This is a genomic window from Stutzerimonas kunmingensis (assembly GCF_021432085.1).
In the GTDB taxonomy this organism is placed as follows: Bacteria; Pseudomonadota; Gammaproteobacteria; order Pseudomonadales; family Pseudomonadaceae; genus Stutzerimonas.
The window spans coordinates 848,769-1,076,422 of the sequence record NZ_CP090366.1; the positions used below are offsets into that span (position 1 = coordinate 848,769).

At 59.2% G+C, this 227,654-nt stretch carries 197 protein-coding genes, 2 tRNA genes, 1 other RNA gene and 17 pseudogenes (2 of these 217 cut by a window edge); 95 read left to right on the top strand and 122 right to left on the bottom strand.

What is annotated here, in order from left to right; genetic code table 11:
- From LW136_RS03905 to LW136_RS03935, 7 genes are all read right to left on the bottom strand, one after another.
- On the bottom strand, positions 1 to 1,450 hold the 5' portion of the coding sequence (locus LW136_RS03905; protein ID WP_230697812.1) for a vitamin K epoxide reductase family protein. Its footprint begins 11 nt before the window's first position; the window shows 1,450 of its 1,461 coding nt (coding positions 1-1,450); it begins with the start codon at positions 1,448 to 1,450; its stop codon lies off the left edge, out of view.
- Between the two features lie 230 nt (positions 1,451 to 1,680).
- Positions 1,681 to 2,010: a four-helix bundle copper-binding protein gene (locus tag LW136_RS03910; RefSeq protein ID WP_234174697.1), complete on the bottom strand. Its 330-nt coding sequence runs from the start codon at positions 2,008 to 2,010 to the stop codon at positions 1,681 to 1,683.
- Positions 2,011 to 2,479: 469 nt separating this feature from the next.
- Positions 2,480 to 3,295, bottom strand: a complete 816-nt coding sequence (locus LW136_RS03915) for a c-type cytochrome (protein WP_017245517.1) — start codon at positions 3,293 to 3,295, stop codon at positions 2,480 to 2,482.
- Positions 3,296 to 3,304: 9 nt separating this feature from the next.
- The gene (locus LW136_RS03920; RefSeq protein ID WP_042922867.1) at positions 3,305 to 4,303 is read right to left on the bottom strand and encodes a copper resistance protein B; all 999 of its coding nucleotides are present in this window, start codon (positions 4,301 to 4,303) and stop codon (positions 3,305 to 3,307) included.
- On the bottom strand, positions 4,293 to 4,595 hold the full coding sequence (locus LW136_RS03925; protein ID WP_042922869.1) for a hypothetical protein: 303 nt from the start codon (positions 4,593 to 4,595) through the stop codon (positions 4,293 to 4,295). Before LW136_RS03925 ends, LW136_RS03920 begins: the two co-directional genes overlap by 11 nt.
- 12 nt (positions 4,596 to 4,607) lie before the next feature.
- Positions 4,608 to 6,449, bottom strand: coding sequence for a copper resistance system multicopper oxidase (locus LW136_RS03930; RefSeq protein WP_003292636.1), 1,842 nt, complete (start codon positions 6,447 to 6,449; stop codon positions 4,608 to 4,610).
- A 548-nt stretch (positions 6,450 to 6,997) separates the two neighbouring features.
- Complete coding sequence (locus LW136_RS03935) at positions 6,998 to 7,207, bottom strand: co-regulatory protein PtrA N-terminal domain-containing protein (protein WP_015275566.1); 210 nt, start codon at positions 7,205 to 7,207, stop codon at positions 6,998 to 7,000.
- Between the two features lie 430 nt (positions 7,208 to 7,637).
- On the opposite strand from LW136_RS03935, the gene LW136_RS03940 reads away from it, so the two are divergent.
- Positions 7,638 to 8,318 (top strand): heavy metal response regulator transcription factor, encoded by a 681-nt coding sequence (locus LW136_RS03940; RefSeq protein ID WP_003292635.1) that lies wholly within the window; start codon positions 7,638 to 7,640, stop codon positions 8,316 to 8,318.
- 90 nt (positions 8,319 to 8,408) lie between these two features.
- On the opposite strand, the pseudogene tcmP reads toward LW136_RS03940, so the two are convergent.
- A pseudogene (gene tcmP, locus LW136_RS03945) lies at positions 8,409 to 9,040 on the bottom strand (three-Cys-motif partner protein TcmP); the annotation flags it as partial.
- 257 nt (positions 9,041 to 9,297) lie between these two features.
- A complete protein-coding gene (locus tag LW136_RS03950) occupies positions 9,298 to 9,732 on the bottom strand; it encodes a hypothetical protein (protein WP_017246346.1) in 435 nt (144 codons plus the stop codon).
- A 570-nt stretch (positions 9,733 to 10,302) separates the two neighbouring features.
- Here LW136_RS03950 and LW136_RS03955 point away from each other — a divergent pair.
- The 4 genes from LW136_RS03955 (at position 10,303) to LW136_RS03970 (ending at position 15,035) form a co-directional block, all read left to right on the top strand.
- Complete coding sequence (locus tag LW136_RS03955; RefSeq protein ID WP_234174698.1) at positions 10,303 to 11,196, top strand: site-specific integrase; 894 nt, start codon at positions 10,303 to 10,305, stop codon at positions 11,194 to 11,196.
- A gap of 192 nt (positions 11,197 to 11,388) precedes the next feature.
- Positions 11,389 to 11,628 carry a ribbon-helix-helix domain-containing protein gene (locus LW136_RS03960; protein WP_003089107.1) on the top strand — a complete coding sequence of 80 codons (240 nt, stop codon included), beginning with the start codon at positions 11,389 to 11,391 and terminating at the stop codon, positions 11,626 to 11,628.
- Positions 11,628 to 12,038, top strand: a complete 411-nt coding sequence (locus tag LW136_RS03965) for a putative toxin-antitoxin system toxin component, PIN family (RefSeq protein ID WP_003150546.1) — start codon at positions 11,628 to 11,630, stop codon at positions 12,036 to 12,038. Before LW136_RS03960 ends, LW136_RS03965 begins: the two co-directional genes overlap by 1 nt.
- A gap of 3 nt (positions 12,039 to 12,041) precedes the next feature.
- On the top strand, positions 12,042 to 15,035 hold the full coding sequence (locus LW136_RS03970; protein ID WP_003299771.1) for a Tn3 family transposase: 2,994 nt from the start codon (positions 12,042 to 12,044) through the stop codon (positions 15,033 to 15,035).
- 12 nt (positions 15,036 to 15,047) lie between these two features.
- On the opposite strand, the gene LW136_RS03975 is transcribed toward LW136_RS03970, so the two are convergent.
- The 3 genes from LW136_RS03975 to LW136_RS03985 are packed head-to-tail and all read right to left on the bottom strand — an operon-like array spanning position 15,048 to position 15,906.
- Positions 15,048 to 15,260: a GDCCVxC domain-containing (seleno)protein gene (locus tag LW136_RS03975; RefSeq protein WP_003089113.1), complete on the bottom strand. Its 213-nt coding sequence runs from the start codon at positions 15,258 to 15,260 to the stop codon at positions 15,048 to 15,050.
- Between the two features lie 7 nt (positions 15,261 to 15,267).
- A complete protein-coding gene (merP, locus tag LW136_RS03980) occupies positions 15,268 to 15,543 on the bottom strand; it encodes a mercury resistance system periplasmic binding protein MerP (protein WP_003150552.1) in 276 nt (91 codons plus the stop codon).
- A 12-nt stretch (positions 15,544 to 15,555) separates the two neighbouring features.
- Positions 15,556 to 15,906 carry a mercuric transporter MerT family protein gene (locus LW136_RS03985; RefSeq protein WP_003089115.1) on the bottom strand — a complete coding sequence of 117 codons (351 nt, stop codon included), beginning with the start codon at positions 15,904 to 15,906 and terminating at the stop codon, positions 15,556 to 15,558.
- Positions 15,907 to 15,980: 74 nt separating this feature from the next.
- On the opposite strand from LW136_RS03985, the gene merR reads away from it, so the two are divergent.
- On the top strand, positions 15,981 to 16,379 hold the full coding sequence (merR, locus tag LW136_RS03990) for an Hg(II)-responsive transcriptional regulator (RefSeq protein WP_003089120.1): 399 nt from the start codon (positions 15,981 to 15,983) through the stop codon (positions 16,377 to 16,379).
- Between the two features lie 84 nt (positions 16,380 to 16,463).
- On the opposite strand, the pseudogene LW136_RS03995 reads toward merR, so the two are convergent.
- The 4 genes and pseudogenes from LW136_RS03995 to lnt form a co-directional block, all read right to left on the bottom strand.
- Positions 16,464 to 16,799, bottom strand: a pseudogene (locus LW136_RS03995) (transposase); the annotation flags it as partial.
- Between the two features lie 72 nt (positions 16,800 to 16,871).
- Positions 16,872 to 18,377 carry a group II intron reverse transcriptase/maturase gene (gene ltrA / locus LW136_RS04000; RefSeq protein ID WP_011911882.1) on the bottom strand — a complete coding sequence of 502 codons (1,506 nt, stop codon included), beginning with the start codon at positions 18,375 to 18,377 and terminating at the stop codon, positions 16,872 to 16,874.
- Positions 18,378 to 18,981: 604 nt separating this feature from the next.
- Positions 18,982 to 19,176: pseudogene (locus tag LW136_RS04005) on the bottom strand (IS5/IS1182 family transposase); the annotation flags it as partial.
- Between the two features lie 100 nt (positions 19,177 to 19,276).
- Positions 19,277 to 20,716, bottom strand: coding sequence for an apolipoprotein N-acyltransferase (lnt, locus tag LW136_RS04010; protein WP_017246079.1), 1,440 nt, complete (start codon positions 20,714 to 20,716; stop codon positions 19,277 to 19,279).
- A gap of 590 nt (positions 20,717 to 21,306) precedes the next feature.
- Between lnt and LW136_RS04015 the strand changes: the two are divergent.
- A pseudogene (locus LW136_RS04015) lies at positions 21,307 to 21,426 on the top strand (Cd(II)/Pb(II)-responsive transcriptional regulator); the annotation flags it as partial.
- 122 nt (positions 21,427 to 21,548) lie between these two features.
- On the opposite strand, the gene LW136_RS04020 reads toward LW136_RS04015, so the two are convergent.
- From LW136_RS04020 to LW136_RS04035, 4 genes are all read right to left on the bottom strand, one after another.
- Positions 21,549 to 22,922 carry a heavy metal sensor histidine kinase gene (locus LW136_RS04020; RefSeq protein ID WP_234174699.1) on the bottom strand — a complete coding sequence of 458 codons (1,374 nt, stop codon included), beginning with the start codon at positions 22,920 to 22,922 and terminating at the stop codon, positions 21,549 to 21,551.
- Positions 22,919 to 23,593: a heavy metal response regulator transcription factor gene (locus tag LW136_RS04025; RefSeq protein ID WP_046622620.1), complete on the bottom strand. Its 675-nt coding sequence runs from the start codon at positions 23,591 to 23,593 to the stop codon at positions 22,919 to 22,921. The genes LW136_RS04020 and LW136_RS04025 overlap by 4 nt, the downstream gene beginning before the upstream one ends.
- A 321-nt stretch (positions 23,594 to 23,914) precedes the next feature.
- Complete coding sequence (locus LW136_RS04030) at positions 23,915 to 25,234, bottom strand: OprD family porin (RefSeq protein WP_165563524.1); 1,320 nt, start codon at positions 25,232 to 25,234, stop codon at positions 23,915 to 23,917.
- A gap of 288 nt (positions 25,235 to 25,522) precedes the next feature.
- On the bottom strand, positions 25,523 to 26,551 hold the full coding sequence (locus LW136_RS04035; RefSeq protein ID WP_038661402.1) for an IS30 family transposase: 1,029 nt from the start codon (positions 26,549 to 26,551) through the stop codon (positions 25,523 to 25,525).
- A 181-nt stretch (positions 26,552 to 26,732) separates the two neighbouring features.
- Here LW136_RS04035 and LW136_RS04040 point away from each other — a divergent pair, with 181 nt between their 5' ends.
- From LW136_RS04040 to LW136_RS04055, 4 genes are read left to right on the top strand one after another with little or no spacing between them, the layout of a single operon-like run.
- Positions 26,733 to 27,122, top strand: coding sequence for a hypothetical protein (locus LW136_RS04040; RefSeq protein ID WP_139229603.1), 390 nt, complete (start codon positions 26,733 to 26,735; stop codon positions 27,120 to 27,122).
- Positions 27,123 to 27,180: 58 nt separating this feature from the next.
- Entirely contained in the window at positions 27,181 to 28,488 is a 1,308-nt protein-coding gene (locus LW136_RS04045) for a TolC family protein (protein ID WP_234174700.1), read from the top strand.
- 9 nt (positions 28,489 to 28,497) lie between these two features.
- Entirely contained in the window at positions 28,498 to 29,874 is a 1,377-nt protein-coding gene (locus tag LW136_RS04050; RefSeq protein WP_234174701.1) for an efflux RND transporter periplasmic adaptor subunit, read from the top strand.
- Between the two features lie 17 nt (positions 29,875 to 29,891).
- Complete coding sequence (locus LW136_RS04055) at positions 29,892 to 33,062, top strand: efflux RND transporter permease subunit (protein WP_234174702.1); 3,171 nt, start codon at positions 29,892 to 29,894, stop codon at positions 33,060 to 33,062.
- Between the two features lie 639 nt (positions 33,063 to 33,701).
- On the opposite strand, the gene LW136_RS04060 is transcribed toward LW136_RS04055, so the two are convergent.
- Positions 33,702 to 34,031 carry a hypothetical protein gene (locus LW136_RS04060; protein WP_128576267.1) on the bottom strand — a complete coding sequence of 110 codons (330 nt, stop codon included), beginning with the start codon at positions 34,029 to 34,031 and terminating at the stop codon, positions 33,702 to 33,704.
- Positions 34,032 to 34,409: 378 nt separating this feature from the next.
- Here LW136_RS04060 and LW136_RS04065 point away from each other — a divergent pair, with 378 nt between their 5' ends.
- The 5 genes and pseudogenes from LW136_RS04065 to LW136_RS04085 all read left to right on the top strand — a co-directional run.
- Positions 34,410 to 35,330, top strand: a complete 921-nt coding sequence (locus LW136_RS04065; RefSeq protein ID WP_042925546.1) for a cation diffusion facilitator family transporter — start codon at positions 34,410 to 34,412, stop codon at positions 35,328 to 35,330.
- A gap of 172 nt (positions 35,331 to 35,502) precedes the next feature.
- Positions 35,503 to 36,024, top strand: a pseudogene (locus LW136_RS04070) (IS5-like element ISPre1 family transposase); the annotation flags it as partial.
- 604 nt (positions 36,025 to 36,628) lie between these two features.
- The gene (gene ltrA / locus LW136_RS04075; RefSeq protein ID WP_011911882.1) at positions 36,629 to 38,134 is read left to right on the top strand and encodes a group II intron reverse transcriptase/maturase; all 1,506 of its coding nucleotides are present in this window, start codon (positions 36,629 to 36,631) and stop codon (positions 38,132 to 38,134) included.
- A gap of 72 nt (positions 38,135 to 38,206) precedes the next feature.
- Positions 38,207 to 38,666 (top strand): annotated as a pseudogene (locus LW136_RS04080) (IS5 family transposase); the annotation flags it as partial.
- Positions 38,667 to 39,091: 425 nt separating this feature from the next.
- Positions 39,092 to 39,631, top strand: a pseudogene (locus tag LW136_RS04085) (IS5-like element ISPsp6 family transposase); the annotation flags it as partial.
- On the opposite strand, the pseudogene mobA reads toward LW136_RS04085, so the two are convergent.
- Positions 39,631 to 40,107: pseudogene (mobA, locus tag LW136_RS04090) on the bottom strand (molybdenum cofactor guanylyltransferase MobA); the annotation flags it as partial. The pseudogenes LW136_RS04085 and mobA sit on opposite strands and share 1 nt — an antisense overlap.
- Before the next feature lie 230 nt (positions 40,108 to 40,337).
- On the opposite strand from mobA, the gene LW136_RS04095 reads away from it, so the two are divergent.
- The 4 genes from LW136_RS04095 (at position 40,338) to LW136_RS04110 (ending at position 44,587) form a co-directional block, all read left to right on the top strand.
- Entirely contained in the window at positions 40,338 to 41,369 is a 1,032-nt protein-coding gene (locus LW136_RS04095) for an acyltransferase family protein (protein WP_038663097.1), read from the top strand.
- Positions 41,370 to 41,438: 69 nt separating this feature from the next.
- Entirely contained in the window at positions 41,439 to 42,434 is a 996-nt protein-coding gene (locus LW136_RS04100; RefSeq protein WP_017246247.1) for an IS5-like element ISPsp6 family transposase, read from the top strand.
- 360 nt (positions 42,435 to 42,794) lie between these two features.
- Positions 42,795 to 43,985, top strand: a complete 1,191-nt coding sequence (locus LW136_RS04105) for a protein-disulfide reductase DsbD family protein (protein WP_017246246.1) — start codon at positions 42,795 to 42,797, stop codon at positions 43,983 to 43,985.
- 17 nt (positions 43,986 to 44,002) lie between these two features.
- Positions 44,003 to 44,587, top strand: a complete 585-nt coding sequence (locus LW136_RS04110) for a protein-disulfide reductase DsbD domain-containing protein (RefSeq protein WP_017246245.1) — start codon at positions 44,003 to 44,005, stop codon at positions 44,585 to 44,587.
- A 157-nt stretch (positions 44,588 to 44,744) separates the two neighbouring features.
- Here LW136_RS04110 and LW136_RS04115 read toward each other — a convergent pair whose 3' ends face one another.
- The 6 genes from LW136_RS04115 to cadR all read right to left on the bottom strand — a co-directional run bounded on the left by LW136_RS04115 (position 44,745) and on the right by cadR (position 49,102).
- A complete protein-coding gene (locus tag LW136_RS04115) occupies positions 44,745 to 45,992 on the bottom strand; it encodes a cytochrome P450 (RefSeq protein ID WP_038663091.1) in 1,248 nt (415 codons plus the stop codon).
- Positions 45,993 to 46,013: 21 nt separating this feature from the next.
- Positions 46,014 to 46,922, bottom strand: coding sequence for a sterol desaturase family protein (locus LW136_RS04120; protein ID WP_023083085.1), 909 nt, complete (start codon positions 46,920 to 46,922; stop codon positions 46,014 to 46,016).
- 68 nt (positions 46,923 to 46,990) lie between these two features.
- Entirely contained in the window at positions 46,991 to 47,737 is a 747-nt protein-coding gene (locus LW136_RS04125) for a helix-turn-helix transcriptional regulator (protein ID WP_023083084.1), read from the bottom strand.
- On the bottom strand, positions 47,734 to 48,195 hold the full coding sequence (lspA, locus tag LW136_RS04130) for a signal peptidase II (RefSeq protein WP_230697886.1): 462 nt from the start codon (positions 48,193 to 48,195) through the stop codon (positions 47,734 to 47,736). Before lspA ends, LW136_RS04125 begins: the two co-directional genes overlap by 4 nt.
- A gap of 44 nt (positions 48,196 to 48,239) precedes the next feature.
- The gene (locus LW136_RS04135; RefSeq protein WP_017246253.1) at positions 48,240 to 48,587 is read right to left on the bottom strand and encodes a DUF3703 domain-containing protein; all 348 of its coding nucleotides are present in this window, start codon (positions 48,585 to 48,587) and stop codon (positions 48,240 to 48,242) included.
- Between the two features lie 107 nt (positions 48,588 to 48,694).
- Positions 48,695 to 49,102 (bottom strand): Cd(II)/Pb(II)-responsive transcriptional regulator, encoded by a 408-nt coding sequence (cadR, locus tag LW136_RS04140; RefSeq protein WP_090523084.1) that lies wholly within the window; start codon positions 49,100 to 49,102, stop codon positions 48,695 to 48,697.
- Positions 49,103 to 49,203: 101 nt separating this feature from the next.
- Here cadR and LW136_RS04145 point away from each other — a divergent pair, with 101 nt between their 5' ends.
- On the top strand, positions 49,204 to 50,097 hold the full coding sequence (locus LW136_RS04145; protein ID WP_026006648.1) for a cation efflux transmembrane domain-containing protein: 894 nt from the start codon (positions 49,204 to 49,206) through the stop codon (positions 50,095 to 50,097).
- Positions 50,098 to 50,222: 125 nt separating this feature from the next.
- Here the strand turns inward: LW136_RS04145 and LW136_RS04150 are convergent.
- Both LW136_RS04150 and LW136_RS04155 read right to left on the bottom strand, forming a co-directional pair.
- A pseudogene (locus LW136_RS04150) lies at positions 50,223 to 50,648 on the bottom strand (DNA cytosine methyltransferase); the annotation flags it as partial.
- Between the two features lie 407 nt (positions 50,649 to 51,055).
- Positions 51,056 to 51,697 (bottom strand): SOS response-associated peptidase, encoded by a 642-nt coding sequence (locus LW136_RS04155; protein ID WP_017246258.1) that lies wholly within the window; start codon positions 51,695 to 51,697, stop codon positions 51,056 to 51,058.
- A gap of 243 nt (positions 51,698 to 51,940) precedes the next feature.
- On the opposite strand from LW136_RS04155, the gene LW136_RS04160 reads away from it, so the two are divergent.
- The gene (locus tag LW136_RS04160) at positions 51,941 to 52,804 is read left to right on the top strand and encodes a DUF6685 family protein (protein ID WP_020307701.1); all 864 of its coding nucleotides are present in this window, start codon (positions 51,941 to 51,943) and stop codon (positions 52,802 to 52,804) included.
- 40 nt (positions 52,805 to 52,844) lie between these two features.
- Here the strand turns inward: LW136_RS04160 and LW136_RS04165 are convergent, their stop codons facing one another.
- The 4 genes from LW136_RS04165 to LW136_RS04180 all read right to left on the bottom strand — a co-directional run bounded on the left by LW136_RS04165 (position 52,845) and on the right by LW136_RS04180 (position 58,024).
- Positions 52,845 to 54,089, bottom strand: coding sequence for a helicase/relaxase domain-containing protein (locus tag LW136_RS04165; RefSeq protein ID WP_234174703.1), 1,245 nt, complete (start codon positions 54,087 to 54,089; stop codon positions 52,845 to 52,847).
- A 367-nt stretch (positions 54,090 to 54,456) separates the two neighbouring features.
- Positions 54,457 to 55,827: an IS1182-like element ISCfr1 family transposase gene (locus LW136_RS04170; protein WP_003116647.1), complete on the bottom strand. Its 1,371-nt coding sequence runs from the start codon at positions 55,825 to 55,827 to the stop codon at positions 54,457 to 54,459.
- A 136-nt stretch (positions 55,828 to 55,963) separates the two neighbouring features.
- A complete protein-coding gene (locus tag LW136_RS04175; protein ID WP_019406364.1) occupies positions 55,964 to 56,872 on the bottom strand; it encodes a DMT family transporter in 909 nt (302 codons plus the stop codon).
- A gap of 438 nt (positions 56,873 to 57,310) precedes the next feature.
- A complete protein-coding gene (locus tag LW136_RS04180) occupies positions 57,311 to 58,024 on the bottom strand; it encodes an SOS response-associated peptidase family protein (RefSeq protein ID WP_011914413.1) in 714 nt (237 codons plus the stop codon).
- Between the two features lie 82 nt (positions 58,025 to 58,106).
- Here LW136_RS04180 and LW136_RS04185 point away from each other — a divergent pair, with 82 nt between their 5' ends.
- Positions 58,107 to 58,538 carry a LexA family protein gene (locus LW136_RS04185; protein ID WP_011914412.1) on the top strand — a complete coding sequence of 144 codons (432 nt, stop codon included), beginning with the start codon at positions 58,107 to 58,109 and terminating at the stop codon, positions 58,536 to 58,538.
- Positions 58,525 to 59,805 (top strand): translesion error-prone DNA polymerase V subunit UmuC, encoded by a 1,281-nt coding sequence (gene umuC / locus LW136_RS04190; RefSeq protein WP_017243954.1) that lies wholly within the window; start codon positions 58,525 to 58,527, stop codon positions 59,803 to 59,805. The genes LW136_RS04185 and umuC overlap by 14 nt, the downstream gene beginning before the upstream one ends.
- 125 nt (positions 59,806 to 59,930) lie before the next feature.
- On the opposite strand, the gene LW136_RS04195 is transcribed toward umuC, so the two are convergent.
- From LW136_RS04195 to LW136_RS04210, 4 genes and pseudogenes are all read right to left on the bottom strand, one after another.
- Positions 59,931 to 60,296 (bottom strand): histone-like nucleoid-structuring protein, MvaT/MvaU family, encoded by a 366-nt coding sequence (locus tag LW136_RS04195; protein ID WP_017243953.1) that lies wholly within the window; start codon positions 60,294 to 60,296, stop codon positions 59,931 to 59,933.
- A gap of 445 nt (positions 60,297 to 60,741) precedes the next feature.
- Positions 60,742 to 62,288 (bottom strand): IS3 family transposase gene (locus LW136_RS04200; RefSeq protein WP_086937305.1). Its coding sequence is split into 2 segments (ribosomal slippage): positions 60,742 to 61,802 and positions 61,802 to 62,288, totalling 1,548 coding nucleotides; the frame shifts between segments, so codons are not numbered across the junction.
- 761 nt (positions 62,289 to 63,049) lie between these two features.
- Positions 63,050 to 64,309, bottom strand: coding sequence for a site-specific integrase (locus LW136_RS04205; RefSeq protein WP_042924400.1), 1,260 nt, complete (start codon positions 64,307 to 64,309; stop codon positions 63,050 to 63,052).
- A gap of 162 nt (positions 64,310 to 64,471) precedes the next feature.
- Positions 64,472 to 66,028 (bottom strand): annotated as a pseudogene (locus tag LW136_RS04210) (site-specific integrase); the annotation flags it as partial.
- A gap of 85 nt (positions 66,029 to 66,113) precedes the next feature.
- On the opposite strand from LW136_RS04210, the gene LW136_RS04215 reads away from it, so the two are divergent.
- Positions 66,114 to 67,496 carry an IS1380 family transposase gene (locus tag LW136_RS04215; protein ID WP_034018616.1) on the top strand — a complete coding sequence of 461 codons (1,383 nt, stop codon included), beginning with the start codon at positions 66,114 to 66,116 and terminating at the stop codon, positions 67,494 to 67,496.
- A gap of 29 nt (positions 67,497 to 67,525) precedes the next feature.
- Here LW136_RS04215 and LW136_RS04220 read toward each other — a convergent pair whose 3' ends face one another.
- The 3 genes from LW136_RS04220 to LW136_RS04230 all read right to left on the bottom strand — a co-directional run bounded on the left by LW136_RS04220 (position 67,526) and on the right by LW136_RS04230 (position 71,959).
- Complete coding sequence (locus LW136_RS04220) at positions 67,526 to 68,572, bottom strand: hypothetical protein (RefSeq protein ID WP_234174705.1); 1,047 nt, start codon at positions 68,570 to 68,572, stop codon at positions 67,526 to 67,528.
- Between the two features lie 990 nt (positions 68,573 to 69,562).
- Positions 69,563 to 70,933, bottom strand: a complete 1,371-nt coding sequence (locus LW136_RS04225) for an IS1182-like element ISCfr1 family transposase (RefSeq protein ID WP_031310882.1) — start codon at positions 70,931 to 70,933, stop codon at positions 69,563 to 69,565.
- Positions 70,934 to 71,044: 111 nt separating this feature from the next.
- A complete protein-coding gene (locus LW136_RS04230; RefSeq protein ID WP_045429943.1) occupies positions 71,045 to 71,959 on the bottom strand; it encodes a LysR family transcriptional regulator in 915 nt (304 codons plus the stop codon).
- 146 nt (positions 71,960 to 72,105) lie between these two features.
- On the opposite strand from LW136_RS04230, the gene LW136_RS04235 reads away from it, so the two are divergent.
- From LW136_RS04235 to LW136_RS04255, 5 genes are all read left to right on the top strand, one after another.
- Positions 72,106 to 72,849 (top strand): SDR family oxidoreductase, encoded by a 744-nt coding sequence (locus tag LW136_RS04235; protein ID WP_031310677.1) that lies wholly within the window; start codon positions 72,106 to 72,108, stop codon positions 72,847 to 72,849.
- 60 nt (positions 72,850 to 72,909) lie between these two features.
- Positions 72,910 to 73,134, top strand: coding sequence for a metal-sensing transcriptional repressor (locus LW136_RS04240; RefSeq protein WP_013970887.1), 225 nt, complete (start codon positions 72,910 to 72,912; stop codon positions 73,132 to 73,134).
- Positions 73,135 to 73,193: 59 nt separating this feature from the next.
- Positions 73,194 to 74,303 carry an S-(hydroxymethyl)glutathione dehydrogenase/class III alcohol dehydrogenase gene (locus LW136_RS04245; RefSeq protein WP_003291553.1) on the top strand — a complete coding sequence of 370 codons (1,110 nt, stop codon included), beginning with the start codon at positions 73,194 to 73,196 and terminating at the stop codon, positions 74,301 to 74,303.
- 43 nt (positions 74,304 to 74,346) lie between these two features.
- Positions 74,347 to 74,745 (top strand): VOC family protein, encoded by a 399-nt coding sequence (locus LW136_RS04250; protein ID WP_003291554.1) that lies wholly within the window; start codon positions 74,347 to 74,349, stop codon positions 74,743 to 74,745.
- 185 nt (positions 74,746 to 74,930) lie between these two features.
- A complete protein-coding gene (locus LW136_RS04255; protein ID WP_042927609.1) occupies positions 74,931 to 76,265 on the top strand; it encodes a DUF3422 family protein in 1,335 nt (444 codons plus the stop codon).
- Positions 76,266 to 76,368: 103 nt separating this feature from the next.
- Here the strand turns inward: LW136_RS04255 and LW136_RS04260 are convergent.
- The 3 genes and pseudogenes from LW136_RS04260 to LW136_RS22850 all read right to left on the bottom strand — a co-directional run.
- Positions 76,369 to 76,563, bottom strand: a pseudogene (locus tag LW136_RS04260) (transposase); the annotation flags it as partial.
- A 204-nt stretch (positions 76,564 to 76,767) separates the two neighbouring features.
- On the bottom strand, positions 76,768 to 77,262 hold the full coding sequence (locus LW136_RS22845) for a helix-turn-helix domain-containing protein (protein ID WP_419586379.1): 495 nt from the start codon (positions 77,260 to 77,262) through the stop codon (positions 76,768 to 76,770).
- Positions 77,248 to 77,781: pseudogene (locus LW136_RS22850) on the bottom strand (type 1 glutamine amidotransferase family protein); the annotation flags it as partial. The pseudogene LW136_RS22850 and the gene LW136_RS22845, both read right to left, overlap by 15 nt.
- Positions 77,782 to 77,844: 63 nt before the next feature.
- Between LW136_RS22850 and LW136_RS04270 the strand changes: the two are divergent.
- Positions 77,845 to 78,147 carry a putative quinol monooxygenase gene (locus tag LW136_RS04270; protein ID WP_007182542.1) on the top strand — a complete coding sequence of 101 codons (303 nt, stop codon included), beginning with the start codon at positions 77,845 to 77,847 and terminating at the stop codon, positions 78,145 to 78,147.
- A 617-nt stretch (positions 78,148 to 78,764) separates the two neighbouring features.
- Here LW136_RS04270 and LW136_RS04275 read toward each other — a convergent pair.
- Positions 78,765 to 78,962, bottom strand: coding sequence for a hypothetical protein (locus LW136_RS04275; protein WP_023082110.1), 198 nt, complete (start codon positions 78,960 to 78,962; stop codon positions 78,765 to 78,767).
- Between the two features lie 176 nt (positions 78,963 to 79,138).
- Positions 79,139 to 80,035, bottom strand: coding sequence for a LysR family transcriptional regulator (locus LW136_RS04280; protein ID WP_013970892.1), 897 nt, complete (start codon positions 80,033 to 80,035; stop codon positions 79,139 to 79,141).
- A gap of 140 nt (positions 80,036 to 80,175) precedes the next feature.
- Here LW136_RS04280 and LW136_RS04285 point away from each other — a divergent pair, with 140 nt between their 5' ends.
- From LW136_RS04285 to LW136_RS04295, 3 genes are all read left to right on the top strand, one after another.
- Positions 80,176 to 81,165 (top strand): zinc-dependent alcohol dehydrogenase family protein, encoded by a 990-nt coding sequence (locus LW136_RS04285; RefSeq protein ID WP_042927614.1) that lies wholly within the window; start codon positions 80,176 to 80,178, stop codon positions 81,163 to 81,165.
- A 458-nt stretch (positions 81,166 to 81,623) separates the two neighbouring features.
- Positions 81,624 to 83,402, top strand: coding sequence for a Na+/H+ antiporter NhaA (nhaA, locus tag LW136_RS04290; RefSeq protein WP_231107964.1), 1,779 nt, complete (start codon positions 81,624 to 81,626; stop codon positions 83,400 to 83,402).
- A 25-nt stretch (positions 83,403 to 83,427) separates the two neighbouring features.
- Complete coding sequence (locus LW136_RS04295) at positions 83,428 to 86,079, top strand: excinuclease ABC subunit UvrA (RefSeq protein WP_042927606.1); 2,652 nt, start codon at positions 83,428 to 83,430, stop codon at positions 86,077 to 86,079.
- Between the two features lie 79 nt (positions 86,080 to 86,158).
- Here the strand turns inward: LW136_RS04295 and mobH are convergent.
- The 5 genes and pseudogenes from mobH to LW136_RS04320 all read right to left on the bottom strand — a co-directional run.
- Positions 86,159 to 87,607: pseudogene (gene mobH, locus LW136_RS04300) on the bottom strand (MobH family relaxase); the annotation flags it as partial.
- Positions 87,605 to 87,941: pseudogene (locus LW136_RS04305) on the bottom strand (IS66 family transposase); the annotation flags it as partial. The pseudogenes LW136_RS04305 and mobH, both read right to left, overlap by 3 nt.
- Before the next feature lie 266 nt (positions 87,942 to 88,207).
- Entirely contained in the window at positions 88,208 to 88,513 is a 306-nt protein-coding gene (locus LW136_RS04310; RefSeq protein ID WP_012464920.1) for an ArsR/SmtB family transcription factor, read from the bottom strand.
- 138 nt (positions 88,514 to 88,651) lie between these two features.
- Complete coding sequence (locus LW136_RS04315; RefSeq protein WP_003291626.1) at positions 88,652 to 89,635, bottom strand: LLM class oxidoreductase; 984 nt, start codon at positions 89,633 to 89,635, stop codon at positions 88,652 to 88,654.
- A gap of 66 nt (positions 89,636 to 89,701) precedes the next feature.
- A pseudogene (locus tag LW136_RS04320) lies at positions 89,702 to 90,825 on the bottom strand (alkene reductase).
- Positions 90,826 to 91,473: 648 nt separating this feature from the next.
- Between LW136_RS04320 and LW136_RS04325 the strand changes: the two are divergent.
- Positions 91,474 to 91,779, top strand: coding sequence for an EthD domain-containing protein (locus tag LW136_RS04325; protein WP_033999990.1), 306 nt, complete (start codon positions 91,474 to 91,476; stop codon positions 91,777 to 91,779).
- Between the two features lie 100 nt (positions 91,780 to 91,879).
- Here LW136_RS04325 and LW136_RS04330 read toward each other — a convergent pair whose 3' ends face one another.
- Both LW136_RS04330 and LW136_RS04335 read right to left on the bottom strand, forming a co-directional pair.
- Positions 91,880 to 92,410 (bottom strand): transposase, encoded by a 531-nt coding sequence (locus LW136_RS04330; protein ID WP_230697835.1) that lies wholly within the window; start codon positions 92,408 to 92,410, stop codon positions 91,880 to 91,882.
- 152 nt (positions 92,411 to 92,562) lie between these two features.
- A complete protein-coding gene (locus tag LW136_RS04335) occupies positions 92,563 to 93,702 on the bottom strand; it encodes a glutathione-independent formaldehyde dehydrogenase (RefSeq protein WP_033999988.1) in 1,140 nt (379 codons plus the stop codon).
- Positions 93,703 to 93,964: 262 nt separating this feature from the next.
- Here LW136_RS04335 and LW136_RS04340 point away from each other — a divergent pair.
- Positions 93,965 to 94,605 (top strand): annotated as a pseudogene (locus LW136_RS04340) (transposase); the annotation flags it as partial.
- Here LW136_RS04340 and LW136_RS04345 read toward each other — a convergent pair.
- The 5 genes and pseudogenes from LW136_RS04345 to LW136_RS04365 form a co-directional block, all read right to left on the bottom strand.
- A pseudogene (locus tag LW136_RS04345) lies at positions 94,599 to 94,919 on the bottom strand (recombinase family protein); the annotation flags it as partial. The pseudogenes LW136_RS04340 and LW136_RS04345 sit on opposite strands and share 7 nt — an antisense overlap.
- A gap of 286 nt (positions 94,920 to 95,205) precedes the next feature.
- Positions 95,206 to 95,613: a hypothetical protein gene (locus tag LW136_RS04350; RefSeq protein WP_042927603.1), complete on the bottom strand. Its 408-nt coding sequence runs from the start codon at positions 95,611 to 95,613 to the stop codon at positions 95,206 to 95,208.
- A gap of 35 nt (positions 95,614 to 95,648) precedes the next feature.
- Positions 95,649 to 96,110, bottom strand: coding sequence for a hypothetical protein (locus LW136_RS04355; protein WP_032904189.1), 462 nt, complete (start codon positions 96,108 to 96,110; stop codon positions 95,649 to 95,651).
- 211 nt (positions 96,111 to 96,321) lie between these two features.
- On the bottom strand, positions 96,322 to 96,552 hold the full coding sequence (locus tag LW136_RS04360) for a DUF4113 domain-containing protein (protein WP_079381875.1): 231 nt from the start codon (positions 96,550 to 96,552) through the stop codon (positions 96,322 to 96,324).
- Between the two features lie 106 nt (positions 96,553 to 96,658).
- Positions 96,659 to 96,961, bottom strand: coding sequence for an ArsR/SmtB family transcription factor (locus LW136_RS04365; RefSeq protein ID WP_172767913.1), 303 nt, complete (start codon positions 96,959 to 96,961; stop codon positions 96,659 to 96,661).
- 83 nt (positions 96,962 to 97,044) lie between these two features.
- Between LW136_RS04365 and LW136_RS04370 the strand changes: the two genes are divergently transcribed.
- The 4 genes from LW136_RS04370 to LW136_RS04385 all read left to right on the top strand — a co-directional run bounded on the left by LW136_RS04370 (position 97,045) and on the right by LW136_RS04385 (position 100,674).
- Entirely contained in the window at positions 97,045 to 98,136 is a 1,092-nt protein-coding gene (locus LW136_RS04370; RefSeq protein ID WP_025297874.1) for an NADH:flavin oxidoreductase/NADH oxidase, read from the top strand.
- Positions 98,137 to 98,262: 126 nt separating this feature from the next.
- Complete coding sequence (locus LW136_RS04375) at positions 98,263 to 99,252, top strand: zinc-dependent alcohol dehydrogenase family protein (RefSeq protein ID WP_033999986.1); 990 nt, start codon at positions 98,263 to 98,265, stop codon at positions 99,250 to 99,252.
- Positions 99,253 to 99,350: 98 nt separating this feature from the next.
- On the top strand, positions 99,351 to 99,644 hold the full coding sequence (locus LW136_RS04380) for a putative quinol monooxygenase (protein ID WP_033999984.1): 294 nt from the start codon (positions 99,351 to 99,353) through the stop codon (positions 99,642 to 99,644).
- Positions 99,645 to 99,654: 10 nt separating this feature from the next.
- Positions 99,655 to 100,674: a zinc-binding alcohol dehydrogenase family protein gene (locus LW136_RS04385; protein ID WP_003288728.1), complete on the top strand. Its 1,020-nt coding sequence runs from the start codon at positions 99,655 to 99,657 to the stop codon at positions 100,672 to 100,674.
- A 232-nt stretch (positions 100,675 to 100,906) separates the two neighbouring features.
- On the opposite strand, the gene LW136_RS04390 is transcribed toward LW136_RS04385, so the two are convergent.
- The 3 genes from LW136_RS04390 to LW136_RS04400 all read right to left on the bottom strand — a co-directional run bounded on the left by LW136_RS04390 (position 100,907) and on the right by LW136_RS04400 (position 103,160).
- A protein-coding gene (locus LW136_RS04390) for an IS3 family transposase (protein ID WP_371263641.1) occupies positions 100,907 to 102,126 on the bottom strand; the annotation gives its coding sequence in 2 pieces (ribosomal slippage) (positions 100,907 to 101,781 and positions 101,781 to 102,126; 1,221 coding nt in all).
- A 54-nt stretch (positions 102,127 to 102,180) separates the two neighbouring features.
- Positions 102,181 to 102,360, bottom strand: a complete 180-nt coding sequence (locus LW136_RS04395; RefSeq protein ID WP_127838526.1) for a hypothetical protein — start codon at positions 102,358 to 102,360, stop codon at positions 102,181 to 102,183.
- A gap of 56 nt (positions 102,361 to 102,416) precedes the next feature.
- Positions 102,417 to 103,160: an SDR family oxidoreductase gene (locus tag LW136_RS04400; RefSeq protein ID WP_031310677.1), complete on the bottom strand. Its 744-nt coding sequence runs from the start codon at positions 103,158 to 103,160 to the stop codon at positions 102,417 to 102,419.
- 144 nt (positions 103,161 to 103,304) lie between these two features.
- Here LW136_RS04400 and LW136_RS04405 point away from each other — a divergent pair, with 144 nt between their 5' ends.
- The 5 genes from LW136_RS04405 (at position 103,305) to LW136_RS04425 (ending at position 107,727) form a co-directional block, all read left to right on the top strand.
- On the top strand, positions 103,305 to 104,219 hold the full coding sequence (locus LW136_RS04405) for a LysR family transcriptional regulator (protein ID WP_021206411.1): 915 nt from the start codon (positions 103,305 to 103,307) through the stop codon (positions 104,217 to 104,219).
- 96 nt (positions 104,220 to 104,315) lie between these two features.
- A complete protein-coding gene (locus LW136_RS04410) occupies positions 104,316 to 104,936 on the top strand; it encodes a tyrosine-type recombinase/integrase (RefSeq protein ID WP_003152807.1) in 621 nt (206 codons plus the stop codon).
- A gap of 152 nt (positions 104,937 to 105,088) precedes the next feature.
- Positions 105,089 to 106,033, top strand: a complete 945-nt coding sequence (locus LW136_RS04415; protein ID WP_042924881.1) for a chromate resistance protein ChrB domain-containing protein — start codon at positions 105,089 to 105,091, stop codon at positions 106,031 to 106,033.
- Positions 106,026 to 107,390, top strand: coding sequence for a chromate efflux transporter (gene chrA, locus LW136_RS04420; protein WP_042924883.1), 1,365 nt, complete (start codon positions 106,026 to 106,028; stop codon positions 107,388 to 107,390). Before LW136_RS04415 ends, chrA begins: the two co-directional genes overlap by 8 nt.
- Positions 107,391 to 107,400: 10 nt before the next feature.
- Positions 107,401 to 107,727, top strand: coding sequence for a rhodanese-like domain-containing protein (locus LW136_RS04425; RefSeq protein ID WP_042924886.1), 327 nt, complete (start codon positions 107,401 to 107,403; stop codon positions 107,725 to 107,727).
- 36 nt (positions 107,728 to 107,763) lie between these two features.
- Here LW136_RS04425 and LW136_RS04430 read toward each other — a convergent pair whose 3' ends face one another.
- From LW136_RS04430 to mreA, 4 genes are read right to left on the bottom strand one after another with little or no spacing between them, the layout of a single operon-like run.
- The gene (locus LW136_RS04430; protein WP_234175237.1) at positions 107,764 to 108,429 is read right to left on the bottom strand and encodes a TraX family protein; all 666 of its coding nucleotides are present in this window, start codon (positions 108,427 to 108,429) and stop codon (positions 107,764 to 107,766) included.
- Positions 108,430 to 108,476: 47 nt separating this feature from the next.
- A complete protein-coding gene (locus LW136_RS04435; RefSeq protein WP_042924888.1) occupies positions 108,477 to 108,917 on the bottom strand; it encodes a YqaA family protein in 441 nt (146 codons plus the stop codon).
- Positions 108,918 to 108,920: 3 nt separating this feature from the next.
- Positions 108,921 to 110,054, bottom strand: coding sequence for a nickel/cobalt efflux protein RcnA (locus LW136_RS04440; protein WP_042924890.1), 1,134 nt, complete (start codon positions 110,052 to 110,054; stop codon positions 108,921 to 108,923).
- Positions 110,055 to 110,063: 9 nt separating this feature from the next.
- Complete coding sequence (mreA, locus tag LW136_RS04445; protein WP_042924893.1) at positions 110,064 to 110,351, bottom strand: metal-sensing transcriptional repressor MreA; 288 nt, start codon at positions 110,349 to 110,351, stop codon at positions 110,064 to 110,066.
- Positions 110,352 to 110,469: 118 nt separating this feature from the next.
- Here mreA and LW136_RS04450 point away from each other — a divergent pair, with 118 nt between their 5' ends.
- The 4 genes from LW136_RS04450 (at position 110,470) to LW136_RS22745 (ending at position 112,488) form a co-directional block, all read left to right on the top strand.
- Positions 110,470 to 110,829 (top strand): hypothetical protein, encoded by a 360-nt coding sequence (locus LW136_RS04450; protein ID WP_042924896.1) that lies wholly within the window; start codon positions 110,470 to 110,472, stop codon positions 110,827 to 110,829.
- A 47-nt stretch (positions 110,830 to 110,876) separates the two neighbouring features.
- Complete coding sequence (locus LW136_RS04455; RefSeq protein ID WP_042924899.1) at positions 110,877 to 111,614, top strand: HupE/UreJ family protein; 738 nt, start codon at positions 110,877 to 110,879, stop codon at positions 111,612 to 111,614.
- A 12-nt stretch (positions 111,615 to 111,626) separates the two neighbouring features.
- Positions 111,627 to 112,289: a hypothetical protein gene (locus tag LW136_RS04460; RefSeq protein WP_042924902.1), complete on the top strand. Its 663-nt coding sequence runs from the start codon at positions 111,627 to 111,629 to the stop codon at positions 112,287 to 112,289.
- Positions 112,290 to 112,359: 70 nt separating this feature from the next.
- Positions 112,360 to 112,488, top strand: coding sequence for a hypothetical protein (locus LW136_RS22745; RefSeq protein ID WP_256044860.1), 129 nt, complete (start codon positions 112,360 to 112,362; stop codon positions 112,486 to 112,488).
- A gap of 277 nt (positions 112,489 to 112,765) precedes the next feature.
- Here the strand turns inward: LW136_RS22745 and LW136_RS04465 are convergent, their stop codons facing one another.
- Positions 112,766 to 114,136 (bottom strand): IS1182 family transposase, encoded by a 1,371-nt coding sequence (locus LW136_RS04465; RefSeq protein WP_014818820.1) that lies wholly within the window; start codon positions 114,134 to 114,136, stop codon positions 112,766 to 112,768.
- Between the two features lie 396 nt (positions 114,137 to 114,532).
- On the opposite strand from LW136_RS04465, the gene mobI reads away from it, so the two are divergent.
- A complete protein-coding gene (gene mobI / locus LW136_RS04470; protein WP_234174706.1) occupies positions 114,533 to 114,964 on the top strand; it encodes a conjugative transfer protein MobI(A/C) in 432 nt (143 codons plus the stop codon).
- Between the two features lie 11 nt (positions 114,965 to 114,975).
- Here mobI and LW136_RS04475 read toward each other — a convergent pair whose 3' ends face one another.
- The 3 genes from LW136_RS04475 to LW136_RS04485 all read right to left on the bottom strand — a co-directional run bounded on the left by LW136_RS04475 (position 114,976) and on the right by LW136_RS04485 (position 118,367).
- Entirely contained in the window at positions 114,976 to 116,004 is a 1,029-nt protein-coding gene (locus LW136_RS04475; RefSeq protein WP_038661402.1) for an IS30 family transposase, read from the bottom strand.
- 485 nt (positions 116,005 to 116,489) lie between these two features.
- On the bottom strand, positions 116,490 to 116,855 hold the full coding sequence (locus LW136_RS04480) for a hypothetical protein (protein ID WP_042926707.1): 366 nt from the start codon (positions 116,853 to 116,855) through the stop codon (positions 116,490 to 116,492).
- A gap of 543 nt (positions 116,856 to 117,398) precedes the next feature.
- On the bottom strand, positions 117,399 to 118,367 hold the full coding sequence (locus LW136_RS04485; RefSeq protein WP_042926705.1) for a hypothetical protein: 969 nt from the start codon (positions 118,365 to 118,367) through the stop codon (positions 117,399 to 117,401).
- Between the two features lie 226 nt (positions 118,368 to 118,593).
- Between LW136_RS04485 and LW136_RS04490 the strand changes: the two genes are divergently transcribed.
- The 3 genes from LW136_RS04490 (at position 118,594) to LW136_RS04500 (ending at position 121,208) form a co-directional block, all read left to right on the top strand.
- Positions 118,594 to 119,160, top strand: a complete 567-nt coding sequence (locus LW136_RS04490) for a recombinase family protein (protein ID WP_042926704.1) — start codon at positions 118,594 to 118,596, stop codon at positions 119,158 to 119,160.
- A gap of 322 nt (positions 119,161 to 119,482) precedes the next feature.
- Positions 119,483 to 120,103 carry a hypothetical protein gene (locus tag LW136_RS04495; protein WP_042926703.1) on the top strand — a complete coding sequence of 207 codons (621 nt, stop codon included), beginning with the start codon at positions 119,483 to 119,485 and terminating at the stop codon, positions 120,101 to 120,103.
- Positions 120,096 to 121,208: a helix-turn-helix domain-containing protein gene (locus tag LW136_RS04500; protein ID WP_042926702.1), complete on the top strand. Its 1,113-nt coding sequence runs from the start codon at positions 120,096 to 120,098 to the stop codon at positions 121,206 to 121,208. The genes LW136_RS04495 and LW136_RS04500 overlap by 8 nt, the downstream gene beginning before the upstream one ends.
- A 251-nt stretch (positions 121,209 to 121,459) precedes the next feature.
- Here the strand turns inward: LW136_RS04500 and LW136_RS04505 are convergent, their stop codons facing one another.
- The 14 genes from LW136_RS04505 to LW136_RS04570 all read right to left on the bottom strand — a co-directional run bounded on the left by LW136_RS04505 (position 121,460) and on the right by LW136_RS04570 (position 140,447).
- Positions 121,460 to 122,650, bottom strand: a complete 1,191-nt coding sequence (locus LW136_RS04505) for a GIY-YIG nuclease family protein (protein WP_042926699.1) — start codon at positions 122,648 to 122,650, stop codon at positions 121,460 to 121,462.
- Complete coding sequence (locus LW136_RS04510; RefSeq protein WP_234174707.1) at positions 122,643 to 124,379, bottom strand: DEAD/DEAH box helicase; 1,737 nt, start codon at positions 124,377 to 124,379, stop codon at positions 122,643 to 122,645. Before LW136_RS04510 ends, LW136_RS04505 begins: the two co-directional genes overlap by 8 nt.
- Positions 124,380 to 124,750: 371 nt before the next feature.
- Entirely contained in the window at positions 124,751 to 125,812 is a 1,062-nt protein-coding gene (locus tag LW136_RS04515) for a PDDEXK nuclease domain-containing protein (protein ID WP_042926695.1), read from the bottom strand.
- The gene (locus LW136_RS04520; protein WP_042926692.1) at positions 125,809 to 128,568 is read right to left on the bottom strand and encodes a class I SAM-dependent DNA methyltransferase; all 2,760 of its coding nucleotides are present in this window, start codon (positions 128,566 to 128,568) and stop codon (positions 125,809 to 125,811) included. The genes LW136_RS04515 and LW136_RS04520 overlap by 4 nt, the downstream gene beginning before the upstream one ends.
- A gap of 480 nt (positions 128,569 to 129,048) precedes the next feature.
- The gene (locus LW136_RS04525; RefSeq protein WP_042926691.1) at positions 129,049 to 129,639 is read right to left on the bottom strand and encodes a helix-turn-helix domain-containing protein; all 591 of its coding nucleotides are present in this window, start codon (positions 129,637 to 129,639) and stop codon (positions 129,049 to 129,051) included.
- Positions 129,632 to 129,871: a helix-turn-helix transcriptional regulator gene (locus tag LW136_RS04530; RefSeq protein WP_081262886.1), complete on the bottom strand. Its 240-nt coding sequence runs from the start codon at positions 129,869 to 129,871 to the stop codon at positions 129,632 to 129,634. The genes LW136_RS04525 and LW136_RS04530 overlap by 8 nt, the downstream gene beginning before the upstream one ends.
- A 459-nt stretch (positions 129,872 to 130,330) precedes the next feature.
- On the bottom strand, positions 130,331 to 131,536 hold the full coding sequence (locus LW136_RS04535) for a tyrosine-type recombinase/integrase (protein ID WP_042926690.1): 1,206 nt from the start codon (positions 131,534 to 131,536) through the stop codon (positions 130,331 to 130,333).
- A gap of 173 nt (positions 131,537 to 131,709) precedes the next feature.
- Positions 131,710 to 132,088, bottom strand: a transfer-messenger RNA (tmRNA) gene (ssrA, locus tag LW136_RS04540).
- A 133-nt stretch (positions 132,089 to 132,221) separates the two neighbouring features.
- Entirely contained in the window at positions 132,222 to 132,527 is a 306-nt protein-coding gene (locus LW136_RS04545) for a hypothetical protein (protein ID WP_014819211.1), read from the bottom strand.
- A 181-nt stretch (positions 132,528 to 132,708) separates the two neighbouring features.
- Complete coding sequence (locus LW136_RS04550) at positions 132,709 to 135,561, bottom strand: FAD-binding and (Fe-S)-binding domain-containing protein (protein WP_234174708.1); 2,853 nt, start codon at positions 135,559 to 135,561, stop codon at positions 132,709 to 132,711.
- On the bottom strand, positions 135,558 to 136,229 hold the full coding sequence (locus LW136_RS04555) for a LutC/YkgG family protein (protein WP_044314327.1): 672 nt from the start codon (positions 136,227 to 136,229) through the stop codon (positions 135,558 to 135,560). Before LW136_RS04555 ends, LW136_RS04550 begins: the two co-directional genes overlap by 4 nt.
- Entirely contained in the window at positions 136,226 to 137,686 is a 1,461-nt protein-coding gene (locus LW136_RS04560; protein WP_090523091.1) for a LutB/LldF family L-lactate oxidation iron-sulfur protein, read from the bottom strand. Before LW136_RS04560 ends, LW136_RS04555 begins: the two co-directional genes overlap by 4 nt.
- Complete coding sequence (locus tag LW136_RS04565; RefSeq protein ID WP_014819215.1) at positions 137,683 to 138,504, bottom strand: (Fe-S)-binding protein; 822 nt, start codon at positions 138,502 to 138,504, stop codon at positions 137,683 to 137,685. Before LW136_RS04565 ends, LW136_RS04560 begins: the two co-directional genes overlap by 4 nt.
- A gap of 248 nt (positions 138,505 to 138,752) precedes the next feature.
- Positions 138,753 to 140,447, bottom strand: a complete 1,695-nt coding sequence (locus LW136_RS04570) for an L-lactate permease (RefSeq protein ID WP_045667110.1) — start codon at positions 140,445 to 140,447, stop codon at positions 138,753 to 138,755.
- Positions 140,448 to 140,714: 267 nt separating this feature from the next.
- On the opposite strand from LW136_RS04570, the gene LW136_RS04575 reads away from it, so the two are divergent.
- A complete protein-coding gene (locus LW136_RS04575) occupies positions 140,715 to 141,500 on the top strand; it encodes a GntR family transcriptional regulator (protein ID WP_041016108.1) in 786 nt (261 codons plus the stop codon).
- A gap of 73 nt (positions 141,501 to 141,573) precedes the next feature.
- On the opposite strand, the gene smpB is transcribed toward LW136_RS04575, so the two are convergent.
- Entirely contained in the window at positions 141,574 to 142,056 is a 483-nt protein-coding gene (gene smpB, locus LW136_RS04580) for an SsrA-binding protein SmpB (RefSeq protein ID WP_003299438.1), read from the bottom strand.
- 210 nt (positions 142,057 to 142,266) lie between these two features.
- Between smpB and LW136_RS04585 the strand changes: the two genes are divergently transcribed.
- Both LW136_RS04585 and LW136_RS04590 read left to right on the top strand, forming a co-directional pair.
- Entirely contained in the window at positions 142,267 to 142,701 is a 435-nt protein-coding gene (locus tag LW136_RS04585; protein WP_014819218.1) for a type II toxin-antitoxin system RatA family toxin, read from the top strand.
- Complete coding sequence (locus LW136_RS04590; protein WP_014819219.1) at positions 142,694 to 143,008, top strand: RnfH family protein; 315 nt, start codon at positions 142,694 to 142,696, stop codon at positions 143,006 to 143,008. Before LW136_RS04585 ends, LW136_RS04590 begins: the two co-directional genes overlap by 8 nt.
- A 41-nt stretch (positions 143,009 to 143,049) precedes the next feature.
- Here the strand turns inward: LW136_RS04590 and LW136_RS04595 are convergent, their stop codons facing one another.
- Positions 143,050 to 143,565, bottom strand: coding sequence for an outer membrane protein assembly factor BamE (locus LW136_RS04595; RefSeq protein WP_014819220.1), 516 nt, complete (start codon positions 143,563 to 143,565; stop codon positions 143,050 to 143,052).
- 95 nt (positions 143,566 to 143,660) lie between these two features.
- Here LW136_RS04595 and fur point away from each other — a divergent pair, with 95 nt between their 5' ends.
- Positions 143,661 to 144,065, top strand: a complete 405-nt coding sequence (gene fur, locus LW136_RS04600) for a ferric iron uptake transcriptional regulator (protein ID WP_003280866.1) — start codon at positions 143,661 to 143,663, stop codon at positions 144,063 to 144,065.
- Positions 144,066 to 144,122: 57 nt separating this feature from the next.
- Here the strand turns inward: fur and recN are convergent, their stop codons facing one another.
- The gene (gene recN, locus LW136_RS04605) at positions 144,123 to 145,796 is read right to left on the bottom strand and encodes a DNA repair protein RecN (RefSeq protein WP_234174709.1); all 1,674 of its coding nucleotides are present in this window, start codon (positions 145,794 to 145,796) and stop codon (positions 144,123 to 144,125) included.
- Positions 145,797 to 145,997: 201 nt separating this feature from the next.
- On the opposite strand from recN, the gene grpE reads away from it, so the two are divergent.
- The 8 genes from grpE to LW136_RS04645 all read left to right on the top strand — a co-directional run bounded on the left by grpE (position 145,998) and on the right by LW136_RS04645 (position 156,222).
- Positions 145,998 to 146,567, top strand: coding sequence for a nucleotide exchange factor GrpE (grpE, locus tag LW136_RS04610; protein ID WP_234174710.1), 570 nt, complete (start codon positions 145,998 to 146,000; stop codon positions 146,565 to 146,567).
- A 99-nt stretch (positions 146,568 to 146,666) separates the two neighbouring features.
- Positions 146,667 to 148,580, top strand: coding sequence for a molecular chaperone DnaK (gene dnaK / locus LW136_RS04615; RefSeq protein ID WP_234174711.1), 1,914 nt, complete (start codon positions 146,667 to 146,669; stop codon positions 148,578 to 148,580).
- A 122-nt stretch (positions 148,581 to 148,702) separates the two neighbouring features.
- Positions 148,703 to 149,833, top strand: a complete 1,131-nt coding sequence (gene dnaJ, locus LW136_RS04620) for a molecular chaperone DnaJ (protein ID WP_003280872.1) — start codon at positions 148,703 to 148,705, stop codon at positions 149,831 to 149,833.
- Between the two features lie 77 nt (positions 149,834 to 149,910).
- On the top strand, positions 149,911 to 150,717 hold the full coding sequence (gene dapB, locus LW136_RS04625; RefSeq protein ID WP_014819225.1) for a 4-hydroxy-tetrahydrodipicolinate reductase: 807 nt from the start codon (positions 149,911 to 149,913) through the stop codon (positions 150,715 to 150,717).
- Positions 150,718 to 150,933: 216 nt separating this feature from the next.
- Entirely contained in the window at positions 150,934 to 152,082 is a 1,149-nt protein-coding gene (gene carA / locus LW136_RS04630; RefSeq protein ID WP_234174712.1) for a glutamine-hydrolyzing carbamoyl-phosphate synthase small subunit, read from the top strand.
- 36 nt (positions 152,083 to 152,118) lie between these two features.
- Positions 152,119 to 155,340, top strand: a complete 3,222-nt coding sequence (gene carB / locus LW136_RS04635; RefSeq protein WP_234174713.1) for a carbamoyl-phosphate synthase large subunit — start codon at positions 152,119 to 152,121, stop codon at positions 155,338 to 155,340.
- Positions 155,337 to 155,813, top strand: a complete 477-nt coding sequence (gene greA, locus LW136_RS04640; RefSeq protein ID WP_041016117.1) for a transcription elongation factor GreA — start codon at positions 155,337 to 155,339, stop codon at positions 155,811 to 155,813. Before carB ends, greA begins: the two co-directional genes overlap by 4 nt.
- Positions 155,791 to 156,222 (top strand): DUF4149 domain-containing protein, encoded by a 432-nt coding sequence (locus LW136_RS04645; RefSeq protein WP_230358389.1) that lies wholly within the window; start codon positions 155,791 to 155,793, stop codon positions 156,220 to 156,222. Before greA ends, LW136_RS04645 begins: the two co-directional genes overlap by 23 nt.
- Positions 156,223 to 156,255: 33 nt before the next feature.
- On the opposite strand, the gene yhbY is transcribed toward LW136_RS04645, so the two are convergent.
- The gene (yhbY, locus tag LW136_RS04650; protein WP_041016118.1) at positions 156,256 to 156,567 is read right to left on the bottom strand and encodes a ribosome assembly RNA-binding protein YhbY; all 312 of its coding nucleotides are present in this window, start codon (positions 156,565 to 156,567) and stop codon (positions 156,256 to 156,258) included.
- Positions 156,568 to 157,058: 491 nt separating this feature from the next.
- On the opposite strand from yhbY, the gene ftsH reads away from it, so the two are divergent.
- The 15 genes from ftsH to LW136_RS04725 all read left to right on the top strand — a co-directional run bounded on the left by ftsH (position 157,059) and on the right by LW136_RS04725 (position 172,159).
- A complete protein-coding gene (ftsH, locus tag LW136_RS04655) occupies positions 157,059 to 158,969 on the top strand; it encodes an ATP-dependent zinc metalloprotease FtsH (RefSeq protein WP_042924365.1) in 1,911 nt (636 codons plus the stop codon).
- Between the two features lie 171 nt (positions 158,970 to 159,140).
- Entirely contained in the window at positions 159,141 to 159,992 is an 852-nt protein-coding gene (folP, locus tag LW136_RS04660) for a dihydropteroate synthase (RefSeq protein WP_234174714.1), read from the top strand.
- A 10-nt stretch (positions 159,993 to 160,002) separates the two neighbouring features.
- Positions 160,003 to 161,340, top strand: a complete 1,338-nt coding sequence (glmM, locus tag LW136_RS04665) for a phosphoglucosamine mutase (RefSeq protein ID WP_230358391.1) — start codon at positions 160,003 to 160,005, stop codon at positions 161,338 to 161,340.
- A gap of 65 nt (positions 161,341 to 161,405) precedes the next feature.
- Entirely contained in the window at positions 161,406 to 162,161 is a 756-nt protein-coding gene (gene tpiA / locus LW136_RS04670; RefSeq protein ID WP_230358392.1) for a triose-phosphate isomerase, read from the top strand.
- A gap of 4 nt (positions 162,162 to 162,165) precedes the next feature.
- Complete coding sequence (gene secG, locus LW136_RS04675) at positions 162,166 to 162,549, top strand: preprotein translocase subunit SecG (protein WP_230358393.1); 384 nt, start codon at positions 162,166 to 162,168, stop codon at positions 162,547 to 162,549.
- Between the two features lie 7 nt (positions 162,550 to 162,556).
- Positions 162,557 to 162,642: transfer RNA gene (locus tag LW136_RS04680), tRNA-Leu, on the top strand.
- Between the two features lie 96 nt (positions 162,643 to 162,738).
- Positions 162,739 to 162,815: transfer RNA gene (locus LW136_RS04685), tRNA-Met, on the top strand.
- A 127-nt stretch (positions 162,816 to 162,942) separates the two neighbouring features.
- Entirely contained in the window at positions 162,943 to 163,401 is a 459-nt protein-coding gene (rimP, locus tag LW136_RS04690) for a ribosome maturation factor RimP (RefSeq protein ID WP_015275886.1), read from the top strand.
- A gap of 47 nt (positions 163,402 to 163,448) precedes the next feature.
- Positions 163,449 to 164,930 carry a transcription termination factor NusA gene (gene nusA, locus LW136_RS04695; RefSeq protein ID WP_046620279.1) on the top strand — a complete coding sequence of 494 codons (1,482 nt, stop codon included), beginning with the start codon at positions 163,449 to 163,451 and terminating at the stop codon, positions 164,928 to 164,930.
- A 28-nt stretch (positions 164,931 to 164,958) separates the two neighbouring features.
- Positions 164,959 to 167,460, top strand: a complete 2,502-nt coding sequence (gene infB / locus LW136_RS04700; RefSeq protein WP_044315672.1) for a translation initiation factor IF-2 — start codon at positions 164,959 to 164,961, stop codon at positions 167,458 to 167,460.
- Between the two features lie 102 nt (positions 167,461 to 167,562).
- Positions 167,563 to 167,952 (top strand): 30S ribosome-binding factor RbfA, encoded by a 390-nt coding sequence (rbfA, locus tag LW136_RS04705; RefSeq protein WP_003280893.1) that lies wholly within the window; start codon positions 167,563 to 167,565, stop codon positions 167,950 to 167,952.
- 2 nt (positions 167,953 to 167,954) lie between these two features.
- A complete protein-coding gene (gene truB, locus LW136_RS04710) occupies positions 167,955 to 168,872 on the top strand; it encodes a tRNA pseudouridine(55) synthase TruB (protein WP_234174715.1) in 918 nt (305 codons plus the stop codon).
- Between the two features lie 114 nt (positions 168,873 to 168,986).
- Positions 168,987 to 169,256 (top strand): 30S ribosomal protein S15, encoded by a 270-nt coding sequence (gene rpsO / locus LW136_RS04715; RefSeq protein WP_003293213.1) that lies wholly within the window; start codon positions 168,987 to 168,989, stop codon positions 169,254 to 169,256.
- 164 nt (positions 169,257 to 169,420) lie between these two features.
- A complete protein-coding gene (gene pnp, locus LW136_RS04720; RefSeq protein WP_230358394.1) occupies positions 169,421 to 171,526 on the top strand; it encodes a polyribonucleotide nucleotidyltransferase in 2,106 nt (701 codons plus the stop codon).
- 264 nt (positions 171,527 to 171,790) lie between these two features.
- Complete coding sequence (locus LW136_RS04725) at positions 171,791 to 172,159, top strand: BON domain-containing protein (protein ID WP_041016127.1); 369 nt, start codon at positions 171,791 to 171,793, stop codon at positions 172,157 to 172,159.
- A gap of 73 nt (positions 172,160 to 172,232) precedes the next feature.
- Here the strand turns inward: LW136_RS04725 and LW136_RS04730 are convergent, their stop codons facing one another.
- The 16 genes from LW136_RS04730 to dksA form a co-directional block, all read right to left on the bottom strand.
- Complete coding sequence (locus LW136_RS04730; protein ID WP_042924350.1) at positions 172,233 to 172,544, bottom strand: DUF2845 domain-containing protein; 312 nt, start codon at positions 172,542 to 172,544, stop codon at positions 172,233 to 172,235.
- Positions 172,545 to 172,562: 18 nt separating this feature from the next.
- Positions 172,563 to 172,859, bottom strand: coding sequence for a DUF2845 domain-containing protein (locus tag LW136_RS04735; RefSeq protein WP_014819244.1), 297 nt, complete (start codon positions 172,857 to 172,859; stop codon positions 172,563 to 172,565).
- Entirely contained in the window at positions 172,859 to 175,747 is a 2,889-nt protein-coding gene (locus LW136_RS04740) for a DUF748 domain-containing protein (protein WP_234174716.1), read from the bottom strand. Before LW136_RS04740 ends, LW136_RS04735 begins: the two co-directional genes overlap by 1 nt.
- 85 nt (positions 175,748 to 175,832) lie before the next feature.
- Positions 175,833 to 176,849, bottom strand: coding sequence for a class I SAM-dependent rRNA methyltransferase (locus tag LW136_RS04745; RefSeq protein WP_234174717.1), 1,017 nt, complete (start codon positions 176,847 to 176,849; stop codon positions 175,833 to 175,835).
- Positions 176,850 to 176,913: 64 nt separating this feature from the next.
- Positions 176,914 to 177,789, bottom strand: coding sequence for an oxygenase MpaB family protein (locus LW136_RS04750; RefSeq protein ID WP_234174718.1), 876 nt, complete (start codon positions 177,787 to 177,789; stop codon positions 176,914 to 176,916).
- A gap of 137 nt (positions 177,790 to 177,926) precedes the next feature.
- Complete coding sequence (gene pgi, locus LW136_RS04755; protein ID WP_014819248.1) at positions 177,927 to 179,591, bottom strand: glucose-6-phosphate isomerase; 1,665 nt, start codon at positions 179,589 to 179,591, stop codon at positions 177,927 to 177,929.
- 361 nt (positions 179,592 to 179,952) lie between these two features.
- Entirely contained in the window at positions 179,953 to 180,333 is a 381-nt protein-coding gene (gene panD / locus LW136_RS04760; RefSeq protein WP_014597581.1) for an aspartate 1-decarboxylase, read from the bottom strand.
- An 83-nt stretch (positions 180,334 to 180,416) separates the two neighbouring features.
- A complete protein-coding gene (panC, locus tag LW136_RS04765) occupies positions 180,417 to 181,277 on the bottom strand; it encodes a pantoate--beta-alanine ligase (protein ID WP_014819249.1) in 861 nt (286 codons plus the stop codon).
- Positions 181,274 to 182,074: a 3-methyl-2-oxobutanoate hydroxymethyltransferase gene (gene panB / locus LW136_RS04770; RefSeq protein WP_014819250.1), complete on the bottom strand. Its 801-nt coding sequence runs from the start codon at positions 182,072 to 182,074 to the stop codon at positions 181,274 to 181,276. Before panB ends, panC begins: the two co-directional genes overlap by 4 nt.
- Before the next feature lie 127 nt (positions 182,075 to 182,201).
- Positions 182,202 to 182,729, bottom strand: a complete 528-nt coding sequence (gene folK / locus LW136_RS04775; RefSeq protein WP_046620306.1) for a 2-amino-4-hydroxy-6-hydroxymethyldihydropteridine diphosphokinase — start codon at positions 182,727 to 182,729, stop codon at positions 182,202 to 182,204.
- On the bottom strand, positions 182,730 to 184,124 hold the full coding sequence (locus LW136_RS04780) for a polynucleotide adenylyltransferase PcnB (protein WP_230358402.1): 1,395 nt from the start codon (positions 184,122 to 184,124) through the stop codon (positions 182,730 to 182,732).
- A gap of 736 nt (positions 184,125 to 184,860) precedes the next feature.
- Complete coding sequence (locus LW136_RS04785) at positions 184,861 to 186,273, bottom strand: sigma-54-dependent transcriptional regulator (RefSeq protein WP_041016135.1); 1,413 nt, start codon at positions 186,271 to 186,273, stop codon at positions 184,861 to 184,863.
- 61 nt (positions 186,274 to 186,334) lie between these two features.
- Positions 186,335 to 189,289 (bottom strand): sensor histidine kinase, encoded by a 2,955-nt coding sequence (locus tag LW136_RS04790; protein ID WP_234174719.1) that lies wholly within the window; start codon positions 189,287 to 189,289, stop codon positions 186,335 to 186,337.
- The gene (locus LW136_RS04795; RefSeq protein WP_003284901.1) at positions 189,273 to 189,449 is read right to left on the bottom strand and encodes a hypothetical protein; all 177 of its coding nucleotides are present in this window, start codon (positions 189,447 to 189,449) and stop codon (positions 189,273 to 189,275) included. The genes LW136_RS04790 and LW136_RS04795 overlap by 17 nt, the downstream gene beginning before the upstream one ends.
- Before the next feature lie 95 nt (positions 189,450 to 189,544).
- Positions 189,545 to 190,450: a tRNA glutamyl-Q(34) synthetase GluQRS gene (gene gluQRS, locus LW136_RS04800; RefSeq protein WP_090523125.1), complete on the bottom strand. Its 906-nt coding sequence runs from the start codon at positions 190,448 to 190,450 to the stop codon at positions 189,545 to 189,547.
- A gap of 90 nt (positions 190,451 to 190,540) precedes the next feature.
- A complete protein-coding gene (gene dksA / locus LW136_RS04805) occupies positions 190,541 to 190,987 on the bottom strand; it encodes an RNA polymerase-binding protein DksA (protein WP_230358404.1) in 447 nt (148 codons plus the stop codon).
- A 191-nt stretch (positions 190,988 to 191,178) separates the two neighbouring features.
- Between dksA and LW136_RS04810 the strand changes: the two genes are divergently transcribed.
- The 5 genes from LW136_RS04810 (at position 191,179) to LW136_RS22890 (ending at position 195,445) form a co-directional block, all read left to right on the top strand.
- Positions 191,179 to 192,351: a pyridoxal phosphate-dependent aminotransferase gene (locus LW136_RS04810; protein ID WP_230358405.1), complete on the top strand. Its 1,173-nt coding sequence runs from the start codon at positions 191,179 to 191,181 to the stop codon at positions 192,349 to 192,351.
- On the top strand, positions 192,351 to 193,058 hold the full coding sequence (sfsA, locus tag LW136_RS04815; protein ID WP_023446145.1) for a DNA/RNA nuclease SfsA: 708 nt from the start codon (positions 192,351 to 192,353) through the stop codon (positions 193,056 to 193,058). Before LW136_RS04810 ends, sfsA begins: the two co-directional genes overlap by 1 nt.
- 272 nt (positions 193,059 to 193,330) lie before the next feature.
- Positions 193,331 to 194,251 (top strand): dTDP-4-dehydrorhamnose reductase, encoded by a 921-nt coding sequence (gene rfbD / locus LW136_RS04820; RefSeq protein ID WP_230358406.1) that lies wholly within the window; start codon positions 193,331 to 193,333, stop codon positions 194,249 to 194,251.
- A gap of 112 nt (positions 194,252 to 194,363) precedes the next feature.
- On the top strand, positions 194,364 to 195,263 hold the full coding sequence (locus LW136_RS04825) for an AEC family transporter (RefSeq protein WP_090523134.1): 900 nt from the start codon (positions 194,364 to 194,366) through the stop codon (positions 195,261 to 195,263).
- Positions 195,264 to 195,358: 95 nt separating this feature from the next.
- Positions 195,359 to 195,445, top strand: coding sequence for a small membrane protein YohP (locus tag LW136_RS22890; protein ID WP_443977743.1), 87 nt, complete (start codon positions 195,359 to 195,361; stop codon positions 195,443 to 195,445).
- 62 nt (positions 195,446 to 195,507) lie between these two features.
- Here LW136_RS22890 and LW136_RS04830 read toward each other — a convergent pair whose 3' ends face one another.
- From LW136_RS04830 to LW136_RS04895, 14 genes are all read right to left on the bottom strand, one after another.
- Positions 195,508 to 196,233, bottom strand: coding sequence for a VC0807 family protein (locus tag LW136_RS04830; RefSeq protein ID WP_312947617.1), 726 nt, complete (start codon positions 196,231 to 196,233; stop codon positions 195,508 to 195,510).
- A 100-nt stretch (positions 196,234 to 196,333) separates the two neighbouring features.
- Entirely contained in the window at positions 196,334 to 197,281 is a 948-nt protein-coding gene (locus LW136_RS04835) for a lysylphosphatidylglycerol synthase transmembrane domain-containing protein (protein ID WP_230358420.1), read from the bottom strand.
- Between the two features lie 369 nt (positions 197,282 to 197,650).
- Entirely contained in the window at positions 197,651 to 200,458 is a 2,808-nt protein-coding gene (locus LW136_RS04840) for a hybrid sensor histidine kinase/response regulator (RefSeq protein WP_234174720.1), read from the bottom strand.
- A gap of 116 nt (positions 200,459 to 200,574) precedes the next feature.
- Positions 200,575 to 201,867 (bottom strand): phosphoribosylamine--glycine ligase, encoded by a 1,293-nt coding sequence (gene purD, locus LW136_RS04845; RefSeq protein ID WP_234174721.1) that lies wholly within the window; start codon positions 201,865 to 201,867, stop codon positions 200,575 to 200,577.
- Positions 201,868 to 202,103: 236 nt separating this feature from the next.
- On the bottom strand, positions 202,104 to 203,708 hold the full coding sequence (gene purH, locus LW136_RS04850; RefSeq protein WP_234174722.1) for a bifunctional phosphoribosylaminoimidazolecarboxamide formyltransferase/IMP cyclohydrolase: 1,605 nt from the start codon (positions 203,706 to 203,708) through the stop codon (positions 202,104 to 202,106).
- A 76-nt stretch (positions 203,709 to 203,784) separates the two neighbouring features.
- Positions 203,785 to 204,105 (bottom strand): DNA-binding transcriptional regulator Fis, encoded by a 321-nt coding sequence (gene fis, locus LW136_RS04855; protein WP_003279911.1) that lies wholly within the window; start codon positions 204,103 to 204,105, stop codon positions 203,785 to 203,787.
- Positions 204,102 to 205,115 (bottom strand): tRNA dihydrouridine synthase DusB, encoded by a 1,014-nt coding sequence (gene dusB / locus LW136_RS04860; protein WP_042924294.1) that lies wholly within the window; start codon positions 205,113 to 205,115, stop codon positions 204,102 to 204,104. Before dusB ends, fis begins: the two co-directional genes overlap by 4 nt.
- Before the next feature lie 201 nt (positions 205,116 to 205,316).
- Complete coding sequence (locus LW136_RS04865; protein WP_234174723.1) at positions 205,317 to 206,561, bottom strand: DUF3426 domain-containing protein; 1,245 nt, start codon at positions 206,559 to 206,561, stop codon at positions 205,317 to 205,319.
- 109 nt (positions 206,562 to 206,670) lie between these two features.
- Positions 206,671 to 207,552, bottom strand: a complete 882-nt coding sequence (gene prmA / locus LW136_RS04870) for a 50S ribosomal protein L11 methyltransferase (protein WP_234174724.1) — start codon at positions 207,550 to 207,552, stop codon at positions 206,671 to 206,673.
- 145 nt (positions 207,553 to 207,697) lie between these two features.
- Positions 207,698 to 209,047, bottom strand: coding sequence for an acetyl-CoA carboxylase biotin carboxylase subunit (accC, locus tag LW136_RS04875; protein WP_015275919.1), 1,350 nt, complete (start codon positions 209,045 to 209,047; stop codon positions 207,698 to 207,700).
- Between the two features lie 17 nt (positions 209,048 to 209,064).
- Positions 209,065 to 209,523: an acetyl-CoA carboxylase biotin carboxyl carrier protein gene (accB, locus tag LW136_RS04880; protein ID WP_042924288.1), complete on the bottom strand. Its 459-nt coding sequence runs from the start codon at positions 209,521 to 209,523 to the stop codon at positions 209,065 to 209,067.
- 75 nt (positions 209,524 to 209,598) lie between these two features.
- The gene (gene aroQ, locus LW136_RS04885) at positions 209,599 to 210,042 is read right to left on the bottom strand and encodes a type II 3-dehydroquinate dehydratase (RefSeq protein WP_014819270.1); all 444 of its coding nucleotides are present in this window, start codon (positions 210,040 to 210,042) and stop codon (positions 209,599 to 209,601) included.
- A 209-nt stretch (positions 210,043 to 210,251) separates the two neighbouring features.
- Positions 210,252 to 212,069 carry a protein-disulfide reductase DsbD gene (locus LW136_RS04890; RefSeq protein ID WP_234174725.1) on the bottom strand — a complete coding sequence of 606 codons (1,818 nt, stop codon included), beginning with the start codon at positions 212,067 to 212,069 and terminating at the stop codon, positions 210,252 to 210,254.
- A gap of 31 nt (positions 212,070 to 212,100) precedes the next feature.
- Positions 212,101 to 212,436: a Rieske (2Fe-2S) protein gene (locus LW136_RS04895; RefSeq protein WP_234174726.1), complete on the bottom strand. Its 336-nt coding sequence runs from the start codon at positions 212,434 to 212,436 to the stop codon at positions 212,101 to 212,103.
- Positions 212,437 to 212,569: 133 nt separating this feature from the next.
- Between LW136_RS04895 and LW136_RS04900 the strand changes: the two genes are divergently transcribed.
- Genes LW136_RS04900 through LW136_RS04910 form a run of 3 tightly spaced genes read left to right on the top strand, consistent with a single transcriptional unit; the run spans position 212,570 to position 215,279 of the window.
- Complete coding sequence (locus LW136_RS04900) at positions 212,570 to 213,607, top strand: FecCD family ABC transporter permease (protein ID WP_256449924.1); 1,038 nt, start codon at positions 212,570 to 212,572, stop codon at positions 213,605 to 213,607.
- Positions 213,607 to 214,374, top strand: coding sequence for a heme ABC transporter ATP-binding protein (locus LW136_RS04905; RefSeq protein WP_045666873.1), 768 nt, complete (start codon positions 213,607 to 213,609; stop codon positions 214,372 to 214,374). The genes LW136_RS04900 and LW136_RS04905 overlap by 1 nt, the downstream gene beginning before the upstream one ends.
- Positions 214,375 to 214,385: 11 nt before the next feature.
- Complete coding sequence (locus tag LW136_RS04910; RefSeq protein WP_234174727.1) at positions 214,386 to 215,279, top strand: ChaN family lipoprotein; 894 nt, start codon at positions 214,386 to 214,388, stop codon at positions 215,277 to 215,279.
- A 197-nt stretch (positions 215,280 to 215,476) separates the two neighbouring features.
- Here LW136_RS04910 and LW136_RS04915 read toward each other — a convergent pair whose 3' ends face one another.
- The 4 genes from LW136_RS04915 to LW136_RS04930 form a co-directional block, all read right to left on the bottom strand.
- Positions 215,477 to 216,274 carry a Crp/Fnr family transcriptional regulator gene (locus LW136_RS04915; protein WP_234174728.1) on the bottom strand — a complete coding sequence of 266 codons (798 nt, stop codon included), beginning with the start codon at positions 216,272 to 216,274 and terminating at the stop codon, positions 215,477 to 215,479.
- A gap of 111 nt (positions 216,275 to 216,385) precedes the next feature.
- The gene (locus tag LW136_RS04920; RefSeq protein WP_125859628.1) at positions 216,386 to 216,649 is read right to left on the bottom strand and encodes a TfoX/Sxy family protein; all 264 of its coding nucleotides are present in this window, start codon (positions 216,647 to 216,649) and stop codon (positions 216,386 to 216,388) included.
- An 18-nt stretch (positions 216,650 to 216,667) separates the two neighbouring features.
- Entirely contained in the window at positions 216,668 to 217,453 is a 786-nt protein-coding gene (locus tag LW136_RS04925; RefSeq protein ID WP_234174729.1) for a class I SAM-dependent methyltransferase, read from the bottom strand.
- Between the two features lie 73 nt (positions 217,454 to 217,526).
- Positions 217,527 to 219,089, bottom strand: coding sequence for a bifunctional aminoglycoside phosphotransferase/ATP-binding protein (locus LW136_RS04930; protein WP_031298073.1), 1,563 nt, complete (start codon positions 219,087 to 219,089; stop codon positions 217,527 to 217,529).
- A 159-nt stretch (positions 219,090 to 219,248) separates the two neighbouring features.
- Between LW136_RS04930 and mrcB the strand changes: the two genes are divergently transcribed.
- The 3 genes from mrcB (at position 219,249) to LW136_RS04945 (ending at position 222,670) form a co-directional block, all read left to right on the top strand.
- Positions 219,249 to 221,561, top strand: coding sequence for a penicillin-binding protein 1B (gene mrcB, locus LW136_RS04935; RefSeq protein ID WP_234174730.1), 2,313 nt, complete (start codon positions 219,249 to 219,251; stop codon positions 221,559 to 221,561).
- A gap of 66 nt (positions 221,562 to 221,627) precedes the next feature.
- The gene (locus tag LW136_RS04940; RefSeq protein WP_272878032.1) at positions 221,628 to 222,344 is read left to right on the top strand and encodes a tetratricopeptide repeat protein; all 717 of its coding nucleotides are present in this window, start codon (positions 221,628 to 221,630) and stop codon (positions 222,342 to 222,344) included.
- Positions 222,344 to 222,670 (top strand): YqcC family protein, encoded by a 327-nt coding sequence (locus LW136_RS04945; protein ID WP_234174732.1) that lies wholly within the window; start codon positions 222,344 to 222,346, stop codon positions 222,668 to 222,670. Before LW136_RS04940 ends, LW136_RS04945 begins: the two co-directional genes overlap by 1 nt.
- Before the next feature lie 41 nt (positions 222,671 to 222,711).
- Here the strand turns inward: LW136_RS04945 and LW136_RS04950 are convergent, their stop codons facing one another.
- Entirely contained in the window at positions 222,712 to 223,143 is a 432-nt protein-coding gene (locus LW136_RS04950; RefSeq protein WP_234174733.1) for a DUF4124 domain-containing protein, read from the bottom strand.
- Positions 223,144 to 223,550: 407 nt separating this feature from the next.
- On the opposite strand from LW136_RS04950, the gene LW136_RS04955 reads away from it, so the two are divergent.
- The 4 genes from LW136_RS04955 to pssA all read left to right on the top strand — a co-directional run.
- Positions 223,551 to 225,275 carry an acetolactate synthase 3 large subunit gene (locus tag LW136_RS04955; protein ID WP_031298394.1) on the top strand — a complete coding sequence of 575 codons (1,725 nt, stop codon included), beginning with the start codon at positions 223,551 to 223,553 and terminating at the stop codon, positions 225,273 to 225,275.
- A 2-nt stretch (positions 225,276 to 225,277) separates the two neighbouring features.
- The gene (ilvN, locus tag LW136_RS04960; protein WP_003279875.1) at positions 225,278 to 225,769 is read left to right on the top strand and encodes an acetolactate synthase small subunit; all 492 of its coding nucleotides are present in this window, start codon (positions 225,278 to 225,280) and stop codon (positions 225,767 to 225,769) included.
- 77 nt (positions 225,770 to 225,846) lie between these two features.
- Positions 225,847 to 226,863 (top strand): ketol-acid reductoisomerase, encoded by a 1,017-nt coding sequence (ilvC, locus tag LW136_RS04965; RefSeq protein WP_003303406.1) that lies wholly within the window; start codon positions 225,847 to 225,849, stop codon positions 226,861 to 226,863.
- A 154-nt stretch (positions 226,864 to 227,017) separates the two neighbouring features.
- Positions 227,018 to 227,654 carry the 5' portion of a CDP-diacylglycerol--serine O-phosphatidyltransferase gene (gene pssA / locus LW136_RS04970; RefSeq protein WP_014819285.1) on the top strand. It continues 203 nt past the right edge of the window, so 637 of the gene's 840 nt are visible here — the first part of the coding sequence; it begins with the start codon at positions 227,018 to 227,020; its stop codon lies beyond the right edge, outside the window.

The window sequence follows — 227,654 nt, forward strand, 5'->3', positions numbered from 1 at the left end:
GCGCGTTCCAGCCGGCATAACGGTGGTTAATCACCCCCTTCGGAAGGCTCAGCACTATTACCAGCAGACCAGCGATCAGGCTGCCGATCGTGGCGGCGAATCCTGCCCCGTCTAGGAACGAGGGCGCGGCGATCAACCAGGCGCCGATGGGAAGATTCAGAAACCGCAGCGGGCGAGCTACTTCTGCAAAGGCCAGCACCGAGACGGTGATCAGCAGCGAGCCCATCAGGTGATCACTGTTGGCCATCGCGCCGTCGGTACCGAAGATCAACCGGGTCGACATCAGCCAGACGCCTAGAATGCACAGCAGCGCGAGCCCCCAGGGCAGGTTTACTCCGCGAAGGCCTTTGAGGGTCATTGAGGAGAGGCTGCCGTCGAACTCCGGCGTGTTGTCCTCGCGGGCGCCTTCCATTGCATCGCCCATGAAAAAGGTCTTCCAGAACGGCTTGCCGCGACGTCGCGCGTCTTTCAGAAACTGCCCCATGGCGACCAGCTCATCCAGTGCGTAAGGCATCATCACCAGCATGGCCAAGGCCTGAACCAGGCACAGCGTGCACCAGGTGTCGATGAAAATCGGCTGGGCGATGATGAAGAAGATACTCACCGCGCCAAGGGGCACGACCACCACGCCGAACGCTGCGACCATCCACGGCATGGTGCGCCAGCGCCGGGCATCGCCCATAACCGCCATGAGCAGCTCGATCATATAGGCCATCACACCGATCCCTGCATCGGATACCGGCCAGGCGCGCGACATGTCCGAGGTAATGATGGTCTCGGTGCCGTTAGGTTCGGTGCCGAAAAAGGGATCCCAGGCGTTCGAGGTATGGCCAAGCTGATAAGCGGCCAGATAACGCGCGAGCAGAATGCCGATCACGGCGAGGATGGCTATTGGCAGGCGTTGCAGCCAAGTCGAAGGGTTGTAATCCCAGCCCGGCGGCACTGCAGCCTTTTGCATCATGCCCTGCATGCTCATGCCGGGCATCATCGGCACCAGAGTAGAGAAGGCGATCACCAGCCCACCGACCAGCAAGGCATTGCCGTAGCTCGCCGGGGATGGAGTCCAGAACAGCAGCGGCGCGAACATCAACCACAATCCCATGACCGTGTTGGCCCATTGCGCCCAGCTAATCCGTTTGAGCGAGAGGATGGCGAACAACACGATCAACGCGCCGCTGATGACGTCGTTCCAGGTCATCAGCAACGCGCGGGTGGCGACTTCAGGCAAATTACGTTCGGCTGCCAGGCGTGGCAGATCAAGGTCACCCGGCGCTACGTTCATGTAGCCGAAGATGAAGGGCGCACTCAGCACCCAAAAGCCGAGCAATACATTGACGAAGTGGCACCACAGCGTCGCGAGATGGCGTCGCTCCATCATCTGCATATGCGCATCCATACCCATATCGGACGACGTGGCGCCTTGGCGTAGATATTCTCCTTGATGCTCCATAGATCTAGTCCCCAGCACTGTAGTATCGGTTACTTTGCGGCAAGAGAAAAAAGCGTTACGGTGTTGCGACCGCGCGCAGGTTTGGGTGAGCTAGGCCAGCGGATATCTAGGCTTTTCTGCTAGCAAGTCAGCTGGCTGAGCTTCTGCACATGCTGGGATATAACGGTCAATCCGGCGAAGCGGCTCTGGCAACGAGATATGAGCTTTGCCAGAGCAGCAAGTCGAGATTGTTACGCAGCCATGCGCTCGCATTCTTCAGCGCACTTCATGCACGCTTTGGCACACTCTTGGCAGTGATCCATCTGATGTTTCGCGCATTCCTCACCGCATGCGCGGCAGATCTTGGCGCAAAGGGCACAGAACTCCTTGGCGTACTCACTTTCACGGCTCATCAGTGTGGCGGCCAACCTACAAATGTCTGCGCAGTCACGGTCCAACTCGATGCAGCGAGCCATCATTTTTACGTCATCCTCACGCAGGCAAGCAGAGGCGCACGTTTCGCACACTAGGGCACAGTTCGAACAAGCTTGGATACAGGAAGCGAACATTGAGTATGTCATTGCGTTCTCCAGGGTTCGATAGTGGTATGTCGTCGGTGCCTACTAGCCAAATACCTCATAAGCGTATTAGCAGGCACTGAATTACGACACGCTCCTACCGAGCCCGTTTCGACCAACTTCATTACAATGCTGTAAGGTGCGCAACGGTACCGAATATGATGTATGCGGTGACAGTTGGAGACGATGAGCCAAACTTCCGATGGCTTAGCCGGCTTCGCTAGTCTGTTCTAGATAACCGGTGGGGTATGGGGAGCTCCCGGTCGCCACGACTGGGAGCATCCAATGGGGAACGGCCGGAGCGAAAGCCCTTAACTATGAGAGTCACTAGACCTGCGGCCTAATGGTTGTGAAAAGCCCTCCGGTACCGTTGCGTCGAATTAGGATGGCCTAAGACCGACCCCCTTTGCTTGTGCCGAGGCGTCTTTCTAAGAGCCTGGTCAGAACCGCTTAGGTACAGACATACCGGATGTTAGTGGTCGTGTTGCTTCCCGTCTGCGTGTACATGGTTTTTTGAAGGAGATTTGCCTTCCGCATCGGCGTTGTCACCGCCATTGCCATTGCTGTGTTTAACCGCCTGGGGCTCCTCTGACGCATGATGGTCATCGCTTTCATTATTACCATGGTGACCAAAGTTTGATTGGCCGGCTGCATCACTTGAGCTGCTAGAGCCATGGTGATCCGAGTCGCCACTGTCGCCCTGATGGTGGTCGTCCAAGGCCACCTCACCATGTTGTTGACCGTGCCCAGCTGGGGTCTCCCCACCACCATGCTGGTGACCACCGCTAGACGCAACGAGTGCTCGATACGCTCCTTCATCTAACTCAGGAAGCTTCTGCAGAAAAGCCACCATTCCCCAGATGTACGGGTCAGCCATGCTTTTACCCCACGCAGGCATCCCAGTGGCCTTGATGCCATGCTTGATGACCCAAAATGTTTTTGCTGGGTCACCGTATAGCCCCGCTTCAGCCAGGCTGGGTGGTGCGGGATAAAGGCCATTGCTTAGCTCGGTCTCAGCCATGCCTGGCGCCAAATGACAACCCACACACATCGAGTCGTAGTTCCCCGCCCCGGCGCGGATTTGGTCTTCATCGTCGAGAGATGGCACGACTATGTCTTCGGAACGAACCTCAATCGAGCGATTGCGAGCAGTTTCCAGGAATGCGTGCACGACTCCCGTATGAGGATCATCCGCGGCAACGCTAATCAGTCCTGAGAAAACAACTCCGGCCACTACCAACAGGCCCAGAGCACAGAAGGCAGCGAAGCTAATAATTATTCTTTTCATCGAAGGTCCTTAAAACCAAAGCCTGACGCCAGCAACGAACCGCGCCTCATCTAGGTCTTCGCCCTCATCTCTCGCCATATCAGCGGTATTACCGTATGCCCGGCTCCACGTGACGCCGATGTACGGTGCGAACTCACGAACGATTTCGTATCGGAGGCGGAGCCCCACCTCTGTATTTGCTAGACCAGCGCCCACTCCGCGTGCAGGATCGTCCTTGCCATAGAAATTGAACTCGGCAGTCGGTTGGAGGATGAGCCTGTTCGTTAGAAGGATGTCGTATTCGCCTTCTAAGCGTGCTGCTGTCTGCCCACCTTCACCAACAAAGGCGGTGGCTTCCGCTTCGAATCCATACAGAGCCAGCCCCTGAAGGCCTAAAGCCGCCCACGTCTGCGGCGACTCGGGCTTAAAGTCCTGGCGAACACCTGCTACTACATCCCACCAGGGACTGATTGCACGCCCGTAAAGCGCCTCAATTTCCGCGTCTTCAGTAACGCCATTCGTTCGCTCACCATCCGAGCGAAACCAGAACCGATTGATATCGCCACCAACCCAGGCAGTAGCTTCCCAACTGAGGGTGCTACCTTCATTTGCGTCCTGGTACTCAAGTTGATCTAGCAGAAGGAACCAGGCCAGATCCTTGTCATGGACCGTATGACCTTGAAGACCAGGGAAAGCCGCTTCTCTATCCGCATCGGTCAATACTGGAATGAACGAGGGATGAACCATGCCGGGCATTTCGAGCGTATCGTCATGCTTCATTTGGCCATGGTTCATCTTGCTATGGTCCATCGCACCATGACCCATTGCAGAATGGTCCATTTGCCCACCGGAGCCATGATTCATTGCCGCGGGCTTGGCAGAAGATGCAGGGGCTTGAGCTGCCGGAATAGGAGGGGTTTGATGCGTCGAGTGATCCATCATCTCGGCGGCGTTGGCTATCCGTCCAGCCGCTGCGCTCAACGAAACTCCGAGCGCAATAAGAGCAAAGCGAGAAGATCTAGTGGTCATGGTGCGAATCCACCTCAGTACCAGTAGCCTTCGGGTCATGATCCATCTTGCCATGGTCCATTTCACCATGGTCCATCGAGCCATGACCCATGTCGCCGTGGTCCATTTCTGAGTTAGAGGAGCCTTTTGTCTGAGATGCCGGCTTGTTGCCTGAATTTTGCGACGAAGCCGATGGTTGCTTGTGCTGATCATGCGTTTGCTCTGCAAACGCAGCTGATATATTCATTACGCCCAGCAGACTGAACATTAACGCGCTGCCGATAAGAGTTTTACGCTTCATAAAATTTCCCATATAAAGTTCCTCTTACTCGTCCACTCGGACTTCACGAAACATGCCCATTTCCATGTGAAGCAGTAGGTGACAGTGATAAGCCCAACGCCCGAGTGCATCGGCTGTCACGCGGTAGCTGCGCTTCGAACCTGGAGGCATGTCGATCGTGTGCTTGCGAACCATGAACTTTCCATTCTCATCCTCAAGATCGCTCCACATACCATGCAGATGAATCGGATGGGTCATCATGGTGTCGTTGACCAAAGTGATGCGTACCCGCTCGCCATATTTGAGCCGCAGGGGCTCCGAATCAGAGAACTCTATACCGTCAAATGACCAGGAGAACTTCTCCATGTGGCCGGTGAGATGGAGTTCGATCGTCCGACTGGGCTCACGGCCGTCCGGATCGGGGAAAGTGCTTCTCAAGTCGCTATAGGTCAGGACTCGGCGGCCGTTGTCTCGTAAGCCAATACCGGGATCGTTCAGCCTATGAGTTGGGCTCATGGTCTGCATGTCCACCAGTGGGTTATTGGACTCTGAGGGCGGGTGCGATTGCATACCTGCGCTCATCCCAGCCATTCCAGAGTGGTCCATCCCGGACATCCCACCCATTTTGCTGTGATCCATGCCGGCCATTGCGCCCATGTCGCCCATCCCTTGCATGTCACCGTGGTTCATGCCGGACATGTTGCTATGGTCCATCGCGCCCATGTCGCCGCCATGGTCCATGCCCGCCATACCGCCCATGCTGCCGTGATCCATCCCCATGTCGTCCATGGTGATTAGTGGTCGAGGATCGGTTTCTGGAACAGGAGCGCTCAGCCCTTCGGCAACCGCTAGCGTGCCACGGGCGTATCCTGTGCGATCCATCGATTGGGCGAAGATCGTGTAAGCCTCCTCGGTCGCAGGCTCGACAATCACATCGTAGGTTTCTGCCACGGCAATGCGGAATTCGTCGACGCTAACTGGGTTGACGTATTGGCCATCGGCTGCGACTACAGTCATCTTCAGCCCTGGAATGCGGACATCGAAATAGCTCATGGCCGAGCCGTTGATGAACCGCAGACGAAGCTTCTCGCCGGGCTTAAAGATGCCGGTCCAGTTCCCGTCGGGTGCTTGGCCGTTCATTAGATAGGTATAGGTGTAGCCGCTTACGTCGGCGAGGTCGGTGGGACTCATTTTCATCTGAGCCCACATTTTCCGATTCGCAATCGTAGCGGCCCAGCCGTCTTCGCTCACGTCGTTAATGAAGTCTCCGACAGTGCGCTTGTGGAAGTTGTAATAATCGGACTGCTTCTTGAGCTTAGAAAGGATTCGAGCGGGATCCTCATCGGACCAATCAGTCAACATCACCACATAGTCGCGGTCATAGCTGAACGGTTCGGGATCCTTCGCATCGATGACCAAGGGACCATAGACACCAAGCTGCTCTTGTAGGCCTGAATGACTGTGGTACCAATAGGTACCGTTCTGTTTAACCTGAAACTTGTAGACATACATGCCATCGGGAGCGATGCCGTGGAAGCTCAATCCAGGCACGCCATCCATGTTGGCCGGCAGGATCATGCCGTGCCAGTGAATCGATGTATCTTCGCTCAACTTATTTCTGACTCGCAGCGTGACGGTATCCCCTTCACGCCAACGTAGAAGCGGCCCTGGGATGGTCCCATTGATAGTCATCGCTGTCCGGGCCGCGCCGGTGATATTGACCGGCGTCTCCCCAATCAGCAGATCGAACTCCGTGCCACTTAGTACGCTGGGCTGGCCTGGGCTAGTCACTGCCCAGACCGGAGCTCGCCACAAGCCAAGACCGCCAAGGATGCCTGCGGCAGTCAAGCCTTTAACAAAGGTTCGCCTAGAGGTTTTACGTTGCATGTGTAGGTTCCAATCAAACTAAGGAGCCAAGCCGAAACCAGCCGTAAGGTTGGTGTTGCCAGCGTTAAACGATCTTAGAAACTCGCGCACGGTCTGTCTTATCAAGCGACTCGCCTTTAATCGTAAATATGGCATGCCTAAGAAAGACGCGGGATTACATTTTTGTAAGCTTAAAGCGCTTCAGAAATCGCCCAAAAAATCGCCTGTGAGCATGTCAATCTCCAGGTGGAAGCTGCGCAATGGCTTTTGATTTCCGTGCAAGGATCCGGTTGCAACGATACTCATTGAAGTCAAAGATTGCTCAATGTACGGCTAATACCATCAGCCTCTAACCGCTGCCTTCACATTATTATATTCCGATCATCTTAATAGTTTAATTTAGGCTGCAGCTTTGATAATAATCGCTTAAAATAATGTGCGCTGTTAATACTGATATCGCCGGTTCTTCCAACGAATGTTACAACTACCAACACCGTGGCAACTACAACATCCGAGAAAGCTGCCACAGTTCCGAGAGGTGCATGGTCACAGTTGCGTAAGGTTTCGCTTCAGCAATTAGCGTGGGCGTGCTTCGCTGAAGTTGCTTTTGAGGCTACCTCCTGGGCTTGGTCCTTCTGGTCAGCCTGATAACTAGCGATCGCTATTTGGCGAGCCTGCTCCATACGAGCAAAGGTACGATCACCACCACCTTCTGCCATTGCATAGGAAGAGCTTGCTGCGATGGCGAGCAGTACAGAAACGGATCTGAAGAATTTCATTACTTGTTACCTCGTTCGAAGACATGGGAGACCCAGCGCAGCTCCATAAATAGAGGCTTTGGCTTTGGCTTGGTCTTGTGTCTAAGCTAACCGAGCGTTCCTGTCAGAACCCTGATTTAGACATTACGGTTTCGTCAGTAATGCATAAAGGCAGTGAGCCCAAGCGAAAGCGCAGGTAGCGTGCATGGTGCCTTTTCGTTCAGGCAAATAGGTCTTGTTTCCAGCGGGCAAAAAAAGGGCGCCATCTAGGCGCCGATAGGCCAAAGGAGCATGGAAAAGGCCAAAAAGCAGAGTGTGGGAGCAACTGCTGATGTAGACGTTAACGCTACAAGCTGTCAGACAGATGATGCGAGCATTACGTTTCTGTAAGGTACTGGCTGCACGCCCTGACAATCGGCACACTGCTCCAAATGCCGGAGGGAATACTTTCATGAAGCTTCTTGTTGCTGAAGACGAGCCGAAAACAGGCACCTACCTACAGCAGGGGCTTTCAGAGGCAGGCTTCACAGTCGATAGAGTTGAAAACGGGACCGATGCTGCTCAGCACGCGCTTCATACCACATACGACTTGCTCATCTTAGACGTGATGATGCCTGGCCTGGATGGGTGGCAGGTTTTACAGAAAGTCCGCGCTGCTGGTAATGAGGTTCCCGTGCTCTTTCTCACCGCCCGAGACGGGGTTCAGGATCGAGTAAAGGGATTGGAGTTGGGCGCTGATGATTATCTCATCAAGCCGTTTGCCTTCTCCGAATTGCTAGCCAGGATCCGTACGTTGCTTCGCCGCGGCAATAATGTCCCCAACCAAACAATACTCAAACTCCTCGACCTTGAGGTCGATCTGCTCAGGCGTCGAGTTACGCGATCGGGGAAACGAATAGACCTAACTGCAAAGGAATTCGCACTTCTTGAGCTATTACTTCGGCGTCGCGGGGAAGTGCTCTCAAAGTCCCTTATCGCCTCCCAAGTATGGGACATGAATTTCGACAGCGATACCAATGTGATTGAGGTGGCGGTACGACGGCTGAGAGCAAAAATCGATGATGAGTTCGAACCTAAGCTCATACAAACCGCGCGTGGGATGGGCTATTTGATCGACGCGCCAGACCCCTAGAGCGAAATGCTCGGCATTTCACGCGATGGGCCAAGCTACCGGTACCGATGCGGTTAAGGCGAGCCACCGAGCAAGGAGCGGTGCCGAACCTCAGTTCTCCGAGCTGGATTTCTTCAGCTGTGGCACGAAGAAGATGGGTCTCTGCGGGGGAGCTATCAGAATATCACTGGATTTGATGCTAGTGCCCTTGCGACGCCTGGTCTTGCCATCCTTACCGACCGCCAGCAAATCACCGGTCGCAACAGCGATATCGAGCGCCTGCTTTACGCGAAACTCGTCAGCCATGGTGTAGTTGGTCAATCCGCTCATCAGGCCCAAAAAAAGTTTCCGTTCTACCTCGTAGACCTGTTTGGGCAAGAGCTCTGAAAGTTCTCCTCGGACGCGGTCATCGGTGGCATCGTCGAAGTGATGCTCATCCAACAGCAAATCGTGTTGGCCTGTCACGGCGATATCCGATTGGCGTCGTAGCCGAAAAAGCTGGAAGGCGACAGCATATGGGAAAAGTTGTTGCCGTATTTCCAGTGGATCTTCTTCATCACATCGTTGGCGCGGTAGTTGTTCGCCAGATGGATAAACCAATAGGCCATCGGGTTGCTGCCAGCAGGGCGGATGAAGAACACGGTCATGTACTGGGCACCGCTTTCCTGTTTGATCCCTTCAGACAGATGGCGTTGGATCAGGTACTGCCAATTGCGAGGCTGATGTGCCTTCAGCTCTTTCAGCATGCCATGCGCTTTTGTTGGTGCAATCTATAAGCGTGCGTCGGTTGCCGGGCATTAGTAAATGAAAGGCTACCGAGACAGTAAAGATTTGAAGTGGGCAGTCTTCAAGCTAATCAGGCGATCTACAATAAAGCCAACGTCTAACCGAGTCACATTGAAGTCAATTTAGTCGATTAAACGTCTTTATATATAGCGCGCCTCGGTTGCATGCGGCTTTTGATTGGGAATGCAATGGCGGGACATTAGCGCGTGCACGCTTACCGTGGTGCATTGAAACTCAAAATATCCAGTTGCTCGGTCAGCCAGCGATGCGCCTGATATGTACTCTGAAATTTACGAGCTAGGATGCGTACACCTTTATCTACGCTACAGTCACGGAGCGTGAGGCCATGACCTTCTTCGTCGATTTCGTAGGTCTTTGCTTTCATATCGCCGAGCTGCATCGCCAGCAGCCTAACGTCATCGAGTGAATGAATGGGGGCTATGCTGTGCTTGCGCACGTAGGAGCGTACCTTCTCAGAAAGCTCATTGAAGTCATCTGCATTAATGCGGTGGACTATATCATCTGAATCTGGGATTTTCTCCGGATAGTCATCATCAAGTGATACGCAGTGTTCCACACCGTGAATGCTTGCTACTAGGTATTGACCGCCGACTTCGTCGCGCTCGCAGTTAAGAATTAGGATAGACATGATTTTTCCTCAGGTTGTTGTTCTGTTCATAATTCTAAGTTGCTCTGCTTAAAAAAGGCAATAGGCTAACTGTATTTTTATGCAGTCTCTGGTTAACGCCCCGGAGGCCGTTCGGCTGGCTATCTAGTAGAGTGTTCGACCCAAAACTCATAATTTAAAAGTGGCACAAGCAGTATGTCGTGGGCAGTGGTGTCTCGGTAAGCGATCGCGCCAGTCCGTCGCCGACCCAGGCTGTGAGCGCAATTTAAAATTACTCTACTTGGTTCTCGCATTTTAAAATGTGAATCGGCTGAAAGAGTGGAAGCACCTGCTGATACCCGACGCTATCCAGTCGGTCTATGTGCTGCTCCCGGCGGGTTGTCTTGATGGGTCAGGTAACATGGTGCGTTCTTGGCCAACGAACCAAAGTCCGGAATGCGATATAGAAAGGATAGAATTTTTGCACCTTTGCAATGTTTGGCTTTTGGGGTTATATGAAAAATAATGCTCTGGTTGTTGTTTTTTTGTTTTCGTATTTGCTATAATTGATTGTGTGGCATGTGTCACGCAAATAATAATTAGAAGAATAATATGAATGCAGAGACTCAAAGCGCCTATATTAGTTTGGCCAGTAATTTTTATGCGACTCGGATGCAGGGCGTTGAGCTTGATGAGCTCAATATTATTGGTGCTTTACTACGGGCGGCCCCTGATTACCGCCCGGATTATTATCGGCGCCTACGTAACGCTTTGGCGTTTGATCAAAAGCATCGAGGAAATTTCTGGGCTGCCCAAGAAATCAATCGTACGCTCAATCCGGTCACTGTGTTAAATCTGCCGCGAAAGAAAAAGCAGCGACGTCCGCAGAAGCTTTCTACCGCTGATTTCGAAGCGTGGCTACGGTGTCTGGCTGAACGAGATATGCCTGTCGAAGCGGGAGCTTTAATGGTGATATCTCTTACCGGAGCGCGATCATGCGAGCTTAACGGAATTTCTATCGATGGCCGGCGCATCCATATATCCGGTGCAAAGCTTAGCCACAACGGTTTACGCGGCGCTAGCCGAACGCTTGAGGCTGATGGAGACGTCTGCAATATCTTGAGAAACGCTCTCGCTGCTTTTAAATGTCAGCCGCGCAGTATGGATTCAATACGCGTTGCGCTTCACCAAGTCGCTACTGAGCTATTCGGTAGGAGGAAGGTGCCGAGTATGTACACACTTCGTCACCAGTTCGGCTCAAATCTGAAAGCCTCAGGCATGTCCGCAATAGAAATGGCATACGTCATGGGGCACCAGGCTACCGATTCGATTAGCCGCTATGGCGATAAAAGATTTGGACGTGCAGAAGCGGTTAAGGTTAAGCCTGCAAGCGATGCTGACTTTTCAAAGGTGAGAGATACAGTGCCTGCTCGAATGCGTGCGGACGCCGTGGCTCTTAATGATCAGCGAGACTTGGATCGTAGGACTGAGGTCGCTGACGGCTGAGGTGATGTGGTCATTTCAGCGGACAATCATGAATTCCTTAGGCTATAGAGCGTTTGTATCTAGCTCTGGTTTTGATAGCGGTTTCCACCTTTACGTCGTCAACGCTCAGGTATCTGTTCGTTTTGTCGAACCATTGCATCGCCCTTTGTGATTGGCGTATAAACACACAAACACCTATTAGCGGAGAACGCTATGAATACCATTCGCTGGAATGTCGCCGTCTCGGCCGACACCGACCAGTCGCTTCGGATGTTTCTGGCCAGCCAGGGCGGCGGCCGTAAGGGCGACCTGTCGCGCTTCATCGAAGAAGCGGTACGGGCACACATCCTGGAGCTGAGCGCTGAGCAGGCCAAGGCCGCTAACGCCCATCTGAGTGAGGCAGAATTGACCAACGCGGTTGACGAAGCGCTCGACTGGGCACGTAAGCGCTGATGCGGGTCGTGTTGGATACCAACATCCTGTTCAGCGCCCTGATCTCGCCACATGGCGCGCCCGATGCGATCTACCGTGCCTGGCGGGCGGCGCGTTTCGAGGTGGTGACCTCGCGGATGCAACTCGATGAAATTCGTCGAGCCAGCCGCTATCCCAAGCTTCAGGCCATCCTACAGCCCGCCAAGGTGGGCGCCATGATCAATAACCTGCAACGGGCTGTGGTACTGGAGCGCCTGACCATCGAGGTCGAAGCCGATGATCCGGATGACTCGTTTTTGCTGGCCATGGCCTTGGCGGGCGATGCGGACTACCTGGTAACCGGTGATCGCCGCGCCGGCCTGCTGCAACGCGGGCACATCGAACGCACGCGGATCGTCACGCCCGCCGTGTTCTGCGTCGAGGTGCTGTGATCAATGCCGGTCGGTTTTCTGACTCAAGAGCAACGCGACGGTTTTGGCCGCTATGTTGATTCGCCCAGCCGTGAAGAGCTGGAACGTTACTTCCACCTGAGCGATGAAGACCGTGAAGCCATCCAGGTGCTGCGGGGTAACCATAACCGTCTGGGTTATGCCGTTCTGCTGACCACCGTCCGCTTCGTTGGCGTTCTGCCGGACAAGCCCGCCGCCGTGCCGGTGGAAGTCCTGCAGGTGCTTTGCCGACAACTGGCGATTCCAGACCCCGACTGCCTCCAGCGCTATAGCGATCATCGCCGCTGGATACATGCCACCGATATTCAGAACCGCTTTGGCTATCGTCATTTCACCGATCCGGGCATCGGCTTTCGCTTGAGCCGCTGGCTGTATGCCCTCTGCTGGACGGGCACCGACCGGCCGGGAGTGCTGTTTGAGCGAGCCACCTCGTGGCTGTTCACACAGAAAGTCCTCCTGCCTGGTGTGTCTCAACTAGAGCGCTTTATCGCCCAGTTGCGCAGTCGGGTCGAAGAACGCCTCTGGTTTACGCTGGGCCGCAGCGTGACTGAGGAACAGCGATTGCAACTGCAAGACTTGCTGACGGTGGCCGAAGGCAACCGCAGCTCCCGGCTGGATCAATTGCGCTCCGGCCCGGTCATGGTCAGTGGCCCCGCGTTGATTCGGGCACTGCGCCGGCTCGATGACGTGCGCGGCATCGGCATCACCTTGCCGGCGGCGGCGCACATCCCTCCCAGCCGTATCGCCGCCCTGGCCCGCTTCGCCAACACGGCCAAGGTCACCGCGATTAATCGGCTGCCGGCGTCGCGGCGGATGGCGACACTGGTGGCCTTCGCACTCTGCCTGGAGGCGACTGCGCACGACGACGCACTGGAAGTCCTGGAGGCCTTGCTGCGCGACCTGTTCAGCAACGCGGAGAAGGCCGACAAGAAAGCCCGCATGCGCAGCCTGAAAGACCTGGATCGGTCGGCCGCGACGCTCGCCGCCGCGTGCAAGGTCGTGCTGGACAGCTCGATCAGCGATGACAACGTGCGCGCCCGGCTGTTCAACGACCTGCCGAGGACCACCCTGGAAAAGGCCCTGGAAGAGGTCAACGCGCTGATCCGCCCGGTAGATGACGTCTATTTTCTTGCATTGGAAGCGCGCTACCGCAGCGTGCGCCGCTTCCTGCCCGACCTGCTCAAGCACATCCGCTTCGGCTTCAGCCCGGCCGGCAAGGGCGTGGCGGCTAGTCTGGAGTGGCTGCAACTGAACCTGCCGCGCCGGAAGCCAGAGGATGACGCGCCGCAGGAGATCGTGGCCAAGGCTTGGCAGAAGCACATCACCCGCGAAGATGGCTCCCTCGACATGGGTGCCTATGTGTTCTGCACGCTCGATGCGCTGCGCACGGCCCTGCGCCGCCGCGATGTCTTCGTCTCGCCCAGTTGGCGCTATGCCGACCCGCGCCTTGGCCTGCTCGACGGTGCCGAATGGCTGGCGGCGCGACCGATCATCTGCCGGTCACTGGGCCTGACCATCGACGCCAAAACCACCCTGGACGCCTTGTCCGTCGAGCTGGATGCAACCTGGCTGGCAGTAGCCGCGCGCCTGCCCGACAACCCGGCGATTCAACTGAGCGAGAACACCGAGGGCAAGACCGAACTGTCGCTCGGGGCGCTGGACAAGCTGGACGAGCCCTGCTCGTTGCTGCAACTGCGGGCGGCCGTGTCTGACCTGATGCCGCGTGTCGATCTGCCGGAAATCCTCTTGGAAATCGCCGCCCGCACTGGCTTTTCCGAGGCCTTCACCCATGTCTCCGAACGCAATGCACGCGCCGACAACCTGGTCACCAGCCTCTGCGCGGTGCTGTTGGGCGGGGCCTGCAACACCGGCCTGGAGCCCTTGATCCGCACCGACAACCCGGCGCTGCGCCGTGACCGGCTGTCCTGGGTCAGCCAGAATTATATCCGCGACGACACCCTGTCAGCGGCTAACGCCATCCTGGTCGGAGCGCAAAGCCAACTGGAACTGGCCCAAGTCTGGGGTGGCGGCGAGGTCGCCTCCGCCGATGGCATGCGCTTCGTCGTACCGGTGCGCACCGTGCATGCCGGCCCCAATCCGAAGTATTTCGGCACCGGCCGGGGTGTCACCTGGTACAACCTGATTTCCGACCAATTCTCCGGCCTCAACGCCATCACCGTGCCCGGCACGCTGCGCGACAGCCTGGTGTTGCTGGCGGTCGTGCTGGAACAGCAGACCGAGTTGCAGCCGACGCAAATCATGACCGACACCGGGGCCTACAGCGATGTGGTGTTCGGGCTCTTCCGCCTACTTGGCTACCACTTCAGTCCGCGGCTGGCCGATGTCGGCGGTACCCGCTTCTGGCGCACGCGCCCGGACGCGGACTACGGCAAGCTCAACGGGCTGGCCCGCCAGTCGGTCAAACTCGACCTGATCGCCGAGCACTGGGACGACCTGCTGCGCCTGGCCGGCTCGCTCAAACTCGGCCGGGTGCCGGCGACTGGCATCATGCGCACGCTGCAAACGGGAGATAGACCCACCCGGCTGGCCCAGGCGCTGGCCGAATTCGGGCGGATCGAAAAGACTCTGCACACGTTGACCTATATCGACGACGAGTCCAAGCGCCGCGCCACCCTGACCCAGTTGAACCGAGGCGAAGGCCGGCACAGCCTGGCCCGCGCCGTGTTCCACGGCAAACGCGGCGAGCTCCGCCAGCGCTACCGCGAAGGCCAGGAAGACCAGCTCGGTGCTCTGGGCCTGGTGGTGAACATCATCGTGCTGTGGAACACCCTCTACATGACGGCGGCCGTGGAACGGCTCAAGCAGCACGGCTATCCAGTGCTGGAAGAGGATTTGGCCCGGCTATCGCCGCTGATCTACGAGCACATCAACATGCTCGGGCGGTATTCCTTTGCGGTACCGGAAGAAGTTGCGCGCGGCGAGCTGCGGCCACTGCGTAATCCAGACGACGACCTGTGATCCCCCTAAACGCTATGAGCAACACCCAAGCTGCTGCTGGATCGGCGGGCACTTCACCGAGCCGAACGAACAGAAAACGCAGCAATCCCCTGGGTTGGGGCGCAGCAGCGCCTTGCAGTTGCTGCACTCGTAATAGAACTGGCAGGCGTCCGTGGGCATGGTTTCCGGCTTGGCGAAGCCGCAGCGCGGGCAAGTCAGCACGGACTCAAGGACAATGGCGCTCATCGTGACCTCACTTCTGCACTGTGGAGGGGTATCCCGCGTTCGCGGTCGCCTCAGTCAGTGCCTCGGGCTGGGCCTTATCGGGATCGTAGGTGACGGTCGCCGTCTTCTGGTCGAAATTGACCTGGACGTCACTCACGCCGGACACCTTCTCCAGCGACTTCTTGACCGTGATCGGACAGAGTCCGCACGTCATGTTCTGCACGTCGAGCGTGACGGTTTTCGGGGGAGCCGCCAGCGCCACGAAGGGCAAGGCGAAAAGCACGGCGATCAGCAGTTTGCGCATGGTTAATCTCCTTCAGTAGAACAGCGGGGCGAGCCACGGCACGGCCAATAGGCCGAGCAGCAGCACGCTGACGATCCAGAACACGAGTCGCTGTCGCACGAGCGTGCGCGGATCGGCGCAGGGTGTACCTGGCGTACAAACCTGTGGCACCAGGTAGAGCTTGCGGAATGCCAATCCCAGGAACAGTAGAGTCAACCCGATGAAGAGGGGGCGTAGTGGCTCCATCATGGTCAGAGCGCCCACCCACGTACCGCCGACACCGAGTGCCAACAGCACCAGTGGCCCGACACAGCACACCGACGCACCGATGGCGGTCAGCGAACTCGCGACCAGCGAGCCTTTCCCGGTGAGTTGCATCCCCATTCCCATCTCCTGAGCCTGATTGCCTAGGTGCTATTCTAAACTCCGTACCAAAGTACGGAATCAAGGAGAAAGTGATGGCCACAGAGCTGACCATTGGCAAGCTGGCAGACGCCGCCGGGGTGAACGTCGAGACGATCCGCTACTACCAGCGACGCGGGCTGCTGGATGAACCAGCCAAACCCTTGGGTGGCCATCGGCGCTATCCGGTGGACATGGTGAAGCGACTGCGTTTCATCAAGCGGGCTCAGGCGCTGGGTTTCACGCTCTCGGAAGTCGGTGGACTGCTGACGCTGGATGAGTCGTGCGCCTGTGCCGAAACGCGAGCACGGGCTGCACGCAAGCTCGCGTTGATCGAGCAGAAGATGGCCGACTTGGTCGTCATGCAGCAACTGTTAGGCGAACTGGTGCAGCAATGTGATGCGGGAGACGGCGGAACGATCTGCCCGATCATCGAGGCACTGATCAGAGAGTAATGCCTGGCGGGTGAGCTGGAGATCGGAAAGCCCCTTTACGGTGGGATTCAGAGCTTACGTTGGTTTTTGGTTCCATTGCTCCCCAAACCCCAACTGCCGCTTGATCACCCGAAACGGGTGCTCAACCTTGGCCCGTACCTGAGCCTTGGCTTTCTCGATCTTGCGTCTGGCTTTGTACAGCGCGCTGCTCTTGCCCAGCTTTTTGTAAGTGCTGCGCCGTGCTGCCACCTGCCAAATCACTTCGCGGCCATCATGCTCGGCACGCTTCTCGACGCCGGTATAACCCGCATCGGCGCAGACCACGTTTTCCTCGCCATGCAGCAACTTGTCGACCTGGGTGACGTCCGCCACGTTAGCCGCCGTACCTACCACGCTATGTACCAGGCCCGATTCGTCATCGACGCCGATGTGGGCCTTCAGTCGGGTAAAGCAGGAGTGTTACCACTCCTGCCTCCCCTAAGAACCGTACTTGAGAGTCACCCCTCATACGGCTCAAGCCTTCCAGCAGCCTGAGTGAGACTGGGTAACCTGACGATGCGCTCTTCGGCGCTCAAGGTAAAACGTCCATGCCGGATCGAACGGGTTCGCTGCACTGCATATTTTGATATGCCGCACGATCGAAACACTGGCGGCGGCATACAGCCAAGCGGGTTGACTCATGCCGCGCGCTTTCTCCTGGGTGGCGAAAACCCAGTGCCGTTGACCCACGACACGAAAGTAGCGTTGTTTTACCCAATGGGCACTTTTCATGGCGTGCCGGCGAACTGCCCAGCGCCATAACACTTGCCAAATCTGATGGTCGATCCATGCGAAACGCTTGGCGGCGACAACATGGCGATGATACATGGCCCATCCTCGGATCACCGGGTTCAGGGTCAAGATCAAGTTAGCTTGAGTCGCCGTCTTGTTTGCGTTCGCGATTTCCCGCACCTTATCCAGCAATGCCTTCACACTCTTGCGAGCCGGAGTGATGAGTAGCTTGCCGGCGTACTTGCGTACGTTCTGGCCCAGAAAATCGAAGCCTTGCGAGATATGCGTTATCTGAGTCTTTTCATCAGAGAGTTCCAAGCCTCGCTCTTTCAGGAACGCCTCAATTGCAGGACGAACCTGATGTTGCAAAACAGCTTTCGTGGCCCCTGTGATGATGAAGTCATCGGCATATCGTACGACGTGTATCTTGAATGGCTTACGCTTGCGCGCTGTCGAAGCCACGCTTGCATGGACGACATCTTCCAGGCCATCCAGCGTCCAATTCGCAAGTACCGGAGAGATGATTCCCCCTTGCGGGGTTCCTGCCTCCGTTGCGAACAAGGCTCCCTGATCGACATACCCCGCTCGAAGCCATTTGCGCAGAACCACCTTATCCATGGGCACGTTGGTGAGCAGCCAATCGTGACTGATATTGTCGAAACAGCCTCGAATGTCAGCTTCCAGTACCCAATGCGCCGAACCACGTTTCGCCAGTGCATTGAAGCAATGTGCGATTGCATCGGCAGTGGATCGCTGCGGCCGAAATCCATAGGAGTTGGGGTCTGCACGCGTTTCGGCAACCGGCTCAAGTGCCAGTTTCCACAGCGCCTGCATCGCACGATCCCGCATCGTTGGAATTCCCAGCGGACGCTTCTTGCCATTGCTTTTGGGTATGTAGATGCGTCTCAGCGGTTGAGGCCGATAGCCCCGATGCTGTAACGCTTGTGCTCCCGTCGATTTAGCCACCGGAGTCGACCAGATCTTGCCATCAACGCCCGGTGTTCTCTTGCCTCTGTTTTCCGTCACTCGTTTCACGGCCAACAGTTTGCCGCTGAACGAGCGAGTCAGCAGTCGTTGCAAGGCTTGCACCTTGCCCCACCTGCCTTCTCGTGTTGCCTTGGCGATACGTACCTGGAGTCGTTTCACTTGCGACTCGATCTGGTTCCAGTGTTGGGGCCAGGCCGATATGAAGTTCGAAGGCGCACCAATGCTCGCCGTTGCTTGCGCATTGGGTGCGAACACTGCCATCTGCTTTCCTCCGTACAACGATTGATCAGGTTTTCTCGCCATGGAAGACCGTGTGGAAGTCTGCTCGCTTTCGCGCCAGATGATGTTTCAATCTGTATTCACCCCATTACAGGGTGACCTTCGCTTTTTCCACATTCCTTTACCCGCAGCATCAACAGCTTGCTTTACAGCTCACCTGCCGAAATCGGCAACGCTACGGGCTTACCCTGTTCCGCATGGATTTCCGAACGGGTCGGGCTCCTCGATTTCGCCGGCGGCACCACATCCACGAGGGGCTATCGGTAAGAGCCCCTGCCTGGCCGCGCACCTTTTGGTTCAAGCCTGTCAGCATCTTTGGCTTGGCTACTATGACGACGTTTATATGAGATTCACTTGTGTTAGCCGTACCCGTTCATCCCTAGCACCTCTCCGCCTTGATGCTGGCAGATTCAGTCTGGCCTCGCGGTTCGACCTACCGAAATATCGGCGGTTACATTGTCCCCAGAGCTTCAGACCCGGCTGTTGCCGGCCACGCCTGTCTGGGTAGGGAACGAGTGGTGGAACAGTCGGTTCCGTCGGGCGTTAACCTGCGGAACAGAAACCCATGCGACTTTCAGGTCGCACTGCCGAAGTAGTATTGCTGGCCTTTCTTGGTCTGGTGCATCTCCGGGTCGCGCTTGCCGTCCTTGTTCTTGGTTGAACTCGGCGCGTTGATCAGTGTGGCATCGACGATAGTGCCTTGGCGCAGCGACAGGCCGTGGTCACCCAGGTGGCCGTTGATCACAGCCAGGATGCCGGCAGCCAGCTCATGTTTCTCCAGCCCGGCTTTGGAGCTTTTTCCTGCGAGCCAATGCCATATGTAGACAAATCCCTTCCTTCTCACCCGATACAGAGTCTGCTCGCTGTGAGAATGGCAAGCGTTATGTATCCAACCGATGATACTGCCGAATTCGACGAAGCAGGAGCAAACCGAGTCCGAGTGCGATCACGCCAAGGATAGGCCAATCCCGCCAGCGCACATAAGGGGTCGCGCCAGTTCGGGGGGTCACTTCGGCGCTGAGGGTGGCTACGCGGAATTGAGGAGCGCGTGTAAGGACCTTTCCCTCATAGCTGACAGTTGCTGTGATGCCCGTGTTCGTGGCTCGCAGTAGGTCACGTCCGGTTTCGATGGCACGCATGCGGACCATCTGGAAGTGCTGGAGAGGGCCGATTGAGCTGCCGAACCAAGCATCGTTGCTGACATTCACCAGTAACTGCGCTTCGGGCAGAAGTTCCGTGACTTCAGCACCAAAGACCGCCTCGTAGCAGATGAGTGCTCCGACGGGCACACCCGCTGCGTTAAGGACGTGCGCTTCCCGTCCTGGTGTGAAATCGGACATAGGCGCCCCGAGCACGTCGAGGGCCGAACCCAAGAAGTTCCGGAGCGGAACATATTCACCGAATGGCACCAGGTGGCGTTTGTAGTAGTACCCTGCGGGATCTGAGAGGCTTATCACCGCGTTGTAGGTGCGACCGTCCGTCTCGCGTATAGGGACGCCAATCATTAACGAGGTGCCGGCCTGATCGGCTAACGCCTCGAGCTCAGCAAGATATTCTCTAGCCTGGTCATGCCACATCGGGATTGCCGCTTCTGGCCAAATCACGATGTCGGCCCCGAGATGCTGCTTCGTAAGCGTCTGATAGCGGTCAAGCGTGATTTCCCGGGAATCCGGGTCCCATTTTTTGTCTTGCGTGATGTTTCCCTGCAAGAGGGCAATATTGATAGGGCCAGCGGCTGGCTGCGTCCACTCACGATCCAGAATCTGCAAGCTGGCGAGAGTAGCGATTAACACGGCACCGGCTACCGTCGCACGGTGCAGGCTTAAGCCCAAGATAACCCACGCAAGCCCGCCAGCGAGCAAGGCCACCAGAAAACTCACGCCAAGCACACCAAAGACAGGAGCGATAGTGGCAAGTGTGGTGTCGGTCTGGCTGTAGCCGATAAAAAGCCAAGGAAAGCCGGTTAAGAACCAGGTGCGCATCCATTCACTCAACACCCATGCCGCTGGTAGCCCTAGCCAGAGCGCCGTCGCATCGATCTCAGGGTGCAGGCGGCGTACGAGATACGCGACGCCCCATGGGAAGAGAGCTAGCAGCGAGACAAAGGCCGTTGTGGCTAACACTGCCACCACGGGGCCATTGCCGTACTGGCTGATGCTGATGTAGACCCAGGAGACACCTACGCCGAAGTAACCAAGGCCAAATATGTAGGCCGACCATAGCGCCTGACGCCTTGAAGATTGCGCGACCAGGACAAATAATGCGGCAAGAGCCATCACCGCAATCCATGCCCAGCCCACAGGGGCAAAGGCAAGCGGCATGGCGCCTCCGGCTAGTAAAGCCATCACCCTTGTCAGAAACGTCTTGTAGCGCATTCCCGAGGTTAAGTCGGACGGTAGAGCGCACTTATCACCCAATGCTCTCGCCTCCTAAGCCAAGATCAACCCTGTAGCTCATGCTTTCTTGCTCCGCTCAACTCACACCCATCAACCCATTCGACGGGCTGACCAGAGTAGCAAAGTGAACTTTCTGAACTCGACAAGGTGCGCCGTAAGCTGGGAGCTGCTCCGTATTCGGGGCCATGCCGAGATAACGGGAAAATTCACTCACATCCATCCTAACTGATTGATTTATCAGAACATTTCCATGACGGGAATTTTTATGGAATCATAACGAGATCACGGAAAATTAAGACATTCAAACCATAAATGTTTGATTTCTAGGCTTTGTGTTGCTCTCACATGCTTGCGCATGTTCGCCCACCTTCAATTAGTCTCAAATGTGGGCTCGATGGCAGCTGTAAACTTTCCTCCCCTCGGAGGTGATGATCATGCGGCACGTTGCAATGCAGCCAACGGAAACGACTTCAGACGTTACCTGTGACGCTTGTTGCCAAAGCACAAGTATTGAAACCGCTCTGCAATCACTCGAACGACAACTCGTTTCACTGCGGGCTAATTGCAACGATGGGCGGGAAGTTGAGGCTTGCGGCATTCTCGCCGGAATTAGCGAGGACGCATGCATTAAATGAACGGCGTTGGGGCTTGCGGGCCTGGTTACCCGGCCAACGCGCATGCCCTCGAAATGGTTGTTTGTCCCTGTGGTTTTTGCCCCTTCGTAGTGATGGCTGTCTCCGTGCGGTATCACTTTGAGTCAGGCCTGCCGAGGAAACGTGAGTTCAAACGTGGTCCGACCGTCTTTGCTGGCGACGGCCACGTGGCCTTTGTGGAGGTTCATCACTGAGCGGACAATCGCTAGCCCCAATCCTGCCCCGTGAGGTTGTATGCCGTTAACGCGGTAAAAGCGGTCGAACAGATGTGGGAGATGATCCGATTCGATAGTCGCGCCATGATTGGTGACAGCCAGCGAGACGATGTCTACGTCCTCCTCAAGGATCTTAAGTTCGACCGTACTGTCAGTATTTGAATGCCGCAGCGCGTTGGATAGCAGGTTGGAAATGGCCCGCTGGACCATAAGTCGATTTCCCAAAATCATGGCATCGCCCGTTACTGTCGTAGCGACTCCCGCTTCTTCGGCAAGGACTTCGAAGTATTCACATACGCGCCTCGCCTCGCTTCCTAAGGATAATTGTTCGAGCTTCAGTGCTGGGCTGGCGTGGCTGGCCTGGGCGAGAAACAGCATGTCTGACACGATTCGATCCATGCGTTCGAGTTCTTCAACCGACCACTCGATCACCTCCCGATAATGCTCCTTGCTTCGCTCACGCACCAAAGTCACCTGCGCCTTGCCTATCAGGTTGTTCAGCGGAGTTTTTAGCTCATGAGCCACATCGTCCGAGAATTGTGACAGTTGCTGAACGCCGTCATCGAGTCGATGAAGCATTACGTTGAGGCTGTGCGCCAATGCCTGGAGCTCTTGCGGAAGCCGATCGGTGCGGATTCGGGGTGATAGGTCCTGTGTCGATACCTTAGTCGCCAAGGCCCGGAACTTGCGCAGCGGTCGCAAACCATTTTGGGCGATTAGCCATCCAGCCAATCCGATCAATATCAGTAGCATCGGCACGGTCACTAAGGCCGAGCGCAGAAATGCAGCCACTAGCCGTTGATCGGCACTGCGATCTTGCGAAAGTAAAAGCGTCATTGGAGCCAGTCCCGGGACTTGGATTTGCTTGCGCCCGGTTAGCATCTGCACGCGATCTTTCGTTGTCCAGCCAAGATAGTCGCCGTCCCTGCTCACGAGATCCAGCTGCTGCGGCGCATTGGCGAAGCGGCCGATACTGAAAATGGGTGATTTCGCTGTATCGCCGATGACCGTAATCGAAAGGTTGTCATGGCCGAGTACCGTATCGCTCAGTGCGTGTTGCCAGGAGCGGCCCATACGGGCTTTGGTGTCTTCGAGGAGTCCATGATCGATCTGCGAGAGCTTGGCCGTCACTTCCTCCTGGGCGCGCAGTTCCAGTTGGCGCACCAGTACCCAGTAGCTCAGTGCAATCAGCAGCGCGACCAAAGCGGCGCCGGTAAGTGTGATTTGTAGCGCGAGACGCGATGCGAGGCTGAGTGGCTTCAAGGCCGCGCCTCCAGCACGTAGCCCACACCCCGGATGGTGTGTATCAGGCGATCGCCGAAGGGTTCGTCCACTTTCATCCGCAGGCGACGAATCGCAACATCCACCACATTGGTATCGCAGTCGAAGTTGATGTCCCACACCATGGCAGTTATTTCCGTACGCGTGAGGACTTCGCCAGTCCGGCGCATGAGCAGATGCAGTAACGCAAATTCTTTGCTGGTGAGGTCGATACGCTGACCGCTCCGGTAAGCCCTATGCCGGCCCGGGTCCAGTTCGAGGTCGGCTACACGCAGGTTGCTCGGAAGTGCGACTGCCTCGCCTCGCCGCAACAGTGTCCGGATACGGGCAAGCAGCTCGGGGAACTGGAACGGCTTGACCAGATAGTCGTCGGCGCCCGATTCCAAGCCGCGGACTTTTTGCTCTAAGCGGCCATTGGCAGTCAGCATGATGACGCGTGTCTGCTTACGCCGCCTGATGAGTTTGAGCACCTCCCACCCATCCATGGTTGGCAGATTCACATCTAGCAGCACGATGTCATAGTCGTTCTGCAGTGCCAGGTGAAATCCATCGAGGCCATCACTTACGCAATCGACCAAGTAACCACATTCGATAAGACCCTGTTGCAAGTATTCCGCAGCTTTGATCTCGTCTTCGACAACCAGGATGCGCATGTTTTCAGGTAACTCGGCAAGGAGGTGCGCGGTAAGCGGAACCAAAAAATACTCCATGTAGTAACTAGGTCAAGACGAAAGCGGCTTGGCTCTAGCGTGAAAGGCAGAGGCGAAAAGATCTGCCCAGGGAAGCGGGAAGCACTTTAACGCGGTAAAAGCCCTGTGAGGGCTATCTTGCGAATTTGTAATCTACCGGTCATTTGGTTGACCCGCAGCGCGAGCGGGTGCACCAAACGAAAAAAGGCGCCCTGATGGGCGCCTGAAACACATCTTCAAACCAAGGGAGCAAACTAAAGAAGATGTGGTGTTGCTCATGGTGTTTCACAAGATCGAGAGAGGGTACTCGGCGATGAATCGGACCTCATCGAGGTCGGACTCGAAAGCAGTCGCCCGCGTGGTAGCCTGGCGCACCCGCAGAGACAAATCCTTGAGAGAGCCAGTCTGTACAACGTAGCGGGCTTCGACGTCGCGTTCCCAGCGGTTCTGTCCGGTCAGCGGCGCACCGTTATCGTCTTGGCGCATGTACACCTCGTTCGCGTTGCTGTAATCGGCGCCCCAACCGCGGGCGTAGCGGGTCATGAAAGTAAGCCCAGGTATGCCGTACCCCGCCATGTTCAGGTCGTAGCGCAGCATCCAGGACTGTTCTTTAGGTGAGTTGAAATCACTGTACTGGATGGAGTTGTTCAGGTAGATCGAGTCCGCCTGGCGCAGGTAGTCAAAGTCGTTGTTACCGTTGTTTCGCTGATACGACGCCGTGACGGTGTGCGCGCCGAAGGCGACACCCAGGCTGGAGCTCCATATGTTGTTGTTGAGTTCGCCCAACAGCTCGCGGCCTTCATCGGTTGCCTTGTAGTAGTTGAAGGTGCCCAGCAGCGCGACGACATCAGAAAGCGGGTAAGTGGCCGATACACCAAAGTAATGCTGATTCCATGCATCTTTAAGGCGGCTGGTATACAGGCTAAGACTGAGATTTTCGTTGACGCTATAGTCGCCGCCTGCGTAGCCGAGCCAAGGGGCGTCGACGGCACCGCCATAAAACGTGACGAAGTCATCGTTCGTGTTGCTGGTATTGGGCTGGCTCATCGCGTGTAGGCGCCCGGCCGCAAGCGTAAGACTGTCCAGCGAGTTGTTCACAACGGTGAACCCCTTGAAAGACTCCGGCAGCAGCCGTGCGTCACCAAAGTGCACGACGGGAGTAGTGGGGAACACATCACCAGCTTTAATCTCGGTGTCCAAGAACCGTGCTTTCACGGCCCCTCCCACTCGAGAAAAGTCATCCTCGGCATCGCCGGCGCTATTGTAGGGGAGAAGATCGACGCTTTCGCCAGCACCGGAACGTCCTGATCCAGAATCGAGCTTGAGACCGAGCATGGCGAAGGCGTCGACACCGACCCCCACCGAGCCTTGAGTATATCCGGACTCGAAGAAGGCCATTAATCCGTGCGCCCACTCCTCAGAGTAGCCATTGCCGGTCGCACTCTCACCGTCGCGAAAATCTCGATTGAAATAATAGTTGCGATTTATCAGCGATAGCGTGCTGCCTTCGATGAAGCCCTCCGCTGTTTCCGATTGGGCAAAGACCGGGGCGCTGCCCAATGCCAGTGAAAGGGCTGTTAGTGAAAAAACGGCCATTTTGCTCATGATGATGCTCCTGGTGTACGGCAGGTCAGTGCTCAAATGACGCCTTTCGCTTTTTTTTAGCGCTTAGGCAAGTTCTTCCCTGCAGATGACCGCAGGATTAGCGGCAAATTACTATTTTGTTATCTGAGAGGCAAGCAATCGCGCATATCCTCGATTACAGATTTGTAATGTTGCGGTCACGCGGTCGTTATCCACTCTTCTTTAAAGTCAGCCCCATGGCCATCAGTTATCTCCCCGGCTTGGCGAGGCAGATAAAAACGGCGGTTGCAGGAGCTGAGTGCAACACGGTTATTGAATTGAAGCAGGCGCATCATGCCGCATAGCCATGGCTTCCTGCATCACTTTGCCCATAACTTCAATTGGGCATTTGAAGTCGAAGCGCTTACGTGGGCGCATGTTCAGTTGCAGTGCGATGGCATCCAGTTCTTCCTGGCTGTGTACCGACAGGTCTGTGCCTTTGGGCAGGTACTGGCGGATCAAGCCATTGATGTTTTCGTTGCTGCCGCGCTGCCAAGGGCTGTGCGGGTCGCAGAAGTAAATGGCCACCCCGGTCTGCTGAGTGATTTCAGCATGCCGCGCCATTTCTCGGCCCTGGTCGTAGGTCATGCTCTTGCGCATCGCCAGCGGCATGCCATTGAGCGCTGCACTGAAGCCTTCCATCGCCGAGGTCGCCGTCGCGTCGTTCATCTTCACCAGCATCAGGTAGCCACTGGTGCGCTCCACCAGCGTACCTACAGACGAGGCGTTGGCCTTGCCCTTGATCAGGTCGCCTTCCCAATGCCCTGGCATCAGCCGGTCTTCGATCTCCGGCGGACGTACATGAATACTGACCATCTCAGGGATCTGACCGCGCCGATCCACACCGCCAGAGCGCGGCCTGCGCGTCGTCTTGCTTTGGCGCAGGCAGATGATCAGCTCCTTGCGCAGTTCACCGACCGGCAGGGCATAGATCGCGTTATAGATCGTCTCACGACAGACGTAGGCCTCTCTGAGGCTGGGAATGTTCATGCTGCGCAGCTTGCCGGCAATCTGCTCGGGAGACAAACGCTCACGCAGCATATGAACCACCAGCTCAAAGCGCTCGCTACCCGGCAACAGCTTTCGCATCGGTCGACACACCTGGCGGCGGGCTTGCATCTGCTGTTGGGCTACACGGGCCGAGTAGCCACCACAGGCATCTCGATTGCGGCGCAGCTCCCGGCTGATGGTCGAAGGGGATCGGTTGATCAAGCAGGCAATCCCACGCAGGCTGAAACCTTGGGCATGACCGATTTGAATGGTGGCGCGCTCTTCAACGCTGAGTTCGGTATAAGACATGGGGGCAGCACCGTACCGGAAAGGTCAGGTGTTGCACTCAGTTTTTGCCGCCGCCAACGCTTTCGTGTATTGTGTCCTAAACTCAGGACGAATCACTGTCGCAGTAGCGGCGCTGTGTTCCGCGTCTTGGCGGGGGTAGCTCTATGATTGGATTCGACATCTAAACCAGGAAGTCATCGTTTTGCCTTGGATGAGAAAAATAGTTCTGCTGTTGTTGCTAGCCCTGTTCCCATTGCAATCATCATGGGCAGTTGTTAGCACGAGCTGCAGACATGAGGATGGTTCGGCAGCAAATCATCTTGGACATCACGAACATTCGCACGAGTCTCTGGGTGCTGACGAGGAAGGATCGTCAAAAGCCGCAAAAAAAATCAGTCTGGATGGAGACTGTGTCTTTCATGGCGACCATATCAAGCCGCTTATAACGAAAGGGATTTCTCCCGGTTCGGTATTATCAATAAGCTTGAAACCGTTTCTTTCTGCTAGCTACGCATCGGCTGAAGCCGGGCGTCCTGAAAAACCTAATTGGCGCATCGGTGCAAAGCCGGTGAGACGCCAGATTAACCAGTAGGACGCCATTTATCTGTATCTGACGTCTCACCGAACCTTCCCTTTTCTAGGAGATTTCGGTGCGAAAAGTTCTTTTACCGCTGGGGTTGACGATGTTGTCGTGCAACCTCGCCTCTGCGCAGCCTTTAGAGTTGCCGACCTTCACACAGACCTTACCTGTCAGTGTGTCAAATACCTTCCCCGTTGAGTCTGTCGACTCCATAAGCTTTGTACGCGCCTTGGAACTCGCTAGCTCTGCAAGCCCTGAACTGGCTGCTGCAAGACGTGAGCTGGCTGCTTCTCGCGCATTGATTAGCCAAGCAGGAGCACGTCCGAATCCAATATTGTCCGCTAGCCAGGAGGGAATCCGGGGCGATGCCCCGGAGACCACGCTTGAACTGAGCCAAGAAATAGAGCTGGGTGGTAAACGTTCGGCTCGTATTGAGGCAGCGCAACGCGCCATGGACGTAGCGGCCGCCGACCTACAGGACGCCCAAGCTCGACTGAGGGGGGCAGTGATGGGTGCATACTACGATGTGCTTACTGCTCAAGAACGGCTGGACCTCGCTCAGGCTGCTTCAAAGCTTGCGAAGCAAGCTGTGAACGTTGCCAATCGACGTGTGAGGGCCGGCATGGTCTCTCCCGTAGAGGAAACCCGGGCGCGGGTTGCGGCTACTGGAGTGCAAGTAGAGCTTGCCCAGGCCACAGCTGAACTCGAAGCTGCGCGCACTCGGCTGGCGGCCAACTGGGGAAATCCACAGCCACGCTTTGAGCGAGTAAAAGAGCCGGTAGAGGCAGTGCCTCCTCTTCCCGAGCTAGCTGAGCTTTATAGCCGTTTGAACGATTCCGCCCAACTAACCCGCGCGCGTCGGGAGGCTGAAAGACGTCGGGCTGCGTTGGAGCTGGAAAGGACGAATCGCTTTTCTAACGTGACGGTTAGCGTAGGTGCCCAACGCTCAGATGAATATAACGGCACGCTGGGACTGGTGAGTATCTCGATGCCCCTGCCGTTGTTTGATCGAAACCAAGGCAACATCGGAGCAGCACAGGAACGGGCCTACCAGGCGCAGGACGAGCTTAACGCCGTCCATATACGCCTGAAAAGCGAACTTTCCCAAGCGCACATGCGGCTGCGCACTGCTCGCCAGCAGTTCGAACTGTTGCGCAACGACATGCTCCCCAGTGCCCAAAGCGCTTATGAAGCTGCCAGCAAGGGGTTTGAACTAGGAAAGTTCACCTTCCTTGACGTACTGGATGCTCAACGCACGCTTTTCCAAGCCCGCTCTCAGTATCTGTCTGCGCTCTCGCAAGCTAACCAGGCGGCGGCGGAAATCGCCCGAATCGTCGGCGATGGGTCGGCCGTTATCACCTCGGCCACTCAGCCATAAGGAATCCATATGAAAAGTAAATCGAATACATCTTCCTTGGCTGGTCACAAGAAGCAGATTTTTTGGATCGTCGTCATATTAAGCGTGGCACTTATGCTTGGCGGATTGCTTCTTCGCAGTAGTCCAACTGTGCCCGATGCGGGCGACGCACATAGCGAGCATGGTGACGAATCGGAGCATGAGGATGAAGGGCATTCGGATGAGGATGCAGAAGCAGAAGCAGAAGCAGAAGCAGAAGCAGAAGGAGAAGGAGATCATGGCCATGATGAAGGAGGCGCCGATAGCGATCACGAGGTCGGTGCGGCAGAGAAAGATGAGCATGACGATGGTCCTGAGGGAGCAGCGCACGCCGAAGCAGCAGAGGTAGAACTCTCAGAGACACAAATCCTAGCCGCGGGCATCTCGCTGGCAACCGCTCAGCCTGCACAGATACAAAGCGCAATCGAGCTGCCAGGTGAAATTACGTTTAACCAGGATCGCACAGCGCAAGTTGTGCCTCGTCTCTCAGGCGTCGTTGAAGCGGTCAAAGTCGATTTGGGCGAACAGGTGAAACAGGGGCAAGTACTCGCTGTGATCGCGAGTACTGACCTGTCGGAACGTAGAAGCGAGCTCTACGCGGCACAAAAACGTCTTGCATTGGCTCAGAAAACCTATCGACGCGAAAAGGAGCTGTGGGAAGAGCGTATTTCCGCAGAACAGGATTATTTACAGGCACAACAGGCTCTACGGGAAGCAGAGCTGACTGTTGCGAATGCAAAAGCACAGCTACAAGCGCTTGGCAGTGATGCTGGCAAGCCAGACGCATTGAGCCGCTACGAACTCAGGGCGCCGTTCGATGGGATGATCGTTGAGAAGGACATCACTCTCGGTGAGTCAGTCAATACCGATGACCAGATATTCATCATTTCCGATCTTTCTACCGTTTGGGCAGATATCAGCGTTCCTGCCAATGCACTCAGCGCGGTACGAGTCGGCAGCAACGCGGTTATCGAAGCCACAGCATTCGAGTCCAGTGCCAATGGCACCGTTTCTTATGTCGGCTCACTTGTTGGTCAGCAAAGCCGCGCCGCTACCGCCCGGGTCACGCTTCCCAACCCGGAAGGTGTTTGGCGCCCCGGCCTGTTCGTCAAAGTGCGGGTAGGCTCTGGCGGAGCGTCCGTGCCGGTTGCAGTTAAGCCCGATGCGATCCACACATTGGAAGATAGTCCGGTGGTGTTTGTACGGACCGATCATGGCTTCGCCGCTCAGCCAATCGTGACTGGTCGCAGCGATAGTGAAGCGGTTGAAATCAAGGAAGGCCTCCAGCCCGGAGCGCGCTATGCCTTGGATAACAGCTTCATCATCAAGTCCGAGCTTGGCAAAGCCAGCGCCTCGCATGCTCACTGATACGGAGTTATAGAATCGTGTTCGAACGTATCATTCGTTTTTCTATAGAGCATCGTTGGCTGGTTTTGCTAGCCGTACTTGGCATGGCAGCGTTAGGAGCTTACAGCTACCAAAAGCTGCCTATCGATGCTGTCCCTGATATCACCAACGTACAGGTGCAAATCAACACTGCGGCGCCAGGTTATTCGCCGTTGGAAGTGGAACAGCGTATTACCTACCCGCTCGAGACGGTAATGGCCGGGTTGCCCAAGCTCGAGCAGACCCGTTCCTTGTCTCGATATGGCCTGTCTCAAATCACAGTTATTTTTGAGGAAGGCACTAACATCTATTTTGCCCGCCAGCTTGTAAATGAGCGCCTGGGTGGAGCCAAAGATCAGCTTCCTGAAGGCGCCACTCCAACACTTGGCCCTATTTCCACAGGGCTTGGCGAAATCTATTTTTGGACGGTTGAAGCTGAGGAAGGTGCCGCCAAATCGGACGGTACGCCTTATACCCCTACTGACTTGCGTGAGATTCAAGATTGGATCATCAAACCGCAAGTCCGTAATGTGCCAGGTGTTACTGAGATCAATACGATCGGAGGATATGCAAAGGAATATCAGATCGCCCCCAACCCAGACACGTTGCGGTCGTTTGGACTAACACTACAAGATCTGATCGAGGCGGTTGAGCAAAACAATAACAATCTAGGTGCCGGGTATATTGAAAAACGAGGCGAGCAGTATCTTGTTCGTGCTCCAGGACAAATGCAGTCAGTAGAGGACATCCGCAATACCCTTATTAGCAACGTTGACGGTACCCCAGTACGTATCCGCGACGTTGCGACGGTCGAGGTTGGAAAGGAGCTCCGTACTGGCGCAGCCACCGAGAATGGCCGCGAAGTGGTTCTAGGTACGGCTTTCATGCTTATCGGTGAAAATAGCCGGGTAGTTTCTAGGGCTGTCGATGACAAGATGAAAGAGATAAACCTTTCGCTTCCAGAGGGCGTAAAGGCGATTACTGTCTACGATCGAACTGTACTCGTAGACAAAGCTATATCCACCGTTAAGAAGAACCTCACTGAGGGTGCCATTCTTGTTGTGGTTATACTTTTTCTCTTCTTGGGCAATATCCGTGCGGCGATCCTAACCGCACTTGTTATACCGCTGGCGATGCTCTTTACGTTCACCGGCATGGTAGCCAACGAGGTCAGCGCCAACCTGATGAGCTTAGGCGCATTGGATTTCGGCATCATTATCGATGGTGCCGTGGTGATTGTTGAGAACTGCGTGCGTCGACTTGCTCACGCTCAGTCCCATCACGGGCGGGCATTAACGCTGTCCGAACGGCTTCATGAAGTGTTCGCTGCGGCAAAGGAAGTGCGTCGGCCTCTACTCTATGGGCAGCTGATCATTATGATCGTATATCTGCCGATATTCGCCCTTACAGGGGTAGAAGGTAAGATGTTCACGCCCATGGCGTTTACCGTAGTGACAGCGCTATTCGGGGCGATGATTCTCTCGGTGACGTTCGTCCCGGCAGCCGTTGCGCTCTTTATCGGCAAGCGTGTTACAGAGAAGGAAAACTTTCTAATCCGCAATGCTAAACGGGCCTACGCACCTGCATTCGATGCGGTGATGTCCAACAAGCCAGTAGTGCTCACCTTTGCCGTTGTTGCAGTTGTACTTTCCGGCCTCGTAGGGGCACGTATGGGCAGTGAATTCGTGCCTAGCCTCAACGAGGGGGACTTCGCTATCCAAGCCCTTCGTGTACCGGCTACCAGCCTTAGTCAGTCTGTCGAGATGCAGCAGCAGCTGGAGCGAAAGCTCATGGATGAGTTTCCGGAGATCGAGCGGATTTTTGCGCGCACAGGCACTGCGGAGGTGGCATCCGATGCCATGCCTCCAAACATCTCTGACGGGTACGTCATGCTGAAGCCACAAGAGCAGTGGCCGGATCCAGGCAAGTCGCGCGACGAACTCTTAAGCGAGGTCCAAGCATCCGCCGCTGAGTTACCGGGCAATAACTACGAGTTTTCCCAGCCTATTCAGCTGCGTTTCAACGAGTTGATTTCCGGTGTTCGTGCCGCTGTAGCCGTGAAAATCTATGGTGATGACATGGAGGTTCTTAACAGCACGGCGGCGGAAGTGTCCGAGGTGCTAGGACAAGTACCAGGCGCCTCCGAGGTTACGGTCGAGCAAACGACTGGCCTTCCTATGCTCACGATTGATATCGATCGCGATCAAATCGCACGATACGGCCTGAGTTTAGATACTGTACAGCAAGCGGTTGCAGTAGCCATCGGGGGCCGAGAGGCAGGCACCTTGTTTCAAGGAGACCGGCGTTTCGATATCGTAGTTCGTTTACCGGACGAGATACGAAGCGATCTCGCCGCAATTGAGAGGCTCCCAATTGCCCTTCCAAGGGAATTAAACAGCGCCATAAGTTATATCCCCCTCGGCGAGGTGGCCACTCTGGATTTGGCCCCCGGTCCGAATCAGATCAGTAGAGAGGAAGGGAAACGGCGAATTGTCGTTAGTGCAAACGTCCGTGGTCGGGACATTGGATCATTCGTATCTGAGGCAGAACAGAAAATCCAGGCCCAGGTAGATATCCCGTCAGGTTATTGGATCGACTGGGGCGGTACCTTTGAGCAGCTTGAATCGGCAACGAAGCGGCTGCAGATTGTCGTCCCTGTGGCGCTGCTCCTGGTCTTCATTCTGCTTTTCATGATGTTCAACAATGTCAAAGACGGCTTGTTGGTGTTTACAGGGATTCCATTTGCGCTCACCGGAGGCATTGTTGCGCTGTGGCTGAGAGATATCCCATTGTCCATTTCAGCAGGAGTTGGCTTTATTGCTCTGTCGGGCGTCGCCGTTCTAAATGGCCTGGTAATGATCTCCTTCATCCGTAGCCTACGGGAGCAAGGTTTACCTCTGGGCACCGCGATCCGCGAGGGCGCTCTGACCCGGCTACGGCCGGTATTGATGACAGCCTTGGTGGCTTCACTCGGGTTCGTTCCGATGGCCTTGAATGTGGGTACCGGTGCAGAGGTACAGCGCCCCCTTGCGACGGTGGTAATCGGGGGGATTCTCTCCTCAACGGTGCTAACGCTATTAGTTTTGCCGTTGCTCTACCAGATGGCTCATCGGCGCGAAGACGAATTGGAGGAGCAAGAAATCGCGCTAGCCGCCGACAGAACGAGCTAGATATCGGATGGCGGTACACAACGCCCCGTTCTTGCTAGCAAGCAAGAACGGGGCGTGTTGATTATCGGAGCGCTAAGTTCATTAGCGGCGCAGCGGGCAGTACAGCCTTGGTGGCGCAGGTCTGATGCATCTAAGCGGTAAATAAGAAACTTGCTCGCGCTAAGTGCTATGACCTGCGCTACATACGCCTCCTCGACCTGATGGCTTTCACCCAAGGTGAGCTGACGAAGGATTATGCGAGCAGCGGCTGACCTGCCCTGGTTGGCAGCAAGGGGCGATAGCTACGACAACGCCCTGGCTGGAATGATCAGCAGGCTGTACAAGACCGAGCTGACACCTTCAATCATGCACGAACCGCGAGACCGCTGAGATGACGACCCCCGACATGGATGCGGGGTAGGCCACCAGCGTCTGTTCAGCTCACTCGATATGCTCCTTGCGAAGGCTAATAACAACAGATCAGGCGATGGCGGCCTGACTTAAACGAAACGGCTTTTATAAATCAAGGGCGATTCGCTGGTAGCGATGTTGCGGGCAAGTTATGGAAACAAAAAAGCGCCCCGAAGGCGCTTAGAGTGCAACTGCTTCCAAAGGAGCTTGGAAGCTGCCGGAGGCGAATATCGTTCAGATATGAAGCGGTTAGTCAGCTTTGGTTTCTTTCTTGCTTTCCGTATTGTTCTGATCTTGGCGGGTATCCTTAATCTGTAATTCGTCTATTTTTCGTTTGGCGGATTCGGTTCCGTGAATTCGTTTTTGATCTGCTCGGAATTTTTCATTAAATTTAATTGAGCGGTCATAGCCATCTTCTGCATAAGACAATGCGGAGCCGCAGATTACCAAACCAACAACAATAGCTTTCAACAGATTCATAGGGCAGTCCTCGCTAAATTCAAAGGTGGCTTGCTGAGCTTTCTCGCTGAGCCCTGCAGGTTCGAATGAATTTTGCGTGATTGAAGCTAACAGCAGCATGAGCCAAGCATTACATTATTGAAATGTAATGCTTCCATTGCGCGGTGACATGAGCGCCTTGCTTCGTCATGTCAGCACCGAGGCGCACCAATCTGCAAGGGCCTATCCTACGAAAAGAATGATTGGAAGATTACAATTTTGTCATCCTCGGATTGACGCCGTATCATCTATCATTAGCGAGCAACGTCGTTTAACGTTTGAGAGGGATCGGCCAGTTATCGGCAAGTTTCAGACGATAATGCACGAACTCGCTTGAGAGTGGTCCCATTTCTGTCAGTGTGGTTTGGAAGGCCAGATGGTATTGGTGCTAGTATTATCTATTACTTTTTTTGGGCTCCCTATCCTTGACTTATGTTATTTAAGGACGGTTAAAAACCAATGACTCACGAACATAACCATAACACCGAAGCCATAGGCGATAAGCGTTTAATCGCTGCCATTGGCGTTAATACTGTGCTAACTCTGGCACAAGTTGTTGGAGGAATACTTTCTGGCAGTTTATCGCTCATAGCTGACGCGCTACATAACTTGAGCGATGCCGCATCACTGGTTATTGCGCTCATCGCACGTAAAATCGGTCGCAAACCGCCAGATGCTTTTAAAACCTTCGGCTACCGACGCAGTGAAACCATAGCGGCTTTGATTAACTTGGTCACGCTGATTATCGTTGGTCTCTACCTCATCTACGAAGCTATAGGTCGGTTTTTTGCCCCACAGCCCATTGAAGGATGGACAGTGGTCGTGGTGGCGGGAATAGCCTTGATTGTAGATGTCGTCACGGCCTTGCTCACCTACACAATGTCTAAGAATAGCATGAATATAAAGGCGGCATTCCTGCACAATGTGTCGGATGCGCTGGCCTCCGTCGGGGTTATTATTGCCGGAACATTGATTCTTCTGTATGGCTGGTACTGGACGGATACTGTCCTGACACTGATGATTGCTGGGTACGTGCTCTGGCAGGGCTTTAGCATGCTGCCTAAAACCATTCACTTGTTAATGGAGGGCGCACCAGAAGGAGTTTCCATCACTGATATAATCAATGTCATGGAGCAAGTGGACGACGTTGTGAGTGTTCACCACGTACATGTCTGGGAAATTGCCGAACATTCAACTGCATTGGAAGCTCACGTTGTCATCAAGAAGGCTAGCCTGCCCGAAATTGAACGAGTAAAGACTGATTTAAAACGAGTACTTCATGAGCAATTCAAAGTCAGCCACTCGACACTTGAAATGGAACTAGACGGCAGTGTTTGTATCGACACCAGGCAGGCCGACAGTCATCGCAGCGAAGCATAAGCCTGCTTTGCGCTCAACGCTGTTGCTAGACAGTTAGCTCGATATCAACCGGAGTGAACTTGTGACATCACTCGTTGCCGCTATGTCATCGACCAGAGACATGCTAGGGACAGTCTGAAAAAGACTTTCTGATTTTGGCAAAATAGCCGAACGCCACCCACCGAGTTTTCTGATGAAGCAGATGACCTTCGCCGATGCCGAGTACGCCGGCAAGCGCAAGCAGACCCGCAAAGAGCTGTTCCTGATCGAGATGGATCGGGTGGTGCCGTGGAAGGGGTTGATTGCCCTGATCGAGCCGCATTACCCCAAGGGTGAAGGTGGCCGTCCGGCGTACCCGTTGATGGCAATGCTGCGGGTTCATCTAATGCAAAACTGGTTCGGTTATAGCGATCCAGCGATGGAGGAGGCACTGTACGAGACCACCATCCTGCGGCAGTTCGCGGGGCTGAGCCTGGAGCGTATCCCCGACGAAACCACCATCCTCAACTTCCGTCGCCTGCTGGAGAAACACGAACTGGCTGCTGGCATCCTGGCCGTGATCAATGGCTACCTGGGTGACCGTGGCCTGTCGCTGCGCCAAGGCACCATCGTCGATGCCACGCTGATCAATGCGCCGAGTTCGACCAAGAACAAAGACGGCAAGCGCGACCCAGAGATGCACCAGACCAAGAAGGGCAACCAGTATTACTTTGGCAGTGCGACCTGAAAGTCGCATGGGTTTCTGTTCCGCAGGTTAACGCCCGACGGAACCGACTGTTCCACCACTCGTTCCCTACCCAGACAGGCGTGGCCGGCAACAGCCGGGTCTGAAGCTCTGGGGACAATGTAACCGCCGATATTTCGGTAGGTCGAACCGCGAGGCCAGACTGAATCTGCCAGCATCAAGGCGGAGAGGTGCTAGGGATGAACGGGTACGGCTAACACAAGTGAATCTCATATAAACGTCGTCATAGTAGCCAAGCCAAAGATGCTGACAGGCTTGAACCAAAAGGTGCGCGGCCAGGCAGGGGCTCTTACCGATAGCCCCTCGTGGATGTGGTGCCGCCGGCGAAATCGAGGAGCCCGACCCGTTCGGAAATCCATGCGGAACAGGGTAAGCCCGTAGCGTTGCCGATTTCGGCAGGTGAGCTGTAAAGCAAGCTGTTGATGCTGCGGGTAAAGGAATGTGGAAAAAGCGAAGGTCACCCTGTAATGGGGTGAATACAGATTGAAACATCATCTGGCGCGAAAGCGAGCAGACTTCCACACGGTCTTCCATGGCGAGAAAACCTGATCAATCGTTGTACGGAGGAAAGCAGATGGCAGTGTTCGCACCCAATGCGCAAGCAACGGCGAGCATTGGTGCGCCTTCGAACTTCATATCGGCCTGGCCCCAACACTGGAACCAGATCGAGTCGCAAGTGAAACGACTCCAGGTACGTATCGCCAAGGCAACACGAGAAGGCAGGTGGGGCAAGGTGCAAGCCTTGCAACGACTGCTGACTCGCTCGTTCAGCGGCAAACTGTTGGCCGTGAAACGAGTGACGGAAAACAGAGGCAAGAGAACACCGGGCGTTGATGGCAAGATCTGGTCGACTCCGGTGGCTAAATCGACGGGAGCACAAGCGTTACAGCATCGGGGCTATCGGCCTCAACCGCTGAGACGCATCTACATACCCAAAAGCAATGGCAAGAAGCGTCCGCTGGGAATTCCAACGATGCGGGATCGTGCGATGCAGGCGCTGTGGAAACTGGCACTTGAGCCGGTTGCCGAAACGCGTGCAGACCCCAACTCCTATGGATTTCGGCCGCAGCGATCCACTGCCGATGCAATCGCACATTGCTTCAATGCACTGGCGAAACGTGGTTCGGCGCATTGGGTACTGGAAGCTGACATTCGAGGCTGTTTCGACAATATCAGTCACGATTGGCTGCTCACCAACGTGCCCATGGATAAGGTGGTTCTGCGCAAATGGCTTCGAGCGGGGTATGTCGATCAGGGAGCCTTGTTCGCAACGGAGGCAGGAACCCCGCAAGGGGGAATCATCTCTCCGGTACTTGCGAATTGGACGCTGGATGGCCTGGAAGATGTCGTCCATGCAAGCGTGGCTTCGACAGCGCGCAAGCGTAAGCCATTCAAGATACACGTCGTACGATATGCCGATGACTTCATCATCACAGGGGCCACGAAAGCTGTTTTGCAACATCAGGTTCGTCCTGCAATTGAGGCGTTCCTGAAAGAGCGAGGCTTGGAACTCTCTGATGAAAAGACTCAGATAACGCATATCTCGCAAGGCTTCGATTTTCTGGGCCAGAACGTACGCAAGTACGCCGGCAAGCTACTCATCACTCCGGCTCGCAAGAGTGTGAAGGCATTGCTGGATAAGGTGCGGGAAATCGCGAACGCAAACAAGACGGCGACTCAAGCTAACTTGATCTTGACCCTGAACCCGGTGATCCGAGGATGGGCCATGTATCATCGCCATGTTGTCGCCGCCAAGCGTTTCGCATGGATCGACCATCAGATTTGGCAAGTGTTATGGCGCTGGGCAGTTCGCCGGCACGCCATGAAAAGTGCCCATTGGGTAAAACAACGCTACTTTCGTGTCGTGGGTCAACGGCACTGGGTTTTCGCCACCCAGGAGAAAGCGCGCGGCATGAGTCAACCCGCTTGGCTGTATGCCGCCGCCAGTGTTTCGATCGTGCGGCATATCAAAATATGCAGTGCAGCGAACCCGTTCGATCCGGCATGGACGTTTTACCTTGAGCGCCGAAGAGCGCATCGTCAGGTTACCCAGTCTCACTCAGGCTGCTGGAAGGCTTGAGCCGTATGAGGGGTGACTCTCAAGTACGGTTCTTAGGGGAGGCAGGAGTGGTAACACTCCTGCTTTACCCGACTGAAGGCGCACATCGGCGTGGATGACGAATCGGGCTTGGTGCACAGCGTGGTGGGCACGGCGGCCAACGTGGCGGATGTCACCCAGGTCGATAAGCTGCTGCACGGCGACGAGAATGTGGTTTGCGCCGACGCTGGTTACACCGGCGTTGAGAAGCGTCCCGAGCATGAGGGGCGTCAGGTGATCTGGCAGGTTGCGGCACGCCGCATCACCTACAAGAAGCTCGATAAGCGCAGCGCGCTATACAAAGCCAAGCGCAAGATCGAGAAGGCCAAAGCCCCAAGTACGCGCCAAGGTCGAGCACCCGTTCCGCGTGATCAAGCGGCAGTTTGGCTATACCAAGGTGCGCTTCCGCGGGCTGGTGAAGAACACCGCTCAGTTGGTCACGCTGTTCGCGCTGTCGAATCTGTGGAAGGCGCGCCGACGGTTACTGACCAACGCGGGAGAGGTGCGCCTGTAATGCGGGGAATGGCCGCCGCGAGGTGCTCGCGGCGGCTAAAAACACAGAAATGAGCGGTGATCTGATCATTTTTGGTCGATTTTCCGCTTTCAAAATCGGCGGAAGCTGAAGTCAGCCAGAAATACATGGCTACTTCAGACCATCCCTAGGGGATTGTTTATAGGCCATTACTTATTCTTGAGAGGACCAGTAGGCTCGGTGCGTGCAGCTGCTCATTGAGCGATTGTGGGCCTCAGCGTGAACAGACTTATATTTAGTTGTTGGCTAGTCGTATGAAAATGGTAAGCCGCTAGGTTTTTAGCATACCCAGAGTGGCACTAACCAAGCATCTGCCTCGCCTGTGTAAAATTCTTTAAGGAGACACTGCATAAATAGCCAGCCGCCCCCACCCTTGGCACACTGAGCCCCCTCAACCAGCCCCCTCCATGAGCTTTGTTACGCGCGTGCAGAAGACCTTCTCCGAACTCGAATACACCGGCAAGAAAAAGCAGACTCGCCGAGATCGCTTCCTGGCTGACCTTGAACAGCTGGTGCCCTGGGCACAAGTGGAGGCGCAAGTGGCGCCGTTCTATAGCGACACCACAGGCAAGCGTGGACGCCCTGCGATTGGGTTGTCGCGCATGCTGCGCATGTATGTCGTGCAGCAGTGTTTCGGTCTCTCCGATGAAGGTACCGAAGATGCCGTCTACGACAGCCAGGCCATTCGTGGTTTCATCGGCATCGACCTGGGCCGTGAGTCGGCACCGGATGCCACTACCTTGTTGCGATTTCGCCGCTTGCTGGAAACCCATCAGCTAACGCGGGTGCTGTTTGAAACGATTAACCAGCATCTGGCCAGCCGGGGTCTGCTGCTCAAGGAAGGCACTATCGTCGACGCTACCCTGATCGCCGCGCCGCCCTCGGTCAAGAACCGAGAAGGTAAGCGTGATCCTGAGATGCATCAGGCCAAGAAAGGCAATCAATGGCGTTCTCCAGATTGCCAGCAAGCGTCAACTTCGGCCTGTCGGCCGGTGGGAATTATGCTGAACAGGGGCTCCCACTGGCCTTCGCAGCTCAGCATGACTGGCCTGTCTGGCTCTTCGAGCGCGGTCTGGTAGAGCGACTGCAGTAAGGGGCGATCAATCAACGGGGTGTCGCACGGCAGTACGAGCATCCACGCGTTGCGAGCAGCTGCAAGACCGCTGCGTATTCCTGCAAGGGGCCCGGGGAATCCCTGCTCTTCATCGCTAATCAATCGATCGGCATAGGCCGAGTAGCGGGCTCGATTGCGGTTGCAGGATAGCAGCAGGTCGTCTGTCAATGGCTGAACGGTCTCATGCAACCATGCAATCAATGGGCGTCCCTGCCATTCGACCAGTCCTTTGTCCTGTCCTCCCATGCGTTGCCCACGGCCACCCGCCAGAAGCAGGATGAAGCAGGAAGGCAGTAGCGGGTCGGGCATATCATCGCTCCAGAAAAGCTTGCATATAGCGCTCGGGCTGGCGGTCAGGCAACGTGCGCGCGGGAGGTGTGGAGGCCTGGCGCTCGGTTTATTGGAATCTGTGTCGCGCTTCGGCGACCCAGGAGTGCTTCAGCTAAACCAACGAAAAATCCTGTTGTCTATCTCCTCCATCCACTTTCTCTGGAAGAGGGTGCCGCCTGCTCATTGGCCGATACAAGGAGAACAATCAAATGCAGGAGAGAAACGTTTGGGTTGATTATGCCAAGGCGATCGGGATCATTCTTGTTGTCTACGGGCATGTCGCGCGAGGCGTATTCAATGCCGGGTTGCCGATGGATGAGGCGCGATTCGTGCTGGTCGACAGCATCATCTACAGCTTTCACATTCCGCTGTACTTCTTCCTGTCGGGTTTATTCTTCTTCGATTCGTTGCAGAAGCGGGGCCGGGGCGGGTTGATCATCAACAAGGTCGACACAATCGTCTATCCCTTTATTGTCTGGTCTTTACTACAAGGTCTGTTCGAAGTCGTCCTGTCGAATTACACGAACGGTCAGGTCACCTTGGTTGAGGTGTTCTCGCTGCTCTGGATGCCGCGAGCGCAGTTCTGGTTCCTGTACGCTCTGTTTCTGGTGTTCGTGGTTTGTGCGTTTCTTTATGCGCGGGCAGATCGGCGCTATTTCTTGCCATTCGTGGTCCTGTTTGGCTTGCTGTATGTCTTCCAGCAGGATCTGACGGTAAACAACATGACCCGCTTTATCCTGGGCAACACCGTCTTCTTCGCATTGGGCGTCTGGTTCAACGAGGTCAAGGCGTTCTTCCTAGCGCGTTATACACAGCTGACATTATTTTTCGGTGCGCTGTTCATCCTGGGGCAGTACCTGTTTCATGTGACCTTCGGTCTGAACTATGCCGATGGCGGCATGGCGGTACTCGCGCTTGCAACCATATCCATCTTTTTCATGATCGCGTTGTCGATGTGGCTAGGTCAGTTTCGCGTGGATTGGTTTCTGTTCATCGGCGCTTCGTCGATGACGATCTACCTGATGCATATTCTGGCCGGTAGCGGGGTGCGGGTAATACTCAGCAAATTCCTCGGTATTGATTCAATCACAGCGCATCTGATTATCGGAACGCTGATCGGTACGGCGGCTCCGTTGTTGGCGCAAGTCGTGATCAATCGTTACAAACTGTACTTCTTGCTTACCCCGCCCGAGCAGATTTCGGCATCTCAGTTCCATATGCGCAAGGCTGTTGCCCACTAGGGAGACACTGCATAAATAGCCAGCCGCCCCCACCCTTGGCACACTGAGCCCCCTCAACCAGCCCCCTCCATGAGCTTTGTTACGCGCGTGCAGAAGACCTTCTCCGAACTCGAATATACCGGCAAGAAAAAGCAGACTCGCCGAGATCGCTTCCTGGCTGACCTTGAACAGCTGGTGCCCTGGGCACAAGTGGAGGCGCAAGTGGCGCCGTTCTATAGCGACACCACAGGCAAGCGTGGACGCCCTGCGATTGGGTTGTCGCGCATGCTGCGCATGTATGTCGTGCAGCAGTGTTTCGGTCTCTCCGATGAAGGTACCGAAGATGCCGTCTACGACAGCCAGGCCATTCGTGGTTTCATCGGCATCGACCTGGGCCGTGAGTCGGCACCGGATGCCACTACCTTGTTGCGATTTCGCCGCTTGCTGGAAACCCATCAGCTAACGCGGGTGCTGTTTGAAACGATTAACCAGCATCTGGCCAGCCGGGGTCTGCTGCTCAAGGAAGGCACTATCGTCGACGCTACCCTGATCGCCGCGCCGCCCTCGGTCAAGAACCGAGAAGGTAAGCGTGATCCTGAGATGCATCAGGCCAAGAAAGGCAATCAATGGCACTTCGGGATGAAGGCCCACGTTGGTGTCGACGCCACATCGGGACTCGTGCACAGCGTGGTAGGGACTGCCGCCAACGTGGCGGATGTCACCCAGGTCGATCAGTTGCTGCACGGCGCCGAAACCTATGTTTCGGGTGACGCTGGATACACTGGTGCGGCCAAGCGACCGGAGCATGCTGAACGGGACGTTGTCTGGTCGATTGCAGCACGGCCAAGCAGTTACAAACATCACGGCAGAGACAGCGTGCTGTACCGAGTCAAGCGCAAAGTCGAATACGCCAAGGCGCAGCTGCGTGCCAAGGTCGAGCATCCCTTCCAGGTGATCAAGGTGCGCTTCAATCATCGTAAGGTTCGCTACCGTGGACTGGAAAAGAATACGGCGCAGTTGTTCAGTCTGTTTGGGTTGGCCAATCTGGTACTGGCCAAGCGGTATTTGCAACGGACGGCGGGATAAGTCCGTCCGAAAGGCGGGGCTGGCCCGCTAATCAGCAAAATCAGGGTAGAAATCGGCCCAAGAAACGCAGAATAAGGCCGGTAGGTTGAAAAAACCGGGTTGAAAAAGGGGGACGGTGAGAATTGGCTAATTGTTCAGCGTCTCCTTAATGTCATCTCAGCTCTTCGCGATGCCTGAAGCCGATGCGATAATCGTTACCGATAGCTGACGTTTGCCAATAACTCAAAGGACGGGGTCTATATGGAGAAGAGATATGAGCACTCAAAAAATCTGCTGTTTAAGTATGCAAGCAGCCAATGGCGGGGTCAGACCGGACGTTCCGGCCAGGAAGGGTGGGAAGGGGCTGGGAATAGCTGAGTGATGGATCAAATTCCCTCTTTACTCATCGCCGGCCAGCTCTTAATGGCGATAGTGGCAGGTTTGCTGCTCAACCTGACGCCCTGCGTTTTGCCTGCAATTCCCATTAAGGTCCGGACCATCTTACGAGAGGCGGGCAGCCAACGATCGCACCGCGTGCTGGCGGCATTGGCGTTCACCGCAGGAACGCTCGCGTTTTTCCTGACGTTGGGCGGACTGACCGCACTTCTGCAGTGGAGCTGGGGCACTTTGTTTCAGTCTGCGGTGTTCGTTGGTGTCCTTGTTGCCTTGATGGTCGGGTTTGCGGTGGTCACCTGGCTGGATTTGCCCATCCCGATCCCGGCGTTCGCCGCCTCGGTCCATGGCCGGCGCTACTTTGAAGCATTCGTATCTGGGTTATTGAGTGCGGTTTTGGCCGCACCCTGCGCCGGTCCTTTCCTTGGTGGAGTCCTAGCCTTTGCCGTTACCCAGCCGACGCCGGTAAGTATGGGGATATTCGGCAGTATCGGGCTGGGGTTGTCGCTGCCCTACGCAGCATTGATGCTCAAACCCGATTGGCTGAGCCGGTTGCCCAAGGCGGGGCCCTGGACCCTGGTCATTAGAGAAGTGCTCGCGTTGGTCTTGCTGGCCGCAGCCGTCTTTTTCAGCGCGAGCCTGGTGCCCAAAGCGGTTTATACCTGGCTATGGTGGTCTTGGCTGGCCCTGGTGCTGGCCTGGGGTGCCCGCCGTTTCGTCCAGGGTAATGGTACCGTGCGTGTGATCACCACAACGGCGGCAGGCCTTGCCCTTGCGATGACTGTGGAATTCGCATCCCCGCTGGGCAACAGCGAAGACGAACTCGTCTGGCAACCCTACTCCGCAAAACTACTGACGGAGACAAAAGCCCAGGGCACACCCTATTTGCTGGAGTTCACCGCCGACTGGTGCATCAACTGCAAGATACTTGAGCGCACGGTCTACCAGGAGGCCGCTGTGGCCGAAGCCGTGCGGCGCACCAAGATGGTGCCCATACAAGTTGACGTGACAGCGAGCAACCCAGAAAAAGATGCGCTATTAACTGCGACCGGCGGGCAGGCCTTACCCTTCGCAGTGGTTGTTGACCGTGACGACACCGTTATCGCCCGTTTCACGGGGCTTTTTGACACCGACAGCTTGGTCGAAGCTATCAATCGCACCGGAAACCCACAACCTTAGATACTGGAGACCCAATCATGGTGATTCGACAAAAAGGATTGCTAGCTGGAGTAGTGGTTTTTGCGATCGCGATCGCTGCGTTCATGTTGATCGACACCAACGGAAACAACCTCGACGCTGCCCAGACTGAACGTGCCGGTCTTGAAGTCCCGGTGCCGACCCGAGCAGGGTTGGCAAATTCCGCTGATAAGGTCCGCCTCACTGTTGCGGGAGGCGCCGCAGCAATGGCGGGAAAGACGGGTGATTTCGTTTTAACACTGAACATTCAACCGGGCTGGCATGTGAATGCAAATCCGGCCTCCATGGAATTCCTGATTCCCACCGTCGTCAGCTCTTCAGTCAACGGCCAGGCGCTTATAATCCCGACGCAGTACCCGCGCGGCCGGGTCAGTGACATTGTGCTGAGTGACACCGCCCTAGAGGTGTATGACGACGGTGCAAGTATTCGGCTGCGGCCCGACGAAAAACAGACCGCCGTGCTGGAAAAGGTAGGCAGGCTCGAAATGATTGTACGGGTGCAGGCCTGCAGTGACGAGGGCATTTGTCTGGCACCGACTGACCTGCCCGTTGCGCTGAATCTGGACGATACCAAGCGACAATAAGTCAGAACGGCCCTCGGAAATGACTCAATTGGGGAATGACTGTGAACAGCTTATTCTGAGTATTCCCCGATTGCCGTGGTTGCGCTGGGCAGCTCAACGCCATGCCCCACCGTTCATATCTTGAGATGGGCGAGACTCGCTTCGTTAAACACCAAACTTACATTGTGATTCGCGCATTCCGCATGACGAAGTGGCTTCGGGGCAGTGCCGGCAATCGGTCCCAGGTGATTGATAGATCCTGTTCGGGAACCTCATATTGGAGCGAGCGAGCCAGGAAGCGAACAGCAACGCTCATCAATGCGACGGCGACGCCTTCACCTGGACAGCGATGGTTAACATGCGGGTCGCCTGGTCCTTGTGGGATGAAGCAGTATGGCGACGGAGAGTTGGATCGAAAGCGCTCAGGCTTGAAACGATCTGCCTCCTCCCAGAGCTGGGAATCGTGATTGGTTCCGTATAAGTCCAGCAGGACTAAGGTGCCCCTGCCAAAGGAAAATCCTTCCCATAGAAAATCTTCTTTCACGCGAGCGCTGATCGCTGGGAAGAAGGGGTAGAAACGCCGCACTTCCTGCACAAAGCAACCTATATCTCTTTCATCTCCCGACTGCAGGTTTCTCAGACAGAACGGGTGCTTGTGCAGCGCTAGCGCTGCAAAGGTTATGAATACAGAGACGGCTACCGTCGGCCGCAGCAGATTTAGTAGTTCCACTGATGCGGTATGTAGATCCAACGGCTGTCCGTGCTGGTCCTTGTAATGGGCGATGCGTTCGAGAGGCGATTGCTCGGGTGTAGGGGGAGCGGCGCGAGTGGACTCGACGAGCTCTGCCGCCCATTGCTCCAATCGGCGACGTGCCTTCCGTGCCTGCCAGTGCTGCAGACCGATCGCGCCGGCGTGCTCATAGAGAGCTGCAAGATCTTGAGTCCATTGTTGAACATCTCTTTCAGCGATTGGAGCACCGGCCCAGTCGCATACGGTGCGGCATAGAATTTCGCGAGCAATCTCGTAGAGGACGATTGACTCACCGGGACGCCAAGTTCGCGCATACTCCCTCCAACGAACCTCGCTCAACTCTGCTAGTTCCTGCACGTTCGCGGGTGTGAGCACTCCCATGAAGAGGGCCTTTCGGTGACGATGCGCATCACCGTCCAAACCTTGGACACCGTCTTGTCCGAATAAGGTTTTTTGCAGTCGCTTGGGCGCAGCGTTCTGGCGAACGAATCGGTCAGGGTCGCAAATCAAGCGAGCAGCTTCGGCACCTGTTAGGCACAGAGTTTTCTGTAATATCAAGCGAGTTTGAAACACAGGCGATTGATGAAACTTACTGCGCGTGGAGATAAATCGGTAGGGATCTCGCAAAAAGGCCCAAGTACTGTCCAATCCGGTGTCACGCGGTATGTTTGGCATTGCTGACCCCACCCGTTCTAGCTACGTGTTGCGGATTTCATCCTGCTCTGAAGAATTGTGACCGGCCGGGTAAGCAGATGTTGGATGAACAGGATCAATAAATTGCCCGAAATAATTTCTGGGGTAGTCCTTTTCATGCAATCCAACCTCAGCCTCGCCCAGCTTCCCGGCGCTGTCGTAGAAGGTTCCAAACATCTGATCCCACACAGTTGAAAACTCACCGAAGTTGACCTGAGCGTCTTCGAAGTCGCGCTTATGGTGCCAACGATGGACCTCAGCAACCCCTAGCACATGCCGCAGCCAACCCACGCTGTAGTCCAGGTTCGAATGCTGAAAGGCCAGATGGACGGTTAGGATCCCAAACCACGTTGCGACTACGGCAGACGGAGCTCCAGATATGAGCAAAACCACCAGCCCCGGCCCGGCCATCAACGCCGCATGCAGAGGATGTCGACGTTCTCCGTTCATCCAGTAGAGCCGCTCAGCGCTGTGATGGATCATGTGAAAGCGCCACAGCCAATGCACCCGGTGGCTGATGCGGTGCATTACATACAGGCTCAAGTCGAGCACGGCGGCGACTAGTAGCAATTGCAGCCACAATGGGCTCTCGATCGGAAAGAGCCGAACCGAAGCCGGTACCGCATCGCCTAACTTAGCCAGGAATTCTGCAGTAAATTGAATGACAGACAGGTTCACCAGCATGTGCAGCAGATCCGTCAGGGTGTCCTGATGATCTTCCAGCCAGGCTCGCCGAAAAGGCTGGATGCGCTCCAAGCCAGCAATGAGTAGCAGCCCCGCCGCGGCGACTATGGGTGTGGTGGGCCAATACGGTATACCTGCATACAGCGCCCAAATCATGAAGGAGGCACAGCCGCCAAACACAAGTGGATAGCTCAGCCACCTTATGGCGAATCGCAAGGGAATAGACATCGCTCAGCTCCTGAGTAGGGAGCCATGACTGTATGTGGGAAGGTCCGCTTTCGGCTTGAACGAAAGAGCTACGACCCCTGAAGATCGACTTCAGCCAGGGCGGAGGAAGGATCGATGCCCAGCAGTGCCCGGAATGTCCGGGAGAAATGTGCCGAGTCAGAAAAGCCCGCCTCATGGGCCGCTTCGGTGAGTAGACCCCCTTTGGCTAGGTGCTGTAGGGCTTGTGTGAGACGTAACCATTTCGCATAGCTGCGCAGCGGCAAGCCTGTCTGTTCCACGAACCAATGGGAAAACCGTGTAGGGGATAAATGCACCAACGCGGCCATTTCTTCGCGCCTCATTTGGCCTCTATGCAGCGCTTCAATCACCTTTGTCAAGCGAGGATCTGGAATCGGTGGATCGGGTAGCCGCAGTGCCTGGCGCACCCCCGTCCTAACCTGGAGAGCGGTATGTCCTGTCTCGCGCAGCATATCGATAATCGCTACTACGTCCGCCGGGGCGATCACGACTACCCTTGCTTCTTCGGTACCCCGCATAGTTGGGGCTTCATCGGATAGTGCATCCAGATAGATCGACAGCACTCGACCAGCACTGATCCGGTGTTTCAGGCCCGCGGCGATGAAGATGGCAGCCCCTGTTTGAATGCCCAACGGAGTTTCAACCGATACAGGTGAATCGAGGCCCACTGAAATCTGATGCGCCTGATGGTGGTGCCACTCCTGGTGGCCGGCACGGCCATGAAAGATGCCGATGCCGGGCCCTATCCAGGCCTGGCCTGCCCAGCGTACGGTATCCGTTGAGAGCGAGCCTTTCATTCGTTGACTCGGTCGGCTTCCGCATTTGGGCTTAGCAAACTGCTCAGGATCAACATGGCGGCGCCACCGACGATAGCAATATCCGCCAGGTTAAACGCAGGCCAATGCCAGGACTGCCAGTAAAAATCCAGGTAGTCGATTACATGGCCTCGAAATGCGCGATCAATCAGATTCCCAACTGCCCCGCCCAAGATAAGGCTATAGCCTAGGGCTTCGCTTTTGGCTCTGCGTTTACGCAATATCAGAGCCAGCACGATCGAAACGACCAAAGCTATGACAATGAAGAAGTAACGCTGCCAACCACCCGCGTCAGCCAGGAAGCTGAACGCTGCACCGGTATTCCAGAAGTGAACCAGGTTGAAGAACGGGGTGAGAGGAATCACGGTGCCGACCGGGAGCGAACCCGTAATTGCGCTTTTCAACGCTAGGTCGGCCGAGGCAATGGCTAGCGATAGCATCCACCAGAACCCAGGAGCAACAAGAGGTGATCTAGGAGACGACCTCATTGCATTTCTCCTTGAAGAAGTCGCTGCAGCTCCGGTGAAATAGGCATCGGCGCAAAAGCACTAACCCTGGCGCGCCCGCTGTTTCCGAGCGGCACCCAGATCTTCGAGAACAGCAGGGCCGCCATGATTCGCGGTACTTGGCTGAGCACCTTTCGAAAGTCGCGCAACTGCCAGTCGGCCCTCAGCATCAGCCAATGGCTCTGAGCATGAAGAATAGGCATTCGCTGGCTCAATATGTGGGCTCGCTCCAGCCAGGAGAAAGCCTCGGTTGGCGCCTCTGCATTAAGTGCTTTCCTAGCCTGGAAGAAGGCCTCATCAATGGCAATGCTGAGGGTGGTATTCATCTGGATCTCACTTACGCAGTAGATGCCCGAGTGAACACCCTATAGCTGCTATAGGGTCAAGCGCTATGGGCGATTCAAGACGACGCAAAAATGACTTTATGTCGGAATTACGAAAGAGGTTTGTCGCCCCCCAGCAGGCCCGAAAGTATCCCGCAGTCCAGACTTTGTCGTTCGTTATCGCAGCAACCTCGCAACGTCACCAGCTGGTTTTCGAGAGCATGTAAGGATGCGATCTGAGCCCTTACCTGTGCGATATGTCTATCAAGGAGCTCATTGACCGCAACGCAGGGTTGCTGCGGCTGTTCCTGATAGCTCTGCAAAACACCAATTTCTTCCAGTGACATGCCAAAAGAGCGGCATCGGCGAATGAACAGCAGTTTGTCCGCATGGTGTGCTTTATAGGTTCGATAGCCATTGTCCTCGCGTTCGGGCGGTGGAAGCAGTCCCTGACGTTCATAAAAACGAATCGTCTGAGTGTCCACTCCTGTCCGCTGTGCAAGTTGACCGATGCGCATGGTCTGTCCCTTGGTAAAAAAGCCAGTATATCCAGGCTTGACCCTATAGCCACTACATGGTTTTTAATCGGTAGAATCAAGTCCTATAGGAGAGGCGAGTCATGACTTCTTGTGATAAATCCTGTGGCTGTGGCCCTGAGCCGGTAAGCACTGAAGCGGCAGCCGCGCCTTCGAATGAAGGGACTTGGGTCAGCAGTTTTTCTGTGCCCAAGATGGATTGCCCGTCAGAAGAGCGAATGATTCGGCTCGCGCTCAATGGCTTTTCTGAACTCAATTCGCTGTCCTTTGATCTGAGCAGCAGACAGGTACGCGCTTTCCATGACGGTCCGGTTGACCAGATCGCAACCAAGCTGGAATCACTTGGTTTGGGGGCAACATTGCTCGGTACTCAACCGGCCAGCCAGGAAGCAGCTTCGGCCAATAGCGCCAGTGAAGAGCTGACTGCTTCCAAGGAGGCTGGCTCGCTCAAAATCCTGCTCGGTATCAATGCCACGATGTTTGTCATCGAGTTGGGCGTAGGCTTGATTGCTCAGTCGACGGGTCTGATCGCCGACTCGCTGGACATGTTTGCTGATGCTGCCGTCTATGGTCTGGCTCTCTTTGCGGTCGGTCGGGCTGCGCAGCTGCAGGTTCGCGCTGCGCACCTGGCGGGTTTTATCCAGATCGTGTTGGCTCTGGGGGTACTCGTGGAGGTGGTTAGGCGCTTCATCTATGGCAGCGAACCTGAGTCGATGCTGATGATGGGGATTGGCTTAGTTGCACTCGTCGCGAACGTCAGCTGTCTCTTATTGATCTACGGCCATCGTGAAGGCGGTGCACACATGAAAGCGAGTTGGATTTTTTCGGCCAACGATGTGATCGCGAATATTGGTGTTATCGCCGCTGGAGCTCTGGTTGCGTGGACAGGCTCTTCCTATCCAGATTTGGTGATTGGTACGGTAGTTGGCCTCATCGTACTCAACGGTGCGCGCCGAATCCTGGCATTGAAAGCCTGACCAACCGGATCGACAGCACCCCCATTTTCCAAACAGAGACGCGTAGCTTGTGAGTGACGTTGAGACGGCTGAGATAGAACAGCTGATGGCTGGATTGGACGGCAAAATTGCCGAAGGGCATGCCGCTCGTTAAGGGCCTGATACTTGGGCGTTTTGCTGGTGGCCTCGGACAGCAGCCCACTGGCGCCCTTGCATGGCGAACTGATGAATACGGCGTCGGGGCGCAGATTCTGCGCGGCGCGGCGTATGTCCTCGGCAGTCGCCTCGGTCCAGCCAGCAGGCGGTTGCTGGCCATGGAAACGGGTGTATTGCTCGCGGGTAAAGAGGTCTAACAGGGTGCCGGGAACGCCAGCTAGTCGCTCGAAGTCACGGAGCCCAGCTGGGTCTACGTCTACACCTCCAAGACACTCCCATTGGGCCTCTACATTCCCGACAACGGGGCGCGCTCTATTGAACCCTCGAGCCCCACCCCCAAGGCCGCAGCAGAAATGGAAATGGTACAGGGTGCGTTTCAGGTGAGCAGAGCTGGAATCGCGGGAGCTGTCGTACATGCTAGATCCTCTAACGGATATGTTTGCATGCGCGACATTGAACTACAGTTCAACTTATGGCAACACAATAATTGAACTGTGGTTCAATTACTTGACGGACGGTAACCCGCGGACTGCATCATCCCAAATCTGATCACGCTCGGGATCGTTACCCACTTTGCTGATCCAAGCTACTGAGTAGCTCCACCGCTCAGCGAGCAGCCTGCCTGTCCAACCTTTGCTCTTATAAGCAGCCTTGAACTCGGCAGGAGTCATGCGTGCCGGCCTATCGGCCTCGCCGTCAGACATAATTTTTCCAGTCATAGTGATCTCTATCTGGCCGCGGCGCTGCCAAGCTATCGGCAGCAGGCCAACATTGAACTGTGATTCAACAAGGGGCAAGAGGTTTTATTGTACTTGGCGTCAACTCAAAGCTGGGGATAGGCAACCAGCCTATCGGCTGGATACTGGGTCATGAACTCACTGCTGATTTCAGCGGGAGCTGTCAGCCAGTCCTGGTACAGCGCCTGAGGGAGCACCACCACCATGCGCTTCTCATGCCCCGGGCGATGGAAGTTGCGCATCAGCGCATGGTCATCGGCATTCACCGTCAGCATTGAGAACGACAGCTCCCTATCACCTGCAGCAGTTTTCCTCTCCTCCCATAGGCCCGCTATCCCTAGCAGCCGCCCATCGGCACGGGAAATTCGAGTAGGAATAGCCTTGCCTGTTCGCCAGTCGGGCTCATAGATCGCCACCGCAGGGATGATGCAGTGCTGTGCCTTCTTCCATGCCTCCCTGAATGACCGCTTGACCGAGGCCGTCTCAGAACGGGCGTTGTAGGTGGACCGTGCCAGCTTTTTGTCGGCCCAGAAGGGCAGGAGCCCAAACACTCCCACCTCAGCTTCAAATGGCAACACGGCGTCATCGTACGGGTCGACATTGCGAGGCTTGCGCAGGAACGGCCCGGCATAACCTGGCCACAATTCGAGCTTCTCCTGAGCGTCGAACTCGACACCAAACTCTTCTTGGAGACGCTCTGGGGTAGGGGCTTCGTAACGACTGCACATAACACACCTCTCATTCGTCACTGTGCTGCTCGGTGTTGCGGCCCGCAACGCCTTGGCGAGTGGGATCTATGATTAGGACTATCTCTCGCGGCACCCCGCTTACTGAGTACATCCTTATACTGAACGCCTGCCTCCGACGATGGTGAATGCATGTCGATAGATCAGCCCCTCCCTTTCTGGCGCAGAGCAGGAACATTTCTATGGGACTCAGTGCGTGAGGACTGTGGGTATCCTGCAACGCTCATGAAGCTGATTAAGAGCCCAGTCAAACTTAATTCGCCCATCCAGGAAACAGCAAAAGGTATTGGCGCAGGAGCGGTTGTTAGGTGGCACGACTTCGGATCTCTTATTTATGAGCGCGGGATATATCGCGACAAGCTGAATGGATGGACCCACTGCCGCACCTATGGTCGGTATGGCTCGACTAGCATCGAATGCGCCCCACTATTGCGCGTTGGCAGCGAGATGCAGATCCAACGGTGGCGGTGCGATATCCAACAGGTAGATGGCTTCTCCGCGTCGAAATCCGAACTCAAGGAGTTCGCCACCATGGATGACATGGTGGTAAGGAACTCACCCGAGATGATCGACGAGATATCTCCGGCGAAGCTGGCGAAGAATCTGGCCTGGGATGAAATTCGGATCATCAGCCACGTCGATCACGATTATTTCGCCACTTGGGCTTGGGACGGACGCGTCTTTCTGATGAACTCCGGCGGTTCGCATCACTTCGCAGCTGCCAAGTACATCGCGGCGCGGCTTGAACAGCCGGTTGAGCTGACCGGAACCTATAAGATCTACGGGTTATGTGAGCAGGCTATAACAGAACTCAGGCGTGAATACGGCATGTTCGTGTTGTCGCATGAGCCTGATGCTTGGTTGGGGTTCAACGAAGCTATGGCTCGCTTCAAGGCAACGTATTATTGGAAGACATTGCCCCGCCCGCACAACCACCAGCGTTGCGCAATTTTTTTACCGCTAAAGGAGAAGCGCTCTGCCATGGTTGCGAGGATTCTCAAGGAAAACAATTTCCAGGACCTAGGCGCTTACTTGGCTGGCCTAGCTGCCCAGTCACAAGCGGTCATCAACAAAGTCAATCCGCCATAATTAGGGTAGTCCAGACCTCAGCGCAACTATCCAATGATAGCTAGTGATCATCCTGACTCTCACAAAGTTTGAGATTGGGATTATCCAGCATCTCAGTTGTGAATACGTCGCCGGGTTTTTTGAGCATATAACCCTTCAGTGTTTTCGTTTTACGAGGTCCAAAGACTTCGCACGTCCAGATGTTATGTCCGTTGCTCTTCTTAACGTGAAGCTTCAGCTTTTCGAACGACTTTTGGACCTGCAGCCATGGCTGTCCTTCGCCAGCCCTCGCTGAGAAGAGGGTCGGATGCTCTTGGGCATACCTTCTGAATATTTCAGGAGTCACCAGAAAAGCCGTGCCGTTGACGGTGTGAACCTTGGCTTTTGCATCTTTGATAATGATCTTGTGGGTTCCTACACCCACTTTTAGCCAGTGCATGAAAAGGTGACCTAGCGTGTCGCCGATCGGGCCAGCGATGGTAGCGGTCGCGGCAGTGTCTGACTGAGCTTCGACCTCGGACGCCGCCGGCATCGCCGGGGCGGGTACCGAATTGGTCGGCGCGTCACGCATATCCATCAGATCCAGAAGGTAGTCCGTATCATCTACCTCATCGGGTTGCGGTCCATGGTCACTTGCGGGTTCGTCCCCTTGAGGCTCTGCCGCAACGGCATCGCCGCCCCCGGCAGTAAGGCTGGGCTTTTCCTCCTGCGCTTCGGAAGCTGCGGCAGGGGCTGCTTCTTCGTTGAGGACTTGCACCGAGCCGCCAAAAGGCTCCGGGCGGTCTTCGCCAGCTGCCCATATGAGTGAAGGTGAAACTCTCAAGAACGTGAATGCGTTCTTCCATCCCGTAGGGCTCAGGATTTCGGCATCCCAAATAGCTTTGCCAGCAGGATTCGCAACAATCAGGCCGTTATCCTGAAAGACATTGAAGAGAGTGGAGTTGCGGTCCGGAACACCCTCAATCCCTTGGCTGAGGAGGTGAGCACGCAGCCGATCCGAAACGGTCTTGCTGACCAGCCAGATCGCATCGGCCGTGATCCAGCCATCGGAAGCGTCTGGCTGATTCAACTTGAGCTCGTTCTTCACCAGGTAGCGCAGCCCATCGAGGAGCTGACGCTGAAGAGTGTTACGCGGTGCTGCCACAGCTCTGTCTGGATTGCCGCCAAGCTCATGGGCGACCGACGCCTGGTCAGACCTTACAACGATGTCCCCAAGAACCCCAGCGTGCTCAAACTGGCCAGCCAGTACGTACAGCAAAGCACCCCAGAGCTCTGGATTGGATGAGATCCATCCGATACCATTCAATCAATGTACCCATAGAACGCATACGCGGAATTCGTGTGTGCGTTGATTCGTGAGCGGCAGAGAGAGGGCATTCATTGGTGAAGCAGCGCTGCGGGGTTTAAGAGTGCTCAGCGAGCCTGCTCGAAGAGCCGGCGCCGTGCTGAAGCACGTGAACCGAAACGCCGCTCTGGCCCGGTAGCTGCCAGTCGTCACCGGCGGCAATCGGCCGATTCTGTTGAAAAAGTAGGTTTAGCGGCGGCCTGCCGATCAGGTGTGCCTGCTGTCGAAGTGACTGCAAGCCACTTCAGGTTGCCTTTCGGCGTTTCGCTGAGCGTCCTTGCTCAGGCCTGAGGGTTAATTTGAAGGTTTCTGCTCTCAGCAGGCGTACCTATCCCGTGAGCGGTGGCCCTTGAGGCAAAAGCTTGGCCATGCGTCGCAGGTTCTGCACCGCCGCCGCCAAAGTGAATTCGTCAGTGGCACCTGTCAGGCCGCGCAGTCGTAAACGATCGAGTTTCATGATCCGTTTGAGGTGGGCGAACAGCATCTCCACCTTCTTTCGTTCGCAGCGAGAGACGAGGTATTCCGGTGTCTTGGCGATGCGCCTGGCCACATCGCGGGCAGCCTCATGGATACTGCGGACGATCTTCCGATTCGGCGTGTTGGGGCAGCATTTCGCTTTCAGCGGACAGGTAGTGCAGTCGGTTTGGCTGGAGCGATAAATGATGGTGTTGGCCTTGGTCACCCGCGATCTTTTCTGGGTGAAGGCGCGCCACTCACTGCGTAGTGGTTTGCCGGCTGGGCAGCGGTATTCATTGGCCTCCTGGTTCCAGTGGAAGTCGTTACTGGAGAGGCTGTCGTCCTTGCGCTCAGTCTTGTCCCACACCGGCACATGCGGCTCGATGTCCTTTTCTTCGACCATCCAGGCCAGCATCGGGGCGGTGCCATAAGCGGTATCGCCGATAAGGCGTTCCGGTGTGAGATCGAACTGAGCTTTGACACGCTCGACCATCGTCCTAGTCGAATCGACTTCGGCGGTACGGTGCGCCGGGGTAGCTTCCACGTCCATGATCACACCGTGCTCAGTGTCGATCAGGTAATTCGTGGAGTAGGCAAAAAAGGCCGGCCCACCTGGCGCTGCTGTCCAACGGGACTGAGGATCTGTGAGCGAAATTTTCTTGGGAAGAGCCTCAGCCAGCGCCTCTTCATCAAGGGCTTCGAGGTACTCGCGCACTGCGCGGCTGCTGAGCTTTGGATCGTTCCAATCGACCTCATCTCCCGCTACCCCACGTTGCCGGCTGGCATCCGCCTTGATGATGCTAGCGTCGACGGCAAAACCTTCGCCCTTGACTAGGCCGGCTGCCATGCAACGCCGCAGCACCTCATTGAACAACCAGCGGAACAGATCGCTGTCACGAAAACGCCCATGGCGATTCTTCGAGAAGGTCGAGTGATTGGGGACTTCGTCTTCCAGACCCAGCCGGCAGAACCAGCGATAGGCCAGGTTCAGGTGCACCTCTTCGCACAATCGCCGCTCGGAACGAATGCCATAGCAGTAGCCGACGACCAGCATGCGCACCATCAATTCCGGGTCAATCGAGGGGCGTCCGATGGGACTATAGAAGTCCGCCAGGTAGGCGCGCAGATCACTAAGATCCAGGCACTGGTCGATGCTGCGCAGGAGGTGTTGAGCCGGGACGTGATCTTCTAGGTTGAACGAGTAGAACAGGCGCTGCTGTCCTCCCGGTAACTGCCCCATCATGCTGTTCGCCCCCACGCTCGCTGACAGAGCAATTTTGCCAACGGCATGGAGAGGCCGCTACTTTTTCAACAGAATCGGCCAAATGCTGCCTCCGGCAGCTACCGACCAAAGCCTCCACAGAATTCCATCCAAATACTCATTGGCGCCTAGCCCACGGGGCAAACAGGGCGCGCAGCAGGCGGGATAAGAACTTGGGTACATCAATCTCGGCGATCAGCAGAGCTGAAAAGATGAGAGCTGCACCGGCCAGGGTTCTTCCATCCAAGGTTTCGCCAAGGAGCATCGCTCCCGCGAATGCTGCGAAGATGGGCTCGAACAGGTAGGTCAGGGCTACTTTTTCTTCTTCGAGATACTTCTGCGCAGCACTCTGAACCGCGTACATGAAGGCTGTGGCGAGCAACGCGCAGAACAGAACTCCTTCCCAGAAGGAGGAATCCATTGGGGCCCATTCGGCCCTAGCGTCGAAAAGTGCAGCAAAAAGGTATCCAGTAGCGCAGGTAGCCAGCGCAATGATGACCGTAAGCATCGAGTCGTACTTATGCGAGAAGAAGCCAACCGTGAGCACATATGCGGCAAAAAAGACTGCACAGCACATGATCCAGATGTCACCTGGATTCAGAGTAAGCCCGGCCCTCGTAACGATCAGATAGAGCCCTGTCAGCGCGACGGCGCAGCAGAGCCAGATTCGAGGCTCGACGCGCTTCCGAAAGAGAGCCCACTTGAAGACCGGGATGAGCAATACATCCAGGCCAGTGATGAAGGCGGTGTTGGTGATGCTGGTGTGCTGAAGCCCGACAGTCTGGAAAATGTTACCCAAACACAAGGGTAGACCTATGGCCACGCCGGCCAGGAGCGTTTCTTTGTTGATCAGTTTCAGCCGTCTGAAAAAGATCACGCAAAGCACTAGCGTAGCGAGTGCGAACTTGTACCCCAGGAATACGAAGGGTGACCCGTCCGCAACACCCACTTTGGTGAAGGCAAACGAAATCCCCCAGAACGCGGTTCCGAGGATTAACAGGCATAGATATGTCTGACGAACAGGCATGCGAAAACCATCCATTCAAATTGGAGTGGTTAGAGCATGCGGAGAGGCCGCAAGAAAGCCCGAGTTTGCCTTCAATCTCTTCTCTAACGTTAAGGCAAGTCGGTAAAGCGCTTTCATCTGCCGCTATTAATCAATCTGGGGCAGCAGGCTGTCAACAGGTGCTACAAACCAGTCTGCAGCAAGCTGCCATCGACAGATGGCTACAACATGGCACCCGATGCACTGTCGCCAGCTTCCGCTTCTGGCCGTAAGCGGAAGCGGTGCTATCTGCCCCTAAGAGGTGTGTTCAAGCTCGTCGTTTGAGCTTTAGCGAATTTCCCTGGCTCACTTTTCTAAACTGACGACTCACCGTCGCGCGAGCCCATACAGTGGCGGGCCTGAAAGCAAAGCTCGCACTTGATTTAGGTTGTCACCAACGGTCATTGAAGCGAAATGCCTTTATACCAGCGGCTGGGCGATCCTATTGATAAGTTCCGGCCCATCATTCCGCACGTTCCCGACGTCCTTACCCACCGGATGCCACTCGAATTCCTCGACGCATAAACCATGCGCCAGTGCTAGCTCCTCAGCCTTGAGCGGCAAAAGCTCCTGCTGCATCCAGAGCGCAGCGTACTCTGGCGATAGAACCAGAGGACGCCGATCGTGAATATCGAGCATGCCGGCAGCGCTAGATGACGTAATGACAACAAAGCCGTCGCCGTCTCGGGGTTCCAGCGAGGCGCCTCGCTGAAACCGCCCGAGCGCAGCGAAAAACATCGGCTCGCCGCTACGGAGCGTGATGTAGTAGGGCTGCTTGATCTTCGGGTTGGCCGCGTCCTTCTTCCACTCGTACCAACCATCAGCGGGCACTATTGCGCGGCCGGTTTGCCAGATATCGCGAAAGAACTTGCTAGTTGCGGCCGTTTCCACCCTGGCATTTATCGCTGGTGGTCGCTTCCCCTGTGCCCACAATGGGGCGTAACCCCACTTGACCGGCTCCATGCGCAGGCCATCATCGTCCTGGTGCAGGAGCTGAACCAGTGATTGCGGACACACGTTGTAGCGTCCGATTGGCTCAGGATTCACGCTGCCACGCAATGGCAAGGGCAGCTGCATCGCGATCTTGTCCAGGTACTCATAGGCGATTCGGTACTGAGCGAAACGTCCACACATGGGTGCCCCCGCACATCTGGTTCAATTGACCGGACTCTAGCTTCAGAATACTGTATATACATACAGTTATGAGGTCTGTGCCATGCCCGTCCATATGTTGGGACCTGCTGCTCCCGCCACAATTGCACTGCCGTTTTTCAGTTTCTGCGTGCCCGCCGGATTCCCGAGCCCAGCGCAGGACCACATGGAGGGGAGCATCTCGCTCGACGAGCTGATGAACATCCGAGCTCCGCATACCTACCTGGCGCGCGCAGACGGGGAGAGCATGATCCAGGTCGGCATTTTCGACCGAGACATTCTGATCATCGACCGGGGACGGGAGGCAGAAAAAGGGGAGGTGATCATCGCAGCGCTGAATAACGAGCCTCTGGTCAAGATTTTCGACCGAGCCGGCAGCCAGGTCATTCTGCGCTCGGCTAATCCGAAGTTCCCGCCGCGGTACCTCCTCGAAAGCGAAGAACTCTACGTATGGGGCGTGGTGTCATACAGCATCCGAATCCATGGCAAGTACTGAGCGGGCCATCGCCCTCATTGATTGCAACTCGTTCTACGCCAGCTGCGAGCGTGTCTTTCGACCAGACTTGCGCCGTACGCCTATCGTCGTGCTTTCGAACAATGACGGCTGCGTGATCGCGCGCTCGGCCGAGGCAAAGCAGCTCGGTATCAAAATGGGCGTGCCGTATTTTCAGATCCGGCGCGACCTGGAGCGTTGGGGCGTTGTGGTGTTTTCCAGCAATTACGCGCTGTACGGCGACATGAGCGAGCGCGTCATGACGGTCATCGAGAGCCTGGTGCCTGCGGTTGAGGTGTACTCAATCGACGAGTCGTTTGCCGACCTTACCGGTGTGCCAGACGTCGAAGTGCTCGGCAGGCGGATCCGCGCTGAGGTACTGCGCAGCACAGGTATCCCGGTCGGGGTGGGCATTGGGGGGACCAAGACGCTCGCCAAGTTGGCGAACCATTCAGCGAAGCGCTGGCAGAAGCAGACGGGTGGGGTAGTGGACCTTCTCGACCCGGTGCGGCGCGACAAGGTGCTGCGCGTGACTGACGTCGGCGATGTATGGGGTGTCGGTCGCCGGATGACCGAGCACCTGAACAGGTTGGGCATACGTACTGCTTGGGATCTAGCTAGCGCGGATGCCTGGACCCTGCGCAAAAAATTCAGCGTGGTCATCGAGAAAACCGCACGCGAACTGCGCGGGACGCCGTGCCTCGATCTGGAGGAGGTCGCGTCACCCAAACAGGAGATCTGCTGCTCGCGGATGTTCGGCAAGCGCCTGCGCGAGCTTGAGCCAATCAAGGACGCAGTGGCGGCATATGCCGCTCGGGCCAGCGAGAAGCTGAGGGCACAGCAGTCCATGTGCAAGCGCGTCCGAATCAGCATCCGTACCGGCATGTTTAATCCCGACGAGCCCAAGTTCGCGAAAGGCGTCGTGTGTGAGCTGCCGTATCCCACCAACGACACCCGCTACATCATCCGGGCGGCGATCGCTGGGTTGGAACACATCTATCGCGATGGCTTTTCGTTCAGCAAGGCAGAGGTCCTGCTGATGGACCTCTGCCAGCGCGGCGAGTACACCGACGATCTATTCGCCCAAACCCAGCCCGCCGCGTCGGAGCGCGTTATGGGCGTGCTCGATGCAATCAACGCCAAGTGGGGCCGCAATACCCTCCGGCCCGGCCGCGTAACCACCGCGCCGGACTGGGGCATGCGACGGGAGATGATGAGCCAAAGTTTCACGACCAGGCTGGATCAGTTGTGGGTGGTGCGGTGCAACTAGGCGAGTGCATGCGAGGACCGATGAATTCCAGGTACTGGTTGTAGTGCGATCGCTTGCATCCGTTGACCGCTGAAAGCGTAAAGAAAAAGCCAGGCAGTGCCTGGCTCTTGTGTTGGTCGGATAGCTTACTGAAGCCAACCCTCTACCTTTTCGGCGCCGTGCTTTTCTTTCCAAGCTTTCAAAATCTTATGATTGCCACCCTTCGTCTCTACCACCTCTCCAGTTTCTGGGTTTTTGTAAACCTTAACTTGGCGCTGCCGACGAGGCGCTTGAGACGTCGGGGTGGCGCTGATGCTGGTGCGGCTGGGCTGCGGATCCAATATTGAAATAATTTCGCGCAGGCCTACGTCATATTGCCCCATCAAATTGCGGAGTTTTTCCTCGAACTCGATTTCGCGCTTGAGTTTGTCGTCATTCTTAAGAGCATCAAGCTGCTTGAGCTGGGCTGCGAGCTGGGCTTCTAGAGCTTTGAATTCGGCGAGTTTGGACATGGGTAACCTTCGGAGAACGAAACTGCTTTGTGTGTCTCAGTCTACCGCTTGGGCACGGAGGGAGAAAACTAAGGACCGACCGATTTCGTGAGTAATTCAGTCATCGAGAAGGCTGGTACAGGGATGGCGCTGCGGAGTGTTTGTCAGCCAGAGAGGTGCGTACTTCCTGACATATGAAGTGGTGGGTTAGCAAAATGGGAGGTGACCAAGCGGCGGCCGTTGCATAGAAACGTCGCGCATCCCGTAGAGGAAGCGGACGTGAGCAGGCTTCTTCTGCTTTAGCAGAGGTAGCCATGCATAGCATCGAAATTGGAGCTAGCCATTTACCTGCGGCAAATGAAGAAAGCTGCCTTTTTTGACAACAATGGCAGCCGCTTCGCGAAGGCAGTTGATCATTTTGGTCTTATTGCTCGGCGATTTTCAAGGTAGTTGTCGCGTGAGCGTGTCACGCTGCCTTTGATGTTTGCTGCAGTACCGCTTCCCGCTCCGGGTTCAGGCACACGATTGGTGCCAGCACCCAGTTCCTGATGTTGCCGCTCCAGCGCTCCGGGTGCCGTGCACGCGCCGCCTCGTACAGCTCGATACGCTTGCGCAGCAACTCTTCCGCCTGGCCAGTATGTCGCTGCGCCGGGGTCACGAACTTCAGGGCGCTGTGGCGATGTTCATGGTTGTACCAGGCCACGAAGCTGTTCACCCAGTTCCTGGCCTGCTCCAGCGTGTCGAAGGGCCGCTCCGGCCACAGCGGGCAGTACTTCGCCGTGCGGAACAAGGCCTCGGCATAGGCGTTGTCATTGCTCACCCGCGGGCGGCTGAACGAGGGCATCACACCCAGGTTCTGCATGGCCGCCAGCATGGTCGAGCCCTTCATCGCGCTGCCGTTGTCCGAGTGCAGTACCAGCGGCTGGCCTGCCCGCTGTTCACGTAGGCAGGCCTGGCGTAGCAGCTGGGCGGCCTGCTCGGCGCTTTCACTTTCATGCACCTCGTTGGCCACCAGCTTCCGGCTGTAGACGTCCTTGATCATGTACCAGTAGAAGTAACGGCCCTTGACCGTGGTCGGCAGCCAGGTGATGTCCCAGCACCACAGCTGGTTCGGGCCGTCGGCCACATGGGTCGTCAGCGCTCGTTTCACCGGTGGGCGGCTACGGCCGCGCGGATGCTGCTGTTCGGCGTCCTTCAGCAACCGGTAAAAGGTCGACTCCGAGGCCAGCCAGGTGCCCTGATCGGCCAGCCGCGCCACGATCTGCTGCGGCGGCAGGCTGGCAAACTCGGGCTGGTTGGCGACCTCCAGCACGCGGCGGCGCTCTTGCGGGGTCAGCTTGTTGGCCGGCTCAGCTCGCTGTGCCGAAGGACGCCGATCCTCCGGGCAGTGCTGCCAGCGCTGCAGGCTGCGCAGCGACAGGCCCAGTTCGGCGCAGGCCTGCGCCCGCCGCGCTCCCGCCGCCACGGCGTCCTCGATCAACTGCAGCGTTTCACGGCGATCCGGGGCGCTGATCATTCGTCCTCGTCCTTCCCCCAGAGCGCCTCGGCTTTTTTTCGCAACACCAGCAGAGCCGCGGTTTCTGCCAGCGCCGCATCCTTGCGCCGCAGTTCACGCTCCAGCTGCTTGATGCGCTTCTTCGCGGCCTTTTCCTCTTCGCGTTCGCGCCGGGTCTTGATCGGCTGAGCCAGGCTGTTGGCCTGCTCGCAGGCTTCGCGCCAGGCGTTGATCTGCTCGACATACAGGCCTTTGCGCCGGCAGTACTCCGCCAGCTCAGCCGCATTGAGGCTGGCGCTTTCCAGCACCACCCGAAACTTGTCCTGGCTCGACCACTGGTCGGCCTGCTGTCCATCTCCCGGCACCACTGCTCCCGCTGCTCTGGCCTGTTTGCGCCAAGCATACAGGGTGGCATCAGTAATGCCTGTCGCTTCCACCAGCTCCGGCACCGTCCGGTTCAAGGGCGGCATCATCTGCCGCACCACCCACTCCCGATGCTCTATCGAATAACGCGCCACACGGCTCTCACTTCCGCCCACCGACCAAGACTCATCGAATCAACTCACACGACAACTATCCTGACGCGGCGGGTGCTCGGTCTCGCTCCACATTCGTTTCGCTTACCTGCAAACGCCCAAAATGCTCAACTGCCCCATACTTGAAGGTTTCAAGTATGGGGCGCGGGGGCATACTTGAAGGAACGCTTCGCTGCTTCAAGTATGCCCCCGCAATTTTGTTGTCAAATCATAGCCGCCAGGCGTTGCCTGGCCGAAATGGCGATTGTGCACAGACGTGAGCTGCGCCATTCGCGGGCGCTGCCGCCCCGGCCTCAATCATAAGCCCGATCACTGCGGCACACTTGTCTTACGACCGCCATGTCACATGACTCGAGTGCTGCAGTCTCGCCGTGTCACTCGTAGGGCTTGCGGCAGTTAGTGAGTGTCGATGCGCCGGGTGACCGTGCCGTGTGTCTGTCACAGTGGCGTTATGAAGCGGTGTCCGGTCTGATGCCAAAGCGCCCACGCTTCAACTGAAATTTGTGTGGCAGCAGCCGACTGTCACGGAATTCTCGTCGCAGCGGATGCAAGTTCTTCGATGGTGGACTGTGCTCAGCGATAGGGCGTGCCAACCGTCGCCGCAAGCGATGCCCGGAGTTGCGTGAAAATTCGGTTTCTTTCCTGTTGTGTTCAGAACGAAAAAGGCCGCAGATTGGCTGCGGCCTTTTATTCATCCTGTCTCATAATCATCTCCAGGCGATGATTGTTTTGAACGCTACGCGCTAGCAAGGCTTTTGCTTAGTTCTCCTTCCTCGCTTTCCGCGTCCGGCTTGGTTTGTGAGCAGCTTTTTAAAATGCTCCCAGCGGATCTGCTCGGTCTGTGCGTTGTATGTCAGTCCCCGTTCCATCTGCTCCAGTAATCTCAGACTCAGTGGCTGCTCCAGGTAATGGTCTGCTGTGACTTCTGGTGCACCACCCTCATGGCCGAGCAGATAGGCGATCGTGGATGGAGATATGCCTGACCGTTCCAGCCGAACGGCAAACGAGCGACGGAGACTTTTAAAATTGAGCCCGCCATTAACCGCCGGCGGACAGTGCTGACCGATGTATCCTGTACCCGTGCACGGCCCGCAGAAAAACCGACTTGGGTCGCGGGAGTATAGGTGCTTTGGATCGAAGCTCAGCTCGTTGAAAAGCAGAGCGTCATTGCCATCGGCCTGGCGCCGTTCTTCTACGAAATTTAGAAAGCCCATCTCCACTAGCTTCGAGCAGATTGGAATCTGCCGAGCCGACGGCCCCGTCTTCAACGACTTGTTGTAGCCATTATCGTTGATATCGATAAGGTCTACGCCGTGGACATCCTGGATCACATCATGCACACGTAGCTGGCAGAGCTCGTTAAGCCGCGCGCCGGTATAGAGCCCAAGCGGGAGCAACCAAAACCGATAGGGCTTGGCGTCCTGGTTGATTTTCGGCAGGTCGCCTGCGAGATACTTTCTGTAGGGCCAGCCTGAGAACATCTGATTCAGATTGCTATCCAGAAATGGCTTGGTGATTTCGGCGTGTTTTGTATTGCAGGTCGCGACTTTGATCGCCTCGGTAATCAGCTTGCTCTCAAGTGCTTCGTCCAGCATTCGATTGAACAACTGATAGTAGGTCGTGAGGTTTGCGCCTTTGCTACCCGACGCAGCGTTCTGCTTGAGTAACGACGGTAGCTGATCCTTCAGACGCTGTACGTCGGCCCGATCAAGCTCAGCAACTCGGCGGGTAGGATTATCTTGCGTCAGAGCGATTTTTAGTTTCTCCATCCGCGCTCGAAGCATGTGCTCGGATTTCCCTGCGTAATTGTTTTCTCGCAGAAAGCGGGACAGCGTTATGTCCATGAACTCGGTAAGCAAAGGAGAAGACTGAAAGCGGTTTATCGCATCCGTAATCGCTGAAATGTTTGCCAACGCGATTCGCAAGTGTTCTTCATGGCCGGGTTCGACGATAAGACTCAGGCCTTTGTAAAAAGGAATGGAGAGGGGGGCAGTTACATTCATATATACCTCACAGTGGGTGAGGCTTGAGATTATTACTGGATGGATAAACAGTCAAGATAATCTATTAGGATTTACCATGCGATAGTTTTTATTGACAACTTGTCAATAATCGCAAGATGAGCAAAAGGTAAGAGCGAGCCCCTACCTTTTATTAGCTGAATATTATGCGTACGTTTTCCAGTGTCGCTTAGCAACCCGCACGCTGGGGAAGGGGGTGCCAACCGGGCGACCGACATTGAAAACGCCCTGGCGTTCTCGTAACTCTTGATAGTGCCGGTAATGGATGTGTCCCAGCCCTAGCCCGAAATCGAGCTTGTCGAGCTCGTCTTTGAGCACGTCAGACGGATAGCAGTCGCCGTACCCACCGGTGGTACTTTTATCCGAGTGGCCTACAAGCGCTTTGGCTTTCGCCAGGTCAAGGTTCTGTCTGCGAAATTGATTGATAAAGGTGTGGCGCAGACCGTGGTACGTCAGGCCGTCATCTCCCAGGCCGCAAAGCCCAAGGTAACCCCGGCTAATCTGGCTTGAGCCGAGAAACCAACGGCTCGCAACATGCCCGGGAGAAAGGTCGCCGTATACCCGAATATTGTCGAAAAGCGGAGCCTTGCCGTCTCGCTCGACAGCTTCCAGGCGTGCTTGATGAAACTCCAGGAAGCCCGACTCGATAAGCTGCCGGTGAATCGGCACCAACCTTTCCGAATCGGACGTCTTCAGCTGTTTCGACCCGCTTCGATTGATGCTGATGAGCCAGACGCCGAGTTCTTGCCGAATGTCTTCGAGCCGTAGCTGGCACAGCTCACTTAGCCTTGCGCCTGTAAAAAGGCCAAGCAGCGGCAGCCAAAACTTGTAGTCATCCAAGCGCCAGCGCGGCGGCGTGGTCAGTGTGTAGGCCGGACCGTGAAGAAGTTTCTCGATCTGGCTTGGGCTATACGTGCGCTTCCTCGGCGCCTCGGCTCCTTTGGTGCTGAATGCCAATCCGGCCGCGATATTTTCGGTGATGTAACCCTGATCATGAGCGTAGGTGACAAGGGCCCTTGCCAGCTCAAAAAACTTTTTCGCAGTGCGAGGGTTGATTGGCTCGAACTTACCGTCGCTAATGATCTTACTTAGCGGCTGGTTACGCGTGGCACGGAGGCGATGCCGGTTCTTCGGATAGCTACGCAGATGATCGCGTAGCGTGTTGAATTCAGCGCGAGTCAGCGTCTCGACTTGCCGGTGCCCGCCAAGCAGCTCGCACAGGCCTTCCAGGCGGGCCTTTGCGGTAATGCGAGTCCGCGGGTTAGCCCAGGCGCCTTCACGAATTTGCCGTTCTTCGTATTCCTTTACCAAAGCTGCGAGGCTCAACCCTGCGTTTGAACCACGCGCCGGCGAGACAATGCGATCGTTGACGGAGGGTTGCGTAAAGAGGGTTTCAAGCTTGGCTTTCTGCGCGTCGGGCAGAACGCTCCCGAGCGCATTCAGCAACGCGAGCGTGCCTGGATCCTGTGGCGGTGCCACAGCATCTGTCGGCGAGTTCAGCTCCGGAATCGTCTGCATAGGCTCGGCGGTTGCAGCAGAACCCAACATCCGCCGAACCAGGTCACCGATTTCCTGCATGGCTTGGGCGTAAGGATCTTGGTGATCGTCTTCCTGAAAGTAACGCAACAGCACCTTATCAACCTTCTGCAGCGTATACGTCAGCATGAGGACCGCAATGATGATGGAGCTAGCCCGCATTTCTCACAGGAAGAGATGCACCGGGCCGTCGGATGCGCGAAAATTGTTGTGCAAAGAACGATTTAGCGCGACAACGGAGAGCGGCCCGATGCAGACACAGTGTAATCCGAAGCAGTACACGTTTTCAGGGGTGGGGCGGCGCGCGGTGGTAGCCGGATTTGATGGCGGTCGGGTGAGTTCGGATGGCGGCGCGTTGCTGCTCAAACAAACCGATGAAGCGGTGGGGTTGTTCGATCGCCTGGCCGGCTGTTTCCAGGACGATCGGATGCCCGAGGCGGTGGAGTTTCCGCTGCGCACGCTGGTGGCGCAGCGGGTGATGGGCATCGCGCTGGGCTACGAGGATCTCAACGATCACGAGCAACTGCGCCACGACCCGCTGCTGGGCGCGGTGATCGGCAAGCTGCAGTCCGGACGTGCGCGCTGTGCGCCCTTGGCCGGCAAGAGCACGCTCAACCGGCTGGAGCGCTTCCAGGCGCAGGGCAGTTCGCGCTATCACAAGATCCGGCCGCAGGCCGGCATGATCGAGGATCTGTTCGTCGATCTGTTTCTGGACGCCCACCGCAGGCCGCCAGAGGAGATCATCCTGGATCTGGATGCCACCGACGATCCGCTGCATGGGCAGCAGGAGGGCCGGTTCTTTCACGGCTACTACGGGGGTTACTGTTACCTGCCGCTGTACATCTTCTGCGGCCGTCACCTGCTGTGCGCCAAGTTGCGCCCGGCCAACGTCGATGGCGCCGCCGGGGCGCTGGAAGAGGTGCAACGCATCGTCAAGCAGATTCGCGCCCGCTGGCCAGACACGCGCATCGTGCTGCGCGCCGACTCGGGGTTCTGCCGGGATGACCTGATGACTTGGTGCGAAGCACAGTCGGTCGATTATGTCTTCGGACTGGCGCGCAACGCGCGCCTGACCCGGGCCATCGGCCCGAGCCTGCGGCAGGCCCAGGCGCAGTGCGAAGCGACGGGAGTCCCGGCACGGGTGTTCCAGGAACTGCACTACCGCACGAGGAAAAGCTGGAGCGCCGAGCGCCGGGTGGTGGCCAAGGCCGAGGCCTTGCCGGGCAAGACCAACCCACGCTTCGTGGTGACCACGCTTGCGGTCGGGGACTGGCCGGACAAGGCGCTGTATGAGGATCTCTACTGCGCGCGCGGCGAGATGGAGAACCGCATCAAGGAGTGTCAGCTCGACCTGTTCGCCGACCGCACCTCCACCGCGACGCTGCGCAGCAACCAGCTGCGGCTGTGGCTGTCCTCGTTCGCCTACGTGCTGCTCGAAAGCCTGCGCAGGCTGGCGCTGTCGGGGACCGAACTGGCCCAGGCCACGGCCGGTAGCATCCGCCTGAAGCTGCTCAAGATCGGCGCGGTCATCACCGTGAGCGTGCGCCGGGTCAAAGTGGCCATGAGTTCGGCCTTCCCGCAGCAGGAGGTGTTCGATCACGCCTTCGATGTCTTGAGCGCCGCGGCGCGCTGACAGCCGCACACCCACCGTCCCCCTCCACATCACACCCCGTCCACCCTGCCGCAAGCGCCTTGTTCAAGCGCGCTCGCAGGCGCTTGCCCGAAATCAGCGCTGTCGGCAGCCTGCGCCACCTGCGACGACCTGCGTCCGTCAAAACGGCCCAATGCGCAGGGCTGTGAGAAATGCGGGCTAGTGAGCAGCTCAACCCGAAAGCTTTTCTTTTCTCTCAGATGCGCTTTCATGCACAGCGGATCGAGTTCGATAAGCATCACATAAAGCCCCGATCCCTCCTGCACCAAGAGCGCTCGATCAATGATGCGGAGCTTCAGATGCATCGCGTTGGCTTGCTGAAGATGAAAATGCAAAGCTTGCCGAGATTGCGGTAGTGCTGGGGGGATGTGCATGAGATTCCGACCCTGGTCTGGGCGGGCATGGCACAGGTATTCATAAAGCGTCATCGCTGCAAATGCAGGAGATTCTTTCGAATAGCGCCCTGGGGAGGGTGGGACGGTCTCGAGTACATCAAGGGCGGCGTAAATGTACCGGGCAGCGTCGCTCGCCACGTTCTGGTTGTTGGTTCCGAGCGGCCAGTCAAAGCGTACGAACCCGACCCCAAGCGCTTTTACCAGTGCGGGCGTTGGTGTCAGTGCGAAGAAAATTTCGCCCCCTGGCTCGTGGCTATAGAGCACTACACGCTCGGCACTCTCTTTCATCATGCGAGCGTGGGCGACCGAAAGGTCTTGGTTCGCGAGCTTCATGGGCGACGGACGGACTTTCCAAACCCGGTCGGCGAATTTGAGTGCTTCCGCTACCGCTAAGTGAAACCTTTGGAGGTCAACCAGCAGGCGGTCAGAAAAGAGCTCGACATAGTGCTCGGTTGCCTTGGCAAGGAACTGCTCGAAAGAAGCATTCAGGTACTTAGCGAGATCGCGGGCCAGGGCTTCGTCGTGGCTGAGCGACCACCGGATTTGCGCAGGCAGTTTCGGGTTGGCCGCGAAATGCTTAGGGAATGTGAGGTAGTACTGGAAGCCAGTGTTGGCTTGATAGACCAGGTGGGGGACACCCGTTTTGCTTTGGCGCTTGGACATGATGGCATACCTTTTGGATTCACAGACGGACTGTGAGTAATCCAATGCCATCAAATCTGGGCTGAAACCCGCGTTCTAGACGGGTTTCAGTGTTGAATTGGTGGAGCCGGGGGGATCCAAAATATATGCATAACCTATTGTTCTTAAATACTTTTTTGAAAGATCTATTGTTAGATGCCCCCATAAGTGCCCCGTGCACGTATTTCCGATGAGCGGCCTTTAGAAGGAGTTGAACTGGCGTCCTGAACTCTCGTTTCGCGACAGGGCGATGCCGGTCGACCACCGAGGAGGATTCAGTAGAATCAGTCGCCTACAGCATAACCCCGGTTACCTGGGCGGGAGGGTTCGATGCCCAGCTTAGCAGCAGGTGTTGGCTAGATGTCAGGTCCGGTAGTTGGGGTTTTTCCGCGGTAGCGCACCATGGGCTCATCTAGGACGATTTGAGCTGAGGTGCGGTATGAGACACTCGATGGTTACCTGTCACAACTGTGGCAAAGCGATGGTTCCGAGGGCGTCATATAGCCGTGGTTTCTGGGGTTATTCGCCTTCGTCCAATCATTGCCCCTTTTGCCTGAGTGAGAACTGGCACGGCGGAAATCCAGGGCTAGGGGCTCGGCTGTTCGCTTTGGTTGGCCTGGGTCTTGGTGTTCTGGCCTGCGCGTTGGTGGGAGCTCTTCTATTTAAAGTGCAGTGGTGGCTTGGTGTCGAGGGACAGTGGCCTCTATTGACGCTGGGCACATGTGCTGTGTCAGTTAGCGCGGGATACCATTTTTACAACTGGTTTGTTGATTGCTGACCGGTGACCATGCTGTGGAAGGCAGCAATCGGCCGATTCTGTTGAAAAAGTAGGTTTAGCGGCAGCAAGGCGGTCGGATGTACCTGCTGTCGAAATGGCTGCAAGCCACTTCAAGTTGCCTTCCGGCGTTTCACTGAGCGTCCTTGCTCCGGTTTAAGGGTTAATTTGAGGGTTTCTGCTCGTAGCAGGCGTACCTATCCCGTCAGCGGTGGCCCTTGAGGCAAAAGCTTGGCCATGCGGCGCAGGTTCTGCACCATCGCAGCTAAGGTGAATTCGTCAGTGGCACCCGTTAGGCCACGCAGTCGTAAACGGTCGAGTTTCATGATCCGTTTGAGGTGGGCGAAAAGCATTTCCACCTTCTTTCGTTCGCAGCGAGAGACGAGGTATTCCGGTGTCTTGGCGATGCGTCGAGCCACGTCGCGGGAAGACTCATGGATGCTGCGGACGATCTTCCGATTCGGCGTGTTGGGGCAGCATTTCGCTTTCAACGAGCAGGTGGCGCAGTCGGTTTGGCTGGAGCGGTAAATGATGGTGTTGGCCTTGGTTACCCGCGATCTTTGCTGAGTGAAGGCACGCCATTCACTGCGTAGCGGTTTGCCGGCTGGGCAGCGATATTCATTGGCTTCCTGATTCCAGTGGAAGTCGTTACTGGAGAGGCTGTCGTCCTTGCGCTCGGTCTTGTCCCACACCGGCACATGCGGCTCGATGTCCTTTTCTTCTACCATCCAGGCCAGCATCGGGGCGGTGCCATAAGCGGTATCGCCGATAAGGCGTTCCGGCGTGAGATCGAAATGCGCTTCGACACGCTCGACCATCGTCCTGGTCGAGTCGACTTCGGCGGTACGGTGCGCCGGGGTAGCTTCCACGTCCATGATCACACCGTGCTCAGTGTCGATCAGGTAATTCGTGGAGTAGGCAAAAAAGGCCGGGCCACCTGGCGCTGCTGTCCAACGGGACTGAGGGTCTGTGAGCGAAATTTTCTTGGGAAGAGCCTCAGCCAGCGCCTCTTCATCAAGGGCTTCGAGGTACTCACGCACTGCTCGGCTGCTGAGCTTTGGGTCGTTCCAATCGACCTGATCTCCCGCCACCCCACGTTGCCGGCTGGCATCCGCCTTAATGATGCTGGCGTCGACGGCGAAACCTTCACCCTTGACTAGGCCGGCTGCCATGCAGCGCCGCAGCACCTCATTGAATAACCAGCGGAATAGATCGCTGTCACGAAAACGCCCATGGCGATTCTTCGAGAAGGTCGAGTGATTGGGTACTTCGTCTTCCAGACCCAGCCGGCAGAACCAGCGATAGGCCAGGTTCAGGTGCACCTCTTCGCACAATCGCCGCTCGGAACGAATGCCATAGCAGTAGCCGACGACCAGCATGCGCACCATCAACTCCGGGTCAATCGAGGGGCGCCCGATGGGGCTATAGAAATCCGCCAGGTAGGCACGCAGATCACTGAGATCCAGGCACTGGTCGATGCTTCGCAGGAGATGTTGGGCCGGGACGTGATCTTCCAGATTGAACGAGTAGAACAGGCGCTGCTGTCCTCCCGGTAACTGTCCCATCATGCTGTTCGCCTCCACGCCCGCTGACAAAGCAATTTTGCCAACGGCATGGGGAGGTCGCTACTTTTTCAACAGAATCGGCCAAAAGCGGACGATTGCTGGCAGGTATTCAAGCTATGTCCCCAGGCCCTGGGGAAATAGCTTGGGGTTTGAGAAAGCCTGCTTAAGGTGGTCGTACACCAATCGCACCCGCTTCGATACAGGACCCTGCTGCGGGCGGTATATGAACAGATCCCATGGTGCTGGAGCGTGATCAGCCAAAACGGCAACCAGCTTTCCTGACCGCAGATGAGGCTCAGCCAGATAGGCAGGAATTTGGCCAAAACACATGCCTGCCAGGGTGGCTTCCAATTCCGTATCTGGATCATCACAGATAAGCGCTGGCTGCCTGGGCGCGAACGTTTGCCCGTCGGCAAATAGCCAAGGCCAAGGGCGGCCATTTTTCCGGTCGATCAGGACTGAAAGTGGCAGCTTAGCTAAGGCATCCAAAGATTTAGGTGGTGTCTTTTGGCCTATGAGAGACGGGCACGCGACAACGTAAAACGGCACGGGAGCTAAGGCACGTGCAACGTAGCGCCGGTCGCGAATAACCCCCACCCGGATACCAATATCGATATGCGCTTCAACGGCATCAGTCATCTGATCTTCCAAGCGGAGATCGAATTGCAGGTCAGGATGTGCAGCGGCCAGGGGCTGAAGAAACGGTATTAGGAAGCGCCTGCCAATAGCATGTGGAGCCGTAATCCCCACCTTACCTGACAGCTCAGGCTCCGTCCTGTGCGACCGGAATAGCGTATCGAAATGATCCAGAGCTGACATGGCATCTTTGGCGTAATCCTGACCGAAAGCAGTGATGCTCACCTGGCGGGTATTGCGGTGGAACAGTGATTCGCCAAGCTCAGTTTCCAGGGCTTGAATGGCTCGAGTCACCCCTTGTGGGGAGATGCCTAATCGAGTTGCCGCTTCGCGGAAGCTACCTGCCTCTGCTGCTGTGCAAAAAATCCTAACCATCTCCATGCGGTTAAGCATGTTGCCCCCCCCCCATTTATTCCATTTTCAGGAATAGTATAATCCAATCATTTCCATTTATTGAGATCAATCATGGGTCTAAAGTTTGCGCACTGCCAGGTTAACCAGCCATGGCGAAGTACAAACCCGCCGATGAGGTTCTCAGCATGAGCAATAACATTTCTGGAAAAGTTGTCGTTATCACCGGTGCCAGTAGCGGCCTGGGTGAGGTTACTGCACGCCACCTTGCTGCGCTTGGCGCTCGCGTAGTGCTGGCTGCACGTCGCAAAGATAAACTCGACGCATTGGTGGCTGAGCTGACCAATGCAGGTGGTCAGGCAATCGCGTATCAGACCGATGTTACCTCTCAGGAAGAGGTCAAAACGCTCATTCAAGGTGCCGTGGACACCTACGGTCGCATTGATGTACTGGTCAACAATGCCGGACTGATGGCGATTGCACCGCTCAGCGATGCTCGCACTGACGAGTGGGATCGCATGATCGATATCAACATCAAGGGTCTGCTGTACGGAGTCGCGGCTGCATTGCCAGTCTTCCAGAAACAAAACAGTGGTCACTTCATCAACATCGCATCGGTTGCAGGCCTGAAGGTGTTTAGCCCAGGTGGCACCGTGTACAGCGGCACCAAGTTTGCTGTGCGGGCTATCTCCGAAGGACTGCGTCACGAAGTCGGTGGCAGCATCCGCACCACGACTATCGAACCGGGCGCCGTGGACTCCGAACTGAAATTCGGCAGCACCCACCAACAGAGCCGCGATTTCGTGGTGGACTTCTACAAGCATGCAATTCCCGCCGAATCGGTCGCTCGAGCTATCGCCTTCGCAATTGAGCAGCCTGCTGACGTGGATATTAACGAGATCGTTCTGCGCCCAACCGTGCAGGAATTCTAATGAGTTGAGGGCCTGTCTCTTCGGCGTCAGGCCCCGCTTATCTGGAGTGAAAAGCGGTGAGTGCCACATGGCCCGGAAGAAAAGAAGCAAGCGCTCGATGCAGGTGCTGAATGCCCTGCAATTCTTCAGCAGCTTGCAGCTGTTCGTGGGGCTGACAACGGATTGATGGCAACGGTTATGGAGAGCTATCTACGGGAAGAGTTTCCCAGTAGCGAAATCAGGAGCGATTCGCAGAACAAGTCCATTGACGAGACCATCTCCATCGTCCGCTCCTACCTGCGGTAGAGGCACCAGGGTGCCCTCGGTGAGGGAAAATTTAGTTAGCTAGTAAAGGAAGCGCCATCATGAAATCACGTGCAGCAGTTGCCTTCGGGCCTGGAAAGCCACTGGAAATCGTCGAGATCGACGTCGAGCCGCCGCGCAAGGGCGAGGTGCTTGTCAGGATCACGAATACCGGCGTTTGCCATACCGACGCCTTCACCCTGTCGGGCGAGGACCCGGAAGGCGTGTTCCCGGCGGTGCTGGGCCATGAGGGCGCCGGCATCGTGGTCGAGGTCGGCGAGGGCGTGACCTCGGTCAAGCCGGGTGACCACGTGATCCCGCTGTACACCGCCGAGTGCGGTGAGTGCCTGTTCTGCAAGAGCGGCAAGACCAACCTGTGCGTGGCGGTGCGCGCCACCCAGGGCAAGGGCGTGATGCCCGATGGCACCACCCGCTTCAGCTACAACGGCCAGCCGATCTACCACTACATGGGCTGCTCGACCTTCAGCGAATACACGGTGGTGGCCGAAGTCTCGCTGGCCAAGATCAACCCGGACGCCAATCCCGAGCATGTCTGCCTGCTGGGTTGCGGTGTGACCACCGGCATCGGCGCTGTTCACAACACGGCCAAGGTTCAGCCGGGTGACTCTGTGGCCATCTTCGGCCTCGGCGGCATCGGGCTCGCTGCGATTCAGGGGGCACGCCAGGCCAAGGCGGGTCGCATCATCGCCATCGACACCAATCCAGCGAAGTTCGAGCTGGCTCGTACCTTCGGCGCGACCGAATGCCTCAACCCGAAGGACTTCGACAAGCCGATTCACGAGGTTCTCATCGAGATGACCGGTTGGGGTGTCGATCACACCTTCGAGTGCATCGGCAACGTCAACGTGATGCGCTCGGCACTGGAAGCAGCACATCGTGGCTGGGGCCAGTCGATCGTCATCGGCGTGGCTGGTGCAGGCAAGGAAATTTCGACGCGCCCGTTCCAGTTGATCACCGGTCGCACCTGGAAGGGCTCGGCTTTCGGCGGGGTCAAGGGCCGCACTCAACTTCCCGGCATGGTGGAGGACGCAATGAAAGGCGAGATCGATCTCGCCCCGTTCGTCACCCACACCATGGGCCTCGACGACATCAACAAGGCCTTCGACCTGATGCATGAAGGCAAGTCGATTCGCACGGTGATCCACTACTGATCGCCCACTACCCATTCAACGCCAACCACCAAGGAAATTAATCATGTCCACTCCTGTCATTTCTGGCGATGGCATCTTTTCGCACATCTTTATCGGCGCTGCCGACCTTCAGAAGTCGGTCGCGTTCTACGCCGCCGCTCTGGGTGCTCTTGGCATCAAGAACCTCGGTCCTTTCAACAACGGATGGGTACTTTTCGGTCGCGAAAAGCCGGCTTTCATCATCGCCCGCCCGGGCAATGGTGAAGCGCCTTCCAGCAACGGCGTGACGATCGGCTTTGCGGCCGCCACTCCCGCTGAAGTGGATGCCTTCCACGCCGCCGGCCTTGCCGCAGGCGGCACTGACGAGGGCCAACCTGGCGCACGTGGTCACCTGCCGGGTGCCTATGCTGCCTACCTGCGTGATCCGGCGGGCAACAAGGTCTGCTCGTACACCTTCGTCTGAAAGCAAGGAAGCTGAGAGCGTTCTGACAGGGTCAGCACAAGCCTCTATTATACGGCGAGCCTGTTAGACGGACTGCGTAACGCGGTGCATGCTCATGAAGATCGGCCCGCAGCCATGTGTGAAACGCATGGCTGCGGGCATTTGTTTTGAAGCGTGCTTTTCAACCAATGAGAAATGAGGTCGTTATGAAAGAGCCGGCCAATATCAATACGACGACCGTACAACCCACCCCAACCGCCACCGTGTACGGCATGCCGGCTTATGCCGATCGTGCTGCAGCCGTGGGTGAAGTGCATGCGCGCCCGCATCTGTTGCTTGAGGCCCCCCGCGGTATATTGCAGCTCGCTTTCATGACCGAAGGTGACCAGACCAGGGATCAGATGGCGATGAGCGAGTTGTCTCATCGCTTCGGCGTTGCCGAGCCCGACCACGCTACGCCGCTACACGGCATGACATGGGATGAGGGAGACCTTCACTGTGAAAAGCACACCGAGTTCTCTACGTATCTCTGGTGCGCTTCGCTGGATTCCAAGACGGGAGAGCCTTGCGGAGAAAATCCCTTCAAACATGGATTTGTTCCTCCGGGCCCGGTCATATCCGGCATCCGCTTGAGACTTCTTCCGTGGATACCAGAAACGGAGAAGGAGGCTGATCGCTTCGATCCTGCCAGCCTGTGCTACTCGTTGGTAGAGAACGGCTCTGCCGCCATCTTGACCGACTTCCGACAGGATGAGGATGGCCTGACGCAGATCCTCATCCTTGCTCGTGATTTGACCCCGGCGCGGGCAGGTGCGCTGGCTCAACTTCTATTGGAGATCGAGACGTACCGTACCTTGGCGTTGCTGTCTCTGCCGTTGACGCGATCGATGACGTCGGAGCTGCGACACATGGAGTCGCGCCTTGCTGCGATCACTGACGAGATGTGTACGAATTTGGTAGAACGCCGCGATAGCGACGTGCTGCTTTCCGAATTGACAGGTCTGGCCGCCGAACTGGAAGCTGGCGTCGCGGCAAATCTCTATCGCTTCGGCGCCAGCCGTGCCTACTACGAGATCGTCGAGGAAAGGCTGGCTGCGCTTTCAGAAGTGGCCGTATCCGGATACAGCACCTGGGCGGATTTCCTGCAGCGTCGCATCGCTCCAGCCATGCGGGAGTGCCAATCCGTAAAGGAGCGCCAGGCCAAGCTCTCCGACAAACTGACCCGAGCCATCGCGTTGCTGCGTTCGTGGATCGACGTCGAACTTGAACGCCAGAACCGCGATCTGCTGGCTTCGATGAACAACCGGGCCAAGTTGCAATTGCGCCTTCAGCAAACCGTCGAAGGCCTGTCGGTCGCGGCAATTTCTTATTACGTCGTGAGTCTTCTCGGCTACCTGCTCAAGGGCATTCCGATCGTTCACGACAGCGTGGCGCCGGTGATGGCGGTTCTGGTACCTGCGGTGATGCTGACGATCTGGTGGATCGTCCGCAGGATAAGACACGCCCACAGCGACACGGCGGCGGAAGAGAAATCTTCCTGACGAGCTGCCGTCCTGGCGCGCGATAGCTGCGCCGTCCGTTTGAACAGAGGAGAACAACATGCCAAGCAATTCTTTCGGTGAATCCTCTTGTACCGCTGCGGCCTGCATTGAAGCGTTTGTAGACCTTATTCCAGTAGCCAAACGCCTTGGGCAGGTCTCTCCAGGGACATCCCGTGCGCATGCGGTACAGCATGCCCTCCACGGTCATTCGTAGATCACGCTTGTTGTAGATGGCCTTGTGCAGCAGAATTTCCCGCAGCTTCGACCAATGCTCATCGCTGAGCAGTAATCGGGGCATTGCAAGCTCGTATCGATGTTGGGTCAGAGCTTCAACGATACGGGCTTGCTCTTATAGATCAATGGGTTAGCGCGAAATGGCAACAGACCCTAGCAAACCAGTTCAAATAACGTGGCGCAGTAGTTTTATCAGGTCCAAATGCGCCGTTTGGCCTGCGTCAGTTTCCCGGTGGTCTCCAGCCGTACATACACCAAACGCCTCTGGTCATCCACCGCGTCGCAACTCCCTGACACCCCGGCCCAGCTTGCGGCGCAACAGGGCCCGCAGGGTCACCCCATCCGAGTACCCGACCTGTGCGGCGACCTGGTCGACGCTCGCGTTTCCGGTGCGCAAGAGATGGACGGCATGCTCCACGCGCAGGTCCTGGAAATACGACAGCGGCGTCTTGCCCAAAACGCTTTGCAGCCGCCGCGCCAAGGTGCGCTCGCTTGTGCCCGCGGCGCAGGCCGCTTCGGCCAGCGAGAACCCCTTCGCGAGCCGACGTCTGGCCCAGCATTCGAAGCGCTCCACCATCGGGTCGGCATGCGCAAGGTGGTCGGGAATCACGAACTCGGCTTGCGAACTGCGTGCCTCGACCAGCAGATAGCGTGCTACTAGGGCCGCCAGCGCCGGACTGCGCCCCCGGATGATGCGCAAGGCCAGGTCGACGTGGGCCAAAGCGGCACCCGCGGTAGTGAAGCGTGTCGAGTTCACGATCATGCGTGACTCGTCCAGCGTGACGTTCGGATAGCGCTGCCGAAACATCGGCCCCAGCCACCATGACGTCGTCGCACGATGCCCATCAAGCAGGCCACTCTCTGCAAGCAAGAAACTACCGGAGCAGGCGGCACCAAGGTGCGCGCCAGCGGTGGACCACTGCTGTAGCACGGCGACCGCATCGGGCACGTCGGGGCGTGTGAGCCGAGCCGAGAGCGTGTCAGGCATCTTTTCACCAAACGCGGGCACGAGCACGACGTCTGGTTCCGGCACACCACGCGCAGTGACCACGGGGACCGTCAAGCCTTGCGCAGTTCGGATGCGACGCCGCACGCCCACCAGCGTGAGCTCTATGTGCGCGGGAGCCTGTGGCAGCGAGCCCGACATCGCATTGGCCAAGCCCACTGTGTCGGTGAGCGCCGCAAGCCCCAGATCAAACACGCCATCACAAACAAGGATGTGGATTTTCATGGCAACAATGATATCAATGTTGTCATTATTGTCTATAGAGATGGCTGTCATGAAGACTTAGACTGCAGGCTCGTCGATCCATTCATCTAACCCAGTTACCCAAAGGATTACAGTATGACCAAGCTCGCCCTGTTTGTTCGCCTCGAAGCCAAACCCGGCCAGGAGGCTGCGCTTGCCGACTTCCTGGCCAGCGCACTGCCGCTCGCCAACGCCGAGTCCGGCACCACTGCCTGGTTCGCATTGAAGTTTGGCCCTTCGACGTTCGGTGTGTTCGATGCCTTTGCCGATGAGGCAGGTCGCCAAGCACATCTGAACGGCCAGATCGCCGCGGCCTTGATGGCCAACGCCGCGACCTTGCTCAGTTCTCCGCCCAATATCGAGAAGGTCGAACTGCTTGCAGCCAAACTGCCTGCATGACAACCCGGCCTTGACCCAATCAGGTCACGCTGCAGGATGGGGGGCACAAGCTCTACGCAGCGATCCCCCCCTCGATTGCACTTGCCCAGGGAGCTACCTTCCACAGCGACGGGGGGCAATATTGCAGCCAGAACTTCCAAGCTGCGTCAGCAAGCAGGGGCAACATCAGGGCTGGCTGTGATGTTCCGATTCGTCGGGTAGTTATCGAGAAGTACCGACTGTTTGCAACGTGTCGGTACCGAGAGCCGTCTGGGCGAGCCAGATTTCCGGCCCATTGGAAGTCCGCAGTCCGCAAGCGCGGATCGATCGAGCGATTTGTTGAAAATCAACGACCTAGCACCGGGCCGTTCGGGCTAGTGAGGGTTTCTGGGGGGGCGTAACGATTCGAACTCCTGCAGGGGCTCGGTGGGGTGGAACCCTGCGCCAAACCTATGTAACTCAGCGCCTTGCGACCGCTGCAAACTCCTGCGGAAAGGTGCGGAATCCGGGCCTTGATGCCCGCAATCCTACCAGTTCTGCCCTGGTCGGGTCACCAACCGAGCGCATCAGACAGGGCGCCAGTTCTATTCCCGTTTGGGAATTGAACCCGCGTCAGCATCCACTCATCCGACGTTCGATCAGGCGGTGACGAACCGCTCCCGAAATGCTCGCCGGACCTGGTCGTAAGGCACAGGGCTGGTGGCGTGCGGGACCAGCGCGCTTCTGTCGCCGATGAGGTAGTTGATCCGGTAGGTGCAGTTTCCGGAGGGGTGCAGCATGCCGGCAATCACCCGGTCGGGATTCAGAACCCGCTCCTGGATCAGGCGGTCCAGCACGCTCTGGACCTACGGCCCCAAGCCAACGAACATGGCATCTTTCAGTTCTTCGACTTCCGCCGCGAAGTGCTACAGCAGGTACTTCCTCAGCAAGGGGTGCTTGGTCATATCCGGTGAGCCACGGTAATCGTCGTCCTTTACGAATACCGGATAGCGCAGACATTGATTTTCGTGCGTTAGAGAGGGCCTCGCTGCCCAAAAGCCTCACGCGCAAACTCCAAGAAGCTGCGCAGCTTTGGAGTCATTCTTCGGTCAGGGGCATAGAGGATGTGCATTGCGGTATTCGGCACCGGGTACTGCGGCAACAGACGCACCAGTGTCCCATCGCGCAGTGCATCGCTAACCAACTCTATCGGCTGTAGAACCACGCCTAGACCAGCTACAGCCGCTGCCAGCAGTGGATCACCTTGATTGATCGTTAATTTGCTTGTAATAGGAACATCTATACGCCCCTCCGGGCTGTCGAAGCTCCAGTGTGAGCGGCCATCAGAATAGGTAAACCCCAGACATTCCTGCTGCTGTAGATCCCACGGATTGATGATGGGAGGGCGACGTGCAAGATAGGACGGCGCAGCGCATAAAACCATCTGATAGGGCTCCAGTGGCAATGCCTTCAACCCACTGCTCGCCAGCTCGCCGATGCGAAATACCACGTCGTAACCATCATCAACGATATCGACCAGTTCGTTCGATAACGTTAGGTCAACAGACACCTGAGGATACCGAACCATGTATTCCAGCAGGCGTGGCGAAAGCGTGCGGATTCCGAACGTGACCGGCGCGTTGATGCGAAGGCGGCCGCTTGGTGTGCCCCGAGTGAGGGCAGCCAGGCTCTCGGCAGACTGCATGTCTGCAAGGATCAGTTTTGCTCGCGGGTAGAACGCCCTGCCGAAGTCGGTGAGGCTTTGCCTGCGCGTAGTCCGGTGCAGCAGGGAAACACCCAGATGTTGTTCGAGCATTTTCACCTGTTTCCCTACCAATTGAGGGGACAGATTCAGGTCGTCCGCAGCGGCGCTGAATGAACCCAGCTCAACTGTTTTGACGAACGTGGCCATCTGGGTCAGGCGATCCATTATAAACACTCTGTTTCTAGTAATACGCCATCGTAGGCATTTATCTAGCGCCAACCAATGACTAAATTTTTGTCACCTTTCGAGTGCCCGGATACCTTCCGGATGTACGTCGAGGCCCATTGATAAACGAGGTATTTATGATGGCACGCATTGTCAGAATTCATGAATACGGTGACGCCAGCGTTCTGAAGCTGGAAGATCTGGAAGTATCGGCACCAGCAGCAAACGAGGTGCAAATTAGTGTTAAAGCTTTTGGCTTGAACCGAGCCGAAGTGATGTTCCGCAATCACGCATACCTACAAGAAGCGGAGTTCCCCAGCCGCTTAGGCTACGAGGCCGCAGGCATCGTAACGGCAGTTGGGAGCGACGTAACCGAGATCACGATTGGTGACTCGGTCGCTCTGATCCCACCTCTGGATATTGCTCGCTGGGGCACCTACGGCGAGTTGGCCAATGTACCGGCCCACCTGGTGGTAAAGAGCCCTGAGAACTTGTCCTTTGAAGAGGCTGCGGCGTCTTGGATGCAGTACGTCACCGCCTGGGGGGGATTGATTGAACAGGCGAAGCTACGTCAGGGCGATTTTGTCATCGTTACCGCCGCGTCAAGCAGTGTTGGCTTGGCCGCCTTCCAAATGGCTCGTATGGTCGGCGCCACATCGATTGCGATCACTCGAACTCACGCGAAGAAGCAAGCCCTACTTGATGCAGGCGCTGCGCATGTCATCGTCAGCGATGAAGAGGATATCGTCGAGCGTGTTATGACGATAACTGCCGGTCAAGGCGCTCGCGTTGTATTCGATCCTGTAGGCGGGCCGTCCTTGGAACCTCTCACGCAGAGCATGGCGCGGGGCGGAATTTTGCTGGAGTACGGCGCACTTAGCTCTGAACCGACACCATTCCCACTGTTTACCGTGCTGGGCAAAAGCCTGACTTTGAAGGGCTATCTCTACGCAGAGATTGTGGCCGACCCTGAAGCCCTAGAGAGAGCAAAGGCTTTTATTCTGCAAGGGTTGGAGTCCGGTGCGTTGCGCCCGATCATCGCAAAGACATTCACACTTAGCGACATCCAGGATGCCCATCGTTTCCTTGAAGCCAATCAGCAGATCGGCAAGATCGTGGTAACTGTCTGACCAGCAATTATGGGGCTGAGAGCGTAATCCTTCGGCCCCGATTCAAGCCAGCCCTGATGACCGCTTTTGGCCGATTCTGTGTATCCGTCCGGCCAACACACCTTCTTGGCCCCGACGCCAAAGGCGATGGTGTCCACCTGATTTAAGTGGACACCATTTCTAGCCTTTTATGCCGCTGGGCAAACCTATTTTCCCGAGGGCGTGGCGCGGCCGGGTTGGTATCAGCCAACGGACAGAGGTGTTGAGCGCAGGCTGGGAGAAAGACTCGCTTGGCTGCGCTCGCTCGATGATGAGACGCCGCCAGAGGCGGACGCCTGATCGGTCCATCCGAAACCTGCCCATCGTGATCTCACAAACTACAGGATAAGCACATGCCAGCCTCTTCTTTCGGTGAGTCCTCGGCGCATATCAGACGGAGACGCGTTGCCCGCTATCTACGCACTGAGTCTGGGGCTGCGGTGCTGCTGGTGATCGTCACGGTTGTGGCGCTGGCGTGGGCGAACTCGCCGCTATCCGATGCCTATTTCGAGTTGTGGCACCTGGACGTCGGGTTCAACTTTGGGCCATTGGGCCTGCACATGGATCTGCATCACTGGGTCAACGACGGCCTGATGGTCGTCTTCTTCTTCCTGATCGGCCTGGAGGTGCGTCAGGAATTCGCCCACGGGTCGCTCAGGGACCGCAGCCGTGCCCGTCTCGCTCTGATCGCGGGGGTCGCGGGTGTCGTGCTGCCCGCGCTGCTGTATGTCCTGATCGTGGGGCTGGCAGGAAGTGAGGGCCTGCGCGGGTGGGGGGCGGTGGTCGGTACCGATACGGCGTTCATGCTGGGCACCCTGGCGATCGTCGGCCCGCGGCTATCCGGTCAGTTGCGCGTGTTCTTGCTCACCCTGACCGTGGTCGATGACTTCCTCGCCGTGTCCATCATCGGCATCGTCTATAGCGAGGAGATCCGCGTCGTCCCGTTGCTGATCGCCCTCGCCAGTCTCGTCGGGTTGTGGTTGCTGGGGCGCACCCGCCAGTGGCGGGCAACGCCGTATGTGCTGATCGTGATCGTGCTGTGGCTCGCGACCGTGTACTCCGGCATTCATGCCTCCCTCGCCGGGATGGCCGCGGGGCTCCTGATCCCCGCCTACGCAACGCAACGTCACAAGGTCGTCGCGGCAAGACAGTTGTTCCGTGACTTCTGGCAGTCTCCGAGTGCCGCATCGGCTCGCGCAGTGGACTGCGGGCTGTCCCAGGGTATCTCGGTGAATGAGCGGCTGCACGAGTTCCTGCGGCTGCCGACAGCGCTGCTGATCGTGCCGGTGTTCGCCTTGGCGAACGCCGGGGTGGACCTGCGTGGTGGGCTGCTCGCGGAGGCCTTCGGCTCGCCCGTGACCTGGGGCGTCATCGCGGGGCTCGTGCTCGGCAAGCTCCTGGGCATCGGGCTCATCACTCTCGCCGCGGTCCGCCTCGGCTTGGGGCGCCTGCCGGCGGGTGTCGGAATGGGGAGCGTGTTCGGTGGTGCGGCACTGTCCGGGATCGGGTTCACCGTGTCGCTGCTCATCATCGGACTCGCGTTCGGCACGACCTCCGACCTGGGCCGCCAGGCGACGGTCGGCGTGCTCGTGTCGATGATGCTCGCCACGTTGCTCGGGTGGCTCATCTTCAAGGTTGCCGCACGCAGGTGGGGTGAGGAGACCGCCGATCTGCCGATGGTGCTTGAGCCGCCGGTCGATCCCGAGGTCGATCACATCCGCGGGCCAGAGGACGCGCAGCTCACGCTGGTGGAGTACGTGGACTTCGAGTGCGCGTACTGTGCGCACGCTACCGGTTCTTGGGAGGATCTGCGCGCCCACTTCGGGGACGACCTGCGGTATGTGGTGCGCCATTTGCCGCACCACCCGCATGGGCCGATCGCCGCGCGTGCGTCCGAGGCGGCATCGAATCAGGGGATGTTCTGGCCGTGGCTGGACTTCGTGTTTACCCGTCAGCACGCGCTGGAGCGCGAGGATCTGATCGGCTACGCCGTAGAGCTTGGGCTCGACGTCGATCGGTTCATCGCGGATCTCGACAGCTCTGCGGTGATCGAGCGTGTCGAGCGCGACCTCGCCAGTGCGGTCGCCAGCGGTGCGCATGTCACGCCGACGTTCTTCGTCGAGGGTCGCCGCCTGCGCGGTAGCTACGACGCCCGCACTGTCACCGCAGCGCTCGAAGCCAGTCGCCGCGGCCCCCGGACTCAGGAAGTCCCGTCCTGAGCGGGACGAACTACAGGATAAGAACATGCCAAACAATTCTTTCGGTGAATCCTCTTGTACCGCTGCGGCCAGCGGCCTCGTGCAGGTGCGTGGCGCGCGCGAGAACAACCTCAAGGAGGTGGACGTCTCCATCCCGCGTAACGCGCTGGTGGTGTTCTCGGGTGTCTCCGGCTCCGGTAAGTCCTCGCTGGCCTTTGGCACCATCTATGCCGAGGCCCAGCGGCGCTACTTCGAGTCGGTGGCCCCCTATGCGCGGCGACTGATCGACCAGGCGGGCGTGCCGGACGTCGATGCGATCGACGGCCTGCCGCCGGCGGTGGCGCTGCAACAGCAGCGGGGCTCCAGCAACGCGCGTTCCTCTGTGGGCAGTGTGACCACCTTGTCCAGCCTGGTGCGGATGATGTATTCGCGCGCCGGCGCCTACCCAGCCAACCAGCCCATGCTGTACGCCGAGGATTTTTCGCCCAACACGCCGCAGGGAGCGTGCCCGACCTGCCACGGCCTGGGCCATGTGTACGAGGTGACTGAGGCCATCATGGTGCCCGATCCCTCCCTGAGCATCCGCGAGCGGGCGATCGCCTCCTGGCCCCCCGCCTGGCAAGGCCAGAACCTGCGCGACATCCTGGTCAGCATGGGCTACGACGTTGACCGACCGTGGAAGGACCTGCCAAAGAAGGATCGCGACTGGATTCTGTTCACCGAGGAAACACCGACGGTGCCGGTGTACGCCGGCTTCACGCCCGCCGAAACCCGCGCCGCGCTCAAGCGCAAGATGGAGCCGAGCTACATGGGCACCTTCACCGGCGCCCGGCGGTATGTGATGCACACCTTTGCCAACACCCAGAGCGCGCTGATGAGAAAGCGCGTGTCCCGGTTCATGGAGGGCAAACCGTGCCCCACCTGCCACGGCAAGCGGCTCAAGCCCGAGGCGCTGTCGGTCACCTTCGCCGGCGTGGACATCGGCGCGTTCATGCAGATGCCGCTGGACCAGTTGGCGGCCTTGCTCGAACCCATCGCCCAGGGCGATTTCCGCGCCCATGCAGCGGGGGCGGCTACGGACAAGGAAGCGACCCGACGCGACCGTGCCGAACGCGCGGCCTCCGGTCGCGCCGTCCATGCGGTATCGCCCGACGTGCGCCGCACCTCGGCGCTATCGGAAGAAAAGCGCCTCGCCGCGCAGCGCCTGGCTGGAGGCGTGATGGCGCGCCTGCGCCAACTGCGCGAGCTAGGCCTGGGCTACCTGACGCTGGACCGGGCCACGCCGACGCTTTCGGCCGGCGAGTTGCAGCGCCTGCGGCTGGCCACGCAATTGAGTTCCCTGCTGTTCGGTGTCGTGTACGTGCTCGACGAGCCCTCCGCGGGCCTGCACCCCTCCGATAGCCAGGCCCTGTACGACGCACTCGACCGGCTGCGCGACGCCGGCAACTCGGTGTTCGTGGTGGAGCACGACTTGGACCTGATGCGCCGCGCGCAATGGCTCGTGGATGTCGGGCCGGATGCTGGGGAGCGTGGCGGCCGCGTGCTCTACAGCGGCGAGCCGGATGGCCTGCGCAAGATTGCCGAATCGCGCACCGCCCGCTATCTGTTCGAGGAGATCCCCGCGCCGGGAAGCCGGGCACGCGAAGCGACCGGCTGGCTGGAACTGCAGGGCATCCACCGCCACAACCTGCATGGCGTGGATGCACGCATTCCGCTGGGCGTGCTGACGGCCGTCACCGGTATCTCCGGCTCCGGCAAGTCCAGCCTCGTCGCGCAGGCCCTGCCGGAGTTGGTGCTGCTGCACCTGGGCCACGAGCCGGAAGACGATGCGGCCGAAAGCGCCACCAGCGAAGGGCCGGCGGTGATCGAAGCGACTGGCGGTCATCTGGCGGGCGATGTGGACGCCATACAGCGCCTGGTGCAGGTGGACCAGAAGCCGATCGGGCGCACGCCGCGCTCGAACCTGGCTACCTACACGGGTCTGTTCGACCATGTGCGCAAGCTGTTCGCCGCCACGCCCGATGCTCGACGCCGCCGCTATGATGCCGGACGGTTCTCGTTCAACGTCGCCAAGGGGCGCTGCGAGACTTGCGAGGGCGAGGGTTTCGTTAGCGTGGAACTGCTGTTCATGCCCAGCGTGTACGCGCCGTGCCCGACCTGCCATGGCGCGCGCTACAACGAGGCCACGCTGAAGGTGCAGTGGAACGGGCGCAACATCGCCGAGGTGCTGCAGATGACCGTGGACGATGCCAGCGAATTCTTCGCGGGTGAAGACGCGGTGGCAAGGCCCCTGCAACTGCTGCGCGACATCGGACTGGGCTATCTGCGCCTGGGGCAACCGGCCACTGAGCTTTCCGGTGGCGAGGCGCAGCGCATCAAGCTGGCGACCGAGCTTCAGCGCAGCCAGCGCGGCCGAAGCCTGTACGTGCTCGACGAGCCGACCACCGGGCTGCACGCGTCGGATGCCGACCGGCTGCTGGTGCAGTTGCAGCGCCTGGTCGATGCCAGCAATACCGTAGTGATGATCGAGCACGACATGCGTGCGGTGGCCCAAGCCGACTGGGTGATCGACGTAGGGCCAGGCGCGGGCGCTGCCGGCGGCAGCATCGTGGTGGCGGGTTCCCCTCAGCAGGTGGCCCGAAAGTCTGGCAGCCGAACCGCTCCGTTCCTTGCACGGGAGTTGGCGCGGGTCGAGTAGCTTAGTTCGCCAAATGTTGCCAGCTTCGCGGGGCATTGATCGTCGCCACACGGTGGTGACGGTCGCTGCCCGAGTCGCGTCATCCTTCCTGAGTCAAAGCAAGATAGGGATTGTTGGGCGGTATTTCGGCGAATACCAAGGACCCATTTTCGAGGAGGTAGCCATGCAGTCGGCGGGACTTCCTCGGGCCCGTGACTTCACAGGTCCAAATGTTCAGGCCATTTGAGTGCTTGCGGTGTAGCTGCAGTTTCTCAAAGCGCTTTTGCACCCACTGCCAATCCTGTTGCTTGTCCTGCCTGGCTAGCGCATCCACCTGGGGATGTTCCTGCGCATAGCGATGGAACACGCCGGGACTGACCAGGTAGGCGGTGTCGCTCACCGTATGCACGAGCGCCTTGGCGTCGTTGATGATGAGTCGCCGCGCGGCGACTCCCTGTTGCAGCCACGTCATGAAATGCTCCCCGGATGGTATCGCGACTATTGGAGTTGATGCAGGTCCAGGCGCAGGGGTAAGTGGCAAGGGAGACGCTGCGGCTGTGGTTGGGGCAGGAACGTCAGGCTGGGCAGGGACTTTCTCCACTGGCTCTTCACTCTTCCCCATGTCGGCCGTGCCATCCAATCCAACCATCGGCAGCATGTCCTCCATGACGTCGGGCACGGGCGGGGCCGCAGTCGGCAAGGCGGTATCGCTGCGAGGGCATTCCCAAGGGGGAGTCTCCTGACCTTCGGGTGCTGGCTGCCCCACGACCGCGGGCGGTGTGCCTGGTGCACTGCCGTTGATTTCCGCTGGCGTCGTGTCGATCGCCACCGTGCCTGCGAAAAGCGCTGGCCGCTCGCCGGATTCCCAGATCAGCGCGGGCGCGAGGCGCAACAGGGTGAACGAGTAGGACCAGCCGGTCGCACTGGTCACGGTCGCGCGCCAGACCGCCTTGCCGTCTGAGGTAGGCTGGAGCATGCCGTGGTCCTGCAGCACGTTGAAGACGGCGGTGTTGTTCGCAGGAATGCCGTCGATCCCCTGAGACAGCAGGTGCGCGCGCAGCTTGTCCGAGACAGTCTTGCTCACCAGCCACAGCCCATCCTCAGTGAGCCAGCCATCGGAGGCTTCCGGCTGATTCAGCTTCAACTGTTCCTTGAGCAGGAAGCGCAGCCCGTCCAGCAGCTTGCGTTGCAGCGCGTGCCTGGGCGCGGCCATGGCGCGCGCGGGATCGCCGCCCAGTTCCTGTGCCACAGAAGCGCGATCAGCCTGCACGACCAGTTCACCCAGCACGCCGGCGTGCTCGTACTGCCCGGCCAAGACGTAGAGCAATGGTGCCCACAGAGACGGATAGCCGCTGAGCCAGTCTAGGAGCGGACCATCGAGCAATTGGCGGTAGAGCAGCCCTGTTGCGGCGCTGTGCAACCGGTACTCGCGGTCTTCGCGGTAGCGGAAGCGGTACGACTGGTGCAGCGGGCCGTGCCAGGGATGCCACAGCGAGCCGTCTGCCAGCTCGACCAGCAGATCGACGGCCACCTTGCCGATGTCGTGCAGCCACGGCGTTGTAACCGGCGTAGTCGTCGGTCATCAGGTAGCCGCGGTAGCCATCGAGCAGGCGTAGCGGCACCTCCTGCGCGCGGCTGGCTGTGTAGTCGAAAAGGATCACCGGCTTGTCCGGCGGCCCACCGCTTTGCACCCACATCCAGGATTGTGCCGAGGGGTCGCGTCCCGGTTCATGCAGCACCTGCAAGCGCGTTTCGTCGCAGTGCAACACGGGGTAGTCCAGCAGCTTGTCGCGCATCAGGTTGAGCAACGGTTGCAGTTGCTCGCCACTTTGGATCACCCAACGCGCCAGGGGCTGGCGTGGGATGTCGACGCCGTGGCGGCTGCCCCCTAAAGAAGGTTGGCCGTAGAAGAGCACTTGAAGGGCTTCGCGTCCCTCTCTGGAGTGTGCTGTCTTTTGCGTGTACAGCCCTGGTTTCAGCGTTGTCAAGTGGCAGTTTTGCTATAGGAGCGTTTTTTCCGCGCACCGCATCACTGGTAATGCTATTCGATCACTCGAAGCTTCGGATGATCTGATCGTTATTTGGTCAGATTGCTGTTTTTGACATCGGCAAAGACTGAAATCAGTCAGAAATACAAGGGTGTGCAGCCCTAGATTCTTTCTTGCAGCGCCTTGAAGAAGGCATCGATATTCTCATCGTGGCGTTTGTAGTAGGTCCAGGGGCCGATCCGCTGCGATGTCACCAATTGCGCGCGCTGTAGAGCTGCGAGATAAAGCGATGTCGTTGACTGCGAGAGGCCCGTGCGCTCTTGGATGATACTGACGCACACGCCTACCGTTTCTGGGTCGACTTCCTGCTCGGGAAAGACTGTCCTGGGATCCTTGAGCCAATTGAGGATGGCAAGGCGCGTCGGGTTCGCCAATGCTTTCAGGGCTTCGTTGACGTCAATAGTCATGAATTTTTTGAGACCTGTTTTTTTCGATATCTAGATATCTTCCTGATTCGCGCATCAAATTGGAAGGCTTCGCCATGATCTCTGCGCGCCTGCCCGTCGCAATGACGGGCTGGTTTGGACTGGAATCCTATTGCCCTGTCAGGTAGGACTATCGGGCACCTGTGCGCCGAATTGCGGGACGATATGTTTGCCAAGTTCCTCGATAACCTCTGCTGCGGGGCGTTTACCATACTTGAGGTTCAGGATGACGTGATCTACACCGATTTCCTGAAGTGTATCCAGCAAGGCCCGCAGGTGGTTACGTCCCAGTCGGAATCCTAGATGGATAGGCGAGGGTGGCGTGGATGGGTGTTCGTCCAGGTCGATATACAGCGATTGCAAGAACGGCTTGTAGATAGTGCCACATTGTTTAGCCGTTTCCTGTCGCCAATCTTCCACGATGAGTCGCTGCATTTTTGGCGGACGTGGATAGTTGATCCATCCATGGCTTTCACGCGCGATCCAATCGAGCGGCTGGCGGCTGTGTCCGGTTACGAATAGCGGTATTTCCCGAGTCGTAGGTTTGGGAACGAGATCGGCCCCCAGTAACTCGCCGTGACTCCAGCGAATGGGCTCGAAGTGTGTTCGATGGGCTTGGCGTATCACATTGAGGTTTTCTTGAAAGGTCTCGCCACGCTGTTCTGGATCAATGCTGAATGCGGGAAACTCCACGGGACGATCGCCAGAGGCTACTCCCAGGAGCAAGCGACCTCCGCTCAACTGATCAATGCTCGCTGCGGCCTTTGCCGTGTGCAAGGGATTACGCAGAGTAAGGGCGATGGAGGCGGTGCCTAGTGCGATTTTTGTTGTATGGGCTGCCATGTAGCCCAGATACACCCAAGGGTCGAAAACCTGGCCGACATCGCCGAAGCTTGGGTCCCTGAGTGGGACGTCGCGAAACCAGAGCGCCGAAAAACCAAGTGCCTCTGCACGTTTGGCCAGCGCGACCTGATCTAGCATGCTCGGTGTATCACCTTCGAAAGCCTCCAGGGGAAAGAACAGCCCAAGGCTTAGATGACCCTGCCTGAAGGTTCGTTTGAATCCCCTATGCTCTTGGTAGGGGATCGTGCTCGGTTGGTACATGCTTAACTTCCTCGGTCAACAATCGCTGAGCCACGCCCCTGAGTTATGGGGCGTGGCATTGAGCGTTTAGGATTTGTAAGTCGGGTAGTCGGTGTAGCCCTTATCGGTACCGCCGTACATGGTGCTTGGATCAACTGGGTTAAGCGGCCAGTTGTTGGCGATACGAGCGGGCAGGTCGGGGTTCGCAATGAAGGGGCGGCCAAAAGCGATCAGATCGCCCCAGCCAGCTTTTATCACGCGATTTCCTCGTTCAGCGGTGTACTTGCCGGCATAGATAATCTTGCCGCTGAATGTCTTACGAACAGCTTCCCGGAACGTCTCAGGCAGCTCGGGTGCGTTTTCCCAATCGGCTTCGGCGAGCGACAGGTAGGCAATGCCCACTTCCTCGAGGATCTTCACTGCCTCGATGTAGGTTTGATGAGGATCTTCTTCGACCAGACCAAGGTAGACGCGGTCTTCGTCTGTGGTCGCGAACAGCGGGGCGAAGCGAACGCCAACGCGCTCCTTGCCGACCACACCAGCAACAGCGAGGGTGATTTCGCGCAGGAAGCGAAGACGGTTCTGCAGCGAACCGCCATATTCATCATCACGCTGGTTGGTATGGGCCGAAATGAACTGGTTTACCAGGTACCCGTTCGCGCAGTGAAGCTCCACCCCGTCAAAACCTGCGTCCAAAGCATTTCGGGCTGCTTGGGCGTAGAGCTCAACCAGTTCCTTTACCTCCTTGGTGGACAGGGCTCGTGGGGTCGAAGGGTCGGCCAGTGTACCCGTGCCGGGGCCAGTTTCGATGAACACCTTGACGTTGTCCGCGCGGATGGCTGATGGCGCGACGGGCGCTTCACCACCGGGTTGCAGCGATGTGTGCGACACGCGGCCCACATGCCAAAGTTGAGCAAAGATCACCCCCCTTCGGCGTGAACAGCGTCGGTGACCTTACGCCAGCCTTGTATCTGTTCCGGGCTATGAATGCCAGGTGTCCAGGCATAACCCTGTCCTCGGGGTTCGATCTGTGTGCCCTCGGTCACCATGAAGCCAGCACCGCTGCGCTGACGGTAATATGTGGCCATTAGGTCGTTCGCAATATTGCCGGGTTGGGAGCTGCGCGAACGCGTCAGTGGCGGCAGAACGATACGGTTCTTGAGGGTGTATGGGCCCAGCTGAGTCGTTTTGAAAAGTTCTGATTGTGTCATTTTGCTTACCTGCATATCTGAAATATTCGATGTCGTAGGTCGAAAAAACATGGATCAACGAGGTCTGAAGAGTCCGAGCGGTGCAGGTCACGAAGGCGCGCTGTGCGCCCTGCACCGCGCGGGCGACGTCGGCAGCTGTGGCGTTGGGATGTTGGTGAGAATTTTTCCGTTGGCGGGGTTGATAATGTCGAGGGCTTCACCGTATTCGTCCGAAACTCATTGGTTGTCAATAAACAGGCCGTAGCTGCTGTCGGGAAGGTGATTCGGACGGGTATCGCTGGAATCTTTCATGGGAGTACCTCCTGAGGTTTCTAGCGCGGTTATGGGTAGGCTATTCTCGATATTCATATATGTCAATATATTAATATCGCTTCCGGCACGTACGCATGGTTCCACGCCCTTGCAGCTCACTTCTGGATCAGCTGGGAGCGCGCCGTGCTTCGCGCTAGGGTTGCCTATGCAGTCAGCTCCCTTGAGCTTTTCATCATGGAGGCTGGCTGCATCAGGTATGCCATTGCCGTGATTGCGTTGATGCTATTGCCCGACAACAAAGGTATTCACCTTGACGATCTGGATGACAGCGAAGTTGACGCTACGCCCGCACTTCAACCTTCTTCTCCTCAGACGCATGTATAAGGAATGTTCGCGATGATCCGAATTGTCTACTTGTTGGTAAAGCCTATGTTCCGCCAGGAATGTTTGCGTCACTATCAGATGAGTGAGGGTATCCCTGGCCTGTTTAAATATGAGGTTAGGTTGGTGGCTGAAAACCCTGCCGATACCCATGTGCCATACCTGGATGTAGGGCCGGTTCACGCGATTGGCGAATGCTGGTTCCAAAGCCCGGAGGACTACCAACGATATATCGAGTCGGCAGTGCGCAAAGCCTGGTTCGAACATGGTAAAACGTTCATTGGCCAGCTCAAGCCCTTCGTCACTGAAACACTTGTTTGAAAGCTGCTCGAAGCGGTTATCTCCGATCAGGCCACCCCTCCATTCATTCTGGAGGGGCTTTCATCTACGAGTGAACCCCTGGTTATTGATTTAACGTAAATCACTGGCAGATTCCCCAATGAACATGGGGACCCGTGCGAGTCTCAATTCGCACGAGGTGCCGTCTATGTGTCGATTTGACAGCGTGTCCAACGACTGCGCGTGGGAACCATCGATCAGGTCGCCGATGGGGTAAAACATATCGAGCGGCTGATGCCTGCAAATCTCTCAGAAATCCTGGCAAGTTGCCGGGATGGTTCAGTGACGTGCCATGCAGCAACCCCAAGATGGCCCAACTGCAGGCAGTGAAACTCATTTCGCAGGGGTACACACCGGGACACTGCCTGGACATCAGTACCATCTGGTAGCGCAAAAGGTTGTAGCCCAGCAGCACACCCCATAGCTCTTGAGCGATCATCTCTGGCGTCTTGCTTCTCAGGGTATATTCGCCGCCCAGCAGTCTCTGCTTGATCGCCCGATAGCCCAGCTCGATTTCCCAGCGTTGACTGTAAAGGTCGACGATCTCCCCACCCGGAAAGCGCAGCGGGTCGACCATCGAAGTCAGTACGCTTACCATTTTTCCCTTGATCATCTTGCGCAACAACCGCGCTCGCATTTCGAGCGGACGACAGGTGGTATGTGGTCGGTAAATACATAGCGGCCATACTGTAAGCGCGAGTAGGCGGGTCTTTGGGCTGACGCCCGGCGATATCGTCAGGGCGTCAGATCCATACAGCCGTTCGATCAGGCTGCCGGCTTCAGAATGACCTTTGTCCAACCCTCATCTCGCGCATCGAAATGCTTGTACGCATCGGGCCCTTCCGCCAATTTCAGGCTGTGAGAGATGATCTGCGAAGGCTTGGCGCGGTCGTGATGGATCAGCTCCGCAAGCCTGCGGTTATAGGCTTTGACGTTGGCTTGCCCGGTGCGTATCTGCTGGCCCTTGAACCAGAACGCGCCGAAATCGAAGGCCATTTTGCCTTCCTTCGCCAGTTCATTTTTCGCGCCCGGATCCTGAGGAACAAACACCCCGACGACGCCGATGCCACCCGTGGCCTTGGTGGAAGCTACCAGGTTGTTCATCGTCAGGTGATTGGCCTCATGGCCGTGATTGTCACAGCACTGGTACCCCACACACTCACAACCTCGATCAGTGCCTTTGCCGTGAGTCAGGTTGAGGATCTGATCAACCGCCTCTTTCTCCAGGGAGTTGATTGGCGTGGCCCCCATCTGCGCGGCCAATTTCAATCGATCCGGATGGTTGTCGACCACGAACACTTGCGAGGCGCCTTTGATCATCGCGGCATGAGCTGCCATCAGGCCCACTGGCCCTGCACCGTAAATGGCGATGCTTTCACCCGGCATCAGGCCAGCCAGTTCAGTGGCATGCCATCCGGTGGGGAATATGTCTGACAGCATGACGTAGTCGTTTTCTTTCTCTTGCGCATCCTCTGGCAGCACCAGGCAATTGAAGTCCGCATATGGCACACGCAGCAGTTCTGCTTGACCACCCTGGTATGAGCCCATATCGGCAAACCCGTAAGCAGCACCAGCACTGCCGGGGTTGGCCGTGAGGCAGAAACCGGTCAAACCTTTTTCACAGTTTTCGCAGAAACCGCAGCCGATATTAAATGGCAAACAGACGCGATCACCTACCTTGATGCGATCTACGCCGGCGCCGACTTCGATGACTTCCCCGAGGTTCTCGTGACCGAAAACACGTCCCGTCTCCATCGAGGTGCGGCCCTCGTACATGTGCAGGTCAGAGCCGCAGATATTGGTAGTGGTGATGCGCACTACGGCGTCGGTAGGTTTTTCGATCTTGGCGTCTGGGACATTTTGCACGCTGACGTCGCGTGGCCCGTTGTAAACGATGGCTTTCATTAGACTCTCCCGTTCAAGCGACGATGAGGTGGTTTCGTCTGCTTACGAGATATCTGTTTAGATCTACGAACGTATGTTCCACAAATCGAGCTATGACCAGACGAGTGGTGATGCCGTCGCCCGCGCGTGGCGGTCCTTGAATTTGCAGCTCGTGACGAACTTAGACAGTTGAACGCCATAGAAGGAATATGGCTACGTGTAGTGGTCTACTAATCCTGGACACCCTTTTAGGGCGAGAATGCTCGCCATTCAGAGGTGTTCGATGAGCAGACAACGACGTACTTTCACCCCCGAGTTTAAGCGCGAAGCAGCCAGTCTAGTGCTCGACCAGGGTTACAGCTGTCCTGAGGCAGCCAAATCCCTTGATGTAGGTGAGACCGCACTGCGGCGCTGGGTCAACCAGTTGCAGTTGGAGCGCGGTGGCATCACCCCCACAGCCAAAGCGCTTACGCCTGAGCAGCAGACTATTCAGGAGCTTCAAGCCCGCATCAACCGGCTGGAGCTTGAGAAGAAAATCTTAAAGGAGGCCACTGCGCTCTTGATGGCCGAGGAGCACGGGCGCAGACGTTGAAGTCGATTCGGCAGTTAGCAGCACGCTACCCAGTTCAACTGCTGTGTTCAGTGTTTGAACTGCCTCGTTCCTGTTACTACGCCCATATGGCTCGGCGCCGTCGCATTGATGTTCGGCGGGTGGGTTTACGCAGCCGTATTAGCGAACTTTTCAGTCAAAGCCGTAGTTCAGCTGGCAGCCGCAGTATCGTTGCCATGCTCAAGGATGAGGGCGTCAAAGTAGGTCGCTTCAAGGTCAGGGGCCTGATGAAGGAGCAGGGTTTGATCAGTAAGCAGCCAGGTTCTCATGCGTACAAAAACGCCACTGTTGAGCGGCCTGACATTCCCATGCTTTGGTGGCTGGTTGGGAGATCTAGAGCCACGATTCGCAGCCCTTTTCCGTCGATGGCGGCCTTGAGCTTCGACCAGTCTTCAGCCGGCAGGCGGGACAGTCGGTCGATAGATTCCACCAGCAGTACATCCCCCGGGTGGGAATCGGCCAGCAGGCGCACCAACTCGGGGCGATCAGCACGAGTACCAGATGCGTTCTCAATGTATTGCGCGGCAATGGCCTTGCCATGATCGGCAGCAAACTCCTCCAGGACGGAACGGGCTCGGGCAGCGTCTTGTTCGGCAGTAGAGGCCCGAAGGTAGGCACGGACAAACATTTCTTGATCCCTATGCGTGCTGTTTCAATTTGGGCGTTGCAGAAACATCGTTACAGTTTGGGTGTTAGTTATAGAGCGGCAAGGACGAATCTGCCGCGCCTTTTCCGTATCAGTTGAGGCATACCTCTAAAAACGCTAGCGTAGATTGATTACTTTTTGGTCTGCGATGGGCCGGAGTCGTTGCCGTAGCGGAGGTCCGTTGGCAACGCGACGGTGATTTTGGAAGTTAACGCCATCTCGAGCATGAGCCTGTTGCCGCAGTGGAGGTCAAACGGCAACGGTAGCTTCACCATTTGTCGCTCCTGAGCCCGAAACAGATGCAGTAGGTTCCGGGTACGGCCATGACGACGCAGACGATTGGCCCCACGCCCACGATTTGCCCCCAGAGGCTTTTCAGCAGCGGATAAGCGAAGAACACCGCTGCCGCTTCTGCCGGTTGCATGGTGGCCAGTCTGCCGAGGATGGCGGCACTCATTCCGGAAAGAAGTAGCAGCATGCAGCCTGTTACCGCCAATACTGGTCGGAGTCGGGATTGTGGATTGTGACGATAGCCAGAAGCTGGGACGTCCAGTGGCAATGGAATCTGCCGGACGAGCCTGCTGCGCCCAATGCGTGCGTCGAGGGTCAGGGCCAGCCAGGAAATTCCGATGGCGAATGTGAGGATGAAGCTAACAACCAGTGCAAGTGGCGACATGATCAAACTCCTCTGAGTGCTGTGGCGACTGCCCGTTAGTCGAAACCGAAGGACGAAAAACTGTCTCCGAAGCTGCTTATGCCGTGATCAAACGACAGGCTGTCAGTCATCGTGTCCGTGCCGAATGCGTTACCCATGACATCGAAACAGCTGTCGAGCATGGGCATTCCGTTGGCGGGATTGAGCCAGAAGGTTTCCATGGGTTCGAAGTGGGTCGATGAGAAAGCTGAGAAAGTATCCTCGGCTTGGGTCTGGCCTACCGGGTCAAATGAATCAGCCCAGTTAGTGTGATCCTGCAGGATGCTGTCGAACGACGTACTCGTGTCCCCATCTTCCAGCGAATCGACCTGATACCACCAACGTTCCTGGCGAATACCAAGGCCGTCATGCACCACGACCGCTTTTCCCTGGCTGGGATAGATGACCGTGGTGAATGCCGCTTTTTCTGGCCGGACGACAGAGGTGATGAGATTGGCAATGTGCGTAAACAGGTTCATGGCTAGCTCCTCGGTTTAGTTGGTTTCAGCATCTCCTGAACCCCAAATAACCCAAGGCATGGGTAAGATCGCATACCGCCTTGGAGACGGATCATCTATTGCAAGCTCGGGTGCGTAGAGGGGCACAAGCACGGCCCGGATCAGCAATCCATTACCGCAGCCAGGCCCTTTCCCTTCCAGGAGAAGCAGCACAGCAGGCGCGCGATGCCGGCTACCGCGCGGATACCCGCCACAATTGATCTACTCGCGTCGTGAAACTCTGGCTCATCAGCTCGCGACGCATGCTCCAGGCGGGGGCTGCTGGTACCACACCAGGTCGCAACGTTCCCCGTCCCCATTTGGCGTTGATCGAATCAAGCACGGCCATCACCTTCTCCGAATTAGCTGGCTGACTGGAGGCGAACAGGTCGTCGGTGAAGGCGTTTACGTCGGGACTAGTCATGCTTCCGCAGTCAGCGGCGAGGTAGTCCCTGAGCTCACTGGAGCCCAGGGTTTCGAAGCAGGCCGTCTTCAGCGTCTTCCTCGATGAATTGACTCTCAAGCCAGCCTTAGCCGCGCTGAGATAAGATCGTCTCGAGCAAACCAGGAAATCGATTGTTCAAATCATCCCTGCGCAACGAGTTCATATGGGTCGTGCCGATGGTTTGGGTTTGGACCAACCCGGCATCTCGCAGCACCCTGAAGTGATGGGACATGGTGGACTTTGGTCGGCCACCGTCCAATTCGCCACAGCTGGCTTCGCCCAGTTCGGCAAGGCGTCGGACGATCTCCAGGCGCACAGGATCGCTCAAGGCGTATAGCAGACGCTCGAGGACGATTTCAGTGACGGGAGGGTGTTTGTAGGGGCGCATGAACGAAGCATACACGGGTTTGCTCTATCTCCATAGTTCGAATACTATCGAATTAACGTAATAGACAACCCTCGGAGAAACCAATGTCTGCGCTGTTCCAACCCTTCACGCTTAAAGACGTCACGCTTCGCAACCGTATTGCGATTCCCCCTATGTGCATGTACTCGTCAAACGATGGCCTGATCAACGAGTGGCACAGTGTTCACTACGCCTCCCTTGCGCGTGGCGGGGCGGGGTTGGTGATTGTCGAAGCAACCGCTGTAGCGCCAGAAGGGCGGATCACTCCTGGCTGTGCGGGTATTTGGAACGATGAGCTGGCCCAGGCCTTCGTACCGGTGGTGCAGTCGATCAAGGCAGCCGGCTCGGTCCCCGGCCTGCAGATCGCCCACGCCGGTCGCAAGGCAAGCGCAAACCGTCCATGGGAAGGCGATGACCACATCGCTGAAGATGACGCCCGTGGCTGGCAGACCATCGCTCCATCGGCCATAGCTTTTGGCGGTCACCTGGCCAAGCAGCCGCAAGCCATGACGCTGGAAGACATTGCCCGTGTGCGTGAGGATTTCGTCGCAGCCGCTCGCCGTGCGCGTGACGCTGGCTTCGAGTGGCTGGAGCTGCATTTCGCCCATGGTTATCTGGCCCAGTCGTTCCTTTCCGAACACTCCAACCATCGCGATGACGCCTACGGCGGCAGTTTCGACAACCGTAGCCGCTTCCTGCTTGAAACGCTGGCGGCTGTTCGTGAGGTTTGGCCGGAGCACCTGCCGCTAACCGCTCGTCTAGGGGTTATCGAATACGACGGCCGGGACGAACAGACGCTGACCGAGGCTATCGAACTGACACGTCGCTTCAAAGATGGTGGCCTGGATCTGCTGAGCGTCAGCATTGGTTTCACCATCGCTGAAACCAACATTCCCTGGGCGCCTGGCTTCATGGGCGAAGTTGCCCAGCGCGTGAAGCGTGAGGCGGGGATACCAGTGGCTTCGGCATGGGGCTTCGGCACGCCAAGCGTTGCCGAAGAAGCGGTCAAGAGCGGTCACCTGGACTTGGCGATGATTGGGCGAGCACATCTGGCCAATCCAAATTGGTCCTATCTTGCCGCCCAAGAGCTGGGCGTAGAGCGTGCGTCCTGGACCTTGCCGGCTCCCTATGCCCACTGGCTTGAACGCTACAAGTGATCCGTCGGGGCGAAGACGGCCGTCATGGCCTAATCGCCCGCTGCCTCAGCGCCGATGTGCGCTGGTGGCTACCTGGCTGGGCCGCTCATGGCTCGGCCCTTCCGATAGATAGCTGAGGATTACGCTATGTCTCGCGTCATACGCTTTCATCGCACCGGTGGACCGGAGGTTCTCCAGATCGACGAGATCGACGTGCCGGCTCCCGGCGCGAACGAGGTTCAAATCAACGTCAGGGCGCTCGGCATCAACCGGGCTGAAGTGATGTACCGCACAGGCCAGTACGTCATCGAACCGACGTTTCCCGCCATGCTGGGCTATGAAGCGGCTGGGACCGTATCTGCAGTGGGTCCCGGTGTGGTCGGCTTCGCTGTTGGCGATGCGGTCAGCGTAGTGCCCGCGTTCTCCTTTGACGAATACGGCTTGTACGGTGAATTGGTCAACGCGCCGGCTCACGCGGTGGTCAAACACCCGGAAGTGCTCTCTTTCACGGAGGCAGCAGCGACCTGGATGAAGTTTGTCACCGCCTATGGCGCATTGATCGAGCTTGGTGGGCTGCAGGCCGGCGAGACGGTGCTAATCCGTGCGGCGTCCAGCAGCGTGGGGCTTGCCGCTATCCAGATTGCGAACATGGTGGGCGCCGTTCCTGTGGCGCTGACCCGCACCAGCGACAAGCGCGAAGCCTTGCTTCAAGCGGGGGCGGCGGCAGTCATCGCGACCCAGGAGCAGGACATGGTGGCTGAGGTCATGACGGTGACTCATGGCAAAGGCGCTCGCATGGCCTTCGATCCCGTTGGCGGACCCGAAGTGGCCTTGGTGCTCAAGGCGCTAGCGAACCACGGCATCTTCTTCCAGTACGGCGCTTTGGACACTCGGGATATCCCTGTGTCGGTCATGGACCTGCTCGGCAAGCATCTGACGCTGCGCGGTTATCAGCTGTTCGAGATCACCCAGAATCGAGAAAAACTCGAACGGGCCAAGCACTTCATCAATGAAGGGCTCGCCTCTGGACAGCTGCGTCCGGTGATCGACCGTACATTCAGCTTCGACGAGATGGCCGAGGCTCACCGGTACATGGAATCGAATGCCCAGGTGGGCAAGATTGTTGTAACGCTGTAAACCACGTTCAGGTCTTCGCGGCATGGCCGGTAGGGTCACCTTCGGTAAGCCCATGCCAGTTCGATGCGTCTTTCACACATGCACAGACAGGAGGTTCGATGACCACCCCACTCACACTGGTTGCCACATTGGTCGCCAAGGCCGGCTCCGAAGATGAGCTCCAGCAGACGCTGCAGGATCTGCAAGGCCCAAGTCGCGCCGAAGCGGACTGCATCCAATACGACTTTCATAAAGATGCAGAACAGCCTCGCACCTTCCATATGGTTGAGCAGTGGCGAGACGAAGCGGCGCTGACTGCGCACGAGGCCACCCCGCATTTCCAGGCAGCGCTGCCGGTTATCGAGCGCGCCGCCGAAAAATTCTCCGTCATGAAAATGTACCGCGTCTCCTGAGGAGCTCCGAATGAAAGCGATTGCACACTTCAAATGCCTGCCTGTTGAGAACCCTGACGCCCTCGTGGAGATCGATCTACCCGAGCCAGTGCCGGGGCCGCGCGACCTGCTGGTAGAAGTCAAGGCCGTATCGGTCAACCCGGTCGATACCAAAGTCCGCCAGGGCTACGTGCCGCATACAGACGAAACACAGCCGCGCATCCTCGGTTGGGACGCTGCCGGCGTGGTCAAGTCGGTCGGTTCCGACGTAACGCTGTTCAAGCCCGGTGACAAGGTGTGGTACGCCGGGTCGCTGATCCGCCCGGGCAGCAACAGTGAGTTGCAGCTGGTAGACGAGCGCATTGTCGGATCGATGCCACAGTCGCTGGAGTTCGCCCAGGCCGCGGCGCTTCCCCTGACGTCTCTGACCGCTTGGGAATTGCTATTTGATCGCCTCGGCGTAGCGCGCGACACCACCGACCGTGGCGAAACGCTGCTGATCATTGGCGCTGCAGGCGGGGTGGGTTCAATCATGACTCAGCTGGCGCGTCAGTTGACCGGCCTGACCGTCATTGGTACGGCTTCGCGCCCTGAAACCCAGGCCTGGGTCACCGAACTCGGCGCCCATTACGTGATCGATCACACCAAACCACTGAGCGAAGAGCTCAAGCGCATCGGCCTTCCGCAGGTCAGCTACGTCGCAAGCCTGACGCAGACCGATCGGCATTACGAGCAGATCATCGAGTCACTGAAGCCACAGGGCAGGTTGGGCCTGATCGATGACCCGGCCACGCTGGACGTCGTACCGCTCAAACGCAAGAGCCTGTCGCTGCACTGGGAGCTGATGTACACGCGCTCGCTGTACGAGACCGAGGACATGCAGGAGCAGCACAACATCCTCAATGAAGTGGCCCGCCAGATCGATGCGGGTGTGTTGCGCACCACCGTTGGCGAAAACTACGGGCGTATCAGCGCCGAAAACCTACGTCGCGCCCATGCCTTGCTGGAGAGCGGCAAGGCAAAGGGCAAGATCGTTCTGGAGGGCTTCTGACGGTATCTGGCTACCGGCTCATGCGGTAGGTAGCCAATGCTGGATTCAAGAGTAGCGCCCATGAGCGATTCAGTGAGCGCCTTGAAATGCCTCCTATTGAGATCGTCTCGCAAGACCATCACCCAGCCGTCAACGACTTCATCCGAAACGTCCAACTAATAGGAACCCCATATGAACAACGCTACCGGCTATGCCTGGACTTGCCCCTACAAAACCGGACACCAACTCCCCGTTAAATTGATGCTGCTGCCAAGCGCCTGAACTCCCTCGGCGAGCGGTATTTCAAAGCGCTGTGCGGATGCTGCTCGTTGTAATGCTCGAAGGCAATTGCCAGGTTGCGCAGCGCCGTTTCTCGATCCGGTTTGGGCATGTGCGCCACGTAGTCACGCTTGATCGTCTTCACGAAGCTCTCAGCCATGCCGTTGCTTTGCGGGCTGCGAACTGGGGTGGTCACCGGCTGCAAGCCGATCTGTCGAGCAAACAGGCGTGTCTGTTCGGCGGTGTACGCCGAGCCGTTGTCGCTTAGCCATTGCACCGGCGTGGCGGGCAGTTGATCACCAAAGCGCTTCTCCACGCTTTCCAGCATCAAATCGCGGATATCATCGCCGCTGTACCCGGTCGGGCTCGCGACCCAGCCGATGGCTTCGCGATCACAGCAATCCAGGGCGAAGGTCACGCTCAGTTTGGCGCCGTCCTTGCAACGGAACTCAAAGCCGTCCGAGCACCAACGCGTATCGCTGGCTTCCACCGCAATACGGCCTTCGTGCCGACGCGGCACACCGGGCTGTTTGATGCGGCGCTCAAGCAGCAAGTTGTGATCACGCATGACCCGGTAAACCCGCTTCACATTGATCGCCGGTAGCGACTGGGTTTCACGGGCGCGACGCAGCAATCCCCAGACGCGGCGGTAGCCGTAGCTGGGAAGTTCGCTGACCTGTTGCTGGATTTCAACTACCAGATCAGCATCGTTCACAGGCCTGCTCCGCCGTACTTTGGGGGATGCCGATTGCTTGATTCGAACCGTTAATTGCGAGCGCGCCACACCGAGACATTCGCTGACCAGCTTCACTGGTCGTCCCCCGGCAACAAGGGTGAGTGCGCAATCCATTTTCGCGACCGGGCGATCTCCACGGCCTCTTTGAGGATTTCTGCTTCCATCGTTTTCTTGCCCAGCATCCGTTGCAGTTCACGGATCTGCTTGAGCGCATCGCTCAGCTCGGAGGCAGGTACCACGGCTTCGCCAGCACTGACCGCCGACAAACTGCCGTCTTGGTAAAGCTTGCGCCACAGGAATAGTTGGTTGGCATTGATGCCGTTACGCCGAGCCACCAACGAAACGCTCTGCCCGGGCTCAAGGCTCTCTCGAACCATGGTCAGCTTTTGCTCAGGGCTCCAGCGGCGCCGCCGCTCCCGACCCAAAAGCTCCCCACTCTTATCGTTGCTATTAGTCATAAACATAACCGTTTGCCTATCCCTTATCGTAAGGGGGAAACGGTGTCCTGTCTTTCAGGGGGCTCGTTCATCGATTGGGTTAACGCCGCTGGCTTTAATCTTTACCAGTACCTGCCCTTGTTGTGGCGAAGGCTTTGCGACTTCGACTTCAAGCAGGGTGCTCGCGTCATAGCTGTCTAGGCGCAAGGCCTTCATCAGTCCCCCACTCGAAAGCGATTCAGTTACGTTGCTCACAGCTTTTCACTCCATATAAGCGGGGCCTGACGCCGAAGCGGCAGGCCCTAAACTCATTAGAATTCCTGCACGGTTGGGCGCAGAACGATCTCGTTAATATCCACGTCAGCAGGCTGCTCAATTGCGAAGGCGATAGCTCGAGCGACCGATTCGGCGGGAATTGCATGCTTGTAGAAGTCCACCACGAAATCGCGGCTCTGTTGGTGGGTGCTGCCGAATTTCAGTTCGGAGTCCACGGCGCCCGGTTCGATAGTCGTGGTGCGGATGCTGCCACCGACTTCGTGACGCAGTCCTTCGGAGATAGCCCGCACAGCAAACTTGGTGCCGCTGTACACGGTGCCACCTGGGCTAAACACCTTCAGGCCTGCAACCGATGCGATGTTGATGAAGTGACCACTGTTTTGTTTCTGGAAGACTGGCAATGCAGCCGCGACTCCGTACAGCAGACCCTTGATGTTGATATCGATCATGCGATCCCACTCGTCAGTGCGAGCATCGCTGAGCGGTGCAATCGCCATCAGTCCGGCATTGTTGACCAGTACATCAATGCGACCGTAGGTGTCCACGGCACCTTGAATGAGCGTTTTGACCTCTTCCTGAGAGGTAACATCGGTCTGATACGCGATTGCCTGACCACCTGCATTGGTCAGCTCAGCCACCAATGCGTCGAGTTTATCTTTGCGACGTGCAGCCAGCACTACGCGAGCGCCAAGCGCAGCAAGGTGGCGCGCAGTAACCTCACCCAGGCCGCTACTGGCACCGGTGATAACGACAACTTTTCCAGAAATGTTATTGCTCATGCTGAGAACCTCATCGGCGGGTTTGTACTTCGCCATGGCTGGTTAACCTGGCAGTGCGCAAACTTTAGACCCATGATTGATCTCAATAAATGGAAATGATTAGATTATGCTATTCCTGAAAATGGAATAAATGAGAGGGGCAACATGCTTAACCGCATGGAGATGGTTAGGATTTTTTGCACAGCAGCAGAGGCAGGTAGCTTCCGCCAAGCGGCAACTCGATTAGGCATCTCCCCACAAGGGGTGACTCGAGCCATTCAAGCCCTGGAAACTGAGCTTGGCGAATCACTGTTCCACCGCAATACCCGCCAGGTGAGCATCACTGCTTTCGGTCAGGATTACGCCAAAGATGCCAGGTCAGCTCTGGATCATTTCGATACGCTATTCCGGTCGCACAGGACGGAGCCTGAGCTGTCAGGTAGGGTGGGGATTACGGCTCCACATGCTATTGGCAGGCGCTTCCTGATACCGTTTCTTCAGCCCCTGGCCGCTGCACATCCTGACCTGCAATTCGATCTCCGCTTGGAAGATCAGATGACTGATGCTGTTGAGGCGCATATCGATATTGGTATCAGGGTGGGGGTTATTCGCGACCGGCGCTACGTTGCACGTGCCTTAGCTCCCGTGCCGTTTTACGTTGTCGCGTGCCCGTCTCTCATAGGCCAAAAGACACCACCTGAATCTTTGGATGCCTTAGCTAAGCTGCCACTTTCAGTCCTGATCGACCGGAAAAATGGCCGCCCTTGGCCTTGGCTATTTGCCGACGGGCAAACGTTCACGCCCAGGCAGCCAGCGCTTATCTGTGATGATCCAGATACGGAATTGGAAGCCACCCTGGCAGGCATGTGTTTTGGCCAAATTCCTGCCTATCTGGCTGAGCCTCATCTGCGGTCAGGAAAGCTGGTTGCTGTTTTGGCTGATCTCGCTCCAGCGCCATGGGATCTGTTCATATACCGCCCGCAGCAGGGTCCTGTATCGAAGCGGGTGCGATTGGTGTACGACCACCTTAAGCAGGCTTTCTCAAACCCCAAGCTATTTCCCCAAGGCCTGGGGACATAGCGATGCATACCTGCCAGCCAATCGTCCGCTATTGGCCGGTTAGCGACCATTTTTCTGGCTAGCCATGCTTGGCCTCCCACATGTGGAGGACTTGCCATGAACATCACTGCTACCTGCACCCGCCGGCCCTGGAACAAAGGAAAGTTGGTCGGACAGAAAACCCCGCTCCGGCTGAGAGATATCTGGGCCATCCGAGTAAGGCTTCAGCTTGCAGAACGAACCCGGGATCTGGCTCTGTTCGATCTGGCCATCGACAGCAAGCTTCGAGCCTGCGACTTAACTAAGCTCCGTGTATGCGACGTTGCTCATGGCGAGCATGTGTCATCACGAGCAATGGTTATGCAGCAGAAAACGAAGCGACCAGTGCAGTTCGAAATTACTGAGCAAACACGGTCTGCTCTCGCGGCCTGGATACACCAAGCCCAGCTCCGTAGCCAGGACTGCCTTTTCCCGAGCAGGCTGCACACCTCAGACCATCTATCCACTCGTCAATACGCTCGTATCGTCAAAGGCTGGGTGCAAGCCATTGGCCTTGATCCGGCCATGTATGGCACTCACACAATGAGACGTACAAAGGCATCACTGATCTATCGCAGGACAAAGAACTTGCGGGCCGTTCAACTTCTGCTTGGCCATACGAAGCTGGAGAGCACCGTTCGATATCTTGGGATTGAGGTCGACGACGCCTTGGAAATGGCAGAGCAGACCGAGGTTTGACCATGTATAGCGACGGTCGAAGTCAGGCCGTCGCTAACCGGCCAAAAGCGACCAGTCGTAACGGGCAATCATCGGCCAACTATTTAGTGCTTCACAATCACCCAGAGCAAGAATAGAGTAAAGATTACTACCTAATAGGTATTCTACTCTACATGAATAGTTGGCTATCTCTGATCATCGCCTTGCCGACCGCTAACGCCACAGAGCGGATGCGTGCCTGGCGTGCCCTCAAGAGCAGTGGCGCAGCGGTACTGCGCGATGGTGTCTATTTGCTGCCTGATACTCCCGCCTGCCGGGAAGCGTTGGAAGCTGTTGAGCGCGACGTGCTGGGTAGCAATGGCACGGCCTTTCTGTTGCCCATCAATGATCCGCAAGGCGAGCGCTTTATCGAGTTGTTCGACCGTAGCGAGGACTACGCCAAGCTGCGCGTCGAGATCGAGGCGTGCCAGGCTCAACTGACTTCGGATAACGCCCTCACTAGCACCAAGCAGGTACGCAAGCTGCGCAAGGCATTTGCGCAGCTTGCGGCCATCGACTTCTTCCCTGCGGCAGCGCGGAAACAGACCGACACGGCCCTCAAAACACTTGAAACGGCCATCAGTCGGGCACTTTCGCGGGATGAGCCGAGCAGTCAGGATCAGCCTATCGAACAGCTGGATCGCCGCGACTACCAGGGCCGCCTCTGGGCTACGCGCAAGCGGCCCTGGGTCGACCGCCTGGCCAGTGCCTGGCTGATTCGGCGCTGCATCGATCCGAGAGCCCGCATTCTCTGGTTGGACACACCGAATGATTGCCCTGCTGACGCGCTGGGCTTCGATTTCGACGGTGCGACCTTTAGCCATGTCGGCAGTCGCGTCACCTTCGAAACCCTGCAAGCCAGCTTTGCACTGGTCGAGCCAGGCCTAAGCCGCATCGCGGCTCTGGTGCATTACCTGGATGTCGGTGGCGTTCAACCCGCTGAGGCTGTTGGCATCGAGCGTGTATTGGCCGGGCTGCGCGAAACCATCCTCAATGACGACCAGTTGCTAACGGCTGCTTGCGCCATCTTCGATGGGTTGCTGGCGGCATTTGTGAAAGAAGAGACCCCTGATGAATGAAACCACACTGCCGCCTGTAGAGCAGGATCTGCCACGTGCCGAGCCTGTCAGTTTGTTCCAGGCTTTTCTGTTCTGGCTCAAGCTCGGTTTCATCAGTTTCGGCGGCCCAGCCGGACAGATCTCGATCATGCACCAGGAGCTGGTGGAGCGTCGGCGCTGGATCTCTGAGCGGCGTTTTCTGCATGCGCTGAACTACTGCATGCTGCTGCCCGGCCCGGAGGCCCAGCAACTGGCCACCTATATCGGCTGGCTGATGCACCGCACCTGGGGTGGTGTGATTGCCGGGGTGCTGTTTGTGCTGCCCTCGCTGTTTATCCTGATCGCGCTGTCGTGGGTCTATATCGCTTTCGGTGATGTGCCGGTGGTGGCCGGACTGTTCTATGGGATCAAGCCCGCCGTGACCGCCATCGTGGTGCAGGCCGCTCATCGCATCGGCTCCCGTGCCCTGAAGAACAACTGGCTGTGGGCGATAGCTGCCGCCTCGTTTGTGGCGATATTCGCCCTCAACCTGCCGTTCCCGCTGATCGTGCTGGTGGCCGCAGTGATCGGTTATTTCGGTGGGCGTTTCGTCCCAGAGAAGTTCAGCATCGGCGGTGGTCATGGCGCGGCCAAGCAGTCTTACGGCCCAGCGCTGATTGATGATGAAACCCCGACACCGGAACATGCGCGCTTCCGCTGGCCACGACTGCTCTTGCTGGCAGCGATAGGTGCAACGCTGTGGGCGTTGCCCATGGGGCTGTTGACCGCTCTATTCGGCTGGGAAGGCACGCTGACGCAGATGGGCTGGTTCTTCACCAAGGCCGCACTGCTGACCTTCGGCGGTGCCTATGCGGTACTACCCTATGTCTACCAGGGTGCAGTCGGCCACTACGGCTGGCTGACCCCGACACAGATGATCGACGGTCTGGCTCTGGGTGAAACTACGCCAGGGCCACTGATCATGGTGGTGGCCTTCGTCGGTTTTGTCGGTGGCTACGTGCAGCAGGTATTCGGTGTCGATCAGGCCTTCTTGGCCGGTGTCGTGGCCGCCAGCCTGGTCACCTGGTTCACCTTCCTGCCGTCCTTCCTGTTCATTCTTGCGGGCGGCCCGCTGGTGGAATCGACCCACAACGAACTGAAGTTCACCGCGCCGCTGACGGCCATCACCGCCGCCGTGGTCGGGGTAATCCTCAATCTGGCGCTGTTCTTTGGTTATCACGTGCTCTGGCCGCAAGGCTTCGAGGGGGCTTTCGACTGGCCTTCGGCGCTAATTGCCCTGGCGGCAGCGGTAGCCTTGTTTCACTTTAAACGCGGTGTCATCCAAGTGCTGATGGCCTGTGCTTTGGCCGGACTGGTGGTACACCTGCTGCAAAACTGAGAGGTAGAAGATGAGCAGAATCTCGATATGCGAACTGGCGGAATGGCAGGCAGCAGATCGGGCGTTCACTTTGCTGGATGTGCGCCGTACGAGCGTGCGGCTTGCCGATGCCGAAGAAATTCCCGACGCACACTGGCGTGATCCCGAGGCTGTCTTCACCTGGAAAGATCAGGTTTCACGGGACAGGCCAGTGATTGTCTATTGCGCCAAGGGGCGTGAAATCAGCCAGGGCATCGCCGCCACATTGGAGGCCATGGGCCTGGATGCTCGCTTCTTGATCGATGGCTTTGCTGGCTGGTACGGCGCTGGCCGGCCCACCCGTAGCATATCGAGGTAGTGGATCTCCGCCGATATGACGCGATAGTCGCTGGCACTAGCCGAGCGAGCGGATCATGTGTAGTACGGCCAGATGCCCGGGGTAGAACCAATAACCCCAGCGCTTGACCGGCCAGACCCTGAACTGGCGCAGTCGGCGCTGCAGCCACAACCCAAGCAAGGGTGCGACAAACGCAGTGATCACGATCAGCAAGGTATAGGGCTGCAATTCCCACTCGGCGAGCCAGCGGTTGCGACTATTGGCCAGTACGCACAGTGCGGCAGGCAATAGCCACACAAGCCCTGGGCGCTGAATGGCCAGCAGCAACGCTGCCGGCAGCAGTGCGCCGAAAACGCCGTACATCAGGCGCTCTTGCATCAGCACCGCGACAGTCACGCCGGCCAGAGCCAGGATCAAACCGTCGCGACCACGGTGATGTGCTCCCCAGGTGATAAGCAGGCCCAACAGCAGCGAAGGCATAACGTTGAGCGTGCTGCTGTCGTTAGAAAGCAGGCGATAGGGCAACTCCGAGATCACTGCAAACGCAGTCATCCAGCACATGTAGCGAACGTTGTTATCGGAATACAGCTCACCTGTTTGCGAGCGCGCGACATTGGCGGCGATCCCCAGGCAGAACATTGGAAAGGCTAAGCGCCCAACGATGAACAACCATCCGTTGTCAGGCCAGATGTAGCGCAGGTGATCCAGCAGCATGGTCAGCATCGCCAGCCACTTGATCAGATCCAGGTTGGTGTCGCGCTTCTGCAGGCTCACCCAAACCACCCAAGCGTCATGGCAGCTAGTGCCAGATAGCGAGTGGTCTTAGCCAGCATCACGATCAACAGAAAGCTCCAGAAGGGTTCTCGCATGACACCCGCGACGACTGTGAGTGGATCACCAATGATCGGCACCCAACTGAGCAGCAGTGACCAGCGACCGAAGCGGTGATAAGCCTGCTGAGCCTTTTCCAGTTTGCCCTCGCTGACGGGAAACCAGCGCTTGTGTCTGTAGCGCTCGATAGAGCGACCCAGCAGCCAGTTCAGTACCGAGCCCAGTACATTACCCGTGGTGGCGACCGCCAGCAGCGCCCAGACCGCATAGCGGTCAGTCAGCAGCAACCCGACCAGCACCGCCTCCGACTGCATGGGTAGCAACGTGGCAGCACCGAAGGCAGCGAGGAACAGGCCGAAATAACCGGATAACTCCCACATCGGCTAGGCGTTCAGGCCGATCCAGCCGTGGAAGCCGACGTAAACCCCCACACCAATGATCAGTAGGCTGGACAGGTAAGGAGCGCGACGGGCCACAGCACCCAGCCAGGGCCAACGATTGGATGCCTGGCGTGCGCCGATAGCAGCGGCTGCACCAACGGTAACCAGAGTTATAGCCAGACCGATGCTGAAACACAGCACCAGGACGGCACCCAGGGTGACTTCTTTCACTTGCAGGCAGAGCAGCAGCACGGTGATCGCTGCCGGGCAGGGAATCAGTCCGCCAGTCAGACCGAACAGGATGATCTGGCCGGTGGTGACATTGCGATTGCTGAAGCGTTTACGGATGTCGTTGGCATGCGCTCGCTCATGGGCATCCTGGTAGCCCTCCAGCGACAGCTCTAGCCCCTCCAGCTCGGAATGATCATGCTCATGACGGTGGCTTTGCTCGCGGAACTCCAGGTCATAGTCGTGGGAGTGATCAGCATGGCCGAGGCTCAGGCGCGCAGTGAACTCATGGGGCTCGGGAATATCGTCCAGTGACTCTAGGTAGTCACACCGGTCGACGAAGCGAAACTGCTGGGCCAGGCCATCGGGGCGAGTCGTCAGCAAGCTTACTTCAGCAGCCGGCCAGGCATGACCACTCAAGGTCTTCAGCCGCCAGCGCGGAGGGGCGCCTTCTTCGAAGATCGACAGCTCGATACGCCCGTGCCCTGTGTCGATACGCTGCGTTTCATCGTGGTGGTGATGGTCGTGTTGATGCTCATCACCTTCCTCGAAGCGCCACATCTGCTCGCCACGCCAGGTGCGCCAGAGCATCCACAGGGCGATGGTGATAATGATTACGGCGGACGCTAGCTGGAAATAAGGCTCGGTAGTTTCGGCATCCAAATTCTGCCCCAGGTACATGCCGCCCATGGCCACCAGCCAGACTACGGCGGTGTGCGAAAGCGTTGCGGCAAGGCCTAGCAGAATGGCCTGCTTCACCGTGCCACGAATGGCCACGATAAACGCCGCCATCATGGTCTTCGAGTGCCCAGGCTCCAAGCCGTGCAAAGCACCCAGCAGAATGGCGCTGGGGAAGTACAGCCAGGCCTGCGAGCCCCCCTGTTGCAGCAATTCGGCGAAACTCGACATGGGAGGGGCCTAGAGGTACTTGGTGATTTGCTTGAAGTCTTCGAGTGAAGCGCGCTCGCCTACCGCAAGTGCTTCGACTGTATGTTCCAGACAGTGGTCGATATGGTCTTGGATAAGCACACGCTTGGCCTGGCAGACGGCTTTTTCCACGGCATGTAGCTGCTGAGCAATGTCGACGCAGGCCCGGCTGTCTTCAATCATGGTGACGATGCTGCGCAGGTGGCCCTCCGCACGCTTCAACCTTTTGATGATGTCGCCATGACTTTGGTGCTGGTGGCCGTGTTCGTGATCGCTCATGCCTTGAGTCTCGTGCGTCGATGAATTACGCTCCCATGCTATCCCCCTGGGGGGGATATGGTCAAACCGGCTACCTCTCCATAAAAGCCACTCGCTTAGGCATCGAAAGAACCACAACATGCTCAGCAATCCCATTAGCACCAAGGTGATTTTTGCCCTTGCTCTCGCCATATTGCTGGCTTGGGCCGGGCATACCTCTGCGCTGTTTATGGGATCGAGCCAGCCTTCCTTGAGTGGAAATGACAGTGCTCATTCGCATGCGCATGGTGATGAGACGCAGGCCTGTGCTGCGTACGGGGATCACTGCCACTCGCCGCTGACAGCCGACCACTTGCATGAAACACCGCATCTGACCGCGCTGCTGAGAATAAGCACGCTGCCAGAACGTGCGCAGCCGATACTCGCCCCTCGCTACTCCATTCCTCCAAGCCCGATCTTCCTGATCGAGCGGCCACCGCGCGCCACATTCGTGCTCTGACACAGGCCGCTGTGCGGCCCAAGCCCCCTTTAATTTAGGACTCAACCATGCATTCGCTATCTATGGGCGCAATGGACTCATCTGTCGTGCGTCCGAATCGCTCGTTACTACTGTTGCTGCTTTTCACGGCATTGCTGTTTCTAGGCATGCCTGAGGCGCTGGCCCACGCCGTTGCCGAGGGCGACAAGGGCTTTATTCAGGAAAGCTCCGGGGTGATGGTGCTGCCGTTTATCTACATGGGCGCTAAGCACATGATCACCGGCTACGACCACCTGCTGTTCCTCTTCGGAGTGATCTTCTTCCTCTACCGCCTGAAGGATGTTGGGCTCTACGTCACCCTGTTCGCCGTGGGCCACACAGTTACGCTGTTGTTCGGTGTGCTGGCAGAAATCAGCATCAGCTCCTATGTGATCGACGCCATCATCGGTTTCTCGGTGGTGTACAAGGCGCTGGATAACCTGGGCGCATTCCAGCGCTGGTTCGGCCATCAGCCGAACACCAAAGCGGCCACGCTGATTTTCGGCCTGCTGCATGGCTTTGGTCTGGCGACCAAGATTCAGGAATACGAGATCTCGGCAGATGGCCTGATCACCAACCTGATCGCCTTCAACGTCGGCGTCGAAATCGGCCAGCTCCTGGCCCTGAGCGCCATCCTGATTGTCATGGGCTACTGGCGACGCACCGCCAGCTTCTGGCGCCATGCATATACCGCAAACGTCGCCATGATGAGCGCCGGTTTCCTCTTGATGGGTTACCAGCTCACCGGCCTGATCGTCTCTCAGTAAGGAATTCTCAGCATGTTCAATACCAAGCTTCCGACCCAAAGCGAATTGCCTACCAGCCGCCAACTGTTGCGCTCCACTGTGATCGCCGTGGGCGTTGCCGCAGCCTTACTGGTCACTGTAGTGATGCCTTCGGAGTACGCCATCGACCCAACGGGCGTTGGCCGCTTACTCGGCCTGACCCAGATGGGCGAAATGAAGAAAACCCTGGCCGAAGAAGCGGCTGCGGATGCAGCGGTTCAACCCGCTGCGGCCCCCGTTGTGCAAGCCCCCGTGCCTGTTCGGCCGGTAGTTCAAGAGCAAGTCGCGGCAGTGCCTGTGGCTGAACCAGCCGCAGAGCCACAGCCAGCCCTGAAGTCTGACGAGATAACCGTCACCCTGAAGCCAGGTGAGGCCAGTGAAATCAAGCTGGAGATGCTGAACAAGGCCACGGTCAGCTACGAGTGGGCAACCAATGGCGTACCGGTCAACCACGACACTCATGGCGAGCCTTACAACGGCCCCAAGGGCTACTACCACAGCTACAGCAAAGCCAAGCAGATCAAGGGTGACAAAGGCGAGTTCACCGCCATTTTCGACGGCACACACGGTTGGTTCTGGCGCAACCGCAGCAACCAGGACGTGACCATCACGCTGAAGACCAAGGGCGAGTACCTGAGCGTCAAACGCGTTATCTGAGGCACATAGCCCCTGCGTCAGCCGGCACAGGGGCTTCTACTTTCATGATCGAAACAGAAAGGATTACATGATGAAAAGCACAACTACCCTGAGTCGCTCCCTGCTGTTGGTTTGTCTGCTTGGTCTGCTGTCGGCCTGTGGCGGCGGCGAGCCGGAAACCCAGTCCGAAGTCGAAAGCCACGGTCACGCTCACGACTAAGATCTGAAACGCTGTGTTGTCACGAGCGAGGAGCCTACTTGTTCGTGACAATCAGCAAATGCCTCTTCTTCTCGGCTACCGCTACATCATGCACTTTAGGTGTGACTGCTTTTGGCCGATTCTGTTGAAAAAGTAGGTTTAGCGGCAGCAAGGCGGTCGGATGTACCTGCTGTCGAAGTGGCTGCAAGCCACTTCAAGTTACCTTTCGGCGTTTCACTGAGCGTCCTTGCTCAGGTTTGAGGGTTAATTCGAGGGTTTCTGCTCGCCACAGGCGTACCTATCCCGTGAGCGGTGGCCCTTGAGGCAAAAGCTTGGCCATGCGGCGCAGGTTCTGCACCATCGCAGCCATGGTGAATTCGTCAGTGGCGCCTGTCAGGCCACGCAGTCGTAAACGGTCGAGTTTCATGATCCGTTTAAGATGGGCGAAAAGCATCTCCACCTTCTTCCGTTCGCAACGTGAGACGAGGTATTCCGGTGTCTTGGCGATGCGTCGAGCCACATCGCGGGCAGCCTCATGGATGCTGCGAACGATCTTCCGATTCGGTGTGTTGGGGCAGCATTTCGCTTTCAACGGACAGGTGACGCAGTCGGTTTGGCTGGAGCGGTAGATGATGGTGTTGGCCTTGGTTACCCGCGATCTTTTCTGGGTGAAGGCGCGCCATTCACTGCGTAGCGGTTTGCCGGTTGGGCAGCGATATTCATTGGCTTCCTGATTCCAGTGGAAGTCGTTACTGGAGAGACTGTCGTCCTTGCGCTCAGTCTTGTCCCACACCGGCACATGCGGCTCGATGTCCTTCTCTTCGACCATCCAGGCCAGCATCGGGGCAGTGCCATAGGCGGTGTCGCCGATGAGGCGTTCCGGTGTGAGGTCGAACTGCGCTTCGACACGCTCGACCATCGTCCTGGTCGAGTCGACTTCGGTGGTACGGTGCGCCGGGGTCGCTTCCACATCCATGATCACACCGTGCTCAGTGTCGATCAGGTAATTTGTGGAGTAGGCAAAGAAGGCCGGGCCGCCTGGTGCTGCTGTCCAACGGGACTGAGGATCGGTGAGCGAAATCTTCTTGGGAAGAGCCTCAGCCAACGCATCTTCATCAAGTGCTTCGAGGTACTCGCGCACGGCGCGGCTGCTGAGCTTTGGATCGCTCCAATCGACTTCATCTCCCACCACCCCACGTTGCCGGCTGGCATCCGCCTTGATGATGCTGGCGTCGACGGCGAAACCTTCGCCCTTGACTAGGCCGGCTGCCATGCAGCGCCGCAGCACTTCATTGAACAACCAGCGGAACAGATCGCTGTCACGGAAACGGCCATGGCGATTCTTCGAGAAGGTCGAGTGATTAGGTACTTCGTCTTCCAGACCCAGCCGGCAGAACCAGCGATAGGCCAGGTTCAGGTGCACCTCTTCGCACAATCGCCGCTCGGAACGAATGCCATAGCAGTAGCCGACGACCAGCATGCGCACCATCAATTCCGGGTCAATCGAGGGACGCCCGATGGGGCTATAGAAATCCGCCAGATAGGCGCGCAGATCACTGAGATCCAGGCACTGGTCGATGCTGCGCAGGAGATGTTGGGCCGGGACGTGATCTTCGAGATTGAACGAGTAGAACAGGCGCTGCTGTCCTCCCGGTAACTGTCCCATCATGCTGTTCGCCTCCACGCCCGCTGACAAAGCAATTTTGCCAACGGCATGGGGAGGTCGCTACTTTTTCAACAGAATCGGCCGATTTCTGCCTGTCGTAACTGGCAGAAATTGGCCAGTTGCAGCTTGGCAGGGATACACGCCCGCTCGCTGTAATCTGCTTCTAACAAGTCGACCTTGTTCCGCTCAGGGTCAAGGCTGCCGTCGTCATCTATCGTGCATCCTTTGCATGTTATGTTTTTCTGCGATCCGTCGGTCATCTGATGCGAAGCTGGGTCACAGCGTGAGCCAGTTCGCCCAGTTTTCGTATATTTCCGACGGTAGAACGGTCTGAAATCGAATCCCGGGTGCTCAGCGATCGGTCACCATTTGGCTCTTACAAAGAAGAGAGCCTTCGTCATGAGCAAAGAAGCACAAACGATAGTCACCCTGCTGGATCAGCAGTACGAGCAGCTGCTTACGGACGCGAGATGCTTGGTAGCAAGCTATGTGGATACGTCCATGAAGCTGTACAAAAAGACCGGGGTCAAATCTGTTGTGGCCGGCGTATCAATCAAGCAGGTGAGCCCGAATGCGTATTCGATCTACTGGTGCAAACTGGTGCCGCTGCAAGGACAAAAAAACAAATTCGCGCCCCTGACTATTGCCAAGGGGAATGGCAAACATAAATACCCGGCTTCCTCGTTTGAGTTTGTTGAATACCCATACCGTCACCTCGTTCTGCAAGTTGAGGGGCGACTTGCAGAGATTCGCCGCGTTGCGAGCGAGAATCGTCAGCTACGTCGTACGTTGGTCGCTTATGAGAAGAAGCTGGGCGGTTGCAGGAGCTGAGTGCAACACGGTTATTGAATTGAAGCAGGCGCATCATGCCGCATAGCCATGGCTTCCTGCATCACTTTGCCCATAACTTCAATTGGGCATTTGAAGTCGAAGCGCTTACGTGGGCGCATGTTCAGTTGCAGTGCGATGGCATCCAGTTCTTCCTGGCTGTGTACCGACAGGTCTGTGCCTTTGGGCAGGTACTGGCGGATCAAGCCATTGATGTTTTCGTTGCTGCCGCGCTGCCAAGGGCTGTGCGGGTCGCAGAAGTAAATGGCCACCCCGGTCTGCTGAGTGATTTCAGCATGCCGCGCCATTTCTCGGCCCTGGTCGTAGGTCATGCTCTTGCGCATCGCCAGCGGCATGCCATTGAGCGCTGCACTGAAGCCTTCCATCGCCGAGGTCGCCGTCGCGTCGTTCATCTTCACCAGCATCAGGTAGCCACTGGTGCGCTCCACCAGCGTACCTACAGACGAGGCGTTGGCCTTGCCCTTGATCAGGTCGCCTTCCCAATGCCCTGGCATCAGCCGGTCTTCGATCTCCGGCGGACGTACATGAATACTGACCATCTCAGGGATCTGACCGCGCCGATCCACACCGCCAGAGCGCGGCCTGCGCGTCGTCTTGCTTTGGCGCAGGCAGATGATCAGCTCCTTGCGCAGTTCACCGACCGGCAGGGCATAGATCGCGTTATAGATCGTCTCACGACAGACGTAGGCCTCTCTGAGGCTGGGAATGTTCATGCTGCGCAGCTTGCCGGCAATCTGCTCGGGAGACAAACGCTCACGCAGCATATGAACCACCAGCTCAAAGCGCTCGCTACCCGGCAACAGCTTTCGCATCGGTCGACACACCTGGCGGCGGGCTTGCATCTGCTGTTGGGCTACACGGGCCGAGTAGCCACCACAGGCATCTCGATTGCGGCGCAGCTCCCGGCTGATGGTCGAAGGGGATCGGTTGATCAAGCAGGCAATCCCACGCAGGCTGAAACCTTGGGCATGACCGATTTGAATGGTGGCGCGCTCTTCAACGCTGAGTTCGGTATAAGACATGGGGGCAGCACCGTACCGGAAAGGTCAGGTGTTGCACTCAGTTTTTGCCGCCGCCCTGTCTAGATACCAAGCGCTTAATCATGGCGACCTCTATTCGGCAGGGTAGCGGCTGAGTACCTATAAGCAGTGCCTAACAGATTTGACCCGATTGTAAATCCCGAAAGCCCCGTGCAGCTTGGTCTGGCGGGGCTTTCTCGTATCAGCAGTGAACTACGGCGAGATACATTGCTGCGCTTGATCAGGGAAGGCGACGGGTTCGAGCTATAAGCAGTGTAGGGCGCTAAATCTACTCGCCGTCAGCCAGCAGGCCCATACAGGCAGGGGCGGAGGCCGTATTTGCTATTAGCAGTGACGCTTGCGACCAAGTCAGCCGGCCAGCTTTGACCTGTATTAGTAGTGAAAGGCTTCACTTTCATAAAATAAACATTGGTAGGTGCCGTTCCTGCTGGTACCTGTGTCGCGCAGCGGGTGGTGACGGTAACGCGCTACCCCTCGCTGCCTCGCTGCTGTTCGAATGCAATGCGGTTCATTACGCAGATGGGGATGGGGTAGCCCTGGATGTGGGTCGTGAGAGCCTCGTTGCCTGCGATCACCATGATGCAGGATAGGCCTCTGCGGAAGCGCATCCCTCGTCCCGAGTAGTTGCGCGGGATGATCTCCCATGATTCGTCGTCGTAGTAACAACCAACGATTTCTGACCAGCGTAATTGGATGCCCGCGCCCATGATGCCTACTGGGGCCAGGCAGAAAATTTCTACCTGGGTTTCCTGCCCAAGAGGTACAGCGTAAATCCGACCGTTTGGTGCAATAGGTGGGAAGTACTGCCCGTTACCAAGGTGACGAAATTCCATGATGCTGCTCCGGTTAGATGAGGTCGCTAAACACTCTCCGGTAGCTTTCGGAAAACCCAAGATGAGATGCTGCCCATGAGTCCGCGCACGGGTTTTAGCGTACTCGGCAAGCTAGCTCGCCACACGGAGGGCGTGCATGTTGCAGATCTAAACGCTTCGGCGCTCCGGTCACTTTCGCTAGGGTGCGGAAATTGACAGCCCTTCCGAAGTCATCCCATGACCTCATAGGCTTGGGAAAATACTGCGTATCGCAGCGGTAGTGTGCCTTGCCGATGGATTTGGGTAAGCGCCCGCTGCCAAGGGGCAGCGGACAGTTTGTTGCAGGTATCTGGCCGTTCCGCTGAGGGCTCAATCGTCGCCGTGCTTCTTGTCCAGGTACGCTGCGACCATATAGCCAATTACACCTGCGATAGTCAGCGCACTGATGACGGCAAGCACGGCATATACAAGCAATTCAAAACGATCCATACCCTGACTCCTTTAATTCGAGCTCTGCCAAGGTTAAGGGCGTCTGATCTAATCCCAAATCTGCTGTGTGATGGCTTAGCGATTGGTACCGGCGGCTTCCTTCCTCAGGTTGGCTCGGGCACCAACGTACGCATCAGTTTCCCAGATACGCATATTCCCGAGCTCGTAGGCGACGTGATTCCGGGCCTCCAGATCCTCATCTTGGGGAGCTTTGCCCCCAAGAATCGGGGCGTGGTGACCAGACAATCGCCAGTAGAGCTCGCAGGCATATGCCGCGCGACAATCATCAATGTTTAGTCCGTGAGAAAGTAAAAGCTCTTGAGCTGCAGGTAGGTTCTTTAATTTCCATGTACACCAAGCTGCTGGTGTCGCGTGGCTGCTGCCCTGAAGCTTTTGAAATGCCGCGGCCTTCTTCAAAATTAAAATTTGCTCAGGAGCAGAGATATTAATGATCCGATGCTCATGTTTATCTTTGCTGAACACATAAAAGATGTTTTCTTCTTCGGCGTCCTTGTGAGCATCTTCTGCGTCGAAGAAAAAAGCCTCAAGCAATGACATGCCGAGGTATCGAACTGACCTGATTAATGTTGCTAGCTGCTCTGAGTGGAGAGCCTGAATATCCACCATCGCGGTTTCAAACTTAGTACGGTCAAGACTGCGCGGTACGGTAATCCGTGCATAGCTTGGAAAGCCAAGACGGCTACCGACGTTAGCCGCTGCGCCTTTCCAGTGCCCATTAGTTGCGAAGCCCATCACTACATATACAGTCTCAAGCAGGCCCGACACGCTTTGTAGTGGGAGATTTCCTTGGTATGTCTGGATATAGAGCTCTTCCCCGTACTCCCTCACCAATTTTTTATTGACGAATTCCAAGATGTCTACCTCATGAGACTCGTTGGCATAAGCACTAAACTGCGCCCATTGCTGGTCGTGGATCATGGCCTCGTGCTGACTGAGAAGCCCGCGCCGGACTGCCTCCCTGAGAATTGCCGAACCGGCCTTGGTCAAGTCCCGATCAAAATGTGCGTGGAAACTCTGCTTCATGGTCATTCCTCCATTCAGCTCAGGTGCTGAGCTGCTGAAGGAAATGTTGAGCGAGGAAAAATATTCTGGGGTTCGGTTTCGGTCGCTTTCAGCGCCTGAAATTGACGAGCGCATCCGTCCAATAAACGGTCGTTTATGGCACACCTATTCCAGATGATCTTTTGGGCTTGGGATTTACCGCTTTCCTGTCACTTTTCCCGTACCGAAATCAGTGTGAGAAAAACGTATGGGAAAGCGGATTGGGTACGCCCGAGTGTCGACTGATGATCAGAATCTCGACCTGCAGCGTGATGCACTTGCCCTGACTGGATGCAACGCAGTTTACGAGGAGACCATGAGTGGTAAGTCAGCAGATAGGCCGGAGTTGGGGCACTGTCTCAAGGCTCTGCGCAGTGGCGACACTCTGGTCGTATGGCGACTGGATCGCCTTGGCCGCTCCTTGCCTGACTTGGTTGGGATCGTCAGTCGGCTGGAGCAGGAAGGGGTGGGGTTCGAGTCGATCAACGAGCGAATCGAAACCACCAGCGCCGCCGGCAAGCTGATCTTTCATGTGTTCGCAGCCCTGGCCGAGTTCGAGCGCAACCTGATTCGAGAGCGTACCCGCGCAGGGCTGGCGGCGGCTCGCGCTCGAGGACGTAAAGGTGGTCGTAAACCTGCGCTGGAAGAGGCTCAAGTCCGCGAAATAAAGGCTTTGCTCAAAGATCCACAGATTCAGGTTGGCACCGTAGCCAAGCGATACGGGGTATCGAGAACAACGCTGTATCGATACGTCGGTAAGACCGGGCCGAGATAACTTGCACCTGGCAGCACACGAAACTGCGACCAGGGGATTATGAGCGTCCTAGAAGCGCTGTAAGCCAGTGAGCAGATACAGTGAGCTAAACGTAGCGTCGTATATGGCTTTTGGGGTGGTTGAGCAAAAACTGTACAACCTGAGCACTCTACCGTCAGTGTCCCGTGTTGTTGCCGGGAAACGGTCTTAGGTAGCTTCGGGTTTAAAAGCTTCGCCAGGCAGCTATTGAGCATCAGGGGCACGAAGGTTGACAGATACCATAATTTGCACAAAAATGCCGGTTGACAGTATCTATGTTTTGCACGCTTTTATGGAGAGGCCCATGCCCCCGATCCAACACCCGAGTGAGCTGGAACCGAAGCTGAAGCCGGAACACGTCGAGCTGATCTGCAATAACGCTCTGGATGCGGCTTACCGTGCGTTGGAAGTCACCTCTACTGATGACGATACCAACTGGACTATGGGAACACTTCCGTATGGCCGCGTCCACGGCCGGTTCAAACGCCTGCACGGCGATCCGGCCCTTCCGTGGCTGCTGCTCACTAACCGCACCATGGACTTCACTCTGAGTGTGAATGGCGTGCTGATGCAGGTGGTAATGGACGATCCCGAGGTCAGAAAGAAAGGGTATCGACTGCAATCCAACCGAGTTGAGCTTTACCAGGCTAGCCTGCTGGGGCCTGCGATCGACAAGAACATTACCTGGCGTTTGTATGTCGATACTGACGGCAACTTTGACGGGCCGACGCTGACTGCTTCGATTCTGGGCTTCGATACCAACCGGAACCTCGTATGTAAGTGGGTGCATGACTACGTGCCTCTGTTTGCTCCTCGTACCACCGAGCTTCCACAAGAGGTGGCAATCGATGATCCATTAGTCGCTCGTCGGGACAAAGATGCAGACCAGAACGCAACACGAGATGCTGATCCAGTAAATGAATGACAGAACAGGCTTTCTGCCTCTTGGCGACGAGTTTTCGCCCGACAAGCTCCGTCTCGCTAGATGCGCGGCGGGGCGTTCGCTCGCCGATATCGGAGAGCTCTTGGGCGTTACCCGGCAATACGCGCACAAGCTGGAAGTCAATGCGATTCCTTCGGGCACCCAACTCGCCCAGCTATCTGAAGCCTTGGGCGTGCGCGAGAGTTTTTTCTTCACGCCACGACGCGGTTCGGTGGAGTTGGAGCAATGCCATTTTCGAAGCGTCCGATCCTCCTCGCAGACTCTCAAAAAGACCATTGCGGCTCAGGTCGAGATGTTTGAGCTGCTGATTGACGAGTTGGATAAGGAAGTTGCCTTTCCTGCAGTGAGTTTCAGCATGCTTGAGGAGCCGGTATCCGGTATCAACAAGATCGAGCAAGTTGCTGAAAAATTTCGCCGTGAGCAAGGCCTGGGGATTGGCCCCCTGTCTAGTGTGACCAAGCTGGCCGAAAAAGTTGGTGTGCTGGTGGTGAATCTGGCCGAAGCCGATGACAAGGTCGATGCGTTCTCGCTGTCCAACAAACGACCGTTGATCGTGAGGAACACCGCAAAGGTGAATCCATGCCGGCAACGTTTCGACCTTGCTCATGAAATGGGCCATTTGGTGATGCACCAAGGCATTGAGACCGGTTGCCGCCTTACTGAGGATCAGGCTAACCAGTTTGCCAGCGCTTTGTTGATGCCCCGGGCAAGTTTCGCATCAGAGTTTCCCCCTATGCGAGGCAAGTACCTGAACTGGCCGGCACTCAAGGAAATGAAGCTTCGTTGGAAGGTAAGCTTCAAGGCGCTCATTTTCAGGGCTCACACCCTTGATCTGCTTACTGCCGAGCAAGCTAAATCGGGCTTCACGTACCTCAATCGAAAGGGTTTCACGAAGCACGAGGAGTTTGACGAGTTGATCCCTATGGAGTCGCCTATGCTGGTACAGAGGGCGATCAATCTCCTGGATTACAGTACCTGGAAGCGGGTGTTGACAGCTGCCGGGCTTACGGCAGAGATGGTGACCAGGCAGTACATGCTGGATGTACCGTCATCTCCTTTGCGACTGGTCGAGGCTAACGTAGGTTAAGTCGCGCTGAAGCTGTCCACTGCAACCCGCATGCCGGCACTCACATGGATGCCGCGTATGCCAGTCGCGGGGAAGACCTTATGGGGGAGGCGCATATGGCACTGTGGGTGCGTGGGCATTCACATACAGCCGTCGACTAAGAAGTGGCGGGCACGCGTATGGTCTGCAACCCTCGGGGATATCCGGGCGAAGAGACTGGCTTCCGCCCGGATTTGATCATCACTATTTAGCCGTTGCGCATACCCAGCGCCTCAGCTGACCAGGCGAGCCGTTTGTGGGTCATACGCTACACCGGTAATAGACCCATCCCGAATGCGCTCAACCGCTTCATCAATCACATGCAGCGGCACTAGGAACCATTCCCTTGGCTTAACCGGATTGCCGAAGCGGTCTTCGATGGTTAAGTCCAGCTGCGCTGCGCCAAACAGGCGGTGGAAGATGTTTTCCAGCCGGGTACGGTTCAGGTTGTGAAGCTTGTAAGTCGCGACCACTTCCACATCGGCCAGCAGGTAGGTGGCATCCTTCGCGGCCGCCGCGATACGGGTTTCCACTCGGCCGCCGGTTACGCCGATCTTGTGGATCAGCTCGCGGTGCTCGGCTACGAATGGGTGGCTGGACTGGCTGCGCAGCACATAGATAGTGCCAGTCTCGATGTCGTCCGGCTCGGTTATGTCGCTGAATAGCGGGCCGGAATCTACCTTGATGAGCCGAGACCCGGCACGGCCGTCACTGTCTTTGTAGAGCGCCCGCTGCAAGGACCGTAATAGCAGATCGCTTTCCGTCTCATTGGAGTAGATGACGCGCAAGCGCCCATTTGTCTCCGCATTCGGCGTCCTGTAGGTGTCGCCCACTTCGGCAACATAGGCGATCAGTCCGCTCAAAATGAAGAAGTCCCCTGCTTCGATGCTGGCGTTCTTGCCAAAGGGCTTGGTTACCCACGATTTTTGTTTGAGGCCCGCTTCCACCTCATCAAACAGTGGCTTAAACCTCTCGAAGTCTTTACACGGGTTCCGGGCGGCAATTTCTTCTGCCGCCTTTATTGCCGCACTGGATCGCACATGCCGCAGCACGGTGATGTCGTCCTGATCGACGGACTCACTGCCGATGCCGAGCTCAGCGAGTAATGCGTCCTCATCCAGGTCGTCCACATTTACTGCGGCGGCCGCAGTACCTGACAGTAGGCCGTGACTATCAAAGCCTGCCAGTAGGGTTTGTGCCTCCGGCAGCTTGCGCAGCTGATCCAGGCGCACGGCATACAAACGCTCGAAGATGTCGCAATCCTCGCCATGCAGTGGGGCGCGGCCGTGGGTTTGATAGAAACGCTGAATGTCCTCGAAGCCAGCGATGATGCGTTCTTCGCGAGGGGTTCGGGTTGTTATCTTGAGTGAAGGGACTTCTATCCCCAGCGCATTCAGCAGCTCGTCATCGTTCATTTCAGCCATTGGCAGAGCCCTCCTGTGCCTTCGCTTGGGCACGATAGCGTGCGAAAGCTACCATGCCCTCGGCGATAGTCTTTTCCCAGGCGTCGGCGGAGTTGATGTCAGGCAGGCGGCCACGCTCGTTCTTGAACTGCAGGGCACGTTTTGCCAGGTCTCGTGCTTCGTCTTCGGGAATGCTCACCTTTTTGGCCGCAATGCTGGCCTGAACCTGACGCAGGGACTTTTCGTCCATCGCCTTCGCCAGTACCGCATAGGCGGCGTCGAAGGGGTTGATGCGGTCGATTAGATCAATGTCCAGCTCGCGTACGTTAATGAACTTGCGCACGCCATCCAGCAGAGCAGTGCTGCCTTGTAAGGTGTCACTCCCGTTGGCGTCGGCCTGAGCCAACATCAACTTGGCCTGCTGGGTAATGTTCATTGCGGCGATAGCGTGTTGGCGGATGGCTTCCTGGTCGACGTCGCTCAAATCGGGGTAACGCTCGCGCACGATTTTCCCCATGCGCAGTTGGGTCAGCTCTTCCGGCAAGGTATTTTCCTTGTCGAATAGGCCGCGTTCCAGCACGGTTTTGTCCTGCAGGAAGCTAGTCACTACTTCGTTCAAATCTTCTTTGCAGATGCGCGTGGCTTCAGTGCTTTGCGGCGTGGTCAGGCCATTGATCTCAACATGGAACTGGCCTGTGGTTTCATTCACGCCCAGGTTGGTGCCGCCCGGTTGATAGCCTTCACCATCGTTGTAAACAAAGCCCTCTTTCTCCCCGTGGTTCCTCGGGGTGAATTCATAGCGCGGAGCAAGCACCTGTTCCATCAGCAGGCTGGCGGAAATGGCTTTGAGCATATCGTTCACCGCCTCGGCAACGGCAGCTTGATCGGCCATAGGCTCGGCGATCAGGTTGGTGAAACGCGAGCGCTCCTTACCCTCGGCATCCCGCGTGGCACGGCCAATGATTTGTACGATTTCGGTCAGGCTCGAACGGTAGCCGATGGTCAGCGCATGCTCGCACCAGATCCAGTCAAAGCCTTCCTTCGCCATGCCCAGCGCGATGATTACATCCACGTTGTCGCGGTTGTTCTTCTGTGCCGGATCTTTCAGTGCGCCGAGCACTTTGGAGCGTCTGGCCGCGTCGCTGTCATCTACCAGGTCGGCCACTTTCAGCGTGCGGCCGTCCTTGGCTTTGATCAGGTGGAAGCCGGTCGCCGGGTCGACACCCTGCCAATCGCCCAGCGAACTCATGATCTCGTTGACCTCGCGTTCCTTGTCTTTGAGGCTCTCGCGGGCATTTACGTTTGGAATGTGGACGATGGTTTTCAGCGCCGGGTCCAGCACCTTGGCGACCGCATCCACGTACCTCCCAGTGTAGAAGAAGTAGCCAATATCCAGCGACTTGAGCCAGCGATAGCCGTTTAGCTGCTCGTAGTAGGTGTACGTCACCGTCTCAAACTTGTTCTCTTCCGACGGGGCCAGCACGGCCGCGCTGTCGCCACGGAAGTAGGAGCCGGTCATGGCAACGAGGTGTACCTTGTCGCGGTTGATGAACGCGCTCAGTTGGCTGCCCAGTTTGTTGTCTGGGTTGGCAGAAACGTGGTGGAACTCATCGATGGCAATTAGGCGGTTGTCGAACGCGTCGATGCCCAACTCTTCCACGGCAAAGCGGAAGGTGGCGTGGGTGCAGACCAGCACCTTGTCGCTGCTGTCTAGGAAGGCGCGCACGGCGTCCACCTTGGACTTGGCCACACGCGGCTCATCGATGCCTGGGGCATTGCACAGGTTCCACTGCGGAGCCACCACCCAGTCCCAGTAGAAACCATGCTGGCTCAGCGGCTCATCGGCAAAGCTGCCGCCAATGGAGCGCTCGGGCACTATGACGATGGCCTGTTGCAGGTTCTGGTTATGCAGCTTATCCAAGGCGATAAACATCAGTGCGCGAGACTTGCCCGATGCGGGGGGCGATTTGATCAGCAGGTACTGTTCGCCGCGCTTGGTATAGGCGCGCTCTTGCATGGTGCGCATGCCCAGCTCATTTGCCTTGCTGGATGCCCCAGTGTGCGCTGTAGCAATGGATACCGACGGCACCGTGTAGCTGTTGGTCGGGTTGGTGGTGTTCGTCACTGTGATTCGTCCTCCATGAGGGTGCCGTCGCCCGCCAGTTCACGTTCGATCTGTTCAATGCTGGGCAAGCTGGTTTGCAATTCTGCAGGCAGAGATTCGAGCAATTTGTACTCGGCAATGCCCATGGGCTGGGTCTTATCGCCCAGCGCATATTCCGCCACGATCTTGTTTTTGCTCTTGCAGAGCAAAAGGCCGATGGTGGGGTTGTCGTGTTCATCTTTGACCTGGCGATCCACCGCAGTCATATAAAATCCAAGCTGGCCCAGGTGCTCGGGCTTGAACTTGCCGGCTTTGAGCTCGATCACCACATAGCAGCGCAGCTTGAGGTGGTAGAACAGCAAGTCAATGAAGAATTCGTCGCCGCCTACATCCAGCACTACCTGCCGCCCGACAAACGCAAAGCCTGCGCCCAGCTCCAACAGAAACTCGGTGACGTGTTTGACCAGGGCGTGTTCGATTTCGCGTTCCTGCGCCTCATCGCGCAGGCCGAGGAAGTCAAACCGATACGGATCTTTCAACGACTCGCGGGCCAGGTCCGACTGCACCTTGGGCAAGCTGACGTCGAAGTTAGTGACCGCCGTGCCACTGCGCTCCAACAGGCGGGTTTCGATATGGATGTTCAGCACATTGCGTGACCAACCGTGCGCAATCGCGCTCTGGGCATAGGCCAGGCGCTGCTGTGAGTCTTTTAGCCGGGTCAGCAGTACCAGGTTGTGCCCCCAGGGCAATTGTCCAACAGCCTGTTGGACAATTGCGGCATCCGGCCAGGCCTCGGCAAAGGCGCGCATATACATCAGGTTGGCGCGGGAAAATCCCTTCATCTCAGGAAAGGCGGTGCGCAGGTCATGGGCCAGCCGCTCGATCACCTTGGCCCCCCAGCCCTGCTGTGCCTGCCGGGTCAAAATATCGTTGCCGATCTGCCAGTAGAGCAGCACCAGTTCGCGGTTTACCGCCAGCGTGGCGCGCTGCTGGGCGCTATGGATGCGGCCTTTGAGGTCTGCTAACCACTCGCCGTAGCCCTCGGGTGGTGTGGTCAGGCTAGCAGGGGTGTCGTTCATGCCATTTTCCCTCGTAGCTTCTTCGGCGTGGCCTTTGCTGTGTCTGCTGTCATCTTGGTGTAGAGATCAAACAGCTTCTCCAGTCGTTCGGTGTCGTTCTTGAAGCGACGACCGATATAGATACGCTCCAGCACTTCATCGTTGTGCTCGTGGGCACGGCGAAGGTTCTCAGGCATGGTGTCTGGGTCATACAGGTCGGCGATGGTGGCGGGGAAGTGTGCTTCGCGGGCCAGCAGAATATCTTCAGCGCAGCGGGTCAGGTCGACCTTGTTTTGCTCTGTGAGCCTCGGCACTGGGAAGGTGTTCCAGCCAAGTGTGTTGGAGTAGCGGAAGTCCGTTTTCATTTTTCCGCAGACGGTGCCAATCCAAACGAGGTGCAGGCGGGAGGCGATGAGGGCCATGTTCCAAAGTGGGGCGTCGTAGAGGGCAAGTGCAAGATTTGAGACGCGCACGTCACTCGTCAGCAAACCGCAAGGGAGATAAGCGCGGCGCTCCGACGAGACGCTTGGAATGATGATGGTGTGGTCGTTTCCGATGATAGTCCGTTCAAACTTGTAGGGTGTGTCGAGGCCGGCACGGCCACGTTCACTGCCATGCAGACGATATTCTCGTATGCGGTCAAGCCTCGCCTTGATGGGCGGAATTGAAAAGGCGATCTGCGCTTGTTCGTCAGTTATCCAGAGACAGTACCGTTCTAGGCCATTGATGAACTCTTTGGAGCCAAGGATCGGCTTTATTAGAGGCGCTGCCTCAGGATAAGAGTCCAGCAAATCCCTTGCCTCATCGGGCGTGAGCAACAGATTTCCCTGATCTCTCGGGATGTTCCCGCCAAACATGGTCGATACACCAGAGATGGGATCATTCGCCCGCTCGACGATGATATTTTTGCCGGGCGCGAGATATAAGTTGATGCTTTCAACTTCTTTTCGCTCTTCACCGTCGAAGATGTATTTCTGTTTGACGCCTAAATTGGCCACGCCAACAATTATGCAGGTGACTTGCGCGTTCCTAGCAGCGTTGTTACCCCAGAGAAAAGCTTTGTGGCCAAAGAAAATCTCTTGCCCCGCCATGACTATTCTCGGCCACACCAGCGGAACCTGAACACCTTGGCAGATAGAGTTCGTAGAAACGAAGGCGAATCGGCCTCCGCTGCGAATGTAGTCTGATGCTTTCCAAAGCCACCCAGTGATGTAATCGACAGCGCGCACGTCTTTTTTGGTAAGGCTTTTTATGTCGCTCTTCTGCTCTTTCGATTGATATTTGTCGCCAATATACGGCGGGTTACCGCAGATGTACGTCTCGCCTCCTTCGTTTTCGAAGGCGATTTCAGATTGGTCCAATGGCACGTCGAACAAATCGTTCGCTGCCAGCTTCACGCTAGTCCCCGTCGGCGGGCACACCGCCAACCAATCCAGCCGCAGCGCATTGCCGCAGACAATCCAATTCTGTGAGTCTAACGGTAGAAATTCAGCTAAAGCATCCTGCTGCCCGCGATACAACACATCGCACTGAAACTCAGCAATGATAAGGGCCAGTCGGGCAATTTCTGCCGGAAAGTCGCGTAGCTCGATGCCGCGGAAATTGGTCAGCGGTATTTCGGACTTATTGTGAGCTTCGCCCCGGCGACGATTGATCTCCGCCTCGATATCGCGCATCTGCTTGTAGGCAATGACCAGGAAATTGCCGGAACCGCATGCTGGGTCAAATACGCGGATGCGCGCCATACGCTTGCGCAGGTTAAGCAGCTTGGCCTTGTTGTCGCCCGCTGCCTCCAGCTGAGCACACAGATCATCCAGAAATAGTGGGTTTAATACTTTCAGGATGTTGGGCACGCTGGTGTAGTGCATGCCCAGTGCGCCGCGCTCTTCATCATCGGCCACGGCCTGAATCATGCTGCCGAAAATGTCTGGGTTGATTTTTTGCCAGTTCAGGTTGCCGGCGTGCAGCAGGTAAGTACGCGCCATGCGCGTAAAGCGCGGTACTTCAGTGCTTCCAGAGAACAAGCCGCCATTCACATACGGGAATTTGTTGGCCCAGCCAGGCAAGCGCGGTTCTGCACCGGCACGCTCGGCCAACTTGAGGTTCATAGCGCGGAAGATTTCCGACAGCACCTGGGCGGTGTTGGAGCCGTCGCGCTCGCTGTAGTGCTCAACCGTCGTGGTAAACAGTCCGTCGCCAGTGAAGATATCTGTGTCTTCAGCAAAAAAGCAGAACACTAACCGAGACATAAAATGGTTCATGTCATGGCGGCGTTCGGTCTTGGCCCAGTCCGGGTTCTCGTTCAGCAGTTCGACGTACAGCTTGTTCAGGCGGCTGGTGGCACGCACGTCGATGGGGTTGTCTTTGATCTCCTTGATGGTGGAGATGCCGGCCAGCGGCAGCAGGAAGCCGAAGTGGTTGGGAAAGTCAGGGTAGTCGCAGGTGATGGTTTCACCCGTGATCAGTTCTTCGGCCTCCAGCGTTTGCCCGTCGGTGGAGAGGATGAACTTGGCTTTAGCTTTTATGGTGGCCGGGCTGGCGCGCAAGGCCTTGAGCGTTTCGCCCACGGTGCCAGGCTCGCATGCGGCGATATGAATGTTGCTGCGCAGTAGTACGCCGCCAGGTACATCCGAGGCGTTGTTGTTGCCAGCGCGCAGGCGCTTGAGCGCGGTTTCCTTGTTGCCGAATGCGGCCAGGAAGGTGAACGGGAACTCCGCCGCGTCAAAGGGCTCTAGGGCCAGGTCCGAAATGGCGGACTCAATTTCTACTGCATTCATGGTTTACCACTGTCCAGATCGCTGATGCGCGAAGGCGGCGATTTTAGCCGCTAAAATTTTTGGGCGAGGGTCACATCCCGGCCGGCACATGCCGCTCTGTCGGCCTGGCGTCAGCATCGCAACTCAGCTCTGCTCAGTCGCCTCGGTTTATGCTGGATGCCACTGGATTCGACAGCCGAGCGCCCTGAGCCAGTGAATGGGGAATCAATCATTACACGATGCCGGGGATGATAAAGGAAGGCGCTTCTGCAATGCGAAAAAGCGGCAAATGGGCTGGTGGGTTTCGTCGAATCGAGCTTACGGTAGCTGCCCGTAACCCAAAATGGCTTCGGGGCTTTCACTCAGGAGGTTGCGTCGCCCCCAGAACTACTCTTTTTTATTTTATCTTTCTTTTTAGCGGCTCAGCCTGAGCTGTATTCCAACGCGACGGAGCTCTAGGTGAGCTCCATCCAGATGGTACACAGCTCAGGTTGATACGTGTCACTCTGAGCTGTGTATAAGATCACCACGGCGATTGAGGTTTCTACGCAGCGTTTCTCGAATGCCGGCTGGCAGTCGATCTAGGTCGGTGTGCAATGAGCCTAAATCGATCTGGGAATTACCACCTGCCAGATTGATTTGTATATTCAGACGCTCGATATTCAGTGTTCGCGTACTTGCGAGATCGCCAGCGATCATGGCTTTTTTAAGCTCAGTAACGGTCTGCTGGGCGCGGTCCGGCACGTAATCCCAGGTTACTACGGTATGTGGTAAGCCGGCCTCAGTGACCTGGACCTTTTCGCGTAGCATGTAGTGATTGGATCGGCCGAACTTTTTCTTTGCAATGAAACCTGCTTTTTCGAGAACCCCTAATGCCCGTTTGACCTGTGCCTGACTGACTCCAGACTGTTCGGAAATCCGTTGGATGCCCGGTTTCGATAATCCATGGTCGAAATTGGCGTGTGCCTTGATGACGGCATAAACCGTAAATGCATGGGGCCCGATTCGGGCGACATCACCCTGATCGATCATGGCCCTAAAGACATGAAACCACTGAGTCTGTGCGCGCAGTGGGGCGGAGGTGTTAGTCATTGTTATGCCTCCCACGTAACTGTACGCGCGGCCGGCTCAGGATCCAGGCAGATATCTCCGTGCTGAGCCAGCCAACCGATCTGCTGCTGCCTAGATCATATGGAGCAGGGAATTTTCCCGCTGCTATGTCGCGATAGATCGTGGATCTCTTTTTCCCGACAGCGAGTTCAACCTCGGGCAGGCGAAGGAAGCGCGGTTCCTCTGGGCTGGGTGCAATAGTTTGTGCTGACATTTAACTGGTGCTCAGGCGGTGGCGTTGCAGCGGTCCTCAAGTACTGCAATACGCATATGTGTTGGGAGTGGCGCTCGGATTTTCCTACTGCAAAGCAGGGATGTTTGTCGGGCCTCGTGTTACGGGCCTCCGAGGTTTATTGCCGGCTTCAGCTGTGCGCATGACAGCTGAAGCTGTGTCTTTGGCGTGGGGGAGAGGAAAGACCCTGCTGGTACGGAATAGGAGTCCATACGTTTCTTTAGCAGCCTTGTTGCAGGCGAGCAGGCGCAAAAGGCCTGCGAGATGCTGGCGATACCCCGATGAGGTACCCAGAAAGTCCATTTGCTAACAGCAGATGGACTTCGGATTCTTAACGCCGTAACTGGGGCAGCGTGACGATCCCATGGAGTCCTATGAACGTCCGAGGGATGCCTGATTTTTACCAAGCGGGAATCGGTATTGCAAGCCCAGGCAGTGAGCTCAGGCCTTGATCGCATCTAGGTAATCTGACCAGCGCTGCATCATGTCGCGTCGTTCTGGCAGAAATGACGTTCGGTCGTACGCCCGTCCCAACGGATTTTTTACCGTGTGAGCAAGCTGATGCTCCAGGAGATCGGGGCGAAATCCCAGCACCTCAGCACCTATGGTTCTCGCTGTTGCACGAAAGCCGTGCCCAGTCATTTCGTCGCCGCTGATGTCCATGCGGCGTAACGCGCTGAGAACGGCATTGTTGGACATCGGTCGGTCGCCTCCTCGGGCCGAGGGGAAGGTATACCGATGCCTGCCGGTGAGCGGTTTCAGTTCGCGTAGAACAGCGACTGCTTGTTGGCTGAGGGGAACCAGGTGATCTGGGCGATCCTGTTTGGTAGCAGTTAGCCCTTTCATCTTGTGACCAGGAATCAACCACTCGCCAGCATCCAGATTGACCTCCGACCATTCCATATGTCGAAGGTCTCCGGGCCGGCAGAACAGCAACGGGGCCAGTTTTAAGGCACAACAGACAGGCATTGTTCCGCTGTAGCTATCTAGTGCTTTAAGCAGTGCGCCGAGTTTTTCAGGATCGGTCACGGCAGCAAAATGTTTCACCCGCTTGGCTGGGAGCGTACGTGAGAGATTGCCAATCTGGTTGGGTGGGGTGATACCGGCAGCTTCGGCGAACTCGAAAATCTGTTTGTAGATTTGGGCTACACGACGTGCCGTCTCGCGAGCACCGCGCTTGATGATGCGCTGGAGGTTTTCGACCAGCATGGGCGTGCTGATGCTGCTGATCGGAAGTTTTCCCAACCAGGGGTAGGCATTGAGCTCAAGGCGCTGCCTTACTGTGCGGGTGTACTCCGGATCCCAGGAGGATTCGCGAACAGTGAGCCATTGCTTGGCGACCGATTCAAAGGTGTGCTGGTGATCGAGCTGGCTGACCACTTTGGCCATGCGTCTTTGCAGCGAAGGGTCTTGGCCGCCGGCAAGCTGAACACGAGCGTCATCACGCTTGCGACGAGCATCCTGTAAGCCGACCTCTGGGTAAACGCCAAGAGCAAGGCGTTTTTCCTTGCCCAGAAAGCGGTACTTCAAGCGCCAGTAACGGCCTCCATTAGGCTGCACTTCAAGATACAAACCCTGTTCGTCATACAGCCGGTAGGGCTTGTCCTGGGGCTTGGCGTTGCGGCAGTTGGTGTCTTTCAAGGGCATTGGGGGCACATCCTCTCCGAGCGAGCTGATGAGCGTTTTATGCCCCCATATGTGCCCCCGTCAACCGTGGGATGCCCTGGGATTAGATAGCAAAACGTGGGCAATAAAAAAGCCGTAAAGCTTTGATTTCTCTGGGCTTTACGGCTTTTCTGGGTCTTCCTGGGAAGACAAAATGGTGGAGCCGGGGGGATTTGAACCCCCGTCCGCCAGCTCTCCGCTATCGGTTCTACATGCTTAGCCAGATCTACTGAGTTAACTCCGCGCCGCCCGATTGGCAGGGTGCTTGGAGCGAGCTGTATGAGTTTTAGCCGTTACGTCTACAGCGAACTTGGCGGCGATCCTGTTCTGTCTGACAGTCATTTCGGGTTTACAGGCATCCCCTAGTGACCGCTGGAGCCGAAGCTACCAGATGAAGGTTAGGCGGCTAGCGCGTACCCTTCGTAGTTGTCGTCGTTGGCAACTATAAGTTTGCAACAGTTTATTTACGAGTTCTGTTACCAACTCGGCATGCCCCTCAAGTTTTGTTACCGGCGTCGAATCCTAATCGGCCCCTGGTGACGCTTGTGGTGCGGGGCGCGAGTGTACGGCGATCTCTCTGCGCTGTCGATCAGTTTGTAGCCATGCTGGTTACAAAATGTACAGCTCGGCTGCGGCAGGATCGTTCGCACGATCCCGCCGGCCTGGCTTAGTTGCCGGCGCCGGAACCGGAGCCGCTGGTGCCGCCGCTACCGGTGCTGCCTGGGCCTTTCAGCTCTTGCAGTGCCTTGGTGGAGTGCGCGATGCAAGCTTCGGTGTCGCCCGATTGCTGGGCTTGGCGGGCCTGTTTAACGTACTCGTCGACCTGGCTCTTGGCCGGCTCACCCAAGGTGGCGGTGTTGGTGGCCATGTTGTCGTCGATTTCCTGCAGGTTGAGCTGGCACAGGTCGTCTTGGGCGAAGACGGCCGGGCTGGCGAGCAGTACCGCGGATGCGAGCAGTGCATGAACTTTCATTGTGGGTCCTCCAGTCTTATGGACTTCCCGGGCCTGCCAGATACCAACTGAAACGGCGGCGCCGAGTCGAATCGAACCCGTCAGGGGCTCTAAAATTCCGACTGCGATTGCGCGTGAGCGTTCATCGAAACGCCACAAACGAAACGGCCGCGCTTCGCTGAGCGGGGCCGTAGTGCCTTTTCTAGAGCGGCTGCGTGGTTGTTTTGCTACGCGTTACGCGGTCCACCAAGTAGACCAGCCCGTGGTAGTCGATCTCGCCATGACGCGACAGGCCGATCTCGCAGGTGCGGCTGGTGGAAATGCCTTCCTCGCAGATCTGCACGGCGTCTTTCAGGCTGCGTAGAGCGTGGCCGTTCAGTTCTGGCGTGGTGAAGCCCTTGTCACCGGCGAAGCCGCAGCAATGGATGCCTTCGGGCACCACGACTTCCCTGGCGCAGCGACGAGCGATATCAATCAGCGCCTGTGCTTCCCCAAGGTGCTGGGTGCTGCAGGTGACGTGCACGGCGATCGCCTTTTCCTGCGGGACGAAGTCCAGCTTGTCGAGCAGGTGCGTGCGGATGAAGCGCACCGGATCGTACACGTCGAGGCGCTGATCGGTCAGGCCCTGGACCAGGCGGAGCGTGCAGGGGCTGGTATCGCAGTAGATTGGGTCGAGCCCGCCGCGGCTGGCCTTGAGCAGCGCGTCGAGCATTTCCTGACGCTTACGCTCGCCCTGTTCAGCGTAACCCTTGGAAGCAAACGGCTGGCCGCAGCACAGATCGTTCAGCTGCTCGGGGAAGATCACCTGGTAGCCGGCCTTTTCCAGGAGGCTGCGGGTCTTGTCGAGCAGCGGCTCCTGCTCCTGATCGCGTGCGGCCGGCGCCATGGCACGAGAAACGCAGGCCGCCAGATAGACCACACGTGGGCGCTCATCCTGAGCGGCGGGCTGGGGCAGGTGCAGGCGCTGCAGGGGCTGCGGCATGGCCGGTGTCCACTGCGGAACGCGGCCCTTGCTGACGTTGCTCATGGTTGCGGACAGCTTGGCCAGGCGCTTGGTGCCGAGGATGATGTGCGCGCCGTTGGCGGCATGCAGCATGAAGCGGGTGCCCTGTACGGCGGTGCTGAAATGGTCGGCCAGCCAGTTGGCGGTTCCGGTTTTGCTCGCTTCACGCCCGCGCAGCTTGCGCACCAGATCGCCAGTGTTGATGCCGACCGGGCAGCGCTGGGCGCAGAGGCCGGTGGCGGCGCAGGTTTCCACGCCGTGGTAGTGGTAGAGGCGTTCGATTTCCGTGGTATCGACACCGGCACGCTTGCGTGCCTGGATATCGCGCCAGATGACGATGCGCTGGCGTGGGGTGAGGGTCAGCCCGTTGGATGGGCAGACCGGCTCGCAGAAACCGCACTCGATGCACTTGTCGACGATCTCGTCGGCGGCCGGCATCGGCTTGAGGTTCTTCAGGTGGATGTCCGGGTCTTCGGAGAGCACTACGTCCGGGTTGAGGATGCCGGTGGGGTCGAGCAGGCGCTTGATCTTCCACATCAGCGCGTAGGCTTCGCTGCCCCATTCCAGCTCGACGAAGGGCGCCATGTTGCGCCCGGTGCCGTGTTCGGCCTTGAGCGCACCGCCGAATTCGACGGCGACCAGCTGCGCCACTTCGCCCATGAAGGCTTCGTAACGGGCGACCTGCGCCGGATCATCGAAGCCCTGGGTGAAGACGAAGTGCAGGTTGCCCTCCAGCGCGTGGCCGAAGAGGATCGCCTCGTCGTAGCGGTGCTTGTCGAGCAATTCAATCAGCCGGTTGACGCCCTCGGCCAGGCGCTCGACGGGGAAGGTGACGTCCTCGATGATCACCGTGGTGCCGGTCTGGCGCACGGCGCCAACTGCCGGGAAGGTGTCCTTGCGGATCTTCCAAAGCTGGTTGTAGACCACCGGGTCTTCGCTGAAGTCGACCTGCTTTTCCACCGGGAAATGCGCGATGGAGGTCATGATCAGGTTGATCTGCTCGTGCAGCAGCGACTGGCTGGCGGCGCGCGATTCGATCAAGAGTGCGCAGGCGGTCGGCGACAGTTCCTTCACCCACTCGGGCATGCCGGCCTTGTGTTCGACCGAGCGCAGACTGCGGCGGTCGAGCAGCTCCACGGCCGACACCGGCTGCTGCTTGAGCACCGGTACGGCCAGGCAGCAGGTTTCCACGTCAGGGAACACCACCAGCGCGCTGGCTTTGTGCGGATGATCCGGCACGGTGTCGTAGGTCACCGCGCTGATGAAGCCCAGCGTGCCTTCGGAACCGACCATCAGGTGGCTGAGGATATCCAGCGGCTCGTCGTAGTCGACCAGCGCATTGAGCGAGAAACCGGTGGTGTTCTTCAGTCGGTACTTGTGGCGGATCTTCGCGGCCAGTTCGGTGTTGGCGCGGGTTTCGCGGCCCAGCTCGGCCAGCTGTTCGAGCAGCGCCGCATGGCTCTGGCGGAAGGCGGCAACGCTGGAGGCATCCTCGCTGTCGACCACGGTGCCATCGGCCAGCACGACGCGCAGGCCGGCGAGGGTTTTGTAGGTGTTCTGCGCCGTGCCGCAGCACATGCCGCTGGAGTTGTTGGCGACGATTCCGCCGATCTTGGCGGCGTTGATCGAGGCCGGATCAGGGCCGATCTTGCGCTGAAATGGCGCGAGCACGGCGTTGGCGTTGGCACCGATTACGCCCGGCTGCAGGCGGATCTGCTCGCCGCCGTTGCGAATCTCGCGGCCGTTCCAGTTGTCGCCGAGGACGATCAGCACCGAGTCGCTGATCGCCTGGCCGGACAGGCTGGTGCCGGCGGCGCGGAAGGTCACCGGGACGTTTTCCGCATGGGCCAGCTTGAGCAGCGCGATCACCTCGGCTTCGGATTCGACGCGCACCACCAGTTTGGGAATCAGCCGGTAGAAGCTTGCGTCGGTACCGAAGGCGAGGGTGGAGAGCGGGTCGTCGAAGCGCCGCTCGACCGGGATCAGACGTTCGACTTCGCCGAGGAACACTGCCGGCAAAGGCGCGCGTTCGATTTGGGCCGGCGCGTTCATGCGTCCTCCAGGATCAGCAGGATCAGATCCTTCGGGCCGTGGGCGCCATAAGCCAGCACCTGTTCGATGTCGGCGGTTTTCGACGGGCCGGAAACCAGCAGCGCATTGGTCGGCATGCCAGCGGCCCACTGGAACTTCTGCTGGATCTCGTAGAAGTTGTCGTGGATTTCGCTGGCCTTGAGGATGGCGAAGTGCACCGGTGGCACCAGGCTCATAAGGCGCGGCTCCTCGCGGGTCGGCCACATGATCAGACTGCCGGTGGAGGCGATGGCGCCGAGTGTGCCGGTGAGGCTCGCCGGAGTATCGTTGAACAGCTCGTCCTTCCAGTCCTCGACCGGGCGGTCGTAGGCCTTCAGCGTCGGCAGGCCTTCACGGCCGGCGCAATGCTCGGTGAAGCGCTGGCCGTACGGCGTGGTCGGGGCGATCAGCAGGCTCGGCAGCTGGCGGTCGTGCAGCAGCTGTTCGAGCAGGGCGGGCCAACCGGCGTCGGTGGTCAGGTGAATCTCGGTATGCACCGCTTCCATCAGCTGGCGCAAGCGGGCAATGCGCTGCTCGGGCGCGTAGCTCCAGGGCTGGGTGACCAGCGATACGTCGTAGTCATCGACGATAGGCGTGGTGCCTTCCAGGCTCTTTTTCAGCTTGGCGAGGATATTGGCCTTGGCGCTCATCGCTTGCCCTCCAGGTGCTCGCGGGCCAGCTCGTGCAGCGAGCGGGCGGCAGGTTTCGGTGCGCTGTGGTTCTGCGTCCAGGGGCCGATGTTCGATGGCGTCAGGCCGCGCAGACGGGTGGCGAAGAAGCCGAACACGCGGTACAGCGTCGGGCTGGTGTTGAGCAGGCGCCAGCCGGCCCACATCAGCCGTTCCTGCTTCGAGTATTTGCTGCCCTGGCCGCGCATGACCTTGTGCGGATCGTCCGGCGCCTTGACGTTCTCCTCACGCAGGCGCCGCAGGATGGACGGAATCGGGATCTTCACCGGGCAGACCTCGCCGCAGGCGCCGCACAGCGACGAGGCGCTGGGGTGATCCGGCACCTTGTCCAGGCCGACCATGTGCGGCGTGATGATCTTGCCGATCGGTCCGGGATAGACCTCGCCGTAGGTATGGCCGCCGACGCGGGTGTACACCGGGCAATGGTTCATGCAGGCGCCGCAGCGGATGCAGTTCAGCGTCTGGCGCAGCTCGCTGTCGGCGAAGGCCTGGCTGCGGCCATTGTCCAGCAGGATCAGGTGCACTTCCTGCGGGCCGTCGAGCTCATCGGCCTTGCGCGGGCTGGAGATCATGTTGACGTAGGTGGTGATCGGCTGGCCCAACGCCGAGCGAGTCAGCAGCGAGAGCAGCGGGACCACGTCGCGCAGGTTTTCCACGACCTTCTCGATCCCGGTGACGGCGATATGTACCGGCGGCACACCGGTGGACATGCGCCCGTTGCCCTCGTTTTCCACGAGCAGCAGGGTGCCGGTCTCAGCCACCGCGAAGTTCACCCCGGAGACGCCGATATCGGCCTCGAAGAACTTCTGGCGCAGCGTGCGGCGGCCGATCTGAATAAGTTGGTCGACGTCCTTGGTGTACTCCACGCCGAGTTTCTCGTGGAATAGGGACGCGACCTGGGCGGCGTTCTTGTGGATTGCCGGCATGATGATATGGGAAGGCTTTTCGTGGTCGAGCTGGACGATGTACTCGCCCATGTCCGATTCCAGGCATTCGATGCCATGGCCTTCGAGGAAATGGTTCATCTCCATCTCTTCGCTGACCATCGATTTGCCCTTGATCACCTGCTTCGCCTCGTGGGCGCGGGCGATCTCGAGGACGATGTTGTTCGCCTCTTCAACCGTCTCCGCCCAGTGCACTTTCACACCATTGCGGGTCAGGTTGGTTTCCAGCCGCTCGAGCAGTTCGGGCAGCTTGGACAGTGCGCGGGCGCGGATGCGGTTGCCCATCTCGCGCAGCCGCTCGCGTTCGTCGGCATCGCTGAAGGCCACGGCACGCTTGGTCATCAGCGAGTCCATGGCGGTACGGAAGTTGCGCCGTAGCTGGTCGTCCTTCAGGGATTTGCGCGCGCGGGCGCGGAAATCCGGGTCACCGGCGTTCTCGATCTGTATCGCGGGGATACGCTGTTCGGCGTTCATCGGGCACCTCCGGTGCGTTGCCAGAGGAAGGTCGCCAGATGCTGACCGCGCAGGGCTTCACGCTGCTTCTCCAGCGAACCGTTGATGTTCATCAGACAGCCGCAGTCGGCGCTGATCACCTGATGCGCGCCGGATTCCTTCAGTGCGCGGGTCTTGTCCAGCACCATGGCGCCGGAGATGTCGGGCATGCGCACGCTGAAGGTGCCGCCGAAGCCGCAGCATTCGCTTTCGTGGTCATGCTCGACGCGTTCGACCTGGCCCAGCTGTGCGAGCAGGGCGCGGCCGTGCAGGTGGGTGTTCATCTCGCGGCGGGCCGAGCAGGAGGTATGCAGGGCAACCTTGGTCGGCGTGCCGGCGTCCTTGAATTCGACCTTGCAGACGTTGAGCAGGAACTCGGCCAGCTCGAAGGTGCGCTCGGCCAGCGCTTGTGCCTTCTTCAGCGTGGCCGGCTCGTCCTTGAACAGGTCCAGATAATGGTGGCGCAGCATCCCGGCGCAGGAACCGGACGGGACGACCACGGGCCAGTCGTTGGCGAACAGATCCAGTTGCGCCCGTGCGACGTTGCGTGCCTCGTCGGTGTAGCCGCTGGTGTAGGCCGGCTGGCCGCAGCAGGTCTGACCCTGCGGGAAGTGCACGGTCAATCCTTCGCGCTCGAGCAGGCGGATGGCATCCAGGCCAGCCTCGGGATAGAACAGGTCGACCACGCAGGTACCGAACAGATAAACCTGGCTCGGCTTGGCGGGGTATTCGCGCGGCTTTGGCAGCGGCGGCGCGACGCGGGTAGCGTTCGGCGCAGCATCGTAGAAGAGTTCGCTCATCGGCTTGGTCTCCGGGTTAGCCCGGTTATCCGCAAACAGGCTTTTGAAAAACTATCTGCGTTTGGCAATGCGTCGTTAAAGCAGCCTCAGAATGCTCATTTAGGAACCTGAACTCGTATGCGAGCCCAGTCCTTTCTTCGGCTGCTTTGCCTCGTCTTGCCTGTCTCGCCTACGTTTTTCAATGGCCCTGTCAGGTGCGGTTTCTGGAATGCAACCGTGCCCCCAGATGGGGGCACGGTTCCTGTTTCTTACACGCCGACCAGTGGGTCGGTCACGCCTAGCACGTAGATGGCGATCAGGCCGATCACCCCCGTGAACAGCACGTAGTACAGCGTAGGCCATATGGTCTTGCGCAGCGTGGAGCCTTCGCGACCGAGCAGGCCGACGGTAGCGGATGCCGCCACCACGTTGTGGATCGCAACCATGTTGCCCGCCGCAGCGCCAACAGCCTGGGTGGCAACTACCATCGCGCCGGAAATTCCGAGCGACTGTGCAACGCCAAACTGGAACTGGCTGAACATCATGTTGCTGACGGTGTTGGAGCCAGCGAGGAATGCACCCAGAGCGCCCACCGACGGCGCCAGCAGCGGGTAGATGCTGCCAACGCTATCGGCGACGTAGCGCGCCATGACGATCGGCATGCTGGCCAGTTCGGCACCGTTGACGCCCGAGTTGATCAGGATGCGCACCATCGGCACGGTGAACAGCAGTACGAAGCCAGCGCTGAGCAGCACGCTGCTGGACTCCTTGACGGCGGCCTTGAGTTCCGAGGCGCGCATGCCGTGCAGGAAGAAGGTGATTAGCACCACTGCGACCAGAATCCCGCCTGGCAGATACAGCGGCTCGATCCCGGCGCTGACGCCAGCTTCGCCAAGGATGTTGGCAAAGGCGATGGATACCGATTTAAGCGCGGCAGACACCTGCGGGAACACACGGCTGATTACCAGCAGTGCACCCACCAGCACATAGGGCAGCCAGGCGCGGAAGGCGCTCATCGGGCGGGCGGCCATCTCGTCCAGCTTCATTTCGATGGTGCCCAGCCATTCAGCTGGCCATTCCTTGGCGTCGGCGAAGTCCCAGGTGGTCTTCGGCGTCAGGAACTTGAAGCGAGCGGCAGTGGTAACGATCGCCAGGCCCACCAGGCCGCCGAGCAGCGACGGGAATTCCGGGCCGAGGAAGATGCCGGTGGCAGCGTAGGGCAGGGTGAACGCCAGGCCGGCGAAGATCGCGAACGGCAATACTTCGAAGCCGGCTTTCCAGCTTTTCTCCTTGCCGAAGAAGCGCGTCAGCATCAGCACCATGACCAGCGGCATTACTGTGCCGACGATGGCGTGGGTGATCGCCACACTGCTGGTGATCTGCTGCAGGTAGGCGTTCCAGCTGGACCCCTGCGCAACCAGTTGCGCGCCGATGGTGGCGGTATCCAGGCCGCTGTTGATGCCCACGACGATCGGCGTACCGACCGCGCCAAAAGACACCGGCGTGCTTTGCACCAGCATGCCGAGCAGGACTGCAGCCATTGCCGGGAAGCCGACCGCAACCAGCAGCGGTGCGGCGATGGCGGCCGGAGTGCCAAAGCCGGAAGCGCCTTCGATGAAGCAACCGAACAGCCAGGCGATGATGATGGCCTGGATGCGGCGGTCAGGGCTGATGGTGGTGAAACCGGCACGAATGGCGGTGATGCCGCCGGAATGCTTGAGGGTGTTCAGCAGCAGGATTGCGCCGAAGATGATCCACAGCAGGCCCAGGGTGATCACCAGGCCTTGCAGCGTCGAGGCGATGATGCGGTTGACGCTCATGTCCCAGACGAACAGCCCGATGGCTGCGGTGAACAGGAAGACCAGCGGCATGGCGCGGCTGGCGGGCCAGCGCAGACCGATCAGCATGATTGCTGCGAGCAGAATGGGTGTGAAGGCGAAAAGTGCGAGCAGTCCGTTGGACATGTCAGGCTTCCCCTGCGGTTCGGTTCAGATGGGGCCCTGAGCGGACCGTGGAGTAGTTTTTGTGCGCAGATCTCATGCTGAGTCCTCTTATTTTTAGACCACTCTGTAAAGTGGTAATACCAATTAACAGAAGTGAATGGCCAGCGTAAGAGCTGCGTATAGGGTCGTCAATTAGCTAGCTATAGACTTTGGTCGCAACAGCCGGCCTTGTGCAGATACGCGGTCATGGCTAGCATTTTCGGATTGGTATGACCATTCGGGGTGGCTATGGACGTGGGGATGGTGCGGCAGCGGCGGCTAGCGGACGATATCGTCGCGCAGCTGGAAACCATGATTCTCGAGGGCACGCTCAAGGCGGGTGAGCGTCTGCCTGCGGAGCGCGCCCTGGCTGAAAGCTTTGGTGTTTCGCGGCCTTCGCTGCGCGAAGCGATTCAGAAGCTCGCGGCCAAGGGGCTGCTGGTCAGCCGGCATGGCGGAGGTACGTTCGTCGCCGAGTCGCTAGGCTCGACGTTTAGTGATCCGTTGCTGCATCTGCTGGAAAACAACAGCGATGCGCAGCGCGACTTATTGGAGTTTCGCCACACGCTCGAGGGCAGCTGCGCCTACTACGCAGCGCTGCGTGCGACCGAGGTGGATCGGAAGCGGCTCACCGAAGCCTTTGCCGCATTGCAGGACTGCTACGCCCGGGAAGGCAAGGTCTCCCGGGCGGAAGAGGGCGCAGCCGATGCCCAGTTCCATCTCGCCATTGCCGAAGCCAGCCACAACGCGGTGCTGCTGCATACCATTCGTGGCCTGTTCGACCTGCTCAAGCGCAACGTGGTGACCAATATCGGCGGCATGTACGCCCTGCGTGACGAAACGCGGGACATGCTGATGAGCCAGCATCGCGAGTTGTACGAGGCGATCATGGCCAGGCGAGCGACCGAGGCGCGGGAGGTCATTCATCGGCATATCAATTACGTGCAGGAAGTGCTGGCTGAAGGTCAGCAGGAGGCTCAGCGTCTGGCGCGCGCGCAGCGCAGGCAGGGAGAGCGGATGCAGAAGGAAGGGTGAGAGCGGAGCCGGCACTTGCCTGCCGGCTCGGGTACTGCCGCGTGGGCTTATCGGGCCATGCGACGGGCGCGGCTCAGTCGTCCTTGCCCTTGGTGCGCATCGCGCGCTGGATCTCCCGATCGGAATCGCGTTCCTTCTCGGTGTGGCGCTTGTCGTACTCCTTCTTGCCTTTGCCGAGGGCAATCTCGCACTTGATCATGTGCTTCTTCCAGTACAGCGACAGCGCTACGCAGGCGTAGCCTTTCTGCTGTACGGCGCCGAACAGCTTGCCCAGCTCGCGCTTGTTCAGCAGCAGCTTGCGGGTGCGGGTCGGGTCGGCAATGACGTGTGTGCTGGCGCTGGTCAGCGGCGTGATGTGCGCACCCATCAGCCAGGCTTCGCCATCCTTGAGCAGGACGTAGCTGTCGACCAGCTGAGCCTTGCCGGCGCGCATGCTCTTCACTTCCCAGCCGGCCAGGACGAGGCCCGCCTCGAATTTCTGTTCGATGAAGTAGTCGTGTAGCGCTTTCTTGTTCAGCGCGATGGTCCCGGGGGACTGTTTCTTCTGTTTGGCCATAGGGGCCGCATTATAGGGAGTCCCGCTGCGGCTGGCGACAGCCTGCAAGAGCGCTGGCGGCAGAAACTTGAGGGGCAGCCGTTAATCCCCGACAATGTGCCCCGCTTTGCGCTGAGCCGCTTCCCGGGTGTCGCCCGGAAGCCGCGGTTGCGGGCTGGCTGCGCCAACTTTTGGATGGCGCGCAATGAAACGACGACGTAGAAGGTCCGCATGACGACGCACATTCAACGTTCCGCGCTGCTGCCGTACCCGGCCCAGGCGCTGTTCGACATGGTCAACGACGTAGCCAGCTACCCGCAGTTCCTGCCCTGGTGTTCAGCGACTGAGGTGCTTTCCAGCAGCGAGACCGAAATGCACGCCAGCATGACGGTGGCGAAGGCCGGGTTGAGTCAGCGCTTCATGACGCGTAACGCGCTGGAGTTCGGCAAGCGGATCGAGATGACGCTTGAGGAAGGCCCATTCAGCCATCTTCATGGCATCTGGGAATTCAAGGCCCTGGGGGAAAAGGCCTGCAAGATCAGTCTGGATCTGACCTTTGATTACGCCGGGCCGTTGGTCAAGGCGACCCTTGGGCCGTTGTTCAATCAGGCCGCCAATACCTTGGTCGATGCCTTCTGCGAGCGGGCGAAGCAGCTATATGGATAAGCAATCGATTGCGGTCGAAGTGGTCTATGCCCTGGCCGACAAGCAGAAGCTGCTGCAGATGACCGTGCCCGCGGGCACCACCGTGCGCGAGGCGGCCTTGCGTTCGGGAATGGATGCGCACTTCCCGGGGCTCGATCTGGCCGCAGCTCCGTTGGGTATCTTCGGCAAGGCCGTGCCCAAGCCCGATGAGCGCGTGCTCGAGGAGGGTGAGCGCGTGGAGATCTACCGGCCGCTGATTGCCGACCCGAAAGAGGTGCGCAAACAGCGCGCCGCACGGGCAGCAAAGAACAAGGCCGAAGACGCTTGAATATGCTGAAACAAAAACGCCCGGGCTAGCCGGGCGTTTCTTTATTCGGTTTCCAGCGGTTCGGGAATCGGCACCGGAACCGGCTCCGCTTCATCCACTTCACGCTGAATCTGCTCCAGCAGCGAGCCAGGCGCAGGGCGCTCTTCAGGCTGACTTGGCTGGGCGGCAGGAGCCGCGTCAGGCGCCTGGGCGTCGCGGCCAAGGATCTGTTCATCGCGGCTTACGCCGGGCATGAAGTCGCCGGCCAGGCCCGCCAGCTGGTCGTTGGCATTGAACACCAGGCTGACGCGCTCCTGCTGGCGCGGACTGCCGCCCGGCTGGATGCTGTACAGGTAGTCCCAGCGGTTGGCATGGAAGGTGTCGGTGATCAGCGGGTTGCCCATGATAAACCGCACCTGCTGGCGGGTCATTCCGGGGCGCAACTGGTCTATCATGTCCTGCGTGACGACATTGCCCTGTTGAATGTCGACCTTGTAAACCCCGGGGAATGAACAACCGGCGAGTGCGACCAGACCTGCGAAGGAGAGGCTGGCCAGCATGAGCTTGGTGTTTTGCATCGGTGGGTGACTTCCACTATCTTGGCTGGGCAAAGAACCCGGATCATACCCGTATTGAAGGAGGCTGCGAAACAGCAGCAGCGAGAAAGCCAACCATGGTTGAAAATAGCGAACTACGTAAAGCTGGTCTCAAGGTAACTCTGCCGCGGGTCAAGATCCTGCAGATGCTGGACACTACCGATCGCCGTCACATGAGCGCCGAAGACGTCTACAAGGCGTTGATGGAAGCGGGTGAGGATGTCGGTCTGGCGACGGTCTATCGCGTGCTGACCCAGTTCGAGGCGGCCGGCCTGGTAGTTCGGCATAACTTCGATGGTGGTCATGCCGTCTTCGAGCTTGCCGACGGCGGGCACCATGACCACATGGTCTGCGTTGACAGTGGTGATGTCATCGAGTTCTTCGATCCCGAGATCGAAAAGTTGCAGAAAGAGATCGTCAAGCGCCACGGTTACGAGCTGGTGGATCACAACCTTGTGCTCTACGTGCGCAAGAAGGATTGATCTCCTGTGCATGAAAAAGGCGGCCGCGGCCGCCTTTTTTGTGCCTGTCCGTCGGGCTCAGGCCTGGGCCGAGGTGACCATCTGCCGGGCATGCGCCAGTGATTGTTCGGTGAGGTCGACGCCGCCGAGCATCCGCGCGATCTCCTCGACCCGGCCGGCCTGATCCAGTTCGGTCACTGCTGTGCGAGTCTCGTCGGCGCCTCGAGCCTTGTGCACGAACAGGTGGTGATGGCCTTGGGCGGCGACCTGCGGCAGGTGGGTCACGGTCAGTACCTGTCCGCGCTCGCCGAGGCGGCGCAGCAGTTGTCCGACGATCTCTGCGGTGGGGCCACCGATGCCAACGTCGACTTCATCGAATACCAGTGTCGGTACGCGGGACGTCTGGGCCGTGATGACCTGAATTGCCAGGCTGATGCGTGACAGCTCACCGCCCGAGGCGACCTTGGCCAGCGGTCGCAGTGGCTGGCCCGGGTTGGCGCTGACCAGAAACTCGACCTGCTCCAGGCCGTAGGGCATCAGTTCGCCTTCGGCTGCAGGCTTGAGTTGCACGCTGAATCTGCCGCCTGGCATACCCAGTCTTTGAATCTCTACCTCGACAGCGCTGGCCAGTTGTTCGGCCGCGGCCTGGCGCATGCGGCTGAGTTCGCCGGCTTTTTCTTCGTAGTGCCGAGCGTAGGCCGCCAGTTCTTCACCGAGGCGCTCGACTGCTTCGTCGTCGGCGTTCAGCCCTTCTAGCTCCTCCAGCAGCTGCTGGTGGAGGTTGGGCAGTTCGGTCGGTTGCACGCGGTGCTTGCGAGCGAGGGTGTAGATGGTATCCAGCCGCTCTTCCAGCATCTGCTGGCGCTCCGGATCGGCGTCGAAGTGATCGACGAAGCGGTTCAGCTCGCCGATCGCCTCTTCGACCTGAATCTGCGCGCTCGCCAGCAGATTGACTGCTTCGCTCAGGGCCTGAGGTTGGTTCTGGAAGGCGCTCAGACGCTGCAGGCTGCTGGTCAGTGCCGACAGCACGTTGCCGGCATCGCTCTCGCTGCACAGCTCCATGACCTGGCGGCAGGCGCCGAGCAACTGCTCAGCGTTGGCCAGGTTCTTGTGTTCGCGCTCGAGTTGCTCCAGTTCGTTCTCGCCCAGCGCCAGGTTCTCCAGCTCTTCCAGCTGGTAGCTGAGCAATTGGTGGCGTGCGCGCTGTTCGTCGCCACTGTTGCTCAGGCGTTCCAGGGTCTGTCGCGTCTGCCGCCAGCGCTGGGCGGCCAGCTGGACCTGTCGCGCCAGCTCCTGGTTGCCGCTGTACTCATCGAGCAGGCGCCGATGGGTGTCGGTCTTCAGCAGGGATTGATGCTCGTGCTGGCTGTGGATATCGATAAGTAGCTCGCCCAGCGACTTGAGGTCGCCCTGCGGACAAGGGGTGCCGTTGATGTAGCCGCGGGAACGACCTTCGGCGGTGATGACGCGACGCAGGATGCAGGGCCCGTCATGGTCCATGTCGCGCTCGGCGAGCCAGGCGCGGGCGTCGGGAATATCATCCAGGTCGAAGCTGGCAAGAATGTCGGCCTTGTCGGCGCCGATGCGCACCACGCTGCTGTCGGCCCGGTCGCCCAACGTCAGGCCGAGGGCATCGAGCATGATCGACTTGCCTGCGCCGGTTTCTCCGCTGATGACGCTCATGCCGCGTTTCAGCTCGAGGTCGAGGTGCTCGACGATGGCGTAGTTGTGGACCGATAGATGAACCAGCATGGCAAGGGCTCCCGATTTGCGTGGCTGGCTATTTATACAGTGGTTTTCCTGGGCGCTACAAGTACTGAAGGATGAATGTGCGGTTGCTCGTCATTTCGCTGGGCGCTCTTCGCTTTCCGCCCTTGAAGCCTGTTTTCGCGCCCCCATATAGCGGCACAAGCGCGGGTTTGCTGCCCGCTGATCGTATAGAGAGGAGGACCTATGGCCGACGAGCAGAACCTGGATAACCAGAACCCGGAAGCGCCCGAGCATTCGGAAGCGGACGTAGCCGAGGATCTGGCCGCCCGCGTGCAGTCGCTGGAAGAGCAGCTGGCCGCTGCGCAGGACCAGTCACTGCGCGTTGCGGCTGAGCTGCAGAACATCCGCCGGCGCGCCGAGCAGGATGTGGAAAAGGCGCACAAGTTCGCCCTGGAAAAGTTTGCCGGTGATCTGCTTGCCGTTGCCGACAGTCTCGAGCGTGGCCTTGAGCTGTCCAGTGCTGATGACGAGGCGGTCAAGCCCATGCGTGAGGGCGTCGAGCTGACCCTCAAGCTGCTTCAGGACACGCTGGCGCGTCACCAGCTCGAGCAGCTCGATCCGCATGGCGAGCCGTTCAATCCTGAGCATCACCAGGCCATGGCCATGGAAGAAAGCACCCATGTCGAGCCGGGCAGCGTGCTCAAGGTGTTCCAGAAAGGTTACCTGCTCAACGGTCGCCTGCTGCGTCCGGCGATGGTCGTCGTCAGCAAGGCGCCCGTCGATGTGCCGCCTTCGATTGATGAGAAGGCTTGAAATCCGGTTGCCGACCCCCATCTGGTAGCCAAGCGTTTTTGTGTTACCCGCAGCCGGTAAAACAGGCGCGGATCAATCGAAATTTGGAGAGCGAATTAAATGGGCAAGATCATCGGTATCGACCTGGGAACCACCAACTCCTGCGTCTCGATTCTGGAAAACGGCAAGGCCAAGGTAATTGAAAATGCCGAAGGCGGCCGTACCACTCCGTCGATCATCGCGTACGCGAGCGACGGCGAAATCCTGGTTGGTCAGTCGGCCAAGCGCCAGGCAGTGACCAACCCGCACAACACCCTGTATGCGGTGAAGCGTCTGATCGGTCGTCGCTTTGACGAAGACGTCGTGCAGAAAGACATTCAGATGGTCCCTTACAAGATCGTCAAGGCGGACAACAGCGACGCCTGGGTCGAGGTGAATGGCCAGAAAATGGCGCCGCCGCAGATCTCCGCTGAAATCCTGAAGAAGATGAAGAAGACCGCCGAGGACTACCTCGGTGAGCCGGTGACCGAGGCGGTGATCACCGTTCCGGCCTACTTCAACGACAGCCAGCGTCAGGCCACCAAGGATGCCGGTCGTATCGCCGGTCTGGACGTCAAGCGCATCATCAACGAGCCGACCGCGGCTGCGCTGGCATACGGCATGGACAAGGCCAAGGGCGACCACACCGTGATCGTCTATGACCTGGGTGGCGGCACCTTCGACGTGTCGGTGATCGAGATCGCCGAAGTCGATGGTGAGCACCAGTTCGAAGTGCTGGCCACCAACGGTGACACTTTCCTCGGCGGTGAGGACTTCGACATTCGCCTGATCGACTACCTCGTCGACGAGTTCAAGAAAGAAAGCGGTATGAACCTCAAGGGTGACCCGCTGGCAATGCAGCGCCTGAAGGAAGCTGCCGAGAAGGCCAAGATCGAGCTGTCCTCCAGCCAGCAGACCGACGTCAACCTGCCGTACATCACCGCTGACGCGTCTGGTCCGAAGCACCTGAACGTGAAGATTTCCCGCGCCAAGCTGGAAGCGCTGGTCGAGGATCTGGTGCAGCGCACCATCGAGCCTTGCCGCATTGCGCTGAAGGATGCCGGCGTCGACGTTTCGAAGATCGACGACGTGATCCTGGTCGGTGGCCAGACCCGTATGCCGCTGGTTCAGCAGAAGGTCGCTGAGTTCTTCGGCAAGGAAGCGCGCAAGGACGTCAACCCGGACGAAGCCGTCGCAATGGGTGCTGCCATCCAGGGCGCCGTGCTGGCCGGTGACGTGAAGGACGTGCTGCTGCTCGACGTATCGCCGCTGACGCTGGGTATCGAAACCCTGGGTGGCGTAATGACTCCGTTGATCGAGAAGAACACCACTATCCCGACCAAGAAGTCGCAGGTGTTCTCCACTGCGGACGATAACCAGAGCGCCGTGACCATTCATGTGCTGCAGGGCGAGCGCAAGCAGGCTACGCAGAACAAGTCGCTGGGTCGCTTCGATCTGGCCGAGATCCCGCCGGCACCGCGTGGCATGCCGCAGATCGAGGTCACCTTCGACATCGACGCCAACGGCATCCTGCACGTGTCTGCCAAGGACAAGGCCACTGGCAAGCAGCAATCCATCGTGATCAAGGCCAACTCGGGTCTGTCCGAGGAGGAAATCGAGCAGATGGTCCGCGATGCCGAGGCGAATGCCGAGGAAGACCGCAAGTTCGAGGAGTTGGCCACCGCACGTAACCAGGGCGACCAGCTGGTGCACGCCACTCGCAAGATGCTCACCGAAGCCGGCGACAAGGCCAGCGACGATGACAAGGCGGCCATCGAGAAGGCGCTTGGCGAGCTGGAAGTGGCCATCAAGGGCGACGACAAAGCTGAGATCGAAGCGAAGATCGCTGCCGTCTCCCAGGCTTCCACTCCGGTCGCGCAGAAGATGTACGCCGAGCAGGCTCAGGCGGGCGAAGGTCAGCCGGCCGACGAGCAGGGCAAGCCGGGTGACGACGTAGTCGACGCCGAGTTCGAAGAGGTCAAGGACAACAAGTAAGCCCTGGCTTGCTTCCGCTCCAGCCCGTCCCGACTTCGTTCGGGCGGGCCCGACCGCTGCGCGGGGGCTTGCTCCCGCGTCGGCGTGTCTGGAGGGCATGAAATTGAGGGTTCAGGATAGTTATGGCCAAACGCGATTTTTATGAGGTGCTGGGCGTCGAGCGCGGCGTCAGCGAGGCGGAGCTGAAAAAGGCTTACCGGCGCCTTGCGATGAAGCATCACCCGGACCGCAATCCGGGGGACAAGGCGGCTGAAGACGCCTTCAAGGAGGCCAATGAGGCCTACGAAGTACTCTCCGATCCGAGCAAGCGTGCTGCCTACGATCAGTACGGCCACGCCGGTGTCGATCCGCAGATGGGTGCTGGCGCAGCCGGTGCCGGTTACGGTGGTGCGAACTTCTCCGATATCTTCGGCGACGTGTTCAGCGATTTCTTCAGTGGCGGCCGCGGCGGCGGCCGTGGCGGCGCACAGCGTGGCAGCGATCTGCGCTACACGCTCGAACTTGATCTCGAAGAGGCAGTGCGCGGCACCACCGTGACCATTCGCGTGCCGACCCTGGTCGAGTGCAAGACCTGCGATGGTTCCGGCGCGAAGAAGGGCACGAGTCCGGTTACCTGTACCACCTGCGGGGGTATCGGCCAGGTGCGCATGCAGCAAGGTTTCTTCTCGGTACAGCAGACCTGCCCGCGCTGCCACGGCAGCGGCAAGATGATTTCCGATCCGTGCGGCAGCTGCCATGGGCAGGGGCGCGTGGAGGAGCAGAAGACACTCTCGGTCAAGGTGCCTCCGGGTGTCGATACCGGTGATCGCATTCGTCTGTCTGGCGAAGGCGAGGCGGGCACTCAGGGTGGCCCGGCCGGCGATCTGTATGTGGTGGTCAATGTGCGCGAGCACGCGATCTTCCAGCGCGATGGCAAACATTTGTATTGCGAAGTGCCGATCAGCTTTGCCGATGCCGCTTTGGGTGGCGAGCTGGAAGTGCCGACCCTGGATGGCCGCGTCAAGCTGAAGATTCCTGAGGGTACCCAGACCGGCAAGCAGTTCCGCTTGCGTGGCAAGGGGGTCGCGCCGGTGCGCGGTGGTGCGGCGGGCGATCTGCTGTGTCGGGTCGCGGTGGAGACGCCGGTCAACCTGAGCAAGCGTCAGCGTGAGATGCTCGAGGAGTTTCGCGGCACGCTGCAGGGTGACACCTCGCATTCCCCCAAGGCCAGTGGCTGGTTCGAAGGTGTGAAGCGCTTTTTCGGTGATGTATGACAAGGGCCTATGGGTGGAGGATGACAGGCTTCGAGCCTGCGTCCTCCGCTTGAAGCCTGCAGCCTGGAGCTGAATTGATGCGACGTATTGCAGTGACCGGCGCCGCCGGGCGTATGGGCAAGACCTTGATCGAGGCGGTGCAGCAGACCAGTGGTGCCGCCGGCCTGACGGCGGCCATCGATCGTCCGGACAGCACTCTGGTGGGTGCCGATGCCGGCGAGCTGGCAGCCATCGGTCGTCTGGGTGTGCCGCTGACCGGTGAGCTCGTCAGGGCCATCGATGAGTTCGACGTGCTGATCGATTTCACCCATCCTTCGGTGACCCTGAAGAATCTGGAAGTCTGCCGGCGCGCCGGCAAGGCGATGGTGATCGGTACCACCGGATTCTCGCCTGACGAGAAGGAGCGTCTCGTTGCGGCGGCCAGGGACATCCCGATCGTCTTTGCCGCCAACTTCAGTGTTGGCGTCAATCTGTGCCTCAAGCTGCTGGATACGGCAGCGCGGGTATTAGGTGACGACGTGGATATCGAGATCATCGAAGCGCATCACCGGCACAAGGTGGACGCACCTTCTGGTACCGCGCTGCGCATGGGTGAAGTCGTCGCCGAGGCGCTCGGGCGTGACCTTCAGAAGGTTGCGGTATATGGGCGTGAGGGGCAAACCGGTGCGCGTCAGCGCGACACCATCGGCTTCGCTACCGTCCGTGCCGGCGACGTGGTCGGTGATCACACAGTGTTGTTCGCCGCCGATGGTGAACGCGTGGAAATCACCCACAAGGCCTCCAGTCGCATGACCTTCGCCAAGGGCGCCGTGCGTGCCGCGCTATGGTTGGACGAGAAGCCGGCAGGTCTTTACGACATGCAGGATGTGCTCGGTCTGAAATGATTCGCTGCGTCGGCTGGCAGCGTCGCGCCCCGTTCGAGTGCGTTTGCCGGCTATTTTGGCTGGACCCGAAAGGCGGTTTTATGTAAGCTTCCCGCTTTAGTGTGTCCACTAAAAGTTGCGCAGAAATGAATCAAACAAAAAGCGGGATGACCTTCACACGTCATCCCGCTTTTTTACAATCTGCGTCTGCTCCAGCCTTGATCTACGGGAGGTCTCTTGACTAAGCCAGCCCTTACGCCAGCCATTCTGGCTCTTGCCGATGGCAGCATCTTTCGCGGCGAATCCATCGGCGCCGATGGGCAAACCATTGGTGAGGTGGTGTTCAACACCGCCATGACCGGCTATCAGGAAATCCTCACCGATCCTTCCTACGCCAAGCAGATCGTAACCCTGACCTATCCTCATGTCGGCAATACTGGTACCACGCCGGAGGATGCCGAGTCCTGGAAAGTCTGGGCTGCGGGTCTGGTTATTCGCGACCTGCCGCTGATTTCCAGCAACTGGCGCGACAAGCAACCCCTGCCTGACTACCTCAAGGCCAATGGCACCGTTGCCATCGCCGGCATCGATACTCGTCGCCTGACCCGTATCCTGCGTGAGAATGGTGCGCAGAACGGCTGCATCCTGGCTGGTAGCGACGCGACAGAAGAGAAAGCGCTGGAGCTGGCGCGCAGCTTCCCCGGCCTCAAGGGCATGGATCTGGCGAAGGAAGTCAGCGTCAAGGAGCGTTACGAGTGGCGCTCCAGTGTCTGGTGCCTGAAGGATGACGGCCATGCCGAGATTCCCGCCAGCGAGCTGCCCTACCATGTCGTCGCCTTTGATTACGGCGTGAAGTACAACATCCTGCGCATGCTGGTCGCCCGCGGTTGCCGCGTCACCGTGCTTCCGGCACAGACGCCTGCCAGCGAAGCTCTGGCGCTGAACCCGGACGGTATCTTTCTGGCCAACGGTCCGGGTGACCCCGAGCCTTGCGACTACGCGATCAAGGCGATCCAGCAAGTGCTCGAAACCGACATTCCGGTGTTCGGCATCTGCCTTGGTCACCAGTTGCTGGCGCTCGCCTCCGGCGCCACGACCGTGAAGATGCCCAACGGCCACCACGGTGCGAACCACCCGGTTCAGGATCTGAAGTCCGGTGTGGTGATGATCACCAGTCAGAACCATGGCTTTGCCGTGGACGAAGCTAGTCTGCCGGCCAATGTGCGTGCGACACACAAGTCGCTGTTCGATGGCACCCTGCAGGGCATCGAGCGCACCGACAAGGTTGCCTTCAGCTTCCAGGGTCACCCCGAAGCGAGCCCGGGGCCGCATGACGTCGCGCCGCTGTTCGACCGTTTCATCGAAGCCATGGCCAAGCGCCGCTAAGCCTGTCGACTGACCAAAGGATTCGAGAGTAAGAAAATGCCAAAACGTACAGATATCAAAAGCATCCTCATCCTCGGCGCCGGCCCCATCGTCATCGGCCAGGCGTGCGAGTTCGATTACTCCGGCGCTCAGGCCTGCAAGGCGCTTAAGGAGGAAGGCTTCCGCGTCATCCTGGTGAATTCCAACCCGGCGACCATCATGACCGACCCGGCCATGGCTGACGCCACCTACATCGAGCCGATCAAATGGGCCACCGTGGCCAAGATCATCGAGAAGGAGCGTCCGGACGCACTGCTGCCGACCATGGGTGGCCAGACCGCGCTGAACTGCGCGCTGGACCTGGAAAAGCACGGCATTCTGGAGAAGTTCGGCGTCGAGATGATCGGTGCCAACGCCGACACCATCGACAAGGCCGAAGACCGTTCGCGCTTCGACAAGGCGATGAAGGAGATCGGTCTTGCCTGTCCGGTATCCGGCATCGCGCACAACATGGAAGAAGCCTACGGCGTGCTCGACAAGGTCGGCTTCCCCTGCATCATTCGCCCGTCGTTCACCATGGGTGGCACCGGCGGCGGCATCGCCTATAACCGTGAAGAGTTCGAAGAGATCTGCGCCCGCGGTCTGGACCTTTCACCGACCAGTGAGCTGCTGATCGACGAGTCGCTGATCGGTTGGAAGGAATACGAGATGGAGGTGGTCCGCGACAAGAAGGACAACTGCATCATCGTCTGCTCCATCGAGAACTTCGATCCGATGGGCGTGCACACCGGCGACTCGATCACCGTCGCGCCGGCCCAGACCCTGACCGACAAGGAATACCAGATCCTGCGTAACGCCTCGCTGGCGGTGCTGCGCGAGATCGGCGTGGAAACTGGTGGCTCCAACGTGCAGTTCGGCATTTGTCCAGATACCGGCCGCATGGTGGTGATCGAGATGAACCCGCGGGTGTCGCGTTCCTCGGCGCTGGCGTCCAAGGCCACAGGCTTCCCGATCGCCAAGATCGCCGCCAAGCTGGCCGTCGGTTACACCCTCGACGAACTGCAGAACGACATCACTGGCGGTCGCACACCTGCTTCTTTCGAGCCGGCCATCGACTACGTCGTGACCAAAGTGCCGCGCTTTGCCTTCGAGAAATTCCCCAAGGCCGACGCGCGCCTGACTACTCAGATGAAGTCGGTCGGTGAGGTCATGGCGATCGGTCGCACCTTCCAGGAATCCATGCAGAAAGCGCTGCGTGGCCTGGAAGTCGGCGCAACCGGTTTCGATCCGAAACTGAATCTGGCTGACGCCGAGGCCGAGAGCACCCTCAAGCGCGAACTGACGGTGCCGGGCGCCGATCGCATCTGGTATGTCGCCGACGCCTTCCGTGCCGGCAAGAGTGTCGAAGATGTGTTCGCGCTGACCAAGATCGATCCTTGGTTCCTGGTGCAGATCGAGGATCTGGTCAAGGATGAAGAGCACGTCAAGACGCTGGGCCTGTCCAGCATCGACCGCGACATGATGTACAAGCTCAAGCGCAAGGGTTTTTCCGACGCGCGTCTGGCCAAGCTGTTGGGCGTCACCGAGAAGAACCTGCGCAGCCACCGTCACAAGCTCAAGGTACTGCCGGTCTACAAGCGCGTCGACACCTGCGCCGCCGAGTTCGCTACCGATACGGCCTACATGTATTCGACCTACGAGGAAGAGTGCGAGGCCAACCCGTCGAACCGCGACAAGATCATGATCCTGGGTGGCGGCCCCAACCGTATCGGACAGGGCATCGAGTTCGACTACTGCTGTGTGCACGCCGCGCTGGCGATGCGCGAAGACGGCTACGAGACCATCATGGTCAACTGCAACCCGGAAACCGTCTCCACCGACTACGACACGTCCGACCGCCTGTACTTCGAGCCGGTAACCCTGGAAGACGTGCTGGAAATCGTCCGTGTCGAGCAGCCCAAGGGGGTGATTGTGCAGTATGGCGGGCAGACCCCGCTGAAGATCTGCCGTGCGTTGGAAGAGGCGGGTGTACCGATCATCGGCACCAGTCCGGATGCGATCGACCGCGCCGAAGACCGTGAACGCTTCCAGCAGATGGTGCAGCGTCTGAATCTGCGCCAGCCGCAGAATGCTACGGCGCGTAGTGAGGAGGAAGCCATCGCTGCGTCCAAGGCGATCGGCTACCCGCTGGTGGTGCGCCCGTCCTACGTGCTGGGCGGCCGGGCGATGGAGATCGTCTACGAGGAAGAGGAACTCAAGCGCTATATGCGTGAAGCGGTCCAGGTGTCCAACGACAGCCCGGTGCTGCTGGATCACTTCCTCAACTGCGCCATCGAAGTGGATATCGACGCGGTCTGCGACGGCACTGACGTCGTCATCGGCGGCATCATGCAGCACATCGAGCAGGCCGGTGTCCACTCCGGTGACTCGGCCTGCTCGCTTCCGGCCTACTCGTTGCCGCAGCATATTCAGGACGAGATTCGTGACCAGGTGCGCAAGATGGCCCTGGAGCTCGACGTGATAGGCCTGATGAACGTACAGATGGCCGTGCAGGGCGAAGATATCTACGTGCTCGAGGTCAATCCGCGTGCTTCGCGTACGGTGCCGTTCGTTTCCAAGTGCATTGGCGAGTCGCTGGCCAAGGTTGCCGCGCGCGTGATGGCTGGCAAGACGCTGAAGGAAATCGGCTTCACTCGCGAAATCATCCCGACCTACTACAGCGTTAAGGAGGCGGTATTCCCGTTCGCCAAGTTCCCCGGCGTCGATACCATCCTCGGTCCGGAGATGAAGTCCACCGGTGAGGTGATGGGCGTAGGCGACAGCTTTGCCGAAGCCTTTGCCAAGGCCCAGCTGGGCGCTAGCGAAATCCTGCCGACCTCGGGTTGCGCGTTCCTCAGCGTGCGCGAAGACGACAAGCCTTACGTCGAACAGGTCGCTCGTGATCTGGTCGGGCTCGGTTTCGAGGTGGTGGCCACCGCCGGCACCGCGCGGATCATCGAGGCGGCCGGACTGCCGGTGCGCCGTGTGAACAAGGTGACCGAAGGCCGTCCGCACGTGGTCGACATGATCAAGAATGACGAAGTCACCTTGGTCATCAACACTACCGAAGGCCGTCAGTCCATCGCCGATTCGTATTCCATTCGGCGCAACGCCCTGCAGCACAAGATCTGCATCACCACCACTATCGCGGGTGGCCAGGCGATCTGTGAGGCGCTCAAGTTCGGTCCCGAGAAGACCGTGCGCCGCTTGCAGGATCTCCATGCAGGAATCAAGGCATGACAAAATTTCCAATGACCATCCAGGGCGCTCGCGCCCTGGAAGACGAACTCAAGCATCTGAAGACCGTTTTGCGTCCGCAGATCACCCAGGCGATCGCCGAGGCGCGCGAACTGGGCGATCTCAAGGAGAACGCCGAGTATCATGCCGCGCGTGAGCAGCAGGGCATGGTTGAGGCGCGTATCCGCGACATCGAGGGTCGACTGCAGAACGCCCAGGTGATCGACATCGCCAATATCCCGCCGACTGGCAAGGTAATCTTCGGTACCACTGTGGATATCGCCAATGTCGAGACCGACGAGCAGGTGACCTACCAGATCGTCGGCGACGATGAAGCTGACATCAAGCAGGGCAAGCTTTCGGTCAGTTCGCCGATTGCCCGCGCATTGATCGGCAAGGAAGAAGGTGATGTCGTAGCCGTCAAAACGCCCAGTGGGTTGATCGAGTACGAGATTGTCGAAGTCCGCCACGTCTGACCGACAGCCGGCGCGGGCTGGCATCATCACCTGGCAGCTGGCCCAGACATTCTGGGTCGGCGGCTTGTGGCTGCTGCAATTTCTGGTCTTGCCTGCCCTTGGGCGCGTCGGGCTGGCACCTTTATTGGTCGATGAGATCGCTGGCAGCCTGAAGCCGCTGCTGGTCGGCTTTGCCGCACTCTGTAGCGCGCTGCAGGCGCTGGTGTTGGTTCAGGTGATGGGGCTGCGCGGCTTGTGGCGTGACGTTCGCGGCCAGCTTTTGCTGACAGTGATGATGCTCGCGGGCAGCCTGTTGTTGATGCGGGCGGGCTGGTTCGAATCGCTCTACTGGGCCAGCTTCAGCTTTCTGGCGATGGCGCTGTGTGGCCTGATGCTGGTCTTGCAGCCCGCTCCGGGACGCGAGTACTGAGCGCGCGGCAGATTGAGTCTGCCGCGCACGATCTCAGGCCTGGAAGCGGTGAATGTTCGAAAGCTGCTTGTTCGGCTTCGGATTCTTGCGGTACACCAAGGCCATCTTGCCGATGGTCTGTACCAGCTCGCACTTGCCGACCTTGCACAGTTCTTCCATCAGCGCGCGGCGGTCTTCACGCTCTGCGAGGCGGAACTGGATCTTGATCAGCTCATGGTCGTTCAGGGCCCGCTCGAGTTCGGCTTGAACGCCTTCGGTCAGTCCGTTCTCGGCTACGATCAGGACCGGTTTCAGATGGTGGCCGATGGATTTGTACTGCTTCTTTTGCTCGTTGGTGAGCGGCATATGTCGACCCTTGCGTCAGAACCTTGAAAAACGGCGGCTAGTGTAACCGAGAGGTGCATGACCGCACAGATGAGGTGTCAGCTTGGGGCATGCTGTATCCGTCCGTACCCACAAAAAGTTCTTCTTCGGTGGCTGGGGTCGTGCGTCGAATGTCTCTGGATCCGCGTCAGATATCAGCTGACGAAAAATCATGCCGGCCTTGTGATTGTCCATACGGCCCCAATATGGGTTGCAGAGTTGCGTCGCGGGGCGCGCTGCTTCAAAAAATGTAGCGAATAGCGCTCGGTGCAAAATGCCATATCTTGCGGTCTATCGTGCAGGCTTCAGTTGAATGGACGGCTCGGTGTTACAAGGGCTAGGCTGTTTCATAGGGTTACAGACCGGCTGCCAGTTCCAGTACGTTGTGTAGTAAGTTAGGCCGAGCAACCAACCGGCCGTCATGCGGCCCGCAGACAACGGGTTTGCTCCAGAGGGTAGTTAATTTGAACGACATGGCAAAAAACCTGATTCTGTGGCTGATCATCGCCGCCGTCCTGGTCACGGTGATGAACAACTTCTCCAGCCCCAGCGAGCCGCAGACGCTGAGCTATTCCGACTTCCTCGAGCAGGTCAAGGAAGGGCGCGTCGAGCGTGTGACGGTCGATGGTTTCGTGATCATCGGCAAGCGCAGCGAAGGCGATACCTTCAAGACCATTCGCCCGGCGATTCAGGACAATGGTCTGATCGGCGATCTGCTCGACAACAACGTGCTGATCGAGGGCAAGCAGCCTGAGCAGCAAAGTATCTGGACCCAGCTTCTTGTTGCCAGCTTCCCGATTCTGGTGATCATCGCTGTATTCATGTTTTTCATGCGGCAGATGCAGGGCGGTGCGGGTGGCAAGGGTGGGCCGATGAGTTTCGGCAAGAGCAAGGCGCGCCTGCTTTCCGAAGATCAGGTCAAGACGACCTTTGCTGACGTCGCCGGCTGCGATGAGGCGAAGGAAGAAGTCCACGAGCTGGTCGAGTTCCTGCGTGATCCTGGCAAGTTTCAGCGTCTCGGCGGTCGCATTCCGCGTGGTGTGCTGATGGTCGGCCCGCCCGGCACTGGTAAGACGCTGCTGGCCAAGGCGATTGCAGGTGAAGCCAAGGTGCCGTTCTTCACCATTTCCGGTTCGGATTTCGTCGAGATGTTCGTCGGTGTCGGTGCCAGTCGTGTCCGCGACATGTTCGAGCAGGCGAAGAAGCACGCGCCGTGCATCATCTTTATCGACGAGATCGATGCAGTCGGCCGTCATCGTGGCGCAGGTCTCGGTGGTGGGCACGATGAGCGCGAGCAGACCCTCAACCAGTTGCTGGTGGAGATGGACGGTTTCGAGATGAACGACGGGATCATCGTCATTGCGGCGACCAACCGTCCCGATGTGCTCGATCCTGCGCTTCTTCGTCCAGGGCGTTTCGACCGTCAGGTTGTAGTCGGCCTGCCGGATATTCGTGGTCGCGAACAGATCCTGAAGGTGCACATGCGCAAGGTGCCGATCAGCGAGAACGTCGAGCCGGGTGTAATTGCGCGGGGCACTCCGGGCTTCTCCGGTGCGGATCTCGCCAATCTGGTCAACGAGGCTTCGCTGTTTGCCGCGCGCTCCAACAAGCGCATCGTCGAAATGCGTGAGTTCGAGCTGGCCAAGGACAAGATCATGATGGGCGCCGAGCGCAAGTCAATGGTCATGTCCGAGAAGGAGAAGCTCAACACTGCTTACCACGAAGCAGGTCATGCCATCGTCGGGCGCGTGGTCCCCGAGCATGATCCTGTATACAAGGTTTCCATCATTCCTCGCGGTCGAGCGCTAGGCGTCACCATGTTCCTGCCGGAGGAGGATCGTTACAGCCTGTCAAAGCGGGCGCTGATCAGTCAGATCTGCTCCTTGTTCGGAGGACGGATTGCGGAAGAGATGACACTGGGCTTCGAGGGTGTCACCACGGGTGCGTCGAACGACATCATGCGCGCCACGCAGTTGGCGCGGAACATGGTGACCAAGTGGGGCTTGTCGGAGAAGCTTGGGCCGTTGATGTACGCCGAGGAAGAGGGCGAGGTGTTTCTCGGTCGCAGTGCTGGCAGCCAGCATTCCAATGTATCCGGTGAAACCGCGCGGCTGATCGATGAAGAGGTCCGCAGCATCATCGACCACTGCTACGGAACGGCCAAGCAGATCTTGACCGATAATCGTGACAAGCTGGATGTTATGGCCGAAGCCTTGATGAAGTACGAGACCATTGATGCGCCGCAGATCGACGACATCATGGCTGGGCGCACACCTCGGGAGCCGCGTGATTGGGAAGGCGGCTCGGGCGCGTCCGGTACGCCAGTCGTGCCTGATGATAGTCGCCCGCAAACCCCGATCGGTGGTCCTGCCGGCGAGCATTGATGGCATGCGCAAGCCGATGGCTGCATCGGGCGCGTGAAAATCGGAGTACACCAGAAGGGGCGCATATGCGCCCCTTCTGGTGTAAATTGTCCAGCCCGCTGCGCCATGGTGGTGCAGTTGGTGTGGGGGCGCCTATTCAGGGTGTCCGGCCTGAAAGCTCAAGGCTCGTAAATGACCGAATCTCTTTCCCCCGCTCGGCTGGTATGTGGCAGCCGGGTTCTCGATCTTTCCCGTCCTCATGTGATGGGGATTCTCAATGTCACACCCGATTCTTTCTCTGATGGTGGTCGCTTTGCCGAGCGCGAGGCAGCCCTGCGGCATGCCGAAGCAATGGCCGTGGCTGGGGCTACGCTGATCGATGTTGGTGGCGAGTCTACGCGCCCTGGCGCGCGCGCCGTCTCGCCGACCGAGGAGCTGGAGCGGGTCGCACCGGTCGTAGAGATGATCGCGCGGGAGCTCGACGTGGTCGTTTCGGTGGATACGTCCACGCCCGCAGTCATCCGCGAGTGTGCGCGGCTGGGCGCTGGGCTGATCAACGACGTGCGCTCGCTGCAGCGCGACGGTGCGCTGGATGCCGCGGCTGATGCTGGCCTGCCGGTCTGCCTGATGCACATGCGCGGCGAGCCAGGTGATATGCAGAGGGATCCCCGCTACGACGACGTTGTGGAGGAGGTTTGTTCGTTTCTTGAGCAGCGAATGGGTGCGTGTGCTGCAGCGGGAATCCCGCTCGATCGCATCGTCCTCGATCCCGGCTTCGGCTTCGCCAAGACGCTGAACCATAATCTTGTGCTGTTTAGGCGTATGGAGGTGCTGCATCGACTGGGGCGGCCGTTGCTGGTCGGTGTCTCGCGTAAGAGCATGATCGGGGCCGTGCTGGATCGGCCAGTTGATGAGCGCTTGTACGGCAGTCTGGCTTTGGCGGCGCTCGCCGTAGGCAAGGGCGCGCAAATTGTGCGCGTCCATGACGTTGCCGAGACGGTTGATGTAGTTCGAATGATTGCTGCAGTGCAGGCGGCGCAATAGGGAAGGCACCATGACTAGAAAATACTTCGGTACCGATGGCATCCGTGGGCATGTCGGACAGGCTCCGATCACCCCAGACTTCATGCTCAAGCTGGGTTGGGCAGCTGGCATGGCCTTTCGCAAGCAGGGAAAGTGCCGGATTCTGATCGGAAAGGACACGCGTATTTCGGGCTACATGTTCGAGTCAGCATTGCAGGCGGGCTTGTCGGCGGCTGGCGCGGACGTACTGTTGCTTGGGCCTATGCCGACGCCCGCAGTCGCCTATCTGACGCGTACCTTCCATGCTGAGGCGGGTATTGTGATCAGCGCCTCGCACAATCCGCATCACGATAACGGAATCAAGTTCTTTTCCGGTCGCGGCACCAAGCTTCCTGATGAGGTGGAGCTGATGATCGAGGAGCTGATCGATGCGCCGATGACCGTGGTCGACTCGGCACAGCTTGGCAAGGCATCCCGCATCAATGACGCGGCTGGCCGTTATATCGAGTTCTGCAAGAGCAGCGTGCCAACCAGCACTGATTTCTCCGGGTTGAAGCTGGTGATCGACTGCGCGCATGGCGCGACCTACAAGGTTGCACCCAGCGTGTTCCGTGAGCTGGGCGCAGAGGTGGTGGTTATAGGTGCGCAGCCGGACGGTCTGAACATCAATGCCGATGTCGGCTCCACTCATGTCGGGCAGCTGCAGAAGGCGGTTGTCGATCATGGTGCGGATCTGGGCATAGCCTTCGATGGCGACGGTGACAGGGTGATGATGGTCGACCACACCGGTGCGGTCGTGGATGGCGACGAACTGCTTTACATCATCGCGACTGATTTGCAGGAGCGAGATCGGTTGGCTGGCGGCGTTGTTGGCACGCTGATGAGTAACCTGGGGCTTGAGCTTGCCTTTAAAGCCCGGGAGATACCGTTCACCCGCGCCAAGGTGGGAGATCGCTACGTGATCGCGGAGATGCTTGAGCGTGGCTGGGCATTGGGTGGTGAAAACTCCGGGCATATAGTCTGTGCGCAGCACACCACCACGGGCGATGCGATCATCGCGGCGTTGCAGGTTGTGCTGGCGCTTCGTCGGCGCGGCCAGACGCTCGCGCAGGAGCGACTGGCTTGGCACAAGTGCCCTCAGGTGCTGATCAACGTGCGCTTTTCTGGCGAGCGCGATCCAATTTCGCATCCTAGCGTGCAAGCTGCCTGCGACAGTGTTACCGAGCGCATGGGTGGTCGTGGCCGCGTACTTTTGCGCAAGTCCGGGACCGAGCCGCTGGTACGTGTCATGGTTGAAGGCGATGACGAAAGTCAGGTGCGTGGCATGGCTGAGGAGCTGGCGAAGATCGTTACCGAAGTTTGTGCGTAATCGCGCTTGCCAGGGCGTTTGCTGTTGAGTAACATCTGCGCCCACTTTGACCGATGAGGTAAAGCATGCGTCGCCCCATGGTAGCTGGTAACTGGAAAATGAACGGTACCCGCGCTAGCGTCGCAGAGCTTGTCGAGTCTCTCCGGATGCAGGTTTTGCCTGCGGATGTCGAGATTGCGGTGTTTCCCTCCGCTGTGCATGTCTCTCAGGTTCTGGATGGTGTTGATGGTGAGCATGTTGCCGTCGGTACCCAGGATTGTGCGGGGCAGAATGGCTTCGGGGCGCTGACCGGTGAGGTTTCGGCTGAGCAGTTCGCTGATTTCGGTTGTAAGTGGGTTCTGGTTGGTCACTCCGAGCGTCGCCTGTTGTTGGGTGAGACGGACGAAGTGGTCAGTCGCAAGTTTTCTGCTGCGCAGGTGGGTGGTCTTAAGCCTGTGTTGTGCCTGGGTGAGACGCTTGAAGAGCGACGGGCAGGCAAGACGCTCGAAGTGGTTGGGCGTCAGTTGGCGCGAGTGCTGGATGATCGTGGTGTCGCCGCATTTGAGTCGGCGGTTATTGCTTACGAGCCTGTTTGGGCGATTGGTAGTGGCTTGACCGCAACGCCTGAGCAGGCGCAGGAAGTACATGCTGCCATTCGAGAGCAGTTGTCGCGTCATGATGGCCGCATCGCTGAAGGCGTAAGGCTTCTGTACGGTGGCAGCGTCAAGGCGGAGAATGCCGCTGAGCTGTTCGCGATGGCGGATATTGACGGGGGGCTGGTTGGTGGGGCCTCTCTGAAAGCGGATGAATTTGGTGCGATCTGTCGCGCCGCGGGGAACTGAACAGATGTTGCAGACTGTCGTGATTGTGGTGCATCTGCTGGTTGCTCTAGGTGTTGTTGCGCTGGTGCTGCTGCAGCAGGGCAAGGGTGCAGATGCTGGTGCTTCGTTCGGCTCGGGTGCTTCGGCAACTGTTTTCGGAAGCCAAGGTTCTGCTACCTTTTTGAGTCGGCTTACTGCTATACTCGCCGGCGTTTTTTTCGTGACCAGCCTGGGTTTGGCGTTCTTCGCGAAACAGCAGGCTGATCAGTTGTCCCAGGCGGGGCTGCCGGATCCAGCTGTGCTGGAAGTGCCGGCCAGCAAGCCAGCAGTCGAAGACGTCCCTGTGCTCGAGCAGCGCAAGTCGGCGGATTCTGCTGGTGATCTCCCTGAGGTGGAGGAAGGGCAATAAGGTTTTTGCCGAGGTGGTGGAATTGGTAGACACGCTACCTTGAGGTGGTAGTGGCCATAGGCTGTAGGGGTTCGAGTCCCCTCCTCGGTACCAAACAAGCAGGCCCGCCTAGTGCGGGCTTTCTTGTGTTTTAAGGGTTTTAAGTTGACCTGTATTAGGCGCGAGTCGTATAATTCGTGCCCAGTTTGACGCGGGGTGGAGCAGTCTGGTAGCTCGTCGGGCTCATAACCCGAAGGTCGTTGGTTCAAATCCAGCCCCCGCAACCAGTCAATAAAGAGCCCCTGTACAGGGGCTTTTTATTAGCTTGAGGCCAGGTCGCCGGCATTTACAGGCGGTCAAAGGGATGGGCGTTTCGCCCATTTTTCATTTGTACAGCATGCGCGAGGGACTTCGATGTCGAGCAAGCTAGAACAGTTGCAGGCCTTGTTGGCCCCGGTGGTTGAGGCGCTTGGCTATCAGTGCTGGGGTATTGAGTTCATTTCCCAGGGGCGGCATTCACTGCTGCGAGTCTATATCGACCATGCCGACGGCATCCTCATCGACGACTGCGAGAAGGTCAGCCGTCAATTGAGTGGTGTGCTCGACGTGGAAGATCCGATCAGCGTGGACTACACCCTTGAGGTTTCTTCTCCCGGTATGGATCGGCCCCTGTTCACCATTGAGCAGTACACCGCCCATGTCGGTGACCAGGTAAAAATAAAGCTGCGCTCGCCCTTCGAGGGCAGGCGCAATTTCCAGGGTCTTCTCCGTGGGGTGGAAGAGCAGGATGTCGTGGTGCTGGTAGATGATCATGAATACCTGCTGCCGATCGACATGATCGATAAGGCCAACATCATTCCCCGTTTTGACTGAGAACGGTTCCCGCGGACCCCAATGGATTGCGAAAGGCGAGGCGTACGATGAGCAAAGAAGTACTGCTGGTTGTGGAGTCGGTGTCCAATGAAAAGGGCGTACCGGCTAGTGTGATTTTCGAAGCGCTGGAGCTGGCCTTGGCCACGGCTACCAAGAAGCGTTACGAAGACGAAGTTGATCTGCGTGTAGAAATCAATCGCCAGAACGGCAGTTACGAAACGTTCCGTCGCTGGACCGTGGTCGACGATGAGCATTTCGATGATCCAGCCCATCAGCTGGCGCTCGATCAGGCTCAGGAGCGCAATCCAGACGCCAAGCTCGGTGATGTGTTCGAAGAGAAGATCGAGTCTATCGAATTCGGGCGTATCGCCGCGCAGACCGCCAAACAGGTGATCGTGCAGAAGGTCCGCGAGGCCGAGCGTGCGCAGGTGGTAGAAGCCTACCGCGATCGTCTGGGCGAGATCATTTCCGGTACTGTCAAAAAAGTTACCCGCGACAGCGTAATCGTCGATCTGGGCAACAACGCCGAAGCATTGCTTGCCCGAGAAGACATCATTGCGCGTGAAACTTTCCGCGTCGGTGCCCGTGTTCGCGCACTGCTCAAGGAAATTCGCACTGAGAACCGCGGCCCGCAGTTGATTCTGTCGCGTACTGCGCCGCAGATGCTGATCGAGCTGTTCCGCATCGAAGTGCCAGAAATCGCCGAAGGCCTCATTGAGGTCATGGGGGCGTCGCGTGATCCTGGTTCGCGGGCCAAGATCGCCGTTCGCTCCAAGGACAAGCGCATCGATCCGCAGGGCGCCTGCATCGGCATGCGCGGTTCGCGGGTTCAGGCCGTCTCTGGCGAAATCGGCGGCGAGCGCGTCGATATCGTCCTGTGGGATGAGAACCCGGCTCAGTTTGTCATCAATGCGATGGCTCCGGCTGAAGTGGCGGCGATCATCGTCGACGAAGACGCTCACGCCATGGATATCGCGGTTGCCGAAGACAATCTGGCGCAGGCGATCGGCCGTGGCGGTCAGAATGTGCGTCTGGCCAGTCAGCTTAGTGGTTGGACGCTCAACGTCATGACTGAAGCGGACATCCAGGCCAAGCAGCAGGAAGAAACCGGTGACATCCTGCGCAACTTCATTGATGAGTTGGACGTTGATGAGGAACTTGCACAGGTGCTGGTGGAAGAGGGCTTCACCTCCCTCGAAGAGATTGCCTATGTCCCCATGGAGGAAATGCTTGGCATCGAAGGCTTCGACGAAGACATCGTCAATGAGCTGCGTACGCGGGCCAAAGATCGCCTGCTGACCAAGGCCATCGCCAACGAGGAGAAGCTTGCGGATGCTCAGCCGGCTGAAGATCTGCTGGCACTCGATGGCATGGATAAAGAACTGGCGGTCGAGTTGGCCGTGCGGGGCGTCATCACCCGCGAAGACCTGGCCGAGCAGTCTATAGACGACCTGCTCGACATAGACGGCATCGATGAAGAGCGTGCCGGCAAGCTGATCATGGCCGCCCGAGCCCATTGGTTCGAGTAAGTAATTAGCGGCCTGAGGAGAGAAATGCATGACGCAAGTCACGGTGAAAGAACTGGCCCAGGTGGTCGCCACACCGGTCGAGCGACTGCTTCAGCAGATGCGTGAGGCAGGACTGTCGCACACCAGCGCCGAGCAAGTAGTGACCGATAACGAGAAACAGGCCCTGTTGGCCCATTTGAAAAGCAGCCACGGGGCGAAAGTGGACGAGCCGCGCAAGATCACCTTGCAGCGTAAGACCACTACCAAACTCAAGGTTGGCGGTAGCAAGACCATCAGCGTTGAAGTGCGCAAGAAGAAGACCTTCGTCAAGCGCAGCGCCGAGGAAATCGAAGCCGAACAGCGTCGCGAAGCCGAGGAGCAACGCGCGGCTGAAGAGGCTGCTCGCCTGAAGGCCGAGCAGGACGCGCGCGAGCGTGCCGAAGAAGAAGCACGCCGTCAGGCTGAGTCGGTCAAGCCTCAGGGCGAGGCCTCTACGCCAGCAGCTGTTGAGCCGGCGGTGAGCGCCGAACCTGCACCGGTTGCGGTCGAGCCTGTAGCTCCTGCGCCTGAGCGTAAGAAGGAAGAGCCTCGTCGTGTCGAGAAGCCACGCAGTGATGACGACGAGCGTCGTGATCGCAAGCATGCGCAGCATCGTCCTTCGCTCAAGACCAAGGCTCCGCTGGCGCGTACCGTACGTACCGGTGAAGACGAGGCTGATGGTTTCCGTCGCGGCGGTCGCGGCAAGTCCAAGCTCAAGAAGCGTAATCAGCATGGGTTCCAGAGCCCAACAGGACCTGTAGTGCGCGAAGTGTCGATCGGCGAAACCATCACCGTGGCCGAACTGGCCCAGCAGATGTCGGTGAAAGCGGCCGAAGTCATCAAGTTCATGTTCAAGATGGGCTCGCCCGTCACTATCAACCAGGTGCTGGATCAGGAAACTGCTCAGCTGGTTGCCGAAGAGCTGGGCCACAAGGTCAAGCTGGTCAGCGACAACGCTCTGGAAGAGCAGTTGGCCGAGCTGCTGAAGTTCGAAGGTGAGTCGGTCTCGCGTGCGCCGGTCGTGACCGTGATGGGTCACGTTGACCATGGCAAGACCTCGCTGCTCGACTACATTCGTCGCGCCAAGGTGGCTGTCGGCGAGGCTGGTGGTATCACCCAGCATATCGGTGCCTATCACGTCGAAACCGAGCGTGGCATGGTTACCTTCCTCGACACCCCTGGTCACGCTGCGTTTACCGCCATGCGTGCTCGTGGTGCCAAGGCCACCGACATCGTGATCCTGGTGGTCGCGGCGGATGACGGCGTGATGCCTCAGACGCAGGAAGCCGTCCAGCACGCCAAGGCTGCCGGCGTACCGATCGTGGTCGCGGTGAACAAGATCGACAAGCCGGATGCGAATCCGGACAACATCAAGAACGGCCTGGGCGCGCTCGACGTGATTCCGGAAGAGTGGGGCGGCGACACGCCGTTCATTCCGGTCTCCGCGAAGATGGGTACCGGCGTCGACGAACTGCTCGAAGCCGTTCTGCTGCAGGCCGAGCTCCTCGAGCTCAAGGCAACGCCGTCTGCGCCTGGTCGCGGTGTGGTGGTCGAGTCGCGCCTTGACAAGGGTCGCGGTCCGGTAGCCACCGTGCTGGTTCAGGACGGTACCCTGCGTCAGGGTGACATGGTCCTGTGTGGCGTCAACTTCGGTCGCGTTCGTGCGATGCTCGACGAGAACGGCAAGCCTGTGAAGGAAGCCGGCCCGTCGATTCCGGTCGAGATCCTCGGCCTGGATGGTACGCCGGAAGCCGGTGACGACCTGACCGTTGTGGCTGACGAGAAGAAGGCCCGTGAAGTTGCGTTGTTCCGCCAGGGCAAGTTCCGCGAAGTGAAACTGGCTCGTGCCCATGCCGGCAAGCTGGAGAACATCTTCGAGACCATGGGTCAGGACGAGAAGAAGACGCTCAACATCGTGCTCAAGGCAGACGTGCGCGGCTCGCTCGAAGCGCTGCAGGGCTCTCTCAACGGCCTGGGCAACGACGAAGTGCAGGTTCGTGTGGTGGGTGGCGGTGTCGGTGGTATCACCGAATCCGATGCCAACCTGGCACTGGCCTCCAACGCCGTGCTGTTCGGCTTCAACGTTCGGGCTGATGCGGGGGCGCGCAAGATCGTCGAGGCCGAAGGTCTGGACATGCGCTACTACAACGTCATCTACGACATCATTGAGGACGTCAAGAAGGCGCTCACCGGTATGCTCGGCAGCGACGTTCGCGAGAACATCCTCGGCATCGCCGAAGTTCGTGACGTGTTCCGCTCGCCGAAGTTCGGCGCCATCGCCGGTTGCATGGTCACCGAGGGCTTGGTGCATCGCAATCGCCCGATCCGCGTCCTGCGCGACGATGTCGTCATCTTCGAAGGCGAGCTGGAATCGCTGCGCCGCTTCAAGGATGACGTCGCGGAAGTCCGTGCCGGCATGGAGTGTGGTATCGGCGTGAAGAGCTACAACGACGTCAAGGTCGGCGACAAGATCGAAGTGTTCGAGAAGGTCGAAGTGGCGCGTTCGCTGTAAGCAAGCGTCAATCTGATAGCTGGAAGCAAGGAGTCGGTGGCCGCCTGAATGCGGTCACTGCTTCGAGCTTCCAGCTTTCGGCTTTTAAACGGGTGGAAATTTATGGCCAAAGAATTCAGTCGTACCCAGCGTATCGGCGATCAGATGCAGCGCGAACTGGCGCTGCTCATTCAGCGTGAGATCAAGGATCCGCGTTTGGGTCTGGTCACCATCACTGCGGTCGACGTCAGTCGTGATCTTTCCCACGCGAAGATCTTCATTACCATCATGGGGCAAGATGACGACCAGGAGGCGGTCAAGGGCAACCTGCGCATCCTTAACGACGCTGCCGGATTCCTGCGCATGCAGCTGGGCAAGAGCATGAAGCTGCGCACTGTTCCGCAACTGCATTTCAACTACGACGCCAGCATTCGTCGTGGTGTCGAGTTGAGCTCGCTGATCGAGCGCGCAGTGGCGGAAGATCGCAAGCACAGCGACGAGCGCGGAGAATAAGCGTGGCACAGGTCAAGCGTGTACGCCGTAACGTCAATGGCATCATCCTGCTCGACAAGCCGCGCGGGTTCACCTCCAATGCTGCGTTGCAGAAGGTCCGCTGGTTGCTCAACGCGGAAAAAGCTGGGCATACCGGAAGTCTCGACCCTCTTGCCACTGGTGTGTTGCCGCTGTGTTTTGGCGAGGCCACCAAGTTCTCGCAGTACCTTCTGGACGCGGACAAGGCCTACGAGACGGTCATGCAGCTGGGGGTCACCACGACCACTGCTGATGCCGAAGGTGAGGTTCTGGAGCGCAAGCCGGTAGCGGTTACCGTCGAGAAGTTGGAGGCGCTGTTGCCGCAGTTTCGCGGTGACATCCTGCAGGTGCCGCCGATGTATTCGGCACTCAAGCGCGATGGCCAGCCGCTGTACAAACTGGCGCGTGCCGGAGAGGTGGTGGAGCGCGAGCCGCGTTCTGTTAATATTGCGCGCTTGGAGTTGCTCTCGCTCGACGGCGACAAGGCGCGACTGGTCGTTGCGTGCAGCAAAGGCACCTATATCCGCACCTTGGTCGAAGACATCGGCCAGTTGCTCGGCTGTGGTGCGCATGTTGCCGAGCTGCGGCGAACCCAGGCCGGGCCGTTCGACCTGTCGCAGACGGTAACGCTCGAAGCGCTTGAGCAGTTGCATGGTGAGGGTGGTGCCGAGGCGCTGGATAGTCTCTTGCAACCGGTGGACAGCGGACTTGAGCATTGGCCGTTGTTGCAGTTGTCCGAGCACAGTGCCTATTACTGGCTGCATGGACAACCGGTGCGGGCGCCAGAAGCTCCCAAGTACGGCATGGTTCGCGTACAGGATAACAATGGTCGCTTCATCGGCATCGGTGAAGTGAGCGAAGACGGGCGCATCGCGCCACGTCGGTTGATTCGGTCGGAATGACCGTTACGCGGCGCGTTCGCGCGTTGCGTCAGAGGGTGGCTGTCAGCAGGCACGGTCATTTCTCTTTATTAAACACGGGATGATTCCCGGCCTGTTCACTCAAGGAGCCCTATCATGGCACTGAGCGTTGAAGAAAAAGCCCAGATCGTTAACGAGTACAAGCAAGCTGAAGGCGATACCGGTTCTCCGGAAGTGCAGGTAGCCCTGCTGACCGCCAACATCAACAAGCTGCAGGACCACTTCAAGGCCAACGGCAAAGACCACCACTCGCGTCGTGGTCTGATCCGTATGGTTAACCAGCGCCGCAAGCTGCTGGATTACCTGAAGGGTAAGGACACCACTCGTTACAGCACCCTGATCGGTCGTCTGGGTCTGCGTCGCTAAGACGCGCCCGCGCTGGAAGCCGGAAGCTGGAAGCCTGAAGTTGAAAGTGGGATATCCCTCGATCAGCTTCGGTCTTCCAGCTTTTGGCTTTCTTGCAGGTCGTTTCGGGCCGACTCCCGAACGTTCTGCCAATTTCCCCAAGGCAACAAAGAGAAGGAAAAACCGTGAATCCGGTAATCAAGAAGTTTCAATTCGGTCAGTCGACCGTAACCCTGGAAACGGGTCGTATCGCCCGCCAGGCCTCCGGCGCAGTGCTGGTCACCGTCGATGACGACGTGACCGTACTGGTCGCTGTCACTGGCGCCAAGACCGCCGACCCGAGCAAAGGCTTTTTCCCGCTCTCGGTCCACTACCAGGAAAAGACCTACGCAGCCGGCAAGATCCCCGGCGGCTTCTTCAAGCGTGAAGCGCGTCCTTCCGAAAAGGAAACCCTGACCTCGCGTCTAATCGATCGTCCGATCCGTCCGCTGTTCCCGGAAGGCTTCCAGAACGAAGTGCAGGTCATCTGTACCGTCGTTTCCACCAGCAAGAAGACTGACCCGGACATCGCCGCGATGATCGGTACTTCGGCTGCTCTGGCTGTTTCCGGCATTCCGTTCGACGGCCCGATCGGTGCCGCACGCGTGGCTTTCCATCCGGAAACCGGCTACCTGCTGAACCCGAACTACGAGCAGCTCAAGGCCTCCAGCCTGGACATGGTCGTAGCCGGCACCAAAGACGCCGTACTGATGGTCGAATCGGAAGCCAAAGAGCTGACCGAAGATCAGATGCTGGGCGCCGTCCTGTTCGCCCACGACGAGTTCCAGGCTGTGATCAAGGCGGTCGAAGAGCTCGCCGCTGAAGCCGGCAAGCCGCGCTGGGACTGGACCGCTCCGCGGGCCAATACCGCACTGCTGGATGCCATCCGTGCCGAGTTCGGCGAAGCCGTCTCCCAGGCCTACACCATCACCATCAAGCAGGACCGCTACGCGCGCCTGGGTGAGCTGAAGGACCAGGTCGTTGCCAAGTTCTCCGGTGAAGAAGGCCAGCCGTCTGCCGGCGAAGTGAAGGATGCCTTCGGTGAGATCGAATATCGCACCGTTCGCGAGAACATCGTCAATGGCAAGCCGCGCATCGACGGTCGCGACACCCGTACCGTTCGCGGGCTGAACATCGAAGTCGGCGTGCTCGACAAGACCCACGGTTCGGCACTGTTCACCCGTGGCGAGACCCAGGCCCTGGTCGTTGCGACCCTCGGCACTGCCCGTGACGCGCAGCTGCTCGACACCCTCGAAGGCGAGAAGAAAGACCCCTTCATGCTGCACTACAACTTCCCGCCGTACTCGGTGGGCGAGTGTGGTCGCATGGGTGCTACTGGCCGTCGCGAAATCGGCCACGGTCGTCTGGCCCGTCGTGGCGTCGCCGCCATGCTGCCGAGCGCCGACGAATTCCCCTACACCATCCGTGTAGTGTCGGAAATCACCGAATCCAATGGTTCGTCCTCCATGGCTTCCGTCTGCGGTGCTTCCCTGGCCCTTATGGACGCTGGTGTGCCAATGAAGGCTCCGGTGGCCGGTATCGCCATGGGTCTGGTCAAGGAAGGCGAGAAGTTTGCCGTTCTGACCGACATCCTCGGTGACGAAGATCACCTGGGCGACATGGACTTCAAGGTAGCCGGTACCGCCAAGGGCGTGACCGCGCTGCAGATGGACATCAAAATCCAGGGAATCACCGAAGAGATCATGGAGCAGGCGCTGGAGCAGGCTCTGGAAGCTCGCCTGAACATCCTCGGCCAGATGAACCAGGTCATCGCCCAGTCACGCAGCGAGCTGTCGGCCAACGCGCCGACCATGATCGCCATGAAGATCGACCAGGACAAGATCCGCGACGTGATCGGCAAGGGCGGCGCTACCATTCGCGCTATCTGCGAAGAGACCAAGGCCTCGATCGACATCGAAGACGATGGCTCGATCAAGATCTTCGGCGAAACCAAGGAAGCGGCAGAGGCGGCCAAGCAGCGCGTACTGGGCATCACCGCTGAAGCCGAAATCGGCAAGATCTACGTCGGCAAGATCGAGCGCATCGTCGACTTCGGCGCGTTCGTAAACATCCTCCCGGGCAAGGATGGCCTGGTGCACATCTCGCAGATCAGCGATCAGCGTATCGAGAAAGTCACCGATGTGCTTAAAGAAGGTCAGGAAGTGAAGGTGCTGGTGCTGGACGTGGACAACCGCGGCCGTATCAAGCTCTCCATCAAGGACGTTGCCGCCGCTGAAGCCTCTGGCGTTTGACAGCTGGCAGTTGAACAGAAGGGCCTTCGGGCCCTTTTTGTTTGGTCGTGATATTTATTCAATGCCTGTACGAGATTGCAAGATGCACGCAGCGGCCGGGGGAAACTTGCAATGTGCAAGTAAATCGTTAATTGCTGCCATGCATAACTTATTGATTATTAAGGATAAAAAAATAAATTCAAGTTGGCACAACGCTTGCGCTGTTATTCGTGCATCTGAGGCCGGAGTCATGCCCCAGAAACCACGAGAACAGGAGTGACATCTATGAAGACTACTCAGACACTTACTGCCGCTGCCATCGCCGCTGCTCTTAGCCTGCCGTTCGCCGGCGCCGCTCTGGCCGATACCACGCCTGCCATCGACAAGACCGATACCGTCATGCTGGCCGCCAACACTATGGACGATGCCGGTGATGCTGCTTCCGATACCTGGATCACCACCAAGGTGAAATCCACCCTGCTGGCCGAAGACGCGACTCCCGGCATGGACATAGAAGTGGAAACCAAGGATGGCGTTGTTTCGCTGTCCGGGACCGTAGCTACCGAAGCCGAGAAAGAAGCTGCCGTGGCCAAGGCCAAGGGCATCAAAGGCGTTCGTGAAGTCTCTGCCGACGGCCTGAAAGCCGCCGAGTAACAGAGTTCTCCTCGCCAGTCGCTGGCGGGGCGCAAATCAGAAAACCCCACTCTATAGTGGGGTTTTTTGTGTCCTAGTTTCCTCGCTCACTGGTGATCTGCCGGAGACGATTGCCTTCGAATCGCAGGAAATGGAGCATGCCGTTGTTCGGCCCGTAGACCCATTCCTCGACCGGCACCTCCTGTTGGTAGCCATGATCATCAACGATCTCCTTGTAACCTACCAAGGCGGCGCTGGATGGCTCGCCGCATTTGCTGCGAACCTCGGCCGTGGTGGCTTCCAGGCTCACCAGGCGGCTGTTGCAGCGATAGGTAGAAGAGGCCTGCGCTTGCAGGGTGACCAGCAACAGGCAAAGCAGAAGTGTGGCGGGAACGCGACGGTCCATCGGTATGGCTCCAGGGGATCAGTTGGCTCTGCGGGTTTCAATGCGAACCAGGCGGTTGCCTTCGAAGGTCAGGATGCTGAGCATGCCATTACGCGGACCGTAAACCCATTCCTCCAGCGCGAACTCCTGGCGGTCGTTACGGCTGAGCGTGTAGCCGACAAGATCGCGGTGCTGCGGCACGCCGCACTTGCTTTCCACTTCGAAGGCGCGGTCACCCGTGGTGACGAGCTGGCTCCCGCAACGAAGGGTATCGGCGTGAGCCCCGGAAAACGCGGCCAGCAGTACACAAGCAACAACGTATTTACGCGAGATCATCATTCACTCCCCAGGTGCATCGCCGTCGCGACCTTACCGTCGCTTCCCTGTTCGGTTGTGCCGGTGTCCAGCAGGTACACCCGCTCCGAGTCCAGGCCCACGTCTACCAGATAGCCCTTTATCGCGGCCGCACGTTCGCGGCTGAGGCGGCGCAGCAACGCTGCACTGTCCCTCCAGGAATCGAGCACGGCCTTGCGCATCTGTGCGGCGCGCTCTTCGTCGTCCAGTTCACGCCACTCGGCTAGCGGCTGCTGCTTGAGGCGACTGCGGTAGATGCCTTCCAGCAACGCGGCCTCGTCTTCCGCTTCGACCTGGATCTGACTGGCGTCCGCGGGCACCTTGTCGCCACGACGCTGCAGGATTCGATACTGGGTTTCGCGGAACTCCTGCTGTAGGCGTTGCTCGGCCAGCAGCGCGCCATCGACGGCAGCGGCGCTCATGCCTTCCACCTCCAGGCGTAGAGCCGGACGTTGCTTCAGGGCTGAGGCCAGCGTGTCCAGACGTTTGCGCGCTTCGCTATCCAGCTCGCTGCTGGCCGGTTCGAAGCCGACATGGCTGAGGTCGGCGTCGCTTCCGCCGGCCAGTCCGGCTATGAACTTGAATGGCGCCTGGGCTGCGCGAACCACCAGATTGCGCAGCGTCTGCCAGACGATCGGCATGACGCTGAACTGCGGGTCGTTCAGGTTGCCCTGCACCGGCAATTCGATGGAGATGGTGCCCTTGCTGTCCTTGAGCAGGGCGACCGCCAGCCGAACAGGCAGATCCACGGCATCAGGACTGTCGACCTTCTCGCCAAGCTGCAGCTGCTCCAGAACGACCTTGTTTTCTGCGTTTAGACGACCCTGCTCAATCCGGTAATGCAGATCCAGATTGAGGCGGCCCTTGCGGATCTGGTAGCCGGCGAATTTGCCGGAGTAGGGCGTCAGCGTGGTCAACTCGACCTGGCGGAAGCTCGTGGCGATGTCGAGGCTCTGCAGTGGATCGAAAGGCGTCAGGCTGCCCTTGATGCTGACCGGCGCATACTGATCCACCTTGCCGGCGACATTTACCGAGGCGGCTTTCTGCTTGCGGTTGTCCAGGGTGCCGATATTTCCGTTGAGCGACTGGATGGCGGTGACGAAGGGCGGTCGCAGGCTGAAGTCGGCAAAGTTCGCCGAGCCGTCGGCAATGGCAATGCCGCCGATACGGATAGCCAGCGGCTCGGAGGAGTCTTGTGCCTGTGCGTTGTCATCCCCAGCCTCACTGCGCTCGACCAGCAGGTCGTTGATGTTGGTGCTCAGGTCCGGGTTGATGATGAAGCGCGCATAAGGCTGGCTGAGGTCGACGCGCTCGATTGCCAGGCCGCTCGGGTGCTGGTAGTCGAGGCCGCTGAGTTGCAGGCGCTGCCATTTGACGAAATCGCGATTGTTGATCGTGTCCAGCGTATGCAGCTGAGTGGCGTCTACGCTGCCCCGAACGCTGAAGGCCAGCGGCTCGGTGGACTTCAGCTCGACCTCGAGTTCGCTGGCCAGCAGGCCGCTGCGGACTTCCAGATGGACCAGTGGGCTGAGATAGGCCTGAGCGATGCGCAGGTCGATATCTCGCGTGGTCACCGCCAGCTTGCCGCTCACGGGGCTCATCTGTAGTTGCCCGTTGGCCTGGATGGCGCCTTGCTTGCCGACTCCGGTTTCCAGTTCAAGGGAGAAGGGGCTGGTGCCGAGGCTGTCGAATTCGCTGATGTTCAGATCTAGCGGGCCCAGCTCCAGCGCGACTTCGTCGTCCGGGACGCGGTCGACGAGATGGACCCGGTAGTCGCGCAACTGAGCGTCGCGTAACAACACCTGCCAGGGTGCGTTGGCTCCCTTTGCTGTGTCGTCCGTGGCCGGCGCGTCGGCATCTGTCTTGTCGCTGGTCGAGGCGAACAGTTTCTGCCAGTCGAGTTCTCCGTCCGCTTCCCGGGCCGCCCAGGTTTCCAGATTGCGGCTGCGCAGTTTGCCAATGCTGATCTGCTGCCTGGCTAGGTCAAGCGACGTTTCGCTCAGCTCGAGTCGCTCCATGCGGATCAGCTTGTGCCCATCAGGGCTGTCGAGGGCCAATGGGCCGAGTGCGGCCTTGGCATTCTCCAGTCGCAGCGCGAGGTCATCGCTGAGGTCCAGGCGATAGTTCGTGCTGAACTGGAGACTGCCATCCTTGAGTGTCAGCGGCACGGCGTCGCGTACATAGGGCCACAGGTCCTTGAGCTGGAGATCGCTGATCTGTAACTGACCGCTGGATGTCAGTGGTTGCAGGCTGATATCGCCCTGCCAGTCGATGCGCCCACCGCTCGGCCCGCTGGCGGTTAGACGGGCATCGGCGCTGCCGTCGCTGCGGGTGGCGAGATTGTGTAGTTCGAAATCCAGTGAATCGTAGACCAGGGCAATGGGTTCGCTCGGACGCTGGTCCATGAAGGTTAGGCGGCCGCCTGCCAGCTGCAGACGATCCATGCGCAGCGGAAAGATGTCACCGCCCTCGCTGGTCGTCGGCTCTGATTCAGGCACCTCGAACAGCTGGCTGAGATTGAGCGTGCCATCTTCGGCGAAGCGCACCTCGACGTCCGGCTCGATAAGCTCGACATTGGCCAGGTGCAGCGTGCGTTCCCAGAGGCTGTCCCACTGCAGGTCGAGAAAGAGCCGCTCGAAGGCCAGCTGACGATCGTCCTGCTCGCCGATGCGCAGGCCGAACAGCGAGAGCTCGAGGCTGAACGGGTTGAATTCGATACGTTGCAGGCTGGCCGGCACGGTTGCGTAGGCCGCAAGCTGCTGATTGGCGATGCGCTGGGCGATACCCGGCAGGATCAGAAAGCCAAGCAGGCTGTAGCAGATCAGCACGAGCGCCACCCCGGTGAACGCACGCTTCATTCCATTGGGCATGACCGGAAGTATTCCTGGCGGATGGTTGCCTTGGAGTATGGCACGCGTACGCGGTTCCCCGAATCGAACGATACGGGCAATGCGCTCAAAGCCGCAGAATCAGGGTCTTCAGTGGGGGCAGCCCATCGCGCGAGGGGAAGTCGGCAGCCGGTGCCAGCGCCTGCCATTCGCGTACCGGCCTGCCGGCCTTCTCGGCGCAGCGCCGCACCAGGGGCCGCCACTCATCCATCGATACCTTCGCCAGGTTGTTGCAGCAGATCAGCACCCCATCTTCAGCGGTTGCCAGCAACGCCGGTTTGAGCAGGCTCTGATAGTCGCGCAGCAGGTCCACCGTGCCGAAGGCGCTGCGTGCCCAGGCGGGCGGATCGAGCAGTACCAGATCGAACTGACGTTGTACCAGGCGCGGGTAGTCCGGCAAGGCTCGTCCGCGACGGGCGCTGACCGGCAGACCGGCCAATTGGCGGATCGCCGGGAAGTAGTCGGAATGTACGAACTGCATCGGCGGTAGGGAAGGGTTCAGCGCGCCGTTCTCCCGACCCACTGCCAGGTTGCGCTCGGCGAAATCGACATTCCAGACTTCCGCTGCACCGCCTGCGGCAGCACACAGGCCGACGCCGCAGGTGTAGGAAAACAGATTGAGTACCGACTTGCCGGCGCTGTGTTGCTTGACCCAGCCGCGGGCGTTGCGCAGGTCGAGGAACAGCAGTGGGTCCTGCCCGCTGTGGCGGCCTCGCACGCGATAGCGCAGGCCCCACTCATGGGCGACCTGATCTTCCAGCGCCACATCCTCAGGTTGATGCGCCTGGTTGCTGCGGTCGATCCGTGAGTTGCTCTGCGAGCGATCGTTGTAGATGAGCTGGAGCGGTTGCCCGAGAAAGTCGGTGGATTCGTCATGGATGCTCTGCAGCGCTTGCGCGTCGAGCGCTTGATGGAAGCTTTGCACCATCAGCTGTGGGCCGTAGCGATCGACCGTCAAGCCGGCCGCGCCTTCCTGGCTGCCATGGAACAGCCGGTAGCAATCGGTGCCTTGCTGCTGCAATTCGTCGAGCAGTGGGCGGCGGCTATCGAAGGCGGCGCGCAGCGCCTGGGCGAGGGATGACATGCGCGGCGACTCGAAATAGAAGGGCGCGCAGTCTATCAAGAATCGCTGCGCTGGTTGCCTGGCGCTAGCGTGGCGGCAGGCCCATGCGTCGACGCGCGCGGTGTACGGAGCCGCTGCGTACGGCCCAGCGCACTACCGGCGCGGTGCTGCGAACCCCGGTGCGGATCAGCTGGCGTCGGCTTTCGCTCAGTGTCAGGCCAAGCATTTCCTGAGCCCATTCGGGCAAGAGCTCGACACCAGCGTGCAGCATCAGCGTTCCGAAGGGCCTGAGCAGGGGGCTGGGCGCCGGGGCGGTACGCAGTATCTGCAGGATTTCCAGCGCACGCTCGTCGCTCCGGAGCTGGGGGCTGGTGCGCTTGAGATAAGCCTCGATCTGCGCGCGCGAACGCGGCACGTCACCGGCGCCGAGGCGCTCGGCGATCAGCGCCACCTCGGCGTAATAGCGATCCTGTTCGGCCGCCGGCAGGTCAGGATTGAGGTAGCGCAAGTGTGACTTGAGAAAGCTGCTGACCTCGGCGACGTGCACCCAGGTCAGCAGGTTGGGATCCGATGCGGCGTAGGGACGACCATCCGGCGCCGTACCGGATACGCCTGCATGAATCCGCTTGACCCGCTCGATCAGTCGGTCGGCATCGGCGTGGCTACCGAAGGTAGTGGCGGAGATGAACTGCCCGGTGCGCCGCAGGCGGCCGAGCAGGTCCTCGCGAAAATTAGAGTGATCCCAGACGCCGGACAGCGCCAACGGGTGCAGCGCCTGCAACAGCAATGCGGAAATTCCGCCGACCATCATCGAGGTGAAGTCGCCATGCACCCGCCAGCACACTGACTCAGGCCCGAACAGGCCGGGATCGCCCGGAGGATTTTCGTAATCGACACCGCCGATCGCCAGCCCGGTAAGGCTGAGCACGCGGGTTTCGATATGACGGCGAATGAATTCCATGGCGACAGCGCTGTTGGCTTGGCAAGCGGCGATGTTACCTGAACAGACGCAGAGGGCTCGCCAATTGGCGGTGGTAACGGGGGAAGGAGGAGAGACCGGACAGCAGCGCCGCACTGTTGTCCGGTCGAGGGGCGATATCAGCCGCGGTGGCGACCACGGAAGAAGTCGATCAGGCCCTGGGTGGAGGCATCCTCTGCGGGCGCAGCATCGAAGCGGGTCATCTGGTTGTAGACGGCCTTGCCCAGATCCTTGCCGAGCTCCACGCCCCACTGGTCGAAGGAGTTGATCCCCCAGATCACGCCCTGAACGAAGACCTTGTGCTCGTACAGCGCGATCAGTGCGCCGAGGCGGCCGGGGCTGATGGTTTCCATCACCACGGTGTTGCTCGGGCGGTTGCCGGGGATCACCTTGTGCGGGGCGAGACGCTGCACCTCGGCTTCGCTGAGGCCCTTGGCGCGCAGTTCAGCCTCGGCTTCTTCGCGCGTCTTGCCGCGCATCAAGGCCTGGCTCTGCGACAGGCAGTTGGCGTAGAGCCACTCGTGGTGATCGGCGACAGGGTTGTGGCTGACCACGGGCACGATGAAGTCGGCCGGGATCAGCGGTGTGCCCTGGTGCAGCAGCTGGTGGTAGGCGTGTTGGCCGTTACAGCCGACACCGCCCCAGATCACCGGGCCGGTGGTGCAGGACACCGGTGTGCCGTCCTGGCGCACGCTCTTGCCGTTGGACTCCATGTCCATCTGCTGCAGGTGTTTGACGAAGTTGCGCAGGTAGTGGTCGTAAGGCAGGAACGCGTAGCTCTGTGCACCCCAGAAGTTGTGGTACCAGACGCCTAGCATCGCCAGCAGCACCGGCATGTTGCTTTCGAACGGCTCGCTGAGGAAATGCTGGTCCATGCTGTAGGCGCCGGACAGCAGATCCTTGAAGTTGGACATGCCGATCGCCAGGGCGATGGGCAAGCCGATCGCCGACCACAGCGAATAGCGACCGCCGACCCAGTCCCACATCGGAAAGATGTTCTTTTCGCGGATACCGAATTCGACCGCCGCCTGCTTGTTGCTGGTGACGGCGATGAAGTGGCGGTAGAGCTTCTCTTCGGTGCCGCCCTTGCCCAGATACCAGGTGCGTGCGGCCTGGGCGTTCTTCAGCGTCTCGAGGGTGCCGAAGGTCTTGCTGGAGATGATGAACAGCGTGGTTTCGACATTCAGCTTGGCGGTCACTTCGCGGAATTCGCTGCCGTCGATGTTCGCCAGGTAGTGCGTGCGTACGCCGTGCTGAGTGAACGGCAACAGCGCCTCGGATACCAGCTGCGGGCCGAGGAACGAGCCGCCGATGCCGATGTTCACCACGTCGGTGATGGTCTTGTCGCTGAAGCCGCGCCATAGGTTGTTGTGGATGCGGGTGACGATGTCGGTCATCTGCGCCAGCGCGGTGTGCACGTCACGCATGATGTTCTTGCCGTCGACCATCACCGATTCGCCCATCGGGCGGCGCAGGGCGGTGTGCAGCACGGGACGGTTTTCCGAGGCGTTGATGCGCTCGCCTTCGAACATCGCATGGGCTGCCTGCTCGACGCCAGCCTCGCGGGCCAGGTTCACCAGCAGGGTGCGAGTCTCGGGCGTGATGAGGTTCTTCGAGTAGTCGAGAAACAGGCCGCTGCAGGAAACCGACAGATCATCGAAGCGCGTCGGGTCGGCCTTGAATGCTTCGCGCATGCTGAAGTTCTGCATGGCCAGGCGGTGTTCTTCCAGGGCCTTCCAGGACGGCAGGCCGGTGACATCGAGCGGATGCTGGTAGTAGCTCATGGTGATGCGGCTTCCTTTGCTTTGACAGGCCGCTGAACCCCTGCAGTTGCACGCGCAGGCGCGCGTTGGTCGCGACGGGATTCAGTAATGTGTATGACCGTGCGGGCGCGCCGGCACTCCTCCTGAATGCTGCGGATGCTGGCCGAACCCGGCTTTCACCGAGCCGGTGAAGGCACATCCTATGCCATCAGAGTCAGCTCAGACAGGGGAAACCCCCACTCCGTTCCGGGCCATTGCCTTCTATTCTGCTCGAGCCCGTGCTTTCACTCTCGCACCTATCGACCATTCAGCCATGTTCAAACGAAGAAGCCCGAAGTGCAGAACACTTCGGGCTTCTATTCGACGACACCTGAACGGTGGCTCAGGCGACCTGTACCGGGATTGCGTTGCTGGTATGGCTCAGCTCGCCGTCGGCACCCATGTAAAGCACATGCGGTTTGAAATTGGCCAGCTCGGCCTCGCTGTAGTGGGCGTAGGCGCAGATGATCAGGCGGTGACCGACACCGGCCTTGTGAGCAGCGGCACCGTTGACCGAGATGATCTTCGAACCTTCCTCGCCGCGGATGGCGTAGGTGGTGAAGCGCTCGCCATTGTCGACGTTGTAGATCTGGATCTGTTCGTATTCACGGATGCCGGCCAGGTCCAGCCACTCGCCGTCGATGGCGCAGGAACCTTCATAATCGAGCACCGAGTGAGTTACCTGGGCGCGGTGCAGTTTGGCCTTGAGCATGATGGCGTGCATGGCGGGGTCCTCCGGGTGCGCAAGCGGCGCAGAGTGTGCCTTAAGCCTCGAACGTGATCAAGGCTGCGGGCAAATGGCTGGGATCAGGCCGATGTGTGGATGTCCACCAGCAGGTTGTCGATCAGCCGCGTCTTGCCCAGGTAGGCGGCGGCGAGGATGACCAGCTCGGTGGAGCGCTCGCTGACTGGCTGCAGGTCGATTGCGTTGCGAATCTCCAGATAGTCCGGACGCAGGCCGGCAGCCTGCAAAGCGCTCAGGCCTTCGGCGATCAGCGCCGGGTAGTCGCGGCGACCGCCCCGGATCGCTACGTCCAGCTGGCTCAGGGTGCGGTACAGCGACGGAGCCGTGGCGCGCTCGTCTGCACTCAGATAGCCGTTGCGTGAAGACAGCGCCAGGCCATCGGCGGCGCGAACGATCGGCTCCGAGAGGATCTGCACCGGCATGTTCAGATCGCGGACCATGGTGCGGATCACCGCCAGCTGCTGGAAGTCTTTCTGACCGAATACGGCGAGGTCCGGCAGCACCATGTTGAACAGCTTGCTGACCACGGTGGATACACCGTCGAAATGCCCGGGGCGGCTGCCACCGCAGAGACCTTCGGAAACGCCGGGCACGCGAACGATGGTCTGCTGGGCCTGGCCGTGCGGATAAATCTCTTCGACGCTCGGCGCAAAGAGCAGGTGGCAGCCGGCTTCGAACAGCTTGTCCTGATCCGCAGCGAGGGTGCGCGGGTAGTTGTCCAGGTCTTCGTTGGGGCCGAACTGCAGTGGATTGACGAAGATGCTGGCGACCACGAAGTCGGCGCGCTGCCCGGCCTTCTTCACCAGCGCGATGTGGCCGGCGTGCAGGTTGCCCATGGTCGGTACGAAGCCGATGCGCTTGCCTTCCCCACGAGCGCGGGACACTGCGGCACGCAGGTCGGCGATGGTCTTGACGATGTTCATGCGGAGAAACCGTGTTCGACTGCGGGGAATTCGGTGGCCTTGACGGCTTTCACGTAGCCGGCGATGGCGGACGGGATGTCACCGTGCTCGCGCATGAAGTTCTTGACGAACTTCGGTACGCGGCCACCGAGCGAGAGCCCGAGCATATCGTGCAACACCAGCACCTGGCCGTCGGTGTCGCTGCCGGCGCCGATGCCGATCACCGGAATCTGCACCGCCCGGGTGATGCGCGCAGCCAGTTCGCTGGGTACGCATTCGAGCAGCAGCATGGCTGCACCGGCGGCTTCCAGCGCCTTGGCGTCCTCCAGCATCTGAAGTGCCTGGGCTTCCTCGCGGCCTTGTACCTTGTAACCGCCGAAGATGTTGACCGCCTGTGGCGTCAGGCCCATGTGTGCGCAGACTGGAATTCCACGCTCGGCCAGCAGGCGGATCGACTCAGCCAGCCAGGCAGTGCCTTCCAGCTTGATCATGTGTGCGCCAGCCTGCATCAGCACGGCCGAATTGTTCAGGGTCTGCTCGGTGGTGGCGTTGGCCATGAACGGCAGGTCGGCGACGATCATCGCGCCACGATTACCGCGTTTGACGCTGGCGGTGTGATAGGCCATGTCGGCAACGGTGACCGGCAGGGTGCTGTCGTGACCTTGCAGGACCATGCCGAGTGAATCGCCGATCAGAAGCATCTCGACGCCCGCATCGCAGGCGGTCTTGGCGAAGGTGGCGTCATAGCAGGTGAGCATGACGATCTTTTCGCCCTTCTGCTTGAGCCCTTGCAGCGTGGTCAGGGTTACGTCTGGCATGAATGCCGTCCTCTTCGAGCCTCGGAGGTCAGGGTTGCCGCGCGGTGCACCGGTTGGGTGCATGGGGCCGCGGATGGCAGAGGGCGCTTATAGTCCCGGCGGCGACAGAGTAAGTCAATCGCGAGTGTTACCCGCGCGTTACGTTCGTTACCGCGGCGGTGACACCGTCATCGCCAAGCCGCTCGAGACCGCTGAAGGGGCAGGCAGCGAGCAGGTCGACGAGTCGGCGACCATCGGCCAGCAGCAACTCCGCCGGAGCGACTTCAGCGAGCGGGTAGAGCACGAATGCGCGGGCTTGCAGGTGATAATGCGGAACCTGCAGACGGGGTTCGGCGATCAGGCGATCGCCGAACAGCAGGATGTCCAGATCCAGCGTACGCGGGCCCCAGCGCTCCGCCTTGCGCTCGCGACCCTGGGCCTGCTCGATGCGTTGCAGGGCGTCGAGCAGATCGAGCGGCGCGAGACTGGTGTCCAGTGCGGCTACGGCGTTGACGTAACGTGGTTGGTCGGCTGGTCCGAGTGGGTCGCTGGCATAGAGTGACGATACTGCTGCGAGACTGCTCTGTGGCAAGTCAGCCAGCGCTTGCAGGGCGCCGCGCAGTTGCTTTTGCGGATCGGCCAGGTTGCTGCCCAGGCCGATGTAGACGCGTTCCATTTACTCGGCCGGGTTGGCGGCGTTGTCGCCCGGACCACGGCGGCGGCGCCCCCCGCGACGACGCTTCTTCGCTCCGCCGGCTTCTTCCTTGTTGCTGAGGCCGCGAATCATGTTGCGACGTTCGCTGTCGCTGGCTTCCTGATATTCGGTCCACCAGTCGCCTAGGCCGTTGGTTTTCTCTCCGGCGCTTTCGCGTAGCAGAAGGAAATCGTAGCCGGCGCGGAAGCGCGGATTTTCCAGCAACTGATCGGCGCGGCGCCCCTGGCGGCGCGGCAGGCGCTCCTGCATGTCCCAGATCTCGCGCATGGGGATGGTGAAGCGTTTCGGAATCGCAGTGCGCTGGCACTGCTCCCAGATGATGTCGTGCGCCGCTTCCTGCATCGCCGGGATCGGCGGCATGCCACGGTCCTGCAGTTCCAGTACGCGGGCGGGCAGGGCGGGCCAGAGCAGTGCGGCAAAGAGGAATGCCGGCGTCACAGGTTTTCCCTGCTGAATGCGCAGGTCGGTGTTGGCCAGGGCGTTGCGGATCAGCGTGCCGGCGTATTCCGGGTTGCGCTCGAGTGCTGTGGCGCTCGCCGGGAACAGCGGGGCGAAGAGATCGTATTCGAGCAGTAGCTCGAAGGTGCGCTCGGCCTTGCCGCCGAGGAATAGCTTGAGCACTTCGTCGAACAGGCGTGCCGAGGGAATGCCGTCGAGCAGGTCGGCGAGGTCGACGATGGGTTCGGCGCTGTGCCGTTCGATCTCGAAGTCGAGCTTGGCGGCGAAACGCACCGCACGCAGCATGCGCACCGGGTCTTCCTGGTAGCGCTGCTCGGGGTCGCCGATCAGACGGATCAGGCGATTGCGGATGTCGTGTACGCCACGGGTGTGGTCGAGGATGCGCTCGGTAGTCGGATCGTAATACAGCGCATTGATGGTGAAGTCGCGGCGCTGGGCGTCGTCTTCGAGGGTGCCATAGATGTTGTCACGCAGGATGCGGCCGCTCTCGTTGCGCGAAGCGAGATGGCTGGCGTCGTCGTCATCCTCTTCCGGATGGTTGGCGCGGAAGGTGGCGACCTCGATGATCTCGCGACCGAAATGAACATGCACCAGCTTGAAACGGCGTCCGATCACGCGAGCGTTGCGGAATTCGGCGCGGACCTGTTCGGGGGTCGCGCTGGTCGCGACGTCGTAATCCTTGGGATTCAGCTGCAGCAGCAGGTCGCGCACGCATCCGCCGACCACATATGCCTCGTAACCCGCCTGCTGCAGTCGTTCGACCACGCTCACCGCGTAACGACTGATCTCGTTGCGATGCAGGGAATGCTGCCGGCTGGACAGAATTTCAGGTGTGCGGCGGGGATGCGGGATGCGGCGCAGAGGAAGACGAAAAGACTGGAACAGCTTTTTCAGCATGGGGGGCAACTGTGTGGCGGAAGACGGGCCGGTGTCGCGAATGGCCGCGAAACCTGCGCGGATTCTAGCACCGAGAGTGCTGGATGTTGAACGATGCGCAGGGAGGTGTCAAAAAGCATCGTGCGCCGCGTCACGCAGGCAGTGCTTGGCGCAGGGCGGAGGCCACGCGATTGTCGAGCAGTAAGACTGCTGTGAAGGAAAATGGGTAAGCCCCGGATAGCACAAAGGGGAGCCGAAGCTCCCCTTTGAATACTGTTGCGTGCTTTATTGTTATTAGTCGCTCAGGCGTTGCTGTTTTTGTTGTTCGCCTGTTCCATCGGGCCGTGGCCGTCAGGAGCACTCCACACTGGGAGCTAATAGCAAACGGATTTCTTTGGTCGCTGACTTTGCCTTGATCTTCGATCCAACCAGTGCGGGCCCTGCTGATGCAGTTTTTTGTTGTTCTCGGCCTGGTCGTGGGGCGAACCCCGTGGCAAGTCCTCTCCAAAAGAATCAGTTAGCTGCGCCTCCGCCTTCTTGTCGTTATTTTGCTGGAGCCGTTACGTCTTGTTCTTATTGTGGGATCTGCTTGTTATTGTTGTTGTGCCTATAAGTAAGCAGTTGCCGTGCCAGATTTTGAAAGTTCTTATTTATCAACGACTTGGTCATTATCTAGACTGAGACGGGCAATAAAAAACCGGGGCAGCGTTACCGTTGCTCCCGGTTTTTGTTACGAGTCATGGCGGGCGGTAACAGATTACCCGGCCGCGCTACTCGACTTGCGCCGCGGAATGCCCAGGCGCTGGCGGCGTTCCCACAGACATTTGCGGCTGATGCCCAGCTTGCGAGCCAGCTCGGTCTCGGTCATGTGATCCTGATGCTCGAGCACGAAGTGCTGGAAGTAGTCCTCCAGCGACAGATCCTCGGTCGGCTCGTTGCCCGTGGCAATGCCGCGAATGGTGCCAAGGGGCTCGTCGAAATCGTCGTCCAGTTCGTCCAGCTCGATATCGATGCCCAGCAGCTCGGCATCGATCTCCGGGCTTTCGCTGAGAATGGCTGCGCGCTCGATCGCGTTTTCCAGCTCGCGAACGTTGCCCGGCCACGAGTAGTGACGGATCGCCTGCTCGGCATCGCGGGAAAAATGCAGGTCGTCGCTGCTCATGCGCTCACCCTGGCGTGCCAGGAACGCTTTGGCGATCTCCAGCACGTCACCACCCCGCTCACGCAGCGGCGGCAGCTTGAGCGCAATGACGTGCAGCCGGTAGTAGAGGTCTTCACGGAACTGCCCGGTCTTGGCCAGGGTTTTCAGGTCGCGGTGAGTGGCGGCGATGAGGCGCACATCGACCTTCTGCGATTGCACCGAGCCAACCCGGCGGATCTCGCCTTCCTGCAGGACCCGGAGCAGACGTGCCTGTGCCTCGAGCGGCAGTTCGCCGATCTCGTCGAGAAACAGAGTGCCACCGTCAGCGGCTTCGACCAGCCCGGCGCGGCCAGCGCTGGCGCCGGTGAAGGCGCCTTTCTCGTGCCCGAACAGTTCGGATTCGATCAGCGTTTCCGGGATGGCCGCGCAGTTGACGGAAATCATCGGGGCCTTGGCGCGGCGCGAGAGGTTATGCAGAGCGCGGGCGACCAGTTCCTTGCCGGTGCCCGATTCGCCCTGGATCAGCACGTTGGAATCGGTCGGTGCGACCTTGCGGATCTTGCCGAACAGGTCCTGCATGGGCGCGCAGTGGCCGATGATGCCGATGTCTTCTCGGTCGGTTGTCGCTGAGGCGGCGCTTGCGCCACGGGAGGGCTGCGCCTGTACCGCGGTGTTGTGCTGATGGTCGGTGAGGATGCGTGCCACGGTCTGCAGCATCTCGTCATGGTCGAACGGTTTGGCGATGTAGTCGACTGCGCCCATCTTCATCGAGTCCACGGCCGAGCGCAGGCTGGCGTAGCTGGTCATGATCAGCACCGGCGTACCTTCGGCGAGCTTGATCAGCTCGGTGCCGGGGGCGCCGGGAAGTCTCAGGTCGCTGACGATGAGGTCGAAACCCGGGATGCTGTAGCGCTCCTGTGCTTCCTGCACCGAGCCGGCTTCGCTGACCTCGTACTGGTTACGCTCGAGGAGGCGTCGCAGGGCGGAGCGGATGATGGTTTCGTCTTCGACGATCAGAATGTGTGACATCAGTACTCTCTCGACGGTCTGGAGGCATAACCGGTAAAGGGCCGGTACGGCAGTCGCCTCTTCAACTTACGGCATGGGACGCTTCGACATGCCGCGGCAGGGTGATGCGAAAACGGGTGCCGCGCTGTGTTTCCGGGTCGGCCGGGCTGTCGATATCGATCTGGCCATAATGCTCTTCAATGATCGAATAGACCAGCGCGAGGCCCAGGCCGGTGCCTTCGCCAGGGTCCTTGGTGGTGAAGAATGGCTCGAACAGCCGGTCCTGGATGTCCTTCGGAATGCCGCTGCCTTCGTCTTCCACCGTCAGGTACACCGTCTGTTCGGCAACTTCGCTGCTGATGCGGATCAAGCCGCCTTGCGGCGACGCGTCGCGGGCGTTGGATAGCAGGTTGATCAGCACCTGGGCGAGGCGCTGCGGATCGCCCTCGGCGAAGTGCGTCGGATCGCAGATGTTGATGAACTGCACTTCGGTGCGGTTGCGGTTGAGCGAGAGCAGGCCGATGGCGTCCTGCGTCACCTGCGCCAGGCTCACCGGATACAGCTGGTGCTGGCGCTCGCCGGCGTGGGCGAAGCTCATCAGCGATTGCACGATGCGCGATACGCGTTTGGTCTGCTCGATGATTTGGCCGCTGATCTCGACGATCTCCCCGTCGCCTTCGCGTTCGTCCCGCAGGTTCTGCGCCAGGCAGGCGATGCCGGTGATCGGGTTGCCGATCTCGTGTGCCACGCCGGCGGCCAGGCGGCCAATGCTCGCCAGGCGTTCGGAGTGAACCAGGCGGTCTTCGAGCTGCTGTGTTTCGGTCAGGTCCTCGACCAGCAGCACGAGGCCGCTGTTGCCCGGTGCCAGTGGCTCAGCAATGGCTGCCTTGTGCAGATTGAGGCAGCGGCGATGCCCATTGTGTGCTAGCCGCTGCTTGTGCAGGTGTTCATCGGCCTGCTCGATGAAGTCGCTCAGCAGGCTGCGCCAGGGTTCGGCGATGGTCGTCAGGCGCGAGCCGACGACTTGCAGCGCGGGGATCTCGGTGAGTTCCTCGAGCGCACGGTTCCACATGAGGATTTCCTGATCCTTGGCCAGCGAGCAGACGCCCATGGGCAGCTCCTGCAGTGTTTGCCGGTGATAGCGGCGCAGGGCGTCCAATTCCGCGGCCAGGCCGGTCAGGCGCGAGTGATACTCCTCCAGCCGGCTTTCGATGAAGTGGATGTCCTCGGTGATGTAGCCGTCGGCACCGTTCTTGTAGGCCAGGAAATTCTCGACGATATCCTGGGCTACGCTGGGGCCCATCAGGCCGGACAGATTGGCTTCGATACGATCGCGCAGGCGGCGCAGCGCGTAGGGGCGATGCTCGTCGAACGGTAGCTGCAGATCGCGCAGGGCCTGTTCCACCTCCCGTTGCGCGGTCTTGGCGCCCAGTGGCTTGGCCAGCTGAGTGGCGAACTCCTGTGGTGAGGCGGCGATCAGTTCGCGCCGTTGCGGGCGGCGGACGTTCTCTACGGCGCAGGCCTCGGCAGCGCTCTGCTCCTCGGGGCTGGTTTCACTGAAGATCGAGAACAGCGAGAACGCCAGGACGTTGACCGCCAGTGACGCGATTGCCGCCAGGTGCCAGCTGGTGTCGTCCAGTACATAGACGACGTTGAACAGCGGAATGTAGAAGCCGTCCAGGTTGCCCACCAGCGGTAGCAGCATGGTCACTACCCAGACGCCGATGCCGGCCAGCAGGCCCGCGATGTAGCCGCGGCGATTGGCGGTCGGCCAGTAGAGCACGGACAGCACGCCCGGCAGGAACTGCAGGGTGGCGACGAAGGCGACGATGCCGAGGTTGGACAGGTCCTGCTCGGCACCGAGCAGCAGGTAGAAGCCGTAACCGGCCATGATGATGGCGAAGATCAGGCTGCGGCGCGTCCACTTCAGCCAGCGGTAGATGTTGCCTTCGCTGGATGGCTGATACAGCGGCAGCACCAAGTGGTTGAGCGCCATGCCCGATAGCGCCAGGGTGCTGACGATGATCAGCCCGCTGGATGCCGAGAGACCGCCGACGAAGGCCAGCAGCGCCAGGGTTTCGCTCTGTGCGGCGATGCCCAGGCCCAAGGTGAAGTACTCGGGGTTGGTGCTGACCCCCAGCTTGAGTCCGGCCCAGAGGATCAGCGGCACGGCCAGGCTCATCAGCAGCAGATAGAGCGGCAGGCCCCAGCTGGCGCTCACCAGGCCGCGAGGATCAAGGTTCTCGGTGAAGGTCATGTGATACATGTGCGGCATCACGATGGCCGAGGCAAAGAACACCAGCAGCAGTGTGCGCCAGGGCCCTTCCTGCAAGGGCGTGTGCAATGCCTGCAGCGCCGACTGGTTCTGTAGCAGCCAGATCTCCAGCTGATGCGGGCCGCCGAATACCACATACAGGGCGTAGAGGCCGATGGCACCGAAGGTCACCAGCTTGACGATGGATTCGAAGGCGATGGCAAACACCAGGCCTTCGTGCTTCTCCCGCGTGGCGATGTGGCGGGCGCCGAAGAGGATGGTGAACAGCATGATCATCAGGCAATAGCCCAGCGCCACGCGCTCCTGCAGCGGCTCCAGAGTGAGAATGCCGATGGCGTCGGCCACCGCCTGGATCTGCAGGGCGAGCAACGGCAGCATGCCGATCAGCATGACCAGCGTGGTCAGCGCCCCGCTCCAGGTGCTGCGAAAGCGGAAGGCGACCAGATCGGCCAGTGACGAGAGTTGGTAGGTGCGGGTGATCCGCAGTATCGGATAGAGCAGCACCGGCGCCAGCAGGAAAGCACCGCAGACCCCGAGATAGGTAGCGAGAAAGCCGTAACCGTACTGGTAGGCCAGACCTACCGTGCCGTAGAAGGCCCAGGCGCTGGCGTAGACGCCCAGCGACAATGTGTAGGTCAGCGGGTGGCGGATTACCCAGCGAGGAATCAATCCGCGCTCGCTGACCCAGGCGACGCCGAACAGCATGATCAGGTAGGCAACGCTGATCAGGATCAGGTGGCTCAGGCTAAAGCTCGTCTGCATCACGCTGGCTCTGGAGGATGAAGGTCACCACGATGAGGATCAGCCACAGCACGTAGGGCCGATACCAGGCCCCGTTGGGGTCGATCCACCAGTCCATGATGGCGGGGGAGAACAGATAGATCCCCACCACCAGGAGCAGCACCAGTCGGTAGATATACATGCCGGGTCTCGTGTCGGAAGTGGGGCGATGGTAGAGCAGCGGCGGGCGGCAAGCCACCTGCGGCAGGCAAAAGCTGGCGCAGCGTGGCAATCCGCCTAGCGCAGCTGCGATTCGGCCAGTGTCCGTGTGCGAGGGATGCGCTGAGCGTCCCAGTGCGGCACCGCCCAGGCGAGGATGTCGGCTGGCAGTGCGTCGTTCAGCTCTGTGGGCGGTTGCTGGCCCAGTGCGCGCAAAGCACGCAGCAGCAGCGAACTGGCCTCGTGAGGCTGCAAGGGTGGCGAGCGGTAACTCTTGCCCAGCTTGTGTCCATCCGGCTGGATGATCAGCGGCAGGTGCAGATAGCGCGGCTGGGGTAGACCGAGCACTTCCTGCAGGTACAGCTGGCGCGGCGTGGAGTCGAGCAGATCGGCACCGCGTACGACGTCGGTTACTCCCTGCCACGCGTCATCCAGCACCACCGCCAGCTGATAGGCGATCAAGCCGTCGCGACGGCGAATCACGAAGTCGCCGACCTCGCGACCCAGATGCTGGCGGAATTCGCCCTGCACGCGGTCGGTGAAGCCGTACTCGCGATCAGGCACCTGCAGGCGTATGGCGGCGGCGTCGAGACCGTGGCCGGCGTTGCGGCAGAAACCCGGGTAGGGGCCCGGATAGTCTTCGAGCTGCTTGCGCGAGCAGGTGCAGGCATACGCCAAGCCTGCATCCAGCAGGCGCTCGATGGCGGCGCCGTAGGCGACCTGACGCTCGCTCTGGCGCAACATTTCGCCGTCCCATTCGAATCCGTAGCTCGACAGCGTTTCGACGATGGCTCGCTGGGCGCCGGGCATCTCCCGTGGCGGGTCGATGTCTTCCATGCGCAGCAGCCAGCGGCCGCCGACCGCGCGGGCGTCAAGATAGGAAGCGAGGGCGGCCACCAGTGAGCCGAAATGCAGATAGCCGCTGGGTGTCGGGGCAAAACGGCCGACGTAGCGATGGGCTTGGGACGGGGCAGGAAAGGGCATGTTGGGGCCGGCGCTATCTGGGATGGCGGGGCGGATGAAACGCTGCAGAGCCTGGAAATGAAGCGGGGCGCCGAAGCGCCCCGTTCGGGATCAGGAACCGATCTGCTTTTCCTTGATCTCCGCCAGCGTCTTGCAGTCGATGCAGAGCGTAGCGGTAGGGCGGGCTTCCAGTCGGCGGATGCCGATCTCGACGCCGCAGGAATCGCACCAGCCGTACTCGTTGTCTTCGATCAGCTGCAGCGTCTCGTCGATCTTCTTGATCAGCTTGCGCTCGCGGTCGCGGGCGCGCAGTTCCAGGCTGAACTCTTCTTCCTGGCTGGCACGGTCGGCCGGGTCAGGGAAGTTGGCAGCCTCGTCCTGCATGTGGTGCACGGTGCGATCGACCTCTTCCATCAGCTCCTGTTTCCACTTGTTCAGGATGCCGGTGAAATGGGCGCGCATATTGTCGCTCATGTATTCCTCGCCCTTGCTTTCCTTATAGGGCTCGAAGGCGCGAATCAGTTGCTTGCTCGACGGTGTTTCTTTGGTAATGGGCATGGATGAACGCCTCTCGCTATGTCCATTGCGCAGGATGATTTGTCCCTTGCCGGCCCGTGCCGGCCCTGCGGCTGCAAGCGGGCGAACTTACCAGATCGGATCGGGGCGCGCTACTCCCGAATCCAACAGTAACTGCAGCGGTATCGGGACCTTGGGTAGAATTCACGTTTCGTTCTCAACAGGAAGGTCAGATGACCTCGTCATACAGTGCGCGCAGCCGCGCAATCGAACCTTTCCACGTCATGGCGCTTTTGGAGCGGGCCAACCAACTGCAAGTTCAAGGCCACGACGTCATTCATCTGGAAATCGGCGAACCGGACTTCACCACCGCAGCGCCCATCGTGGCTGCAGGTCAAGCCGCGCTGGCCGCTGGGCATACGCGCTACACACCCGCCCGCGGCCTGCCGCAGTTGCGTGAGGCAATCGCCGGCTTTTACGCGCAGCGCTATGGATTAACCATTGACCCCGAACGCATCCTGATTACGCCCGGTGGTTCCGGCGCGTTGCTGCTGGCTGCCAGCCTGCTGGTGGATCCTGGCAAACACTGGCTACTGGCCGATCCAGGTTATCCGTGCAACCGACACTTCCTGCGACTGGTGGAGGGCGCTGCGCAACTGGTGCCGGTCGGCCCGGAGGTTCGTTATCAGCTGACCCCGGAACTGGTCGAGCGCTACTGGGATCGCGACAGCGTCGGTGCGCTGGTCGCGTCGCCGGCCAATCCGACCGGGACGCTGCTGGATCGCCAGGAGCTGGCTGGGCTTTCGGCAGCGCTGAAAGCGCGTGGCGGCCATTTGGTGGTCGATGAGATCTACCACGGGCTGACCTATGGCGTGGACGCGGCAAGCGTGCTGGAAGTCGACGACGACGCCTTCGTGCTCAACAGCTTCTCCAAATATTTCGGCATGACCGGCTGGCGCCTGGGCTGGCTGGTGGCCCCGCCGGCTGCGGTTCCGGAGCTGGAAAAGCTCGCGCAGAATCTCTACATCAGCGCGCCGAGCATGGCTCAGCACGCGGCCCTGGCGTGTTTCCAGCCGGCGACGCTGGAGATTCTTGAGGCACGCCGCGGCGAGTTCGCCCTCCGCCGTGATTTCCTCTTGCCAGCCTTGCGGGAGCTTGGCTTCGGTATCGCGGTCGAGCCGCAGGGCGCGTTCTATCTGTACGCCGACATCAGCGCCTTTGGCGGCGATGCCTATGCGTTCTGCCAGCACATGCTGGAAACGGAGTTCGTCGCGATCACCCCAGGCCTGGATTTCGGTCGTTTCCAGGCCGGACATCATGTGCGTTTCGCCTACACCCAGGACCTGCCGCGCCTGGAACAGGCTGTCGAGCGCATTGCCCGCGGCTTGCGCAGCTGGCAATCCTGATGCGTTTTGCGCAACCGCTGGAGCAGGGGCGACTGGTCAGGCGCTACAAGCGTTTTCTTGCCGATATCATCACCGACGAGGGCGAAGCGCTGTGCATCCACTGCCCCAACACCGGCTCGATGCTCAATTGCATGGGCGAGGGTGCGCGAGTGTGGTTCCAGCGCAGCAGCGATCCACGGCGCAAATTGCCGGGGACTTGGGAGCTGGTCGAAACCCCGCAGGGGCGGTTGGCATGCGTGAACACGGCGCGGGCCAATCCGCTGGTCGAGGAGGCGCTGCTGAACGGGCAGATTGCCGAGCTGGCCGGTTTCACGACGCTCAAGCGCGAGGTGGCTTATGGCGTGGAGAACAGCCGGGTGGATTTTCGTCTCGACTACGCCGGGACTGCCGCCTTCGTCGAGGTGAAGAGTGTCACCCTCGGCTTTGCCGAAACGCCAGTGGCGGCCTTTCCCGACGCCGTAACGACACGCGGCGCCAGGCACCTGCGTGAGCTGGCGACGCTGGCCCGTGCCGGTGTGCGTGCGGTGCAGCTGTACTGCGTCAATTTGAGCGGCATCGAAGCAGTGCGGCCGGCCGAGGAGATCGATCCGGCCTATGCCGCTGCGCTGCGGGAAGCGCAGGCGGCAGGCGTGGAAGTACTGGCTTACGGCGTCGATATTTCCGTCGAGGAGTTGCGTATTACTGGCCGATTGCCGGTATTGCTCTGATGGGTGGACGGTCGTGACGGTTGGAAAATTTTTCTGCCCGGCTCGGGAACAAAGCGCCTTTCGTCTGGCCTCAACGAGGCTGGAAACCACATCCATCACTCACGGGAAGGCTCTGCTCCGCTGTTCGACGCGGCGTTACGACGCGTTCCAGCCCGTTTTCGATGGCTCCTGCGGCGTCAGCGCGACATCTCTGATGCGCGTGTAGCGCCGTGGATGAAACTAATTTCGGACGCTCGCGCCTGGCGCGGGCGTCGTCGATGAGGCTACAAAGAATGCGAATCCTCGTTTGCGGTGCCGGCGGCCAAGTGGGTCGAGAACTGGTGGAACGGGCAGCAAGTTTCGGGCTGGAGGTGCTGGCGCCTGCACGGGCCCAGCTGGATATCGCGCAACCCGAGCAGGTTGCGGCAGTGATGCGTCAACGTCCTGGGCTGATCATCAATGCGGCCGCCTATACCCATGTGGACAATGCCGAATCTCATCGTGAGCAGGCCTATGCGGTGAACCGCGACGGCGCGCGCCACCTCGCCGAGGCGGCCGAGCACGCTGGCGTTCCGTTGTTCCATATATCCACCGACTATGTGTTCTCCGGTGAGGCCGATCGCCCCTATACCGAGAGCGACGAAACCGGTCCGACCGGCGTCTACGGAGCGAGCAAGCTGGCGGGCGAGGAAGCGATCCGAGGGCGTCTGCAATCGCATCTGATCCTTCGCACCAGCTGGGTTTACGGCGTGCACGGGCACAACTTCGTCAAGACCATGCTGCGGCTCGCCCAGCAGCGCGATGCGCTTGGTGTGGTGAGCGACCAGATAGGCTGCCCGACCCAGGCTGGCAGCATCGCTTCGGTGTTGCTCGAACTGGCACGCCGCTACGCAGCCGGCGCGGATCTCGCCTGGGGGGTGTACCACTACAGCGGCGTACCGGCTTGTTCGTGGTATGACTTCGCCGTGGAAATCTTCCGTCAGGGCGAAGGCGCCGGGCTGATCTCGCGGCAGCCGACGGTGTCGCCGATTGCCACGGCGCAGTACCCGACTCCCGCCCGGCGGCCGGCCTGGTCGGTGCTTGACTGCAGCCGCTTCGAGTCGACCTTTGGCCTCGCGCCCCGTCACTGGCAGGACGACCTGGCCGATGTGCTGGCGATCCTGCGTCAGCAGGAGCACCCGGCGATCAGCCGTGAGCGGTCCTCCCGCGCCTGACAGAAAGTGCACGGCAGTTACCCGGCGCCGTGCGATTTCCCTGACCTCCGGTGTATTCTTGCGCCCCCGCGCCAAGGCGTGGCCTGACGTTCGGCTCTAGAAGGGGCGCAGCATGGTAGTGGTGTTGGCAATACTGCCGATCTTCGGTCTGATCACGCTCGGCTATCTGTTCGGCTGGCGGCAATGGCTCAACAACGAAGGAGCGGCCGGGCTGGCCAGTGTCACCTTCAAGCTGTTCATGCCGGCAGTGCTGTTTACCGGGATCGCCCGCGCCGAGCTGAGTAACGGCATGTCGCCAATGCTCCTGCTGGCCTATTTCGTACCGGTGCTGCTGGTGTTCCTGCTGGTCAATCTGGTCGCTCACCGCCGCGCCGGGCGCGCCACTCCGCTTGGTCTTACGGCCGCCTACTCGAACAACGTATTGGTCGGCATCCCGCTGGTGACCACGCTGCTTGGCGCTGAAAGCCTGGTTTATGTGTTCGCCATCCTGGTGTTTCACAGTCTCGTCCTGTTCTCGCTGCAGAGCTTCTACGCGGCACTGGGTGACGGCGACAAGGTCAGCGCTCCGGCGCTGCTGAGGAATCTGGCGAATCCGCTGATCATCGGTCTGGTGCTCGGTGCCCTGTTGAATCTATCCGGGCTCGAGCTGCCCGAGCCGCTCTGGCGCGTCGCTGTATGGCTGGCGCAGGCGGCATTGCCCTGTGCGCTGATGGTGCTGGGCATCAGCCTGTCGCGCTATCGCCTGCGGCCAAACGGGACGGCGCTGCTGCTGACGCTGGTCAAACTGGCGGCGTTTCCGGCACTGGTCTGGTGGCTGAGCGGGTTGCTGCCAGGGCTGAATCAGGATGCACGCAACGTGCTGGTGCTGCTTGCAGCCTGCCCGAGCGGCGTTAACGTGCTGGCGTTCGTCAAGCATTCCGAGGACACGCGAGCGGTAAGCTCGACCGTGTTTCTCTCGACCGTGACTGCAGTCATCAGCCTGCCGCTATGGATGCTGCTTGCTGCTGGCTAGTCAGCGATTAGGGCTCCGCTGCTGTTTTGACGAACGGCTCCGGGACAGGACTGTCACAAAAATCACAGACCTGAAAAAAAACCGGAGAGCACGGCATGTTGAAATTCATCGGCGGGACCGCAGGCATCATCTTCATCATCGGCCTGATCGTGGTGATCGGGATATTCAAGCTGCTGTTCTGACGAGCAGGGGCGACAGGCCGGCCGGCGCAAGCCCGCCGGCCTTTTTCATGCGCGACTATTTGTTAGCTGCGCGGTTCCTGCGCCGAGGTTGCCATGATGTCCTCGAGTCGCAGGCCGGTCAGCCCGTGGATGGTGCGCCAGAGGTAGAAGAAGATCGCCATCATCATCAACATGCTGGGAATGGCGATCATCGGGTAGCTGAGCAGGGTCATGCGGCCCAGTTCGGCGTTGAAGGCTTCGCTGCCGGCGGGGCTGTTGACGATCCATTTGGCCAGCACGTAATTCATGAACGACGAGAAGAAGAAGGTGCCGCTGAGCAGGTAGGTCGCCCGCAGCAGCCGCGTTTCGAAGTGTTCGACCTGGCCGTTTTGCTCGAGCTGTTCGTGGATCTTGTCCACGTTGAGCACTTTGGGGTTGTACAGCAGGGTGCGAATCAGCGGGTAGCGGGTGCGCGTCGAGGCCAGCACGGCGATGCCGATGATGCCGGGAACCGCTGCTTCCTTGATGGCGAGCCACTGAGTATCGAGCTGAAGCAGCCCGATGCCGCCAGTCAGCAGCACGCTGATCAGGCCGAGCAGGGCTATCCAGTTGAACTTGCGGTATTTGGCCAGCTCCCACAGCCCCCAGCCTAGCGGAAAGGCCAGGGCAAGCAGCAGTGCACCATCGGCGCCGAAGCGGTCTTCACCACTTAGCTTCATCAGGATCAGCGAAGGAATCAGGATGCTGACGGCCAGGTCGATTAGCGGGCGCGGTTTGTGTTCGGCGTGGGTCTGGTCGGTATCGGTCATGACATCGGGTTGGTCTGGAGAGGGTTGCATGATCGCCTGTGTTGCGGTCATTCGCCATACCATCTTCGTCGGGATGGCGATTGGTATCGTTTCCCCAGCATCAATGTTCGGACGCTGCGCTGCGTTTCGCGCGCCATTGGCCGTACTCGAATATCAGTACGACGATCATGGCTAGAGCGAAGGGCAGTAGCAGATAGAAACCGCGGAACACGATGAGTGCTGCCAGCACATCCACCGTGGGAATTTCCGGAAGGGCGGCTACGAAGGTCAGCTCCAGCACACCGAGCCCGCCGGGTGCGTGGGACAGCAATGCCAGGGTGAAGGAGGCGAGGAATACGCCAAGGACGGTCAGATAGCCCGGGCTGTGTTCCGGCGGCAGCGCGAAGTAGATGATCGCCGCGGCGCAGAGCAGCTCAAGCGGGCCCGCCAGCAGCTGACGGCCGACGATCGGCAGTCGCGGGTACTCGATGTGCCATTTTCCCAGCCGCCACGGTGGCAACTGACGCCATGCGCCGAACGCATAGAGCGCGACCAGCATGAGCAGGGTCGAACCGACGGCGATGGATACCCAGCTGTCGCTATCGACAGCCCGATGAAGAAGCTGCGGTTTCAGAATCAGCACGGCACCCCCGGCAAGCAGGGTGCCGAGCGCGAAGGTCAGCGAGCAGAAGACGATCAGGATGCCGATTTCCTGGGGCGTCAGGCCCCGGCTGCGGTAGGCGCGATAGCGCACCAGGGCGCCGGAAAACACCGATGCGCCGATGTTGTGCGCCAGCGCGTAGGTGGTGAAGGAACAGAGTGCGATGAACCACCAGGACATCTTCTTGCCCAGATGAGCCATCGCGATGCGGTCGTACCAGGCCAGCGCGACATAGGCGCCCAGGGTCGACAGCGCGGCCAGCAGCCAACGCCGCGCGCCGATCGCCTGCAGGCTGTCGGTAAGCTCGCTGAGCGAGATGTTGCGCACTTCGTGGTACAGCAGGTAGCCGGACAGCAGCACGGCCAGGACTCCGATGAGGGTCCAGGCGACATCGCTCCGCTTCATAATCACGTGGCTCCTTGATGGAAGAGGATTGGCCACGTCTTGCGCTGAAGCACACTCATCCCTGATCGACCGCCATGCCAAACCTCCACCTGTTCTCGAATCGTCAAACAATCGGCAGCTGGCGGCCGGTTTTGTTCAGTTTTTCACCCGAGTGGTCTTCTCGCTCGGACCGGCAGGAGGAGGTTCCGCTTGGATTGGTATCCCGCAGGAGAGCGCCGATGCCTGGGCGGTCGTCTGGGCATCGGTAGCCTGAGGCGATGCTGTGCATGTGGTGCAGGGGATGTAGAAGCGGTGCCAGTGCGGTGCTTGCCTGGAGATGGGGATGTCGACTGTTGTCAGGGATTGGAAGCCTGCGGGGACGGTAGGGCGCGGTCAGTCGACGCTCTCTGCCTGCTTGACGCGAACCCAGTGGTCGACAAGTTCGCGCAGGTTCGAGAGTTCCACCGGCTTGGCCATATGACCGTCCATGCCTGCTTCTCGCGCGCGGTCGCGGTGCTCGCTGAGGATATGCGCAGTCAGGGCAACGACGGGAGTACGCCGGCGCGCATTCCTGACTTCCCATTCACGCAGCTGGTGGGTGGCCTGAAAGCCGTCGAGCACGGGCATCTCGCAATCCATCAGGACCAGGTCATACGGCTGCGCCTTGATCGCCTCCAGCGCCTCTTCGCCGTTGCAGGCGGTGTCCGGTTGCAGGTTGAGTTTGTTCAACATGCCGCGGATAACCTTGGTGGAAATACTGTTGTCCTCGGCGACCAGGATGCGGAAGTCACTAGGGACTTCGAGCGCGGGCAGGTTCTGCGGCACCGTTGCCTGGCGCTGCTGGGTGCCCGGCTGGCGCTGCGCGAGTTCGTCAGCCAAGGTGGTCTTCAGCGTGTAACCGGCGACCGGTTTGGCGAGGATGCGCTTGATACCCGCATTGCGCGCAATGATCTTGCTCGGTGCGCTGCTCATGCCGGTGAGCATGATCAGCAGGACGTCATGGTTGAGGCTGTAATCTTCCTTGATCTTGCTCGCCAGCTGCATACCGGTCATGCCGGGCATGTCCTGATCGAGCAGGACCACATCGAAGTATTCCTTGAGGTGCGCCTTGGTCCGCAGCAGGGCCAACGCCTCCTTGCCCGACGCAACGGCGCTAACCTCCAGGCCCCAGCCGCTGCATTGCTGGACCAGTACCTTGCGGCAGGTGTCGTTGTCATCGACGATCAGCAGGCGAGTGCCTTGCAGTGGCCCGTCCAGGTCGGCATTGCTCTGCGCCAGCCCTTCACTGGCCAGCGGCAGGCTGATCCACAAGGTGTTGCCCTGGCTGGTGCCAGTCTGGATACCGAAATCACCATCCATCAGTTGCACCAGCTGGCGCGCGATGATCAGCCCCAGGCGCCCGCCATGGCGTGTCGCCGCAAGAAAGTCATGACTGTCGACTGCGGCATTGAGCAGTGCGTCGCGCTCGTACGCCTCGAGTGGACGCCCACTATCCTGCACGGTGATGCGCAGGCGCGGGCTCTCGGGCGGTCCGTCGACCGCGGCGATCAGCAGCACCTCGCCCTCGTCGGTCTGCTTGAAGGCATTCTCCAGCAGGTTGAGAAGGGTCTGGCGCAGACGGGTCGGATCGCCGGTCACGACCTGCGGCAGCTGCGGCTGGATAAAGCTGATCAGCTCGACCTTCTGCTGTTCGGCCTTGGCGCGGAAGATGCTCAGACAGTCTTCGATCAGCGCGTTGAAATCGAACTGCACGTCATCCAGCTCGATCTGGCCAGATTCCAGCTTGGAAATGTCGAGAATCTCGTTGATCAGATTGAGCAGTTCGTTGCCGGAGCTATGAATCGTCTGGACGTAGTCGCGTTGCTTGGCCGACAGCGATGTGCCCAGCAGCAACTCGCTCATGCCCAGCACGCCGTTCATTGGCGTTCTCAGTTCATGGCTGATCTTGGACAGGAAATCGGCCTTGGTCTTGAGTTCCGCGCTGCTGACGGCCGCTGCGGTGAATTGGGTGCGGCTGTCGGTCTGGCGCTGCCGTTGACGTTCGAGCAGGGCAAAGCTGAGTAGTAGCCCTGCGAGGGTCGCGAGGCTGAACAGGCCGCCAGTCAGCCAGCCCGGGTCGAGCTGGTCGAAGCCCAGCAACATGGGCATGAAGAAGATCATGCCTACGTTGAACAGGGTCGTTCCGGCCACCACCAGGCGCGCCGGCTGATAGCCCTGGCGCCAGTGATAGATCGCGACGAACAGAGTGCTGCACGATGCGGCCAGCACCAGCGAATAGATCAGCCAGCTGTACCACGGCCACTGACCGAGCAGGATGCTGGCTGCCAGCGCCAGTACCAGGTTGAGTTCGATGCCCAACAGCCAGGTGATCCAGGTTCGCCTGCGGTGATGGAAGAAACCCAGCGTGTAGCCGAGCAGCGCGGCGCTGGCGGCCATCGCCGACAGGTCGGCGATCAGCGGCTGACTGTAGGTCAGCCAGGGCAGCCACGCCGCCATGACCCCGAGATTGGCCATGGCGCAGGCCAGCAGGGCGCCGTGCAGCAGGCTCAGCCAGATATGCGTGTAGCTGAGCGTGTAGGCAAAGCGCAGCAGGTTGTAGATCATCAACAAGGCCAGTGCTCCGAAGAGCGCGCCGAATAGGTAGGCAGGCTTGCTCAGGCTGACCAGGCCGGCTTCATCGATGGTCTTGAACCAGGTCATCACCGGATGGCTGGACTGCAGGCGGATATAGGCCTCGCGTGGCTGCCCGTCATTGGGAAGGCTGAACAGGTACGCCCGGTTGGGCAGTGGCCGGGCGCTGAAGGGGCGAAGTTCCCCGGTCGCCGTATGCTGCTCGAGCTTGCCGTCACGCAGCAGGTAGAAGTCCAGATACTGCACTCGCGGTGCAAACAGCCACAGCCACTTCGGTCGTGTCAGTGACGGCAGGCTGACCTGCAGCCAGACGGCTCGGTCGCTGGCCGGAGCGCTGTAGGAGAGTTTTTCGAGACGCTGGAACAGTGCGCGCTGGGAAACCACCTCGTCGAGCGTAAGCCCTCCCGACTGGTCGATCAGCATGCGCCAGTTCTGTGGCACGGAATTGGGTGGAGCGGATAGTGCTGGGGAGGGCGGCGACTGGGTAATGGACGCCAGGGCCGGAAGCGGGATCAGGTTGATCAGCAGCAGGCCGAAGAAAACAGCGATGGCAATCCGGAGCCGACCCACTTGAGAAGTCCGTTCATGTGTGTGACGGCCGATTATAGCCATGCCTTTGTCGGCCTGTAATGCGTGCGGCAGCGATAAAACTTGGCGCCGCACGCATTCCTGGCGCCTGGCTACGCTCAGCTGTCGCCCAGCTCCCGGGAGATGGCGCGATAGCCGATATCTTTGCGATAGAAACAGCCATTCCAGAGGATTTTTTCCGCCAGACGGTATGCCTGCTGCTGCGCCTCGGAGACGGTGCGGCCGATGGCCGTTGCGCAAAGCACGCGGCCACCGGCGGTGACGACCTGGCCCTGGTCGTTCAGAGCGGTACCGGCATGAAACACCTTGCCATCCAGCGCAGCGGCATCGTCCAGCCCTTCGATCACATCGCCCTTGGCGTAATCGCCCGGGTAGCCGCCAGCAGCCAGCACCACGCCGACGGTCGGGCGCGGATCCCAGGTCGCCTCGACCTTGTTCAGCGCCTTGGCCAGCGCGGCTTCGACCAGCAGCACCAGCGAGGATTCGAGGCGCACCATGATCGGCTGGGTTTCCGGGTCGCCGAAGCGGCAGTTGAACTCGATGACCTTGGGCTTGCCGGCCTTGTCGATCATCAGTCCGGCGTACAGGAAGCCGGTGTAGACATTGCCTTCGGCAGCCATGCCGCGCACGGTCGGGTAGATCACCTCGTCCATCACGCGCTTATGCACATCGGCGGTGACCACCGGAGCCGGCGAATAGGCGCCCATGCCGCCGGTGTTCGGGCCGCTGTCGCCGTCGCCGACGCGCTTGTGGTCCTGGCTGGTGGCCATCGGCAGCACGTTCTCGCCGTCGACCATGACGATGAAGCTGGCCTCTTCGCCATCCAGGAATTCTTCAATGACTACGCGCGCGCCGGCGTCGCCGAAGGCGTTGCCGGAGAGCATGTCGCGCACCGCTTCCTCGGCTTCGGCCAGGGTCATGGCGACGATCACGCCCTTGCCGGCGGCCAAGCCGTCGGCCTTGATGACGATCGGCGCGCCTTTTTCACGCAGGTAGGCCAATGCCGGCTCGACTTCGGTGAAGTTCTGGTAGTCGGCAGTGGGAATCGCGTGGCGCGCCAGGAAGTCCTTGGTGAAGGCCTTGGAGCCTTCCAGCTGCGCGGCGGCGGCGGTCGGTCCGAAGATGTCCAGGCCGCGCGAACGGAACAGGTCGACTACGCCCTTCACCAGCGGTGCTTCCGGACCGACGATGGTCAGTTGTACGTTGGCAGCGGCAAAATCCGCCAGTTGCTCGATGGCCAGAACGTCGATGGCGACGTTCTCGCACTTGGCTTCAGTGGCGGTGCCGGCGTTGCCCGGGGCGACGAAGACCTTGGCAACGCGTGGATCCTGCGCGACCTTCCAGGCCAGGGCGTGCTCGCGGCCGCCGCTGCCGATGATCAGTACATTCATGTGTCTCTCCTGGGGGAGGGGCTTGCGGCCCATCGGTGGAAAACGCTGCGCGGTTTTCCACCCTACGAGTCTGGTGTCGGGCTGTGCCCGGCGTATTCGAATCTTTCGGGTCGCGATGAAGCGTCTGGATGCAAGGCGGCGGGGGGCTCGACGAGCGCAGTTGCCTCGATGGCAATGAGCATCGGCGAGTCCGCCGCCAACGCCGCAGACGGGCGTTTCAGCGCGGCCATGTCACCTTAGTGGCGGAAGTGGCGCATGCCGGTGAACACCATGGCAATGCCGGCTTCGTCAGCCGCGGCGATCACTTCGTTGTCACGCATCGAGCCGCCCGGCTGGATCACCGCGGTGATGCCGGCCTTGGCCGCATTGTCGATGCCATCGCGGAACGGGAAGAAGGCGTCCGAGGCCATTACCGCACCCGGAACCGGCAGGCCGGCATGTTCGGCCTTGATCGCGGCGATGCGCGCGGAGTTGACGCGGCTCATCTGGCCGGCACCAACGCCGACGGTCTGGCGGTTCTTGGCGTAGACGATGGCGTTAGACTTGACGAACTTGGCCACTTTCCAGGCGAAGATCAGGTCATGGATTTCCTGCTCGGTCGGCGCGCGCTGGGTGACGATCTTCAGGTCTGCTTCGGTGATCATGCCGATGTCGCGGCTCTGGATCAGCAGGCCGCCGTTGACGCGCTTGTAGTCCCAGCCCGGGCTACGCTCGGCCGGCCATTCGCCGCACTCGAGCAGGCGCACGTTGGCTTTGCTGGCGACGACGTCGCGCGCGGCTTGAGAGACCCTGGGTGCGATGATCACCTCGACGAACTGACGCTCGACGATGGCCTGGGCGGTTTCGCCGTCCAGCTCGCGGTTGAAGGCGATGATGCCGCCGAACGCCGACTCGCTGTCGGTGGCGTAGGCCAGATCGTAGGCCTTGCGGATGCCGCCTTCATCTTCCGGTACCACGGCGACGCCGCAGGGGTTGGCATGCTTGACGATCACGCAGGCAGGCTTGGTGAAGCTCTTCACGCACTCCAGCGCGGCGTCGGTGTCGGCCACGTTGTTGAACGACAGCTCCTTGCCCTGCAGTTGCTTGGCAGTGGCGACGCAGGCTTCGTCCGGCTTTTCGACATAGAAGGCGGCCTGCTGGTGCGGGTTCTCGCCGTAGCGCATGTCCTGCGCCTTGATGAACTGCATGTTGTAGGTGCGCGGGAACAGGCTGCGATTTTCGGTGCTGAGCTGCTCGGTGCTCTGGTCGATACCGCCCAGGTAGTTGGCGATCATGCCGTCGTAGCCGGCGGTGTGCTCGAACGCCTTGAGCGCCAGGTCGAAGCGCTGGGCGTAGGTCAGCCCGCCGTTCTTCAAGTTGTCGACCACTGCCGCGTAGTCCTCGGCATTGACCACGATGGCGACGTCCTTGTGGTTCTTCGCCGCGCTGCGGACCATGGTCGGGCCGCCGATGTCGATGTTCTCGATGGCGTCCGGCAGGGTGCATCCGGGCTTGGCCACCGTGGCTGCGAACGGATAGAGGTTGACCGCCACCAGATCAATCGGCGCGATGCCATGCTCGGCCATCACTGTGCCATCCAGGTCGCGGCGGCCGAGGATGCCGCCGTGGATCTTCGGGTGCAGGGTCTTCACCCGGCCGTCCATCATCTCCGGGAAGCCGGTGTAGTCGGCCACTTCGACAGCCGCGATGCCGTTGTCACGCAGCAGCTTGAAGGTGCCGCCGGTGGAGAGGATCTCGACGCCGAGGGCTTCGAGGTCGCGGGCGAAGTCGACGACGCCGGTCTTGTCGGACACGCTGATCAGCGCGCGGCGCACGGGAAGGCGGGTGGTATGGTCGGTCATTGACGTTTCCTAGAGGCTACAGGCTTGAGTCCGCGAAGGCGGCAGGTGCGGACAGCCGCGCCTGCCAGCTGCCGCGTCAGAGCAGGTCGTACTGTTTGAGTTTCTTGCGCAGGGTGCCGCGGTTCAGGCCCAGCAGCTCGGAAGCCTTGGTCTGGTTACCCTTGACGTAGTGCATCACGGTTTCCAGCAACGGCGCTTCCACTTCGGAGAGTACGAGGTTGTAAACGTCCGTGACGTCTGCACCTTCGAGGCGGGCGAAATAGTTGTGCAGCGCTTTCTCGACGCTGCCTCGCAGCGTCTGCCCCGCTTCGCTCGGCGTGTTCAGGTGCTGCTTGAGGTTCACGTTGTCACTCACGGATGTTGTTCCACTTACCAATGTTTCATTCAACAGCGTCATGCGGCCACCTCTGTTCCATCCACCGAGCCAGGCCCTGAGCGTTGTTCGGCAAAGAACTGCTGAATGCTGAAGGCCTGTGCATCCCTGTCTTCCAGATGATTGAAACGGGCGCGGAAGTCCCGCGCGCCCGGCAGTGTTGCGAGATACCAGCCCGCGTGCTTGCGGGCGATACGGACTCCCATCACCTCGCCATAGAATTCATGCAGCGCCTGCACATGCTCCAGCAGGGTGCTTTCAACTTCGTCCAGCGTCGGCGCCGCGAGCAGCTCGCCGGTGCGCAGATAATGCTCCACTTCGCGAAAGATCCACGGGCGACCCTGCGCCGCACGTCCGATCAACAGGCCGTCCGCTCCGGTTGCCTGTAGTACCTGGGCCGCCTTGTGCGGCGAATCGATATCGCCATTGGCGAACACCGGAATCGACACCGCCTGCTTGATGGCGGCGATGGTGTCGTACTCGGCTTCGCCGGTGTACAGGTCGGCGCGGGTGCGGCCGTGAACGGCAAGTGCTGCGATGCCCGATTGCTCGGCGATACGCGCGACGGTCAGGCCGTTCTTGTTCTGCCGATCCCAGCCGGTGCGAATCTTCAACGTCACCGGAACGGTCACGGCACCGACCACGGCTTCGAGGATATCCGCGACCAGCTTCTCGTCACGCATCAACGCCGAGCCGGCGGCCTTATTGCAGACCTTCTTTGCCGGGCAGCCCATGTTGATGTCGATGATCTGCGCCCCCAGCTCCACATTGCGCTGCGCCGCCTCGGCCAGCATCTGCGGGTCGCCACCGGCGATCTGCACTGAGCGGGGTTCGGGCTCGTCCGCATGGGGAATGCGCAGGCGAGATTTGCGACTGTTCCACAGACGCACATCGCTGGTGAGCATTTCCGAGACCACCAGGGCCGCGCCGAAGCGGCGGCACAACTGGCGGAACGGCTGATCGGTCACGCCGGCCATGGGCGCGAGGATCAATCGATTGGTCAAGGTGTAAGGGCCGATGCGTACCGCTGACATGAAGATTCCCTGCTTGGGGCCTGCTTGTTAGGTAGATCGGGACTGCAAAAAAGGGTGGGCATAATACCCGCTACGCATGACGGGTTAAAGGCTGTTTTGAACAAATTCTGAACAGTGGTCGCCTTATCGCCGGGAGTTTGGACACGCCCGCCGCCCGCGCGATGAGCGCCGGCGGCGGCAGTCTGAACTGCAAGCTCGTCGTTATTTGGGCGAATGGAAACTCAGGCTGTAGTTAACCGCCTTTGCGCCCGGGTCGAGGATATCCAAGGCGATATGGATGGGAACCTGCGGTGGCATCTGGGCCTGTCCTGCCAGTTCTCCAGAAAGATATTCGCTGGGCTTGAAACTGCGGCTGGCGATCAGTTTGCCGTTGAGGTCGGCAAAGCGGATTTCCAAAAGCGGAAACGGCTGTGCAAAGGCCGCGCGGTTGTAGAGGATCGCGTCGACGACCAGCGCGCCGGTGAACTCGGGATGGCTGCGCACCACCAGGTTGCTGCTCTTGATCTGGCCAATGTCGACCAGGGCCGGCAGTTCGCAGCCAACGGTCGGGCAGATACGCTCGAACCAGCTGCGATACTGCTGCTGCCTCGACAGCTCATCGTAGTTGTAGGCAACGTACTGGGTACCCAGCGCAAGCAGTGCCAACAGGTTCAGTACGCTCCAGCCGAGCCAGCGTCCCCAGGGTTTCTTCGCTTCCTGCCAGTCCAGTTGCAGTGGCTCATCGTCGAGCTCGAACAGCGGCTCGTCGCGCAGGTCGGGCTCGCGGCGTGTCGCTGCAGGATCTACGGCAGGGGCGAGCTGTTCGGAAGCCGATGGCCTTGCCAGTTCAGGTTCGACCCTTTCGTCGTGCGCCTGCTGGGCCTCGGCGATCGCGAGCGGCGTGGGACTGGCTGCCAATGGGCTCAGCGGTTGCGGAGACTCCGAGGTGACCGGGGTGAAGCTGACCACCTCATCGCTCGGGCTCGCCGGCGACTGCGTGACGCCTTGTTCGGCGCTCAGCAGGATCTCGGCCCAGCTTTCGTCCTGCGTGGAGGATATCTCCGGTAGCGGATCGCGAGGCCTGGTTGCCCCGTCGCCGTTGGCTTCGAGGCTGAGCAGGTCGCGAGATAATTCGCGCTCCTGCCGCTCCAGTTTGGCCAGCTCTTCGTCCAGGTCGAGGCTGTCCAGGTCCAGGTCATCGTGAATCCACAGCGTTTCATCGGCCTTGGCGGTTGGCGCCGGCATGGTAGCCCTGGGATGCTCGGTAGCCTGCGTCTGGATCGACTTGTCGAGGGGAGTTGTCAGTGGTTGCGTTGGGTCCAGCTCATCGCGCAGCAGATGATGGGCGGCGTTGAAGACTTCCATGCAGGCGCCGCAACGCACTGCGCCGCGGGCCGCGCGCAACTGGCTGCGGGCGACGCGAAAGCGGGTGCTGCAGTTGGGGCACTGGGTGATGAAGCTGGTCATGCGTCTTTCCGCGCGAAGGTGCCGGCTAGTCTAGCGTATGCCAGTCGCGCAGCGGCAGGGGCTGCGGCGCCTGTTGTGCAAGTGTGCGGGCGAGGTCGCAAGGCGCTGCTCAGGCACGTCGGACGCCGCTGATGCGTACCCAGCCATCTTTGTCGGCGGTTGGATCGAGCTCGAACGCATCGCTGTAGGCGGCGCGTACCTCTTCGGCCTGTTCGGCGAGGATGCCGGACAGTGCCAGGCGGCCGCCGGCCTTGACCAGTGAGGTGATGCGCGGCGCCAGCGAAACCAGCGGGCCGGCAAGGATGTTGGCGACCACCACGTCGGCAGCCTTTTCCGGCAGCTGTTCAGGCAGGTGGAGCGCGAAACGCTCTGCGGCGATGCCGTTGCGCTCGGCGTTGTCGCGTGAAGCGTCCAGCGCCTGGGTATCGATGTCGGTGCCGACGGCATGCTCGGCGCCCAGCAACAGGCCGGCGATCGCCAGGATGCCCGAGCCGCAGCCGAAATCCAGCAGGGACTGGCCCTGCAGAGGCTGGGCATCCAGCCACTCGAGACAAAGTGCGGTAGTGGGGTGGGTGCCGGTACCGAACGCCAGGCCAGGATCCAGCAGCAGGTTGACCGCGTCGGGCTCCGGCGCCGCGTGCCAGCTGGGGACGATCCACAGGCGGCGGCCGAAGCGCATCGGCTGGAAGTTGTCCATCCAGCTGCGCTCCCAGTCCTGGTCTTCGATCACTTCGATCTGATGCTCGGGCAGCTCGCCGCCGCGCAGCAGCTGCAGGTGGGCGAGCAGGGAGTCCGAGTCGGTGTCGGCTTCGAACAATGCCAGCAGGTGCGTGTGCGACCACAGCGGAGTGGTGTTGAGATCCGGCTCGAAGATAGGCTGATCCTCGGCGTCCATGAAGGTCACGGAAACCGCGCCCAGATCCAGCAGCTGGTCTTCCAGCGCTTCGGCCTGATCGGGGGTGATGGCGAGTCGGATCTGCAGCCAGGACATGGAAGCCTCTCGAATGGGGTCGCGGTAAAAGCCGGCAAGCTTACTGGAGGGGGCGTGTTGCGGCCAGCGTGGGCTCGATTCGCGCCTGGCAGAAACGACAGAGGCCGCCCGAAGGCAGCCTCTGTAGTACAGCGCCGAGCGGGGCTCAGTGCTTGTCCATACCCAGTTTCTTCTCCAGGTAATGGATGTTCACGCCGCCCTTGCAGAAGCCGGGGTCGCGCACCAGATCGCGGTGCAGCGGGGCGTTGGTCTTGATGCCATCGACGATCAGCTCGTCCAGTGCGTTGCGCATGCGGCCCATGGCCTCGTCGCGGTTTGCGCCGAAGGTGATCAGCTTGCCGATCAGCGAGTCGTAGTGCGGCGGAACCGAGTAGCCGTCGTAGAGGTGCGAATCGACGCGCACGCCGTTGCCGCCTGGCGCGTGGAAGTGCTTCACCTTGCCCGGGCTGGGCATGAAGGTGCGCGGATCCTCGGCGTTGATGCGGCATTCCACGGCATGGCCGCGGATGACAACATCTTCTTGCTTGATCGACAGCTTCTGGCCGCCACCGATCAGCAGCATCTCCTTGACAATGTCGATGCCGGTGACCATCTCGGTAACCGGATGCTCGACCTGAACGCGCGTGTTCATCTCGATGAAGTAGAAGTTGCCGTCTTCATAAAGGAACTCGAACGTGCCTGCGCCGCGGTAGCCGATGTCGATGCACGCCTTGACGCAGCGGGCCTGGACCTTGCGGCGGGCCTCTTCGTCGATCAGCGGGGCTGGGGCTTCCTCTATCACCTTCTGGTGACGGCGCTGCAGCGAGCAGTCGCGGTCGCCGAGGTGAATCGCGTTACCCTGGCCGTCGGCCAGCACCTGGATTTCGACGTGGCGTGGGTTGGTGAGGAATTTCTCGAGGTAGACCATCGGGTTGCCGAAGGCTGCGCCTGCTTCGTTACGGGTCAGCTTGGCCGAGGCGATCAGGTCCTCTTCCTTGTGCACCACGCGCATGCCGCGACCACCACCGCCACCGGCGGCCTTGATGATCACCGGGTAACCCACTTCACGGGCGATCCGCAGCGCTTCCTTCTCGTCTTCCGGCAGTGGGCCGTCAGAACCCGGAACGGTCGGCACGCCGGCCTGCTTCATCGCGTCCTTGGCCGATACCTTGTCGCCCATCAGGCGAATGACGTCGGCGGTTGGGCCGATAAAGGTAAAGCCGGACTTCTCCACCTGTTCGGCGAAGTCGGCGTTCTCGGCGAGGAAGCCGTAGCCGGGATGGATGCCGTCGGCGCCGGTGACTTCGGCAGCGGCGATCAGCGCCGGGATGCTCAGGTAGGACTTGGCAGAGGCGGCCGGGCCGATGCAGACGGACTCGTCGGCCAGCGACACGTGCATCAGGTCACGGTCTGCAGTGGAGTGCACAGCCACGGTCTTGATGCCCAGTTCCTTGCATGCGCGCAGAACTCGAAGGGCTATCTCGCCGCGGTTGGCGATCAGTACTTTTTCCAACATCGCTGGCTCTCCGCGGTTCAAACGATGGTGAACAGCGGCTGGTCGTATTCGACCGGCTGACCATTCTCCACCAGGATGGATTCGATGGTGCCGCTGATCTCGGCCTCGATGTGGTTCATCATCTTCATGGCTTCGACGATGCAGAGGATGTCGCCCTTCTTGACGCTCTGACCGACTTCGACGAACGCCTTGGATTCCGGCGAGGACGCACGGTAGAAGGTGCCGACCATCGGCGAGCGGACCACATTGCCGTTCAGCTTGGGCGCGGCCGGGGCAGCGTCGACAGCCGGGGCGGCCGCAGCTACCGGAGCAGGAGCCGGTGCAGCCGGAGCCTGAGCGTAGATCGGCTGCTGCATCGCTACCTGCTTGCTGTGGCGGCTGATGCGTACCGACTCTTCACCCTCGTGGATCTCCAGTTCGTCGATACCGGACTCTTCCAGCAGTTCGATCAGCTTTTTGACTTTGCGAATATCCATGAAGCATTGACTCCCAGGTAAGTTCAAAGGGCATTGCTGCTCGCTTCTTCAAGGCTCGGCATGTGCACGAGCCCCTCAGGAAGCAGCGAGTTGTTCCAGGGCGGCCTCCAAGGCCAGTCGGTAGCCGCTGGCGCCAAGGCCGCAGATCACACCCACCGCGATATCGGAAAAGTAGGAGTGATGGCGGAAAGGTTCACGCTTGTGCACATTGGACAGGTGCACTTCGATGAATGGGATGCTCACGGCCAGCAACGCGTCACGTAATGCGACGCTGGTATGCGTGAATGCCGCGGGATTGATCAGGATGAAATCGACGCCTTCGCTGCGCGCGGCATGGATGCGCTCGATCAGTTCGTACTCCGCGTTGGATTGCAGATGCAGCAGATGATGTCCGCGATCTCGGGCACGCTGCTCCAGATCCTGATTGATCTGCGCCAGCGTCACTGCGCCGTAGACGCCCGGCTCGCGGGTGCCGAGCATGTTCAGATTCGGCCCGTGGAGGACCAGAAACGTGGCCATCGGTATTCCTTGTTTTTCTGTATGCGCTGATCAGTCGAGGTGGCTGGTCGCGAGAAGGGAAAAACTATGCCCCAAGCAGGGTATGACTGTCCAGTCATGTCGCGATCGAAGGAAATGCCCGCATTATGTCTGAAGATTGCCGCAATGATTCATTGGGCAGAGGATCGTCGGCTTGTCGTGGGTCGATCCCGCGAAAATGCGTACGTGAGCTAGAGCAGAGGTGCCGCGCGATCCAGACGCTCGCTGAAACCGGGAGCGTCTATCTCGCCGACTACGCGCACTTCGGACATCTCATTGCCACGCCGATCGAAGAACAGGATGGCCGGGGGGCCGAACAGTTTGTAGCGGTCCAGCAGGCTGCGTTGGGCGGCGTTGCTTTCGGTGATGTCGAAGCGGATCAGACGATAGTCGGTCAGCCGCGGTGCCACCTGTGGGTTGGCGAACACCTCGCGTTCGATCACCTTGCAGCTGATGCACCAGTCGGCGTACCAGTCGAGCATCAGCGGTTGGCCGGCGGCGCGGGCGGCGGCCAGTTGGGTATCGAGCTCGGCCGGCGTGGAAATGGTGTGCCAGCCTTCACTGGTCATGCTGCCCGGCGCTGATCCGGCTACGGAGGTTGGCAACGGCCGAAGTGGATCGGAGCCGCCCTGTAGCGCCCCGACCCACGCGGCCAGCGCGTAGACCAGCAATACCAGTCCCATCAGCTGCGCGAGCTTCTGCCTGGGCGTCTTGCTGGTGAATTCCAGGGTCCCGAGAAATACGGCGCTGCCGGCCGCGAGCAGGCCCCACGCCGCCAGAGCAAGCGGACCGGGCAGTACGCGCTCGAGCATCCAGACGGCGACGGCAAGCAGCAGTACGCCGAATACGTTGCGCACACTGATCATCCATGGGCCGCTCTTGGGCAGTAGCGCGCCACCTCCGGTGGCGAACAGCACCAGCGGTGCGCCCATACCCAGGCCCAGGGCGAACAGCTTCAGGCCACCGCCTAGCGCATCGCCGCTGGCACTGATGTACAGCAGTGCGCCGGCCAGCGGAGCGGAAACACAAGGCGATACCAGCAGACTGGACACGGCACCGAGCAGCGCCGCTCCGGTAAACGAGCCGCCGCGTGCGCTGCCGGCAAGACGGTCGAGTCGACTGCTGAGTGCCTGTGGTAGGCGCAGCTCGAACAGCCCGAACATGGCCAGGGCGAAGGCGACGAAGAATAATGCGAAGGGTACAAGAATCCAGGGTGATTGCAGGCGCGCCTGCAGATTCAGCTCGGCGCCGAATACGCCCATCAGCGCGCCGAGCAGAGCGAAGCCGCCAGCCATCGGCAGCACGTAGGCCAGCGACAGCAGGAAGCTGCGCATTCCGCCGGGCTGGTCGCGCAGCACGACGCCGGTAAGAATCGGCAGCATTGGCAGGACGCAGGGGGTGAAGGTCAGGCCCAGACCGGCGAGGAAGAATAGCGCGATGGAGCGCCAGGAGAGGTCGCGTTCGCTGGCCTGCTGGCTGGCTGACGCTTCGGTGGTCGCTCCGCTGGGGGCGCCGGCAACGTCGCCGATGGGGAGCGATTCGGTTTCCGGGGGGTAGCACAGGCCTTTATCGGCACAGCCCTGGTAGGAGACCTGCAGAACGAAGGGGCGGTTGTCCGGGTTCGTCAGCGGTAGCTCGACATCGACAATGCCGTAATAGGCTTCGATCTCACCGAAATAGTCATCGACCTTGGGCACGCCGGCGGGCAGCTTCGGCTCACCGATCACGACACCTGACTGGTCGGTCTTGAAGGCGAAACGATGACGGTAGAGGTAGTAGCCCTCCGCTGCGACGAAACGCAGGGTGATCTGTTCAGGCGTAGCTTCAACGAGACTCAGTCGAAAGGCTTCGCGTACCGGCAGGAAATCGCTGCTGTTGTTCAGCGCACCGCCAAAACTGGCGCTGGGCTTGTTGTCGAACAGGCCGGCGTGGGCAGGAAGCACGAATAGCAGGAGCAGCAGACTCAGCAGGCGAAGCATGGCGATCTCACGGTAAAGCTGTGGCGGCATGATAACCAAGCCCGACGCCCGGCGCCCGTGCTCAACTGTCGCTCTGCCGATCAGTTTGCAACCAGATGCTGTCCTTGCCCTCGACTGCATCCAGCTGGCGCAGCGTCTGGCCGTCGCAGGGGCCGGCCACGCACTCACCGGATTCGATGAGAAACAGCGCGCCGTGAGTGGCGCATTGCAGCAGGCTGCCACTGTCGTCGAGGAACTGGTCGGGACGCCACTCCAGCGGAACGCCGCGGTGTGGGCAACGGTTCTCGTACAGGTATGTCCGGCCATCCCGGCGAACGGCGATCACTTTCAGCTCCCCGACCGTGAAGCCGCGGCTCTGCCCTTCGAGAAGCTCGGATGTCGCGCACAATCTGATCATCGGGTCCTCCGCCATAAGCCGGAATTATCCCGCAGCCGGCGAGGAAGTGCAGTCGGATAATTTTTGCCGGGCTGGCGGCTGCGGCGGCGGGCTCTTATCCTTCGCCGCACATACCGCTTGGCAAAGCAATCCGATGGGTAGTCCGGTTCCTGCGCGCTTTCTGTTCTTCGTACTCGGCTTGTTGTTGCTGGTCGCGATCTGGTTGTCGCTGGCACTGGGACCGCTGAGCCTGGCGCTGGGCGACAGTCTGGCTGCGGCGCTGCGCTTGGTAGGCGTGCCGATCGAAGCGTCCGGGCTCGAGCAGGCCGAGCTGATTCTTGCGCAGATCCGCCTGCCGCGGACCTTGCTGGGCTGCGCCGCCGGGGCAGTACTGGCGCTTTGCGGGGTGGCGATGCAGGGGCTGTTCCGCAACCCGCTGGCCGATCCAGGGCTGGTCGGGGTTTCCAGCGGTGCTGCGTTGGGCGCGGCGATCGCCATAGTCGGTAGCACATTCATTCCGGCGTTGCCTGCGGGGTTGGAGCCCTACCTGCTGTCGGTCTTCGCCTTCGTCGGCGGGCTGGGCGTGACCTTGCTGGTTTACCGACTCGGCAGGCGCGACGGGCAGACCCACGTCGCCACGATGCTGCTGGCCGGCATTGCGCTGACCGCGCTGGCCGGTGCGGTGGTTGGGTTGTTCAGCTATCTGGCCGACGACAGAACGTTGCGCTCGCTGACCTTCTGGAATCTCGGCAGTCTGAACGGCGCCAGTTATGCACGGCTATGGCCGCTGCTGCTGATCACCATCGCCGTCGCACTGTGGCTGCCGCGGCGGGCGAAAGCCCTGAATGCGTTGTTGCTCGGCGAATCGGAAGCGCGTCATCTCGGTTTCGATGTGGAGCGGATCAAGCGTGAACTGGTGGTCTGCACGGCGCTGGGTGTCGGCGCAGCGGTGGCTGCTACCGGTCTGATCGGCTTTATCGGATTGGTGGTTCCGCACCTGATGCGCCTGTTGGTCGGCCCCGATCACCGCTTGCTGCTACCAGCTTCGGCACTTGCTGGCGGCAGCTTGCTGCTGCTTGCCGATGTCGCCGCGCGGCTGGTGATAGCGCCGGCGGAGCTGCCGATCGGCATTGTCACTGCGTTGCTCGGCGCACCTTTCTTCCTTTATCTGCTGTTGCGGGAGCGCCTCTGATGCTGGTGGGCCGCGATCTGACCGTGCGCCGTGGCGCGATAACGGCGCTGCAGGATGTTTCCCTCGAGCTGCGCCCGGGGCAGGTTTTCGGTGTGCTCGGCCCGAACGGTGCGGGCAAGAGCACGCTGCTGGCGACGTTATCCGGCGAGCTCAGGCCTTCCAGGGGGCAGGTCTTGCTCCAAGGGCGGCCGCTCGGCGACTGGGCGGATGTGGAACGCGCGCGTTGCCTGGCCGTGTTGCCGCAGAGTTCGACGCTCAGCTTCGCCTTCCGCGTGGCGGATGTGGTGGCCATGGGGCGCCTGCCTCATCGCACCGGGCGCGGAGCCGATGCCGCCTTCGTTGCAGCAGCGATGGCTGCGGCGGACGCGCGGCACCTTGCGACGCGCAGCTACCTCGAACTGTCTGGAGGTGAGCGTCAGCGTGTGCATCTCGCTCGGGTGCTGGCGCAGCTGTGGCCGGGCGAGACAGGGCAGGTGCTGATGCTCGACGAGCCTACGTCGATGCTCGATCCTGCGCACCAGCACAGCATTTTAAAGGCGGTCAGGGCCTTCGCCGCGCAAGGCGCCGCCGCTCTGGTGATCCTGCACGATCTGAATCTGGCTGCGCGCTATTGCGATCGGTTACTGCTGCTAAAGGATGGTCGGCCAATCGTGGCAGGGCCACCCGATGAAGTGCTGCAAGCCGAGCCGCTGCGAGCGGTATTCGGTCTGGATGTGTTGGTGCAGCGGCATCCGGAACTCGGTCACCCGCTGATCATTGCCCGTTGAGGAGGTTCATCGTGCGCATTCTTGTGTTGCTTGTGCTGGGTTTGCTGACGGCATGCCATTCGCTACCGTCGCTAACTGAGTGGCAAAGTCCCGAAGGGCGTGAGCATCCGGAGCTCGGTCTGATCGTCGATCTGCGCAGTGACGCGGTACTCACGCCCGCGCAGCTGGTAGCGGAGCTGCAGGCGCAGGATCGGCTACTGGTCGGCGAGCGGCACGACAACCCGGATCACCATGCGCTGCAGCTCTGGTTGCTGCGGGCGTTGGCTGAAGAACGTCCGCAGGGCAGCTTGTTGCTGGAGATGCTCGACCCCCAACAGCAGGCGCTAGTCGATGCGGTGCGCCGCGAGGTGCGTGAGGGGCGAGTGCCAGCCGATCTTCCTGAGGCACTGGGCTGGCAGAGGGGCTGGGATTGGGCTCAGTACGGAGCCCTGGTTTCACATGCGCTCGCGCAGCCTTACCCATTGCTGCATGCCAATCTCGGGCGCGGCGAAATCATGTCGATCTATCGTGCCGCACCGTCATTGCAGGGGCGCAAATCTGCGGCCGCGGCGGTAAGCGAGGCATTGCTGGCGCAGATCGAGGTCTCTCACTGCGGGATGCTGCCGGCCTCCCAGCTGCCGGCGATGCTGGCGGTGCAGCAGCAGCGTGATCGACGCATGGCCGAGCGAACGCTCGCCGCAGCCGAGCCAGCCATGCTGCTGGCCGGCGCGTTCCATGTCCGTCGAGACCTGGGCGTGCCGTTGCATATCGAGGATCTGTCAGGGAAGTCAGTCGCGGTGTTGATGCTTGCTGAAGTGGGCGAGACGGTATCCGCTGCGCAGGCCGACTATGTCTGGTACACCCCGGCGCAACCGGAGCAGGATCATTGCGAACAGCTGCGCCGACCGGGCAAGCAACCTGGCTGACATTTTCTACAGGCAAAAAAAGACCCGGCAGAGCCGGGTCAAAACCGTGATTAGCCTGATGAGGAGATAACCTGAAGGATCGACTGCCTGAGCCTTCAGCTATCGGCTGACCTCGCGATCAGTTGCGATAATAATAACAATTCTCATTTCTGCGTCAACGGGCTTTCGTAAAAAAATATTCTCTGGGCTGGTCTGCCTCAAACGGCAACGTTTACCCGCAGATGAGTGACTTCCTTGTTCAGCAGGTCAATACGCCGCGCCATGCTTTCAATGAGGCTGTGAGCAATGCGGGGGTTGCTCTGTGTCAGTCCGAGGAACTGCTCCTTGGGAATGACCATGACCGTGCAGGCCTCACTGGCGACCACCGTTGCGCTGCGTCGCTCGCGGGTGAAGACCGCCATGGCGCCGAAGATCTCGTCCTTCTGTACGTCGCCAACCTTCTGGCCGTCGACGATCGCCTCGGCGTGGCCTTCGATGATGATGAACACGTTGTCTGCCTCGTCGCCTTGGCGGATCAGCTCTTCACCGACGGCGAAATGCTTGAAGCCGGTAGCCGGGCGGATCTCCGGTTGCTTCAGGCGCGCAAGGGCGTCGCCGAGCAGGGCGGTATGACCAATCAGATACTGGGTGAACAGTTCCTGGCGGTGCTCATCGGAGTGGATGTGCTGGAACACCGCGTTGCGCGAGTAGGGGATCAGGCTGACGGGTTCGTCGCTGCAATAGCGGCACTCTGGCAGGTCGCCCGACTGACGCAATCCAACCAGGTCGCCCTCCTGCAGATAGAACAGCGCCTTGCCGTCGATCAGCGCATGCAGTAGCCCGGTCTCGATGATGAAAAGTTGCTGTGCCGGCAGCTCGGCGCACAGATCGTCGGTGTGCTTGAGTTCAAGGTTGGGGCCTGAGGGCAGCAAGCCTTCGAGCAATTGGGTGGGGATGGTTTGCAGGCGGTTGATCAGGCGATCGGCGTAGGCCGGTTGCTCCCCGAGTAAATACATGTCGGTAATCCTTGAACGAACGGGCAGACGATTGGCAGGGTCACGTCGGCGCACAATAGGCTCGGGCGAGGGCCTGAGTAAATCTCGCCGAGCAGAGGTTGTGAGCTAGCTCTAGTTGTCGCGATCGGCGCCCAGATTCCGATTCAGCTCTTCCTTCAGCGGGACCGGCAGCTGCTGCCACGGGACATCTCTCAACGCCCCCTCGATGGCATACAGCAGAACCTTCGAGGCCCCGAAGCCGCGTGCCTTCACAGCGCGATAGGAGCTCACCGCGCCCAATCGTCGGAGGTCCGCAGCGGTGTGGATTCCCGATGCATGCAGCCATTGCACCGAGGTCTTGCCGAGATTGCGGAGCGAAAGCAGTTCGTCGTGCATGGCGGCGTCCTTGCGGTGCTAGCGGTTGGGGAAGCTTGTCAGAAAGTGTAGCGGCCAGCGGATAAGCCTCCGCTGACCTGCCTGGCCCCATGCAGACGTCAATTGGGGCTCGATTGATGTGATGGGGTCGCGACCATGCCGCTGCTGCCATTGCTTCACGGCAGACCAGGTGCGCAGATAGCCCATCAGTTCGCGGAGATCCCAGTGCGCTTCGAGGGCGAAGGGCGGCGGTTCGATACGTGGAAAGGGAGGCTGGATATCGCGGTAACCGGCATCGACGCTGCTGCGACCAGCTGGCCAGCAACCGGCGAGTGTTTCGTAGTAGAGCCTGTGGATGATCGCGTCCACTGCGGCCGATATCTCCAGCAGGCTGTAGCACCAGGCGCAGAACAGGCCGTTCGGCTTCAGTGCGCGCCGCGCCTGATTGAAGAATGCCGACGTGGCGAACCAGTGCAGGGCTTGTGCGACTACCAGCAGATCGAGCTGTCCGCTGCGCAATGGCAGATGCTCCGCATCGGCGACGAAACGCTGCACGTTTAACCAGGTGTCGCCAGCCGCGAGCTGTTCGGCGCTCGCGTCGCAGGCCAGGACCCGATGGAAGTGTCGTGTCAGCGGGATGCTCGCTTGCCCGTTGCCGGCCGCAAGGTCGAGCGCGGTGTCGGTGGCCGCGCATTGGCTGGCGAGCCAGTTGAACAGCGCCTCGGGGTAGGTCGGGCGGAAGCGTGCGTAGTCGGTGGAGCGGCTGGAGAACAGCTGGATGCTGTCACTGGCCGGCTTTGGCGCGGGTGATTCGCTGGCAGACATAGCGGTGTTCCACGATTGGAATACCGGGAGTATAGAAGCACCGCCGCACTCTGCTGGCGGCGGTGCCTGGCGGTCAGAGACCGGGCAGGTGCTGACGGATGCTGGCGACCAGCTCGTCGAGGCTGCCGGCGTCCTGGGTGTCGACCCGACGGCTATGCAGTCGCTCGCTCTCGTTCAGCGCCTCGCGGCTGGCCTGCTGAGCATGCACTACCTCCATGGTCGCGTCGGATGGATCAAGCCCCTCGGCCTGGCGTTGCGCCAGCCACTGCGCGATCACCGCATCCGGCGCCTGGCAATCGAGTATCAGGAAGGGCACGCCAGTGGTCTCGGCCGCCTGCCAGGCATCCTGGCGCTGCTGCTGCTTCAGGTATGCCGCGTCGATCACCACGGAAAAGCCAGCCTGCAGCGCAGTCGTTGCCAGCTGGTGCAGCCGCTTGTAGGTCTCATCGCTGGCCTGCTGGCTGTAGATGCCGGCATCGAGGTGGCCCTGCTGGGCTTCGGGCTGCTCGCCATGCAGGCGCTTGCGTTCGATATCCGAGCGCAGGCGTATCGCGCCAAGGGCCTCGACCAGGCGTAGCGCAACGTGGCTCTTGCCTACGGCGGACACGCCGTGGGTGATGGCGAGGAAGCGCGAGGGAATGGCGCTGTAGCTTTCGGCCAGATTCGCGTAGCTGCGGTACTGCCGTACGATCACCTTGCGTTGCACCGCGTCCTGCTCCTGATACAGACGGAACAGGCTGACCTTGGCGCGGACCAGTGCGCGATAGGCCTTGTACAGATTCAGCAGCGCCAGCGCTGCGTAGTCGCCGGTGTGCTCCAGCCAGCCATTGATGAACCTGCGCGCCTGGCACTTCAGGCCACGATCCTCGAGGTCCATGGCCAGGAAGGCTGCGTCCGAAGCCACATCGATCAGGCGGAACGGCTCGTTGAACTCGATGCAGTCGAACAGCACCACCTTGCCATCGATCAATGTGGCATTGCCCAGGTGAAGATCGCCGTGACATTCGCGGACGAAACCTTCCTGGCAGCGCTGGTCGAGCAGCGGACGCAGGCGCTCGATACTGGTTTCGGTCCATTCCTCGAGCGCATCCAGCTGGCGGAGATCTTCGGCTTCGCTGAGCAACGGGCGAATCTGTTCGAAGTTCTGCCGCATCGGCGCAACGATCGCATCGGCACTGCTCAGTGCATGACCGGCAGGCACCTGCGGGGTGCCCTGGTGGAAGCGGGCGATCTGCTCGGCCAGGGCGTCAATGTGCGCGTCCGTCAACTCGCCGCGCGCCTGCAGTTCGGCCAGTAGCTGGGTTTGTGGGAACTCGCGCATCTTCAGCGCATATTCGAAGGGCTCGCCTGTACCATCGATCTCCGGTGCATCCGGCGATCCGCTGATGGGAACGACTTCGAGATACAGATCCGGCGCCATGCGCTGGTTGAGCCGTAACTCTTCTTCGCAGAAATGCTTGCGCGAGGCGAGGTCGGTGAAGTTGAGAAAGCCGAAGTCCACTGGCTTCTTGATCTTGTAGGCAAAGGTGCCGGTGAGGATGACCCAGGAAATGTGGGTCTCGATTACCCGAAAGCCCTCGCTGGGATGCGGGTACAGGGCTGGATTCTGCAGGGCGGCGATCAGTGCTTGGCTCACGGTCATTCCTTGTTGAAGTTCTTGAACGGGGCGTGCGAGTCCACTGCGAAGCAGTCCACACAGTCGAAAAGTCGCAGGCATTATGGCCGCTGTGCGTTGCGCTGCAAACCGCTGAGAGGCCGTCGGTCCGCGCCTGCAAAGTGCGTATAATGCGCCGCCATGACTAAATCTCGCTCCCCCCGTACACGCTCCAGACGCCGCTCCGCTGGCGCTCGCCCCTGGTTGGGCTGGGCGGTCAAACTGTCCATTGTCGGCTTGGTGATCCTGGCCGGTTTCGCCATTTATCTCGATGCCGTGGTGCAGGAGAAATTCTCCGGCAAACGCTGGACGATTCCGGCCAAGGTCTATGCACGACCGCTGGAGTTGTTCGTCGGGCAGAAGCTCGATAAGACCGATTTTCTCGCCGAGCTGGATGCGTTGGGCTATCGCCGCGAAAAGGCTGTCAGCGGTCCGGGTGGCGCGTCGGTGGCTGGTAATGACATCGAACTGCACACCCGCGGCTTCCAGTTCTACGAAGGTGCCGAACAGTCGCAGCGGTTGCGAGTGCGCTTCTCTGGTGATTTCGTCGCCGGCCTCAGCGCTGCCAATGGCGGCTCGCTGCCGGTAGCGCGGCTGGAGCCGGTGTTGATCGGTGGGCTGTACCCCGCGCACAACGAGGATCGCATTCTGATCAAGCTCGATCAGGTGCCGCCTTATCTGGTGGAAACGCTGGTCGCCGTGGAGGATCGGGAGTTCTTCAATCACTTCGGTGTATCGCCCAAGTCCATTGCCCGCGCCGTCTGGGTCAACCTGACTGCAGGCCAGGTTCGCCAAGGGGGCAGTACGCTGACCCAGCAGCTGGTGAAGAACTTCTACCTGACCAACGAGCGCAGCCTTAGCCGTAAGGCCACCGAGGCGATGATGGCGGTGCTGCTGGAGCTACACTACGACAAGGAAGACATTCTCGAAGCCTACCTGAACGAAGTGTTTCTCGGTCAGGACGGTCGCCGTGCTATTCACGGCTTCGGTCTGGCGAGCCAGTACTTCTTCGGCCAGCCGCTGGCCGAGTTGAAGTTGCCGCAGGTGGCATTGCTGGTCGGCATGGTGAAAGGGCCTACCTACTACAACCCTCGACGCAATCCCGAGCGGGCGTTGGAGCGGCGCAACCTGGTTCTCGACCTGCTCGCCGAGCAGCAGGCGGTCAGCGCCGAGGACATAGCAAAAGCCAAGCAGGCACCGTTGGGCGTGACCCAGCGTGGCAGCATGGCCGACAGCTCCTATCCGGCCTTCCTCGACCTGGTCAAGCGTCAGCTGCGTGAGGACTATCGGGACGAGGACCTCACCGAAGAAGGTCTGCGTGTCTTCACCAGTTTCGATCCGGTGATCCAGCTAAAGGCCGAGCAGGCCATGAGCGAAACCCTCAAACGTCTCGGCAATAGCACCGAGGGCGTCGAAGGCGCAATGATCGTGACCAATCCTGAGACCGGTGAAATTCAGGCCCTGCTCGGTAGTCGCCAGCCGGGTTTCGCGGGGTTCAATCGCGCGCTCGATGCGTCACGGCCGATCGGCTCGCTGATCAAGCCGGCCATCTACCTGGCTGCGCTGGAAAAGCCCAGCCAGTACACGCTGACCAGTCTGCTCGAAGACGAGCCCTTCTCGGTCAAGGGCGCCGATGGGCAGATCTGGAAGCCGCAGAACTATGGGCGTCAGGCTTATGGCACGGTTTACCTGTATCAGGCACTCGCCAATTCCTACAACCTGTCCACGGCGCGGCTCGGGCTCGACCTGGGTGTGCCGAATGTACTGAAGACGCTTGAGCGGCTGGGTGCATCGCCACAGTGGCCAGCGTATCCGTCGATGCTGCTCGGAGCGGGCGGTTTGCGGCCGATCGAAGTTGCCGATATGTATCAGACCCTGGCCAACGGTGGCTTCAACACTCCGTTGCGTGGCATTCGCAGCGTGCTGACCGCGGACGGTGAGCCACTCAAGCGGTATCCGTTCCAGATTCAGCAGCGCTTCGATCCGGGTGCCATCTACCTGACTCAGTACGCCATGCAGCGTGCCATGCGCGAAGGAACGGGTCGTTCTGCCTACAACCGTCTGCCGCAGTCGCTGAATCTCGCTGGCAAGACCGGTACCACAAACGACTCGCGTGACAGCTGGTTCGCAGGCTTCAGCCAGGATCTGCTGGCAGTGGTCTGGTTGGGTCGTGATGACAATGGCAAAACTTCGCTGACTGGGGCGACCGGCGCGCTGCAGGTGTGGAGCGATTTCATGCGGCGGGCCGATCCGCTGCCTTTGCAGATGCCAGTGCCGGACAACGTGACATATGCCTGGGTGGACGCGCGAAGCGGCCTGGGTACGGATGAGCGTTGCCCCGATGCGGTGCAGATGCCCTATATTCGCGGCAGCGAACCGGCCCCCGGACCTGGCTGCGGCATTCAGGCGCCGGCGGAGTCGGTCATGGATTGGGTGCGTGGCTGGTTGGAGTAACTGCCGCAGAGGTCGCGTGCTTCGTGGTTCTACGTTGAGAGGTCTGAATTGGTGAACAAGCAGTGGATGGCCGTTGTTGCAGCGGTGACGCTGGTACAGGGGTGCGCGACAGTGGATCGTGGTTCGATCCCCGTGGTGGACTCAGGCGCTCCCGTTTCCGAGGAGGTGGCGGCTCGCCAGGGATACCGCGCGCCAGCCGCGGTCGCGACGCCAAGGCAGCAGCAGGAGGATTCTGGGGTGGTGGTGATGGTGCCGCAAGGCAGCTCTGCACCGCTTGAGACGTTCGCCGCGCCAGATGCACCCTTTGCCGGGTCGAGTGGAACGACAGGCGGAGATCAGCCTGCGTGGCAGCCGGCACCGTCAATCTCGGCGCCGGCCAGCACGCAGCAGCAACCGAGCATGCCCACCGGTATCCCGTCCTCCGGCAGCAGCAGCAGCGGCCTGGCCGCCGACGAGCAGCTGGATGGTCCGGTGCTCGCGCTGTTGACTACGGCTCAACAGCAGCAGGGCGGTGGTGACCTGAATGGTGCGGCTTCCAGTCTCGAACGTGCGCAGCGTATTGCGCCGCGCGAGCCGCAGGTCCTTTATCGTCTGGCCCAGGTCCGGTTGTCGCAGGGGGATGCCACTCAGGCGGAGCAGCTGTCGCGCCGCGCATTGAGCTATGCCAGCGGGCGCCCGGCGCTGCAGGCCAGCCTCTGGGAGTTGATTGCGCAGGCACGTGAGCGGCGGGGCGACAGTGCCGGTGCCGCGCAGGCTCGTGAGCGAGCCAAGGTCAATCTGTGATGGATTCGCGCCTTCCGGCAGTCGCGCAGCAGCTGCTTTTGATCGAGCGCGAGCTGCGCACGCTTGACATGTGGAGCGTCGAGCCGCCGGTGCCGGAGGCTCTGGCCAGCGTCGAGCCGTTTTGCGTGGATACGCTGCGCTTCGAGCAATGGCTGCAGTGGATATTCCTGCCGCGGATGAAGGCGATTGTCGAGGCAGATCGTCCTCTGCCGCAGGCGTCGGGCATCTGTGCGATGGCAGAGCTGGTCTATCGGGAGGCGCGGGTAGTCAGTCTGCTCGAGGCGCTGCGTGCTTTCGATGCTTTGATCGAGGCGCCTTCGCGCTGAGCGGCTTAGCGCGCCGCTAGCGCAATGCCTGGAACCCGGAATCAGTTGCAGTTTTCGTCGATCTTGCTGCGTGTTTCTGCGATCTTTGCCTGCCGTTCCTCTTCGGTGATTCTCCGGGTTTCACCCTTCTCTTCGACACGTACCCGCGGATTGTTCTGCAGTTGCGCGAGGTTGGTGCGCATCGTCTCGCAATAGCGCTTGCGTTCGGTCTCTTGCTCAGCGACCTGGCGCTTCACCTTGCGATCGATGCTCTGCTGGTCGACCTCGGTTTCGTCCTCGACGACGGGGGCTGGCATCGTGGTCGATTTTGCCGGCGCGGTAACGGTGTTGACGGTTTCCACCTGCTGCCCTTGCGGCGGTTGCGCGCCGAAGTGCGTGACCCCCTGGGCGTCTACCCACTTGTATACCTGGGCGGCCATGACGTTGCCGCAAAGCGCCAGTACCAAGCCGCCCGCAAGAAACATGAATCGCATGTCGTTACCTTCATTGAAATCGGAAACCGGCAGTCACTATACCCAAAAGCCAGAGCGCCGCTTCTGCACCCTGTCACAGCTCAACGCTGCCCAAACACAACGGCGAGCTTGACTTGCTGGTGCTGAATCCGAACAATTCGAGGCTTGCTGTCCTGAGTCGCCTCGCCGCAAGCGATACCGGCTCAGTCTAGACAGACATGAGGTGCTACCCGCGCCGACCTGCATCACCCGCAACGCGTTACCTCGCGCTGGGTGGAGAGCCCGCGACACCAGGGTCTCTTCCAATACTGGCTCAGTCAGTGGCTGACGTAGTCGGCGACCACCGTCGCTCATGCCCTGCTGGCAGTAAACCTATTTCTGGCGGCTCCGACTTGGAATCGCTATCTGGCGTTTCAGAGGTGAACAACGTGGAACTCTTATCCGGCGCTGAAATGGTCGTCCGCTCCCTGCGTGACGAAGGCGTTAAGTACATCTACGGGTACCCGGGCGGTGCCGTTCTGCATATCTACGATGCGCTTTTCAAGGAAAAGGCCATCGAACACATCCTGGTTCGTCACGAGCAGGCCGCCACGCACATGGCCGATGGCTATGCGCGCGCGACCGGCAAGGCCGGCGTGGTGCTGGTGACCTCCGGTCCTGGGGCGACCAACGCCATCACCGGTATCGCCACCGCCTTCATGGACTCGATCCCGATGGTGGTCATCTCCGGTCAGGTGCCCAGCACCATGGTCGGCACCGATGCCTTCCAGGAAACCGACATGATCGGTATCTCCCGGCCCATTGTGAAGCACAGCTTCATGATCAAGCATCCTTCGGAAATCCCCGAAGTGATGAAAAAGGCGTTCTATCTCGCCGAATCCGGGCGTCCAGGGCCGGTTGTCATCGACATTCCGAAGGACATGACCAACCCCGCCGAGAAGTTCGAGTACGTCTATCCGAAGAAGGCCAAGCTGCGTTCGTACAGCCCGGCCGTGCGTGGACATTCGGGCCAGATTCGCAAAGCGGCGGAACTGCTGCTGGGAGCCAAGCGGCCCATCATCTACGCCGGTGGCGGCGTGATCCTAGGCAAGGCCTCGGCGCAACTGACCGAGCTGGCGAAGATGCTCAACCTGCCGGTGACCAACACCCTGATGGGCCTGGGTTGCTATCCGGGCGGTGACCGCCAGTTCGTCGGCATGCTCGGCATGCACGGCAGCTACACCGCCAACCTGGCCATGCACCATTCCGACGTGATCCTGGCGGTCGGTGCGCGCTTCGATGACCGCGTCATCAATGGTGCGGCGAAATTCTGCCCGAACGCCAAGATCATCCATATCGACATCGACCCGGCGTCGATCTCCAAGACCATCAAGGCCGACATTCCGATCGTCGGTCCGGTCGACAGTGTGCTGACAGAGATGGTCGCCATCGTCAAGGAAATCGGTCAGACGCCGAATGCCGAGACGGTCGCCAGCTGGTGGAAACAGATCGACGAGTGGCGCGGCAACCGCGGCCTGTTCCCCTATGACAAGGGCGATGGTTCGATCATCAAGCCTCAGGCCGCCATCGAGGTGCTTTGCGAAGTGACCAAGGGCGACGCCTATGTAGCCTCGGACGTCGGTCAACACCAGATGTTCGCCTGCCAGTACTACAAGTTCGACAAGCCCAACCGTTGGCTCAACTCGGGCGGCCTCGGCACCATGGGCTTTGGTCTGCCTGCAGCCATGGGCGTGAAACTGAACTTCCCCGAAGCCGATGTCGCGGTGGTGACGGGTGAGGGCAGCATCCAGATGAACATCCAGGAGCTGTCCACCTGCCTGCAGTACGACCTGCCGGTGAAGATCATCAACCTCAACAACGGTGCGCTGGGAATGGTTCGCCAGTGGCAGGACATGGTGTACAACAGCCGCTATTCGCACTCCTACATGGAGTCGCTGCCAGACTTCGTCAAGCTGGCCGAGGCTTATGGTCACGTGGGAATGCGCATCACCGACCTCAAGGACCTCAAGCCGATGATGGAAGAGGCGTTCGCCATGAAGGATCGCCTGGTCTTCCTGGATATCGCGGTCGATACCGCTGAGCACGTCTATCCGATGCAGATCAAAGACGGTGCGATGCGCGACATGTGGCTGAGCAAGACGGAGCGGACCTGATCATGAGACATATCATTTCCCTGCTGATGGAAAACGAACCGGGTGCGCTGTCTCGTGTGGTCGGCCTGTTTTCGCAACGCAACTACAACATCGAAAGCCTCACCGTGGCGCCGACCGAAGACCCGACCCTGTCGCGTCTAACGCTAACCACGGTAGGCCACGAGGAGGTGATCGAGCAGATCACCAAAAACCTCAACAAGCTGGTTGAGGTGGTCAAGCTGGTCGACCTGTCGGAAAGCGCCCATATCGAGCGTGAACTGATGCTGATCAAGGTCAAGGCCACCGGTGCCCAGCGCGCCGAGGTCAAGCGCACCACCGATATCTTCCGCGGGCAGATCGTCGACGTGACCACCAGCGTTTATACGATTCAGTTGGCCGGAACCAGTGACAAGCTGGACAGTTTCATCCAGGCCGTTGGCACTGCTTCGATCCTGGAGGTTGTGCGCAGTGGCGTCACCGGGATTTCCCGCGGTGACAAGGTGCTGAGTATCTAACGGCTGGCGGACGCGTCGTCTCTCCAGTCAGTAACGTTTTATCGAATGGCCCACGAGGCCGGCAACAGGGGTAATTCATGAAGGTTTCTTACGATAAAGACTGCGACCTCTCCATCATTCAGGGCAAGAAGGTCGCCATCATCGGTTACGGCTCCCAGGGCCACGCGCACGCGTGCAACCTGAAGGATTCCGGCGTCGACGTCACCGTCGGCCTGCGCCCGGGCTCGTCGTCCATTGCCAAGGCCGAGGCCCATGGCCTGAAGGTCAGCGACGTGCCGGCCGCTGTTGCTGCTGCCGACCTGGTGATGATCCTGACCCCGGACGAGTTCCAGGGCCGCCTGTACAAGGACGAAATCGAGCCGAACCTGAAGCAGGGCGCTACTCTGGCCTTCGCCCACGGCTTCTCGATCCATTACAACCAGGTCGTGCCCCGTGCCGATCTGGACGTGATCATGATTGCTCCCAAGGCGCCGGGCCACACTGTGCGTTCCGAGTTCGTCAAGGGCGGCGGCATCCCTGACCTGATCGCGATCTACCAGGACGCTTCCGGCAATGCCCGCAACGTCGCGCTGTCCTACGCCTGTGGTGTCGGCGGTGGCCGTACCGGCATCATCGAGACCACCTTCAAGGACGAAACCGAAACCGACCTGTTCGGCGAGCAGGCTGTTCTCTGTGGCGGTTGCGTCGAGCTGGTCAAGGCCGGCTTCGAAACTCTGGTCGAAGCTGGCTACGCGCCGGAAATGGCCTACTTCGAGTGCCTGCACGAGCTGAAGTTGATCGTCGATCTGATGTTCGAAGGCGGCATCGCCAACATGAACTACTCGATCTCCAACAACGCCGAGTACGGCGAGTACGTGACCGGCCCTGAGGTGATCAACGCCGAGTCCCGCGCCGCCATGCGTAATGCCCTGAAGCGCATTCAGGACGGCGAGTACGCCAAGATGTTCATCACCGAGGGCGCTGCCAACTATCCGTCCATGACTGCCTACCGTCGCAACAACGCGGCGCACGGTATCGAAGTGGTCGGCGAGAAGCTGCGTGCAATGATGCCTTGGATCGCGGCGAACAAGATCGTCGACAAGAGCAAGAACTGATCGTTCTACCGCTCGAGAAAACGCGGCTTCGGCCGCGTTTTTTCGTTCGGCCTGCCAGGCTTCTGGTATAAAACCCGGCTTTGGCCAGGCTGAACCCCAAGTCTCCAGGACTGGTCGAAATCTATCCGTAACCTGTTGTAGAAGGTGAATGCGCATGAGTGGACAACCCGAAGAGCCGAACAAGCCAGTCGAGCCAGAAAGCATTCTGCCGATCGACGAGCATGTCGAGGAGACCCAAGAGCCTGATGGGCGCAAGGTCCGTCATCGTGGCATCTATCTGCTGCCCAACCTGTTCACCACCGCCAACCTTTTTGCTGGTTTTTTTTCGATCATCACCGCGATTAACGGCAACTTCTACGTCGCCGCCGCCACGGTGTTTGTCGCCATGGTGCTCGATAGTCTGGATGGGCGCGTGGCTCGTCTCACCAATACCCAAAGCGCATTCGGTGCCGAGTACGATTCGCTGTCGGACATGGTTGCCTTTGGTCTGGCCCCCGCAGTGCTGGCGTACGAGTGGGCATTGTCCGAACTGGGTAATGTTGGTCTCACCGTCGCCTTCATATATGTCGCTTGCGCCGCTCTGCGTCTGGCGCGTTTCAATACGCAGATCGGTAAGGTGGACAAGCGCTGGTTCATTGGTCTGGCTAGCCCGGCTGCGGCGGGAGTAGTCGCCGGCTGGGTCTGGGCTGTCTGGGCACTGGATGAGGTTGGTATTCGCGGAGTCGATCTGCCGCTCATATTGGTCATGCTGTTCGCGCTGATGGTCGCGGCCGCAGGTTTGTTGATGGTCA

What these genes read in the sequence shown, in the direction of transcription:
- LW136_RS03910 (WP_234174697.1), bottom strand. Translation starts at nt 2,010, where the DNA reads ATGACATACTCAATGTTCGCTTCCTGTATCCAAGCTTGTTCGAACTGT.
- LW136_RS03915 (WP_017245517.1), bottom strand. Translation starts at nt 3,295, where the DNA reads ATGAAAAGAATAATTATTAGCTTCGCTGCCTTCTGTGCTCTGGGCCTG.
- LW136_RS03920 (WP_042922867.1), bottom strand. Translation starts at nt 4,303, where the DNA reads ATGACCACTAGATCTTCTCGCTTTGCTCTTATTGCGCTCGGAGTTTCG.
- LW136_RS03925 (WP_042922869.1), bottom strand. Translation starts at nt 4,595, where the DNA reads ATGGGAAATTTTATGAAGCGTAAAACTCTTATCGGCAGCGCGTTAATG.
- LW136_RS03930 (WP_003292636.1), bottom strand. Translation starts at nt 6,449, where the DNA reads ATGCAACGTAAAACCTCTAGGCGAACCTTTGTTAAAGGCTTGACTGCC.
- LW136_RS03935 (WP_015275566.1), bottom strand. Translation starts at nt 7,207, where the DNA reads ATGAAATTCTTCAGATCCGTTTCTGTACTGCTCGCCATCGCAGCAAGC.
- LW136_RS03940 (WP_003292635.1), top strand. Translation starts at nt 7,638, where the DNA reads ATGAAGCTTCTTGTTGCTGAAGACGAGCCGAAAACAGGCACCTACCTA.
- LW136_RS03950 (WP_017246346.1), bottom strand. Translation starts at nt 9,732, where the DNA reads ATGTCTATCCTAATTCTTAACTGCGAGCGCGACGAAGTCGGCGGTCAA.
- LW136_RS03955 (WP_234174698.1), top strand. Translation starts at nt 10,303, where the DNA reads ATGAATGCAGAGACTCAAAGCGCCTATATTAGTTTGGCCAGTAATTTT.
- LW136_RS03960 (WP_003089107.1), top strand. Translation starts at nt 11,389, where the DNA reads ATGAATACCATTCGCTGGAATGTCGCCGTCTCGGCCGACACCGACCAG.
- LW136_RS03965 (WP_003150546.1), top strand. Translation starts at nt 11,628, where the DNA reads ATGCGGGTCGTGTTGGATACCAACATCCTGTTCAGCGCCCTGATCTCG.
- LW136_RS03970 (WP_003299771.1), top strand. Translation starts at nt 12,042, where the DNA reads ATGCCGGTCGGTTTTCTGACTCAAGAGCAACGCGACGGTTTTGGCCGC.
- LW136_RS03975 (WP_003089113.1), bottom strand. Translation starts at nt 15,260, where the DNA reads ATGAGCGCCATTGTCCTTGAGTCCGTGCTGACTTGCCCGCGCTGCGGC.
- merP (WP_003150552.1), bottom strand. Translation starts at nt 15,543, where the DNA reads ATGCGCAAACTGCTGATCGCCGTGCTTTTCGCCTTGCCCTTCGTGGCG.
- LW136_RS03985 (WP_003089115.1), bottom strand. Translation starts at nt 15,906, where the DNA reads ATGGGGATGCAACTCACCGGGAAAGGCTCGCTGGTCGCGAGTTCGCTG.
- merR (WP_003089120.1), top strand. Translation starts at nt 15,981, where the DNA reads ATGGCCACAGAGCTGACCATTGGCAAGCTGGCAGACGCCGCCGGGGTG.
- ltrA (WP_011911882.1), bottom strand. Translation starts at nt 18,377, where the DNA reads ATGGCAGTGTTCGCACCCAATGCGCAAGCAACGGCGAGCATTGGTGCG.
- lnt (WP_017246079.1), bottom strand. Translation starts at nt 20,716, where the DNA reads ATGCCGCTTGCCTTTGCCCCTGTGGGCTGGGCATGGATTGCGGTGATG.
- LW136_RS04025 (WP_046622620.1), bottom strand. Translation starts at nt 23,593, where the DNA reads ATGCGCATCCTGGTTGTCGAAGACGAGATCAAAGCTGCGGAATACTTG.
- LW136_RS04030 (WP_165563524.1), bottom strand. Translation starts at nt 25,234, where the DNA reads ATGAGCAAAATGGCCGTTTTTTCACTAACAGCCCTTTCACTGGCATTG.
- LW136_RS04035 (WP_038661402.1), bottom strand. Translation starts at nt 26,551, where the DNA reads ATGTCTTATACCGAACTCAGCGTTGAAGAGCGCGCCACCATTCAAATC.
- LW136_RS04050 (WP_234174701.1), top strand. Translation starts at nt 28,498, where the DNA reads ATGAAAAGTAAATCGAATACATCTTCCTTGGCTGGTCACAAGAAGCAG.
- LW136_RS04060 (WP_128576267.1), bottom strand. Translation starts at nt 34,031, where the DNA reads ATGCTGCTGTTAGCTTCAATCACGCAAAATTCATTCGAACCTGCAGGG.
- LW136_RS04065 (WP_042925546.1), top strand. Translation starts at nt 34,410, where the DNA reads ATGACTCACGAACATAACCATAACACCGAAGCCATAGGCGATAAGCGT.
- ltrA (WP_011911882.1), top strand. Translation starts at nt 36,629, where the DNA reads ATGGCAGTGTTCGCACCCAATGCGCAAGCAACGGCGAGCATTGGTGCG.
- LW136_RS04095 (WP_038663097.1), top strand. Translation starts at nt 40,338, where the DNA reads ATGCAGGAGAGAAACGTTTGGGTTGATTATGCCAAGGCGATCGGGATC.
- LW136_RS04100 (WP_017246247.1), top strand. Translation starts at nt 41,439, where the DNA reads ATGAGCTTTGTTACGCGCGTGCAGAAGACCTTCTCCGAACTCGAATAT.
- LW136_RS04105 (WP_017246246.1), top strand. Translation starts at nt 42,795, where the DNA reads ATGGATCAAATTCCCTCTTTACTCATCGCCGGCCAGCTCTTAATGGCG.
- LW136_RS04110 (WP_017246245.1), top strand. Translation starts at nt 44,003, where the DNA reads ATGGTGATTCGACAAAAAGGATTGCTAGCTGGAGTAGTGGTTTTTGCG.
- LW136_RS04115 (WP_038663091.1), bottom strand. Translation starts at nt 45,992, where the DNA reads ATGCCAAACATACCGCGTGACACCGGATTGGACAGTACTTGGGCCTTT.
- LW136_RS04120 (WP_023083085.1), bottom strand. Translation starts at nt 46,922, where the DNA reads ATGTCTATTCCCTTGCGATTCGCCATAAGGTGGCTGAGCTATCCACTT.
- LW136_RS04125 (WP_023083084.1), bottom strand. Translation starts at nt 47,737, where the DNA reads ATGAAAGGCTCGCTCTCAACGGATACCGTACGCTGGGCAGGCCAGGCC.
- lspA (WP_230697886.1), bottom strand. Translation starts at nt 48,195, where the DNA reads ATGCTATCGCTAGCCATTGCCTCGGCCGACCTAGCGTTGAAAAGCGCA.
- LW136_RS04135 (WP_017246253.1), bottom strand. Translation starts at nt 48,587, where the DNA reads ATGAATACCACCCTCAGCATTGCCATTGATGAGGCCTTCTTCCAGGCT.
- cadR (WP_090523084.1), bottom strand. Translation starts at nt 49,102, where the DNA reads ATGCGCATCGGTCAACTTGCACAGCGGACAGGAGTGGACACTCAGACG.
- LW136_RS04145 (WP_026006648.1), top strand. Translation starts at nt 49,204, where the DNA reads ATGACTTCTTGTGATAAATCCTGTGGCTGTGGCCCTGAGCCGGTAAGC.
- LW136_RS04155 (WP_017246258.1), bottom strand. Translation starts at nt 51,697, where the DNA reads ATGTGCAGTCGTTACGAAGCCCCTACCCCAGAGCGTCTCCAAGAAGAG.
- LW136_RS04160 (WP_020307701.1), top strand. Translation starts at nt 51,941, where the DNA reads ATGAAGCTGATTAAGAGCCCAGTCAAACTTAATTCGCCCATCCAGGAA.
- LW136_RS04170 (WP_003116647.1), bottom strand. Translation starts at nt 55,827, where the DNA reads ATGATGGGGCAGTTACCGGGAGGACAGCAGCGCCTGTTCTACTCGTTC.
- LW136_RS04175 (WP_019406364.1), bottom strand. Translation starts at nt 56,872, where the DNA reads ATGCCTGTTCGTCAGACATATCTATGCCTGTTAATCCTCGGAACCGCG.
- LW136_RS04180 (WP_011914413.1), bottom strand. Translation starts at nt 58,024, where the DNA reads ATGTGTGGACGTTTCGCTCAGTACCGAATCGCCTATGAGTACCTGGAC.
- LW136_RS04185 (WP_011914412.1), top strand. Translation starts at nt 58,107, where the DNA reads ATGCCCGTCCATATGTTGGGACCTGCTGCTCCCGCCACAATTGCACTG.
- umuC (WP_017243954.1), top strand. Translation starts at nt 58,525, where the DNA reads ATGGCAAGTACTGAGCGGGCCATCGCCCTCATTGATTGCAACTCGTTC.
- LW136_RS04195 (WP_017243953.1), bottom strand. Translation starts at nt 60,296, where the DNA reads ATGTCCAAACTCGCCGAATTCAAAGCTCTAGAAGCCCAGCTCGCAGCC.
- LW136_RS04205 (WP_042924400.1), bottom strand. Translation starts at nt 64,309, where the DNA reads ATGAATGTAACTGCCCCCCTCTCCATTCCTTTTTACAAAGGCCTGAGT.
- LW136_RS04215 (WP_034018616.1), top strand. Translation starts at nt 66,114, where the DNA reads ATGCAGACACAGTGTAATCCGAAGCAGTACACGTTTTCAGGGGTGGGG.
- LW136_RS04220 (WP_234174705.1), bottom strand. Translation starts at nt 68,572, where the DNA reads ATGTCCAAGCGCCAAAGCAAAACGGGTGTCCCCCACCTGGTCTATCAA.
- LW136_RS04225 (WP_031310882.1), bottom strand. Translation starts at nt 70,933, where the DNA reads ATGATGGGACAGTTACCGGGAGGACAGCAGCGCCTGTTCTACTCGTTC.
- LW136_RS04230 (WP_045429943.1), bottom strand. Translation starts at nt 71,959, where the DNA reads ATGCTTAACCGCATGGAGATGGTTAGGATTTTTTGCACAGCAGCAGAG.
- LW136_RS04235 (WP_031310677.1), top strand. Translation starts at nt 72,106, where the DNA reads ATGAGCAATAACATTTCTGGAAAAGTTGTCGTTATCACCGGTGCCAGT.
- LW136_RS04245 (WP_003291553.1), top strand. Translation starts at nt 73,194, where the DNA reads ATGAAATCACGTGCAGCAGTTGCCTTCGGGCCTGGAAAGCCACTGGAA.
- LW136_RS04250 (WP_003291554.1), top strand. Translation starts at nt 74,347, where the DNA reads ATGTCCACTCCTGTCATTTCTGGCGATGGCATCTTTTCGCACATCTTT.
- LW136_RS04255 (WP_042927609.1), top strand. Translation starts at nt 74,931, where the DNA reads ATGAAAGAGCCGGCCAATATCAATACGACGACCGTACAACCCACCCCA.
- LW136_RS22845 (WP_419586379.1), bottom strand. Translation starts at nt 77,262, where the DNA reads ATGATCGTGAACTCGACACGCTTCACTACCGCGGGTGCCGCTTTGGCC.
- LW136_RS04270 (WP_007182542.1), top strand. Translation starts at nt 77,845, where the DNA reads ATGACCAAGCTCGCCCTGTTTGTTCGCCTCGAAGCCAAACCCGGCCAG.
- LW136_RS04280 (WP_013970892.1), bottom strand. Translation starts at nt 80,035, where the DNA reads ATGGATCGCCTGACCCAGATGGCCACGTTCGTCAAAACAGTTGAGCTG.
- LW136_RS04285 (WP_042927614.1), top strand. Translation starts at nt 80,176, where the DNA reads ATGGCACGCATTGTCAGAATTCATGAATACGGTGACGCCAGCGTTCTG.
- LW136_RS04295 (WP_042927606.1), top strand. Translation starts at nt 83,428, where the DNA reads ATGCCAAACAATTCTTTCGGTGAATCCTCTTGTACCGCTGCGGCCAGC.
- LW136_RS04310 (WP_012464920.1), bottom strand. Translation starts at nt 88,513, where the DNA reads ATGACTATTGACGTCAACGAAGCCCTGAAAGCATTGGCGAACCCGACG.
- LW136_RS04315 (WP_003291626.1), bottom strand. Translation starts at nt 89,635, where the DNA reads ATGTACCAACCGAGCACGATCCCCTACCAAGAGCATAGGGGATTCAAA.
- LW136_RS04325 (WP_033999990.1), top strand. Translation starts at nt 91,474, where the DNA reads ATGATCCGAATTGTCTACTTGTTGGTAAAGCCTATGTTCCGCCAGGAA.
- LW136_RS04330 (WP_230697835.1), bottom strand. Translation starts at nt 92,410, where the DNA reads ATGATCAAGGGAAAAATGGTAAGCGTACTGACTTCGATGGTCGACCCG.
- LW136_RS04335 (WP_033999988.1), bottom strand. Translation starts at nt 93,702, where the DNA reads ATGAAAGCCATCGTTTACAACGGGCCACGCGACGTCAGCGTGCAAAAT.
- LW136_RS04350 (WP_042927603.1), bottom strand. Translation starts at nt 95,613, where the DNA reads ATGTCGCCACTTGCACTGGTTGTTAGCTTCATCCTCACATTCGCCATC.
- LW136_RS04355 (WP_032904189.1), bottom strand. Translation starts at nt 96,110, where the DNA reads ATGAACCTGTTTACGCACATTGCCAATCTCATCACCTCTGTCGTCCGG.
- LW136_RS04360 (WP_079381875.1), bottom strand. Translation starts at nt 96,552, where the DNA reads ATGACTAGTCCCGACGTAAACGCCTTCACCGACGACCTGTTCGCCTCC.
- LW136_RS04365 (WP_172767913.1), bottom strand. Translation starts at nt 96,961, where the DNA reads ATGCGCCCCTACAAACACCCTCCCGTCACTGAAATCGTCCTCGAGCGT.
- LW136_RS04370 (WP_025297874.1), top strand. Translation starts at nt 97,045, where the DNA reads ATGTCTGCGCTGTTCCAACCCTTCACGCTTAAAGACGTCACGCTTCGC.
- LW136_RS04375 (WP_033999986.1), top strand. Translation starts at nt 98,263, where the DNA reads ATGTCTCGCGTCATACGCTTTCATCGCACCGGTGGACCGGAGGTTCTC.
- LW136_RS04380 (WP_033999984.1), top strand. Translation starts at nt 99,351, where the DNA reads ATGACCACCCCACTCACACTGGTTGCCACATTGGTCGCCAAGGCCGGC.
- LW136_RS04385 (WP_003288728.1), top strand. Translation starts at nt 99,655, where the DNA reads ATGAAAGCGATTGCACACTTCAAATGCCTGCCTGTTGAGAACCCTGAC.
- LW136_RS04400 (WP_031310677.1), bottom strand. Translation starts at nt 103,160, where the DNA reads ATGAGCAATAACATTTCTGGAAAAGTTGTCGTTATCACCGGTGCCAGT.
- LW136_RS04405 (WP_021206411.1), top strand. Translation starts at nt 103,305, where the DNA reads ATGCTTAACCGCATGGAGATGGTTAGGATTTTTTGCACAGCAGCAGAG.
- LW136_RS04410 (WP_003152807.1), top strand. Translation starts at nt 104,316, where the DNA reads ATGAACATCACTGCTACCTGCACCCGCCGGCCCTGGAACAAAGGAAAG.
- LW136_RS04415 (WP_042924881.1), top strand. Translation starts at nt 105,089, where the DNA reads ATGAATAGTTGGCTATCTCTGATCATCGCCTTGCCGACCGCTAACGCC.
- chrA (WP_042924883.1), top strand. Translation starts at nt 106,026, where the DNA reads ATGAATGAAACCACACTGCCGCCTGTAGAGCAGGATCTGCCACGTGCC.
- LW136_RS04425 (WP_042924886.1), top strand. Translation starts at nt 107,401, where the DNA reads ATGAGCAGAATCTCGATATGCGAACTGGCGGAATGGCAGGCAGCAGAT.
- LW136_RS04430 (WP_234175237.1), bottom strand. Translation starts at nt 108,429, where the DNA reads ATGCTGACCATGCTGCTGGATCACCTGCGCTACATCTGGCCTGACAAC.
- LW136_RS04435 (WP_042924888.1), bottom strand. Translation starts at nt 108,917, where the DNA reads ATGTGGGAGTTATCCGGTTATTTCGGCCTGTTCCTCGCTGCCTTCGGT.
- LW136_RS04440 (WP_042924890.1), bottom strand. Translation starts at nt 110,054, where the DNA reads ATGTCGAGTTTCGCCGAATTGCTGCAACAGGGGGGCTCGCAGGCCTGG.
- mreA (WP_042924893.1), bottom strand. Translation starts at nt 110,351, where the DNA reads ATGAGCGATCACGAACACGGCCACCAGCACCAAAGTCATGGCGACATC.
- LW136_RS04450 (WP_042924896.1), top strand. Translation starts at nt 110,470, where the DNA reads ATGCTCAGCAATCCCATTAGCACCAAGGTGATTTTTGCCCTTGCTCTC.
- LW136_RS04455 (WP_042924899.1), top strand. Translation starts at nt 110,877, where the DNA reads ATGCATTCGCTATCTATGGGCGCAATGGACTCATCTGTCGTGCGTCCG.
- LW136_RS04460 (WP_042924902.1), top strand. Translation starts at nt 111,627, where the DNA reads ATGTTCAATACCAAGCTTCCGACCCAAAGCGAATTGCCTACCAGCCGC.
- LW136_RS22745 (WP_256044860.1), top strand. Translation starts at nt 112,360, where the DNA reads ATGAAAAGCACAACTACCCTGAGTCGCTCCCTGCTGTTGGTTTGTCTG.
- LW136_RS04465 (WP_014818820.1), bottom strand. Translation starts at nt 114,136, where the DNA reads ATGATGGGACAGTTACCGGGAGGACAGCAGCGCCTGTTCTACTCGTTC.
- mobI (WP_234174706.1), top strand. Translation starts at nt 114,533, where the DNA reads ATGAGCAAAGAAGCACAAACGATAGTCACCCTGCTGGATCAGCAGTAC.
- LW136_RS04475 (WP_038661402.1), bottom strand. Translation starts at nt 116,004, where the DNA reads ATGTCTTATACCGAACTCAGCGTTGAAGAGCGCGCCACCATTCAAATC.
- LW136_RS04480 (WP_042926707.1), bottom strand. Translation starts at nt 116,855, where the DNA reads ATGGAATTTCGTCACCTTGGTAACGGGCAGTACTTCCCACCTATTGCA.
- LW136_RS04485 (WP_042926705.1), bottom strand. Translation starts at nt 118,367, where the DNA reads ATGAAGCAGAGTTTCCACGCACATTTTGATCGGGACTTGACCAAGGCC.
- LW136_RS04490 (WP_042926704.1), top strand. Translation starts at nt 118,594, where the DNA reads ATGGGAAAGCGGATTGGGTACGCCCGAGTGTCGACTGATGATCAGAAT.
- LW136_RS04495 (WP_042926703.1), top strand. Translation starts at nt 119,483, where the DNA reads ATGCCCCCGATCCAACACCCGAGTGAGCTGGAACCGAAGCTGAAGCCG.
- LW136_RS04500 (WP_042926702.1), top strand. Translation starts at nt 120,096, where the DNA reads ATGAATGACAGAACAGGCTTTCTGCCTCTTGGCGACGAGTTTTCGCCC.
- LW136_RS04505 (WP_042926699.1), bottom strand. Translation starts at nt 122,650, where the DNA reads ATGGCTGAAATGAACGATGACGAGCTGCTGAATGCGCTGGGGATAGAA.
- LW136_RS04515 (WP_042926695.1), bottom strand. Translation starts at nt 125,812, where the DNA reads ATGAACGACACCCCTGCTAGCCTGACCACACCACCCGAGGGCTACGGC.
- LW136_RS04520 (WP_042926692.1), bottom strand. Translation starts at nt 128,568, where the DNA reads ATGAATGCAGTAGAAATTGAGTCCGCCATTTCGGACCTGGCCCTAGAG.
- LW136_RS04525 (WP_042926691.1), bottom strand. Translation starts at nt 129,639, where the DNA reads ATGACTAACACCTCCGCCCCACTGCGCGCACAGACTCAGTGGTTTCAT.
- LW136_RS04530 (WP_081262886.1), bottom strand. Translation starts at nt 129,871, where the DNA reads ATGTCAGCACAAACTATTGCACCCAGCCCAGAGGAACCGCGCTTCCTT.
- LW136_RS04535 (WP_042926690.1), bottom strand. Translation starts at nt 131,536, where the DNA reads ATGCCCTTGAAAGACACCAACTGCCGCAACGCCAAGCCCCAGGACAAG.
- LW136_RS04545 (WP_014819211.1), bottom strand. Translation starts at nt 132,527, where the DNA reads ATGAAAGTTCATGCACTGCTCGCATCCGCGGTACTGCTCGCCAGCCCG.
- LW136_RS04550 (WP_234174708.1), bottom strand. Translation starts at nt 135,561, where the DNA reads ATGAACGCGCCGGCCCAAATCGAACGCGCGCCTTTGCCGGCAGTGTTC.
- LW136_RS04555 (WP_044314327.1), bottom strand. Translation starts at nt 136,229, where the DNA reads ATGAGCGCCAAGGCCAATATCCTCGCCAAGCTGAAAAAGAGCCTGGAA.
- LW136_RS04560 (WP_090523091.1), bottom strand. Translation starts at nt 137,686, where the DNA reads ATGAACGCCGAACAGCGTATCCCCGCGATACAGATCGAGAACGCCGGT.
- LW136_RS04565 (WP_014819215.1), bottom strand. Translation starts at nt 138,504, where the DNA reads ATGAGCGAACTCTTCTACGATGCTGCGCCGAACGCTACCCGCGTCGCG.
- LW136_RS04570 (WP_045667110.1), bottom strand. Translation starts at nt 140,447, where the DNA reads ATGTCCAACGGACTGCTCGCACTTTTCGCCTTCACACCCATTCTGCTC.
- LW136_RS04575 (WP_041016108.1), top strand. Translation starts at nt 140,715, where the DNA reads ATGGACGTGGGGATGGTGCGGCAGCGGCGGCTAGCGGACGATATCGTC.
- smpB (WP_003299438.1), bottom strand. Translation starts at nt 142,056, where the DNA reads ATGGCCAAACAGAAGAAACAGTCCCCCGGGACCATCGCGCTGAACAAG.
- LW136_RS04585 (WP_014819218.1), top strand. Translation starts at nt 142,267, where the DNA reads ATGACGACGCACATTCAACGTTCCGCGCTGCTGCCGTACCCGGCCCAG.
- LW136_RS04590 (WP_014819219.1), top strand. Translation starts at nt 142,694, where the DNA reads ATGGATAAGCAATCGATTGCGGTCGAAGTGGTCTATGCCCTGGCCGAC.
- LW136_RS04595 (WP_014819220.1), bottom strand. Translation starts at nt 143,565, where the DNA reads ATGCAAAACACCAAGCTCATGCTGGCCAGCCTCTCCTTCGCAGGTCTG.
- fur (WP_003280866.1), top strand. Translation starts at nt 143,661, where the DNA reads ATGGTTGAAAATAGCGAACTACGTAAAGCTGGTCTCAAGGTAACTCTG.
- recN (WP_234174709.1), bottom strand. Translation starts at nt 145,796, where the DNA reads ATGCTGGTTCATCTATCGGTCCACAACTACGCCATCGTCGAGCACCTC.
- grpE (WP_234174710.1), top strand. Translation starts at nt 145,998, where the DNA reads ATGGCCGACGAGCAGAACCTGGATAACCAGAACCCGGAAGCGCCCGAG.
- dnaK (WP_234174711.1), top strand. Translation starts at nt 146,667, where the DNA reads ATGGGCAAGATCATCGGTATCGACCTGGGAACCACCAACTCCTGCGTC.
- dnaJ (WP_003280872.1), top strand. Translation starts at nt 148,703, where the DNA reads ATGGCCAAACGCGATTTTTATGAGGTGCTGGGCGTCGAGCGCGGCGTC.
- dapB (WP_014819225.1), top strand. Translation starts at nt 149,911, where the DNA reads ATGCGACGTATTGCAGTGACCGGCGCCGCCGGGCGTATGGGCAAGACC.
- carB (WP_234174713.1), top strand. Translation starts at nt 152,119, where the DNA reads ATGCCAAAACGTACAGATATCAAAAGCATCCTCATCCTCGGCGCCGGC.
- greA (WP_041016117.1), top strand. Translation starts at nt 155,337, where the DNA reads ATGACAAAATTTCCAATGACCATCCAGGGCGCTCGCGCCCTGGAAGAC.
- yhbY (WP_041016118.1), bottom strand. Translation starts at nt 156,567, where the DNA reads ATGCCGCTCACCAACGAGCAAAAGAAGCAGTACAAATCCATCGGCCAC.
- ftsH (WP_042924365.1), top strand. Translation starts at nt 157,059, where the DNA reads ATGGCAAAAAACCTGATTCTGTGGCTGATCATCGCCGCCGTCCTGGTC.
- folP (WP_234174714.1), top strand. Translation starts at nt 159,141, where the DNA reads ATGACCGAATCTCTTTCCCCCGCTCGGCTGGTATGTGGCAGCCGGGTT.
- glmM (WP_230358391.1), top strand. Translation starts at nt 160,003, where the DNA reads ATGACTAGAAAATACTTCGGTACCGATGGCATCCGTGGGCATGTCGGA.
- tpiA (WP_230358392.1), top strand. Translation starts at nt 161,406, where the DNA reads ATGCGTCGCCCCATGGTAGCTGGTAACTGGAAAATGAACGGTACCCGC.
- secG (WP_230358393.1), top strand. Translation starts at nt 162,166, where the DNA reads ATGTTGCAGACTGTCGTGATTGTGGTGCATCTGCTGGTTGCTCTAGGT.
- rimP (WP_015275886.1), top strand. Translation starts at nt 162,943, where the DNA reads ATGTCGAGCAAGCTAGAACAGTTGCAGGCCTTGTTGGCCCCGGTGGTT.
- nusA (WP_046620279.1), top strand. Translation starts at nt 163,449, where the DNA reads ATGAGCAAAGAAGTACTGCTGGTTGTGGAGTCGGTGTCCAATGAAAAG.
- infB (WP_044315672.1), top strand. Translation starts at nt 164,959, where the DNA reads ATGACGCAAGTCACGGTGAAAGAACTGGCCCAGGTGGTCGCCACACCG.
- rbfA (WP_003280893.1), top strand. Translation starts at nt 167,563, where the DNA reads ATGGCCAAAGAATTCAGTCGTACCCAGCGTATCGGCGATCAGATGCAG.
- rpsO (WP_003293213.1), top strand. Translation starts at nt 168,987, where the DNA reads ATGGCACTGAGCGTTGAAGAAAAAGCCCAGATCGTTAACGAGTACAAG.
- LW136_RS04725 (WP_041016127.1), top strand. Translation starts at nt 171,791, where the DNA reads ATGAAGACTACTCAGACACTTACTGCCGCTGCCATCGCCGCTGCTCTT.
- LW136_RS04730 (WP_042924350.1), bottom strand. Translation starts at nt 172,544, where the DNA reads ATGGACCGTCGCGTTCCCGCCACACTTCTGCTTTGCCTGTTGCTGGTC.
- LW136_RS04735 (WP_014819244.1), bottom strand. Translation starts at nt 172,859, where the DNA reads ATGATCTCGCGTAAATACGTTGTTGCTTGTGTACTGCTGGCCGCGTTT.
- LW136_RS04740 (WP_234174716.1), bottom strand. Translation starts at nt 175,747, where the DNA reads ATGCCCAATGGAATGAAGCGTGCGTTCACCGGGGTGGCGCTCGTGCTG.
- LW136_RS04745 (WP_234174717.1), bottom strand. Translation starts at nt 176,849, where the DNA reads ATGTCATCCCTCGCCCAGGCGCTGCGCGCCGCCTTCGATAGCCGCCGC.
- LW136_RS04750 (WP_234174718.1), bottom strand. Translation starts at nt 177,789, where the DNA reads ATGGAATTCATTCGCCGTCATATCGAAACCCGCGTGCTCAGCCTTACC.
- pgi (WP_014819248.1), bottom strand. Translation starts at nt 179,591, where the DNA reads ATGAGCTACTACCAGCATCCGCTCGATGTCACCGGCCTGCCGTCCTGG.
- panD (WP_014597581.1), bottom strand. Translation starts at nt 180,333, where the DNA reads ATGCACGCCATCATGCTCAAGGCCAAACTGCACCGCGCCCAGGTAACT.
- panC (WP_014819249.1), bottom strand. Translation starts at nt 181,277, where the DNA reads ATGAACATCGTCAAGACCATCGCCGACCTGCGTGCCGCAGTGTCCCGC.
- panB (WP_014819250.1), bottom strand. Translation starts at nt 182,074, where the DNA reads ATGCCAGACGTAACCCTGACCACGCTGCAAGGGCTCAAGCAGAAGGGC.
- folK (WP_046620306.1), bottom strand. Translation starts at nt 182,729, where the DNA reads ATGGAACGCGTCTACATCGGCCTGGGCAGCAACCTGGCCGATCCGCAA.
- LW136_RS04780 (WP_230358402.1), bottom strand. Translation starts at nt 184,124, where the DNA reads ATGCTGAAAAAGCTGTTCCAGTCTTTTCGTCTTCCTCTGCGCCGCATC.
- LW136_RS04785 (WP_041016135.1), bottom strand. Translation starts at nt 186,273, where the DNA reads ATGTCACACATTCTGATCGTCGAAGACGAAACCATCATCCGCTCCGCC.
- LW136_RS04790 (WP_234174719.1), bottom strand. Translation starts at nt 189,289, where the DNA reads ATGCAGACGAGCTTTAGCCTGAGCCACCTGATCCTGATCAGCGTTGCC.
- LW136_RS04795 (WP_003284901.1), bottom strand. Translation starts at nt 189,449, where the DNA reads ATGTATATCTACCGACTGGTGCTGCTCCTGGTGGTGGGGATCTATCTG.
- gluQRS (WP_090523125.1), bottom strand. Translation starts at nt 190,450, where the DNA reads ATGCCCTTTCCTGCCCCGTCCCAAGCCCATCGCTACGTCGGCCGTTTT.
- dksA (WP_230358404.1), bottom strand. Translation starts at nt 190,987, where the DNA reads ATGCCCATTACCAAAGAAACACCGTCGAGCAAGCAACTGATTCGCGCC.
- LW136_RS04810 (WP_230358405.1), top strand. Translation starts at nt 191,179, where the DNA reads ATGACCTCGTCATACAGTGCGCGCAGCCGCGCAATCGAACCTTTCCAC.
- sfsA (WP_023446145.1), top strand. Translation starts at nt 192,351, where the DNA reads ATGCGTTTTGCGCAACCGCTGGAGCAGGGGCGACTGGTCAGGCGCTAC.
- rfbD (WP_230358406.1), top strand. Translation starts at nt 193,331, where the DNA reads ATGCGAATCCTCGTTTGCGGTGCCGGCGGCCAAGTGGGTCGAGAACTG.
- LW136_RS04825 (WP_090523134.1), top strand. Translation starts at nt 194,364, where the DNA reads ATGGTAGTGGTGTTGGCAATACTGCCGATCTTCGGTCTGATCACGCTC.
- LW136_RS22890 (WP_443977743.1), top strand. Translation starts at nt 195,359, where the DNA reads ATGTTGAAATTCATCGGCGGGACCGCAGGCATCATCTTCATCATCGGC.
- LW136_RS04830 (WP_312947617.1), bottom strand. Translation starts at nt 196,233, where the DNA reads ATGACCGATACCGACCAGACCCACGCCGAACACAAACCGCGCCCGCTA.
- purD (WP_234174721.1), bottom strand. Translation starts at nt 201,867, where the DNA reads ATGAATGTACTGATCATCGGCAGCGGCGGCCGCGAGCACGCCCTGGCC.
- purH (WP_234174722.1), bottom strand. Translation starts at nt 203,708, where the DNA reads ATGACCGACCATACCACCCGCCTTCCCGTGCGCCGCGCGCTGATCAGC.
- fis (WP_003279911.1), bottom strand. Translation starts at nt 204,105, where the DNA reads ATGACGCTGTTGAATGAAACATTGGTAAGTGGAACAACATCCGTGAGT.
- dusB (WP_042924294.1), bottom strand. Translation starts at nt 205,115, where the DNA reads ATGTCAGCGGTACGCATCGGCCCTTACACCTTGACCAATCGATTGATC.
- LW136_RS04865 (WP_234174723.1), bottom strand. Translation starts at nt 206,561, where the DNA reads ATGACCAGCTTCATCACCCAGTGCCCCAACTGCAGCACCCGCTTTCGC.
- prmA (WP_234174724.1), bottom strand. Translation starts at nt 207,552, where the DNA reads ATGTCCTGGCTGCAGATCCGACTCGCCATCACCCCCGATCAGGCCGAA.
- accC (WP_015275919.1), bottom strand. Translation starts at nt 209,047, where the DNA reads ATGTTGGAAAAAGTACTGATCGCCAACCGCGGCGAGATAGCCCTTCGA.
- accB (WP_042924288.1), bottom strand. Translation starts at nt 209,523, where the DNA reads ATGGATATTCGCAAAGTCAAAAAGCTGATCGAACTGCTGGAAGAGTCC.
- aroQ (WP_014819270.1), bottom strand. Translation starts at nt 210,042, where the DNA reads ATGGCCACGTTTCTGGTCCTCCACGGGCCGAATCTGAACATGCTCGGC.
- LW136_RS04890 (WP_234174725.1), bottom strand. Translation starts at nt 212,069, where the DNA reads ATGCCGCCACAGCTTTACCGTGAGATCGCCATGCTTCGCCTGCTGAGT.
- LW136_RS04895 (WP_234174726.1), bottom strand. Translation starts at nt 212,436, where the DNA reads ATGATCAGATTGTGCGCGACATCCGAGCTTCTCGAAGGGCAGAGCCGC.
- LW136_RS04900 (WP_256449924.1), top strand. Translation starts at nt 212,570, where the DNA reads ATGGGTAGTCCGGTTCCTGCGCGCTTTCTGTTCTTCGTACTCGGCTTG.
- LW136_RS04905 (WP_045666873.1), top strand. Translation starts at nt 213,607, where the DNA reads ATGCTGGTGGGCCGCGATCTGACCGTGCGCCGTGGCGCGATAACGGCG.
- LW136_RS04915 (WP_234174728.1), bottom strand. Translation starts at nt 216,274, where the DNA reads ATGTATTTACTCGGGGAGCAACCGGCCTACGCCGATCGCCTGATCAAC.
- LW136_RS04920 (WP_125859628.1), bottom strand. Translation starts at nt 216,649, where the DNA reads ATGCACGACGAACTGCTTTCGCTCCGCAATCTCGGCAAGACCTCGGTG.
- LW136_RS04925 (WP_234174729.1), bottom strand. Translation starts at nt 217,453, where the DNA reads ATGTCTGCCAGCGAATCACCCGCGCCAAAGCCGGCCAGTGACAGCATC.
- mrcB (WP_234174730.1), top strand. Translation starts at nt 219,249, where the DNA reads ATGACTAAATCTCGCTCCCCCCGTACACGCTCCAGACGCCGCTCCGCT.
- LW136_RS04940 (WP_272878032.1), top strand. Translation starts at nt 221,628, where the DNA reads ATGGCCGTTGTTGCAGCGGTGACGCTGGTACAGGGGTGCGCGACAGTG.
- LW136_RS04945 (WP_234174732.1), top strand. Translation starts at nt 222,344, where the DNA reads ATGGATTCGCGCCTTCCGGCAGTCGCGCAGCAGCTGCTTTTGATCGAG.
- LW136_RS04950 (WP_234174733.1), bottom strand. Translation starts at nt 223,143, where the DNA reads ATGCGATTCATGTTTCTTGCGGGCGGCTTGGTACTGGCGCTTTGCGGC.
- ilvN (WP_003279875.1), top strand. Translation starts at nt 225,278, where the DNA reads ATGAGACATATCATTTCCCTGCTGATGGAAAACGAACCGGGTGCGCTG.
- ilvC (WP_003303406.1), top strand. Translation starts at nt 225,847, where the DNA reads ATGAAGGTTTCTTACGATAAAGACTGCGACCTCTCCATCATTCAGGGC.